Source organism: Christiangramia crocea (assembly GCF_022410465.1).
Classification (GTDB): Bacteria; Bacteroidota; Bacteroidia; order Flavobacteriales; family Flavobacteriaceae; genus Christiangramia; species Christiangramia crocea.
In genome coordinates, this window is record NZ_JAJSON010000025.1 from 1 (window position 1) to 230,686 (window position 230,686).

209 protein-coding genes and 1 tRNA gene (1 of these 210 cut by a window edge) are annotated in these 230,686 nt (G+C 39.2%); 98 read left to right on the forward strand and 112 right to left on the reverse strand.

Features of this window, described 5'->3' with window-relative positions; all coding sequences use genetic code 11:
- Window positions 1-191: 191 nt before the first annotated feature.
- A tRNA-Ser gene (locus tag LU635_RS11630) sits at window positions 192-274 on the reverse strand.
- Window positions 275-435: 161 nt separating this feature from the next.
- Window positions 436-1,671 carry an NAD(P)/FAD-dependent oxidoreductase gene (locus tag LU635_RS11635; protein ID WP_240099398.1) on the reverse strand — a complete coding sequence of 412 codons (1,236 nt, stop codon included), beginning with the start codon at window positions 1,669-1,671 and terminating at the stop codon, window positions 436-438.
- Window positions 1,672-2,205: 534 nt separating this feature from the next.
- Here LU635_RS11635 and flxA point away from each other — a divergent pair.
- The 17 genes from flxA to flxY all read left to right on the forward strand — a co-directional run bounded on the left by flxA (window position 2,206) and on the right by flxY (window position 19,426).
- Window positions 2,206-3,738, forward strand: coding sequence for a flexirubin biosynthesis tyrosine ammonia-lyase FlxA (gene flxA, locus LU635_RS11640; RefSeq protein ID WP_240099400.1), 1,533 nt, complete (start codon window positions 2,206-2,208; stop codon window positions 3,736-3,738).
- Window position 3,739: 1 nt separating this feature from the next.
- Complete coding sequence (gene flxB / locus LU635_RS11645) at window positions 3,740-4,471, forward strand: flexirubin biosynthesis SDR family reductase FlxB (RefSeq protein WP_240099402.1); 732 nt, start codon at window positions 3,740-3,742, stop codon at window positions 4,469-4,471.
- A gap of 4 nt (window positions 4,472-4,475) precedes the next feature.
- Entirely contained in the window at window positions 4,476-5,354 is an 879-nt protein-coding gene (locus LU635_RS11650) for an LpxL/LpxP family acyltransferase (protein WP_240099404.1), read from the forward strand.
- 2 nt (window positions 5,355-5,356) lie between these two features.
- Window positions 5,357-5,806 carry a hotdog family protein gene (locus LU635_RS11655; protein ID WP_240099406.1) on the forward strand — a complete coding sequence of 150 codons (450 nt, stop codon included), beginning with the start codon at window positions 5,357-5,359 and terminating at the stop codon, window positions 5,804-5,806.
- Complete coding sequence (locus LU635_RS11660; protein WP_240099408.1) at window positions 5,803-6,222, forward strand: acyl-CoA thioesterase; 420 nt, start codon at window positions 5,803-5,805, stop codon at window positions 6,220-6,222. Before LU635_RS11655 ends, LU635_RS11660 begins: the two co-directional genes overlap by 4 nt.
- Entirely contained in the window at window positions 6,223-7,368 is a 1,146-nt protein-coding gene (locus LU635_RS11665) for a beta-ketoacyl synthase N-terminal-like domain-containing protein (RefSeq protein WP_240099411.1), read from the forward strand.
- Window positions 7,361-7,966 carry a 3-oxoacyl-ACP synthase gene (locus tag LU635_RS11670; RefSeq protein ID WP_240099413.1) on the forward strand — a complete coding sequence of 202 codons (606 nt, stop codon included), beginning with the start codon at window positions 7,361-7,363 and terminating at the stop codon, window positions 7,964-7,966. Before LU635_RS11665 ends, LU635_RS11670 begins: the two co-directional genes overlap by 8 nt.
- A complete protein-coding gene (locus tag LU635_RS11675) occupies window positions 7,959-8,216 on the forward strand; it encodes a phosphopantetheine-binding protein (protein WP_240099415.1) in 258 nt (85 codons plus the stop codon). Before LU635_RS11670 ends, LU635_RS11675 begins: the two co-directional genes overlap by 8 nt.
- A gap of 3 nt (window positions 8,217-8,219) precedes the next feature.
- A complete protein-coding gene (locus tag LU635_RS11680) occupies window positions 8,220-9,404 on the forward strand; it encodes a beta-ketoacyl-[acyl-carrier-protein] synthase family protein (protein ID WP_240099417.1) in 1,185 nt (394 codons plus the stop codon).
- A complete protein-coding gene (locus LU635_RS11685; protein WP_240099419.1) occupies window positions 9,397-10,464 on the forward strand; it encodes a beta-ketoacyl synthase N-terminal-like domain-containing protein in 1,068 nt (355 codons plus the stop codon). Before LU635_RS11680 ends, LU635_RS11685 begins: the two co-directional genes overlap by 8 nt.
- A complete protein-coding gene (locus LU635_RS11690) occupies window positions 10,454-11,224 on the forward strand; it encodes a polysaccharide deacetylase family protein (RefSeq protein ID WP_240099421.1) in 771 nt (256 codons plus the stop codon). The genes LU635_RS11685 and LU635_RS11690 overlap by 11 nt, the downstream gene beginning before the upstream one ends.
- Window positions 11,211-11,834, forward strand: a complete 624-nt coding sequence (gene lolA2, locus LU635_RS11695; RefSeq protein ID WP_240099423.1) for a flexirubin biosynthesis/transport protein LolA2 — start codon at window positions 11,211-11,213, stop codon at window positions 11,832-11,834. The genes LU635_RS11690 and lolA2 overlap by 14 nt, the downstream gene beginning before the upstream one ends.
- A 25-nt stretch (window positions 11,835-11,859) precedes the next feature.
- Entirely contained in the window at window positions 11,860-12,225 is a 366-nt protein-coding gene (locus tag LU635_RS11700) for an ApeI family dehydratase (RefSeq protein WP_240099425.1), read from the forward strand.
- A 64-nt stretch (window positions 12,226-12,289) separates the two neighbouring features.
- Window positions 12,290-13,495 carry a DUF2062 domain-containing protein gene (locus tag LU635_RS11705; RefSeq protein ID WP_240099428.1) on the forward strand — a complete coding sequence of 402 codons (1,206 nt, stop codon included), beginning with the start codon at window positions 12,290-12,292 and terminating at the stop codon, window positions 13,493-13,495.
- Complete coding sequence (locus tag LU635_RS11710; protein WP_240099430.1) at window positions 13,495-16,485, forward strand: MMPL family transporter; 2,991 nt, start codon at window positions 13,495-13,497, stop codon at window positions 16,483-16,485. Before LU635_RS11705 ends, LU635_RS11710 begins: the two co-directional genes overlap by 1 nt.
- A complete protein-coding gene (locus LU635_RS11715) occupies window positions 16,486-18,150 on the forward strand; it encodes a C45 family autoproteolytic acyltransferase/hydrolase (protein WP_240099432.1) in 1,665 nt (554 codons plus the stop codon).
- Between the two features lies 1 nt (window position 18,151).
- Window positions 18,152-19,426, forward strand: coding sequence for a flexirubin biosynthesis putative acyl-CoA ligase FlxY (gene flxY, locus LU635_RS11720; protein WP_240099434.1), 1,275 nt, complete (start codon window positions 18,152-18,154; stop codon window positions 19,424-19,426).
- Here flxY and LU635_RS11725 read toward each other — a convergent pair whose 3' ends face one another.
- The 6 genes from LU635_RS11725 to tsaD are packed head-to-tail and all read right to left on the reverse strand — an operon-like array spanning window position 19,427 to window position 24,625.
- Window positions 19,427-20,608, reverse strand: coding sequence for a class I SAM-dependent methyltransferase (locus tag LU635_RS11725; protein ID WP_240099436.1), 1,182 nt, complete (start codon window positions 20,606-20,608; stop codon window positions 19,427-19,429). It lies immediately after the preceding gene.
- A gap of 6 nt (window positions 20,609-20,614) precedes the next feature.
- Complete coding sequence (locus LU635_RS11730; RefSeq protein ID WP_255749870.1) at window positions 20,615-21,655, reverse strand: AI-2E family transporter; 1,041 nt, start codon at window positions 21,653-21,655, stop codon at window positions 20,615-20,617.
- Between the two features lie 60 nt (window positions 21,656-21,715).
- Complete coding sequence (locus LU635_RS11735) at window positions 21,716-22,240, reverse strand: TrmH family RNA methyltransferase (RefSeq protein ID WP_240099441.1); 525 nt, start codon at window positions 22,238-22,240, stop codon at window positions 21,716-21,718.
- The gene (locus LU635_RS11740) at window positions 22,237-22,884 is read right to left on the reverse strand and encodes a DUF4159 domain-containing protein (protein WP_240099443.1); all 648 of its coding nucleotides are present in this window, start codon (window positions 22,882-22,884) and stop codon (window positions 22,237-22,239) included. The genes LU635_RS11735 and LU635_RS11740 overlap by 4 nt, the downstream gene beginning before the upstream one ends.
- A gap of 3 nt (window positions 22,885-22,887) precedes the next feature.
- Window positions 22,888-23,601, reverse strand: coding sequence for a 16S rRNA (uracil(1498)-N(3))-methyltransferase (locus tag LU635_RS11745; RefSeq protein ID WP_240099445.1), 714 nt, complete (start codon window positions 23,599-23,601; stop codon window positions 22,888-22,890).
- 1 nt (window position 23,602) lies between these two features.
- Window positions 23,603-24,625 (reverse strand): tRNA (adenosine(37)-N6)-threonylcarbamoyltransferase complex transferase subunit TsaD, encoded by a 1,023-nt coding sequence (gene tsaD / locus LU635_RS11750; protein WP_240099447.1) that lies wholly within the window; start codon window positions 24,623-24,625, stop codon window positions 23,603-23,605.
- Window positions 24,626-24,749: 124 nt separating this feature from the next.
- Between tsaD and LU635_RS11755 the strand changes: the two genes are divergently transcribed.
- From LU635_RS11755 to LU635_RS11765, 3 genes are all read left to right on the forward strand, one after another.
- The gene (locus LU635_RS11755; protein WP_240099449.1) at window positions 24,750-29,135 is read left to right on the forward strand and encodes a translocation/assembly module TamB domain-containing protein; all 4,386 of its coding nucleotides are present in this window, start codon (window positions 24,750-24,752) and stop codon (window positions 29,133-29,135) included.
- 107 nt (window positions 29,136-29,242) lie between these two features.
- Window positions 29,243-30,229: a 6-phosphofructokinase gene (gene pfkA, locus LU635_RS11760; RefSeq protein WP_240099451.1), complete on the forward strand. Its 987-nt coding sequence runs from the start codon at window positions 29,243-29,245 to the stop codon at window positions 30,227-30,229.
- Window position 30,230: 1 nt separating this feature from the next.
- Window positions 30,231-30,599 carry a methylglyoxal synthase gene (locus LU635_RS11765; protein WP_240099453.1) on the forward strand — a complete coding sequence of 123 codons (369 nt, stop codon included), beginning with the start codon at window positions 30,231-30,233 and terminating at the stop codon, window positions 30,597-30,599.
- A 1-nt stretch (window position 30,600) separates the two neighbouring features.
- Here the strand turns inward: LU635_RS11765 and LU635_RS11770 are convergent, their stop codons facing one another.
- Both LU635_RS11770 and LU635_RS11775 read right to left on the reverse strand, forming a co-directional pair.
- Window positions 30,601-30,984 (reverse strand): RidA family protein, encoded by a 384-nt coding sequence (locus LU635_RS11770; RefSeq protein ID WP_240099455.1) that lies wholly within the window; start codon window positions 30,982-30,984, stop codon window positions 30,601-30,603.
- A gap of 27 nt (window positions 30,985-31,011) precedes the next feature.
- Complete coding sequence (locus LU635_RS11775; protein WP_240099458.1) at window positions 31,012-33,705, reverse strand: putative LPS assembly protein LptD; 2,694 nt, start codon at window positions 33,703-33,705, stop codon at window positions 31,012-31,014.
- Between the two features lie 136 nt (window positions 33,706-33,841).
- On the opposite strand from LU635_RS11775, the gene LU635_RS11780 reads away from it, so the two are divergent.
- The 7 genes from LU635_RS11780 to bshA all read left to right on the forward strand — a co-directional run bounded on the left by LU635_RS11780 (window position 33,842) and on the right by bshA (window position 42,778).
- On the forward strand, window positions 33,842-34,966 hold the full coding sequence (locus tag LU635_RS11780; protein ID WP_240099460.1) for an N-acetylmuramoyl-L-alanine amidase family protein: 1,125 nt from the start codon (window positions 33,842-33,844) through the stop codon (window positions 34,964-34,966).
- 56 nt (window positions 34,967-35,022) lie between these two features.
- Window positions 35,023-35,976: an MlaD family protein gene (locus LU635_RS11785; protein WP_240099462.1), complete on the forward strand. Its 954-nt coding sequence runs from the start codon at window positions 35,023-35,025 to the stop codon at window positions 35,974-35,976.
- Between the two features lie 6 nt (window positions 35,977-35,982).
- Window positions 35,983-37,323, forward strand: coding sequence for a 4Fe-4S dicluster domain-containing protein (locus tag LU635_RS11790; RefSeq protein ID WP_240099464.1), 1,341 nt, complete (start codon window positions 35,983-35,985; stop codon window positions 37,321-37,323).
- Window positions 37,324-37,349: 26 nt separating this feature from the next.
- Window positions 37,350-38,141, forward strand: a complete 792-nt coding sequence (locus LU635_RS11795) for a (Fe-S)-binding protein (RefSeq protein WP_240099466.1) — start codon at window positions 37,350-37,352, stop codon at window positions 38,139-38,141.
- A gap of 90 nt (window positions 38,142-38,231) precedes the next feature.
- Complete coding sequence (locus tag LU635_RS11800; protein WP_240099468.1) at window positions 38,232-38,717, forward strand: ABC transporter ATPase; 486 nt, start codon at window positions 38,232-38,234, stop codon at window positions 38,715-38,717.
- On the forward strand, window positions 38,717-41,644 hold the full coding sequence (locus LU635_RS11805) for a serine hydrolase domain-containing protein (protein WP_240099470.1): 2,928 nt from the start codon (window positions 38,717-38,719) through the stop codon (window positions 41,642-41,644). Before LU635_RS11800 ends, LU635_RS11805 begins: the two co-directional genes overlap by 1 nt.
- Before the next feature lie 3 nt (window positions 41,645-41,647).
- Complete coding sequence (gene bshA, locus LU635_RS11810) at window positions 41,648-42,778, forward strand: N-acetyl-alpha-D-glucosaminyl L-malate synthase BshA (protein WP_240099472.1); 1,131 nt, start codon at window positions 41,648-41,650, stop codon at window positions 42,776-42,778.
- A 57-nt stretch (window positions 42,779-42,835) separates the two neighbouring features.
- On the opposite strand, the gene LU635_RS11815 is transcribed toward bshA, so the two are convergent.
- Window positions 42,836-43,336: a hypothetical protein gene (locus LU635_RS11815; RefSeq protein ID WP_240099474.1), complete on the reverse strand. Its 501-nt coding sequence runs from the start codon at window positions 43,334-43,336 to the stop codon at window positions 42,836-42,838.
- A 132-nt stretch (window positions 43,337-43,468) separates the two neighbouring features.
- Here LU635_RS11815 and LU635_RS11820 point away from each other — a divergent pair, with 132 nt between their 5' ends.
- From LU635_RS11820 to LU635_RS11840, 5 genes are all read left to right on the forward strand, one after another.
- Entirely contained in the window at window positions 43,469-46,405 is a 2,937-nt protein-coding gene (locus LU635_RS11820) for an FAD-binding and (Fe-S)-binding domain-containing protein (protein WP_240099476.1), read from the forward strand.
- A gap of 99 nt (window positions 46,406-46,504) precedes the next feature.
- Window positions 46,505-48,058: an ATP-binding protein gene (locus LU635_RS11825; RefSeq protein ID WP_240099478.1), complete on the forward strand. Its 1,554-nt coding sequence runs from the start codon at window positions 46,505-46,507 to the stop codon at window positions 48,056-48,058.
- Between the two features lie 3 nt (window positions 48,059-48,061).
- Complete coding sequence (locus LU635_RS11830; protein ID WP_240099480.1) at window positions 48,062-48,439, forward strand: response regulator; 378 nt, start codon at window positions 48,062-48,064, stop codon at window positions 48,437-48,439.
- A 155-nt stretch (window positions 48,440-48,594) separates the two neighbouring features.
- Entirely contained in the window at window positions 48,595-49,659 is a 1,065-nt protein-coding gene (gene aroC / locus LU635_RS11835) for a chorismate synthase (protein WP_240099482.1), read from the forward strand.
- Between the two features lie 17 nt (window positions 49,660-49,676).
- On the forward strand, window positions 49,677-51,011 hold the full coding sequence (locus LU635_RS11840; RefSeq protein ID WP_240099484.1) for a dicarboxylate/amino acid:cation symporter: 1,335 nt from the start codon (window positions 49,677-49,679) through the stop codon (window positions 51,009-51,011).
- Here LU635_RS11840 and LU635_RS11845 read toward each other — a convergent pair.
- Both LU635_RS11845 and LU635_RS11850 read right to left on the reverse strand, forming a co-directional pair.
- Complete coding sequence (locus tag LU635_RS11845) at window positions 51,008-51,424, reverse strand: thiol-disulfide oxidoreductase DCC family protein (protein WP_240099486.1); 417 nt, start codon at window positions 51,422-51,424, stop codon at window positions 51,008-51,010. The genes LU635_RS11840 and LU635_RS11845 overlap by 4 nt on opposite strands.
- A 4-nt stretch (window positions 51,425-51,428) precedes the next feature.
- On the reverse strand, window positions 51,429-53,612 hold the full coding sequence (locus LU635_RS11850) for an endonuclease MutS2 (RefSeq protein ID WP_240099488.1): 2,184 nt from the start codon (window positions 53,610-53,612) through the stop codon (window positions 51,429-51,431).
- Between the two features lie 47 nt (window positions 53,613-53,659).
- On the opposite strand from LU635_RS11850, the gene LU635_RS11855 reads away from it, so the two are divergent.
- Window positions 53,660-54,325 (forward strand): uracil-DNA glycosylase, encoded by a 666-nt coding sequence (locus LU635_RS11855; protein ID WP_240099490.1) that lies wholly within the window; start codon window positions 53,660-53,662, stop codon window positions 54,323-54,325.
- Here the strand turns inward: LU635_RS11855 and LU635_RS11860 are convergent, their stop codons facing one another.
- The 10 genes from LU635_RS11860 to LU635_RS11905 form a co-directional block, all read right to left on the reverse strand.
- On the reverse strand, window positions 54,326-54,898 hold the full coding sequence (locus tag LU635_RS11860) for a hypothetical protein (protein WP_240099492.1): 573 nt from the start codon (window positions 54,896-54,898) through the stop codon (window positions 54,326-54,328).
- Window positions 54,899-55,082: 184 nt separating this feature from the next.
- Window positions 55,083-56,516 carry a Gfo/Idh/MocA family protein gene (locus LU635_RS11865; protein ID WP_240099494.1) on the reverse strand — a complete coding sequence of 478 codons (1,434 nt, stop codon included), beginning with the start codon at window positions 56,514-56,516 and terminating at the stop codon, window positions 55,083-55,085.
- Window positions 56,517-56,520: 4 nt separating this feature from the next.
- Window positions 56,521-57,321: a 3-keto-disaccharide hydrolase gene (locus LU635_RS11870; RefSeq protein WP_240099496.1), complete on the reverse strand. Its 801-nt coding sequence runs from the start codon at window positions 57,319-57,321 to the stop codon at window positions 56,521-56,523.
- A 164-nt stretch (window positions 57,322-57,485) separates the two neighbouring features.
- On the reverse strand, window positions 57,486-58,679 hold the full coding sequence (locus LU635_RS11875; protein ID WP_240099498.1) for a ScyD/ScyE family protein: 1,194 nt from the start codon (window positions 58,677-58,679) through the stop codon (window positions 57,486-57,488).
- A 398-nt stretch (window positions 58,680-59,077) separates the two neighbouring features.
- The gene (locus tag LU635_RS11880; RefSeq protein ID WP_240099500.1) at window positions 59,078-59,929 is read right to left on the reverse strand and encodes a substrate-binding domain-containing protein; all 852 of its coding nucleotides are present in this window, start codon (window positions 59,927-59,929) and stop codon (window positions 59,078-59,080) included.
- Window positions 59,926-61,980, reverse strand: coding sequence for a polyphosphate kinase 1 (gene ppk1, locus LU635_RS11885; protein WP_240099503.1), 2,055 nt, complete (start codon window positions 61,978-61,980; stop codon window positions 59,926-59,928). The genes LU635_RS11880 and ppk1 overlap by 4 nt, the downstream gene beginning before the upstream one ends.
- A 74-nt stretch (window positions 61,981-62,054) precedes the next feature.
- Window positions 62,055-62,924: a nucleoside phosphorylase gene (locus LU635_RS11890; RefSeq protein WP_240099505.1), complete on the reverse strand. Its 870-nt coding sequence runs from the start codon at window positions 62,922-62,924 to the stop codon at window positions 62,055-62,057.
- Window position 62,925: 1 nt separating this feature from the next.
- Entirely contained in the window at window positions 62,926-63,855 is a 930-nt protein-coding gene (locus LU635_RS11895; RefSeq protein ID WP_240099507.1) for a DUF1835 domain-containing protein, read from the reverse strand.
- A gap of 26 nt (window positions 63,856-63,881) precedes the next feature.
- On the reverse strand, window positions 63,882-64,238 hold the full coding sequence (locus tag LU635_RS11900) for a translation initiation factor (protein ID WP_240099509.1): 357 nt from the start codon (window positions 64,236-64,238) through the stop codon (window positions 63,882-63,884).
- A 2-nt stretch (window positions 64,239-64,240) separates the two neighbouring features.
- Complete coding sequence (locus LU635_RS11905) at window positions 64,241-65,191, reverse strand: isopenicillin N synthase family dioxygenase (protein ID WP_240100242.1); 951 nt, start codon at window positions 65,189-65,191, stop codon at window positions 64,241-64,243.
- Window positions 65,192-65,321: 130 nt separating this feature from the next.
- Between LU635_RS11905 and LU635_RS11910 the strand changes: the two genes are divergently transcribed.
- From LU635_RS11910 to LU635_RS11970, 13 genes are all read left to right on the forward strand, one after another.
- On the forward strand, window positions 65,322-67,328 hold the full coding sequence (locus tag LU635_RS11910; protein WP_240099511.1) for an alpha-ketoacid dehydrogenase subunit alpha/beta: 2,007 nt from the start codon (window positions 65,322-65,324) through the stop codon (window positions 67,326-67,328).
- Window positions 67,329-67,459: 131 nt separating this feature from the next.
- Window positions 67,460-67,621, forward strand: coding sequence for a DUF1328 domain-containing protein (locus LU635_RS11915; RefSeq protein WP_131395494.1), 162 nt, complete (start codon window positions 67,460-67,462; stop codon window positions 67,619-67,621).
- An 81-nt stretch (window positions 67,622-67,702) separates the two neighbouring features.
- Entirely contained in the window at window positions 67,703-68,182 is a 480-nt protein-coding gene (locus LU635_RS11920) for a lipocalin family protein (RefSeq protein ID WP_240099513.1), read from the forward strand.
- 17 nt (window positions 68,183-68,199) lie between these two features.
- Window positions 68,200-68,904 carry a YiaD family glycine zipper/OmpA-like lipoprotein gene (locus tag LU635_RS11925; protein WP_240099515.1) on the forward strand — a complete coding sequence of 235 codons (705 nt, stop codon included), beginning with the start codon at window positions 68,200-68,202 and terminating at the stop codon, window positions 68,902-68,904.
- A 74-nt stretch (window positions 68,905-68,978) separates the two neighbouring features.
- Window positions 68,979-70,106, forward strand: coding sequence for an NAD(P)/FAD-dependent oxidoreductase (locus LU635_RS11930; protein ID WP_240099517.1), 1,128 nt, complete (start codon window positions 68,979-68,981; stop codon window positions 70,104-70,106).
- The gene (locus LU635_RS11935; RefSeq protein WP_240099519.1) at window positions 70,099-70,812 is read left to right on the forward strand and encodes a methyltransferase domain-containing protein; all 714 of its coding nucleotides are present in this window, start codon (window positions 70,099-70,101) and stop codon (window positions 70,810-70,812) included. The genes LU635_RS11930 and LU635_RS11935 overlap by 8 nt, the downstream gene beginning before the upstream one ends.
- Before the next feature lie 14 nt (window positions 70,813-70,826).
- Window positions 70,827-71,879, forward strand: a complete 1,053-nt coding sequence (locus LU635_RS11940) for a type III polyketide synthase (protein WP_240099521.1) — start codon at window positions 70,827-70,829, stop codon at window positions 71,877-71,879.
- Window positions 71,873-72,667, forward strand: coding sequence for an enoyl-ACP reductase FabI (locus LU635_RS11945; RefSeq protein ID WP_240099523.1), 795 nt, complete (start codon window positions 71,873-71,875; stop codon window positions 72,665-72,667). The genes LU635_RS11940 and LU635_RS11945 overlap by 7 nt, the downstream gene beginning before the upstream one ends.
- Before the next feature lie 11 nt (window positions 72,668-72,678).
- On the forward strand, window positions 72,679-73,119 hold the full coding sequence (locus LU635_RS11950) for a 3-hydroxyacyl-ACP dehydratase FabZ family protein (protein WP_423738498.1): 441 nt from the start codon (window positions 72,679-72,681) through the stop codon (window positions 73,117-73,119).
- Window positions 73,120-73,123: 4 nt separating this feature from the next.
- Window positions 73,124-74,398, forward strand: coding sequence for a beta-ketoacyl-[acyl-carrier-protein] synthase family protein (locus tag LU635_RS11955; RefSeq protein ID WP_240099528.1), 1,275 nt, complete (start codon window positions 73,124-73,126; stop codon window positions 74,396-74,398).
- Window positions 74,399-74,407: 9 nt separating this feature from the next.
- The gene (locus LU635_RS11960; protein WP_240099530.1) at window positions 74,408-74,662 is read left to right on the forward strand and encodes an acyl carrier protein; all 255 of its coding nucleotides are present in this window, start codon (window positions 74,408-74,410) and stop codon (window positions 74,660-74,662) included.
- Window positions 74,659-75,219, forward strand: a complete 561-nt coding sequence (locus LU635_RS11965; protein WP_240099532.1) for a 4'-phosphopantetheinyl transferase family protein — start codon at window positions 74,659-74,661, stop codon at window positions 75,217-75,219. The genes LU635_RS11960 and LU635_RS11965 overlap by 4 nt, the downstream gene beginning before the upstream one ends.
- 82 nt (window positions 75,220-75,301) lie before the next feature.
- A complete protein-coding gene (locus LU635_RS11970; protein WP_240099534.1) occupies window positions 75,302-76,018 on the forward strand; it encodes a hypothetical protein in 717 nt (238 codons plus the stop codon).
- A gap of 112 nt (window positions 76,019-76,130) precedes the next feature.
- Here the strand turns inward: LU635_RS11970 and LU635_RS11975 are convergent, their stop codons facing one another.
- Window positions 76,131-76,703: a hypothetical protein gene (locus LU635_RS11975; RefSeq protein ID WP_240099537.1), complete on the reverse strand. Its 573-nt coding sequence runs from the start codon at window positions 76,701-76,703 to the stop codon at window positions 76,131-76,133.
- A 155-nt stretch (window positions 76,704-76,858) separates the two neighbouring features.
- Here LU635_RS11975 and LU635_RS11980 point away from each other — a divergent pair, with 155 nt between their 5' ends.
- Window positions 76,859-78,847, forward strand: a complete 1,989-nt coding sequence (locus tag LU635_RS11980) for an aconitate hydratase (RefSeq protein WP_240099539.1) — start codon at window positions 76,859-76,861, stop codon at window positions 78,845-78,847.
- A gap of 75 nt (window positions 78,848-78,922) precedes the next feature.
- Here LU635_RS11980 and LU635_RS11985 read toward each other — a convergent pair whose 3' ends face one another.
- Window positions 78,923-79,222 carry an HPF/RaiA family ribosome-associated protein gene (locus LU635_RS11985; protein WP_240099541.1) on the reverse strand — a complete coding sequence of 100 codons (300 nt, stop codon included), beginning with the start codon at window positions 79,220-79,222 and terminating at the stop codon, window positions 78,923-78,925.
- Between the two features lie 191 nt (window positions 79,223-79,413).
- On the opposite strand from LU635_RS11985, the gene LU635_RS11990 reads away from it, so the two are divergent.
- On the forward strand, window positions 79,414-79,890 hold the full coding sequence (locus LU635_RS11990; protein WP_240099543.1) for a nucleoside deaminase: 477 nt from the start codon (window positions 79,414-79,416) through the stop codon (window positions 79,888-79,890).
- 154 nt (window positions 79,891-80,044) lie between these two features.
- Window positions 80,045-80,569: a DUF4251 domain-containing protein gene (locus LU635_RS11995; RefSeq protein ID WP_240099545.1), complete on the forward strand. Its 525-nt coding sequence runs from the start codon at window positions 80,045-80,047 to the stop codon at window positions 80,567-80,569.
- Between the two features lie 157 nt (window positions 80,570-80,726).
- On the opposite strand, the gene LU635_RS12000 is transcribed toward LU635_RS11995, so the two are convergent.
- The 11 genes from LU635_RS12000 to LU635_RS12050 form a co-directional block, all read right to left on the reverse strand.
- Window positions 80,727-81,167 carry a hypothetical protein gene (locus tag LU635_RS12000; protein ID WP_240099547.1) on the reverse strand — a complete coding sequence of 147 codons (441 nt, stop codon included), beginning with the start codon at window positions 81,165-81,167 and terminating at the stop codon, window positions 80,727-80,729.
- A gap of 335 nt (window positions 81,168-81,502) precedes the next feature.
- Entirely contained in the window at window positions 81,503-82,651 is a 1,149-nt protein-coding gene (locus tag LU635_RS12005) for a hypothetical protein (RefSeq protein ID WP_240099549.1), read from the reverse strand.
- A gap of 5 nt (window positions 82,652-82,656) precedes the next feature.
- Window positions 82,657-83,355, reverse strand: coding sequence for an ABC transporter ATP-binding protein (locus LU635_RS12010; protein WP_240099551.1), 699 nt, complete (start codon window positions 83,353-83,355; stop codon window positions 82,657-82,659).
- Window positions 83,356-83,359: 4 nt separating this feature from the next.
- Window positions 83,360-84,577, reverse strand: coding sequence for an ABC transporter permease (locus tag LU635_RS12015; RefSeq protein WP_240099553.1), 1,218 nt, complete (start codon window positions 84,575-84,577; stop codon window positions 83,360-83,362).
- A 2-nt stretch (window positions 84,578-84,579) separates the two neighbouring features.
- Complete coding sequence (locus LU635_RS12020) at window positions 84,580-85,800, reverse strand: ABC transporter permease (protein ID WP_240099556.1); 1,221 nt, start codon at window positions 85,798-85,800, stop codon at window positions 84,580-84,582.
- Entirely contained in the window at window positions 85,800-86,570 is a 771-nt protein-coding gene (locus LU635_RS12025) for an outer membrane lipoprotein-sorting protein (protein WP_240099558.1), read from the reverse strand. Before LU635_RS12025 ends, LU635_RS12020 begins: the two co-directional genes overlap by 1 nt.
- A gap of 92 nt (window positions 86,571-86,662) precedes the next feature.
- Window positions 86,663-87,862, reverse strand: coding sequence for an acyl-CoA dehydrogenase family protein (locus LU635_RS12030; protein WP_240099560.1), 1,200 nt, complete (start codon window positions 87,860-87,862; stop codon window positions 86,663-86,665).
- 528 nt (window positions 87,863-88,390) lie between these two features.
- Window positions 88,391-89,143: a hypothetical protein gene (locus LU635_RS12035; protein WP_240099562.1), complete on the reverse strand. Its 753-nt coding sequence runs from the start codon at window positions 89,141-89,143 to the stop codon at window positions 88,391-88,393.
- Window positions 89,144-89,155: 12 nt separating this feature from the next.
- On the reverse strand, window positions 89,156-89,647 hold the full coding sequence (locus LU635_RS12040) for a MarR family winged helix-turn-helix transcriptional regulator (RefSeq protein WP_240099564.1): 492 nt from the start codon (window positions 89,645-89,647) through the stop codon (window positions 89,156-89,158).
- 158 nt (window positions 89,648-89,805) lie between these two features.
- Window positions 89,806-90,810, reverse strand: coding sequence for an LLM class flavin-dependent oxidoreductase (locus tag LU635_RS12045; RefSeq protein WP_240099566.1), 1,005 nt, complete (start codon window positions 90,808-90,810; stop codon window positions 89,806-89,808).
- Between the two features lie 160 nt (window positions 90,811-90,970).
- The gene (locus tag LU635_RS12050) at window positions 90,971-91,459 is read right to left on the reverse strand and encodes a peptide-methionine (S)-S-oxide reductase (protein ID WP_240099568.1); all 489 of its coding nucleotides are present in this window, start codon (window positions 91,457-91,459) and stop codon (window positions 90,971-90,973) included.
- Between the two features lie 103 nt (window positions 91,460-91,562).
- Between LU635_RS12050 and LU635_RS12055 the strand changes: the two genes are divergently transcribed.
- Entirely contained in the window at window positions 91,563-92,180 is a 618-nt protein-coding gene (locus tag LU635_RS12055; RefSeq protein WP_255749830.1) for an SOS response-associated peptidase, read from the forward strand.
- Window positions 92,181-92,215: 35 nt separating this feature from the next.
- Here LU635_RS12055 and LU635_RS12060 read toward each other — a convergent pair whose 3' ends face one another.
- The 3 genes from LU635_RS12060 to LU635_RS12070 are packed head-to-tail and all read right to left on the reverse strand — an operon-like array spanning window position 92,216 to window position 94,113.
- Window positions 92,216-92,977, reverse strand: coding sequence for an SDR family NAD(P)-dependent oxidoreductase (locus LU635_RS12060; RefSeq protein ID WP_240099573.1), 762 nt, complete (start codon window positions 92,975-92,977; stop codon window positions 92,216-92,218).
- Window positions 92,977-93,741 carry an SDR family oxidoreductase gene (locus LU635_RS12065; RefSeq protein WP_240099575.1) on the reverse strand — a complete coding sequence of 255 codons (765 nt, stop codon included), beginning with the start codon at window positions 93,739-93,741 and terminating at the stop codon, window positions 92,977-92,979. Before LU635_RS12065 ends, LU635_RS12060 begins: the two co-directional genes overlap by 1 nt.
- 6 nt (window positions 93,742-93,747) lie before the next feature.
- A complete protein-coding gene (locus tag LU635_RS12070; RefSeq protein ID WP_240099577.1) occupies window positions 93,748-94,113 on the reverse strand; it encodes a cupin domain-containing protein in 366 nt (121 codons plus the stop codon).
- 231 nt (window positions 94,114-94,344) lie between these two features.
- On the opposite strand from LU635_RS12070, the gene LU635_RS12075 reads away from it, so the two are divergent.
- Window positions 94,345-94,746, forward strand: coding sequence for a hypothetical protein (locus tag LU635_RS12075; protein ID WP_240099579.1), 402 nt, complete (start codon window positions 94,345-94,347; stop codon window positions 94,744-94,746).
- Window positions 94,747-94,814: 68 nt separating this feature from the next.
- Here the strand turns inward: LU635_RS12075 and LU635_RS12080 are convergent, their stop codons facing one another.
- A complete protein-coding gene (locus tag LU635_RS12080; RefSeq protein ID WP_240099581.1) occupies window positions 94,815-97,133 on the reverse strand; it encodes a beta-glucosidase in 2,319 nt (772 codons plus the stop codon).
- Window positions 97,134-97,209: 76 nt separating this feature from the next.
- On the reverse strand, window positions 97,210-97,785 hold the full coding sequence (locus LU635_RS12085) for a Crp/Fnr family transcriptional regulator (RefSeq protein WP_240099583.1): 576 nt from the start codon (window positions 97,783-97,785) through the stop codon (window positions 97,210-97,212).
- Window positions 97,786-98,107: 322 nt separating this feature from the next.
- Here LU635_RS12085 and LU635_RS12090 point away from each other — a divergent pair, with 322 nt between their 5' ends.
- Complete coding sequence (locus LU635_RS12090; protein WP_240099585.1) at window positions 98,108-99,256, forward strand: amidohydrolase; 1,149 nt, start codon at window positions 98,108-98,110, stop codon at window positions 99,254-99,256.
- Window positions 99,257-99,300: 44 nt separating this feature from the next.
- On the opposite strand, the gene LU635_RS12095 is transcribed toward LU635_RS12090, so the two are convergent.
- A complete protein-coding gene (locus LU635_RS12095; protein ID WP_240099587.1) occupies window positions 99,301-100,953 on the reverse strand; it encodes a tetratricopeptide repeat protein in 1,653 nt (550 codons plus the stop codon).
- 229 nt (window positions 100,954-101,182) lie between these two features.
- Here LU635_RS12095 and LU635_RS12100 point away from each other — a divergent pair, with 229 nt between their 5' ends.
- The gene (locus LU635_RS12100; RefSeq protein ID WP_240099589.1) at window positions 101,183-103,483 is read left to right on the forward strand and encodes a S9 family peptidase; all 2,301 of its coding nucleotides are present in this window, start codon (window positions 101,183-101,185) and stop codon (window positions 103,481-103,483) included.
- 79 nt (window positions 103,484-103,562) lie between these two features.
- On the opposite strand, the gene LU635_RS12105 is transcribed toward LU635_RS12100, so the two are convergent.
- The 3 genes from LU635_RS12105 to LU635_RS12115 form a co-directional block, all read right to left on the reverse strand.
- On the reverse strand, window positions 103,563-104,348 hold the full coding sequence (locus tag LU635_RS12105) for a methyltransferase domain-containing protein (protein WP_240099591.1): 786 nt from the start codon (window positions 104,346-104,348) through the stop codon (window positions 103,563-103,565).
- Between the two features lie 80 nt (window positions 104,349-104,428).
- On the reverse strand, window positions 104,429-106,531 hold the full coding sequence (locus LU635_RS12110; RefSeq protein ID WP_240099593.1) for an elongation factor G: 2,103 nt from the start codon (window positions 106,529-106,531) through the stop codon (window positions 104,429-104,431).
- A 245-nt stretch (window positions 106,532-106,776) separates the two neighbouring features.
- Window positions 106,777-107,832, reverse strand: coding sequence for an AI-2E family transporter (locus LU635_RS12115; protein ID WP_240099595.1), 1,056 nt, complete (start codon window positions 107,830-107,832; stop codon window positions 106,777-106,779).
- 123 nt (window positions 107,833-107,955) lie between these two features.
- Between LU635_RS12115 and LU635_RS12120 the strand changes: the two genes are divergently transcribed.
- Together LU635_RS12120 and LU635_RS12125 are read left to right on the forward strand one after the other, a co-directional pair.
- The gene (locus LU635_RS12120; protein ID WP_240099597.1) at window positions 107,956-108,873 is read left to right on the forward strand and encodes a cation diffusion facilitator family transporter; all 918 of its coding nucleotides are present in this window, start codon (window positions 107,956-107,958) and stop codon (window positions 108,871-108,873) included.
- 338 nt (window positions 108,874-109,211) lie between these two features.
- The gene (locus LU635_RS12125; protein ID WP_240099599.1) at window positions 109,212-109,736 is read left to right on the forward strand and encodes a CHRD domain-containing protein; all 525 of its coding nucleotides are present in this window, start codon (window positions 109,212-109,214) and stop codon (window positions 109,734-109,736) included.
- A 97-nt stretch (window positions 109,737-109,833) separates the two neighbouring features.
- On the opposite strand, the gene LU635_RS12130 is transcribed toward LU635_RS12125, so the two are convergent.
- The 6 genes from LU635_RS12130 to LU635_RS12155 form a co-directional block, all read right to left on the reverse strand.
- The gene (locus LU635_RS12130) at window positions 109,834-110,028 is read right to left on the reverse strand and encodes a cold-shock protein (protein WP_240099601.1); all 195 of its coding nucleotides are present in this window, start codon (window positions 110,026-110,028) and stop codon (window positions 109,834-109,836) included.
- Window positions 110,029-110,128: 100 nt separating this feature from the next.
- A complete protein-coding gene (locus LU635_RS12135; RefSeq protein ID WP_011709462.1) occupies window positions 110,129-110,323 on the reverse strand; it encodes a cold-shock protein in 195 nt (64 codons plus the stop codon).
- A gap of 100 nt (window positions 110,324-110,423) precedes the next feature.
- Entirely contained in the window at window positions 110,424-110,618 is a 195-nt protein-coding gene (locus tag LU635_RS12140) for a cold-shock protein (RefSeq protein ID WP_240099603.1), read from the reverse strand.
- A gap of 69 nt (window positions 110,619-110,687) precedes the next feature.
- Window positions 110,688-111,722: a fatty acid desaturase family protein gene (locus LU635_RS12145; RefSeq protein ID WP_341482131.1), complete on the reverse strand. Its 1,035-nt coding sequence runs from the start codon at window positions 111,720-111,722 to the stop codon at window positions 110,688-110,690.
- A gap of 261 nt (window positions 111,723-111,983) precedes the next feature.
- Window positions 111,984-112,499 (reverse strand): cold-shock protein, encoded by a 516-nt coding sequence (locus LU635_RS12150; RefSeq protein ID WP_240099605.1) that lies wholly within the window; start codon window positions 112,497-112,499, stop codon window positions 111,984-111,986.
- Window positions 112,500-112,700: 201 nt separating this feature from the next.
- Window positions 112,701-113,567, reverse strand: a complete 867-nt coding sequence (locus tag LU635_RS12155; RefSeq protein WP_240099607.1) for an NAD(P)-dependent oxidoreductase — start codon at window positions 113,565-113,567, stop codon at window positions 112,701-112,703.
- A 129-nt stretch (window positions 113,568-113,696) separates the two neighbouring features.
- Between LU635_RS12155 and LU635_RS12160 the strand changes: the two genes are divergently transcribed.
- Window positions 113,697-114,704: a zinc-binding alcohol dehydrogenase family protein gene (locus LU635_RS12160; protein WP_240099609.1), complete on the forward strand. Its 1,008-nt coding sequence runs from the start codon at window positions 113,697-113,699 to the stop codon at window positions 114,702-114,704.
- A 35-nt stretch (window positions 114,705-114,739) separates the two neighbouring features.
- Here the strand turns inward: LU635_RS12160 and LU635_RS12165 are convergent, their stop codons facing one another.
- From LU635_RS12165 to LU635_RS12180, 4 genes are all read right to left on the reverse strand, one after another.
- On the reverse strand, window positions 114,740-115,720 hold the full coding sequence (locus tag LU635_RS12165; protein WP_240099611.1) for a chemotaxis protein CheB: 981 nt from the start codon (window positions 115,718-115,720) through the stop codon (window positions 114,740-114,742).
- Between the two features lie 226 nt (window positions 115,721-115,946).
- A complete protein-coding gene (locus LU635_RS12170; RefSeq protein WP_240099613.1) occupies window positions 115,947-116,150 on the reverse strand; it encodes a dodecin family protein in 204 nt (67 codons plus the stop codon).
- A 133-nt stretch (window positions 116,151-116,283) separates the two neighbouring features.
- Window positions 116,284-116,745, reverse strand: a complete 462-nt coding sequence (locus LU635_RS12175; RefSeq protein WP_240099615.1) for a universal stress protein — start codon at window positions 116,743-116,745, stop codon at window positions 116,284-116,286.
- Between the two features lie 109 nt (window positions 116,746-116,854).
- Window positions 116,855-117,331: a cupin domain-containing protein gene (locus LU635_RS12180; RefSeq protein ID WP_240099617.1), complete on the reverse strand. Its 477-nt coding sequence runs from the start codon at window positions 117,329-117,331 to the stop codon at window positions 116,855-116,857.
- Between the two features lie 258 nt (window positions 117,332-117,589).
- Here LU635_RS12180 and LU635_RS12185 point away from each other — a divergent pair, with 258 nt between their 5' ends.
- Window positions 117,590-118,072, forward strand: a complete 483-nt coding sequence (locus LU635_RS12185) for a ferritin-like domain-containing protein (RefSeq protein WP_240099619.1) — start codon at window positions 117,590-117,592, stop codon at window positions 118,070-118,072.
- A 59-nt stretch (window positions 118,073-118,131) separates the two neighbouring features.
- Here the strand turns inward: LU635_RS12185 and LU635_RS12190 are convergent, their stop codons facing one another.
- From LU635_RS12190 to LU635_RS12210, 5 genes are all read right to left on the reverse strand, one after another.
- On the reverse strand, window positions 118,132-118,758 hold the full coding sequence (locus LU635_RS12190; RefSeq protein WP_240099621.1) for a hypothetical protein: 627 nt from the start codon (window positions 118,756-118,758) through the stop codon (window positions 118,132-118,134).
- Between the two features lie 284 nt (window positions 118,759-119,042).
- The gene (locus LU635_RS12195; protein WP_240099622.1) at window positions 119,043-119,678 is read right to left on the reverse strand and encodes a DinB family protein; all 636 of its coding nucleotides are present in this window, start codon (window positions 119,676-119,678) and stop codon (window positions 119,043-119,045) included.
- A gap of 68 nt (window positions 119,679-119,746) precedes the next feature.
- Window positions 119,747-120,157, reverse strand: coding sequence for a VOC family protein (locus LU635_RS12200; RefSeq protein WP_240099624.1), 411 nt, complete (start codon window positions 120,155-120,157; stop codon window positions 119,747-119,749).
- The gene (locus LU635_RS12205) at window positions 120,154-120,522 is read right to left on the reverse strand and encodes a nuclear transport factor 2 family protein (protein WP_240099626.1); all 369 of its coding nucleotides are present in this window, start codon (window positions 120,520-120,522) and stop codon (window positions 120,154-120,156) included. The genes LU635_RS12200 and LU635_RS12205 overlap by 4 nt, the downstream gene beginning before the upstream one ends.
- A 6-nt stretch (window positions 120,523-120,528) precedes the next feature.
- Window positions 120,529-120,906 (reverse strand): VOC family protein, encoded by a 378-nt coding sequence (locus LU635_RS12210; protein WP_240099628.1) that lies wholly within the window; start codon window positions 120,904-120,906, stop codon window positions 120,529-120,531.
- A 190-nt stretch (window positions 120,907-121,096) separates the two neighbouring features.
- On the opposite strand from LU635_RS12210, the gene upp reads away from it, so the two are divergent.
- Entirely contained in the window at window positions 121,097-121,756 is a 660-nt protein-coding gene (gene upp / locus LU635_RS12215; protein ID WP_240099630.1) for a uracil phosphoribosyltransferase, read from the forward strand.
- A 1-nt stretch (window position 121,757) separates the two neighbouring features.
- Here upp and tamL read toward each other — a convergent pair whose 3' ends face one another.
- Window positions 121,758-124,046 (reverse strand): translocation and assembly module lipoprotein TamL, encoded by a 2,289-nt coding sequence (tamL, locus tag LU635_RS12220; protein ID WP_240099632.1) that lies wholly within the window; start codon window positions 124,044-124,046, stop codon window positions 121,758-121,760.
- Window positions 124,036-129,033: a translocation/assembly module TamB domain-containing protein gene (locus tag LU635_RS12225; RefSeq protein WP_240099634.1), complete on the reverse strand. Its 4,998-nt coding sequence runs from the start codon at window positions 129,031-129,033 to the stop codon at window positions 124,036-124,038. Before LU635_RS12225 ends, tamL begins: the two co-directional genes overlap by 11 nt.
- Before the next feature lie 420 nt (window positions 129,034-129,453).
- Here LU635_RS12225 and LU635_RS12230 point away from each other — a divergent pair, with 420 nt between their 5' ends.
- Both LU635_RS12230 and LU635_RS12235 read left to right on the forward strand, forming a co-directional pair.
- Window positions 129,454-130,299, forward strand: a complete 846-nt coding sequence (locus LU635_RS12230) for an OmpA/MotB family protein (RefSeq protein ID WP_240099636.1) — start codon at window positions 129,454-129,456, stop codon at window positions 130,297-130,299.
- A gap of 143 nt (window positions 130,300-130,442) precedes the next feature.
- Window positions 130,443-130,769 (forward strand): hypothetical protein, encoded by a 327-nt coding sequence (locus LU635_RS12235; protein ID WP_240099638.1) that lies wholly within the window; start codon window positions 130,443-130,445, stop codon window positions 130,767-130,769.
- A 50-nt stretch (window positions 130,770-130,819) separates the two neighbouring features.
- Here LU635_RS12235 and LU635_RS12240 read toward each other — a convergent pair whose 3' ends face one another.
- The 4 genes from LU635_RS12240 to LU635_RS12255 form a co-directional block, all read right to left on the reverse strand.
- Window positions 130,820-132,166: a GntP family permease gene (locus LU635_RS12240; protein ID WP_240099640.1), complete on the reverse strand. Its 1,347-nt coding sequence runs from the start codon at window positions 132,164-132,166 to the stop codon at window positions 130,820-130,822.
- Window positions 132,166-134,064 (reverse strand): NADP-dependent phosphogluconate dehydrogenase, encoded by a 1,899-nt coding sequence (gndA, locus tag LU635_RS12245; RefSeq protein WP_240099642.1) that lies wholly within the window; start codon window positions 134,062-134,064, stop codon window positions 132,166-132,168. Before gndA ends, LU635_RS12240 begins: the two co-directional genes overlap by 1 nt.
- 6 nt (window positions 134,065-134,070) lie before the next feature.
- The gene (locus tag LU635_RS12250; RefSeq protein ID WP_240099644.1) at window positions 134,071-134,490 is read right to left on the reverse strand and encodes a DoxX family protein; all 420 of its coding nucleotides are present in this window, start codon (window positions 134,488-134,490) and stop codon (window positions 134,071-134,073) included.
- Between the two features lie 238 nt (window positions 134,491-134,728).
- A complete protein-coding gene (locus LU635_RS12255; RefSeq protein WP_240099646.1) occupies window positions 134,729-135,229 on the reverse strand; it encodes a GreA/GreB family elongation factor in 501 nt (166 codons plus the stop codon).
- A gap of 136 nt (window positions 135,230-135,365) precedes the next feature.
- Between LU635_RS12255 and LU635_RS12260 the strand changes: the two genes are divergently transcribed.
- Window positions 135,366-137,177, forward strand: a complete 1,812-nt coding sequence (locus LU635_RS12260) for an SLC13 family permease (protein WP_240099648.1) — start codon at window positions 135,366-135,368, stop codon at window positions 137,175-137,177.
- A gap of 24 nt (window positions 137,178-137,201) precedes the next feature.
- Window positions 137,202-138,440, forward strand: a complete 1,239-nt coding sequence (locus LU635_RS12265) for a glycosyltransferase (protein WP_240099650.1) — start codon at window positions 137,202-137,204, stop codon at window positions 138,438-138,440.
- Window positions 138,441-138,516: 76 nt separating this feature from the next.
- On the opposite strand, the gene LU635_RS12270 is transcribed toward LU635_RS12265, so the two are convergent.
- A complete protein-coding gene (locus tag LU635_RS12270) occupies window positions 138,517-139,851 on the reverse strand; it encodes an aspartate kinase (RefSeq protein WP_240099652.1) in 1,335 nt (444 codons plus the stop codon).
- Between the two features lie 100 nt (window positions 139,852-139,951).
- Between LU635_RS12270 and LU635_RS12275 the strand changes: the two genes are divergently transcribed.
- Window positions 139,952-140,596 carry a hypothetical protein gene (locus tag LU635_RS12275; protein ID WP_240099654.1) on the forward strand — a complete coding sequence of 215 codons (645 nt, stop codon included), beginning with the start codon at window positions 139,952-139,954 and terminating at the stop codon, window positions 140,594-140,596.
- A 1-nt stretch (window position 140,597) separates the two neighbouring features.
- On the opposite strand, the gene LU635_RS12280 is transcribed toward LU635_RS12275, so the two are convergent.
- The 4 genes from LU635_RS12280 to LU635_RS12295 form a co-directional block, all read right to left on the reverse strand.
- A complete protein-coding gene (locus tag LU635_RS12280) occupies window positions 140,598-140,750 on the reverse strand; it encodes a hypothetical protein (protein ID WP_240099656.1) in 153 nt (50 codons plus the stop codon).
- Between the two features lie 266 nt (window positions 140,751-141,016).
- A complete protein-coding gene (locus LU635_RS12285; RefSeq protein WP_240099658.1) occupies window positions 141,017-142,087 on the reverse strand; it encodes a transporter substrate-binding domain-containing protein in 1,071 nt (356 codons plus the stop codon).
- A gap of 54 nt (window positions 142,088-142,141) precedes the next feature.
- Window positions 142,142-142,600, reverse strand: coding sequence for a 3D domain-containing protein (locus LU635_RS12290; RefSeq protein WP_240099660.1), 459 nt, complete (start codon window positions 142,598-142,600; stop codon window positions 142,142-142,144).
- A 6-nt stretch (window positions 142,601-142,606) separates the two neighbouring features.
- The gene (locus tag LU635_RS12295; RefSeq protein WP_240099662.1) at window positions 142,607-144,073 is read right to left on the reverse strand and encodes a Gfo/Idh/MocA family protein; all 1,467 of its coding nucleotides are present in this window, start codon (window positions 144,071-144,073) and stop codon (window positions 142,607-142,609) included.
- 188 nt (window positions 144,074-144,261) lie between these two features.
- Between LU635_RS12295 and LU635_RS12300 the strand changes: the two genes are divergently transcribed.
- The gene (locus LU635_RS12300; protein ID WP_240099664.1) at window positions 144,262-144,693 is read left to right on the forward strand and encodes an FKBP-type peptidyl-prolyl cis-trans isomerase; all 432 of its coding nucleotides are present in this window, start codon (window positions 144,262-144,264) and stop codon (window positions 144,691-144,693) included.
- A 151-nt stretch (window positions 144,694-144,844) separates the two neighbouring features.
- Window positions 144,845-145,255: an OsmC family protein gene (locus LU635_RS12305; RefSeq protein ID WP_240099666.1), complete on the forward strand. Its 411-nt coding sequence runs from the start codon at window positions 144,845-144,847 to the stop codon at window positions 145,253-145,255.
- A gap of 31 nt (window positions 145,256-145,286) precedes the next feature.
- Here the strand turns inward: LU635_RS12305 and LU635_RS12310 are convergent, their stop codons facing one another.
- From LU635_RS12310 to LU635_RS12320, 3 genes are read right to left on the reverse strand one after another with little or no spacing between them, the layout of a single operon-like run.
- Window positions 145,287-145,988 carry an N-formylglutamate amidohydrolase gene (locus LU635_RS12310; protein ID WP_240099668.1) on the reverse strand — a complete coding sequence of 234 codons (702 nt, stop codon included), beginning with the start codon at window positions 145,986-145,988 and terminating at the stop codon, window positions 145,287-145,289.
- On the reverse strand, window positions 145,985-147,205 hold the full coding sequence (locus LU635_RS12315; RefSeq protein WP_240099670.1) for a glutamate-cysteine ligase family protein: 1,221 nt from the start codon (window positions 147,203-147,205) through the stop codon (window positions 145,985-145,987). The genes LU635_RS12310 and LU635_RS12315 overlap by 4 nt, the downstream gene beginning before the upstream one ends.
- A gap of 1 nt (window position 147,206) precedes the next feature.
- Window positions 147,207-148,658, reverse strand: a complete 1,452-nt coding sequence (locus LU635_RS12320; protein WP_240099672.1) for a RimK family protein — start codon at window positions 148,656-148,658, stop codon at window positions 147,207-147,209.
- A gap of 118 nt (window positions 148,659-148,776) precedes the next feature.
- Between LU635_RS12320 and LU635_RS12325 the strand changes: the two genes are divergently transcribed.
- Complete coding sequence (locus tag LU635_RS12325) at window positions 148,777-150,063, forward strand: dipeptidase (protein ID WP_240099674.1); 1,287 nt, start codon at window positions 148,777-148,779, stop codon at window positions 150,061-150,063.
- On the opposite strand, the gene LU635_RS12330 is transcribed toward LU635_RS12325, so the two are convergent.
- Window positions 150,064-150,918, reverse strand: a complete 855-nt coding sequence (locus tag LU635_RS12330; protein ID WP_240099676.1) for an SdiA-regulated domain-containing protein — start codon at window positions 150,916-150,918, stop codon at window positions 150,064-150,066.
- Between the two features lie 618 nt (window positions 150,919-151,536).
- On the opposite strand from LU635_RS12330, the gene LU635_RS17240 reads away from it, so the two are divergent.
- The 3 genes from LU635_RS17240 (at window position 151,537) to LU635_RS12340 (ending at window position 154,881) form a co-directional block, all read left to right on the forward strand.
- Entirely contained in the window at window positions 151,537-151,671 is a 135-nt protein-coding gene (locus LU635_RS17240; RefSeq protein ID WP_255749831.1) for a hypothetical protein, read from the forward strand.
- A gap of 328 nt (window positions 151,672-151,999) precedes the next feature.
- Window positions 152,000-154,297 carry a penicillin-binding protein 1A gene (locus LU635_RS12335; protein ID WP_240099678.1) on the forward strand — a complete coding sequence of 766 codons (2,298 nt, stop codon included), beginning with the start codon at window positions 152,000-152,002 and terminating at the stop codon, window positions 154,295-154,297.
- Between the two features lie 107 nt (window positions 154,298-154,404).
- On the forward strand, window positions 154,405-154,881 hold the full coding sequence (locus LU635_RS12340) for a DoxX family membrane protein (protein WP_240099680.1): 477 nt from the start codon (window positions 154,405-154,407) through the stop codon (window positions 154,879-154,881).
- Here LU635_RS12340 and LU635_RS12345 read toward each other — a convergent pair.
- Window positions 154,878-156,392, reverse strand: a complete 1,515-nt coding sequence (locus LU635_RS12345; RefSeq protein WP_240099682.1) for a DEAD/DEAH box helicase — start codon at window positions 156,390-156,392, stop codon at window positions 154,878-154,880. The genes LU635_RS12340 and LU635_RS12345 overlap by 4 nt on opposite strands.
- A 212-nt stretch (window positions 156,393-156,604) precedes the next feature.
- On the opposite strand from LU635_RS12345, the gene LU635_RS12350 reads away from it, so the two are divergent.
- Both LU635_RS12350 and LU635_RS12355 read left to right on the forward strand, forming a co-directional pair.
- Window positions 156,605-157,318, forward strand: a complete 714-nt coding sequence (locus LU635_RS12350; protein ID WP_240099683.1) for a Crp/Fnr family transcriptional regulator — start codon at window positions 156,605-156,607, stop codon at window positions 157,316-157,318.
- A gap of 101 nt (window positions 157,319-157,419) precedes the next feature.
- The gene (locus LU635_RS12355) at window positions 157,420-157,983 is read left to right on the forward strand and encodes a hypothetical protein (protein ID WP_240099685.1); all 564 of its coding nucleotides are present in this window, start codon (window positions 157,420-157,422) and stop codon (window positions 157,981-157,983) included.
- Window positions 157,984-158,128: 145 nt separating this feature from the next.
- On the opposite strand, the gene cysM is transcribed toward LU635_RS12355, so the two are convergent.
- The 5 genes from cysM to LU635_RS12380 all read right to left on the reverse strand — a co-directional run bounded on the left by cysM (window position 158,129) and on the right by LU635_RS12380 (window position 164,781).
- Window positions 158,129-159,013, reverse strand: coding sequence for a cysteine synthase CysM (gene cysM, locus LU635_RS12360; protein WP_240099687.1), 885 nt, complete (start codon window positions 159,011-159,013; stop codon window positions 158,129-158,131).
- Complete coding sequence (gene epsC / locus LU635_RS12365) at window positions 159,010-159,801, reverse strand: serine O-acetyltransferase EpsC (protein ID WP_240099689.1); 792 nt, start codon at window positions 159,799-159,801, stop codon at window positions 159,010-159,012. The genes cysM and epsC overlap by 4 nt, the downstream gene beginning before the upstream one ends.
- Window positions 159,802-160,144: 343 nt before the next feature.
- Complete coding sequence (locus LU635_RS12370) at window positions 160,145-162,016, reverse strand: T9SS type B sorting domain-containing protein (RefSeq protein WP_240099691.1); 1,872 nt, start codon at window positions 162,014-162,016, stop codon at window positions 160,145-160,147.
- Window positions 162,017-162,025: 9 nt separating this feature from the next.
- On the reverse strand, window positions 162,026-162,538 hold the full coding sequence (locus LU635_RS12375; protein ID WP_240099692.1) for a DUF6155 family protein: 513 nt from the start codon (window positions 162,536-162,538) through the stop codon (window positions 162,026-162,028).
- Complete coding sequence (locus tag LU635_RS12380) at window positions 162,535-164,781, reverse strand: FUSC family protein (protein ID WP_240099694.1); 2,247 nt, start codon at window positions 164,779-164,781, stop codon at window positions 162,535-162,537. Before LU635_RS12380 ends, LU635_RS12375 begins: the two co-directional genes overlap by 4 nt.
- A gap of 146 nt (window positions 164,782-164,927) precedes the next feature.
- Between LU635_RS12380 and LU635_RS12385 the strand changes: the two genes are divergently transcribed.
- Window positions 164,928-165,923: an NADP-dependent oxidoreductase gene (locus tag LU635_RS12385; RefSeq protein WP_240099696.1), complete on the forward strand. Its 996-nt coding sequence runs from the start codon at window positions 164,928-164,930 to the stop codon at window positions 165,921-165,923.
- A gap of 108 nt (window positions 165,924-166,031) precedes the next feature.
- On the opposite strand, the gene LU635_RS12390 is transcribed toward LU635_RS12385, so the two are convergent.
- Entirely contained in the window at window positions 166,032-166,742 is a 711-nt protein-coding gene (locus LU635_RS12390) for an SDR family oxidoreductase (RefSeq protein WP_240099698.1), read from the reverse strand.
- Between the two features lie 217 nt (window positions 166,743-166,959).
- Here LU635_RS12390 and LU635_RS12395 point away from each other — a divergent pair, with 217 nt between their 5' ends.
- The 4 genes from LU635_RS12395 to LU635_RS12410 all read left to right on the forward strand — a co-directional run bounded on the left by LU635_RS12395 (window position 166,960) and on the right by LU635_RS12410 (window position 169,089).
- A complete protein-coding gene (locus LU635_RS12395; protein ID WP_240099700.1) occupies window positions 166,960-167,340 on the forward strand; it encodes a hypothetical protein in 381 nt (126 codons plus the stop codon).
- A 75-nt stretch (window positions 167,341-167,415) separates the two neighbouring features.
- Complete coding sequence (locus tag LU635_RS12400; RefSeq protein ID WP_240099702.1) at window positions 167,416-168,033, forward strand: YqaA family protein; 618 nt, start codon at window positions 167,416-167,418, stop codon at window positions 168,031-168,033.
- Window positions 168,034-168,133: 100 nt separating this feature from the next.
- Window positions 168,134-168,910, forward strand: a complete 777-nt coding sequence (locus tag LU635_RS12405; RefSeq protein WP_240099704.1) for a DUF1206 domain-containing protein — start codon at window positions 168,134-168,136, stop codon at window positions 168,908-168,910.
- Between the two features lie 20 nt (window positions 168,911-168,930).
- Entirely contained in the window at window positions 168,931-169,089 is a 159-nt protein-coding gene (locus tag LU635_RS12410) for a YqaE/Pmp3 family membrane protein (RefSeq protein ID WP_131395330.1), read from the forward strand.
- 62 nt (window positions 169,090-169,151) lie between these two features.
- On the opposite strand, the gene galE is transcribed toward LU635_RS12410, so the two are convergent.
- Window positions 169,152-170,195 (reverse strand): UDP-glucose 4-epimerase GalE, encoded by a 1,044-nt coding sequence (gene galE, locus LU635_RS12415; RefSeq protein ID WP_240099706.1) that lies wholly within the window; start codon window positions 170,193-170,195, stop codon window positions 169,152-169,154.
- A gap of 142 nt (window positions 170,196-170,337) precedes the next feature.
- On the opposite strand from galE, the gene LU635_RS12420 reads away from it, so the two are divergent.
- The 3 genes from LU635_RS12420 to LU635_RS12430 are packed head-to-tail and all read left to right on the forward strand — an operon-like array spanning window position 170,338 to window position 173,028.
- Window positions 170,338-170,622 carry a DUF3817 domain-containing protein gene (locus tag LU635_RS12420; RefSeq protein ID WP_240099707.1) on the forward strand — a complete coding sequence of 95 codons (285 nt, stop codon included), beginning with the start codon at window positions 170,338-170,340 and terminating at the stop codon, window positions 170,620-170,622.
- A 3-nt stretch (window positions 170,623-170,625) separates the two neighbouring features.
- Window positions 170,626-171,924 carry a mechanosensitive ion channel family protein gene (locus LU635_RS12425; RefSeq protein ID WP_240099709.1) on the forward strand — a complete coding sequence of 433 codons (1,299 nt, stop codon included), beginning with the start codon at window positions 170,626-170,628 and terminating at the stop codon, window positions 171,922-171,924.
- A 12-nt stretch (window positions 171,925-171,936) separates the two neighbouring features.
- A complete protein-coding gene (locus LU635_RS12430; RefSeq protein WP_240099711.1) occupies window positions 171,937-173,028 on the forward strand; it encodes an endonuclease/exonuclease/phosphatase family protein in 1,092 nt (363 codons plus the stop codon).
- Window positions 173,029-173,295: 267 nt separating this feature from the next.
- Here LU635_RS12430 and LU635_RS12435 read toward each other — a convergent pair whose 3' ends face one another.
- Window positions 173,296-174,798, reverse strand: coding sequence for a vanadium-dependent haloperoxidase (locus LU635_RS12435; protein ID WP_240099713.1), 1,503 nt, complete (start codon window positions 174,796-174,798; stop codon window positions 173,296-173,298).
- A gap of 109 nt (window positions 174,799-174,907) precedes the next feature.
- Here LU635_RS12435 and LU635_RS12440 point away from each other — a divergent pair, with 109 nt between their 5' ends.
- The gene (locus LU635_RS12440) at window positions 174,908-175,591 is read left to right on the forward strand and encodes a LytR/AlgR family response regulator transcription factor (RefSeq protein ID WP_240099715.1); all 684 of its coding nucleotides are present in this window, start codon (window positions 174,908-174,910) and stop codon (window positions 175,589-175,591) included.
- Here LU635_RS12440 and LU635_RS12445 read toward each other — a convergent pair.
- From LU635_RS12445 to LU635_RS12460, 4 genes are all read right to left on the reverse strand, one after another.
- Entirely contained in the window at window positions 175,566-178,211 is a 2,646-nt protein-coding gene (locus LU635_RS12445; protein ID WP_240099717.1) for an ATP-binding protein, read from the reverse strand. The two genes, LU635_RS12440 and LU635_RS12445, sit on opposite strands and share 26 nt — an antisense overlap.
- 99 nt (window positions 178,212-178,310) lie before the next feature.
- Complete coding sequence (locus LU635_RS12450) at window positions 178,311-178,697, reverse strand: acyl-CoA thioesterase (RefSeq protein ID WP_240099719.1); 387 nt, start codon at window positions 178,695-178,697, stop codon at window positions 178,311-178,313.
- Window positions 178,698-178,828: 131 nt separating this feature from the next.
- The gene (locus LU635_RS12455) at window positions 178,829-179,248 is read right to left on the reverse strand and encodes an NUDIX domain-containing protein (protein WP_240099720.1); all 420 of its coding nucleotides are present in this window, start codon (window positions 179,246-179,248) and stop codon (window positions 178,829-178,831) included.
- A 1-nt stretch (window position 179,249) separates the two neighbouring features.
- The gene (locus LU635_RS12460) at window positions 179,250-180,122 is read right to left on the reverse strand and encodes a DUF72 domain-containing protein (protein ID WP_240099722.1); all 873 of its coding nucleotides are present in this window, start codon (window positions 180,120-180,122) and stop codon (window positions 179,250-179,252) included.
- A gap of 97 nt (window positions 180,123-180,219) precedes the next feature.
- On the opposite strand from LU635_RS12460, the gene LU635_RS12465 reads away from it, so the two are divergent.
- Both LU635_RS12465 and LU635_RS12470 read left to right on the forward strand, forming a co-directional pair.
- A complete protein-coding gene (locus LU635_RS12465; RefSeq protein WP_240099724.1) occupies window positions 180,220-180,984 on the forward strand; it encodes a LolA-like protein in 765 nt (254 codons plus the stop codon).
- A gap of 62 nt (window positions 180,985-181,046) precedes the next feature.
- Complete coding sequence (locus tag LU635_RS12470) at window positions 181,047-184,121, forward strand: WD40/YVTN/BNR-like repeat-containing protein (protein WP_240099726.1); 3,075 nt, start codon at window positions 181,047-181,049, stop codon at window positions 184,119-184,121.
- Between the two features lie 47 nt (window positions 184,122-184,168).
- Here LU635_RS12470 and LU635_RS12475 read toward each other — a convergent pair whose 3' ends face one another.
- Entirely contained in the window at window positions 184,169-185,521 is a 1,353-nt protein-coding gene (locus LU635_RS12475; RefSeq protein ID WP_240099728.1) for an NAD-dependent succinate-semialdehyde dehydrogenase, read from the reverse strand.
- 170 nt (window positions 185,522-185,691) lie between these two features.
- Between LU635_RS12475 and LU635_RS12480 the strand changes: the two genes are divergently transcribed.
- Window positions 185,692-186,099, forward strand: coding sequence for a glyoxalase (locus LU635_RS12480; RefSeq protein WP_240099730.1), 408 nt, complete (start codon window positions 185,692-185,694; stop codon window positions 186,097-186,099).
- Here the strand turns inward: LU635_RS12480 and LU635_RS12485 are convergent.
- Together LU635_RS12485 and LU635_RS12490 are read right to left on the reverse strand one after the other, a co-directional pair.
- Window positions 186,076-186,807 (reverse strand): DUF3307 domain-containing protein, encoded by a 732-nt coding sequence (locus tag LU635_RS12485; RefSeq protein WP_240099732.1) that lies wholly within the window; start codon window positions 186,805-186,807, stop codon window positions 186,076-186,078. The two genes, LU635_RS12480 and LU635_RS12485, sit on opposite strands and share 24 nt — an antisense overlap.
- Window positions 186,797-187,468 (reverse strand): SatD family protein, encoded by a 672-nt coding sequence (locus tag LU635_RS12490; protein WP_240099734.1) that lies wholly within the window; start codon window positions 187,466-187,468, stop codon window positions 186,797-186,799. The genes LU635_RS12485 and LU635_RS12490 overlap by 11 nt, the downstream gene beginning before the upstream one ends.
- A gap of 182 nt (window positions 187,469-187,650) precedes the next feature.
- On the opposite strand from LU635_RS12490, the gene LU635_RS12495 reads away from it, so the two are divergent.
- The gene (locus LU635_RS12495) at window positions 187,651-188,103 is read left to right on the forward strand and encodes a transcription elongation factor (protein ID WP_240099736.1); all 453 of its coding nucleotides are present in this window, start codon (window positions 187,651-187,653) and stop codon (window positions 188,101-188,103) included.
- On the opposite strand, the gene LU635_RS12500 is transcribed toward LU635_RS12495, so the two are convergent.
- Window positions 188,104-190,149, reverse strand: a complete 2,046-nt coding sequence (locus LU635_RS12500) for an HD family phosphohydrolase (RefSeq protein ID WP_240099738.1) — start codon at window positions 190,147-190,149, stop codon at window positions 188,104-188,106. It abuts the gene before it with no gap.
- Window positions 190,150-190,262: 113 nt separating this feature from the next.
- Between LU635_RS12500 and LU635_RS12505 the strand changes: the two genes are divergently transcribed.
- Both LU635_RS12505 and LU635_RS12510 read left to right on the forward strand, forming a co-directional pair.
- Window positions 190,263-191,444 (forward strand): acetyl-CoA C-acyltransferase, encoded by a 1,182-nt coding sequence (locus tag LU635_RS12505; RefSeq protein WP_240100244.1) that lies wholly within the window; start codon window positions 190,263-190,265, stop codon window positions 191,442-191,444.
- 16 nt (window positions 191,445-191,460) lie between these two features.
- Window positions 191,461-192,213: a C40 family peptidase gene (locus LU635_RS12510; protein WP_240099740.1), complete on the forward strand. Its 753-nt coding sequence runs from the start codon at window positions 191,461-191,463 to the stop codon at window positions 192,211-192,213.
- A 93-nt stretch (window positions 192,214-192,306) separates the two neighbouring features.
- Here LU635_RS12510 and LU635_RS12515 read toward each other — a convergent pair whose 3' ends face one another.
- Window positions 192,307-193,545, reverse strand: coding sequence for a tetratricopeptide repeat protein (locus tag LU635_RS12515; protein WP_240099742.1), 1,239 nt, complete (start codon window positions 193,543-193,545; stop codon window positions 192,307-192,309).
- Window positions 193,546-193,570: 25 nt separating this feature from the next.
- Window positions 193,571-196,102, reverse strand: coding sequence for a DNA gyrase subunit A (gyrA, locus tag LU635_RS12520; protein WP_240099744.1), 2,532 nt, complete (start codon window positions 196,100-196,102; stop codon window positions 193,571-193,573).
- Between the two features lie 248 nt (window positions 196,103-196,350).
- On the opposite strand from gyrA, the gene LU635_RS12525 reads away from it, so the two are divergent.
- Complete coding sequence (locus LU635_RS12525; RefSeq protein ID WP_240100245.1) at window positions 196,351-198,906, forward strand: ATP-dependent Clp protease ATP-binding subunit; 2,556 nt, start codon at window positions 196,351-196,353, stop codon at window positions 198,904-198,906.
- Between the two features lie 112 nt (window positions 198,907-199,018).
- Window positions 199,019-199,393, forward strand: a complete 375-nt coding sequence (locus LU635_RS12530) for a DUF7793 family protein (protein WP_240099746.1) — start codon at window positions 199,019-199,021, stop codon at window positions 199,391-199,393.
- Here the strand turns inward: LU635_RS12530 and hutH are convergent.
- Together hutH and LU635_RS12540 are read right to left on the reverse strand one after the other, a co-directional pair.
- Window positions 199,390-200,895 (reverse strand): histidine ammonia-lyase, encoded by a 1,506-nt coding sequence (gene hutH / locus LU635_RS12535; RefSeq protein WP_240099748.1) that lies wholly within the window; start codon window positions 200,893-200,895, stop codon window positions 199,390-199,392. The genes LU635_RS12530 and hutH overlap by 4 nt on opposite strands.
- A gap of 97 nt (window positions 200,896-200,992) precedes the next feature.
- Complete coding sequence (locus LU635_RS12540; RefSeq protein ID WP_240099750.1) at window positions 200,993-202,525, reverse strand: NAD(P)H-hydrate dehydratase; 1,533 nt, start codon at window positions 202,523-202,525, stop codon at window positions 200,993-200,995.
- Window positions 202,526-202,658: 133 nt separating this feature from the next.
- Here LU635_RS12540 and gcvT point away from each other — a divergent pair, with 133 nt between their 5' ends.
- The 4 genes from gcvT (at window position 202,659) to LU635_RS12560 (ending at window position 205,752) form a co-directional block, all read left to right on the forward strand.
- Window positions 202,659-203,741 (forward strand): glycine cleavage system aminomethyltransferase GcvT, encoded by a 1,083-nt coding sequence (gene gcvT, locus LU635_RS12545; protein WP_240099752.1) that lies wholly within the window; start codon window positions 202,659-202,661, stop codon window positions 203,739-203,741.
- Between the two features lie 5 nt (window positions 203,742-203,746).
- Window positions 203,747-204,562: a sugar nucleotide-binding protein gene (locus LU635_RS12550; protein WP_240099754.1), complete on the forward strand. Its 816-nt coding sequence runs from the start codon at window positions 203,747-203,749 to the stop codon at window positions 204,560-204,562.
- 87 nt (window positions 204,563-204,649) lie between these two features.
- Entirely contained in the window at window positions 204,650-204,940 is a 291-nt protein-coding gene (locus tag LU635_RS12555; protein WP_240099756.1) for a 4a-hydroxytetrahydrobiopterin dehydratase, read from the forward strand.
- Window positions 204,941-205,032: 92 nt separating this feature from the next.
- On the forward strand, window positions 205,033-205,752 hold the full coding sequence (locus tag LU635_RS12560) for a YebC/PmpR family DNA-binding transcriptional regulator (RefSeq protein WP_240099758.1): 720 nt from the start codon (window positions 205,033-205,035) through the stop codon (window positions 205,750-205,752).
- Here the strand turns inward: LU635_RS12560 and LU635_RS12565 are convergent, their stop codons facing one another.
- Both LU635_RS12565 and LU635_RS12570 read right to left on the reverse strand, forming a co-directional pair.
- The gene (locus LU635_RS12565) at window positions 205,753-206,292 is read right to left on the reverse strand and encodes a 1-acyl-sn-glycerol-3-phosphate acyltransferase (RefSeq protein WP_240099760.1); all 540 of its coding nucleotides are present in this window, start codon (window positions 206,290-206,292) and stop codon (window positions 205,753-205,755) included. It abuts the gene before it with no gap.
- A gap of 6 nt (window positions 206,293-206,298) precedes the next feature.
- Window positions 206,299-207,498: a proline dehydrogenase family protein gene (locus tag LU635_RS12570; protein WP_240099762.1), complete on the reverse strand. Its 1,200-nt coding sequence runs from the start codon at window positions 207,496-207,498 to the stop codon at window positions 206,299-206,301.
- A gap of 89 nt (window positions 207,499-207,587) precedes the next feature.
- On the opposite strand from LU635_RS12570, the gene aroB reads away from it, so the two are divergent.
- Complete coding sequence (gene aroB, locus LU635_RS12575; RefSeq protein WP_240099764.1) at window positions 207,588-208,658, forward strand: 3-dehydroquinate synthase; 1,071 nt, start codon at window positions 207,588-207,590, stop codon at window positions 208,656-208,658.
- 90 nt (window positions 208,659-208,748) lie between these two features.
- Entirely contained in the window at window positions 208,749-209,057 is a 309-nt protein-coding gene (locus LU635_RS12580) for a hypothetical protein (RefSeq protein ID WP_240099766.1), read from the forward strand.
- A gap of 68 nt (window positions 209,058-209,125) precedes the next feature.
- On the opposite strand, the gene LU635_RS12585 is transcribed toward LU635_RS12580, so the two are convergent.
- The 6 genes from LU635_RS12585 to LU635_RS12610 form a co-directional block, all read right to left on the reverse strand.
- Complete coding sequence (locus LU635_RS12585; RefSeq protein WP_240099768.1) at window positions 209,126-209,674, reverse strand: type 1 glutamine amidotransferase domain-containing protein; 549 nt, start codon at window positions 209,672-209,674, stop codon at window positions 209,126-209,128.
- 126 nt (window positions 209,675-209,800) lie between these two features.
- Window positions 209,801-210,784, reverse strand: coding sequence for a YihY/virulence factor BrkB family protein (locus LU635_RS12590; protein ID WP_240099770.1), 984 nt, complete (start codon window positions 210,782-210,784; stop codon window positions 209,801-209,803).
- Entirely contained in the window at window positions 210,784-211,302 is a 519-nt protein-coding gene (locus tag LU635_RS12595) for a DinB family protein (protein WP_240099772.1), read from the reverse strand. The genes LU635_RS12590 and LU635_RS12595 overlap by 1 nt, the downstream gene beginning before the upstream one ends.
- Before the next feature lie 5 nt (window positions 211,303-211,307).
- Window positions 211,308-213,890: a phosphoenolpyruvate carboxylase gene (locus LU635_RS12600; RefSeq protein ID WP_240099774.1), complete on the reverse strand. Its 2,583-nt coding sequence runs from the start codon at window positions 213,888-213,890 to the stop codon at window positions 211,308-211,310.
- A 94-nt stretch (window positions 213,891-213,984) separates the two neighbouring features.
- Window positions 213,985-214,464, reverse strand: a complete 480-nt coding sequence (locus LU635_RS12605) for an Lrp/AsnC family transcriptional regulator (RefSeq protein ID WP_240099776.1) — start codon at window positions 214,462-214,464, stop codon at window positions 213,985-213,987.
- A 72-nt stretch (window positions 214,465-214,536) separates the two neighbouring features.
- A complete protein-coding gene (locus LU635_RS12610; protein ID WP_240099778.1) occupies window positions 214,537-215,700 on the reverse strand; it encodes a M14 family metallopeptidase in 1,164 nt (387 codons plus the stop codon).
- Window positions 215,701-215,980: 280 nt separating this feature from the next.
- Here LU635_RS12610 and LU635_RS12615 point away from each other — a divergent pair, with 280 nt between their 5' ends.
- Both LU635_RS12615 and LU635_RS12620 read left to right on the forward strand, forming a co-directional pair.
- Window positions 215,981-216,388 carry a helix-turn-helix domain-containing protein gene (locus LU635_RS12615; protein WP_240099780.1) on the forward strand — a complete coding sequence of 136 codons (408 nt, stop codon included), beginning with the start codon at window positions 215,981-215,983 and terminating at the stop codon, window positions 216,386-216,388.
- Window positions 216,389-216,419: 31 nt separating this feature from the next.
- Complete coding sequence (locus LU635_RS12620) at window positions 216,420-216,797, forward strand: DNA topoisomerase IV (protein WP_240099782.1); 378 nt, start codon at window positions 216,420-216,422, stop codon at window positions 216,795-216,797.
- Here the strand turns inward: LU635_RS12620 and mscL are convergent.
- The 5 genes from mscL to ychF all read right to left on the reverse strand — a co-directional run bounded on the left by mscL (window position 216,794) and on the right by ychF (window position 223,620).
- Window positions 216,794-217,240, reverse strand: a complete 447-nt coding sequence (gene mscL, locus LU635_RS12625) for a large conductance mechanosensitive channel protein MscL (protein WP_240099784.1) — start codon at window positions 217,238-217,240, stop codon at window positions 216,794-216,796. The genes LU635_RS12620 and mscL overlap by 4 nt on opposite strands.
- Entirely contained in the window at window positions 217,240-219,891 is a 2,652-nt protein-coding gene (locus LU635_RS12630; protein ID WP_240099786.1) for a DNA gyrase/topoisomerase IV subunit A, read from the reverse strand. Before LU635_RS12630 ends, mscL begins: the two co-directional genes overlap by 1 nt.
- Complete coding sequence (locus tag LU635_RS12635) at window positions 219,891-220,382, reverse strand: hypothetical protein (protein WP_240099788.1); 492 nt, start codon at window positions 220,380-220,382, stop codon at window positions 219,891-219,893. The genes LU635_RS12630 and LU635_RS12635 overlap by 1 nt, the downstream gene beginning before the upstream one ends.
- Window positions 220,379-222,241, reverse strand: coding sequence for a DNA topoisomerase IV subunit B (locus LU635_RS12640; protein WP_240099790.1), 1,863 nt, complete (start codon window positions 222,239-222,241; stop codon window positions 220,379-220,381). The genes LU635_RS12635 and LU635_RS12640 overlap by 4 nt, the downstream gene beginning before the upstream one ends.
- 284 nt (window positions 222,242-222,525) lie before the next feature.
- Window positions 222,526-223,620, reverse strand: a complete 1,095-nt coding sequence (gene ychF / locus LU635_RS12645; protein ID WP_240099792.1) for a redox-regulated ATPase YchF — start codon at window positions 223,618-223,620, stop codon at window positions 222,526-222,528.
- 213 nt (window positions 223,621-223,833) lie between these two features.
- Here ychF and treS point away from each other — a divergent pair, with 213 nt between their 5' ends.
- Window positions 223,834-227,148 carry a maltose alpha-D-glucosyltransferase gene (gene treS, locus LU635_RS12650; protein WP_240099794.1) on the forward strand — a complete coding sequence of 1,105 codons (3,315 nt, stop codon included), beginning with the start codon at window positions 223,834-223,836 and terminating at the stop codon, window positions 227,146-227,148.
- Window position 227,149: 1 nt separating this feature from the next.
- Here treS and LU635_RS12655 read toward each other — a convergent pair whose 3' ends face one another.
- The 3 genes from LU635_RS12655 to LU635_RS12665 all read right to left on the reverse strand — a co-directional run bounded on the left by LU635_RS12655 (window position 227,150) and on the right by LU635_RS12665 (window position 230,491).
- Complete coding sequence (locus LU635_RS12655; RefSeq protein ID WP_240099797.1) at window positions 227,150-228,346, reverse strand: coiled-coil domain-containing protein; 1,197 nt, start codon at window positions 228,344-228,346, stop codon at window positions 227,150-227,152.
- Window positions 228,347-228,478: 132 nt separating this feature from the next.
- Window positions 228,479-229,210, reverse strand: a complete 732-nt coding sequence (locus tag LU635_RS12660; RefSeq protein ID WP_240099799.1) for a class I SAM-dependent methyltransferase — start codon at window positions 229,208-229,210, stop codon at window positions 228,479-228,481.
- A 3-nt stretch (window positions 229,211-229,213) separates the two neighbouring features.
- Window positions 229,214-230,491, reverse strand: coding sequence for a serine hydrolase domain-containing protein (locus tag LU635_RS12665; protein WP_240099801.1), 1,278 nt, complete (start codon window positions 230,489-230,491; stop codon window positions 229,214-229,216).
- 190 nt (window positions 230,492-230,681) lie between these two features.
- Here LU635_RS12665 and LU635_RS12670 point away from each other — a divergent pair, with 190 nt between their 5' ends.
- Window positions 230,682-230,686: the 5' end (the start) of a carboxypeptidase-like regulatory domain-containing protein gene (locus tag LU635_RS12670; RefSeq protein WP_240099803.1), read on the forward strand. Its footprint extends 1,276 nt past the window's final position; 5 of the gene's 1,281 nt are visible here — the first part of the coding sequence; the start codon lies at window positions 230,682-230,684; its stop codon lies off the right edge, out of view.

The window sequence follows — 230,686 nt, forward strand, 5'->3', positions numbered from 1 at the left end:
GATTCGAACCTGCGGCCTCCTGCTCCCAAAGCAGGCGCGATAACCGGGCTACGCTACACCCCGAGTAATAATTATTATTTTTAGTCTTTTCCGTTCCAAATCACTTTAAAAAAGCAGCCGGGAAGCGGAGGAAATTTACCCCGATTTTTCCATTGAAAAAGAGAATAAAAAACCACAGACTAAAAATCTTGCGGAGAGACCGGGATTCGAACCCGGGCATCCAAGAAGGATGACAGCTTAGCAGGCTGCTGCATTACCACTCTGCCACCTCTCCGTTGTTATAAGAACGTCGCAACTAATTTTGCGGTTGCAAATGTAACTTTTACTTATAAACCTTCCAAACCTTTTATTTCTTTTTTCGGTTTAATTCCGGATAAAAATAAGGCTTTAATATTTAAAATACTTGGCTTCAGCAATCTAAGCCGGTACATTTTTTTAAACGGTTTTCTCAGATTGGATTAGTTTGTAAATATTATCTAGAATCCGACTGTGTTTTCTTACAAAAGGATTTGAATTATCCCATACATATCCCGCCAGTACCGCACAAATCTGTTCCTTGATCTGCTCATTTGGATATGGATGAAAGAATATTTCCTGTAGCTTACCGGAGTACCATTCTTTTACGTAGGTAGAGAATACATTTACTCCTTTATTGATATAAGCAGAATATTCCTGTTCCCAGTCCACTTTCTCTCCATTAAGTTCCCTGTAGGCAAGTTTTGCTGCGAGAAGTCCGGATTCGGTAGCAAAAGCAACACCTGAAGAAAATACAGGATCCAGGAATTCTGCAGAATTGCCTGTAAGTGCAAAACCCTTACCATGAATATAATTCACATTTCTGGAAATATTCTGAAGTTTTACCGGCTCAAAACGGAATTCATAATTATCAAACCTCCCTTTATAGTAATTGGTTTCCTGTAGCATTTTTCGGAATAACACCTCATTTGTTCCTTTGAATCTATCAAACCACTCATTTGGCCCAACAAATCCAATACTGGAGGTTCCATTGGAAAAGGGAATGTACCAGAACCAGGTTTCAGTGTTCAAAACTTCAAAACTTATCTGCTCACCTTCTTTTCCTAAAGGTCTGTCTGTTTCTTCTATATGAGTGAATATTGAAGAATGATCATAGATCTTTGGTGGAGCTTCAAGTTCAAGTTTACGGGCCAGAACCCTTCCATTTCCACTGGAATCAATTATGAAACGAGTAAAGAACTGTGATTCATATCCCGAACGGTCAATAGCCGTGATTTTCCAGATTCCATTTTGGTACTCTAGAGATTTAACTTCAGTTTCAAACTGTATGTTAACTCCTTTTGAAGAGATTTCATCAGCCAGGACTTTATCAAAATCTGCTCTGGGCACCTGCCAGGTCCAATCCCAGCCATTTCCAAATTTTTTACTGAAATCAAAATCTGCAACGTCCTTTCCTCTAATAAAGCGGGCGCCGAATTTCTTTTGGAAGCCTTCCTTTTTTATTGCTGGTAATAACCCTGCTTCTTCAAAATTTTCCATACACCGGGGAATAAGGCTTTCACCAATGCTAAACCTTGGGAACTTCTGTTTTTCCAGAACGAGAAGGGAAGCGTTCTGTTTTTGTAAATATCCGGCAGCGACCATTCCAGATGGTCCGGCTCCAATGATGATTATATCTTTAATTTCCTTTTTCATAGATCAGAAAGAGTGCGATAGACAAACTTAAAGAGAATGTATGAAATGATGCGAAATATTTCTTGAAGAAAAAGAAAACCCCGGCATAAACCGGGGAGTTCCTGAGATATAAGCAAAAATTAATAGACAAACATTATGCTTATGAGTAGTGTAAAAAGGATTATGCTAAAATAGGCCGAGAGATCCCGGTTAAAAGATCTGTCTCTCAGCTTTTTCATGAACTCCCTTTCCTGTTTATTGCTCATGACCAGTATTGTTTGAATATTAAATCTGTGATTAAAGTTAAAGAGTCTCCGTTAAAATCACAGTGTATAATGCAAGCCTAACCTTTTAATAAAATAGGAGTTAATATGTTAAACTTAGTTTTAAATAGAATTAAAACTTGAAACCGATTCTATAAATTAATTTCCTACCCCAGGCTCAAATCTATTTGAAACCTACCTCTTAAACATAGATGTTTTGTATTTATTATACTACATTTGTTAAAAGCTTTAACAGCTATCCCAAACCTAAAACTACTAGCAGAAAAGGTATATGCTGAATCTAGAAAATGCACTGGAACTTGTCGATTTTTACAGAGTTCTTTTTGATAATGAGCAAATTGACCTCGATAAAAAAACATTAAAACGACTTGATGAAAGTTTCAGTTTCCTGAAAGATTTTTCTCAAAATAAGATAATTTACGGTGTAAATACCGGTTTTGGACCTATGGCTCAGTATAAAATAGAGAATGGCGACAGGGTCAATCTTCAGTTAAACCTTATTAGAAGTCATGCTACGGGTGCCGGGGAAATCATGGAGCCGCTTTATGTAAAGGCTTTGATGCTGGCTCGTTTAAACACTCTTTGCCTTGGGAAATCGGGAATTCATTCTTCTGTTGCAAGAACTATGATCGATATGATCAATAAGAATGTCACCCCACTTATTTTTGAACACGGTGGGGTAGGCGCTTCAGGGGATCTTGTTCAGCTGGCTCATCTTGCCCTTGTTTTGATAGGAGAGGGAGAGGTTTTTTATAAAGGAAAAAGAAGACCCACAAAAGATGTTTTCGATGAGCTGAATATTAAACCGGCTCAGATCAAAATTCGTGAAGGACTGGCGTTGATGAATGGAACCTCGGCGATGACGGGGATAGGCATTGTTAATGTCATCTACTCCAAAAGACTGCTGGGATGGGTAATATTCTGCAGTTCGGTGATCAATGAGATCGTGGAGGCTTATGATGACCATCTTTCGGAAGAACTAAATTCATCCAAACTTCATCCAGGCCAGCAGCGAATTGCAAAACATATGCGGAGGCATCTGGCCGATTCTCAGCTTACAAGGGACCGGAATGAACATCTTTACACTAATGGAGCTGATAAGAACACTTTTTTCAAGGAAAAGGTTCAGGAATACTATAGCTTAAGATGTGTTCCCCAGATTCTGGGTCCGGTTTCCGATACGATAGATAACTCAAGAAAGATTCTCATTGAGGAAGTAAATTCGGCGAATGATAATCCCATTATTGATGTTGAAACGGAACATGTATATCATGGCGGGAATTTTCACGGTGACTATGTTTCCCTGGAAATGGATAAATTAAGATTGGTGATCACCAAGACCGCTATGCTTGCTGAAAGACAGTTGAATTATCTTCTCAATTCCAAACTAAACGATATTTTACCTCCATTTGTAAATCTTGGCAAATTAGGTCTGAATTTCGGAATGCAGGGTGCACAATTTACCGCGGTCTCCACCACGGCAGAAAACCAGATGCTCTCAAATTCAATGTACGTTCATAGTATCCCGAACAATAACGATAATCAGGATATTGTGAGCATGGGAGCCAATTCGGCTAATATTACCCGGAAGGTGATTGATAACAGTTTTGAGGTACTCTCTACCGAACTGGCCACCATTATTCAGGCCCTTTATTATTTGGATTTTGATAAGAAACTGTCTTCGGCAACCAAATCAAAACTTGAGATTCTGAGATCTATCATTCCTCCAATTAAAGATGACAGGCCATTATATACAGAGATCTCAAAACTGAAGGATTATTTAAGAAATAACGAAGCCTATTAATATGAAATATGCACTGGTAACCGGAGGGTCAAGAGGGATTGGGAAAGCCATTTGTATTCGCATTGCTTCCGATCTTAAATATAATATACTCCTGAATTATCATTCTAATACCGGGGCCGCTCAAGAAACCAAATCAGAAATAGAGAAAATGGGGCTTAAATGCGATATCCTGAGATTTGATGTAGCCGATCATGATTCAACTCAAAATTCAATTGAAGACTGGAAAAAAGAAAACCCGGAGGCTAAAATAGAAGTGCTTGTAAATAATGCAGGCATTACTAAAGACGGACTATTTATCTGGACCAATCAGGAAGCATGGGACTCAGTTATCAATACCAGTCTCAACGGATTTTATAACGTGACCCAGGCTGTTTTAAAGGATATGCTAAGGAGCAGGTTTGGAAGAATCATCAATATAGTGTCGCTCTCCGGGCTAAAAGGAAACCCGGGGCAGGTAAATTATTCGGCTGCGAAGGGAGCCATGATCTCGGCTACCAAGGCTCTCGCTCAGGAAATTGGTAAACGTAAGGTGACGGTGAATGCCGTAGCTCCCGGATTTATTAAATCAGATATGACCAGCGATTTTAATGAAGATGAGCTTAAAAAACTTATTCCTCTTAACCGGTTTGGAGAGCCAGAGGAAGTGGCTAATCTGGTAAGCTTTCTGGCTTCGGAAAAGTCCGCTTATATTACGGGGGAAGTAATAAATATTAACGGAGGTTTATATTCATAGATCCATGGCAACCTGGAAAGGAAAATCTCGGGGTACGCTTTTAGGCTTCAAAATCTATGTGCAGATAATTAAGAAAACCGGTCTGTATTCGGCTTATTTCGTACTTCTTTTTGTTGCAGCCTATTTTATCTTTTTTTCTTTTACTTCTACTAAAAGCACCTACTATCTATTCAGAAAAAGACTTGGCTATTCACCAATAAATTCGGCGTTGCATGTATACCGGAGCTATTTTACTTTTGGCCGTATTCAACTGGACCGTATTGCCATTACCAGTGGTTTGAAACATAAATTCACTTTCGAGTTTGATGGAATTGAACATATTAACGCTCTTTTGAAGCAGAAAAAAGGAGGGATATTACTCACAGCTCATATTGGGAATTTTAATCTTGCCAAGCATTTCTTTGAAGAAAAACATTCTGAAGCCACCGTTAATCTTGTGGTTACAGATTTTGAACACAGGCAGATCAGGAATTATCTGGAGTCGGTCACCGGAAAGTCGGAAGTCAGGATCATAGTTTTGAAAGAAGACCTCAGTCACGTCTTTAAGATGAAGGAAGCCCTGGCTAATAACGAATTACTTGTTTTTGCGGCAGACAGATATTTAAAACATTCCAAAACCTATAAGGCTGAATTTCTGGGAGAAACGGTTAATTTTCCACAGGGGCCGTTTAAACTTGCAGCAAGAAATAAAATTCCTGTCTTATTTGTACATTTAATGCGTGAAAAGAATTTTCACTATCATTTTTATGCCAGGCCATATATTCCAAAAGAATTTAAAGCCAGTGAAATCTTAAAGGCTTATTTGGAAGACCTGGAGAAAATGGTGAAAAAATATCCTCATCAGTGGTATAATTATTATGACTACTGGAATGATTTCAGTTAATTATGGCAGAAAACCTTTTGCATCACCCTATAACCGCCCTTGAAGAGATCATAAAATTAATTCCTCAGAAAGAACCCTTTGTTTTTGTAGATACTCTTTTTGAATACACTGCTTTGACTGGGATTACAGGTTTTACGGTGCCGGAAGAAAATGTTCTGCTGGATGAGAACAGACTTTCTGAAAGTGGATTAATAGAACATATGGCACAGAGTATGTCACTGCACAGGGGTTACCAGGGATCTCTTAACGGACAAACAAAACCCAAGACCGGTTTTATCGGGCTTATCAAAACAGTGGAGATATTTGATTGCCCTGAAGTAGGAGAGAAGTTAAAGACCTATGTTGAGATTCTTCATGAGATCATGAACGTGACTTCTGTATCTGCTAGAACCGAAAATGAGATGGGAAAGGTGATCGCCACTTCCGAAATGAAAACCGTTACGGTAGAATGAATGAAAGTGCATTGAAGAGTATCATAAAATTGAAAGTTCGCTTTCATGAATGTGATCCTTTACAGATCGTCTGGCATGGGAATTACCTCAAATATTTTGAAGAAGGCCGGGAAGATTTCGGTAAAAAACATAATATTTCTTACCTGCACGCAATAGAGAAAGGCTTCTCAACACCTATAGTTAAATCTGTTTGTGAACATAAACTTCCTCTTAAGTATGGAGATGAGTTTGAAGTGGAGACCTCTTTTGTGAATTCTGCAGCTGCAAAGATCATTTTTCAGTATAAAATATTCTCTTCGGGGAAACTTATCTGTACCGGTGAAACAACTCAGGTCTTTACCGATAAAAATTCAGAATTAGTGCTTAACAATCCGCCGTTTTTCTTAGATTGGAAATCGAAAATGGGCTTGATTTAAATGAAAAGGAATTACCTGCTAAGTGATTCGATTATTTCTCCGTTGGGTTTTGGAACTGATGCAAACCTGAAGGCGATTCGTAGTGGTGGATCGGCTTTGAAATTCCATACTAATTCACGATTCCTTAAAGACGGTTTTTATGCAGGTCTGATCCCTGAAAAAGCTATAGATGAACATTTTAGTGATATTGGTGCTCCGGCTATGTTTACCAAGCTTGAAAAACTGATGATCCTTGCCGTTCAGCAGATTCTGGATCAAAATCCGGGGCTTGAAATGCAAGATACAGGGCTTATAATTTCTACCACCAAAGGAAGTATTGACCAGTTAGGAAAAGATGAGTTTCCGGAAGACAGGCTTTTCCTGTGGAAACTGGCAGAAGTTATAGCAGATTTCTTCCAAATTAAAAAGAAACCCGTGGTGGTTTCTAATGCCTGTATTTCGGGTGCACTCGCCGTTAAGACCGCAAACGATTTGATAACAGCCGGAAGGTTTTTAAATGCTATTGTGGTTGCTGGAGATCTAGTGTCAGACTTTGTGCTTTCAGGCTTTCAGTCATTTCAGGCTATAAGTGAAAAACCATGCAGGCCTTTCTCCAGTGACCGGACGGGGATCAGTCTTGGAGAAGCATCTGCAGCAATATTAATTGGCCCGGAGGCTGGTAAAAATGAGGATAGAATTTCATATATCGATGCCTGTACAGCCAATGATGCGAACCATATTTCAGGACCAAGCAGAACAGGGGAGGGGCTTTATTTAAGTATATCCAGGCTGCTTGCGGCTAATAATATCGAACCTGAAGAAATAGATTATTTGTCCGCTCACGGTACCGCTACAGAATTCAATGATGAGATGGAGGCTATTGCTTTTAATCGCGCCGGACTGGAGAAGGTTCCCGTGAACAGTTTCAAAGGATATTACGGGCATACTTTAGGCGCATCTGCTTTAATAGAGACCATTCTCACAAAACACAGTCTGCTGGAAAATGAACTTTTTACTTCGCTGAATTTCTCAGAGGTGGGGGTTTCTATACCCTTGAATATTATTAAGGAAAATCGTAATAAGAAACTAAGTCTCGCATTAAAAACGGCTTCCGGTTTTGGCGGGTGTAACCTGGCCATGTTATTAAAAAAGGAAGTATATGAGTAAGAACCTATTCATAAAGGATTCGGTGATCATACGGAATGGAAAGCTACTCAGGAACGGGAAAGTCGTCGTGCAAAACTATCCCGATCAAAAGCTTTCATCATTTCTGAAGGAAATTTATAAAGATCAGGAACTTAAGTATCCCAAATTCTTTAAAATGGACAAGCTATCCAAACTGGGGTATCTGGCAAGCGAGATCTTGTTCCAGAATATAGAACCTGATCCTGAAACTGCTCTTGTATTTTCCAACGCTGCTTCCAGTCTTGAAACTGATAATGCCTATGCAGAAACCATGAATGATTTCCCGTCTCCTTCAGTTTTTGTTTATACCTTGCCAAATATTATGCTTGGGGAAATAAGCATTAGATTTCAGCTTAGATCCGAGAATATATTCCTGGTTAGTGAAGACTTCGACCCAGGTCTTTTTATAGACTATTCCAAAACATTATTTCAACAGGAAAAAGCCAGGGAAATTGTTTGTGGCTGGGTTGACTTGCACAATAGCGATTATGATGTATTTTTGTGCCATATTGGCCCTGAGGGACGATACGATTTTAATGAAGAAGAGCTAAAGAAATTATACTTACCTACACATGAGTGACCTGCATACTGAATTAAAAAAAAGCATTATTGAACAGTTAAACCTTGAAGATATGGAGGTTAGCGAAATAGATAATGACGAACCTCTTTTTGGGGATGGTCTGGGGCTGGACAGTATCGATGCCCTTGAACTTATAGTGCTGCTGGAAAAGGACTACGGAATTAAACTTTCAGATCCCCAGCAGGGAAAGGAAGTCTTTAATTCTATAAATACAATGGCTGATTTTATCGAGAAAAACCGGACCAGGTAATTTATGAAAGGTGTTGCCGTCACCGGAGTGGGGATTATATCCTCTATTGGGAAAGACCTGGAAGAAACCAGGCATTCCCTGCTTAAAGGTAAAAGCGGCATAGGTTTTCCTCAGAATTTGAAGACCAGGCATAACAACTTACCCGTAGGGGAGATAGCGTTATCGAACTCCGAATTAAATGCTCTCCTAAAATTAAATCCGAAATCTGCGTATACCAGGGCTACCATGCTAGGTATTTATGCAGTAAATCAGTTGCTGGATAATACAGATCTGAAGAATTTTTCTTCAGATACCGGTATCATTTCGGGAACCAGTGTTGGCGGGATCGATATGACAGAGCGTTATTTTAAGGACTTTGAAAAGGATCCGGAAAAGCGCAAATTCATCCAGGCTCAGCATCCCGGATTCTCAACTGAAATGATTGCGGAGTATTTTGGGTTGAAGAATTTTGTTTCTACAATAAGTACGGCCTGTTCTTCTTCTGCCAATGCGATTATGATGGGAGCCAGGATGATTGAGTCGGGAAAGCTGAAACGCGTGATCGTTGGCGGTAGTGACTGCCTCACTAAATTCACCCTGAACGGTTTTAATTCACTAATGATACTTTCTGGAAATGAGTGCAGGCCTTTTGATGAAAACCGGAACGGGCTTAACCTGGGCGAGGCCGCGGCCTTTATTCTGCTTGAAGCTGATGATTGTATAGGTGGCAAAGAAGTATTAGGCAGGCTTACCGGTTACGGGAATGCCAATGATGCCTTTCACCAGACGGCATCTTCAGAAAATGGGGAAGGAGCCTTTCTGGCAATTTCAAAAGCTCTGAAAAAAGCTGGTATTTCAGGAAACGAGGTTGATTATATAAACGCTCACGGAACCGGAACTAAGAATAATGACCTTTCTGAGAGTATTGCTTTCAGGCGTGTTTTTGGTGATGAAATTCCCGCGTTCAGTTCCACTAAATCATTCACAGGCCATACGCTGGGAGCAGCAGGAGCAGCTGAAGCAGTGTTTAGTTTACTTTGCATAAGGGAACAGGAAATTTTTCCCAATCTGAATTTCAGTACCGCGATGAAAGAAACCGGACTGAACCCGGTTACTGAGGTTCAAAAAGTGAAGATAGATACCGTCCTTTCCAATTCATTCGGATTTGGAGGAAATTGTACTTCCTTAATTTTTCAGAAAGATGAGTAGGATTTACATAAATGGCATAGCATCTATTTCTCCTCAGTCCGAAGACATTTTCGAAACTGAGCCTTTAAAGGAATACCAGGATAATATAATCCCGGCATTAAACCAGGATTATAAATCCATGATCAATCCCATGCTGCTCAGAAGAATGTCCGCGGCGGTAAAAATGGGTTTATTTAGTTCAAAGAAGGCCCTCCTGGATGCAAAAATTGATATTCCCGATTCGATTCTGGTAGGAACAGGACAGGGATGCCTGAAGGATACCGAAAATTTCATGGTTAGCATGCTAAATTCGGAGGAAGGGCTTTTAAGACCCACCTCCTTTATTCAATCCACTCATAATACGGTAGGAGGTCAGATCGCTCTTGACCTTAAGTGCACCGGATATAATATGACCTATACACAGAACTCAGCTTCTTTTGAGAGTGCACTATTGGATAGTATCCTGCAGTTTAAATCTGAAACTGAAATTCAGAATGTTTTGGTAGGAGGCGTAGATGAGACTTCTCCTGCGTTCACAGGTTTCCAGAAACTCGACGGACAGTTGAAGCAGGAACCGGTTAGAAATACTGATCTGTTAGCATCGAAAACTTCCGGAAGTATTTTTTCAGAGACCTCTTCTTTCTTTATTCTTGGTTCAGAAGAATCTGAAAATTCCTATGCAGAATTAGTGGATGTTGAAATCATTAACTCCACAGAAGTTCAGAATATTGGTAAGAGAACCGAACAATTTCTTCAGACTAATAATCTTAGTTCCTCAGATATTGATGTTGTGATCCTGGGTAATAATGGGGATTCCAGATATGACTCTTATTACCACGAGTTACGGGAGAAGCTTTTTGCTGGTAAAGTACAGTTGGCCTTCAAGCATCTGGTTGGTGAAAATAATTCGGTTTCAGCTTATGCTTTCTGGCTTGCTTCTAAAATTATGAAAGAAAAGAGAATCCCCGATTTTATTAAACTGAATGACTTAAATTGCAAAGAACCCCGAAAGATCCTGATCTATAATCAGTATCTGGGAAAGAATCATGGACTAATTCTTTTAAAAAACCTTGACCTATAAAGCTGTCAATATACTTTTCGTAAGCCTTTTACTCCTTTTGCTTGGCTTTTATTTTATGATGGGATGGCCCTTTTGGCCCTTACCGTTACTAGTGGTTATATATATAACATTCATACTTATAGTTTCCACCAACGTACAATTCAACTTTTTTGTTAAGGCCTATAACCGAAACCCTGATTTTCCTGAAAATGCGGTTGCGTTAAGTTTTGATGACGGTCCTGATGAGAATACCCTTAAGATCCTTGATGTTCTTGATAAACATGATGCAAAAGCAGTGTTTTTCTGTATCGGGAAAAAGATCAAGGAACACCCTCAGATTTTCCGGGAGATTCTGAAGCGTGGACATATTGTAGGGAATCATACTTATTCTCATACACGACGAATGGGCTTTCTGAGCAGTAAGACCATAGAAAATGAAATTACTGAATGTGATAATATTGCTACACAAATTGGTGGTGTGAAAATGAATCTTTTTCGGCCTCCTTTCGGGATAATTAACCCTAAGACCAAAAGGGCTTTACAAAAAACAGGGCATAAGGTGATTGGCTGGAATATCAGGCCCTATGATGCTATTACCAGTTCACCTGAAGTCATTATAAATCGAATTACAAAAAGGCTCCATAAAGGTGATCTTATCCTCTTACATGATAATATGGATAAAACTTATATTATCTTGGAACAGTTATTGGTATTTCTAAGGCAGCGTGATTTCGCTGTTGTAAGACTTGATAAATTATTTAGAATCAATGCGTATACTTAAGATCTGTATATTTTTCCTTAGCCTTAATATGGTAGCTCAAAAGGGTGTTTTAAACAATGCTGAGGAAGATGCCTTTAAAACCAGGGTGATCGAAAAAGCAAATGGTATAAACAGCTTCTCGGCTGAATTTATGCAGACCAAGCACATGAAGGTGATGGATGAAAACCCGGAAAGTCAGGGAAAAGTTTATTACAAGTCTCCAGATCTTCTAAAATGGGAGTATCTCAGGCCTTATGATTACCAGATCCTTTTTAAAGACTCCAAACTCTATATCATGGAAGACGGACAGTTGTCAGAAGTGGATTTGTCTTCAAATAAACTTTTTGAAAAAATGGGAGAACTGGTTGCCGGCAGTGTGAATGGCAAAATTCTGCAGGCAGATAAAGACTTTACTATTACTTATCATAGAGACAATCAGAATATCAAAGCAAGGATAATCCCGAAGGATCAAGGCCTTAGTGGAATGTTCAGTGAGATATGGGTCAATTTTAATTCAGATCATCTCATTAATTCGGTGCGGTTAATAGACCCTTCAGGTGATTATACCGAGATCTTCATGAAAAACATTAAAATTAATCAGTCCATACCTCCTTCTGTTTTTCAAAACTAATTATCTTGTCCTTTAAAGCGATAGAATGATTTTAAAGGAATTTTACGAGGTTTTACAGACGGAGCATAAAGAAGACCTTTACCATACTACTCTCAGGGTAAATAAAGATCACGAGATCTATAAAGGGCATTTCCCTGGAAGACCTGTAACCCCGGGAGTTGTTCTAATGCAATTGTTCAAGGAGGAAGCAGAACGGATTTATGAAAATTCACTTCAGTTGGCCCGGGCAGACAATGTGAAATTCACCGCTGTTTTTGATCCTACTGAAAATGAGGAACTGATTCTGGAATCCCAGCTTGAAAAAAACGGGGACTTTATTAAACTTAAAGGAATAGCTAAGAATCATAAGGGTATAGTTTTGAAGATCAACTCCCTTTATAAGCGCCTTTAATTCTCATTCTATAAACTATGTTCCTCCCCGAATAAATAATACTTTTGCAATAAACATTCCCAGGGTGAAAAAAGAACCGGTTTTTCAACCAAGATTCGAAAAGCTTAACTGCTGTGTTATTGTACCTACTTACAATAATGCACATTCTCTTGCGTCTTTTCTTGAAGACCTGAAACTTTATACCCGGAATCTAATTATTATAAATGACGGGTCAACCGATGCTACGGCGAAGATCCTGAATAAACATTCAGAATTACATCGTAAGGCTCATTCTGAAAATAAAGGTAAAGGCATTGCTCTTAAAACCGGATTTGCCTTTGCCGAAGAACTGGGATACGATTATGCGATCACAATAGATTCTGACGGGCAGCATTATCCCGATGATCTTGATGTTTTTCTAACGGAACTGGAGAAACGTAAAGAACATGATCCTGAACTGCTTCTTGTTGGTGACCGGAACATGGGAAGAGACGGTATTCCTGGAAAAAGCAGTACCGGAAACAGGTTTTCCAATTTCTGGTTTTTAGTGGTGACAGGAATCGAGTTACACGATACGCAAAGCGGGTACAGATTATATCCTGTAAAACTTATTAATTCACTTAAGCTCATTACCTGGAAGTTCGAACTGGAGATCGAGGTGCTGGTAAAAGCAGCCTGGCAAAAAGTAGAAGTAAAGAATATTCCCATCAAGGTCTTTTATGAGGAAGGCGAAAGAGTAACTCACTTCAGGCCTTTCTGGGATATCGTTCGCATTGTTCTTCTTTATATGTGGTTTGTATTGGTGAGTTTCTTTTATATACATCCAAGAAATAAATATCAGGATTTTAAGAATAAAGGTTTCCGGAGGTTCTGGAAGGAAGATATAGTTAAAAGTCAGGAGCCGCCTCATAAAAAGGCAGCAGCCATTGCCTTGGGCATATTTGTAGGAATTTCACCCTTCTGGGGGATACATACGTTACTGGTCTTTACTCTGGCAGCGGTTTTCCGGTTAAATAAGGTTGTAGCCTTCTTATTCTCTAATATAAGTATACCGCCTTTAATCCCTGTGATTATATATGCCAGTTACCAGGCGGGTTCTCTTATTTCAGGGAAAGGTTTTGACTGGGATTTGGAACTTCAGAAATTTGAAACCGGAACCGATATTTTTATGGGCCTCTGGCAATATATTATGGGAAGTTTCGCTCTGGCAATTGTGACGGCCTTTAGTCTGTGGATTGTATTTTATTTTTTATTTTCGGTCTTTAATCAAAAGCAGGTGGTGAAACCTTAATGCACAAAGCTTTTCTCAATATTCATAACTTTCTGAAAAACCGTAAGATCCTCGGTTTTTCAATACTGTTCATTTACATTTTCATAACCTCACTTATTGCCTGGAATATTGAGCTTAAAGAAGATATTACCAAGCTGATTCCCTCTGGGGAAAAGCAGAATGTATTAAAGAAAGTGCTAAGGGTAACGGACCTTTCCGATAAACTGATTATCAGTATATCTGCTGAAACCGATGCAACCTCTCCAGATACTCTGGTTGCCTACGCCAACAGACTTACGAAAAGGATAGAAAGTGAATTACCTGAATATGTTTCTGAAATTAAGGGAAAAGTGCCTGAAAAGGATATCCGGCAGGTATACAATTTTGTTCATGATAATCTTCCGGTATTTCTTCAGGAACAGGATTACGAAAAAATATCTAACCGGTTATATCCAGACAGCATACGCAGAAGACTCGATTCAGGATACAGGCAGCTCATGTCTCCAACCGGTTTTGTAACCAAGGATTACTTTCTTGCTGATCCTCTGGGTTTTACAAATCTAGGGCTTTCTAAACTTCAGGAATTACAGGTAGGGGATAATTTCGGTATCTATAAAAATTACCTGATCACAAAAGACAGAAAAAATATAATTCTATTCCTGGATTCGGCCTTACCATCTTCAGAAACCAATAGGAATCAGGATTTTATAATTGCCCTAGAAGAAATAACCGGTAGCCTGAATAGTGAATATAAAGAAGTTGAAGCCAGTTATTTTGGAGGTATGTTGTATTCACTGGCAAATGCCAACAGGATTAAGAAAGATATCAGGCTCACTATTGGTATTGCGGTTGTATTACTTCTTATTTTACTGATATCCTTTTATCGTAAGATCTATGTTCCGGTTCTTCTTTTTATCCCAGGTATACTGGCGGGAATTTCAGCTATTGCGGTACTAAGTATAACGAAAAGCAATGTGTCTTCAATTTCTTTAGGGATAGGAGCCATACTTTTAGGGATCACACTGGATTATGCCCTTCATATCCTCACCCATTTTAGAAATAACCGGGATATCACTCGGCTTTACAGGGAAATTACCAGGCCTATCCTTACGAGCAGTACTACCACTGCAGTGGCATTTCTCTGTCTCATTTTTTTACAAAGTGAAGCTCTTAATGACCTGGGAATCTTTGCCTCCATAAGCGTTTTGCTTTCTTCGGTTTTTGCACTGATTCTTATTCCTCTGTTCTATAAACCTGAAGTGGAGACCAATAAGAACAGGACGTTTTTAGATAAAATAGCTTCTGTTGATTATTCGAGAATAAGACCTTTGGTTATAACAGTAATTTTGCTGTTTGTTATCTCTCTTTTCTTCTTTAACCGGGTTGAATTCAATAATGACCTTTCAAAACTTAATTACGAACCTCCCGGCCTCAGGGAAACTGAGAATAGGGTAGAAGCTCTGGCCGGAAGGGCTGGAAAGACCATCTATATGGTAGCCTATGGGAACTCCATTGATGAGGCTCTCCAGGAAAATAACCGTCTGTACCAGCGTTTACAGGAGTTCGAGAATGAAGGCAGAATTCAAAGTTTCAGCAGTATAGGAGGAGTGGTTTTATCTACTTCCACCCAGAACGATAGAATTGGGAACTGGGATTCGTTCTGGACACCTGAAAGAACCGATAGCCTTAAGCAAAATATTACTACAATTTCAGCGGAATATGGATTCAGGGCCGAAACGTTTGATCGCTTTTATGATCAGCTTAAAGAAGACTTTTCTAATATTGATCTCGCAGATTATAAAAATGCCGGTGGATTATATCTCAATGATTTCATTTCTGAAGGAGAAAATATTGCTACGGTGACCAGTACAGTGAGTCTTGAAGAAGATAAGAGCGCTGAATTCATTTCCAATTTCGAAGATGAAGAAGGTATTTTTGCCCTGGACCGGAGAGCGATGAATCAGAATTTCCTCGGAAGCCTGAAAGAAGATTTCAATATGCTTATAATGATTTCGGTTATTGCGGTATTTGTAATTCTTCTTATTTCCTACCGTAACCTTGAAATTAGTCTTTTTACGCTACTCCCAATTGCCATCACCTGGATCTGTGCGCTTGGCCTGATGGCAATGCTGGATATTGAATTCAATATTCTGAATATCATTATATCCACATTCATCTTTGGACTCGGTTTGGATTACAGTATTTTTATAACCAATTCCTGCCTTAATGAATATGAGACCGGAAGATCAGATCTTAAAACTTATCAAACATCCATACTTATTTCGGTGATCACTACTTTACTGGGAATGGGCGCTTTGATATTTGCTCAGCATCCGGCACTTAGATCGGTTTCCGTGGTATCAATTATTGGAGTTGTAACAGCAGTTATTGTCAGCTTTGTGATCCAACGGGCAATTTTCAGAAAGCTGATATTAAAAAGGGCAAAAGAAGGAAAACCTCCTTTTCATTTTGGTCAGTTAGCCGATTTCGGAGGAAGGTTAAGCCAATCAGAAAGTGAAAAGCTATACCGGAAACGTGCGATATTGAGCAACTACCGTTATAAATCTGTTTTTCCTAAAGTAAAACAGAAATTCAGAAATATACGGGAAAAAAATCTTCGGATAAGCCGGTACATAGAGGATGGGGAAAGTATTTCCATTGTAAATTCCGATTATGGAGTTATTCCTTTATTCCTTTCCTATAAGTTTGAAAATGCCAGGATCCATGCTTATGAGAATAAGGAGTACCGTTTCAGGGTCTCCAGTAGTATTCCGCGCTCAAATTCGGCAGAGATCTTTTTCTATTCCAGCATAATTGAATTGCCTGCAAGTAAGGTTTTCATTATAAACGGCAGCTTTCAGGAAACCGATGTTCTCGTGGATCTGATAAAGAGGGAAGCTGAAAAGGTGATCTTTATAGATTCAGATTTCCCCAATCGCTGGCTGTTGGATATGAATTTTGAGATAGTGTACCGCCAGAACAATATTCTTGTATTTCGTAAAACTGATTAAATGAGTTTCCGTGGCATTGGCATATTATTGATCATTCCCACTCTGCTTTTTTCCTGTGGGGTAAAAAGATCTTTGGAGCAAAGGCCTGATATCAGTGGAATTGAGAAAATAGACAGTACACGAATTAAACATAGCGAAACTCATTTTAGCCTGGGGAATAATCAGCTTTATAAAAATGAGTATGGAATCTGGGAACTTTATATTGAAGGCGATGCCCTGGAAAGAGGAATAGCCAACGGCAGTCTCACCCGGGAGCTTATCAACCATCAGGAAGTGGCTTTTATGAATAAATTGCAGGCAATGGTCCCTTCTGAGAATTATCGTGAGTTTTTAAAGAAAGTGGTTTCCTGGTTCAACAGAAAAATGTACAAGCATGTTCCCGGGGAATATCAGCAGGAAATCTATGGGGTATCCCGGTTCGCATCTAAAAGTTATGATGATTTTGCTCCGGCTTATGTCAGGATGCTCTACCTTCATGGAGCACACGACATCGGGCATGCGCTGCAGGACTTAATGCTGGTAGGTTGTACCTCGTTTGCCGCCTGGGATCAAAAGACTCAAGGCGGCGAATTATTACTGGGTCGCAATTTTGATTTTTACGCGGGTGATGAATTCGGAAAGCAGAAGATCATGGCATTCGTAAAGCCTGATACGGGACATAAATTTATGATGTATACCTGGGGCGGAATGATTGGCGTAGTAAGCGGAATGAACGAGAAAGGAATAACGGTGACGATCAATGCAGGAAAATCGAAAATGCCTTTTGTGGCTAAAACTCCAATAAGCCTGGTAGCAAGGGAGATCCTGCAATATGCCGGCAGTACGTCCGAGGCGATCGAGATTGCCAGAAAAAGAGAGGTATTTGTTTCAGAAGCCATTATGGTGGGTAGTGCAGAGGAAAGAAAGGCGATCCTTATTGAAGTTTCTCCCTCTAATTTCGGGGTTTATGAGGTGCAAAATTCCAGTGAACTGGTTTGCAGCAATCATTTCCAGAGTGAAGCTTACGCAGATGATAATAAGAATTTAAAAGCCATAGAGGAAAGCCATTCAAAATACCGTTACGACCGGATGAAAGAACTGCTTTCCAATACGGAAAATCTAAACCCTGAAAAGGCGGTTGATATTTTAAGGAATAGAAGAGGTATAAATGACGTCGCCCTTGGCTATGGAAATGAAAAAGCCATCAATCAGTTACTTGCACATCATGGAGTTGTTTTTAAGCCTGAAAAAAGGATAATGTGGGTTTCGGCGAATCCCTATCAAATGGGGGTGTTCGTGGCTTATGATCTTGAAGAGGCCTTTTCAGAATTTCAGAAGGGGAACTTAACGGCTTCAGTTTCAAAACCAGAAAAGAATATTCCGGAAAGTAATTTCATTCATACAAAAGCTTTTAGGGATTATGAAGCCTACAGGAAGCTGGAGAATCAGGTTAAAACAAGTTTATCTGAAGATATTCCTGTGACAATAGACCAAGCCCAAAAACTGGTTAAGCTTAATCCTGATTTCTGGGAAGCCTGGTATCTGGCAGGATTGATCTACTATGAAAATAAGGATTATAAGAATGCAGTTATCCGTTTCAAACAGGCAGTTAGGAGAGAAGTTACTACAAAACCTGATGAGGAAAAGATCGCTGAAATGATCAAAAAAAGCTATCGAAAATTATAATATGAAGGACCTTCATTTTCAAAATATTGAAATCATAAAAGCAAAACAGTGGGATTTACTGAAATCTCAACTTGAATATACAGCTCAGAAATCGCCGTATTATCAGAAACTTTTCAAAGAAGAATCGCTTCAGGTAAAGGATATTAATTCAATTGAAGACTTTAGAAAACTACCAATAACAAGCAAGGAAGACCTTCAGCATCATAATTCAGAATTCATCTGTGTTCCTGAAGATGATATTATCGATTTTGTGACCACCTCCGGAACTTTGGGAAGTCCCGTAAATTTCGCCCTTAATGAGGCCGATCTTGAGCGTCTGGCTGAGAATGAATTCCAGTCATTCAGCATTGCCGGAATAAAAAAAGAAGATAAGGTCCAGATCACTACCACGTTAGACCGCAGGTTCATGGCTGGAATGGCCTATTTTCTAGGTCTCAGAAAGTTAGGTGCAGGAATTATCAGGACTGGTAGCGGACTTCCTCAGTTGCAATGGGAAAGCATTGAAAGATTCAAACCAGATTACCTGGTAGCCGTTCCCTCATTCCTGCTGAAAATGATCCAATATGCAAGAGAGAACAATATTGATTACACTAATTCTTCCATCGAAGCGGCAATTTGTATTGGAGAACCACTAAGAAACCAGCAGTTTGAATTGAATGCCCTGGGAAAGAAGATCACCGAGCTCTGGGATATAGAACTTTTTTCTACCTATGCCTCCACAGAGATGTCTACTGCCTTTACAGAATGTCCATATCACGCCGGTAATCATATACTGAGCAAACTTATCTATACAGAAATCCTTGATGAGGATAGAAAACAGGTGAAACCTGGCGAAATAGGAGAGCTGGTGGTGAGTCCGCTGGGAACCCGGACGATGCCCCTGTTAAGATTTGCTACAGGCGATATGCTTGCTTATTATGAAGGAAAGTGTAAATGCGGAAGAAATACACCAAGACTGGGACCGGTAGTAGGCAGGAAGCAACAGAAGATGAAGCTGAAGGGCACAAGCCTATACCCGCAACATATTATTGAGGTTATGAATTCCTATGGAAAAATAAAGTCATTTGTTATTGAAGCCAAAAGAGATGATCTCGAAAATGACCTTGTTTCGGTCAAGGTTACTGAGTCCTTCAATGATATTAGTGGCTTAAAAGACTATTTTAAATCACAATTACATGTTACTCCGGAAATTGAAAGAATAAAAGAACAGGAAATTGAGAAATTAAAATTCCCAAAAGGAAGTAGAAAACCTCAGGTTTTCAGAGATCTCAGGTAATCAGATCTTTCTGCAGAAGATCACTATCTTTTCTTCCTGAAGATTGGTTGTAAAGAAAATATAATCCTCACCACCATCTTTTATTTTGAACCTTTTCCTGATATTTTCAACCGATTCCGGGAAGTTACGGGTAGTAAGGTTAGCTTTTTTATTCTTAAAGTTTTTCTTTAAGTAAGAGTCTTTATATAATTTTATTTCAGTTATTTTAAATATTCTTCCTGGAAAGATTTTCAATTCTTCTGAAGTATATAAATGGGAATTTTGATTCAGCTTTTTTGTATTTGTTTTTGTGGCCAGAGTATTGAACATTCCGCTCTTCATAACCGCGGCATTGGGCTCGTATAAATAATCTTCGGGTTCACTAAAAATGATATTATCGTAATCATCCGATCTCTTTCCTGAGAACTTCTGGATTTCACTTTTTTCGAAATTCAGCGTTTTGATGACGGGTTCATCTTTATATCCTTTTTCGAGTATCCACAGCAATTCTTTTACCTCATTTCTTATAGCTATGATGTGAATTTCCTTTACATTCCGCAGTTCATCCAGGCCCGCCGAAATATCCAGGATAGGAGAGGTCTTGAGTTTTACATTCTCCGTATGCTGAAAGATCATTTCAAGACTGGCAGGAATATTCGGTTCACAATCTTCAAGTTTGAATACTTTTCCACCCTGTTCATTTCGCCTTGCAGGATCGGCATAAACCCAGCTGAATTTTTCAGTAGCGTTTTTCAGTATTTCAAGCCCGTTCTCCGATCTAACCTTAATGTTATTTGCTTCAAGAACATCAAAATTATGAGCAGCTATTTCAGCCAGTTCTTCATTTAATTCGCAATAAATAAATTCCTTGAAATTTCTTGAAAGGTAATAGGAGTCAATTCCCATCCCGCCGGTAAGGTCTATTGCCCTTCTGCCGTTTATAAGTGAAGCTTTATAACGAGCAGTTATTTCTGAAGAGGTTTGTTCCAGGTTTAATTTTGGAGGATAGATGATTGCTTCCGTTTCGTAGAACTCAGGGAATTTCTTTTTTGCAACCTGAAGTCCCTTTATCTGAATAGCCAGTTCCTGTACCGTTACATTTTCGAAAGGGCTTCCTTTTAAGATAAGAGAGGGTATATCCTTATTCTGATTCTTCCTTATAAATCTGGTGACTTCCCGGTCAAACAAGGCCTGGTTCAGCATGAGTTATCAGAGGTCTCTGGTTAGCCTTTTTACGATCTTATACTCACTAAGTGATTCCTTTGCGATAACCTTCAGGGCTGTGTAGAATGGAACAGCTACAACCATTCCCGTAATACCGAACAATAATCCGGCAATAAGTATAATAAGAAAGATCTCTAACGGATGGGATCTTACACTTGCGCCGAAGATCATAGGTTGGGAAATGAAGTTGTCTATAAGCTGGCAAATTCCATATCCCAGCATCACGTAGATTACTTTTGGCAGAATTACACTACTAAATTCGGCTCCCAAATTGCTGGAAATCACGAACAGCGCCATTAAAATTCCAGCCAGTAAAGGTCCAAGATATGGTACGAGATTGAGTACGGCACATATAAATGCGATGGCTATAGGGTTGTTTACCTCGAAGACCGAAAGCAGAATGGTGTAGAGAACAAACAGGACTGTGATCTGAAGGGTGAGCCCTACGAAATACCGTGAAAGCAATACTTTGATCTTGTTGAAAACTCTTTGGAATTTCTGTTCTTCTCCACGGTTAGCAAACACAAGTATACTATTCAGCATCAATTTGCTGTCCTTTAAGAAGAAGAATGAAATAAAGAGAATGGAGAAAACAGCAACAATGGTAGCTCCAAGTATTCCAAAGACATTATTTAGAAACTGAGGAATCAGGCTAACATCAAAATTCCTAACAAACTCACTTCTTTTAAGGCCTTCTATGATGTTGATTTCTTCGACGCCTAGATAGTTGTTTATTTGTGTATTAAGGTCGTTAAGATCGCTTTTAAAAGCCTCTACGTCTATTTGCCCGAGATATTTACTTTGTTCAATTACAATAGGGACGAAAACGAATATAATTCCAACAAAGATGGCCAGCACCATTATAAGAACCGTGACTACCGCAAGCTGATTAGGAAGATGAAGCCTGTTACGAAGAAAAATAACAACAGGTCTGCCAATTAAGGCTATTACACCCGCAACCGCCACATAAACGATCACCGATTGGACCTCCCATAGAAAATAGAGAAGCAGGACGATCCCTATCATGATACCTGTAGCTCTGAGTATTCCGTTTGCTATGTCATGTGCTTTCACAGCGTAAATATATTATTTCTTGTGAAACTTGTTCAGGGATTTGGTTATTTCATAGAACGCTATCCCAACAGACTGTGCCACGTTCATACTACTATTCTCCCCGAACATTTCTATATGATAAGATAAGTCGCACATTTCCAGCACTTCGCTTGAAACCCCGTGTCTTTCATTCCCGGCCACAAGAATAATTTTATCTGAACTACTTGCTGTGAAATTCCAGATAGGTGAACTATTAGAGGTAATCTCAAGTGAAAGACTTCTGTAATTTTGTTTTTTTAGTGTCTGAATAAGTTGCAAAGGGTTTTCAACAAATTCAAAATCCACAATATTATGAGTGTTACGGGCAGTGCGCTTTAGTCGGTTACTGTTAAGATTAGGCCTGGTACCACTGAATATTATCTTTTCTATTCCAAATGCATCCGCAAGCCGGAAAAGACTGCCAATGTTTGCTTCACCGGTAATGTTATCCAGCAAAAGGATGACAGAAAATTTCTTTTTATGAAAGGATGTTGCCGTATGAGAAAGCTGTTCGCTCAATTTTCAAAAGCGTATTTTATGATGTTCGCGCCCATTTTTAATGCCTTTTGTCTTACTTCTTCCGGATCGTTATGTACCTGTTGACTCTCCCAGCCATCTCCAAGGTCACTCTCATACGTAAAAAGAAGGACTAGCCTGCCATTATCAAAAATACCGAAGGCCTGTGGCGGTAAAGCATCATGCTCATGAATTTTAGGCAATCCGTTTGGGAAATCGTATGCCATTGAAAAAACAGGATGCCCGGCAGACAATTCTGTTAACTCCTTTTCAGGAAAAAGTTTTTTGATCTCATTTCTTATATACTGATTCATCCCGTAATTATCATCAATATGAAGAAAACCTCCGCTCAAAAGGTAATTTCGCAGGTTTTCCACTTCAGCGTCATTAAAAAGAACATTTCCATGCCCCGTCATATGCACAAACGGGAACTGAAAAATATCTGTACTTCCCGGTTCTACAGTTTGGGGTCTTGAGTCTATACGGGTATTAATATTCTCGTTGCAGAATTTGATGAGATTTGGCAGGGCTGTCGGGTTTGCGTACCAGTCACCGCCGCCACTATATTTAAGAACGGCGATCTCCTGGGCATATGAAAAATTTAAAATGCCTGTAATAAAGATTATTATCAGAAATCTCAGTTTCATTATTTAGGATTCTTGATTCACTATTGCAGCTGTATGACAGGCTACTATTGCAGCGGTTTCAGTCCTTAAACGGCTATCACCTAAACTTACCGCCGTCCATCCTTCATTTACTGCCTTTTTTATTTCATTCGGGCTAAAATCACCTTCAGGACCTATGAGGATATTGGCCTTTCCTTTCGGTTTTAATTTCTTCTGAAGATAGGCTTTTTCAGATTCATCTTCACAGTGAGCAATGAATTTATCACCTTCTATCTCAGTATCCATAAAATCAGAAAAACTTACCGGTTCATTAAGTTTAGGCATCCTGTAATGCAAGGATTGTTTCATCGCACTTTGAAGCACTCTTTCAAAACGCTGGAGTTTTACAACCTTCCTTTCACTGTGATCACAAATAATTGGTGTTATTTCATGTACACCTATTTCCATTGCTTTTTCAAGGAACCACTCAAATCTGTCATTCATCTTGGTGGGCGCAACTATCATATGTAAATAATAGGATGGAGGGGCTTGTTTTTCTACCGAGATGATTTTCGCTAGGCATTGTTTAATATCAGCCCTTATGATCTCGGCCTTAAAAAGCAAACCCTTTCCATTTGTGATATCCAGAATATCACCTTCATTTTTTCTTAGGACCTTAGCAATATGTTTGCTTTCGTCTCTTTGGAATAGCACCTGGGTATCCTTTTCCGAAATTTCAGGATTATAGAATAGTTGCATATCAGAATTTATATCGGGATTGTGCGGTGATGGAATAGTCAGCGAAGTCTTCCTTCAGATATTTATGATATCCGGCAATCCCTATCATGGCAGCATTGTCGGTTGTATACTCAAACTTTGGGATGTAGCATTTCCAGCCCCATTTTTTTTCCGCATCTCTCAGAGCCTGCCTGATCCCACTATTGGCAGAAACTCCACCACCAATGGCGACCTGGTTTATTCCGGTCTCCTGCACGGCTTTCTTCAGTTTATCCATTAGTATTCCAATAATGGTGTACTGAATTGAAGCACAAATATCCTTAAGGTTCTTTTCTATGAAATCCGGATCTTTCTTCGTTTCCCTCTGAACAAAATAAAGTACGGCTGTTTTAAAACCGCTAAAGCTGAAATTCAATCCGTCAACCCTGGGTTTTGGAAATTTGAAAGCTTTCGGGTTTCCTTCTTTGGAATACTTGTCTACCAATGGTCCGCCCGGATATGGCAGTCCAAGGATCTTGGCGCTTTTATCAAATGCCTCTCCCACAGCATCATCGGTGGTTTCACCTATGACCTCCATCTTAAAATAGTCGGTTACCCTGACGATCTGGGTATGCCCTCCACTTATGGTCATCGCCAGAAATGGAAATTCAGGTTTATCAAAACCGTCCTCTTCAATAAAATGAGCCAGAATATGGGCCTGCATATGATTTACCTCGATTAGAGGAATATTCAATCCCATGGCCAGGGATTTTGCAAAGGAGGTTCCCACCAGCAAAGAACCCATTAGTCCGGGACCTCTGGTAAAGGCAATTGCAGAAACATCTTTTTTGTCGATATTTGCCTTCGCCAGGGCCTGATGGATCACCGGAACGATATTTTGCTGGTGTGCTCTGGAAGCAAGTTCCGGCACTACACCACCGTATTGTTGGTGAACTTCCTGGGTAGCAACAATATTAGAAAGTATTTTTCCGTTGCAAAGTACAGCAGCAGCGGTATCATCACAGGATGATTCAATGGCGAGAATGTTGATTTTTTGATCTGGCATCAGAAATTATTGGGCATAGAAGTTGTAAATTAGACGCAAAGTTAAAACATAAAAACGTATCAAAAAATTCTGGAAAATACTAACTAAAACAGTGGTCGCACTGATTTTGTTAATCATAATTTTATTGATAGTATTTTCCATTCCTTCAGTACAAACATCTGTAGCTAAAAGACTTACTGATTCACTTCGCGAGAATAGTGATGTTAATATTTCAATAGGTCGGGTGTCTCTAAGTTATTTTGGGAATGTGAGACTCAATGAAATATATGTGGAGGATCATCATGCCGACACCTTATTTACCGCAGATGAGATACGCTCTTCCATAATTAGCTTCACCAATCTTATTAACAATTCTCCGAATCTTGGAAATACACGAATAAAGGGCCTTGATATGAGAATGAGGCGCTATAAAGGTGAGGACAAGGACAATCTTGGGGTTTTGATCGAAAAACTTCGAAAAGAGCCAAAAGGAGATTCTACTCACTTTGAATTAAATGCAGATAATGTCCAGATCTTAAATAGTCGTTACAGCTATTTTGATGCAAACCTTGACAGCCCTGATGTGCTTATAATCGACAGCCTTAACATCTATGCCAATCAACTGGAGATAGACGATGAAAATATAAATATTGATATAGGTAGTCTTAAAGGGCAGGAGCACCGGGGAATTCAGATCGATAACCTGTCTACTCAATTTCATTACGACCCTACAAATATGAATCTGGTGGATATGAGTCTGCAAACGCCGGGTTCATTGATAATGGCTGATCTTTATTTTAACTACGATCAGGGTGATTTTTCCGATTTTGAGAATCTTGTCCAGGTGGAGGCCGATTTCAGGAAAAGTGTGCTCTCCAGCAATGATCTGCAGGCTTTTTATGATGGATTCGGGGATGACCAGGTTGTTAATTTCAAAACGAAACTAACCGGTACGCTTAACGATTTTCACCTGGAAGGCTTTGAGCTTGAAGGGCTTGACCGTACAACTATTTATGGTAATTTTCAGATCAAAGGTTCTTTTGAAAAAGAACCGGATACATTCAGTATGGATGGAAGTTTCTCCGATTTTAATACCAATTATTATGATATAGTGAACTTTCTGCCGGGGCCGCTACTTGGTAAATTACCTGAAACTCTCAGGGAATTTGGAAGTGTTAATCTTAAGGGAAATACTTTTGTGACCAATTCTTCCCTGGATGCAGATGTTTACTTAACCAGCCAGTTAGGCTCAGCCGATGCCGATTTTATTCTCCGAAATTTTAATAGTTCAGCAAGGTCAACCTATAAAGGAAAGCTGGTTTTCAGGAACTTTAATATTGGCCTCCTTACCGATAATAAGGTGCTCGGTAAGACCAGTTTTGATATCGATTTTGATGGAGGCGGCTTTGATCGTGAGCATCTCAATACCCAGTTAAAAGGGAGTATTTCAAAAATACAGTATAACAATTATACCTATTCAAACATTCGTGTGATAGGAAATCTCAGGAATCCGGTTTTCAATGGATACTTTGTTTCTCGAGACCCCAACCTTCAAATGGAATTCAACGGGCTTGCAGATCTATCGGAAGATATTAATGTATATGACTTTGAAGCATCTGTGCAGTATGCTGATCTTAATACTCTTAATTTTGTGAACAGGGACAGTATTTCTGTTTTCAAGGGGGATGTGATCATGAATATGAAAGGAACTGATATTGATGATGCCTTTGGAGATATTCTTCTGCTAAACACCTCCTACAGGAACCAGGATGATCTTTATTATTTTGACGACCTGAGTATTTCATCCAGTTTTGAAGGACCGGTTAGAACGATAAAAATTCAGTCACCAGATGTTATAAATGGAGAGGTGACCGGTGTGTTTAAGATTGGTGAAGTAGGGGCCCTTTTTCAGAATTCCCTGGGAAGTATTTATACTAATTATAAACCCCGGACCATTACTACCAACCAGTATATGGAATTTGATTTTGATATCTACAATCAGATCGTAGAGGTTTTTTATCCTGAAATTGAACTCGCTCCAAATACCTTTATCAGGGGAAGGGTAGAATCTGATGAGTCAGAATTCAAGCTTACCTTCAGATCTCCCAGGATCGACATATTTGACAATATGGTGGAAGAGGTAAACCTCCAGGTAGATAATACAAACCCTATATATAATACTTTCTTTGAGGCCGATAGTGTTTCCACCGGACTTTATAATTTCTCTGAGTTCAGTTTTATTAACGTAACCCAAAGGGATACGCTATTTATTCGCTCTGAATTTCAGGGGGGCAAGAGCAATAATGATGTTTTTAACCTGAACCTTTTCCATACAATCAACGAGAATAGCAAATCTGTGGTGGGTATACAGCGATCAGATTTTAAATTTAAGGAAAAGGTCTGGTATCTGAATGAATCCGGAAACAAAAGCAATAAGATAATTTTTGATAATAAATTCAGAGATCTACAGATAGATTCACTGGTGATGAGTCACCAGAATGAGGAAATAAGGCTTAGCGGACAAATGCGGGACTCTACATATAAGAATTTCAAAATGCAGTTCGTAAATGTGGATGTTGGTAAAATAACACCCGAGATAGACAGCCTTGATCTGGCCGGTACACTTAACGGAGATCTGGACCTATTACAGGAAAATGGGGCTTATTATCCGAATACAGATATGACCGTAGATTCCCTTGAGGTGAATGATATATTTTTAGGCGACCTTAGAATGGATGTGGACGGGAATGAAGATCTTACCAATTATTCGGTTTATGCCGTACTTCGGAAAGAAGGTATGGAATCCTTATCGGCCATTGGGGATATAAATGTAAGTGGCGCTGAACCCACAATAGATCTGGAAGTGAACCTTAACCGACTGAACGTGGGAATCTTTACGCCTCTGGGAGCAGATGTGCTTACAGATATCAGGGGTTTTGCGACTGGCAGGGCCTTTGTTACCGGGAATTATAAGAATCCTGATTTTTCAGGTAATCTTGATCTGATCCAGGCAGGCCTGCGCATACCTTATCTCAATGTGGATCTGGACTTTCAGGACCGGGCCAGGGTAGACCTCACCAAGCAGCAATTTGTTTTTGAGGATATTGGGATCATTGATACAAAATATAAAACTCGCGGTATTCTGGACGGAACCATTTCTCATCGTAATTTTTCAGAATGGTTTCTGGATCTTAACGTCAGATCAAACAGAATACTGGTGCTGGATACCGAAGCAGATGAAGATGCTCTTTATTACGGAACAGCTTTTATAGATGGGGAAGCTACTATTAAAGGTCCTACCGACGAACTTGTGATCGATGTGAATGCAGCAACCGAAAGAGGAACGGTATTCAAGATCCCTTTAAGTGATACTGAATCTGTAGGTGACAATTCTTTTATACGGTTTTTAAGTCCGGAAGAAAAAGCCGCCAGACTGGCCGGGCAGGAGATAGAGATCCCGGAAGTGAAGGGACTTGAAATGATTTTTGATCTTGATATTACCAACGATGCAGAAGTAGAGGTTGTGGTTGATAAAACCAGCGGGAGTACTCTCAGGGGCCGTGGAGCCGGGAACCTTCTTCTTGAGATCAACACCAACGGAAAATTCAATATGTGGGGAGATTTTGTGGTTTATGAAGGGGTTTATAATTTCAAATATGCCGGACTTGTTCAGAAAGTTTTCAAGGTAGAATCGGGAGGAAGTATCAACTGGGATGGAGATCCGATGGATGCTCAGCTAGATGTAAGTGCTGTTTATTCCTTGAATGCAAATCCTGCAGTTTTACTTGAAAATCCATCGGTTAACCGGAAAATCCCCGTAGATGTGGTGATTAACCTCCAGGGAGAGATAGAACAGCCGGATATCAGTTTTGACATTGATTTTCCTAATGTGAGTTCTACGGTGAAATCGGAGTTGCAGTACCGCATAGATGACAGGGCCAGTAAAGAACTGCAAGCCCTATTTCTTGTCACACAGGGTACTTTCTACAGTGAGTTTGGCTTGCGTGGTGCAGCCATTTACGGAACTCTTGCGGAAAGAGCCTCAAGTATTGTAAATGATATTTTTGCCGACGAGGATGGCAAGTTCCAGGTAGGAGTGAACTACGTGCAGGGAGACCGTACACCAGATCAGCAAACGGTGGATCGGTTCGGGCTCACTCTGTCAACGCAAATTTCTGACCGGGTTATTATTAACGGTCAGGTAGGTGTGCCCATAGGAGGAATTACTGAATCGGTTATAATTGGTGATCTTGAAATCGATTTTCTTTTGAATGAAGACGGAACACTACGCGCCAAGGTATTCAACCGTGAAAGCAATATCCAGTTCATTGGTGAAGAAATAGGATTTACGCAGGGGATTGGACTATCCTATTCGGTAGACTTTGACACCTTCAAAGAGTTGTTGAGAAAGATCGCAAATACCGAGATAGTAAAATCTGCCGCCGAAGAACAGGAAGAGGAATCGGCTAAATCTGTGGCTCCGGAATATATCAATTTCCCATCTACCAGTGCTAGCAAACAGAAATTTTAATATTTATTTAGTGCTCATTCATTTACATCCCTTTAAATTTGGGGAAGTATGTTTAACCGACCGAATTTTTCAAATTAGTTCGTAGATTTATTATCAATTAAATTTTTATGGGAAAAAAAGTAAGACGTATCGGAGTAATGACATCCGGCGGAGATTCCCCGGGGATGAATGCTGCGATCAGGGCAGTTGTAAGAACCTGTGCTTATTATCACACAGAATGTGTAGGTTATTACAGGGGATATCAGGGAATGATAAATGGTGAATCCGTCAATATGAACGCCAGGAGTGTCCGCAATATCATAAACCAGGGAGGGACTATCCTTCAGAGTGCCCGTTCCAAAGGATTTCTTACCGAAGAGGGAAGAGCCAGGGCTGCAGAAAACCTAAAAAGAGATGGAGTTGATGCCATGATCCTGATAGGTGGGGATGGAACTTTTCGCGGAGGCCAGGTATTCAGTAAGGAGCACGGTTTTCCGTTGATTGGAGTTCCCGGGACCATAGACAATGATATTTACGGGACTAATTATGCCATAGGTTACGATACGGCTCTGAACACGGTGGTAGAAGCAATTGATAAAATAAGGGACACTGCCAGTTCCCATAATCGTCTGTTTTTTGTGGAGGTTATGGGTCGTGATGCCGGATTTATCGCTCTTAACAGTGGAATAGGAGCTGGTGCTGAAGAGATCCTTATTCCCGAAGAAAACCTCGGTCTGGAGCGATTGCTGGACTCTCTTGAACGAAGTAGACGCGCCGGAAAGACCTCAAGTATAGTGGTGGTTTCTGAAGGAGATAAGATTGGAAAGAATGTTTTTGAGCTTGCTGATTACGTAAAAAAGAACCTTCCTAATTATGATGCCAGGGTCACTGTTCTCGGGCATATTCAAAGGGGAGGAAGGCCCAGTTGTTTTGACAGGGTGCTTGCCAGTCGATTATCAGTTAAGGCTGTAGAACTTTTACTGGATGGTAAAAAAGATCTGATGGTGGGTATGCTTAATAATGAAATTGTATCCTGCAGCCTGGATCAGGCCCTTAAAGGAAAACATAATATCAACAAGGACCTTCTTAGAATATCTGAAATCTTATCAACCTAATATGAAAACAATAGCGATAATCGCCCATGATGGTAAAAAACCTGAAATGGTCCAGTTCCTTAACGAGAGCAGAAAAATACTTGATTCCAAACAAATAAATATTATAGCTACCGGGACTACAGGCTCTAAAACAGAAGCTGCTGGTTATAAGGTGGATAAATTACTCTCCGGACCTCTTGGCGGGGATGCGCAGATCGCTGCCAGGATCGCTGAAGGACTTGTGGATATGGTTATCTTTTTTAGAGATCCGTTGGATAAACATCCTCACGAGCCGGATATATTTATGCTAATGAGATTATGTGATGTACATAATGTGCCACTGGCCACCAATCCTGCAACCGCCAGGCTACTTATAAAAGGGCTGGAATAAGCTAAAGTTTTATTGCTATAGCGCTAATTTCAACATTTACAAACTTAGGGAGATTGGCCACTTCTACAGTTTCTCTTGCCGGTGCGTTTTCTGATTCAAAATAACGGGCATATACTTCGTTTATCTGGCCAAAATTATTCATGTCACTAATAAATATAGAGGTCTTAACGATATTCTCCATTCCTAAACCTGCTTCTTTCAGAATGGCTTTTAGGTTTTCCAACACCTGGATGGTTTCCTTTTCAAGATTTTCGGTTTCAAGATCTCCTGTCTCAGGATCAATGGCTATCTGACCTGAAACGTACAGAGTATTTCCTGCAAAAACTGCCTGGTTATAAGGCCCTATCGGAGACGGTGCATTTTCGGTTTTAATAATTTTTTTCATAATCATATAATTTTAAAATTCTAACTTCTATAATTGTCTGTCCCTCTCGCGTCTCTTTTCATATTTAATATCGCTTAACACATTCGCCTTTATTCTTATAAGGAAGTTCCATGATTTCCTGTTGCTGAATGGAACCCAGTTAAAGCTCATCATCCAGCTGTTCAGGTCTCGCTGGAAACGCAATTGGGTAAAAGTGAATCCCTGGTTTACCAGGTCATATCCGGAACTCACACCTACTTTCCATTTTGGAGCCAGCTCCACATTCCCGGTGAACATTAAAGAATGTGCTGAAATTTCATCCTGTCTTGCGGAATTTGAATAGTTAAGCGAATAGGCCATTCTTATATCCCACGGGATCTTATAATTATACCAGGAATTTTCATTTTCTTCTTCCTTTCCTTCAAATTCATCCTCCTCAAACAACTCGCCATCGGGGCCCATACCTTTTCCAAAAAGATCATCCGGTCTTCCGCCATTTCTAAAGGTTTCATTTTCAAGCTCGTCAGTTTCTTCTTCCTCACCACCTTCAAAATCTTTACTGGAAAAAGAATAACCAAAATTTACACTTCCGTTGGTTAGTCTGAAAAGACTTCCTCCATTCTCAATATTCAGCTTATCAATTCGGCGATTGTTGTTATTAAGTGCATAGATATCCAGGTTACCGCCAAAATTAATGTCCAGTTTATTCTGAACTATCGGAATGGAACCCCTAAGAGAAATTGGGGATAGCCTTAATGAATCTCCAGCCAGATTATAACTGGTACTCATGCTAAAGTTGTTAAGCAGTGTTACTTTTTTTGGTTCGGTAGCGGTACTGTCTTTTGAGGTAACCTTTGCTTCAAAAGTATTACTTAAGCTTAAGCCAATGGAACTGGAAAAATTCCTGCCCGGAGCCCCATATAAAGTACCATCGAATCTGGAGTAATCAACCAGTTCAATTTGATCAGGATTCGCCCTGTCTGGCCTTTCATAAGTATCATAGAACCTGTCAAACCCGGGATTAATACTGTAACTCACTGAAGGTCGCATCACATGGCGTACAGCCTGAATCTTCTTATCTTTTCCAAAACTTTTAAGCCCGTAAACTGTTGTACCCATACTTGCATTGAAGTTATAGGTACGATAGGAATCAAAACCGTTAACGGTATCCCTAATAACTTCATTTAGCACAGGGTCATAGGACTGTTCAAAAGTACGGGAAACCCAGGTTTCTTCGTAACTGGTTCCGGTACTAACACTTAGAAACTTAAAGAGTTTGAAGTTTGTAGAAAGCGGTATGGAATGCTGGGCTCCCAGCTTAGCGTCCCTGAACATTTCAGGTTTAAAGAATAAGGAGTCTGTAGTTTCGATCTGGTTTTCGGCCCGTAAGCTGTATTGTAAATTAATATTTTCAAAAAGACCTTTTTTGGCACCCACACTCGGAGCAAAAGGATAGATCCTTGACATACTCAGCTGCAAGGTTGGCAGGCTCATATTGATGCTCTGGGTTCGTGTATTTTGGGAATGCCTTGCAGCCAGACTCAGATTCACCTGCGGTTCTCCCTCAAAAGTCTTACTGTACGAAACCGAAGAACTCAAAGTGTTGTTCAGGAAATTTCCGGTATTTGACTGATTGATGGATTCCTGGTAATATTCACTACTCCCCAGATTTACTGAAGCAGAGAACCTGGAACTCGGATTTGCTTTGGCATCCTGGCTATGAGACCATCTGATGTTATAGGAAGATGATTCGCTGAAATCGGGAAAGCCCCGCTGGCTATTGAACCTTTTTTCATATCTCACGCTAAAATTCCCCCGAAAACGATACCTCTTTGCATAGTTGGACGTTAGCTCCATGTTATAGGTTCCATTTGTATAATAACTTCCTACCGCCAGAAGATCTGCATAATCGCTTATCGCAAAATAATAGCCCCCATTTTGAAGATTATAACCATACTGACTGTCGCCAAAGGATGGAATAATGAATCCGGAGGTCTCTTCTTCTGTCAATGGGAAATACCCAAAAGGTAAGCCCAGGGGAGTAGGCACATCGGCGATATACATATTCACCAGTCCTGATACGATCTTCTTATCCGGAACGAATTTAATACGCCTGGCATAAAAGAAATATTCGGGGTTATCTACATCTTCAGAGGTAGTGAAGCGTACATTCTTCATAAAATAAACCGAATCATTCTCCCTTTTGGTAACCATTCCTTTTACATTGAATTCGGCTTGCTGGGTCCGGGAGTTATGAACCAGGGCACGTTCTGTATCAAAATTGAACCTTATGGAATCTGGCTCAACCGTTCTTTGTGCCTGGGTAAAAACCGGGGTTTGAACATATACACCCGTAGAATCCTCAATTCCATATGCATAGACCTCATTTTTTGAATTATCTATAATAATAAGGCCCGCTTCTATGGTCATATCCCCATACACGATTTTGGCCTCATTATACAGGTACATTTTATTCTCTTTTGGGCTTAGCCTCATATAGTCTGTGGCCGTATAGGTTACTATATCGGTAAGGAACTGGGGTTTTCTTACAGTATCTGTTTTAGTGGTGTCCTGTTGCTGAAGCTGCCTGCTTATCTCATCGGCATTCATCGCAGGAGCTATCGAATCCTTTTCTGCCCGCACCGGAATAGAAGATGTTTCTACTTCCTGTGGGTACAAAACAAGGGAAAAGAACAGCGTGAAAACGAAGCAAAAAAGACTATTCGGGATATTTGTTTGCAATGCTTTAAGTGCTATTTTTGTACGGATTGGCTTGCTTTTTGCAACTCCAAAATTACATATATTTTTTCAGCTGAGTTTTGAGAGCGCAGGAAAAATAGTAATTAAAATATTCACCCCACTTAAGCGTTAGCTTTTTATGAGAACGAACTTACTTAAACTTTTCGTATTTGCAATTTTAATAACCGGCTTTTCAAGCCAAGTGTTTTCGGCAGAAATTCCACCGAACATGGACAGGTTCGTGGTTGTTCTTGATGCCGGTCATGGAGGTAAGGATTCCGGGAATATCGGGAACGGTTATAAGGAGAAGGATATCGCTTTGAGCATTGTCTTAAAGATAGGGAAGGCCCTTGAAAAATATGAGGGAGTTGATGTTGTTTATACCAGGGATACCGATGTTTTTATTCCACTGGAAAAAAGAGGGAAGATAGCCAATGATGCCAATGCTGATCTTTTCGTGTCAGTACATTGTAACGCTCATAATTCTCAGGCCTATGGAACTGAAACCTTTGTTCTTGGGTTGCATAGAAATGAAACAAATTTTGAAGTGGCCAAACGGGAAAACTCGGTGATATACCTGGAAGAGGACTATGAGATCACTTATAGTGATTTTGATATCAACTCACCCGAATCTTTTATAGGCCTCACCATAATGCAGGAAGAATACCTGGATCAAAGCATTCTGCTGGCAGATTTTGTACAGAAAGAATTCACCAACAAGCTTAACCGAAAGAATAGAGGTGTTAAACAGGCAGGATTTATCGTTCTCCATCAAACCTATATGCCCAGTGTGCTTGTAGAAACCGGTTTCCTTACCAATGATCAGGAAGGAGCTTTTTTGAACAGTAACACCGGAAGGGATAAAATGGCAGCCGCCATTACCAATGCTATTGTAGAATATAGCCATACCATTAATCTGAATACCCTCGAAAGTATTGCCGTAAACCATCCCGAAAGGATTGAAGATTCACCCAAAATCACCCAGCCCCAGATATATAGAGATGTTACATTCAGAGTGCAGCTTGCTGCAGGTTCTAAGAAAATAGATGCCAAACCATATAATTTTAAGGGATTACAGAATATAGAGCGCACAAAAGAAGGGAAGCTGTATAAGTATTATTATGGTGAAACCTCAGATTATTTGAAAATACAGCAATTACATCAGGAAGCAATAAAGAAGGGATATCCAAGCAGTTATATTGTTGCTTTTAGAAATGACAATAAGATAACGGTTAATGAGGCGTTAAAATCTAGGCTTAAATAGAATGGCTTTTATATTTTTATTTCTAAATTTGTGCTTATCCTTTAAAAAGTTTGCTTTTGAAATATTCCAGAGAGGTCAAGACTGCCCTGCTAGCTATTATAGCAATAGTAATTTTAATTTTCGGTTATAGTTTTCTAAAGGGGGAAAATCTACTGGACAACAGTCGTACCTTTTATGCAGTGTATGACGATGTTGAAGGTTTATCGCCCTCTTCAGAAGTTACCATCAACGGTCTAAAAGTTGGTAAGATCACAGGGATAGATTTTCTAAACAAAAAAGGTGAACTTCTGGTAACATTTACCGTTAAAAATGATTTCCCATTCTCAAAAAACAGCCTTGCTGAAATTTATGGAGGTAATATTATTGGAGGCAAGTCTCTCGCGGTGATTCCAAAATACGACGCAAAAATTGGGATGGCAAAGGATGGCGATACCTTAAAAGGCAGTAAAGAGGAAGGGATCATGGAGTTGGTGAACGACAGACTTACGCCACTTCAAAAGAAACTTGAAGGTACTATAGTTAGCGCAGATTCCATGCTAACGGCAATTAATCAGATTTTAAACGATTCCACCCGAAAGAATATCCGTGGTACTTTTAAGAACCTTGACCATACAGTTACAAGTTTTAGAATTACTGCAGAGGAACTTCAGGGCATTGTACAGGGTAATTCTGAAAAACTGGACAGGACATTTACCAATCTGGATGAAATGTCTACTAATTTCAATCAATTTTCAGATACTCTTACCAGCATGGATATCAGGAAGCTTACTTCAGATCTTGAAAAAGTGGTGGCCGATTTCGAAAGTGTTTCAGATAAACTGAATAATGGAAATGGAACCGCGGCCAAGCTCATCAATGATGATGCTGTTTACAATAACCTGGACCGTGCAACAAAACAACTTGAACAATTACTTCAGGATGTAAAACTGAATCCGAAAAGATATGTGCATTTTTCGGTTTTTGGCAAGAATCCAGGTCCATATGATCCTCCAAAAGACACCTTAAAATAACCAACCATGCAGATTATTGCACAAATTTTATTTGCTATTGCCCTGGTGGCGGGAATAGTTTTTTTCGCCAGAAACGTCAAAAGACTTATCAGAAATATAAAACTGGGAAAAGAGGTAGACAGAACTGACAATCCCGGGGAGAGATTTGCTAAAATGGCAAGGATCGCGATGGGCCAGAGCAAAATGGTTCGGAGACCCCTGGCCGGTGCCCTCCACATAATAGTCTATTTAGGTTTTATCATTATAAATATTGAAGTTCTGGAGATCATTATAGATGGTATCTTTGGGACCCATCGCATATTATCCTTTCTTGGAGGTTTTTATAATGTATTGATAGCCGCCTTTGAAATTCTGGCATTCCTTGTGCTTGTAGGGGTGATACTTTTCTGGACCAGAAGGAATGTTAGCAGGATAAAAAGATTCTGGAACCGTGAGATGAAGGGCTGGCCAAAGAACGATGCTAATAACATCCTTTATTTTGAGATGGTCCTTATGGTGCTGTTCCTTACCATGAATGCTGCAGATTATCAGTTACAGCTTAACGGAGCCACTCATTATACTTCTGAAGCCGGAATTATAGGGAGCTTTCCCGTAAGCCAGTTTTTATTACCATTATTGGATGGCCTTAGCAATTCTACGTTAATTATAATTGAAAGAATTGCGTGGTGGGCGCATATCCTGGGTATACTTTTCTTTCTTAATTATCTGTATTATTCGAAACACCTGCATATTTTACTTGCTTTCCCGAATGTATATTATTCAAAGCTTACTCCTCAGGGTAAACTTGATAATCTTGAAGCTGTTAAGAAGGAAGTTGAGTTAATGATGGATCCTAATGCCGATCCCTTTGCTGCACCGGCCGAGGGTGAAGAAGAGGAGGAGCCAGAAAAATTTGGAGCATCAGATGTTTTTGATCTCAACCAGGTTCAGCTTTTAAATGCTTATACCTGTACCGAATGCGGTCGCTGTACTTCGGAATGTCCTGCAAACCAGACAGGAAAAAAGCTTTCCCCGAGAAAGATCATGATGGATACCAGAGACAGGCTGGAAGAGGTAGGAGAGATTATCAACAAAAATGGCAAATATGAAGATGACGGCAGGCAATTGCTGGATGATTATATTTTAAGAGAAGAATTATGGGCATGCACTACCTGTAATGCCTGTGTGGAAGCCTGTCCGGTTGGTATAGATCCTCTTTCTATCATTCTTGATATGCGTAGATATCTGGTGATGGAGCAGAGTGCAGCTCCTAATGAACTGGCCATCGCTATGACCAATATTGAAAATAATGGAGCGCCATGGCCTTATAATCAGATGGACCGCCTTAATTGGGCAAAAGAAAAATAACACCAAAAAAATAAAAGATTAACAATATGGCAGAAGCACTTAAGGTTCCTACGATGGCCGAATATATGGCAGAAGGTAAAAAACCCGAAGTTCTGTTCTGGGTTGGTTGCGCTGGTAGTTTTGATGATCGAGCCAAAAAGATCACCAAGGCCTTTGTGAAATTACTGCATCAGGCAGGAGTGGATTTTGCGGTTTTAGGTACTGAGGAGAGTTGTACCGGTGACCCTGCAAAGCGTGCCGGGAATGAATTCTTATTCCAGATGCAGGCAGCAACTAATATAGAAGTGCTTAACGGTTATGAGATCAAAAAGGTAGTAACGGCTTGTCCTCATTGCTTCAATACGCTTAAGAATGAATATCCTTCCCTGGGTGGGAATTATGAGGTAATGCACCATACGCAGTTCCTGAAAGCCCTGCTTAATGAAGGAAGGTTAAAGGTAGAAGGAGGGAAATTCAAAGGTAAAAAGATCACTTTTCACGACCCCTGTTATCTGGGGAGGGCAAATAATGAATACGAGGCTCCACGAGATCTGTTAAGAAAGCTGGAGGTGGAACTTGTGGAGATGAGAAAATGTAAGAAGGAAGGTCTTTGTTGTGGCGCCGGTGGCGGGCAGATGTTCAAAGAACCGGAACCTGGTAATAAAGATGTGAATATTGAAAGGACAGAGCAGGCTCTGGAAGTCAATCCTGAGATCATAGCGGCAGGATGCCCGTTTTGCAATACTATGATGACCGATGGTGTTAAAGGCAAGGACAAGGAAGATAGCGTTGCAGTAATAGATGTTGCTGAACTCATTGCCAATGCAGAAGATCTTTAATTAAAATCTGAAAAGTTAAATACCGGTACTATATTTGAGCTCATGGCTAAAAAAATTAGATTTGTAACAATTCAATTTTAGCCAATAAATATGTTAGTACCATTTGAAAGTCTGCCCGATAGTTCGCGGGTATGGATATATCAGGCCAACAGGTCTTTTACAAAAGAAGAAGTTCAGGAGATCTCGCAGAAACTTGATCGTTTTATCGAAAAGTGGACTGCTCACGGAGCCGACCTCAAGGCTTCCTACGATATCAAATACAATCGTTTTATTACCATAGCCCTGGATCAGCAACTCAATGCCGCTTCAGGATGCTCTATAGATGCTTCTGTTAACTTCATTCAGCAATTGGAGAAGGAGTATGGCGTGGACCTGCTTGATAAAATGAACGTCTCATACAAACAAGGTGAATTCATTGCTTATAAAAGCCTGTCAGATTTCAGAAAAATGGCAAAAGAAAAGGCAGTATCACCAAAAACCATCGTATTTAATAATCTTGTAAACAATAAAGCCGAATATCTGTCAGATTGGGAAGTTCCGGCTTCTGAAAGCTGGCACAAACGTTTTCTGAATTGATGAAGTTGAAGCAGCCCCAAAGGTTTTATACATTCTTATTTTTTCTATTAATCACTATAAGTGGAATTGCCCAAAATGCCAATCCGCTTCTGGTAGAGAATTACCCTGCTCAGAAGCAATGGGTGGATAGTATCTATGATTCCATGAGCCTTGAGCGAAAGGTGGGGCAGCTTTTTATGGCCAGTATCTGGTCTCAAAATGAGAATGAAGCCGATATTATTCGCAAACTTATCAGGGAACATCATATTGGCGGACTTATCTTTTCTAAAGGTGGCCCCGTAAGACAGGCAAAACTTACCAACGAATTTCAGGAAATGTCGGAAGTTCCTCTACTGGTGGGTATGGATGCAGAATGGGGACTGGCGATGAGGCTGGATAGTACCTTTGCCCTACCCTGGAATATGACCCTTGGAGCTATTCAGAATAACAAACTTGTAGAAGATGCCGGTGCGGCCATCGCAAGACATGCCAGGAGACTGGGAGTGCATTTCAATTTTGCTCCGGTGGTGGATATAAACACCAATTCTGAAAACCCCATCATCGGTAACCGGTCTTTTGGAGAGACCAAAGAGAATGTTACCGAGAAAGCCATGGCTTTTATGAGAGGCATGCAGCGGGAAGGAGCTTTAAGTACCGCAAAACATTTTCCCGGGCACGGGGATACCGACCAGGATTCACACAAATCACTACCTACAATAAATTTCACCTCTGAAAGGATAGATAATGTTGAACTGTATCCCTACAAGCAACTTATCCCTGAAGGTCTTAACAGTATTATGGTGGCGCATCTCAATGTTCCGGCCCTGGAATCGAAGGATGGTCTTCCGGCATCCCTTTCAGAAACCATAATTACTGATATTCTCAAGAACAATATGGGCTTTAATGGTTTGATCTTTACGGATGCCCTGGGGATGAAAGGTGTTACACAGGGAAGGAAACCGGGAGAAGTGGATCTGGAAGCATTTCTTGCAGGGAACGATATCCTTTTGATGAGTCAGGATGTTGGAAAAGCTTCGGAAAGTATCGTTGAGGCTTATAATGAAGGCATTATTCCCGAAAGCAGGCTGGAACTTTCGGTCAAGAAAATACTTGCTGCAAAATACAAAGTAGGACTCAGTGATTTCAAACCAATTTCCACCAATTTATTAATTGAAGAGTTGAATACTTCCAGAGACGATGCACTATTGCATGAATTATTTGAGAATGCGATCACTCTTTTAAAGAACAACAAAGGGATAGTTCCGGTTAAAGACCTCGCGAAAAAGAAGATCGCTTATGTGAACTTCGGGGATGCTGATGGCAGTGAGTTCTTATCCCAAATGAAGAAATATGCCGAAGTTGACTGGGTAAAAGCTGAAAAGTTATCAGACCTTCTGGAGAAGCTTGAAGCTTACAACTATGTAGTAGTGGGCTATCATAAATCAGATAAAAGCCCCTGGTCTTCTTATAAGTTTTCTGATAAGGAACTCGTCTGGCTACACGAAATCGCCAGACAGAACAGAACGGTGCTTTCCCTATTCACGAGACCTTATGCATTACTGGATATCAAGAGTTTTGCGAATCTTGAAGGCATACTTGTAGGTTATCAAAACCATCCCGTTGCTCAGCAAAAGCTTGCACAGGTGCTTTTTGGGGCCTTAGATGCGAAAGGAAGACTGCCTGTAAGTATAAAGAATGAATTTCCCGAAGGTACCGGCTTCAATACCAGTAACATTAACCGGCTGGCTTACGGAGCTCCCGAAAGTGTCGGGATGAATTCAGCTACCTTAAAAAAGATAGATAGTATTGCAAATTATGCTATAGACAAGAAAATGACTCCAGGGGCGCAGGTCCTTGTTGCAAGAAAGGGAAAAGTAGTGTATCAAAAGAATTTTGGCTACCAGACCTATGAGGAGGAGCACCCGGTTACCGATACCACCATCTATGATCTGGCATCATTAACCAAGATCCTGGCAACACTTCCCCTGGTCATGGAACTTGACCATAATGAAGTGGTAAATTTCAATACAAGGCTGGAAGAGCTATTGCCTGTTTTTAAAAATTCCAATAAAGGGAGTATCAGGCTTCAGGATATGTTAATGCATTATGCCCGATTACAGGCATGGATACCGTTTTATATTTCTACCCTTGATCCAAAGACCAAAAAGCTTTCAGGAAGCTACTACAGTGATACTCCCTCTGAAATTTTCAATACACAGGTTGCGGAAGGCATGTATATCCGGAATGATGTAGGAGATACAATTGTAGATATTATCAAAAAAAGTGAACTGGAAAGAAGGCTTCAGTATAAATACAGCGATCTTCCGTATTATTTGCTTAAATATTATCTGGAATCCTATTATAACAGTAATTTACATACGCTTACCCAGGAACATTTTTATAAACCTCTGGGTGCCACCTATACAGGTTTTATGCCTTTAACAAGGTTCGATACTCTTCAGATTGCACCTACCGAATATGATAAATTATGGCGCCGGCAGGTGGTAAGGGGCTTTGTTCACGATCAGGGTGCAGCCATGCAGGGAGGAATTGGAGGTCATGCAGGCTTGTTTAGTACGGCTAATGATGTGGCCAAGCTCATGCAAACCTATTTGAACGGGGGAACTTACGGAGGAGAAAAACTTCTGGATAAAGAAACTATTGATAAATACAACACCTGTTATTATTGTGAGGATAATGTAAGGCGAGGTGTGGGATTCGACAAACCACAACTAAGTGAGGCCGGGCCTACCTGTAATTGTGTTTCCATGATGAGCTTTGGTCATACTGGCTTTACAGGAACCTTTGCATGGGCAGATCCCGAGGAAGAAATTGTTTATGTATTTTTGTCAAACCGAACTTATCCTGATTCTAATAACAGAAAACTTATTCGTGAGGATATTAGGTCCCAAATTCAAAAAATAATATACGAATCTATAGATTTTTAATCGATGAAAATTGCCATTGTTTGTTACCCAACCTTCGGAGGGAGTGGAGTAGTAGCCACAGAACTAGGTCTTGCACTGTCTCGAAGAGGCCATGAGGTACATTTTGTTACCTACAAACAACCGGTAAGGTTAGAGACTATTTCCAGTCATATAAGATTTCATGAGGTAAATGTGCCTGAATATCCTCTTTTTCATTATCAGCCTTATGAACTCGCGTTGAGCAGTAAGCTGGTAAATGTGGTGAAGAATTACGGGATAGAACTTCTTCATGTTCATTATGCCATTCCACATGCCTATGCGGGTTATATGACCAAAAAAATGCTGGCCGAAGAGCAGATCAGTTTACCTATGGTTACCACCCTCCACGGTACTGATATTACCCTGGTAGGAAACCATCCTTTCTATAAACCTGCAGTTACCTTCAGTATCAATCACAGTGATTTTGTTACTTCTGTTTCTGAAAGTCTGAAAGAAGACACACTTAAGTTCTTTGAGGTAACCAAGAATATTGAAGTGATTCCAAATTTTATAGATGTAGCGAAATTTCAGCACCAGAGCTTTACTGATTGTCAGCGGGAGCTTATGGCAGATGAAGATGAAAAGATAATCACCCATATATCCAATTTCAGAAAGGTAAAAAGGGTAGATGATGTGGTAAATATCTTTTTCGAGATACAGAAGAAAATGAAAGCGAGACTGATGATGGTAGGTGAAGGCCCACAAAGGGAAGTCGCTGAGAATTTGGTTCGTGAACTTAATATCAGGGACCGGGTGCTTTTCCTTGGTCAAAGCAATGAGATAGATAAAATACTTTGTTTTTCTGACCTCTTCCTGCTGCCTTCGGAAACTGAAAGTTTTGGTTTGGCTGCACTTGAAGCAATGGTTCACTCAGTACCTGTAATATCCTCTAATACAGGTGGTTTACCTGAAGTTAATATTGATGGTTTTTCAGGTTTCCTGCATGAGGTAGGGGATGTGCAGGGCATGGCAAACAGCGCTATCTCCATACTTGAAGACCCTAAACGACTGGAAAAATTCAAGAAGCAGGCCTTGCAGGCTGCAGAGAAATATGACATTAATCAGATCGTACCAATGTATGAAGACCTTTACCAAAGGGCTCTCGTGAACGCATAAAAAAAGTGGAGATCTCTCAATCTCCACCTTCTTCTTTCTTAAACCTATTTAAGAAATCTAAAACTGATACCTGATACCTAATGCAACATCAGGAGTAAAATCGTCAATTACGTCATAGTCATTAAAGCCCCATTCAGGTCTGAAATCAAGTGAAAGGAGCAATGGAAAATCGAAACTATATTCGATACCTATATCTCCGGCTATGAGAGCAAATAAACCATCTTTGGGATAACGGTCATCATATTTGGCGGGAACATCAACATTGCCCAACCCGGCACCTACACCGGCATACCAGTTGAAACCGCCTTCAATGTTCCAGACCCACTGATATAGCCCTACAATTTTAATAGCGTCATAATAGCTATCATTTCTCCAGCCCAGATCGAACTCCAGTCTGTTATTGCCACTGGTAGCTCTTTGATAGGAGACCTCTGCACCATATCCTCCACCGCCTCCAACTCTTAGGCCTATTGCATTCTCTGAAATTTCCTGAGCTTTAGTTTCGCTAAAAAGAACCGCTCCTAATATAAAAGCTGTTATAAGAACTAGTTTTTTCATATTTGATTGTTTTGTTTTGATTGGCAAATTTAGTGCGATTAGTATTACAAGAACGTCGGCTCTAGCAAATGTATTGTTAATATTAATTAAAAAACTGTTAAGCCTACTCAAAGAAAACTTATAAATTTGGGTATGAAAAAGAATCAAGCCCTGGAAAAACTTTCTGGAGAACTTACCGGGAAGTTGTTTTACGATGATCTATGGAGGAGTATATATGCCACCGATGCTTCTGTTTACCGCGAAATTCCACTTGCAGTATGCTACCCTGAAAATGAAGAAGATCTAATACTTTTAATAGAGTTCGCTAAAAATTATAATACCTCTTTGATACCCAGAACCGCGGGAACTTCCCTGGCTGGACAATGTACCGGAGATGGAATTGTGGTTGATGTTTCAAGGTATTTTACCGATATCATTCAGATACATAATAAGAAAAAAACAGTAACTGTTCAGCCTGGAGTGATTCGGGACGATCTTAACCGGCGCCTGCTGAAGCACGGTCTTTTTTTCGGCCCCAATACATCCACCTCAAACAGGTGTATGATAGGAGGAATGGTAGGGAACAATTCCAGTGGAACTACCTCGATCAAATATGGAACCACCAGGGATAAGCTTATTTCCCTTAAAGCCATTCTTAGTGATGGCTCCAAGGTGGAGTTCAGAGAACTAACGGCCGAAGAATACGAGGATAAGTTAAAACTACAGAACCTTGAAGGGGATATCTACCGGAAGATCGATGAGAAACTTCGGGATAAGACCAATCAGGAAAAGATTAAAAAGAATTATCCGCCTGCCAGTCTTCATAGGAGAAATACAGGCTATGCAATAGATGAGTTGCTTGACTCTGAGGTCTTCGAGGATAGTTCAAGACATTTCAATTTTTGCCGACTCATTGCCGGTAGTGAAGGTACCCTTGCCTTTATTACTGAGATAACCCTTCAGCTTGATGAGCTGCCTCCTCAAAATACGGCTATGGTAGCGGCACATTTTAATAGTATAGATGCCTGTATGCAGGCAGTGGTTCCTGCGATGGAACATTCGCTTTTTACCTGCGAGATGATGGATAAGGTGATTCTTGACTGTACCAAGGATAGCCTTATGTATCGAGATAACCGATTTTTTATTGAGGGCGATCCACAGGCTATACTTATGCTAGAACTCAGATCTGATTCTGAAGTTGAATTACAAACACGGGTAGATGAATTACTCAAATCCCTGAGAGATTCAGGTCTCGGTTATGCCTATCCTGTACTTTATGATGAGCAGATAGATCTCGCGCTGGAATTGCGAAAGGCCGGGCTAGGTTTGTTGGGTAATATGAAAGGTGATAAAAAGGCAGTTGCATGTATTGAAGATACAGCCGTGGCCTTGCCTGTGCTTGCCGATTATATCTCAGATTTCAGTAAAATAATGAAATCCTATGATCAGCAGGCTGTTTATTATGCCCATGCAGGAGCCGGAGAAATTCATTTGAGGCCCATTCTTAACCTCAAAAGATCAGAAGAGGTTGCTCTTTTCAGAAATATTACTGCAGACGTTGCAAAGCTTGTAAAAAAATACAATGGCTCCCTTAGTGGAGAGCATGGTGATGGTCGTGTTAGGGCCGAATTCATCAAACTGATGTATGGTGAGCATTTATACCAGGTCTTGAAAGAAGTGAAACAGGCTTTTGACCCACATAATATCTTTAACCCGGGTAAGATAGTAGATGCCCCGGCAATGGATACTTCACTAAGGTATGTGCCGGACAGAACCGAGCCTGATATTGAAACACTTATGGACTTCTCAGATGCCGATGGAATCCTTCGGCTTGCGGAGAAATGTAACGGAAGCGGGGATTGCCGGAAATCGGTGGAGGCTGGTGGCACTATGTGTCCCAGTTACAGGGCTACCAAGGATGAAAAAGACACCACCAGAGCAAGAGCAAATGCCCTGCGTGAATTCTTAACGAATTCAGATAAACCCAATCGCTTTGATCATCCCGAACTAAAAGAAGTACTGGATCTGTGTATTAGTTGTAAAGGCTGTAAAAGTGAATGTCCCTCGAATGTAGATATGGCCTCCTTAAAAGCCGAATTTCAGCACCAGTATCACAAGAGTCATAAGCCAAGTTTCAGGGATAAAGCCTTTGCTAATATCACGCAGCATAATGCAAGAGCTGCAAAGATTCCGGGTATTTCAAGGTTTGTAATGTCCAATTCCTTTACCTCAGGACTTGCTAAAAAAGTGATGGGGGTTGCTAAGGAACGTGAACTTCCCATAGTGGCCAGGGAGACCTTAAAACAATATTATCTCAAGAACAAAGGGAAATTCGATATTAAAGACAGTATAAAGACAGTCTACTTATTTAATGATGAATTCACTAATTACCTGGATGTTCAGGTAGGAAAAGATGCGCTTAACCTGCTTGCCAGGCTAAAATACAGAGTTCTTATCATTGATCATCCCGAAAGCGGAAGAAGCCAGATATCTAAAGGTTTTCTTTCGAATGCCAAACGACTAGCAAACGAAAATATCAGCATTTTTAAAGATCTTATTTCTGAAGATACTTTTCTTCTGGGCGTTGAGCCTTCAGCAATATTAAGTTTCAGAGATGAATATCTCAGGCTGGCAGATGATAAGGAAGCCGCAAAAAAAATAGCAGCTAACAGCTTTCTGGTAGAGGAATTTCTAAAACAGGAAATTGCAGAAGGCAATATTAAGAAGGATCAGTTCACACATAAAAGTGCAACGGTGAAGATCCATGCACATTGTCATCAAAAGGCCCTCTCCAGTGCATCCCGCACCTTTGACATTCTTAATTTTCCGGAAAATTACAAGGTGACGATCATAACTTCGGGCTGTTGTGGTATGGCTGGTTCTTTTGGGTATGAAAAGGAGCATTACGAGATAAGTATGAGAATTGGGGAGAACTCACTGTTTCCTGCTATCAGAAAGACAGCAAAATCTGTAATCATTTCGGCTAATGGTACGAGTTGTCGCCACCAGATAAAAGATGGAACTGGTAGAGAGGCACTTCATCCGGTTACTATTCTGAGAAATGCTTTATTAAGCAAACCCAGAAACTAATTTTTTGTTAATGCTTCTTAAAAATCCTTTCAGGCTCTCTTTAAATACTAAATTTAACGCAAGTCAATAATGAGGAAAAACAGAGGTTAATAAGTTCGGATGGATAAAGATCTACGGATTAAAGAATTAGAGCGGGAGTTGGCGGAAAATAAGGAGCAAACAGAGTCGTTGGAAAAGCAGGTTTGCTCTTATGAAGAATCCAGTGCCAATCTAAAGGAAGAGATCTATCAACTTAAAGACTTTTTATATTCATCTACTGCCCAGATCGCTTTTCTAAAAGGTCCCGATTACAGGATTGAGTTCGCAAACAAATCTGTAATCAAGGTCTGGGGAAAGGGAGATGATGTAGTTGGCAAACCTCTTTTTGATGTTATTCCCGAGGTTCGTGATCAGGGAATAGAAGATTATCTCAACAAGGTTTATAATAGTGGCGAGCCATATCATGCCCGGGCTTTGCCTGTGGAGCATAATATTAATGGTGAAATGGTGAAATCGTATTTCGATTTTTCATATATGCCACATTATAATTCAGACGGAAAGATAGTAGGCGTAGATATTATTGCCCAGGATGTTACACAGCAGGCAATGCTTCATCAAAAGGTCAGGAAAAGCGAGAAGGAATTTCGCGGGCTGGTAGATTTTATGCCTCACAAAATTAGTATAGCCGATGCAGAAGGCAATTCGGTATTCTATAATAAGAGCTGGCTGGATTATACCGGGATGACGATGGATGAGTTTTTAGATAGTCACTGGACTCAAATCATCCATCCTGAACATGTCGAAAAGGTTGAACAGGAATTAGCAGAATGTTTAGAAAAAGGAAAAGACCTTGATATAGAACTTAAAATAAAAGATAAGAACGGTGATTATAAATGGCATCTATGCAGGGCTATTGCCATGAAAGATGATGGGATAACCACCTCATGGATTAGTTCCAGCACCCAGATCCAAAAACTTAAGGAAGAGGAGCAGCGAAAGGAAGACTTCCTTAAACTCGTAAGCCATGAATTAAAAACACCGGTTACTTCTATAAAGGGTTATGTCCAGCTTTTACAATCCATTCTAAATAGCGAAAAAGATAACATCACAAAGCCATATTTACATCGTATTGAAGACCAGATAGAGAGGCTTATCAGGCTAATTTCCGAAATGCTGGATCTTTCCAGAATTGAACAGAACGAGCTTGAACTTCATACAGAGGAATTCAGTCTTAACGAACATGTAGAGAATATAATTGAAGATATATTCCACACTAATAAGGATATCCAGATAGAGCTGGAGCATTTATGTAAATGCGATATAGTTGCTGATAAAGACAGGATAGGGCAGGTGATTATTAATTTTATTACCAATGCCTTAAAATATTCTATGGATGCCAAACGGGTTTTGGTAAAGGTCTTTTATGAAAATGAAAATCATGTGGCTGTGAGCGTTAAAGATTTTGGGATCGGGATAGAGAAAAAGGATCTTAACCGGATCTTTAAGCGTTTCTATAGGGTATCGGCTAAAAATGAAGAGACCTATGCTGGATTTGGAATAGGCCTGTACCTTTCCAACGAAATTATAGAACGACATAATGGAAAAATACTTGTGGACAGTGAACCGGGTGAGGGATCACAATTCACCTTTATCTTACCCCTAAATCAAAACTAGATTATGGCAAAAATACTGATTGTAGACGATGACCAGACAATAGGTTTCATGCTGAAGGATATTCTTGAATTCAGCGGTCATGAAGTGACCGTATCCCAACAGCCCAGGAAAACCAAGGAGAATATTCTAAAACACAATATCGAGCTTGTGCTGCTTGATAAACTGATCTCCGGGGTAGACGGCACCGATGTTTGTGCTGAACTAAGGGAGGATGAAGAAGTGGCAAAGATTCCCATCATAATGATGTCTGCACTTCATAATGTTGGAGAGGTCTGTAAATCGGCGGGAGCCACCGAATTTATCTCCAAACCGTTCGATATGGAAACTTTAATTTCCAAGACAAACGAGATCCTGGAAAAGCATAATAATAAAACCAGCTAATCTATCTTGAGGTTATAATACCTGGTAATAAAATGAATCCGATTCCGGGTGAGCTTTTGCATTTTGATATGTGGAGTCTTTGTAATTCTAACATTAAATAGAATTCCATTTTCAAATATGTTCTTAAAAAATTACATTTGTTCAAAAAGCTGCTAATGCCCGGAAATTCCTTTGGTAAATTATTTAAAATAACCACCTTCGGTGAGTCACATGGAGTGGCTATAGGTGGTGTGATAGACGGCTGTCCTGCCGGTCTTGAAATAGATGTAGAAAGTGTTCAGAACGATCTTGACAGAAGACGTCCGGGCCAGTCGGCCATCGTTACCCAGCGCAAAGAACCCGATAGTGTGGAATTTCTTTCCGGAATCTTTGAAGGTAAAACTACTGGCACCCCTATTGGTTTCATAATTAAAAATGCCAATCAGAAATCCAAGGATTATTCTCATATCAAGGATACCTACCGGCCTTCGCATGCAGATTATACCTATGACGAAAAATATGGGGTAAGAGATTATCGCGGGGGAGGAAGGTCTTCGGCCAGGGAAACGGCCTGCAGAGTGGTTGCAGGAAGTATCGCTAAGCAGATACTTCAGAATGTGGAGATCAGGGCCTTTGTATCTTCAGTTGGAAAAATAGAACTTAACAAGGATATTTCAGAACTTGACTTTTCAGAAACAGAGAAAAATCCGGTGCGCTGCCCTGATGCTAAAATAGCTTCAGAAATGGAAGCTTATATTAAAGAAATCAGGGCCGATGGTGATACGGTGGGAGGAACTGTGCAATGCGTTATAAAAAATGTTCCAAAAGGTCTGGGAGAACCTGTTTTTGATAAACTACATGCCGAACTTGGAAAAGCGATGCTTTCCATAAATGCTGTTAAAGGATTTGAATATGGCAGTGGGTTTGAAGGGACCAAAATGAGAGGAAGCGAGCATAATGACATGTTCAACAAAGATGGTTCTACAAAGACCAATTTGAGTGGTGGTATACAGGGTGGTATCTCCAATGGAATGGACATCTACTTTAAAGTGGCATTTAAACCTGTAGCTACACTTATGCAAAAGCAAACTACCATCAATTCCAGCGGAGATGAAGTGGAAATGCAGGGCAAAGGCCGCCATGATCCCTGTGTGGTCCCAAGGGCTGTTCCTATTGTGGAATCTATGGCCGCACTTGTTCTTGCCGATTATTTCCTTCAGAATAAATCATCAAAAATTTAATTTAGAAAACCGATAAAATGAAAAAACTCGCACTGCATTGGCAGATTTTATTAGGAATGCTTGCCGGGGTGATCTTCGCTCTTATTATGACCAATTTTAGCTGGGGAGCAGAATTCGTAGGTGACTGGATCAAACCTTTTGGTAACATTTTTATAAATGCTTTAAAACTCATTGCAGTGCCCTTGATCCTGGCTTCCCTAATCAAAGGGATCTCAGATCTTAAAGATATTTCCAAACTATCCAAGATGGGAACCCGGACTATAGCCACTTATATCGTTACTACGGTTATAGCTGTTTCCATAGGGCTGGTGCTTGTAAATATTATCGGGCCGGGAAGAACAATTTCAGAAGAAACCAGAAGTGACCTTATCGCGAGTTATGAAGGTGATGCTTCGGTAAGGATATCTGACGCTCAGAAACAAAAGGATGCAGGGCCATTACAGGCTCTGGAAGACCTTGTGCCGAGTAATATCTTTGGCGCAGCCAGTGATAATGGAAATATGCTTCAGGTTATCTTTTTTGCCATTTTCTTTGGTCTTGGTTTGATTCTTATTCCTGAAAAAACAGCTAAACCTGTGAAAGACTTCTTTGACGGTTTCAATGAGGTAATACTCAAACTTATCGATCTTATAATGCTTACCGCACCTTATGGTGTTTTTGCACTTCTTGCCGCCCTTGTAGTGGAATCGCCCAGCACCGATCTTTTTGCTGCACTGGCAATGTATGCGATTACGGTATTAGCAGGACTGGCACTGATGATTGGAGTATATGTCCTGTTGGTCTGGATTTTCACAAAGAATAAACCTTCTTTCTTTATAAATGGAATAGCCCCGGCACAACTACTTGCTTTTTCCACCAGTTCCAGTGCCGCAACACTGCCTGTTACTATGGAAAGGGTAGAGGAACATATGGGTGTGCATAAAGAAGTCACCAGTTTTGTGTTACCGATAGGAGCTACCATAAATATGGACGGAACCAGTCTTTATCAGGCTGTTGCCGCGGTATTTATCGCTCAGGCTTTTGGGATGGATCTTACTATTGGAGCACAGCTGGGTATCATTATGACAGCAACCCTGGCTTCTATTGGCTCCGCAGCTGTACCCGGAGCAGGTATGGTGATGCTTGTGATCGTTCTGGCCCAGGCTGGTATTCCTGAAGCCGGACTTGCTTTGATCTTTGCAGTAGACAGGCCTCTAGATATGTGTAGGACCACGGTGAACGTTACCGGGGATGCCGCTGTATCTCTTATGGTAGCGAAGTCGGTTGACATGATGGGCCCTCCAAATGTGAAGGAATGGGACGATGATTACCATCCCGAAGCGGAAACTGTTTCGGAAACTGAAAAAGTTTAATTCAGAAATTTAGATTTTAGTTCGGGAGTTGGGATCATACATTCGTCCTTTTTCCCGAACCACTTATAACGGTTCTTTGCTATAAGATCATAAATCAGATCCCTGAATCCCTCTGGTAGTCCAAGGAAATTCTTTAGCAATGAATATCCTCCTGAAAGATCTCTTGAGATCTCCAGAGCAGCTGTAGATTTTCGATAGTAAGCCACTCCGGGTTCTATAAGCATGATAGAATCTATTTCGTCTGGATCCAGACCGCGTTCTTCTACAAGCTTTCTTCCGGATTCACTCTGTAGCGATGCAAACCTGAAAACATCTTTTTTATCATGTTTTATGATAAACTGGACTGCTCCATTACAAAGGTTGCAAACTCCGTCGAACAACACTATCTTTTTATTTTCAGGTAACTGATACATATTTCTATTTTTTTGCAGCCTGTACAAGTTCCAGTTGCTCCAGACCTACAGAGGTGGTGAACATCCCATAATTAACAATAGCTTTGCCTTTTTCTATACTATCTATAGATCCTACAGCTTTCCCGTCTTCGAGTCGTACCCTGTCTCCGACCTTTAGTTTTGCTTTTGGCTTATTAGCTTCCTGTTTTTTGATCTCTTCTTCTTTCTTTTTTTCCTCTTTTTTCTTCTGTCTTATTGGCTGTATCTTTTTCTGGACTTCCTGTTTTACCTGGCGTTCTTTAGCCTTTCTTGCTTGCAGTTTCTTTTTGTCTTCCTTTTTTCTTTTGGAATTCTCTATTTCAACCATTTTCAGGAATTCACCTATCAGTTCACGTTTTTGCTTATCGTTAAAATATTTTTCGCTTAGGTCATTTACTTTCTGCCCGAGATATATGAGGCGCTGATTGGTATCATAAAGTTCCTGATAGCTTTCCAGCTTTTGCTGGACCTTTGCATTGATCTCCGCAAGCTTTTCTTTTTGCTCCGCAGCTTTTTCTTCCCTGGTCTTAAGCGAATCTGTAGTTTTTCTAAGTTCAGACCGTTCTTTTTGAAGCTTCGCAATACTTCTGTCAAACCTTATCTTGCCGCGTTCTACTTTCTTTTTAGAACGGTTTATCAGGCTGTAAGGGATTCCGTTTTTCTGAGCTACCTCAAAAGTAAAGGAACTCCCAGCTTCTCCTACCAGCAATTTATAGACCGGTTCAAGGCTTTTGCTATCGAATAGCATATTGGCATTGCTCATATCCGGCAGTTCGTTGGCCAGCTTTTTAAGATTAGCATAATGAGTGGTCAATATTCCATAGGAGCCTTTTTCATAAAATACCTCCAGGAAGGTTTCTGCCAGGGCACCTCCAAGCTCAGGATCACTTCCGGTTCCAAATTCATCGATAAGGAAAAGGGTTTTATCATCACATTTCCGAAGAAAATAATTCATGTTCTTCAGCCTGTAACTATAAGTGCTCAGGTGATTCTCTATCGATTGGTTATCCCCAATGTCGGTCAATACTTTATTGAAAAGACATACCCTGCTGTATTCATGAACCGGGATCAGGATCCCACTTTGAAGCATCACCTGGAGCAGCCCCACGGTCTTTAAAGTAATGCTTTTCCCTCCTGCATTAGGACCTGAAATTACGATAATACGATTATCAGGAGCCAGTTCTATGCTTTGGGGAAAGGTCTTTTCCCCTTTTTTCTTATTGTTCAGATAGAGGAGGGGATGGTAGGCTTCCTTTAATTGCAGTTCTCTTTCCCTGGTGATCTTTGGAAGTACACCGTTAATTTTCTCTGCATACTTGGATTTAGCAGCAATAACATCAATATCGCTCAGTAAATCCTGATATTCGATCAGGATCTCCCGGTAAGGACGTGCAAATTCAGTTAACTCCTTTAAGATCCTTTTTATTTCTTCTTTCTCTTCGTACTCCAGGTTATTCAGTTCACGCGTATACCGGTAAGTAGCTTCAGGCTGAATATATACGATACTTCCTGTCTTGGAATTACCCATTATCCCACCTTTTACTTTTCGGCGATGCATTGCCTTTACCGCAAGTACCCGAACGTTCTCCACCACACTTTCCTTAATCTCGTCAAGATAGCCATAGGACTGGTAGGAGGTGAGCGCTGAATTAAAACTTGAATTTATTTTTCCTTTTACAGAATTTATGGAACGTCTGAGCTCCTGTAAGAGGGGAGAGGCATCATCCTTCATTTCTCCAAACCTGTCGATAATGGCATTTATCTTATTGGCAAGGCTTAGGTCAAATTCAATATGAGAAACCGTTTCAGACAATGCAGGATATTGTTCTGCATATTTCTGAAAATATTTTAGATGAGAATTTACCGTTTCTGTGATGGATGCTATCTTCCTGAAGCCTGAGATCTCTACAACCGAACCTTCTATTCCCAGTAATTTGATTTCCGGCTGAATGGAATCAAAGCCGTGATTTGGAATAGGCTGGTCCCTGGTCTTTGAATTGAAATATTCATTGGTCTGGTTAAGACCAAAGACCGTTTTTTTATAATTTGGATAAGGTTGAATATTCAGAGCTTTTTCCTTTCCCTGGCCGGTAATGCAAAATTCACTTATCTGTTCACACACCACCGGAAACTCAAGATCTTCAAGACTTCTCGAACTAATTTTAATCATATCAATTTTTCCCTACTTTTGAGGTCCTGCAAAGTTACTTAATTCTAATGAACGTAAGAATACACCCAAGCTGGAAAAAGGAACTGGAACCTGAATTTGAAAAGGATTATTTCCAAAACCTAACGAGCTTCGTCAAAAAAGAATATACTGAGAATAAATGCTTTCCTCCGGGAAAGGAGGTCTTCGCCGCTTTTGATCATTCTAAGTTTGAAGATACCAAAGTGGTCATCCTGGGGCAGGACCCCTATCATGGGACTGGACAGGCTAACGGGCTGTGTTTTTCGGTGAGGGACGGGATTCAATTCCCGCCTTCGCTAATTAATATTTTCAGAGAAATAGAGAATGACCTTGGAAAACCGGTTCCTGCTACCGGAAACCTTGAAAGATGGGCAGATCAGGGCGTGCTTTTGCTGAACGCTACATTAACTGTAAGAGCTCAGCAGGCCGGATCTCATCAGAATAAAGGATGGGAAACCTTTACTGACAGGGTGATCCAGATTATTTCCAGGGATAAGGAAAATGTAGTATTTATGCTCTGGGGTGGCTATGCCAAGAAAAAGGCTAAGTTAATAGATGGTTCAAAACATCTTATCCTAACAAGCGGGCATCCTTCTCCATTAAGCGCTAACCGTGGTTACTGGTTTGGAAATAAACATTTTAGTAAGGCGAATGAATACCTTGAAGGAAAAGGATTAAAACCGATCAATTGGTAATTAAAACCTGAAACCAAGGTTTACCATGAATTGACCAACTATGGTGGGTGAGACATCATTAAAAAAGTTTCTTCCTATTCCTGCACTAAGATCCAGTAAAAACCCGCCGGGAGACACAAATTTTCCGCCTAATCCAAAGCCGATCGCAAAATCTGTAAAGTCTTCGGTCTCGTATATATATTCGTCCAGACCCTCATTAAAATCATAAAACCCTGTTTCATATTCTCCAGTGGAGATCATTCCAAAGCCATGTACATAAAATCCTCTGGCATAGGTAGAGCTAAAGAAATGTTTGTATTTACCGGTTAGAGATAAGTCTTTATAATAAAGCTCATCTATATAATCGTCTTTACCAGGATGTATAAAACCTTCTATAGCCCAGGAGGAATTCTCATCTATCACCCTTTCGTAGGTTATTTCTATTATCCCTAAGGTGATAAGGTTAAAAGCATTGATACTTAATTCATTCTGTGTGGTATCACGTTTTTCAGGTTGGTCATCTCCTGAATTTTTCTGGGCCTGGCAAAACAGGGTGGTTAAAAGCAGGATACCTGCTAAAAGTAAGTTTCTCATTAATTGGTTAGAATTGTTTCGGCTCGAAATTAGGAATATTATTCGTAATATAATATAGCCCCCCAGATTATTAATAATGAAATTATATAAATAAAAAGACCGGCTATTACACCGGCCTTTCTATATGAAAATTTAATCACGCATTCTTACTGTGGCGGAATACCCGCTAATTTTATTTATCATTTCAGAATTCCCGGTAGGATGTTTCTAAAAACGCATTAGCTTCCTTTTCAGCGAATTTTGCAGCCTCACTATCCCAATGTAAGGTCTTATTTGGGAATCTTCCCGCAATAACTCCTAGAAGGATGGTTTCTGTTAACCGAGCTGCATATGAAAAGGGAGCTGAACATTTTTCCCGCCCAAGGCAAGCTTCTACGAATTGATGATAGTGCTTAGGACCTTCAGATTCATAATCTCTAATAGGTTCACCTAATTTATTTTCTTTGGATATTTTAGCGATTTCATCTGAAATATCCACATATTTACCATTTACAATCTTCGATGGTAATTGCATGAAGTGAGGAAGTAATAAGCGGCCTTTTTCACCAATAAACATAGCTCCCTGCTCAGGAAGCTGCCCTTTTTCAGCAACTTTTGCGTCTAAAGAAATATCACTTTCATCGCTCTTTTTTTTCTTGTTAGCTTTTGAGGCTGAGTTTTTATCATAATCAGGCAATTTCAGGTCTTCATGATCTTCAGGGGCTCCCGGGCCGTCATACCATACCCATTTTAGTCTTTCTGTTGTATATGGTGTTCCAGGAAATTCATAGGTCACCTCGTTTTTTTCTGGATATCCAAATCCGTTTGGTACCCTGCAGTCATTTTTGACTGTGAGAGGCACGTCAAGTTGAAGAGCATTATAGGGAGTGTCAAAAATATGAACACCCATATCGCCTAAGGTTCCACATCCATAATCTACCAGTTTTCGCCAGTTACCAGGATGATATACATCTTCCTTATATCCTTTTGGTTTAGAAGTACCTAACCATAGATTCCAATCCAAATCTTCCGGAACAGGATCCACGCCCTTTGGAATCGGACCATCATATCCCCAGTTTTTAGGCGACCATGCTCTAACCGTATGTACTTTACCAATGATACCTGATTGGATCAACAGAGTTGCCAGTTTATAATCATAAAAAGAATGTACCTGAATCCCCATTTGGGTGACCAGGTTCTTTTCTAAAGCCAGTTTATTCATTGCGCGAGCCTCAGAGACGTGGTGTGTTAATGGTTTCTGGCAGTACACAGGCTTATTCATGTTCATAGCCATTATCGAGGCAGGAGCATGGGTATGATCTGGTGTGGAGACTATTACAGCATCTATTTCATCTTTCATCACCTGGAACATGACTCTGTAATCTGAAAATGTCTTCGCCTTAGGATGCATGGCATGGGCATTGGCTAAATAGTTTGAATCCACATCACAAAGGGCAACAACATCCACAAGCTCGTGAGAAGCGATCGCCTTCAGGTCTTCCAATCCCATGTTCCCCACACCAATATGTGCTGTTCTCAATCTATTGTGGGGTGCAGATTTCGCCCAGGAAAGGCTGGGTAGAACCAAAATTCCTGATGTGGCGAGGCCTGCAATTTTTAAAAATTCTCTTTTTTCCATAAGATTACAGCTTTTTGATTTTAATATTCCTGAACCATATCGGGCTAGCGTGATCCTGCAGACCAATATATCCAGATTTGAATTTACCGTAATCTGGTGCATTATCCCATTTACCTGAATTTTTCTTTTTTTGCCAGTCTTCTGACCATGGAACAAACTCCACTATTTTTTTTCCATTGAGCCAATGTTCTACTTTCTCTGGTGTAAACACGATTTTTGAAGAATTCCACTCTCCAACAGGATTTAATACTTTTTGTGTGGTATCAACCGCATGCATTGCATAATCTGCACCGGTTTTTTGCCAGTCCTGAAGTTCTTCGGGGTTTTCTACACCAAATTGTGAATTATAACCGGAAAGGTCATGAATGTCTGCATAATTTTCATCATCAATTAGTTGATATTCAGGGGAGATTTCAGGTGGTCCTCCATAGCCTTCCTTTACATGATAGAAGATTCCGCTATTTCCTCCTTTCGGTAGTTTCCATTCCAAATAGAGTTCAAAATTGTCAAATTCTTCAGCTCCATATATAATGTCTTTTCCACCTTCATAATTTTGTTCCAGGCCCAGTTCAGTATCGAAGGTTAAAACACTGTCTTTTATCACCCATCCCGGAGGCAGGGAATCACCGTTGTAGGCACGCCAGCCTTCTGTGGAAGTACCATCAAAAAGATAGGTCCATTCTTTTTCTGAAATCGTATCAGCTGTAGTGGACGGCTCTATTTCGGAATCAGCTTTTGGTTTTTCTTTACAGGAATTTAGAAGCAAGAACTGTAATAGTAGCAGGGGAATAAAGTTAAATCTCATGATGTTTAATAAAAAAGTGGATTTTGTTTCTTTCGAAATTAAAAATTTTATTCTAAAATAGAATAATTAATTTATTTTTTTTTATAACTCATCGTGAAACTGGATATTAAAAATGGATTATTAAATTTTAAGGCCGGTAAAATTACCGGCCTTATTCCTGTTTTTTATGAACCTACAAATGTGAATTCTCCCGGATCTAATATCCTCACCCTTGGAACAATTATATTATTCTCCAGTAGCCAGAGATTTCCTTTTTTATCAAAGGTGATTGCACTTGGTAACATTAGTCCTTCTGCTTTTTTAATGAGCTCTCCATCCAGGTTATAGGCACTGACAGTACCTCCCATTGGATTGGCTAATCCAGCCCAACTGTTTTCGTCAAATTCTACTACATAAAGGAGTCCGTCAGGTCCAAATTCGAGATCGATCACAGAAGTTAACCCATCAAGGAATAAATAACAGTCTTCTGATCCTTCCACTTGTGAACAAACTAAATTGGTAGCATCTGCCGGAAACCTCCAAACCCTTGATAGTTCTTTTGGCAGTCCGTCAGGAGTTAAATCAGTTTCTGGCACTGCCCCTGTGAGTTCGCCAACATATACATAACCATCAGGACCAACGGCCACAGATGTTGCTACAGGCTGTACATAGCAGGTAAGTCCATCATGTTCAAAAAGCACTATAAATTCTCCATTCACGTTCAATGGAGGGGTAAGGATAGCTTTCCAGTCGATATGGCCTGTGGTAGTCGCTTGTAGGATCGTATTTCCTGCCGCATCCCCAATAAGAGCAGTCCCTCCGTCAAGTGTAGTTACTTTAAATGGATTGTTTTGAGGCCCTGCACTAAAAATACCTTCTTCTTCACAGAGCTGGTTTTTCCATTGTAAACCTTCAAAAGCATCAGGATCATTATCCTTTTCAAATTCACCCAGATCGGCTACCATTCTTACTTTTCCATTTGAAATCCGGTACAGTTCACCATCTTCTGCAAGATTGCTTCCACCGGTAGTGAAGAAAGCATTACCAGTTCCTATCGCCTCAATGCCCTGGATGTTGGTATTGGTCTCAACTTCATGGATCGTTCTAATTTCACCATTTTTAATCAGCTGAATACTTCTGCCGTTTTCAGTATTTAATCCTACCATGATACTTCCGTCAGGAGTGGCTGATATATCAAATGCTACTGCGCCCTGGAATTCATAAGGTCCGGCGTTCAGAGTTTTCTTTACACTCGCATCCTTTACATTAAGATTAAGGTCATTTGTTTCCTTTTCACAGGCAACTCCAAAAACTACAAGCAGGCATAAAGAAAGAAGTCCCCGGAAATTTAGATCGATTAGTTTTTTTCTTGTTTTCATAATTATATAGAGATTTTGGTTAATACTCTGTTATTGAACGAGGTCCACCTTAATTAGAATGAACCTTTAGCAGGTTTAGTGAGATGGGGGCGCATAAAAGCGGAACTCTGCTCGGCTAAGAAAGCCAGTCTTAACATTAGTACAATCATTTTCAGGGTGATCACATTAATGAGACCACATATGACATCAAGTCCGGGCGATAGGGGTTGTAATAGTAAAGTGCGGGGAGATCAGCATGTTTTAATATTTAAAACGCTGAATTTCAGTTAGGTGCAAATATACAAACAATATTGAATATTGCAATTAATTGAATAAATGACAAACATCAAAGCTTACTTTTATTTCGAATCTGTCCAAAATAAAACATAATTATAATTCTATCCGTAAAAAGAATAGAGCTAAAAAGTATGAATGAGATCTGAATAATTTCTCTTTTCTTCGATCAGATTCAATTCCAGGAGGGTTTCCTGGACTTTGGTAAGATCAGCCTCACTTATTTGTTCCTGACTCCACCTGGTAAGATCCAGCCATTTTCTGATATCCTCCAGTTTTTGCTGATATCTTTCAGAAAGGATAACATCTATATTTCTCTGAAGCTTGAAGTCTTTAGTTTCAGCATTCAGGATTTCCAGCATTTTTTGAAGGCGTTGAGGATCTTTGCGAATGCTTTCATCTCTGGCTGCGATCACAAAACAGGGCCATGGAGTAGGGCAGTCGGCCACTAAACGGAACGTTTTATTGTCTACCAGGGGTTTGGTGGTAAAATGTTCCCACATAAAATACTGGGCCTCATCATTTTGAAGGGCATGAATAGCTCCATCCAGATTATTAACGATATTAAACTTAAGCTCATCCAGGTTCCAATTCCTGTGTTGGGCATTCACATACGCCATCAAATGAGAGCCACTGCCTTTTCTGCTAATAGCGGCAGTAGTAGTTTCCAGCTCCTGAATATTCTTATATTTCGAACCTGCAGCTACATGGATTCCCCAGATCAACGGACTTACTATATAGGTCTGGATGATCTTACTTTCGTTACCATTGATTATATCCCTTGTGATTCCTTCGGTTAGTATAACGGCTACATCCAGCTCTCCAGACCTTAAGGCCTTGCACATGGCTCCGGTGCCTTCGGGGAAATCTTTCCAGACCACATTTAGTCCTTCATCATTGAATTTGCTATTCTCTATGCAAAGGTGCCATGGCAGGTTAAAATGTTCTGGTACTCCGCCTACTTTGATCGTTTTCATGAGCTGTGTTTTTCTTTGAGATAATTGTAAATTTCGTACTGGGAGCGAATGGCTTTTTCTCCTTTTTTCTTTTGTACATAATTATTTGCTTCCGAAGCATCCTGTATCCTGGCCTTTACATTGTCATTCAGCTGGATATTAAGGATATTCTTGAATTCCTGTTTTATGTCTTCATCCAGGACGGGAGAGATAACTTCGATCCTACGGTCCAGGTTACGGTTCATCCAATCTGCGCTTCCGTAGAACATAAGCTCCTCACCGCTGTTTTCAAAAACATATATTCTTCCATGCTCAAGAAACCGGTCTACAACACTGGTAATATATATATTCTCGCTCATTCCCGTTATACCGGGGATAAGACATGTAAAACCACGGATAAGCAATCTTATTTTTACACCAGCATCACTGGCTTTATAAAGTAATTCAATCATCTCCTCATCTTCGAGACTGTTCATTTTTGCCGTGATCCTGGCTTTCTTTCCTTCCCGTGCATTCTCTATCTCGTTATAAATAAGTTTCAGGAATTCCTGGCGGGTGGAAAAAGGAGAGATCAACAGGTTTTTCTCCCTGGGAATTATGAGTTCTCCTTCCAGTACCTTGAAGAGCCGTTGTAACTCCTTTGTAATATATTTATTGGCAGTAAAGATGGCATGATCGCAGTATAGCTTGGCGGTCTCACTATTAAAATTCCCGGTACCGATATACGCATATCTCATATTGACATCCCCTTCCTGACGGCATATTAGCATGATCTTAGAATGAACCTTTACTTTGGGATAGCTATAAATAACATTGGCTCCTTTTTCTTCAAACTTTCTTCCCCAAATGATATTGTTCTTTTCATCGAATCTTGCCTTGGCCTCTACAAAAACAGTAACCCTTTTTCCTCTTTCAAGGGCTTCCAGTAAAAAGGAGGTGAGCTTTGATTCGTCTGCAACTCTGTAAAGAGAGATGCTTATATCGGTAACCTGATCATCTTTTGCAGCCTGTTCCAGAAATTTTTCCACATAACCAAATGACATGTATGGAAAATGAAGGGCCTGATCTTTCTTCTTAATATCCTCGAAATAATCATTGCTTTTATCCAGAGTTTTATGAGGTAGCGGAGGCAGGTTTTTGTAATGAAGTTCAGGATTATCTGTAGGATCTGGAAAAGAAAAGAAATCCTTGAAATTATGATACTTTCCGCCAGGCATCATATCAATCTTTCCAAGCTTCAAAAGCTTTCTTATTTTTTTCTGCACTTCCTTAGGCATGGAAGCATCATACAATAATCTTGTGGGCTGGCCATCGGTACGCTGTTTTAATGACTCATATATCTTCTCTGCCAGCACACCTTCATAAATGTCATCTATATAAAGCTCGGCATCTCTGGAAAGTTTAATTTCAAAGATACCTGTAATGTTATTTTCCGGGAAGATTTTATAAGCCTCATACCTGATTATTTCATCGAGAAAGGTAATATTGTGTTTTCCTTTGATCCCCTCCATCATCACGAAGCGGCCACATTCATTAACGGGAATATTTACCACCGCCAGTTTGTCTTCCTTTTCAAAGGTTACCAGAAAGTACAGTATTGAATTTTCAAGAAAGAGTTCATTTTCTTTATTCAGGTTAAGCATTATCGGTTTTAAATGCTTCTCTACCTTATTGTGAAAAAAAGAGCTTACAAACTCCTTTTGTGCCGGTTTAAAATGTTCTGCATCCAGTATATGAATACCATTTTCTGCAAGTTCAGGAATGATCTCATTATGATAAATTTCACCGAATCTATCCTGCTGTTTTTTTACCTTCTCAATGATCTGCTTGGTGATCTTTGAGGGTCTTAGGGCCAGTTTTTTACGAATGCTTTTCTTTACCCGCTTCATCTGGCGAAGCTGGGAGACTCTCACCCTGAAATATTCATCAAGATTTGAAGAAAAAATGGCCAGGAATTTCATCCTTTCGTAAAGAGGATTGATTTTATCCGCGGCCTCCTGAAGAACCCTATCATTAAAACTTAACCAGTTGAGATCTCTATGTCTAAACCGGTCTTCATTAGGTTGCTGCATGGGTGATAGATTGTTTCATCAAAAATACAAAGTACCCTATGCTTTGCTTTTAATATATTGTTAAATAAGGCTGGCTATTTGGCGATCCTCTCCAGGGAATACCTGATTAGATCGTCAACAGGTTTTGAAGTATCTTCAGCAAATTCGCCGGTTAGCCTGTTGGCGAGAACTACATTCATTGAAACTGAACGATGCCCGAGTAACTTTGACAGACCATAAATACCCGATGTTTCCATTTCAAGGTTGGTAATCTCATGACCTTTATAGTTGAAAGCGCCTATCTTATCGTTCATTTCGGCGTCAGGAATTTGAGCTCTTAATACCCGGCCCTGAGGGCCGTAGAAACCAACATTGGTTCCGGTAAATCCTTTTATGGTAGAATCAGAACTAAATTTTTCTATCAGGTTCTCATCTCCTTTAACAACATAAGGCATGGCCTTAAGAGAAGACCAGCCTGTTTGTTCTACGAAAGCTTCTGCAATTTCTGTATTTAAAAAAGAATCACTTTTGTAATAGTGCATAAGTCCGTCAAATCCTATAGCCCATTCACTGGTAATAAATGAACCCACGGGGATGTTTTCTCTTATGGACCCTGTAGTTCCAATACGTATAATATCCAGACTAACGGGATTTTCCTTTATTGCTTTCCCCTTCAGGTCAATATTCGCCAGTGCGTCTAATTCGGTAAAAGCAATGTCAATATTGTCGGTTCCCATTCCTGTAGACATCACGGTGATACGCTTTCCTCTAAAATAACCTGTATGCGTAAAGAATTCACGTTTATTTTTCTTAACCTCGATCTTATCAAAATGCCTGCTGATTTTCGAAACCCTACCCGGATCTCCAACCACAATTATCGTTTGGGCCAGGTCTTCAGGAAGTAGGCCCAGATGGTAGATTGAACCATCCCTGTTAAGGACAAGTTCAGATGCTTTTAAACTCATTCTATAATTTTAATAATTTGTGAGATTCAGACTCATATAGGAAATCATACATCCTGGCACCACCAAAATACTCGTCATTTTTAAGATCCCGGTAAAAATTCTTTTCTCCGTTCAATACCTGTTTTCCCTTTTCCGATAGCAGGATACGGTCGTCTTTATTTTCATAAAAAATTGAAAGCTTCTTCAGCAACCGCTTCATTTGAGTATCACTATATCCATAATAACCCTGATATTGAAGTGCATAACCTAAAAGATGGTTCTCACTGGCTATTTCATGATTTTCAATAAGCTTCAGAACATTTCTTTCCAGCGAATTAATTCCGGTGACGCTATTTGGAAACCTTTCAATATGAGCCCTTATGCAGCTTGACAGGTATTCGAAATTAGTATTGGTCTTTATCTGTGGTTTTAATTTCATGGGATCACCACTGCAATACAGTTCCCATATCAACATAGCTACCTCCAGATCATCATTATTCAACTCGATCCTGTTATCGTAATGGTTTTTAAGCTCATCAAGGCTTAGGTTTGAAAGAGGTTTGAACTCTTTCTCACCAGGCAGTTTTTTGCTACAAACCAGTGAGATGGGGACTTCTTTTTTCTTTGCGAAAAGAAGATTAATGGCAGCAAGCATGTTGATATGACAAAAAAGATCAAATTCAAACCAGAGAATGACTGAGTCATAGTCATCCATGGCCTTTAATCTCTTTATTTCCGAAATAAAGCGTTCTTCATAATTTTCGGAAGAAATATCATAAGCCTTTCGAAGGAATTTCTTTCTTACTTTAAAGAAATCCTGGTTGATCTCCTTCAGGGTAGGGCCTTCACATAATAGCTCACGCCAGATGATAAGCTCACCTGGCAGATTGAGTTGTTCCATTTGTTCAGCAAGGCTGTCGCCGTTAACGATATGTAAGGTTTTATTTCCCATAAAAGAATAAAAAAAGCGTATTGGAATTAACCTCCAACACGCTTAACGTTATAACCCTCTTTTTCCAGTATTTGCATAATTTTATCCCGGTCATCTCCCTGTATAATGATCTCTCCTTCTTTTGTTGAGCCACCAACACCGCATTTTTTCTTCAGCATTTTGCCCAGTGCGATGAGATCTTCCTCAGGTCCCTGGAATCCTTTTATAATGGTAACGGTTTTTCCGCCGCGACCTTTATTGCTAAAATGAGCTTCAAGTTCCTGTTCTCCGGGCGAAAGTACTTCCTGAGAATCACCTTCTGCATAATCGCTCTCATCAAAATCATCATTAGTGGAGAATACAAATCCTCCCAGATCTTCTAATCCTAACTTTTTTTTTGCCATAATTATTTTTTAGCCAGGCCTATTTCAATAAGGCGCTGATTCAAAAACTCACCGGCGGTGATATCCTCATACTGCTTCGGATGATCTTCATCTATACATTCCTCAAGACAATCCAGTTTCATATCACTTCTCGGATGCATGAAGAAAGGTATGGAATATCTTGGATTATCCCATTCTTCTTTAGGTGGATTAATAACCCGGTGAATTGTAGATCTTAATTTATTATTGGTGTGTCTTTCCAGCATATCCCCAACATTAATCACAAGTTCATCTTCCTGCGGAATGGCATCTATCCATTCACCATCTTTCCTGAGTACCTGAAGCCCTCCTGTTGAAGCTCCCATAAGAAGGGTAATAAGGTTGATATCACCATGTGCTCCGGCTCTTACAGCTCCTTTTGGCTCTTCGGTGATCGGAGGATAATGGATTGGCCTAAGAATACTGTTCCCATTACTTGCCCAATGGTCAAAGTAATGCTCTTCGAGACCTATATACAGAGCCAGTGCCCTTAGTACATAAATCCCTGTTTTCTCAAGCATTCTGTAAGCTTCCATGCCTACATGATTGAAGTCCTTTAGTTCTTCAACCTGTACATTGGAGGGATATTCTTCTTTGAGATCGGCATCTTCAGAAGGTTCCTGCCCAAAATGCCAGAACTCTTTAAGATCTCCTTCCTTTTTACCTTTTGCATGTTCTTTACCAAAGGAGATATAACCTCTCTGGCCTGCCAGGCCTTCTATTTCATATTTCTGTTTGGTTTCCAGAGGTAGATCGAAGAAATTCTTTACCTCTTTATATAATTCTTCTACGAGCTCATCGCTCAAAAAATGATTCTTTAATGCTACAAACCCAATTTCTTCATAAGCCTTACCAATTTTTTCCACAAATTTCTCCTTTCGCTTTGGATCATCAGAAAGGAAATCGGCCAGGTTTACGCTGGGAATATTATTCATCGCCATTCTTAGCAGTATTTTAAATTTATTTAGACAGACAAAGTTAAGTAAAATTAGGTGATGTGCTGCTGGTTTATATTTTTCTTAGCATATAGAAATTTGGTTACATTTGAGTGATAAAAACTTTTTTATGCTCTTCAGGAAAACAAAATCACGTGAGCTGGATTACTCAGATTTTCAAATATCTAACAGTAAAATGCTTGAGCTTTATAAAGCGATGCTTAAGCCCAGAATGATAGAGGAGAAGATGCTTATACTCCTAAGGCAGGGTAAGGTGTCAAAGTGGTTCAGCGGTATCGGGCAGGAAGCGATTTCTATTGGCGTGACAGAGGCTATGAAAAAAGATGAATACATTCTGCCTATGCATCGTAACCTTGGAGTTTTTACAGCTAGAAACATTCCTTTAAACCGGCTTTTTGCCCAGTGGCAGGGAAAAGCCTCCGGGTTTACAAAAGGGCGAGACCGTAGTTTTCATTTCGGGACACAGGAATATAAGATAGTTGGCATGATCTCTCACCTGGGACCTCAGATGGGTGTCGCAGACGGGATTGCACTTGCACATAAACTAAGAAATGAAAATCTCCTGACGGCCGTGTTTACGGGAGAAGGGGGAACCAGCGAAGGCGATTTTCATGAAGCATTGAATATAGCCTCTGTCTGGGACCTTCCGGTTTTATTTTGTATCGAAAATAACGGCTACGGACTTTCAACACCTACGCCTGAACAATACAGATGTAATGACCTGGCTGATCGTGGAGTGGGATATGGAATAGAATCACATATAATTGACGGTAATAATATTCTTGAGGTATATTCCCGGATTTTTGAAATAGCCGAAAGTATAAGGGAGAATCCCAGACCTGTATTAGTAGAGTTTAAGACCTTTAGAATGAGAGGTCATGAAGAAGCCAGTGGGACGAAATATGTACCGCAGGAATTGATGGATGAATGGCAGAAGAAAGATCCTATAATAAATTTCCAGAACTATCTTTTTGAAAAAGGAGTTCTGGATGATGAACAACTGGACCAATTCAGGCAGGATATTACCAGTGAAATAAATGAAAATCTTGAAAAGGCTTTCAATGAGCCCATGATTCAATCAACTGAAACTGACGAGTTAAGTAATGTATTTCAAGAGTTTAAATATCAGTCACTTGAACCTCAATTTGAAAATGAAAATATCCGTTATATTGATGCGGTTTCACAGGCATTAAGATCATCCATGGAAAGGCATGAAAACCTTGTTTTGATGGGACAGGATATTGCCGATTACGGAGGTGTTTTCAAAATAACCGAAGGCTTTATTGACCAATTTGGAAAAGACAGGATAAGGAATACACCTATTTGTGAGTCGGCTATTGTGGGAACGGCGATGGGACTTTCAATAAATGGGATGAAAGCAATGGTGGAGATGCAGTTCAGTGATTTTGTAAGTTCCGGCTTTAATCCTATTGTGAACTATTTAGCCAAGGTAAATTACCGTTGGGATCAGAATGCCGATGTTGTTATTCGAATGCCCTGTGGAGGAGGCGTAGGAGCCGGGCCTTTTCATAGCCAGACCAACGAAGCCTGGTTTACAAAAGTTCCGGGATTAAAAGTGGTTTATCCGGCCTTTCCGTATGATGCCAAAGGATTGCTGAACACCGCGTTTAATGACCCTAACCCGGTATTATTCTTTGAACATAAGGCGCTTTACAGGAGTATAAGACAGGATGTGCCAGTAGACTATTATACCTTACCATTTGGAAAAGCCTCAAGAATAAGGGAAGGTAGTGAAGTAAGTATTATAACTTATGGAGCGGGGGTACACTGGGCAATTAATACTCTTGATGAAATGGATTATCAAAATGCAGATCTTATCGACCTTCGTAGTCTGCAACCTTTGGATACTGATTGTATATGTGAATCTGTTATAAGAACGGGAAAGGCAATTATTTTAACCGAAGATTCTTTATTTGGCAGTCTGGCTTCTGAAATTGCAGCCATAATCTCTGAAAACTGTTTTGAAAGCCTGGATGCCCCTGTAATGAGGGTGGGCAGCCTGGAGACCCCTGTTCCATTTGCTGAAAATCTCGAAAAACAGTATCTCCCGCAGGAAAGGTTCAGGAAGAAACTCCAGGATTTAATAGAATATTAATAAGCAGGCAATTTAAACACAATTTAATTAAGAATCCTTAACAAAGTCACTGTTAAAGTATTAATAATCTTTTGTGGAAGGAATGCCACTACTGTAATTTAGTTACAACTAATCAATTAAAACTATAAATTATGGTACGCTTAATCGTTATTTTTCTGATTATTGCGATCGTCGCCGCAATCTTTGGATTCGGTGGTGTCGCTGAAGGGGCCGCAGATATTGCAAAGATTATTTTCTATATTTTCCTTGTGCTGCTGGTAATTTCACTTTTAAGCAGATTATTCAGAAGATAATAAATCAGGTACATATAATCCAATGTGTTCTTATGCAAAACCATAATACACATTGGATTTTTGTTTAAAATCAATTCTACTATGAAAAAGTTTTTAGTACTACTATCTGCAGTTGCCTTTATGGCATCCTGCGGACCAAGTAAAGTAGCAAAAGAAGCCCGTAAAACATTCGATGGCAACTGGACGCTAACAAATGTAACCTATCCGAACAATCCCGGAGATTTCAATGTAACGCTCTTTAATGAAGCTTCGGCCTCATGTTTTGAGAATAGCACCTGGGATTTCGTTTCCAACAATAATCGTGGTACTTATACTGTGACAGGAGTTGGATGCGATGGGGATACCAATTATTTCATTTGGTCTATAGATGAAGAGAATACTCCTGCCGGAGTATATGATTTTCTTTTGAAACCCACTAATGATGATTACAAATCAACTACCGGTAACCAGGGGTTCCGATTGAATCTTAAGAGTTTAAGTGATACGAATATGGTATGGGAACAAACCGTAAATCTGGATGGTTCTCCATTTACCATTAGAATGAATTTTTCAAAACTTTAATTAAAATTTGAATAGCTATGAGAACAGTGATAAATAGAATGTTGGCATTACTGGTGGTTTCAACCCTGATTTTTGGTTGTGAAGCGACCAAAAATGCTAATAACAAACAAAAAGGAGCCGTGATTGGCGCTACAGGCGGAGCCGTGATTGGTGGTGTTATTGGAAATAATACTGGTGACGGAAATACCGCATTGGGAGCCATTATTGGCGGTGTGGTTGGCGGTGCCGCAGGTGCAATCATCGGAAACGAAATGGATAAGCAGGCCAAAGAGATCGAAGAAGAGATCCCCGGTGCCGAAGTGGAACGTGTAGGAGAAGGTATTAATGTTACTTTTGATGAATCAAGCGGTGTTTATTTCGCTACAGATAAGTATAATATCAATTCGAAATCTGAAGAAACCCTGAACAAACTTGCAGGAATCTTTAAGGAGTATCCGCAAACAAATATCCTTGTTGAGGGACATACCGATAATACCGGAAGCGACAGCTATAACCTTACTCTTTCTAAGAACAGAGCTCAGGCCGTTACTGGTTATCTGGTAGAATCTGGTATTGACCGTGGTCGTTTCACTACTAAATGGTATGGTGAAAGTCAGCCTAAATATGACAACAGTACGGCTGAAGGCCGTGCCCAGAACCGTAGGGTAGAGCTTGCTATTGTTGCAAATGAAGAAATGAAGGAAGAGGCCAAAAAGAAGGCTGAACAGCAAAATGAGAATTAATAAAAAAATTTAATTCAGAGAAAAATCCCGGATTACTTCCGGGATTTTTTATTCTTTATATTTAAATTAAAACAGTGAAAAACACTCACGTCATAATTATTGGAGGAGGACTGGCAGGACTCACTGCCGCGATTCATTTGTCACATAAGAATATTGAAGTGATCCTGATAGAGAAGGAAGGATATCCACATCATAAAGTTTGTGGTGAATATTTATCAAAAGAGGTGATCCCTTATCTGAATATGCTTGGGCTTGACCTGAATGCTCTTAACCCGGCTGAAATTAACCGACTGGAATATTCTTCCCCGGCAGGAAGAACAACCCACTGCGATCTTGAATTGGGAGGCCTGGGTATTAGTCGGTACGCTCTGGATAATTACTTTTTTCGTCAAAGCATTTCCCCACGATCTAAAATAATCCATGATCTTGTTACTGAAATAAGATTTGAAAATAACGAATTTCTTGTGAAGCTATCAGGGGGAAAAGAATTGAGATCTGATTTTGTTTTGGGAGCCTACGGAAAAAGATCAAATCTGGATAAAAAACTAAACAGGAAGTTTTTTGACCGGCTATCTGGCTGGCTGGCGGTTAAGGCCCATTATAAAAAAGACAGTTTCCCTGAAGACCTTGTATCCCTGCATAATTTCAATGGAGGTTATTGCGGACTTTCAAAAACCGAAAACGGGAGTGTAAATGCATGTTATCTGGCTACTTATAAAAGTTTCAAGCCGTACAGGAACACAGAAGAATATAAGGAGCAGGTGTTGATGAAGAACCCGTTATTACGCGACTTTTTTTTAAATTCTGAAATTTTGTTTGAAAAGGAGCTTAGTATTGCACAGGTTTCCTTTGATAAAAAGGATCTTTTAGAAGACCATATATTAATGCTTGGGGATGCTGCCGGATTGATACATCCTTTATGTGGTAACGGGATGGCAATGGCCATTCATAGTGCCAAACTGGCTTCTGAAAATATCATTCAGTTCTATGAAAACAGGAATTTAAGCCGGTATAATGTGGAAACGAATTATCAGAATAACTGGAATCGTGAGTTTAAATCGAGGATAAAGGCCGGTAGACTTTTGCAAAAGATCCTTTTGAATAAACCCCTTTCTGAAATCACTCAGGGAATTGTAATGAATTTTCCGGCGGTTATGCCACATATCATAAGGAAAACCCATGGAAAGCCTATCTATGTTTAAGCTAAATACGTCCACCAGAACGGCAGAACGCGAGATCATGGACGATTTTGAACTTAGCGGATCTCAACTTAGGAAAACTCTTAAAGATCTGGAGAATATCAATTTTCTGTTGGGTGGGAACGCGATCACCAGGGATGGAATAAAAACTTTGCTGGAAGGTTTCTCAAAAAACAAGATTATCAGGATAGCTGATATTGGATGCGGGAATGGAGCCATGATACGCAGCATTGCCGCCTGGGGAAAGAAGAGGGGGTACTATTTTCAATTTACCGGGATAGATGCAAATCTGCATGCAATACAGATCGCAGAAGAACTTTCCCTGGAATATCCGGAAACAGATTTTCTGAATCTTAATATCTTCAGTAATGAATTCCGGGAAATGAAATTCGATATCATTTTATGTACCTTAACCCTTCATCATTTCAGGAATGAACAGATCATTGATTTGGTTAAGCAGTTAAATATTCAGGCCGGGATAGGAGTGGTTATAAATGATCTTCACCGGAGTAAAATGGCTTATTTCTTATTTCAGGCATTCTGTTGGTTTTTTGTAAATAATGAGATCGCCAGGAAGGATGGGCTGGTATCTATCCTAAGAGGTTTTAAAAAGGAAGATATTGAGGAATTTTCCAGTCATATTCCAGCTGCTGAACATCATATACAATGGAAGTGGGCATTTAGATATCAATGGATCCTCAGTAAATAACTATACTAACTTTTATGGGCGTAAAAATTGCAAGGGTAGAAAATGAATTGCCGGAATATTCCCGGAATACTGCAGATATCCTTCCTCTGGTTGATAACTGGCTTGGAGGGCAGGAAGAAAGATTCAGAAGAAAGGTATTGAAGATCTTTGAAGGAGCCGGAGTAGATAAGCGCTATTCGATCATGTCACCTGAAGATGTATTCACGGCCACCTCATTTGAAGAGAAAAATAATATTTACGTAAGGGAAGTAAAGAAACTCGGAAAAAATGTCCTGACAAAGGCCCTGGGAAATTCGGGATGGTCAGCCGGATCGCTGGATTTTATCATTACGGTTAGTTGTACCGGGATTATGATACCTTCACTGGATGCCTATCTTATCAATGAACTTGGACTTAAACGGGATATCACGAGGCTTCCGGTAACCGAAATGGGATGTGCCGCCGGGATTTCAGGGATGATTTATGCTTATAATTTTCTAAAGGCCAACCCGGGAAAAAGGGCGGCTGTGGTTGCTGTGGAAAGCCCTACCGCAACTTTCCAGCTTGAAGATTTCAGTATGGCAAATATGGTTAGCGCAGCGATCTTTGGTGATGGTGCCGCCTGCGTTCTGCTATCTTCAGAAGAAAATATTACAGGTCCCAGAATCCTGGGAGAGGAGATGTATCATTTTTACAATTCAACCCATTTGATGGGATTTGATCTTACGAATAATGGTCTTCAAATGATCCTGGACCCGGCCGTCCCGGAGACTATTTCAGAGCATTTCCCCGAGATCATTCATCCGTTCCTGGAAAAATACGGGACTTCAATCGAAAAGGTGGATCATTTAGTATTTCATCCGGGAGGACGTAAAATTGTTCAGACGGTTTCTGATCTTTTTGGTAACTTAGGAAAGAATATAGACGATACCCGGGAAGTTTTGCGCTTATACGGTAATATGAGCAGTGCAACGGTACTTTATGTTCTTGAGCGTTTTCTCAATAAAGATATCCCTCAGGGAGATCAGGGGATCATGCTTAGTTTCGGACCCGGATTTTCGGCACAAAGAATTTTATTAGAATGGTAGCAGAGTTCAAAGATCAGGATTACTGGGCGCTTATCCTTGGAGGTAGTAGCGGCCTGGGTTATGCCAGCGCAAAGAAACTGGCAAAACATGGCATGAATATTATAATTGTTCATCGGGACAGGCGTTCCGAAATACCAGATATTGAGGATGCCTTTGATGAAATAAGAGCATCGGGAGTGAAGTTTGAAAGTTTCAATGCCGATGCTGTAAAAAAGGAAAGCAGGGAAGAGCTCATTGAAAAGATCAAAGATGTCCTTGGTGAAAAAGGAAAAATCAGGACCCTCCTGCATAGTATAGCCAAAGGAAACCTTAAGCCAATGATCGGGGACGACCAGATCCTTGAAAATATAGATCTACAAATTACTATTGATGCCATGGCCCTGAGTTTATACGACTGGACGCAGGCAGTTTTCAGGAACAAGCTTTTTACTAAAGACGCCAGGATTATTTCATTTACTAGTGATGGAAATAAAAAAGCCTGGAAGAATTACGCAGCCGTTTCTGCTGCCAAGGTAACCCTGGAAGCTTTAACCCGAAGTATGGCTCTGGAGTTTGCCAGGCATGGAATAAGGGCCAATTGCATCCAGGCCGGGATTACGGTAACCCGATCTTTCCAGATGATTCCTGGAAATGAGACCTTACGTGTACATGCCTTAAAACATAATCCATTTAGAAGGCTCACCGTCCCGGATGATGTCGCCAATGTCGTATATCTTTTAAGCAAGGACGAAGCGAGTTGGATCACGGGTACGATCATTCCGGTTAATGGAGGTGAACACCTTATGTAATGCTGAAACCGGTGGATCAAAAATCTATTATCTCTCAATTACCCTATTCACAGCCTTTTTTATTTGTAGATGAAATTCTTGAAATAGATGAGAATTCAGTCACAGGTGAATATACTTTTTCTGCCGGGCAGGAATTTTATAAAGGCCATTTTAAGGATAGTCCAATAACCCCGGGCGTAATTTTAACCGAATGTATGGCGCAGATAGGTGTTGTATGTCTTGGGATATTTCTTCTCAAGAAAAGTGATAGTGATTCTGAAAACCCAAAGATAGCCCTGTCATCATCAGAAGTAGAGTATTTCAAACCTGTGTACCCGGGTGAAACCGTAAAGGTGATTTCAGAAAAAATATACTTTAGATTCAATAAACTTAAATGCAAAGTGGAGATGTTCAGCAGCAAGGGAGAACTGATCTGTAAAGGTACTATTGCAGGAATGATGCTAACTAAATAGAAATATGAGTAGTAGGGTTGTGATTACAGGAATGGGAGTTGCCGCGCCAAACGCAGTGGGTTTGCTGAATTTTGAACAAGCCCTGAGAAATGGCGAAAGTGGTATCCGGTTTTTTCCTGAACTTAAACAACTCAATTTTACCTGCCAGATAGGAGGGAAGCCCCAAATCCCTGAAGACCTTCTAAAAAAATATTTTACTCCACTGCAGCTAAAAGGACTCAATAGCAGCGGAATTATATATGGAGTTATCTCAGGTACCGATGCCTGGCAAGATGCCGGGCTTGAAATTGATGAAAATGCTCCTGCAGATTGGGATTCTGGGATCATCTTTGGTACGGGAATCCTGGGAACGGATAAATTCCGCGAGGCTATTCAGCTTATAGATCAGGGAAAAACCCGCAGGTTGGGAAGTACAAGTGTGATACAGACCATGGCCAGTGGAATAAGCGCTTATCTGGGTGGAATCCTCGGCTGCGGAAATCAGGTGACCACCAATTCGTCAGCCTGCACCACAGGAACTGAGGCTTTACTAATGGGATTTGAAAGAATAAGGTCCGGCCAGGCAGAACGAATGCTCGTTGGCAGTTGTGGTGATCATGGACCCTATGTCTGGGGTGGTTTTGATGCGATGAGAATACTTCCCGGTAAATATAATGAGAAGCCAGAAGAAGCTTCAAGACCGTTGAGTGCCTCAGCCACAGGTTTTGTTCCGGGCAGTGGTGCAGGGGCTCTGCTATTGGAAGATCTTGACTCAGCTGTTGGAAGGGGAGCGAAGATCTATGCCGAAGTGCTGGGTGGTGAAATAAATAGCGGAGGCCAGAGGGGAGATGGAAGCATGACTGCTGCCAGTAATGAAGCCGTAGAAAGATGCATCACGCGGGCTTTGAAAAACTCCGGAATTTCTGCGGGAGAGATTGATGTTATAAATGGACATTTAACCGCCACAAACAGGGATTCTACAGAAATATTGAACTGGACCAGGGCTCTCGGAAGACGGGGGAATGAATTTCCTTTTATAAATTCCCTTAAAGGAATGACAGGGCACTGCCTTAGTGCTTCAGGCTCTATTGAATGTGTAGCCTCAGTTCTTCAGATGGAAAAGGGCTTTCTGTTTCCCAATATCAATTGTGAAGAGGTTCATCCTGAAATACAGGAGCTTATTAGCGAAGATAGAATTCCCAAGAAAAAGATCGATACGGAGATAAATATACTGGCAAAGGCAAGTTTTGGTTTTGGTGATGTAAATGCTGTTGCTATTTTTAAAAAATATACCCCTTAAATATTCACTATGAGCGAAAAAGATATCATAGACAGATTGAAGAAAATCGTAGAACCTTATGTTCAACGGATGGAAGGCCTTAAAAACTTTCAGGAGGAAACCGATTTTCTGAAGGATCTACAGATCAATTCGGCCAACCTTGTTGATGTTGTGCTGGATGTTGAAGATGAATTCGATATTGAGATAGATAACGATTCCATGGAAGGAATGCTCACTGTAGGAGATGCAAAGTCTATCATTCAGAGAAAAATATCAGGAAGATGATTGGAAATGATATCATAGACCTGAAAGTTTCCCTGCCAGAAAGGAAATCTGAAAATTCCCGGTTTATGGATAAGGTTTTCAGTAAAAAGGAGAGAAGTTTCATTGAAAATTCTGAAGACGGGGAAATGATTCTATGGCTTATGTGGTCTATGAAAGAAGCGGCCTATAAGGCCCATCAAAGAAATTTCGGGTTATCAAGAGCTTTGAATCCTTTGTCTTTCAGCTGTGCATTAAACCTATCAGAAAGGTCAGCCACGGTTCTTTGCGACAGGCATATTTATTCCATCGTATCGGAAGTTAAGTCACAATACATTCATAGTTATACCTGCAGGGAAGCGGTTTTTCAGAAGGTATTCGTTAAACCAGGTATGAACAAAGAGCATTTATTAGAAGAGATAGGAGCAGTGGTTAATCTGCATGGAACAGCCCTTCATATTGAAAAAGATAGCGAGGGAATCCCTTCTTTAAGCTTTCATAATTCAACTAAAAAATTGCCATTTTCCTTGAGTCATCACGGTAATTTTACAGCTTTGGCTATTCCGTTAATTAACTGCTAAAAGCAGTTAAACATTTAAAAACTGGTTTGACCTCTCCACCCTTGTTTTGTATCTTCAAAGTACATTTAAAAATCAATTATATATGAAGACAGTAGATAAAATGGAGGTGCTTCACAGCCAGTCGGCTGAGTTTATTGAGAAAGGTGAAACCGGGAAATTCCTGAAACTTATCCCGGATACTTTTATCATTAAAGGCGAGAAGGAAAATGGCGTTTTTAACCAGGGTTATGCGATCAGGCATCTTAACCGAAGGGATATGATCCTGATAGATGTAGTTGAAAAATCTTCAAAAAATGCAGTTAAAAAACTATTGGAGGAAGGCTACATAATAAAAGGTATCTTAATTACCTGTGATGCCATTCTAAAATCGGCTTATGCAGATCTTAAAACAATCTCTGAAGATGCCGGTGGTGCACCAATCTATGCCCACCCGCGAAATAATTTTAAAGATGATTTTAAGACAAAAGATATAACCGGAAAGGATAAGGTACTGGATAGCTTTGATATTAACATCTTTGATCTTCCCGGAAATGAAGGCGCTTCGGTAGTTATATACTCTGATCTTAACGATGGAATGCTATTTCCCGGTGAAGATGCTGTTGGCTCCGACTATGATTCAGAATTAAACACATTTATACGGCCTGAAAAAAAGAATGAAAATAATGATTACGGACTGGCGGAAAGCTGGGCGGCCTTTGATACCCCATTTACCTATCTTTTTCCAAGAAAAGGTAAACCCGGATTCAATCTTGAGGAAGGGCAACAAATAGATATAATAAATAAACTGGGTAGAAGCTAATCCGGTTAAAGTATGAAATTTCCGAAAGGGTTGTTTCGAAAGATATAAAGCTGGCCATGATTGCCTTGAATTCAGCAAATCCGCCAGCTTTATAACTTTTAAACGCCCTTTTTTATTTTTTAGAATTCACATTTTCTTTTTCCTGCTGCTCCCGTTTTTCGGCTTCTTCGGCATCCTCATCAGAGACCAGCGGATGATCCTTAACATTCAGGCCAACTATCAGGATAACATTTGCAACGGTTCCATAAAGCATCATTACCACTGCTATAAAACCACCCCCAAGCAGGGAAGCCATTCCCAGACTCACGTAGTAAATAGTCTGGTACCATGCCTGGCCCACTTCCTGGGATTCGCTAATAGGGAGATTGAGCATAAGAAAAGTGATCACAGCTATAACAATCAGGATAGTATCAGATTTGGCGATCATAAGAACATCCCGGTAATGGCGGTCTGTAAGCTTTGATTCTGAAGAGCGGCTTAATCCTAATAAAGTAAGCATAAGGGCAAGAATGGTTGTGGACCCTAAAATAACGGTGTTACACAACATATTGATACCAGACATAGAATTCTTAAGAAGTTCCAGAGCCTTATAACCAGAAACCTGTCCCAGGATAAATGTTCCTGTCGCCATGACTACAGTGGAAACAACTCCGCCTACAATCGCCCTTTTAACTATCGCATTCATTTTCTATAGTTGTTTGATCAGAATATAAGAATTTGAAAATTAATCTTTTTATTGTTTTTCTCTGCCTGAATTTTCTGAATTGAAGGCTAAGTTTCTGTTAAAGAGCCGTGGATTTTGTGAGAAAGATGGTAATTTAAAGTTTAAAATTTCCAACTATGTCTAAATTTAATGTCACGCAAAAGCTTATTAAAGAACACCTTCTCAAAGGTGAAATGGAACCTGGAAAAGAAATTGGTATCAAGATAGACCAGGCCTTACTGCAGGATGCTACAGGAACTTTAGTACAACTTGAACTGGAAGCAATGGGATTGAAAAAGGCCCAGACCGAAGTGGCAGTTCAGTATGTAGACCATAACCTTTTACAAACCGACTTTAAGAATGCCGATGACCATTTATTCCTGCATTCGGCTGCAGAACGTTTTGGATTATGGTATAGCCGCCCCGGGAATGGTGTAAGTCATCCCGTTCATATGCAGCGTTTTGGAAAACCCGGAAAGACCATGGTAGGTTCTGACAGCCATACACCGGCTGCAGGATCTTTGGGAATGCTGGCTATAGGCACCGGAGGCCTGGATGTGGCCTCTGCCATTGCGGGACAGCCCTATTTTGTGAAAATGCCGAAAGTGATGGGAGTGAAGCTCACCGGTAAACTTCCGGACTGGGTTAGTGCGAAAGATGTGATCCTGGAAATGCTAAGAAGATACGATGTTAAGGGCGGAGTAGGGAAGGTAATAGAATATTATGGTGACGGCCTTAAACAGCTTAGTGCCATGGACCGTCATGTCATCGCTAACATGGGGGCGGAACTTGGAGCTACTACCACGGTATTTCCGAGTGATGAAGAAACAAAGAGATTCCTGAAATCCCAGCAACGTGAAGATGACTGGGTAGAACTAAAAGCTGATGAAGGCTGCGAATATGATTTTAATGATGAAATAATCCTTGATGAACTTGTTCCTTTGATAGCCCTGCCTACCAGTCCCGGAAATGTGGTCCCTGTAAGGGAGGTGGAAGGCAAGGAAATAAGTCAGGTGGTGATTGGTTCTTCAGCGAACCCCGGCTTAAGGGACTTCTGGATAGCAGGTGCAATAGTGGAAGGGAAATCGGTAAATAACGATGTGTCTTTTGATATTAATCCCACTTCCAGGCAAATGATCCAGAACATGATAGAAAACAGGGCATTTGCAAACCTTATCAAAGCTGGCGCCAGGTTTCACCAGTCGGGTTGCATGGGATGTATTGGAATGGGACAGGCTCCTGCTTCAGGAACCATCAGTTTAAGGACTATGCCGCGAAATTTCCCGGACAGATCAGGAACCAAAGATGATCAGGTGTATTTATGTAGTCCGGAAACGGCTGCGGCTTCTGCGCTTACCGGAAAGATCACCGATCCGCGTGATCTGGAGAAATTATATGATATGAAATACCCTCAGTTCAAACATCCCGAAATTGAGATCATCAATACCGAGATGCTGGTGGCTCCGCCAGAAGACGGAACCAAGATAGAATTGAAGAAAGGGCCTAATATCAAATCCCTGCCTTATATAGAACCAATGCAGGAGAAATATTCGGTTCCCGTACTGCTGAAAATGGGTGATAATATCTCAACAGATGAAATCCTGAAGGCAGGCGCCGAAGTTCTACCGTTTAGAAGTAACCTGCCTGAAATAAGCAAATTCTCCTATACGGTAATTGATGAAAGCTTTTATGACAGGGCCATGCAGGCAAAGACAGAACACGGAGGACATATAGTAGTGGCTAAAGATAATTATGCCCAGGGATCCAGTAGGGAACATGCCGCTATTGCACCTAAATACCTGGGACAGGTGGCCGTAATTGCGAATTCGTATGCAAGGATCGCATGGCAAAACCTGGTAAATTTCGGGATTCTTCCACTTGAGTTTATAGATATTGAAGACTACGATAAAATAGAGCAGGGAGACCTCGTATATTTCCGAAACTTACGGGAAGATGTCAGGAATCGGAACAATATAAGTGTGATTATCAGAAAAGAGAGCGGTGAGAAGACCCAGATAGAGACCAAACATAGCATGAGTGACCGCCAGATTGATGTCCTGCTTAAAGGAGGTATAATAAATGAATTCAAGGAAAGACTTGAAGAAGAAGACCTTAAAGCCAAATAAAACATGAGATTAGAAAAAAAGAAACCCTTTCAAATACTGAAAGGGTTTCTTTTTATCGCTACTAAGGGCAAAATATTAGTGCGTGCTCATTTTAGCCTTACGTTTGCTGCATTGCCTTTCCAGGTCTCGTACTGTTTCGGCAATTGAAGCCTCAAAAGAGTTCTCATTAGACTGGGCAAAAATCTCCGGTCCGGGAGCGCTTAATCTGATTTCTGTAATATATCCATTTGGTTTCTGGTTTTCATCCCTTTTGAAATAGACATTTGCCCTTACGATCCAATCATATTTATTCTCTATTTTATTGAGTTTTTTTTGTGTAAAAGATTCAAGATTTGAGTTTTTATCGATATTGACAAATTCAAAAATAGCTTCCATATGTTTTGGTTTAATATTTCTTTAAAGAAACCCAATTCCAAAGGGCTTACCAAGCATATTAGGCTAGATTTGGCAAAGATTTAGCAGTCTCTTTAGAATTGATCAAAAGAACCTTAAAATGTCCTTAATCTCACGGCAAATACTGTGAAAAACTCGATAACCTATATATTAAGCCGTACTTTTAAATTGTTATGGAATTAAAGGATTTACAGAGGAAAATGATGAGGAGGGCTATTCAACTAGCCCGGGAAGGAAGGGATATGGATAATGGAGGTCCTTTTGGAGCCGTTATTACTAAAGGCGATGAAATTGTAGCCGAATCCCGAAACGAGGTGTTGTGTAAGGGAGACTGTACAGAACATGCCGAAATGAGAGCCATACAACGTGCCTGTAGCAAACTGAAAACAAACAACCTGAAAGGTTGTGTATTATATACTAGTTGCGAACCCTGTTTGATGTGCCTTGGAGCGGCATACTGGGCCGACTTTGATTATATCTATTACGGAGCATCAGCTTATGACGCCAGGGCATTTGGTTTCAACTACAGCAATTTGTATCATAACTCAGATTCTGATAAAAGACATGAAGAATTCAAGATGATACAGATTTGCAGGGAAGAGGCTATAGCGGTTTGGGAAATGGCTGAAAAAGAAGAACTGCACGTTTAAAATTTAAAAAATATTGAGAAAAGTCCGGGGCGTATAATTGTTCCCGGACTTTTTAATTAAATATTCCAGAGAGGAGCCCGGGATAAAAAAATTTATTTAATAATACATAATTTAAATATCGTAAATTAATACTTGTTTAATTTAAATTTTAGTTATGTGGTCTATAGCAGTTAACAGGATTAAGGCTGTTTCCATCCTAATATTTTCAACGGCAATTATAATGGCTTTTACAGCTTGCGGAGGAGCAGGATTATCCGGACCGGTACAAAACTATGAGCAGCTTCAGGATGTGGTATCTTCCCAGGATTTTCAAATAGAAAACGACTGGGCAAATCCTTTAGGCGGGGGAAATATAAACCTTATTGGAAATCCTAATTTAATCAGGTTTAGCGGCGATAGTGTGGAAGTATTCCTTCCTTATTTTGGTGTGCGCTATACCGGTGGAGGATACGGGAGAAACGGAGGTATCAAATATGAAGGCCTGGCTGAAAACCTTAGTATAACCGAAAATCCCGAAAAAAAGAATATAGCCTTGGATTTTGAAGGCGACCAGGAAGGGGAGAACCTTGAATTCCATATCAAATTATTTGCAAACGGGAGCACGTTCACTTCGGTTAATACATCCCAGAGGTCTACGATCTCATATCAGGGAAATTTAAAGAGGCCTGAAGAAGAATAGAGATTCATTTTAATTTTCACCGTTTTCCATATTTTCAATAAACTTCAGCGCTTCAGGCAGGCTTGAAAAATGATAGATCCTGGAAGGCTTATAAAAAAAGCTTTTTAGTCTGATTATATATTATGATGAAGGAAAATAACGAAATTCTAACATTGGTTTAACCAATCTGAAATGATGTATTATCATATTCATCCACAAACTCCAGAGCCATTTCAAGATTATAAAAATGATGGATCTGATAAGGGAAGAACATTCTCTCAAAAATAAGATTTGTGAAGCCTGACTTTCCGTAGGTTACGATAGAGTAAGTCTTTAAATGCTTCTGATAGGTATTGAATTTTGTCCAGTCCTGGGGGCGAACGGAGTAATCATTTATCCGGTTGGAGATATAATGTACACTTGAGCAGGAGCCATAGTAATTCAATGCCAGATCAATGATGTTCTTTCCTTTAGGCCAGTCATAGGTGATTCCTTCATTAACTTCTGCAACTATAACACCTTCCAGGAAGAAAAAATTACCGTAGCCTAATTTATGAACCTCTTTGATCTGCTTACGGCTTACAATATCCACAACAGACTTTTTTATATTGCCCCTCATAAGTTTACAGGTTCAAAAAATAAGCCTAAGTGGTTTATATTTAGAATATTATGTCTTTTCGGTTCTAATTACCTGCAATCAGTATAGTTTCAGAATTGACAGCGGGATAGTGGAATATTGTATGCTAATTAATAGTGTGTATTTAAACTACAGAAATGGGAATGGTATAGGGCTCATTAAATATTCTATTTTACATAATATAAATTATAGTTCAATAAGGTATATTGGTGAAATAGTAAATAGGACATTTTCCGGTTGTATCTTACATAGATGCAGATATGGCGTATTTATGTTTATATAGTGAGCCTTTACTGTAACAGCTGGTAATGGAAATTTCAAAAACTCCAGCGCAGTCTTACAAAGAGAATATTTCCTAAAGTCTGATAATCTTCAAATTCAAAGAATGATTGCCCTGTAAAATTAAGATCCCAGTTCGTGGCGACTGAATAATCCAGGCTTGGGATAATAATTACTGAATGCCTGGTTGGTGAGTAAATGCTGCTAAATGCCCATCTGAAAATTGGCGTGAATTCATTAGCCAGTTGCAGAAAACCTGAATATTTAAACGGCATTAGATTTTTCGTGCTTAAATTAGTGTATAACAAATTTTCTACGTTGCCAGACGAACTTTCGGCACTACTGTTATACAGTACCGAACCGTATATGTACAATCCTTCTTTAAAACCATAATCGACAGATACCGAGCTGCTCAACATATTTTCTGAGTCTATATAAGTCTCATAAGGAACAAAATATGAGATCTCTCCTTTAAAACCGGCTTCTTTTAAGTTTCCGGCCCAACCTGCTCCAATAACCCAGTCATTCTTGTAAACGCCCGTGATCAGCTGTATATCATAAGAAGCCTTATTAAACTTATACATTGCCGCTATTATTTTATCATCGGAACTTTTCCCTTTTTTAGCTGCAACTTCAATCTTGCTAAAGTCTCCTGTATAATATTGAACTCTTATGGCATCACTGCCAGGCCGTTCCTCATAATCAAAATCTATAAAATTATAGGTATTAAAGATATCATTGGGATTCCAGATCAGGTTCATTCCCCAGTTAACACGCTGTCTACCTATGGTAATATCCCAGTCCCCTTTGGTGTAATTAATTAAAGCCCTGTCTATGGTAGAATTAAAAAGAAGGTCTCTGTTGTCAATTATATTCCAGGAAAGATCTGCAATGCCATTGTCCTGCGAAATGTATCCGGAAAAACCGGGTATATTTTGAATATTGTCACCGTAAAAGACTCTGTTCCTGACTTCTAACCTTGCTGTGAGTATATTTGAAGGGATATATTTGAAATTCAATCTATTGTGTAAAAGCGTTGTCCACTGCAACTGTTCCAGCCTGTCCACAAAACTAAATTCATTTAGATTCTTAATATAACCGGTGAGAAATAGCTTTTCCTCCTTTTCCTGGGCATATATTGTAGTTAAGGTGAATAATAACAGATATGCTAGTAATAACCTTTTCATGACGATCAGGTGGGCGTTTGTTGTACATCTGAATCTACCTTACCATCAACCAGTGTTATTACACGTCTCGCCTTTTTTATCACTCTCTGGTCATGAGTGGAAAACAAAAAAGTAATATTCTCTTCTTTGTTCAGTTTGGCCATAATGTCCAGCAAATTAGCAGCTGATTTTGAGTCTAAATTCGCCGTAGGTTCATCTGCCAGTATAATTTTTGGTTTTGAGGCCAATGCCCTGGCAACCGCCACACGTTGTTGCTGTCCGCCGGAAAGTTCGCCTGGCTTACTATCTATCTTATCTTCAAGATCTACTTCTTCCAGTAAGTTTAATACCCTTTTTTCGCGCTCCTTTTTGGGCATATGCTGCAATTGCAATACAAAACCCACATTTTCTTTTGCAGTAAGCACCGGGATCAGATTAAAGGCCTGGAATACAAAACCAATATTGTGCAGTCTGAAGTCTATTAATTTGTTTTCTGAAAGCTCGGTTAATTCAACATCGTCTATGATTACACTTCCTTTCGTGGGTTCATCCAGGCCACCCATCATATTAAGTAATGTAGATTTACCTGATCCTGAAGGGCCAACCAGGGCGACAAACTCCCCCTCCTCTATATGTACGTGTACATCCTGAACCGCGTAAACCGGTACTTTCTCCGGGTTGTATGTTTTAGTCACATTATGCGCGTCTATAATTGTCTTTGCCATCACTTTAAATTTTACGTATTGCTTCAGAAGGATTTAATTGCAGGGCTTTATAGGCAGGATAAATTGCCGATAATATGGCCGTGATAAGGCACATGGTCACGATGATCATATATTTTTCCTGGTCTAAGGCCGGATAGATCATTGAACTGAAACCATAAGATGCCAGGCCTTCAGAAAACATAGACATATCTATTCCAGTTCTTCCTAATATGATCACTGTTAACCAGCCCATGAGCAGACCAATTGGACAACCCATCAGTGTTAAATAAATGGTTTCCAGCATGATCATGAAAAATATCTTCCGCTTGTTTAAGCCAATTGCCATCAACATTCCTAATTCTCTAATCCGCTCTAAAACAGACATTAACATCGTGTTTACTATACCAAAGGTTAAAGCCAGTAAAATGAGCCCGCTAATGATATAGGTATACAGGTTGAAGGATTCTATAATAAGGTCCAGTTCAGGAGCAAGCTGCCTCCAGTCTTCAACCTTCGCATTAGGAACAAGCGTTTTGCTATAATTTGTAATGCTGTCCAGTTGTTCTTCATCCTTTATCAAAATGGCTATTTCATTGGTTTCGGAAAGTTTTAAATCCAGTAACTGCCGTAAATGTTCCTTTTTCACATACACATTCACTTCATCTAAAGAAATGTTCTTGGATCTGTAGATCCCTCCAACCCTGAAAGCTGCTGAAACGATTTCAGAGTTCACATCGGTAAAGGTTAACACCACTTTGCTTTTAAGTTTCAGCTTATGTTTTTCAGCCAGTTTCTGGCCAATAAGGATCTCATTGTTCTTACCAGATCCAAAATATAAGCCTTCAATAAGGTTCTGGTCTAATCCTATCTGGTTAGTTTCTGAAACCGGATTGATCCCGTAAATGGTCACACCACTGGCAGTAGTAGTAGATGTAATCATCCCGGTTGCAATAACCCGGGAACTTACTGATACAATTCGGTTATCAGACTCTAATTGTTCCAGGATCGAATCAGATTTCGGTATCGTGAATTTAGGATCATTTTCCTGCTTAAAGTCCGGATTGTGTATTTGAATATGGGATAATTGCCTATAAACAGATTCGTTTATATTGTTCTTATACATGCCCCAGGAAAAAGACAGAATAAATATTCCTGCCCATATTCCAATAATGATTGAGCTTACCACCACTAAGCTTCTGGAGGTATTCCTCCATATATTCCGCCAGGCAATCTGAAACAACATGACTAACTATTTATGGCTTCAACAGGTTTTAATCTCATCACTTTATAGCCCGGATAAAAAGCCAACAGGATAGATAAGACCAAAACAATTAAAGTCTGAACAATAAAAATCTTCTCCTCACTGGAAAAGTATAGAATGGATTCAATGCCATAATCCTCATATACCTGCTCTATTTCACCGGTTAAACGAATTGGATATATGGTGAACCATTTCACGACCAGAATTCCTCCAATAATGCCGGCAAAGCATCCGATCAAAGAGATCATTACAGATTCCAGTAAAAGGATTATGGCCAGTAAATGCTTTTTCATTCCAATGGCAATAAGGATTCCCAGTTCGTGTTTTCTTTCAAAAAGCATCATTAGCAAGGTTCCAAATAACCCGAAGGAGATAATAATATACAGGACAGCGATAATGATAAAATGTCCTGTTTTATCGGCTTCTATAAACTGGTCAAGTTCAGACAGCATTTCTTTCCAGGTCATTACCTCATATTTCTCCGGATCTATTGTTTCCTGTATAGATCTTTTCATGCCTTGCAGATCTGTTGTTTTATTAGGCATGATAGACACCGATGATAAGCGATCTTCTGCCCCATACATATATTGTGCCTGCCTGATTGGAATATACACCACGCTGTTATTAAGATCTATAGCTCCTAATTTCACCAGGCCTTTCACCCTGTACTTCGCTGCGGCACTGCTTGCATGATAACCCTGGCCCAAAAGCACCAGGGTATCGTTTACTCCTAATTTGAGCTTAGAGGCCAAACCTTCCCCCAAAACAACCGCATTTTCATTAGAGTCTTCTATGAATTCGCCCTCACTGATCTTTTCGTGAAGATTATTAACCGCTTTTTCTTTGTCCGGGTCTATTCCTAAAACAAGAACGCCCATTGTCTTATCTGTATAAGATGCCAGGGCAAAACTTTGTAAACGGGGGATAATATTTTCCACATTCGGGTTTTTAAGTAACTCCTTATACAAATTTTCATCCTCCTCAAATGTGTTATCAATAGATTGCTCATCCCAATAGCCTGTCTGTTGGATCTGCAGGTAACCGGTTGAATAACTCACCACATTATGGATCATATTATCATAAACACCATCGGTTAAGGACTTAAAAGTAATGGCTAGCAACACCGCGAAAAATACAGAGGTCGCGGTGATGATCGTTCTGCGTTTATTACGCCAGATATTTAACCAGGCTAGTTTTAATAACATCACTTTAATTGTTTCATATTTCTTGTGGTGAAGAAATCATCTTTAATAGGCTCATCAAAAACAATATCATTGTAAATGATCACTGTACTGTTTCCTTCCTTATCAACCGGGAACATTTCTATTTTTGAAGTTATTTTTCTTCCTCCCATTTCTTTGATGTCACTGGACTTCATGATATTTACCAGTTCCCCGTCCTCATCGTAGAATTCAGCTTTTAACTGTAAAAAATCAACCGTATCTATCCAGACAATTACTTTTTCCCATACAATGGCTGCTGAAGGTTTAGGGATCATTTGAATTTTATAGCATTCTTTACCTGAAATAGTTTCTTTTCCCAGCAGGGTATGATCATAATCTGATACCGAAGATGCTTCCCTTACCAGATCATCATTAGTAAAGTCGGTTCCCATCCAGCTTTGAGACATCATGGATGGCGGCAATTTGATATTGCGCTCTATAGACGGGATCCAGTTCCAGACTTCTTTAATTCGCTTCAAAAAAACGGTTCCTTTTTCTTTCGCGGGACTTGTAACTAAAATCATGGAGTATTCATCTCCCTTGCTCCAGGCTTTCATGTGCATTTCCCGGCTCCAGGTTGGTCTTATGATCTTAATGGTGATATCTGCCTGTGAGGTTTTACCACGCATATTCTCATCTGCCTTCTTGACAATGTCTTTTGCAGATAGCTCTTGTTGACCGGATACGGTCATGAATGGCACTATGAAAACCATAATGCCCGGGATCAATTTTAGGAATAGTGAGGTTTTCATATAGTCAAAGTTAACTTACCTTATTCTTAAAAAGAATGATGATTGTCATCCAAAAATGACTGTAGTTATTTGATAATCAATATAATTCATTTTCATTTATTTTTTCTGGCAGTCTTCATTTGTTCGAACAATTCCTTAAACAAACCGCGAGCGATCAATAATTTCATTATTTCATTGGTTCCGGCATAAATTCTGGCAACTCTATTATCTGCATACATGCGTGCAATTGGATAATCCCACATATAGCCATATCCTCCAAATAACTGCAGGCATTCATCAACTACTTTATTGTGCATTTCTGTTGCTGAATATTTCGCCATGGAAGCACTTTCAGCAGTTAGTTCATGTTTTGATAATAATAAGGTACAGCGATCTAAAAAAGCCTGGTGAACCTGTAATTGTGTAGCGCATTCGGCAAGTTTAAATTGTGTGTTCTGGAATGCAGCAACGGGTTGCTTAAAAGCGGTTCTTGTAGATGTGTATTCAATTGTATTTCCTATAGCTCCCTCTGCACCGCCAATAGCATTTAGCGCAACTATTAAACGTTCTCTGGCCAGTTCGGTTATCATAATTTTAAAACCTGACCCTTCTTCTCCTAATAAATTCTCTTTGGGGACCTTAACATTATCGAAAAATAATTCACAGGTATCCTGGGCTTTCATCCCTATTTTTTTGAGAGGTTTTCCCTTTTTAAAACCTTCGGAATCACTTTCTATAATTAATAATGAAAGGCCTTCCTTCTTTGTTCCTTTCCCGGTTTTGACTGCTACTAAAGACATATCGCACATACATCCATTTGTGATGAAGGTTTTCTGTCCATTTACCAGATAATGATCTCCCTGGTCTACCGCGGTTGTTGTGATCGCCTGAAGATCACTACCACAGTTAGGCTCAGTCATACCAAGGGAAGTGATCATCTTTCCAGTAGCCATGGCAGGTAGATACTTTTGCTTTTGAGCATCAGTACCATATTTCAAAATATATGGAGCAACAACATCTGAATGTAGTGAAAAACCTGGCCCGGTAACTCCCTTTTTAGCCAGCTCTTCAATGAATAAAGCGCTAAAGCTGAAATCAAAACCACTGCCACCATAGGCCTCTGGCATATCAATACATAATAAACCCAATTCTCCGGCACGTTCCCAGATCTCCCTGCTCACTATTCCATTCTTTTCCCATTCTTCCATTTGATCCAGCATTTCATTGTTTATGAAGTCCTGGATCATCTTTTGCATCATTTTATGTTCTTCTGATGAGTATATTTCACGTTCTATTAATACATTTTGTAACATACGGCCTGAACATTTGAATTATTAAATTTTTTAAAAACCTACTGGATTACTAAAGGTAACTATAAATAGGATGGATTCATATGCATTTCCCGGCTCCAGATTGGTCTTATGATCTTGATGCATCTACCTGTGAGGTTTTACCACGCACATCCTCTTCTGCCTTCTTTACAATATCTTTTGCAGAGAGCTCTAGTTGCCCAGACACGGTCATGATTGGCATTATGAAAATCATAATGTTCAAAGTCAATTTCAGGAATAGTCAGGTTTTAATAAGTTCAAACTTAACTTACCTTATTATTAAAAGAAATGGCCTATATTTTGGAAATTAAGGCGATAACAGGTTGGATGCTATTACTCAACTACGATCCTTATTAGCTACCCTCCTATTTTTTGAATACAATCATTGAAGATAATTTGAGAAGAAAAAAATCAAAGAAGTTTCGTGTTGATGTGATGGTAAAAGCTTTTGCCAAACCATAACATAAGAAGGGAGAATATACTTTGAATAATAGAACTGAGGGGAAAGTGCTAGTTGGTTTTCATTCTCAGCATTTGTTCATTCGCCTTTTTAAAAATTTCACGTATTACTTCACCGTTAGAAGGTTCTTCATCGAGAGTCTCCGGATCCCACTGACTGCGTTCGGTAGCAAAGAAATCGCCACCATATATGTGCAGGCCGCCCGTAAATCTTGGGAGCGGATTTGTAACGGAATGAATGGCATTTTTATCCAGGGCTGCAACATCCCCGGCAAATAAACATCGTACATCATTCGCTTCTAATCTATCACTGGTCCTTTTCCAAAGAATATTATCTTCCCGTCCGGTATAGAGACCAATATTTGCCCACATAAGATGATTGTGCGGCATAAGGTTCATTTGAGGGGTCCATGTTGCTGCGAATATGGTTAGTTCTTTTGAGCGAAGAAAAACCTTTAAACCGGCCTCGGTAGGATCGCCAATTGCCTTTAACATGGCTGTGGGATCAGATACCCCTTTAGCTAACACCTCTTTAACAGCTTCCTGAGGATTTGATTCTTTGTTAGCTGCAATACAATCTTCAATAAATTTCTGCATTTCAATCATGTCTTTTTCCTGCACAGGAATAATACGCTCCCCATGATCTAAAGCGTCGATTGAAATCTCTGTCATTCCGGCTGTCACAAAAGAAGGAAGTGCAGCAAAACTAAATCCTAATCCTAATGTTTTAACCACTCCCCTTCTTGATATCCCTTGCTTATTAATTTTTGAGGTATCCATAACAACTTCATTATAGTTAAACATAGTTCTGTTTTATCAACTTATGGTTTTTTGGTATTCGTTGTAAAATCGCTCATTTAATGGAATGTATTTTAATGAAGATTCGATTTCATCTAAATACCTTATAATAGAAAGATCTTCATTTAGCATTTTATAAATAGCATTCTCGCAACTCTCCCATATTTGTTCTAACTCCGGTAGCTTATCATAGGTTTTCCGGGTTAATTTTATGTTTTGTTTTCTTTTATCAACCGAATCTATTTCAGACTTTATGTAACCTTTAGCCTTCATCTTTTTAAGTACCGCTACCATTGATGGATGAGAATAGCCTAGCTGCTCTGCAATCTCAACCATTGTAAGGCTTTCATTTTCCCTCAATAATTTAAATACCAAATGCCAGCTTGGTTCTACATCTATATTAATTTGCTTAAAGAATTTTCTCGTGTCATGCGTCATTTTATCACTTATACGTTTTAACCTATTATCCAGGGCTCTGTAACCAAGTTCTTTAATAAAGTCTTTTTCCATTTTTAAACTATATTATACAAATTTAATAAAATAATTAGTTAACTACATAGTTAACTAATTATTTTTACTTATAAATATTTTCTTGAATTGAAACACTATTCTTCTGCCTCACAGCTATTGAGCAAATGCTGTAATTTCCATAGTTCTTCAAATAAATACTAATCTAATTCCCTCATGATTTCCCCAAATAATTCATAAGATCTTATCCTGTCCTTGATATCATAGATATTGGTAACAGCAATAAGTTCATCAGCCTTAGTTTGCTCTAAAAACTCTTTTACCTGAGCTTTCACTTTGGCCTTACTACCTATAAAAGAGAACTTTAGCATTTGGTGAATTTGAGGATGTCTCATAATATCCATCAACTCATTGGTCATGGCCGTTGGCGGTTGCACATAATCACGTTTGCCTGTGAAGATCCCAAGGATCATTTTGATCAGGGAGGTTGATAATCGTTCGGCTTCTTCATCGGTATCGGCAATAATTATATTCACCCCGGCCATTACATAGGGTTTCTTTAGATGTGCAGAAGGTTGAAACTCTTCACGGTATATTTCCAGGGCTTCCCATAAATGAGTTGTCGCGAAGTGGCTTGCAAATGCATAAGGCAATCCTTTTTTAGCGGCCAAATGCGCACTATCTGTACTGGAGCCTAAAATATAAATGGGGACCTTAACACCTTCTGCTACGGTGGCACGTACTTTAGAACCTGCGTTCTCTGTAGAAAAGTATTTCTCTAACTTTTCCAGTTCAGCGGGAAAAGAATGTGCGGCTTGCATAAAATCAGAACGTATAGCCTGTGCCGTTTCTCTGTCGGTTCCTGGAGCCCTACCCAGGCCCAGATCTATACGGTCTGGGTATATGGATGCCAAAGTACCAAACTGTTCGGCAATAATTAATGGCGAGTGATTTGGAAGCATAATACCTCCGGAACCTACGCGAATGGTGTTTGTGCCTTCGGCTACGTAGCCAATTAATATCGAGGTGGCGCTGCTCCCAATATTTGGTGCATTATGATGTTCTGCCAGCCAATAGCGTGTATAACCATAGGCTTCGGCATGTTGAGCCAGGTCAAGGACATTATTATAAGTTTGATTTAGAGAATGACCTTCAGAAACTAAAGCAAGGTCTAATATGGAATAAGTTGTATGTTGATTCTTCATAAATTTAGTAGAAAAGTTTGGATTTAAATCGAATAGAACTAGTAAGATTATAGACCCTATTCATCTAATTTTTTAAAGATAATATTTAAAATTAGCGGAGGCCAATATCCAAAAGCATTATAAGTAAAAGCCGATTTTCACACTTTCAGGAAAACAGCTCCTATTTTAGAATGGAAGCATGATATTTTCTTAATTTTTCGAGTTTCGGCTTGATATATACCTGGCAAAAAGGCCTTTCAGGATCGGTTTTATAATAATCCCTGATTTCTTTTCGTGAGGCTTTGAATTTCCCAAAATCATAAGCTTTAGTGATGATCTTTTCCGTGAAATTATTTTGTAATTCATTCAGAATAAAATTCACTTTCAGGCGCTGTATATTCTCAAAAACATAGACCGCAGAAAGGTATTTTGAGCGCATACAATGATTGGAAGTACTTTGATGCGTTTGCAGATGCAGCTCTATAAGTTTTTCCAGACTAATGATCTCAGGATCATAATATACCAGCACTCCTTCATAAAAAATTTCCTTCTCCTGAGCAGTGGAAATATAACCCTGATTCACCTCTCCTACTCCTTTTACAGCCTGAAAAACAGCCTCGGTACACCAGTGGCATCCACCTCCAAAACCTATTTTCAGTAATTCTTTCAATGTCTTCTTATTACGGTATCCTTTTACTAAAATAACAAAGCAATGCCTATTCCTGCTTAGATATTACTATAGAATTGATTAATTTTAAACAAAGCCATTCCCAATGTGTTATCGAACAAAATTGAATTCTAAACTTTCCTCCCTGGAACAATCCCTCGATGCCCGCTTTATAGAGCCAGAAAAATACAAACCTCAGGATGAGATCAATGCTTTTACTTTTTCTGAGACTCCGGTGATCATAGATGAAAACCCGGGAGAGATAGATATGTTCCACTGGGGCCTTATTCCTTTCTGGGCCAAGGATGATAAGATCAAAAAAATGACCCTGAATTCCAAGATAGAAACGGCCAGTGAAAAACCGGCTTTCCGGAATTCAGTAAATAATCGTTGCCTGGTGATCGCAGATGGATATTATGAATGGCAATGGCTGGACCCGAAAGGAAAGGAAAAGCAAAAATTCCTGATTCAACCGGTAGATCAGGAAATATTCTCCTTTGCCGGGATCTATTCATCGTGGAAAAATCCGCAGACCAATGAACTTGTGAACTCCTACTCTATTCTCACCACCGAAGCCAATGAACTAATGAGTGAGATCCATAACAACAAAAAACGCATGCCTGTTGTGCTCAAAAAACAGGATACTGCTGCCTGGCTTGCCGGAGAAGATCTGGAAAAGTTTGCTTTCCCTTATGAGGTTGAATTAAAGGCTAAACCGGTATAATAGAGATCCTGAAACGCGTTAAGGATGACAGGGTTTTACCTAATATGACTCCCCGCATTAACATCGATCGTAGCACCGGTGGCGTGGTCCATGAGTCCGCTGCACATAAGTCCGATCAATGGTGCAAGATCCTTGGGCCTTGTGAGTTCGTTTAAAGCGATTTCCTTTAAAACCCTTTCCTCTCCATACTGATCTATAAACTGTTCAGCCATCGCAGTACGAGTAAAACCAGGAGAAACTACAAACGATTTTATATTATCCTTTCCAAACGATCTCGCAACCGATCTCGCCAAAGATGTTAGACCGCCCTTGGAAGCAGCATAAGCCAGGTATTCTTCGGTCTCACCGCGAAAAACAGCACGGCTGCCAATGTAAATAAAGCGACCCCCGTCATTTTCCTTAAAATGATCTATTCCCAGTTTGGTTAAGAGTCCAACCGAGTTCAGGTTGATATCAATGGTTTTTCTCCAGGTCTTCAGCCATTCTTCGGTAGAAAGTGACGTAGAATGTTTCAGAAAAACTCCGGCATTCAGAATAATTGCGTCTATTTTTCCAAATTCTGCCGTGACTTCTTCAAAAAGTCTGAAGACATCACTTTCCTTTTCAAGATCGGCCTGAAAAATTCTGGAACCGGTATCGTATTTTTCCGCAAGTTCCTGCGCAGTAGATCTATGGCTATTATAGTGGATAGCCAGGGTAGCACCCATTTCCATTACAAAATCGGCTATCCCCATCCCTATTCCTTTTGAAGCTCCAGTGAGCAGGATATTTTTTCCTTTGAGGTCAAGTTTTATCATTATAAAATATTTTTAATCCATCCGCCGTCAACAGCAAGTGATACTCCCGTTATATAACTGGCTCTTTCACTGGCAAGAAAAGTTACCGCAGCAGCAAATTCCCCGGGTTCACCAAATCGACGCAAAGGAATATCCTTTTTCTCATTTTCCATATCAGGATTTTTATCTATCAGGTTTTTAAGGCGCTGCGTGTTGGTATAACCGGGCATCACATTATTTACAGTTATATTATATTCACCCACTTCGGCTGCAAGCGTTTTGATCAATCCGGCTACGGAAGCCCTGACTGAGTTCGATAAAATAAGGTTTTCTACAGGCTGTTTAACCGCCTGGGAAGTTATACTGATGATGCGCCCCCAGTTTTGTTCTTTCATTCCGGGAATAAAACTTCTAATGATAGAGACCGCGCTACCTAACAGCAATTGATATGCTTTATCCCAGTCTTCCTGCTCAAAATCTTCAAATTTACCTGAAGGCGGTCCGCCGGTATTGGTGACAAGTATATCAATATGACCGAATTTGGTCAATACTTCAGCTACAATTCGCTTTCTATCCTCCGCATTTGCAAGGTCACCGGCAACTGCCATTACTTCTGTATTACTGGCTGAAGCGATTTCATCTTTGGTTTTTTCAAGTGTTTCTTTATCCCGACCATTGATGATCACTTTTGCGCCTTCAAGAGCCAGTTCCATAGCCACACTTTTCCCCAGCCCCTGGCTGGATGCTCCAACAAAGGCTGTTTTATTCTTTAATCCAAAATCCATAAAAATCTATGAGTTGTTTCTTAGGTAATTATCAGTTCCGTCAAGCCAGTCCTCGCGAATGGGAGCCCAGGTATCAATTTCTTCAACGTCTCCAATCATAAGCGCTTCATGAGGAAGATCTGCAGGGATTACAATAACATCCCCGGCATGAAGGTCTACTGTTTCCTCTTTATTTTCACCAAACCAGAAGCGGATTGTTCCGGATAGAACATTGGTCACCTGCTCATTGATGTGGCTGTGTTGCGGCACTAAAAATCCATCTTTAAATTTCATTTTTGCCACCATCACTTTTTCGCCGTAGACCAGCTGGCGTTCCATTTTATCGGTAACCTTTTCTACGGGAATGGTATCCCAGTTCAGTTTCTTGATCATTTTCAATTTTATTTAAAACTGAAAAAAGATAAGGATAATTCCTTAAACCAAATCTAACTGAAATTGGGCCTGCTCCTATTATAATGGAAATAAACAAGTTACCGGTTAAAAAGTTTATCCCATATAAGCTTACGGCTAAGGATTTCGTCCAGTTATGCTTCTAAAATCCTTAATGATAAAATGTTTAAGTTTATGATCAGATCAAATTCTAAAATTTAAAGTTTAAATCTTATGCCCTATAAGACGAACTGGGAACCTCATGGTATTATTTGGAAATTCTATGGATATGTCACAGCAGAAGAAATCGAGGAAGCCAATAATGAATTTTATACAGATGAGCGAAGTGATGATTCCAGGTACCAAATTATAGATGCACTGGAAGTTACGAATGTAGAATGGAATGATGTAGATATAAAAGAAATTGCAGCCCAGGATAAGGGAGCGTCTTTTCTTCTGCATAAGCTTAAGGTAGCTTATATTTCTAAGGATGAAAAGGTTACTGCTGTTCTGGAAAAATATATAGACATATCAAAAATTCTGAATTCGACCTGGAAATTCAAAGGTTTTAATGATCTTAATTCCGCAAAACGATGGGTAAAGGATTTTAAGAATCCGGACAAGAAAGGAATCTAACCGAAAAACTGCTTACCACCTTCGTTAGTCAGAATGTAATAAGCAGCTTTTAGATTGAATTCTTTTATTTATTTCCCTGAAAATTCCTCCAATTTAGCCTGGAGATTCATAGAGTCACTGGTTTTACTTATTGTCTTTCCTTCTAAAGACACTTCAGCCTTTAATTCCGGATCCTCAGCATTTCTTGCCACGATAATTTCATAAGCACCTCCGTCAAGTTTCCAGGAGTTTGTTTCAGAATCATAATAACCAAGATCATCTACATTTATTTGCAGACTGATACTCTCGCTTTCATCAGGTTGAAGCAATTTAGTTTTATAAAAAGCTTTGAGCTCTTTTTCCGGTTTTTCAACTTCTCCATCAGGGCTGTGAACGAAAATTTCTACTACCTCCCTACCGGATTTATCCCCGATGTTTTTCACCTCAAAATCTAAATTTATCTGATCTGTATCCCTACTTACTTCAAGATTATCATATCCAAACTCAGTATATGAAAGACCAAATCCAAAGGGATAGGAAGTTTCTACCTTAAAGGTGTCGAAATAACGATAACCTATAAAAATTCCTTCTTCATATTTCTCCTCTGCTGGGATTCCCATTAAAATATTTGCTGGTTTCTGATCAGGATCCAGAGCTGTACCGGGAAAATTCTTTGTAGAAGACACGTCGCTGAGTTTATTAGGAAATGTTACAGCAAGTTTTCCGGAAGGGTTTACGGTTCCGTTCAATATTTCGGCTACCGCATTACCAGCCTCCTGCCCCGGTTGCCATGCAAGCAATATAGCATCCGGATATTGTTTCCAGCTTTGAGTTTCTATAACTCCACCAATATTAAGTATTACAACTAACTTCTTGTTTTCAGCATGAAATGCCTCACTAAGATCTTTTATAAGATTCAGTTCATGTTCACTGAGTTCAAAATCATTTTCGATCTTTCTATCCTGAAATTCTCCCGACGTTCTACCAAGTGTATAAACTGCAACTTCATTGTTCTTAGCGAAATCTTTTAATTCTGCTTTCGTCCAGTCTTTCTCAGGCACAACCACATCCGGCAAAAAGAACACTTGTTTAGGAGGTACCTTTGCTCTCTCTTTCTTTACATAAGAATCATAAGTACTTACAAGTTTCTCATCCAGGTTAAAGCCTGCTTTTTGAAGTCCGTCCTTAATAGAAACCATATATGCTTTATTAACATCTCCACTTCCGGTTCCTCCTGAAATTGTTTCCACCGAGGATACTCCAAATAAAGCAACAGAAGCATTGCTCTTAATAGGAAGTGCGTTATCATTCTTTAAAAGAACCATTCCCTGACTGGCTGCATCTCTTGCAATCTCTTTATTTAATTCAAGGTCTGGTTTATTGGAAGGCTCGTATCCCTTAAATGAAGGAGTTAAATAATATTTTTTAAGAATGTTTCTTACATTTCTATCGATAACCGACTCCTGTAAATCACCATTTTCAACAGCAGCTAATATGGTCTCTGCCTGAACCCCTGTGCCCGGCATCATAAGATCATTACCGGCTTCAACCTGAGCTACAGGATCTTTACCTGCAAACCAGTCGGTCATTACAAAGCCATCATAACCCCAGTCATTTCTTAAGATATCGGTTAAAAGCTCTCTGTTTTCTGAAGCATATGTGCCATTTATCCTGTTATAAGACGACATCACCGCCCAGGGATGACTTTCCTTAATGGCTATTTTAAAACCTTTCAGATAGATCTCTCTTAAGGCTCGTTCACTCACTATTGTATTCAGTTCGGTTCTGTTGGTTTCTGAATTATTAGCAACAAAGTGCTTGATTGTAGCCCCAATTCCTTCACTCTGAACTCCTTTTACAAATCCTGCGGTGATCTTTCCTGCCAATACGGGATCTTCAGAATAGTACTCAAAATTACGACCCCCAAGCGGATTCCTCTGGATATTAAGTGCAGGCGCCAGAAGGAAATCTACGCCATACTCCTTCCCTTCTCTACCAAATGCAGCTCCAACTCTCTTCACAAGATCAACATCCCAGGAAGAGGCGAGGCTCGTTGCTGTAGGGAACGCCGTGGCATAAAATGTTTCTGCCGGTGCCTCGTCTCTTGTGGGACTTATTCTAATTCCTGCTGGGCCGTCTGCAAAAACAACAGCAGGAAATCCAAATTTTTCATTCGTATAACTGGTTCCTGCGGCACCAGGAACTTTATCTTTTGTTGTGCCTACTGCAACACTTGGAGTTTCTGCTCCTGAAGGGACACCGGGTAAATCCATACCGGTTCCAATTAGCAGGTATACTTTTTCCTCGAGGGATAGATTTGTAATAATACTATCAAGTTTCTGATCTGATATCTGGGCATTTAATTGCGTAAAACAGATGACAGAAAATAATAAGATTAGTTTTTTCATTATTAGTTTCTTTTGGTTTTACCCAAAATTCTCCATTTTTTCAACCATTCCATTTGACATTTGTCAAAAAAAGCATTTAAATTTTTGATCTTATTCTACTGAGAGTCTCCTGGGTTATCCCCAAAAATGAAGCAATATACTGTAGCGGCGCTTTGTGAATGATCTCGGGTTGTTGTTCCATTAAACTTACATAACGCTCTTTTGCTGACTCAAACTGAATAGATTCCATACGTTTTTGGGACAGAATCAGGGAATAGGAAAAGGCCTTTATCATCAAATTTGCGACCTCCAGATTCGTCTTTATCAGAACCTCCTGTTTTTCCTTTGACAAAAGAATAACCTCGCTATCTTCAAGAGCTTCAATAATCAGTTTACTTGGGGTTTCTTCAAAATAACTGCGAACGGAAAATAAAAACTGCTTATCACCCGCAAACCATTCTGTGATATCACGCTTATCCTTATAATAAAATATGCGCATAAGCCCTTTATCCACATAATAAATATGTTTGCAAACTTCTCCATGTTCCAGGAGCAATTCACCTTTAGAAATAGTACGGGTGGAAATACAATTTAAAAGCAGTTCCCTGGTTTGAGGACTCAGCGGACTTAATCCACTTAAGGTATCAAGATACTCTCTAACAATTGGCTTCATAATTCACCCAATGTATTTAATTTTTCATGAACTTTTAACAAGTAGGTACACTTAAATGCAGGGGCGAATTCCAGATAGATAATACCGAATGGAATTACAATGCCGATGTGGTATATGTAGACGGATCTGTACATCCGCTACTGTAGGTCATTGCGGTATCTGAATATGAGTTCAAGTCTTAGGTGACCCTGAACAAGAAGTATCCAAGCTATTGTAAATAGGGAATTTCTGAAACCTATCACCATAATATACTGAAGGAAGAATAGAACTGCCGAAGGGAATTAAATTGTTTGTAAATTTCGCTTATTAATAAACCATCTCCATGCTCGAAAAAATCATAGAATTTAGAAAGCAATTGCATAAGTATCCTGAATTATCGGGTAATGAAGCCAATACGGCGAAGTTGATAAAGGAATTCGCCCAAGCTAATAACAATACAGAGATCATTACTGATCTTGGAGGTCATGGGCTGGCAGTTGTATATGAATTTCCGGAGGATAGACCCTCGGTGATGATTCGATGCGAACTTGACGCGCTTCCAATTGAAGAGGTAAATGACTTCTCCCACAGATCAACTTCAAAGGGTATTTCCCATAAATGCGGGCATGATGGTCATATGGCAATCGTTGCGGGATTACTACTTAGAATTAAGGATGGATTTTTTAAAAGAGGAAAAATCATTCTATTGTTCCAGCCAGCCGAAGAAACTGGTGAAGGCGCCTTTAAAATCCTCAATGATCCCAAATTCGAAAAATTAAATCCCGATTATGTTTTTGCATTGCATAATATACCCGGATTTCCCGTCAATTCGATAATAAGTGTCCAAAACAGCTTCTCCTCTACTGTACAGAGTCTGGCCATATATCTCACTGGGAAACACTCTCACGCTTCCGAACCAGAGAACGGCATCAATCCTGCGGTTTCTATTGCAGAGATTGTAAAGCGATTCAATGACCTTAATCAACCTGATATCAATAAACCTTCGTTCACCCTATTAACCCCTGTATATATAAATCTTGGTTCTAAGGATTATGGAATTTCAGCCGGGAAAGGCGAAATACATTTCACCATTAGGACCTCTACAGATGAAGTGATGGATAGTTTAAAAGAAAAGCTTATTGAAATGGCCGGGGAAATAGTTGAAAAGCATGGACTACAATTAAATATTGACTGGTGTGATTATTTCCCTGCCTCAAGAAATGACGAAGAATGTAATAATTTAATATTGAGAGCTTCAAAGGAGCATAATTATGAGCTTATTCAACAGCAACATCCTTTTAGATTTGGTGAGGATTTTGGATGGTTTTCAAAAAGAACAAAAGCCGCGATGTTCGGCCTTGGAGCCGGCACGAATTCACCTTCACTGCATCATTCCGATTATGATTTTCCGGATGAAATTATCGAAACCGGGATCAACATGTTCTCCAGCATCATAGAGATGATCCTTAATAAAGAAGAAATAATCCGTTAGGGGTTAAATTGAGCTCAGGTTAAAAAGATAAAATGATATTAAGCCTAGTTTTCAGTTTTTATATTCTTCAGCATATTTTTTGCATGATCCCCGGTATTTCCTTCAGGGTCCAATTGAACAGCTTTCTTATAAAACTCCACGGCTTTTTCTTTATTTCCCGCTTTTAGATAGGCCTCTGCCAGACTATTCCAGGCATTGGCTGATTCGGGAAATAGTTCCGTATTCATTTGGAAGACAAAGATGGCTTCCTCTACTCTTTCACTCGCCAGTAACCGGTAGGCGGTATTATTGAACTGTTCTTCAAACTTAAAGAAAGCGTAATTCGGATCATTTACCATTCTTGCGGCCTCTGTCATCACTTTTTCAATCTTTCCTTCAAAAAAGAGCACAGTAAGATATCCCATAGGGTCACGTACGAAAGTAGTATCTGAAAAATTCAGGGCAGTTTCCAATACGGGATCTCTGTTGGTACTGTAATCTCCAAAACTCATTTCCACCGGAATATGTGGTTCCAGCCATTTATCATTCTCCCATTGTGGTTTATCCTGCCACCAAGCGAATGAAAGGTAAACAGGAATACCCGAGTTTGGCAGATCCAGCCTTTTGGTATCTCCATAGAAATTAATATTCTCGGCCGTTGGCTCCCCTATAAAGATAGCATTGGTGTAATTATCAAGTTCGTTTACCAGGTTCTGGCAGGCAGAAAAAGTTCGTCTTCCCAGGATCACAAAAAAATGTCCGGGCCGGTTGATCTTATCGCTTTTTATGATTCCGGTTACGATAGGTTTGTTCTTATAATTATTACCACCTCCATTTAATCTCACATCAAGGACCAACTTCTCTACCTCATTTTCTTCGATAAAATTGAATACTCTATCGTAGAATTCCGGGATAGATTCAGAAGGATCGTCCTGTATCTGACTGTGTCTTATATATACAGTTTTCTGTTCTGGCAGATATTCGTAATAGTAGATCTTATCCTCCAGATGTTTCAGAAATAATGGATTCTCCCCTTTTTCCCTCGTATTAAGCCAGTTTTCGCTCTCTGCACTAAAACCATAACGTCGTTCTATCTTTTCACCTTTGGGAAGGGACGAGATCTTTTGTTTAAACTGCTTTCCGTCCTTTTCAAAAGTAAAACTAACCGTAGATGAAAAGTCAGCCATAACACCCTGGGCATGCAGAATTTCAGGTACCGTTATGAAATTGAGACCGTAGGCTTTAAAGTATTGTTCGTTTTCAGCCGGAACTACGGGATATATGGCTATGAGTACTTTATCGATAGGCATCCCTTCCACTGCTGTGAGTCTGGCACCAAGTATATTTTCGTATTCGTTACTGACTTCCCGTACAAATACCCCATCGCTAAACTGATAAAAATTTACCGGCAAACGATGAAACCCGGCTAAATCACCCCGCCATCCCAATTCGGTATGACCATATCCAAAAGAAGCAACAAGCCTGGCTAAGCCAGTGATTATCTCATGTTCCTGCATTTCAGGGATCTTACTATATAGTTGATCAACTTTAGTGTCAAATTCTTCTATAGTGGTTTTCTTAAAAAGAAATGAATAATCCCTGTGAACATTTTCCTGAAGGAATTTAAGGTCTTCTCTCCACTCCTCTGCCGTAGCCAACTCCTGAGAGCGAACCGGAAGGAAAAAAAACAAAATAAGGATTAATAATATATTTTTCATAAGGAATGATTTTTAACAGTGCATCTTTAAACTTCAGTGTAATTTATAGAATTATTTTAAGGAAATATCTCCTTTTCAGCCATTTGATAGAACGGCCCCATTGTTAAATAATTTTTGGTAAAAACCATCTTAAATTCACCAGTTTCAAAATTTGAACTTTATAAATAATTTATCAGAATAAAGCATTAAATTTAAGTCACTTACACTTCAATTTTAAAGTCAAACTTTTATGAAAACATTCAAATTACCACTTTTCATCTTTGCCCTTCTTTTAAGCCTGTGCGGGATAACAGCCCAGGAAATAGAGGGTAACTGGAAAGGAAATCTTTCCGTTCAGGGAAATGAGATCCCTGTTGTCTTCGATATTACCAAAGAAGATCAGTCTTATAAAGCGACTATGGATAGCCCGGCCCAAAATGCTTTCGGGCTGGAGCTGGACGATGTAAAGCTCTTAAAAGATTCTTTAAGCCTTACTCTTAATGCCTATGGAATTAGCTATAAAGGCAAGGTTGAGGGAGAAAGCATAATTGGAACTTTTTCCCAGGGTGGCCAAAATTTTGACCTCACCCTTAATAAATCTGAGAAAACCCTTCCTGGTGACCCTTCCCTGCCCTCTTCCAAAGAAGAGCTTGCAAAACTTGCTCAATTTGACAAAGGGAATTATAAATATGATGTTGAGGACTATTTTGCCAGGCCTAAGGCCAGAACATTCAGGTTTTCACCAAACGGGAAATTTCTTTCCTATCGTGAAAAAGATGAAAACAATAAGAATCACATCTATGTAAAGAATCTTGAGACCGGGGAAATCAATAGAGCGATAGAGGAAAAAGAAGAATTGATCCGCGGATATGCCTGGGCAAATAATGAAAGGCTGTTATATGTAATGGATAAGGGAGGAAATGAAAATTACCATCTTTTTGCAGCAGATATTGACGGTTCCGAAACCAGGGAATTAACCCCATATGACGAAGTTCGGGTTGAACTTCTTAATGAACTAAAGGAAGATAAAGATCATGTGATCATATCTATGAATAAGAATAATCCTCAGATCTTTGAGCCCTATAAGATAAATATAAAGACCGGGGAGTTAGAGCAGTTATACACCAATGATAATCCTCAGAATCCCATTGTAGGTTATATGTTCGATAAGGATGGAGAGCTTCGTGGTTTCGGCAGATTGCACGACGGGGTTAAAATAAGCATGTATTATAAAAAAGATGGAGAGTTTAAGGAGATTCAGGAGTTTGCCTGGAACGACACTTTCAATCCTCAGTTAAATTATTCTAACACCAATCCGCATGAAGCTTATCTCATTTCAAACCTGGATTCAGATAAAACCGAAATATATCGTTATGACCTGAAAGAAGGAAAAATCCTTGAGAAAATGTTCTCAAATAAGGAGTACGATATTTCCAGTATCTCTTTATCACGAAATCGCGATTATGAACTTGATTATTATTCTTATGAAGGCGAAAAACAGAGAATAGTTCCCGTGAGTGATTATTATAAGAAGCTTCACGAAAAGATCACCACCAAGTTCCCTGAGATGAATTACTCTATCGCTGATCATACCGATGATGAAAGCAAATATCTCATCTTTTTACAAAGTGATAAATTATATGGAGAATACTGGTCTTATGATGCAAAAACAGAAGAATTTGAGCTTCTTTATAACCTGATGCCGCAGCTTGACCCAAATGATATGGCTGAAATGAGACCCATTACCTTTAAAAGCAGGGACGGGCTAACCATTCATGGTTATATCACCCTGCCTAAAGAAGCCATACAGGGCAAAAAGGTTCCTGTTATAGTAAACCCTCATGGAGGTCCGCAGGGAGTTCGTGATTCCTGGGGATTCAATCCGGAAGCCCAGCTTTTTGCCAGTCGTGGCTATGCCACCCTCCAGGTGAATTTTAGGATTTCAGGTGGATATGGCAAAGAATTTTTAAAATCAGGCTTTAAACAGGTTGGTCGCAAAACCATGGATGATGTGGAAGACGGACTTCAATATGTAATTGACCAGGGTTGGGTGGATGGCAAGAAAGCTGCTATCTACGGTGGAAGCCATGGTGGGTATGCCGTACTTCGCGGTTTGACCAAGACCCCCGATCTTTATGCTTGCGGTGTGGATTATGTGGGAGTGTCTAATATCTTCACTTTTATGGAAACCATTCCGGCATACTGGAAACCCTATGAAGGTATTCTCAAAGAAGTATGGTATGATCCCGATGTTCCTGAGGAAAATGCAATCATGAAAGAAGTTTCTCCTGTATTCAATATCGAAAAGATCGAGAAACCATTAATGGTAGTCCAGGGTGCAAACGATCCGAGAGTGAATATTAATGAATCTGACCAGATCGTTGCCGCGCTTCGTGAAAAAGGAATAGATGTTCCTTATATGGTCAAGTATGATGAAGGCCATGGTTTTGCCAAGGAAGAAAACAGTCTGGAACTTTATGAAACCATGATGGGATTCTTTGCCAAGCATTTAAAGGACAATAAGCTTACACAGGAGGAATTTAAAGATTGATGATGCATTCATAGATCCATAACAATAAAGCCCTCTTTATGAGGGCTTTTCTACTATAAACAAGAACTGTTTAAAAAGATCATTTTTTGATCGCCAGAATGGATATACTTTTAATCTCAAAATCTCTGGTAGCGCCCTGTGCACTTTTGGAAATGAACTCATAAGGGTTCTCCTTTACCTTTTGTATTTCCATTCCTGAATTTTCTATCAGTTCTTTATACTCATCCACCTGCATGGCGCCACCAATACAGGCAGCCCATAGAGTTGCATTACAGCTGATATTATCTGGTAAATTAACGCCGGAAACAATATCGGCAATGGCCAGCCTGCCCCCTTTCTTTAAGATTCTGGAAGCTTCTGCAAACACCTGTTCCTTTTGACTGGAAAGGTTAATTACGCCATTACTGATAACAGCATCAGCAGAGTTGGAATCAACGGGGAGTTCCTCTATATAAGCCTTTCTGAATTCAATCTGACTATAGCCGGATTTATCCCTAAGCCTTTCCGATTTCTGAAGTTGCTCCTCGGTCATGTCTATTCCAATCACATGGCCGGTATTTCCTACCTTCTGGGCAGCATAGAATACATCCATTCCCGAACCGCTGCCAAGATCCACGACAGTTTCACCATTTTTAAGGCCGGGTAGATCAAAATAATATCCCACGCCCGCAAAGGAATCAATCGCCTGTGATGGAATATTATTAAGAATTGTTGGAGGGTATCCCAGTCTTTCGGCCAGGTTTCTTCCCATTTCAAAGTGATATTTAACTTCAGGATTCAATGCAACCTTCCTGTACATATCCTTTACCTTCATTTCCAGCTCCTGCCCGTCTACTGTCTTTTGAATTTTAATAGTTTTTCCCATGATATTGCAATTATATTCTCATCTCCAATTCTTTAATAAGAAGGAAAGTCCCGAAAGCAATATCTGGGGTGCAGAATAATCTAATGATTAACTAGTTCCTTTTGAACATTATTAGGGACCGGCTGATAGGAAGAAAAGACCGATTTAAATGTGGCTCTTCCCTGTGTTAAGGACCTAAGGTCTGTTGAATAACCGTAAAGTTCTGCTTCCGGAGCGATACATTTCAGGATCTGGTAGTTATCATTGCTGTCTATACCCTGGATTATTGATCTTCTCGATTGCAGATCGGTCATCACATTTCCAACCATTTCTTCGGGCACTTTCACCGTAAGCTCCATGGTAGGTTCCAGTAGTTTGGGATTGGCATTTAAAAAGGCTTCCTTAAATGCGTGAGCTCCGGCGATCTTGAAGGAAATATCATTAGAGTCTACTGAATGCATCTTACCATCATACACCATCACCCTAACATCCCTTATATACGAGCCGGTAAGTGGTCCTTCTTCCATTACTTCCAGGATACCTTTCATCACGGATGGTAAATAGCGCTGATCTATAGCACCTCCCACAATACAATTATAGAATACCAGTTTTCCTCCCCACGGAAGGTCTACCTCTTCCTTTCCCCGGATGTTGAAACCTTGAGGTTCATCTATTCCTTCAAACCATGGTTCAATCTTCATATGTACCTGGGCGAACTGCCCTGCTCCACCCGACTGTTTTTTATGCCTGTAATTTGCGTTTGAGGAGCGCTGAATGGTTTCTCTGAAAGCTATCTTAGGCTTGTCAAAACTAACCTCGATTCCATGGATATTATTCAGGGTCCATTCCACGATAGCCATATGTAATTCACCCTGGCAGGAAACGATAAGCTGTTTTCCTTCCTTGGAATAGGAAACCACTACGGTTGGGTCCTGGCTATGGATCTTTTTCAAAGCCTCACTTAGCTTCTCTTCATCCTTGTTATTTACAGCAGAAATGGCTTTACGGTATCTGGGTTGAGGATACTGTATAGGTTTTATGGTCATTTCATGTCCAGGTTCTGCCAGGGTATCGTTAGTCTCAGTGAATTTTAATTTTAAAGTCGCTCCAATATCTCCAACTGTTAGTTTATTAACCGGTTTCCGGTCTTTCCCATCCATGATAAAAAGCTGGTTGAAGGTTTCAGTCTCCCCGTTTCTTGAATTCACAAGCTTATCGTTTACCTTAAGCTCTCCGCTTTTTACCTTGAAGAAGGTGACCTGGCCAAGATTTGGCTGATGCACGGTCTTAAAGATAAACAGAACGGTTGGCTTATTTTTTTCAGGAATAATATCTTTGCCATCGGTACTTTGCTCCGGCTCAAGGTCGGCCGCCGCTGGAGCTACATTGTCAATGAATCCCATCAACCTGCCACTTCCCATATCATTTAGTGCAGACATGCAAAACACCGGAAATAACTCATGGTTCAGCATCCCTGCTTTGATCCCCTTTCTCATTTCATCTTCATTAAGGCTACCTTTTTCAAAGAATAACTCCATAAGTTTCTCATCATTCTCTGCTGCTTTTTCCACCAGTTCATTGTGCAAATAGTTGGCAGTATCCTTTTGGTCTTCCGGGATCTCAAGCTTTTCAGGCTTTCCGCCCTCGGGTAGGAATTTGTACATCTTCATTTTAAGGACATCCACGATGCACTGGGAGCCGTCTACGATTAAAGGGTATTGAATCTTCACTGCATTATTTCCTACCAGGTTCGTAATACTCTTAAAACTTTCTTCAAATTTGGCACTGGGATGATCTATCTGATTGATCACAAATAAGGTGGGTTTGCGGTACCTGTCTATATAGTTCCAGATTATTTCGGTACCAACTTCAACGCCGTGCTGGCCATTAAGTACAGTAACTATACTATCGGCCACTCTTATAGATGAAATGATCTCCCCAATAAAGTCGTCCAGACCGGGAGTATCTATAATATTAATCTTGTAATTTCTCCATTCGGTATGAAGTGGTGTTGCAAACACTGAATTTCCTTTTTCCTGCTCCACCTCATGATAATCTGATACTGTATTTCTGGATTCAATGCTGCCCCGCCTGTTAATAAGTCCTGCTTCATATAACATAGTTTCAGCCAGGGTAGTCTTTCCGCTATTATGAGCTCCCACGAAGACTACATTTTTGATGTGTTTATCATCATAAATTTTCATTGCTTAAGAGTTTTGAAGATGAGTAAATAGGTAGATTTTGCAATTCCCCGAAGAGCGAAGTATATGATCTGGGATATTCCATAAGCACAGAATTTGCACTATTAAAGATAAGGAATACTTTAAAATTTCCTGTCAAAAAAGTTAAATACCTTAAAGTTGAAAAACCAGGTATTTATTTTTCATCAGGTATGGAATCGGTTCCAGGCAATTTTCAACAAGTCCTGATATCCTTTAATCCCAAAAAATTATTTGTTATTGTCAAATCCCTGTTTACTTAGCAAAATTCCCAAAGGCCGAAGTTCATTAATATGAAGAAGAACCACCGTTAGAATTCCCATAATTGGAATAGCCAGGATCATTCCTAATATTCCCCAAACCATATTACCCAGAATTACAACAAGAATCACAAAGAATGGATGTACATCAACCCTATCCCCTACTACATAAGGCTGAAGAACATAACTCTCCACGAACTGGGTTATTGTAAATGTAAGTGCTATGCCTATTAATACTGTAATATCCCCTGAAGAAAGAAAACCAAAAGCCACAGCCATGGTAAATCCAATAACATTTCCAACGTATGGGATCAGGGTTAATAAAGCGGCGATAACACTAACAAGAATAAAATTATTTACCCCTGATATCCCCAAACCAACCGAATATAATACGGCCAATAATGCCATAAGCATAAGTTTTCCAATAAGGTACTGAGGAGCGACTTTTGCCGATTTACTGATTATCGTTTCAACCGTATTCTTTTTTTTATCAGGCATTATCCTTAATAGAAAATTTCTAAAAATATGTCGGTAATTGAGCAGGAAGAAAACATAAACAAATGTGAGCAGATAGTTGGCAATGAAACTGGAAAGCTTACTTATAAAGGTGGTTACCCTTTCACTAATTCTGGCATCTTTTATAGAAGAATTATTTTGTGCTTCTTTAATATCCTTGGATTCCAGAGGCGTATGCTCCAGGGCAAAGGTTTTGAGTTGCTCTATTTTAGGCTTCATTGTTTCCTGGATCTTTGGCCAGTCTTCAGTAAAACTTCTAATCTGAAAAGAAATAAGTGTCATAAAACCTATGGATATCACAAATAGCAAAAGACTATTTAATAAAGCTGCTAAGGGTCGTTTCATAAAGTTTTCCAGTCTCTTGGATAAAGGAAGGACTACCAGACTTAAAATAACAGCAGTTATTAAAGGAGCAAAAAAACCTTTAGCTTTAGAAAGCCCCAGGAATAAAAAGTATACTGAAAGAATAATGGCCGTTATGGAAAAGAGTAATTTTCTATTACTAATCATTTGGTTGGTTATAGGTTGATTTTATCTAATATCGGAAATGTTTTAGCGCTTCTATATTAAAGAAATCAAAAAGGATGACTAATTTTTACAGATAATCGTAATTTCGGAACAAAATGATATTACATGGCAGCAGGCGGCTCCAATATAGCTATTTATGGCGCGATAGGCGCCAATTTCTTAATTGCGATTAGTAAATTTGTCGCTTCATTCTTTACAGGCAGTTCGGCAATGCTTGCCGAAGGGATACATTCCCTGGTAGATACAGGCAATGGCCTACTATTACTGTTAGGTATAAAAAGATCCAAACAAAAGCCTGATAAACTTCATCCGTTCGGTTATGGGAAGGAAGTTTATTTCTGGAGCTTTGTGGTAAGTATCCTGATATTTGCACTTGGAGGTGGGTTCGCAATCTATGAAGGAGTACACGCCATACAAGATCCTCATGTGATTGAAGACCCTACCTGGAATTACGCGGTCCTTGGCGCTGCAATCATATTTGAAGGAATAGCCCTTTACCTTGCTTTAAAGACTTTTAATAAAGCCAGGTCTCATAAATCAAAGAACATTATAAAGAATATAATAAGTAGCAAGGATGCGGCGACCTTTGCAGTTATCATTGAAGATACCGCTGCCGTAACAGGCCTTGTAGTTGCCTTGCTCGGGGTTTTTCTCTCCCAGCAACTCAACAATCCTTACCTGGACGGTGCAGCCTCAATAGTGATAGGGGCAATCTTACTTGCTGTAGCCACGTTTCTGGCACGAGAAAGCAAGGGACTTCTGCTGGGTGAAAGTGCACATCCGGAAGTGGTTGATGAAGTGGAAAGGATCATTAATTCCAATGAATACGTAAAAGATTCTGGCCTACCTCAGACCATGCATTTTGGGCCGGATAAGATTCTTCTTATAGTTGAAGTTGATCTCATTGAAGATCTCGAGTTTTTGGAAGCTGAAAAGATTGTTGATGATCTTAGAAACGAGATCATGGAGAAGAGGCCCAATATTAAGGAGGTTTATATACAAACCACTAATAAACTGAGATAAATGTCTGGCGTTTTCGGGTATCCTGCTCTTTTCTGAAAATTCCGTTTTCATTGAAGGCCTCTACCTGGTAATAGAATTTCCGCCCCCTTAAGACCCATTATTTCAAATTCATACTTTCCGTATATCGTTAAAGGATTAGTTTGGTCTGGATCTATCCGCCAGTGAAGTATCGAGGCCTGCGAATTGCTTTAAATCGTGAGTTTTCTTCAATCTATAATGGTTAGCCCTTATTGTAATTTCAGAAAGTTGTTAGGAACTTGCCAGCTCCTTATTTCCTACTATGGTAAACCTCTATCCTACGAGATGCAAAAAACTTTTGTTCAACTAAAATTTAAGGTATGAGTTTATCTAGAATTACTAAAACTATTCTTCTGATTTTTATTGTAAGCATGATGGGCTGTTCTACAGATACAGATATTCCGTCAGAACAAATTGAGGAGTTCAATGCTTCTGTAAAATCTAAAGTCAAATTTAATTTCACAACCTCCCTGAAGGGAGGAAACGAAGTTCCTGCAAATGATAGTAAAGCTGCAGGAGAGGCTATCATAAAGATAAGCAAGGATGAAACCTATCTGGAATACAAACTGATCGTAGCCAATATCGATGATGTAAGAATGGCGCATTTCCATATGGCCCCTGCGGGAACCAATGGTGGAATAGTGACCTGGTTATTCGGTCTTGCAGACCCGCCGATAGATGTTAACGGTATTCTTGCTGAGGGTGTTATTACTGAAGATGATTTAACAGGTGCCCTTGAAGGTGCCAGCTTTAAAGATTTACTGGATGCAATAAGGGCAGGCAATATTTACGTAAATGTACATACGATAGATTTCCCTGGCGGGGAAATAAGAGGACAGTTGTAAAAGTTAATACTACTGGAATTACTTTCGAATTCTTGAAAATTATAGATAAAAAAAGCCATCCGCAGGATGGCTTTTACTTTAAAAAGATGCGAACTAATTAGTCAATTAGCTCAACGTTTATAGCGTTTAATCCTTTTTTTCCTTGTTCTGTTTCAAATTGAACCTTATCGTTTTCACGAATATCATCTATTAGTCCACTAGAGTGTACAAAGATGTCTTCACTTGAATCATCAGAATTAATAAATCCAAAACCTTTGGAATTATTGAAAAACTTTACTTTACCTTCTTGCATTATACTGCATATTATTAATTACTAAATATTGCCGTTTTTTTTAGAGATCGTACGACATCCAATCTGAACTAACAAATACTTTAAGAAAAAGCCTTAAATATTAGTCAATTACTTCAACGTTCACGGCGTTAAGGCCTTTTTTGCCCTGTTCTACCTCGAACTGAACTCTGTCGTCTTCACGAATTTCGTCAATTAGACCACTAGAGTGTACGAAGATGTCTTCGTTTGAATCGTCAGCTTTAATAAACCCAAATCCTTTGGTATTATTAAAAAACTTTACTTTACCTTCTTGCATTGTACTACTTATTAATTGTTATAAAAGCCGTTTTATTTAAAGATCATACGGCTAAAGATCTGTATTATTTTCACTTCCTGAACCTCAGGCGGGAAAATAATTAGTCAATCACTTCAACGTTTACGGCGTTAAGGCCTTTTTTGCCTTGTTCTACTTCAAACTGAACTCTGTCGTCTTCACGAATTTCGTCAATTAGACCACTTGAGTGTACGAAGATGTCTTCGTTTGAATCATCAGCTTTAATAAATCCAAATCCTTTGGAATTATTGAAAAACTTTACTTTACCTTCTTGCATTGTACTACTTATTAATTGTTATAAATTACCATGTACTTTTATAGATTGTATGGCTTCCAATCTTTTCGATTATCCTGCTCTAAGATTATCAATCTTTCCTAACTGGCGAAGCATTTTAAAATGTTCTCCAACTGCCGAGACAAAATTATGTTTGTTATGATAAGGTAAACCGTATTCTTTTGCGGTTTCCGCTACTATATGTGATATCTTTCTATAATGAACATGGCAGATATTTGGCAATAAATGATGTTCTATCTGGTAATTCAACCCACCAATGAACCAGGAAAACAACCTGCTTTTTGGTGAAAAATTGCTGGTGGTTAACAACTGATGACTGGCCCAATCCCCTTCTACAATACCTTCTTCGTTTGGTAAAGGATACTCCGTAGTAGGCACTATATGTGCTAGCTGAAAAACCGTAGTTATCATAAGTCCTGTCACAAAGTGCATGCTTATAAAAGCAAGTACAATTATCCACCAGGCAACCGGTGCCATAATTATTGGCAACACGAGAACAAAACCAAATGAAATCACTTTCCAGGCTATAACTTTGGTAAGTTCTTTATTAAAGGTCTTACCTCCCTTAAAGAATCCCATTTTCTTAAATTTCACCATCCTTACAAAATCCTTGACGGTGACCCAAGATACTGTTGAAAGACCATAAAATAACCAGGAATATAAATGTTGGAACTTATGAATACCATACCATTTTGTATGTGGCGTAAACCTTAAAAAAAATGGTGGATTAATATCATCATCGGCTTCTTCAACATTCGTAAAGGTATGATGCAACACATTATGCTGGATCTTCCAGATACTCGCATTAGCCCCTATTAAGTTCAGGGTGTATCCAAGATATTTGTTTACCTTCTGATTTCTGGAGTATGAATTATGGATGGCATCATGCATAATCCCCATTCCTATTCCTGCCATTCCAAAACCACTGATTATGTACAAAGTAAATATAAGCCAGATGCTGGAAACTAAACCAGTGTTGACAATTACTAACGGCATAATGAATACCAGTAACATTATAACCGTTTTCACGATCATACTGCCATTGGCATGCTTACTAATATTATTAGTTTTAAAATAGGAGTTCACCCGGCTTCTTAAAGTCCTGGAGAATTCGGAGGCCCGTTTTTGGGCAAATTTTGGATTATTGATACTGGTACTATTTATTATTTATTGTCTAAATACTGAAGTGAACAAAACTTGGAATATCCTAAACGGATCTACTAAAGTGAAGAAAACTAAATTATTTTAACATTGCAAATGTACACTTTAATTATACAATGAACATCACAATAACATTTTAATTTTCAATTATTTACAAATCAGTAAGATTTTCGAAGCTTTATAAGGCTAATCTTCGGTCTTATCCTCAGGCTTAACTTCAGGCTTTGGAGTAGCCTTATAGTTTTCAATTTTCTTTACTCTTACGGCATTCATTCCTTTCATTCCACGTTCTAGTTCAAAACTCACCTTATCGTTTTCCATGATCTCATCAATGAGTCCGCTTACATGAACAAAATATTTTTCTCCTGTTTGTTTGCCTATAATAAATCCGAAACCTTTAGAGTGATCAAAAAATGAAACTTTCCCTTCTGTATCTGTAATTATTTCTTCCTCTTCCCTATCTTCTTTCTTAGGGACAGCAATTTCGATGTCTTCAGCTTCAACTTCTACTTTCTGGGAAGGGTCTGGTGGAGTATCTGTTAGATTTCCTTCGGAATCAACATAGGCGATCATATCTTCAAAAGAACCACCTTTATTGGAATTCTCTTTGCGTTCAAGTCTTTTTTGCTCTTTCTCCTTACGCTTTTTAAGCTTCTTTTTTTCTTTTTCTCTTTTGTTTTGGGTTTGTCCGGATCTTGCCATTCACTAAATTTTAATTAATACTCGTTTCCATTTTAATGCTTTGAACCACTAAACGAATACCAGAAAATTTAATGTGTAAGATTATCTTTTGAAGGTTTTATTCAGAGAGAGCAATGGCTTTGTATAAGCCTGCACCAAAATTTTGACAAAGATAAGCATAGGAATTCGATAATAAAAACTTAAATCGCAGACTTGATGATTTTATTCCTTCTCATGAATGTATTTAAAAACTGAAGTGAAATCAAGATCTGCCATATTCTTATGTTTTGCCAGAGCATAAACCTCTTTGGCTGCATTAGTTAATGGGCTTGGCTGGTCTAATTCATAAGCAGTTTCCGTAAAAAGATGAAGATCTTTCTGAAGATGCTTCAGCGGAAAATTTGGTTCATAATCGTTATTCTCTATTCTGGATCTGAACAAATCAAGTATAGGTGCTGTGACAGGAGTCTTTAATAGGATGTCCATCCCCGTCTTTTTATCTATGCCCATTGCCATTCCCAGGCTAAGGCTTTCAGAGAATGCCAGAATACTTTGTCCTAAAAGTTGATTGATCATTATTTTCATCGCAGAACCTTTTCCAGCTGCTCCAATATGTATCGCATCTTTTCCCATGCTTTGGAATAAGGATTTTGATTCCTCAAAATCAGATTGATTCCCTCCTACCAGAAATAACAACTGGCCATCTTCAGCCGGTTTTTTGGAGCCTGAAACAGGAGCATCTATAAAACGAATCCCTCTGTCTCTGGCAATTCCCGCCATCCTTTCGCTAAAAGAAGGGTTAACCGTACTTGAATCAATCCACAAAGTATCTTTTTGCATTGAGTTTAAGAAACCATTATCACCTGTGGCAAGTTTTTCCACCACTTTCGGGTTTTCAAGCATGGTGAAAAGTATGTCAACATCTCTTCCCGCCTCTAAAGGTGAATTTGCCCATTTCGCTCCATTAACGAGCAATGTCTCTGCCTTTTCTTTTGTACGGTTATAAACTTTAAGATAATGATTTTCCTTTAAAAGATTAGCGGCCATACGACTACCCATAATGCCTAAACCAATAAAACCAATTCTCATAAGTACAGATTTTAATATCAAATTTAAGCACTGGCACTAAAGCCTCCAATGACCTTTGGATTTTAGCAAAAATTTATGATCGGTTTCCATATAAACTGGAATATGACCACTAATTTGAAAGAAAAAATCATGAAAGCAGTAGGATTCACTCAGTCTCTTCCAATAGAAGATCAAAATAGCCTTTTCGATTTTGAAACCGAAAAGCCAATTATGAAAGATAGAGATATTCTGGTGAGAATTAAGGCTATCTCGGTAAACCCTGTAGATTATAAAGTAAGACAGTCTGCTGCTAAGGATGCAGAACTTGAAGAGCCAAAGATCATTGGCTGGGACGCCTCAGGTATTGTGGAAGAAGTAGGGCCAAAAACAAGCCTTTTTAAAAAGGGAGACGAAGTCTATTACTCAGGAGATATTGGCAGGCCGGGATGTTATGCAGAGTTCCAGGCGGTGGATGAAAGAATTGTGGGACTTAAACCTAAAACTCTGAACTGGGATGAAGCAGCTGCGCTCCCTTTAACCACACTTACCGCATGGGAATCGATTTTCGATAGATTACGGATCAGGGAAAATGACGGGGAGAATAAGAATATTTTGATTATTGGTGGCGCTGGAGGAGTAGGTTCAATATCCATACAGTTATTAAAGAGCATGACAAAACTGAAGGTCATTGCCACGGCTTCCAGAGAAGTAACCAGAAACTGGTGTGAAAAAATGGGAGCCGACGATATAGTTAATCATGATGATCTCCTGGATAATATGGGGAATTATAAAAGTGTAGATTATATCCTGAATTATGCTGATACTTCCGGTACCTGGAAGCAAATGGCTGAACTGATCGCTCCGCAGGGAGGCATCTGTTGCGTTGTGAATACCACCGAAGATGTAGATCTTAATTTGCTAAAGAAAAAGAGTGTTAGTTTTCACTGGGAACTTATGTTTACAAGAAGTATGTACCAAACCCGGGATATGATTGCACAGCATGAGATCCTGAACAGGGTAAAAAAAATGGTGGAAGAAAACAGTATAAAATCAACAATCAATAGAAAGTTTGAAGGCCTGAGTGCCGATACTTTGAAGAAGGTTCACAGATTGCAGGAGTCGGGAAAATCGGTTGGGAAGAATGTGATCCTGTTTTGAGAAAACAGAGAATTTCAAAACTGAATTTTTAGAAGTTAATCCCTGATATCCATAATCCGCCTCAGTCGGTCTATATGTTCATCTACTTCTTGAATCTTATCTGAATAGGAACGTGCAATTTGTTCTGAGCCTTTTTCCCTGAAGCTTTCGGCCATATTAAGCATTAACACCTTTTTTTCTTCTAAAGTTCTTAAACACACCCAAAGGGTTTCTTCCAGATTCTCATTTTGGGCAAGCAGAAGTGACTCCTCAGAAAAGGAATGCCCCACATGGCATCTGTATCTGGATATTCCGGTATCTTTTATCTTCCAGAGAGGCCCGCCACAACTGGCACAGCTTAATGCTACCTGTTCACCAAGGAAGTCTTCGGTCTTTACCTGACTTCTTATTTTCGTGGAAATAGCTGCTTCTCTCTTGAGTGCATAGGGTATTTCCACTTCCTCAGGAAGAGGTTTCTCAATTATCTCCTTTATCAGGTCTCCAATATCCTCTAACTCCGCGGTGTAATCTATCTCCACGAATTTTTGTGCCGTCATTGGCATTCCGGAGAATTCTGCAGTTTTCGGATTCTGGATTAAACTTTCCCCACCACAGCGTTTAATGGCTTCCAGTCCCACGGTACCGTCGTTAAGCCGGCCCGATAACAGAATGCCCACGCAGCGATTTCCATAGGCCACTGCAGCCGATCTAAAAAGTACATCAATAGACGGGCGGAAAAGATTTTCTCTTGGACCATTTGTGTTGGAGAGCTTTCCATCTAACACCACCATATGCTGGTTAGGAACACCAACATAAATTTTTCCCGGGTGTATTTCGATATTCTCTTTACATTCCAGGACTTCCATTTCCACTTTTTTATTAAGGTAGGAACTAAAACTGGAGATCATATCAAAAGACGAATGCACCACAACCATAAAAGCTGCAGGAGTTTTATGGGAAAGGTTCTCCAAAACCTTTTCTACTGCCATTCTCCCTCCGGCCGATGCTCCTATTAAGAACAATCTAAAGTCTTCCATAAGTGAATTTTTAAATTATGTCACTGAGAGTAATCATTCTACTTTTACCGTAAGCCAGTATTCCATATCTTTATTTTTTCATAGTCGGTTAATTAATTTCCCCTTTAAATTTAAGGAATAAGTGACTGGGCTATGCTTCTGAAAGGTTAAAACTATATTATAATTGAATAAAAAAGCCGGGGATTTAAGTCCCCAGCCTTTAATTCTTGATTTTCTTTAATCAGGTCTAACTGCCAACCTCAAAGGATATCTTGGCGTTCACCCCGTAAGATACTATTTCATTATTTTCTACTTTTCCGTTCATTTCATGAATATAAATCGATTTTATATTCTTCACCGATTTGCCTGCTTCTTTAACTGCATTTCTGGCGGCATCCTCAAAACTTTTATTTGAAGTGGCCAGTACTTCTATTATTTTAATAACTCCCATAATAATTTAATTTTTTTAGTGGTTGAACAATTTTGGTTAATGAATTTACAGAAGAATCAACTGGCACTCAAATGATTAACATAAGATTATAAGAATGGTCAGGCCTAAGTTAGAACTAAGGAAGGCGCACTTCTTATTTTTCTTTTACAGGAATCATATACACCGGGATATCAGTTTTTTCAAGAACCCGGCTTGCAGTGGTTCCCATAAGCACTTTTTCAAGTACAGAATGGCTGTGAGTTCCCATTACAATAAGATCGGCACCCCACTCTTTTGCGTAGTCCAGGATAGCCGAAGAAGTTGGTCCTTCAGCCATATGAGTACTCACCGATGGATCATCCAAATGCCTGGCTGCAGTTTCTATGAAATCCTTTGCCACTTCCCTTAGTTCAGATATGACATTAAGGTCCACCTGCATCTCATTATAGCCTTCATATCCCATAAAAGTTGGATAATTAACTCCATAATAGCTTACATCGGCAAGAACATGAATAAGACAAACCTTGGCTTCCAGTTTTTTGGCAAGTTCATAACCTTTACGTGCAACTTTCTCAGAGTTCGGATTATAATCCATCCCTATAAGAACCTTTTTCATAATTTATAAATTACTGATTAGTTACTCTAAGTTAGAGAAAAATGCAGCTATAGCCTATAAAGAATATATAAAAGGCTCTTATATTTTTCAGGTATTTCTTAAAAAGCAATTAATTTCCATTTCCTGCGAATGCGTCAACCGGCTTTTCAAATGCAATGAAAAGCACGCAAGGCCCCTTATCCTTACATTTCGCTGTATGGGGTTTTTTTGCTGGTCCGTAGCCATAGGAGCCTACCTTCAAAGTTTGGGTACCTTCCCCTTCATAAGTGACTTCCAACTCCCCTGAAATAAGCACCATGCGTTCTGCCGAATTATGCCAGTGTAAAGGAATATTAGAATTCGCGGGAACCCTGAATAGAATATCGGAATTCTGCTTTTCCGGATCTCCATGTAAAATGGCAATATTACAACCGTCAGGCATGAACTCTGGACAGCCACCCCACTGTAGATCTGTGGCTTTATGATCTGTTACAACAGATTTCTCCACCTGCTTGCCATCCTGAGCATATGAGAATGATGAAGCAAAAGTAAATAGTAAAATAAAAATAGAAGCCGGTAAAATTCGAATGATTTTAATTCTTTTCATATTTATTGGATTTTCACTGGTTTGTAATTCTTATCTAATAACATCAAATGGCCTCATCATGTGAAGATTTTGAGAGATAAAAATGAAGCGAAAAATTAGGTTATATATAATTCATAGAAAATAAGGGGAAACCTGTAAAACCTTTAAAGAGGAAATTTGTAAAAACATGATGATAATCATGTTATTTTCTGATATACAGTTATTTATTAAGGTGATTTTGAATTATATTTATAGTAGTAACCTATAAATTTCCGCCATATGAAAACTACAAGAGAATCCGCAAGGGAAGCCAGTCATAAAGATTTAGTAGGTCTGCTCACTAACCTGCTGCAAAAAAATTATGATGCTGAAAAGGGCTATAGAAAAGCCATAGAGCACACAAAGAATCCCGAATTAAAGTCTTTTTTAAAGAACCAGGCCACTCAGAGAAATCATTTTGCAACCGAACTGGATAAGCGAATACACATGCTTAATGAACATCCAAAAGCGAAGGCCATTGGAAGTACTCTGGGTAATATACACCGGGTCTGGATGGATTTCAAAAGCTCATGGAGTAAAAAGAGTGATGAAGTCATACTGGAAGAATGTCTCCGTGGAGAAAAGGCCAGCCTTAAGGAGTATGAAGAAAGAATAAATAAAAACAAAATCTTACTCACTCCCGACATAAAAGCCATGCTGGAAAATCATAGGGATAAAGTTAGAGAAACGGTATCAGAAATAAAAAAACTGGAAGACCTGTAAAGCTAATAATTAAATTTGCCGGTATTATACCGGCATTTATTTTCCTGGCATTAACACTTTTAATTCTTGACAACAATAAGTTGTGCTTTCGCACCTGTTAGAAGGTTCCACTCTTTTACTGCCAGCTGCTCCCCTTTTTCACTTAAGACCCTTAGTTCGGCTGTATTGGGACCTGAAGTTCCCTGGTTGAGGGCGACAAATTCTATGCTGTTAAAACCATCCTGAAGCGTCACCAGCACAGGTTGAAAACCTGCATGAAGGCTTATACTCCTGGCTACCAGTTCTCCATTCACAAAGATCTGGACCTTATCACCATCTACGTATTCATGATCACGACAATATACCTCTACAAACTTCCCTTTGGTCACCACGTTTCCAAGGCTCTGATCGAACTTATATTCTTCTTTGATCTCCCTGTCTTTTTTCCATTTTTCTTTGATGACATCTCCGGCAGTTAGTAAATTATTAGGGTTCTCCCTAAGATCTATAGGCTTCGGTTTGTCTTTTAGAAATCTGCTTTCGGTCTCCGTCTCTTCTTTTTTAAGAATCGGAAATCCTGTGGTTTCGGACTCCTCTGCTTTGATAATGGGCCCCGTATTAGTAGTACGTGGAATTTCTACCTGGGCATAGGCAGCCAGGTTAAAGCAGAAAAAACAAAACAGGAGTATTCGTTTATGTATTATCATATCTTTTTGGATCGTCCACCCATAATATATCAAAAATACCGCCAAAAATTTAATACGACAAAATCAATGATGAAATGCGGTATTGCCCATTTTCCTTACCTAAAGAACCAGAGATTAACAGGAACCCAGATATATTTACAAAAGGAATAGTAAAAAAAACACCCGTAATGGTAATTTCAAATTTCAAGAGCATCATATAATAGCCTCAGAGGTCTCCATTGAAATTAATTAAAAACCCGGATATTATAATTTCCGGGTTTACTTTTAATTCAATGTGTTTTTTATTAATCCGGGAAGCCAGGACTACTTTTAACTTCTTCTATTTGCTGAGTATGGCGGGCAGTATGACCTGCCATAAAAAGCACAGTTTGGTAAGCGTCTATTTTCCCGAATGGAAATTCGTTGATATAATTCCGCATATCTACTTCGGTATCCTTAAGGAAATCTACGATATCTTCTCTCTGGTCATTAAATGCCTCAAGAGCTTCCTCAGAAGTAGCATATTTCGCTGATGGCTCAAATTGTGACTGAGTCTTAACCTTCTGGCTCCGATCTGTGATAAATCCTAATATTTGCTCATCGGTCATTTTTACTTCAGCCTTAAGCTCGGGAGTTGGATCCTCGGCGAATTTTGCCTCTAACATAGATCTCAAACCACCCTCAACAATAATTATATGTTCTACTATTTCGGCAACAGACCAGCCTTCGGCATCAGGTTTAAATTGCATTTGAGCATCGCTAAGGCCTTCGACACTTTCTTCCAGACCTTCTCTAGTTTCTTCAAGATATTTAAAGATATCATCCTTATTCAGGGGTTCTTCAACCTTTTCAGTGCCATTGGAATTTACCTGAACAGTCTTGTTCTCAGAGTAAAAAGAACCCAGGAAAACAAGGCACACAACAGAAATTAAAATTTTCATAATCAAGTTATTAAGTTAATTCATAATAATTTAATGAAAGGATCGAAGTGTCAGGTTGATCCCTTCAGTTAGCCTTCTTTTTTGAGAAGGTCTCCCATATATAATATATTCCACCGGTGACCATCAGGATCTGTAAAACCGGCGCCAAATAAATCTCCATGATCCCGGGGTTTACTATACACATGGCCTCCTGCAGGCTCCACTTTATCAATAAACGAACGTACCGCTTCTTTACTTTCCATATCAAATGAGAGAAGGGTCTCCACTCCTTTTGATGTATCAGCCACACTGGTTCCCGTGTACTGCTCAAAGGTCTCTTCAGGGAAGAGCATCACCACAAAGTCCTGGTCTCCGAATAATAAACCAATTACATCATTTCGGTCTTCGTGTATAGGATTATATCTAAAACCCACATCTCTATAAAATTTCTTTGATTTTTGAATATTCTTTACCGGGAGGTTTATCCAAAGTTGATTCATTTCTGTTTTTTTATTTGGGATATATAGGTTCTTAATTCTTTAAACTTAGTGGTATCAGAATCCTTAAAGACATAGATGTCACAAAAGGCATATTCCTTAATTTTTCCTGGTTCTATTTTAATTTCCACAATGCCTTCAACCACCGTTTTATCTTTTCCAGATATAAAATCTACGACTGTGATTTGCATAGGGCCGCCAAGTTTCATCCTGCCAAGTGCATTTTCAAAGGCATGGCGCCCTGATATGGTCTTCTCTCCCACAATCTTCCATTGAATATCATCAGTGACATTGTCTGCTATGAATTTTGTATCACATTTGGCAAAAGCCTCATTTATTTTCTTTACGAACTCCTTCCTGCTCCCCATATCTGATTATTTTTCTTCTATTATTGAAAGTATATTTCCCGCCGGGTCTTTAAACCAGGCTATTGATGGTCCTTTCTCACTGGTATGAATACCTTTTGAATCTGTTTTTACGGTACCATCATAATGTTCAAATTTCAAACCTTTTCCGGCAAGTTGCTCCACCTGCTCTTCCAGATCCTTAACCTTAAAATTCAGTATGGTATATGACGCCGGCTTATGATCTGGTTTTGGATAGATCAAAACAGGGCCGCTAACCAGATCTAATTCCAGAAGCCCCATTTTATTTTCTTTGATTTTCAGGCCAAGAACCTGGCCATAGAATCTCTTTGCTTCCTTCAGATTATCAGTTGAAAATGTTGTAAAGGCTTCACAATAGGTCAGCATTATTCTGATATTTAGGTTATTGACTTATAAATTTACATTTTTATTTTGGATTAATTTTGTTTTAACCATCATGAAAGAACTCCAGGTTTTCATCTGTACATTAGTTATGTAACACCTCACTTTTGGGCTATTTATCAATTTCTCTAGGGAAAAGCTTAAATTTGAGTGATCATCAATAATTCAATTAAAAATGCAGGTTCAGGAACTACTTAAAACAAATTCGGTTGCGAATAAGTTCGTTTCCCAGTTAAGAGATGTAAATGTTCAGGGAGACAAAATGCGGTTTCGAAGAAATATAGAACGTCTTGGGGAGATCCTGGCCTATGAGCTTAGCAAGGAACTGGATTATCATAAAAAGGAGATCACCACCCCCTTAGGAAAGTCCACACTTTCCATTCCTGAAGATGAGCTTGTAATCTGTTCCATTTTGCGGGCTGGACTACCATTGCACCAGGGATTACTAAATTATTTTGATGATGCTGAAAATTCTTTTATTTCAGCATACCGCCATCATCCCGCTAATGATGAAAAATTTGAGATCCTGGTTGAATATCTGGCCTCTCCTTCCCTTGAAGGAAAGACTCTGATACTTGCCGATCCAATGCTGGCCACTGGACGGTCGTTTTCAAATGTTCTGGAAGCCCTGGAACCCATGGGAACTCCAGCTAAGATACACCTGGTTTCTGTGATAGGCTCTGATGAAGGCATAGATTACCTGAAATCTGTATTTCCCGAAAATTCAAAGCTCTGGATAGCGACCATAGATCATGAGCTTGATAAGAACGGTTATATAGTTCCTGGCCTGGGAGATGCCGGGGATCTCTGTTTTGGAAATAAACTTCAGCATTAGATTAGAAAGGATAACCTATCGCAAAATTGAATACCGGATTGGTAATATCAAAATCCCATCTTTGCCCTGCAGGAAGAGAAGGGTCATGAAGCGGTGCCGCCAGGTCAAAACGGATCACAAAATTCTGAATATCAATTCTTAAGCCTACTCCAGTACCTATTCCCAGTTCATTAATAAAATTACCACTGAACTTTCCAACATTCTGGGGTTCACCGGGAGTCTGCAGATCGGGATTGACCTTGCTAGTCCATACATTTCCTGCATCAACAAAAAAAGCTCCATTCAAATAGGTTATTATGGGGAATCTATATTCTGCATTGGCTTCAAGCCTTATATTTCCATACTGGTCACGATAGCCCACATCCCCATCTCCTTCAGGTGTATAATCTCCGGGGCCTAAAGATCTTGTCCTGAAAGCCCTTACACTATATGGCCCTCCCGAAAAATACTGCTTACTGAAAGGCATTACATCAGAATTTCCAAAAGGAATTCCATAACCCGCGAATAATCGGGTGGCAATTACCTGCGAATTGCCAAGCCGAAAATGATATCTGAAATCTGCATCCAGTTTAGTGTATTGTGCATATTCCAGCCCAAGGATCTCCTTTTTGCCACTATCACCTTGCTTTGCTACCAGGCCTAAGGCATTACCGGCAATATCCAGATTAGTATTCAGGTAAAAAACATGTTGCTTATTCAGATCTACCAGGCCGTTGTAAATAAATGAATAAGTAAGTCCGCCTATAAATTCCTGATCGAAACTGCTTTGCAAAAAAGGGTTATCCCTTAAAACTTCTCTAAATTCTTCTGTAGTGTTACCAAGTTTAACATAATTCAGGTTAATAGGATTCAGTTCATGGGAAACATAGCGGTTAGCATTCCAGTAATAGCCAAACTTTACTGAGAGCGAGGTTAAACTGAATAGCTGACTTCTTTTCAAATAATCTCCACCCAGGCTGATTTTTGTTTTTGGAATTGAATATTTGAAAAAATTCTCATCTATCTCAATGGGAAATATCATTCTTGGAATAATAAGGTCGTTAGTGAGCCCTAACTGTATGCTGTTCCTTCCTGCTTCTCCTGCTGATCCAGCCTGGAATTCATATCCCAGGTTACCCGAAATATGCAGACTTTCTCCTCCCTTAAAAAGGTTTCGGTTTGAAAAGGTAAGTCCTAAATGAGGGCCGGCGAAGTTATTGGATTTAGTGACTGCCTGTAACTCTGCTCTTATAGCGCGCTTTTTTAAAGGTGATAAATAGATATTAGCTTCAAGCAAACCCAGGCTGTCTGTGGCCAGGGTATCTATCTCCTGATATTGTATATTCACAAATTTATAAGCCCCGATGGACCCCAGTCTCCTGCTTGTATTCCTGGACTTTTCAGGATCATAATAATCTCCGGTCTGTATCAGTATATAGGGATCCAGGTGTTTGGGCTTGAAAATAAGTTCCTCCTGGAAGTAGTTCTTGTCTTCATAGCGTTTATAATTCTTTGTAATTGAATCTTCATCCACATTATAATTTGCATATACATTGACATTCGAGATCTGGTAAGGGATCACCGATTTTGGAGGCACATCCTTTTTTAACCTGAGATAAAGGTCAAATCTTTTATTATCATACTGGTTGGTATCTGCCTCGAAGATCAAAAAGCCTGGATTAAAATTATAATAACCGTCTTTTTTTAGATGGAGATCTATCCTTTCCCTTTCTGCCTTTAGTTCTGGCAAATCGAAACGCATTCCCTGTTCCAGAATTGTTTTATCAAAATTCTCCTGAATATTCCTGTAAACTATCAGGGAATCTGAATCCAACTGATAGGTTTGCATGGTATAGGGTTCTGGCACCTCAAGATCATAGTATATACTAGCTGTTTTAGAAGCTGTATCTTTTTCGATGCCCGAACTTACCCGGCTGTAGAAGAATCCGCGATTTTCCAGTCTGTTTAGAAGAAGGTCTTCAGTATTATTAATATTAACGTCAGAAAGATAAACCGGTTCCTCCCCGAGCTTTTTATTAAGAAATTTATTTATAAATCCCGGCTTCTCTTTTTGAGCTTTATAATGAAAATATAAACCCGGCCTCATTCCCAGGATTTTGTTATTCGGTTCCGGTCTAAGGACACTTTCGAGTTCAGTCTTCAACTCAGGTTTATTCCTGATAGTGGTATCTGATTCTATTTTGATACTTCCCCCGGTATACAGGAACTCATCCTCCGGAATGAACTTCTTCACACTACATGCCTGGATAAGTACTACAAAGACTACTATGATCGCCGGATTAATTCTCATCTGTACCTTCTTCTTTGTTTTCAGCTTTAATTTCTTCCTCTTTTTTGACTTTTTCCATCACCGCCCTTTCGAACATATTTTTGAATTTGTTGAATTCTTTGGTGAATATCAGTGCTATCCCACTCACAATTAGCTGACCGTCTATTACATTTTCATACTGACTTCTGCTAAAGCCTTTAATACGCCACACGCCCTCTTCGTCAAGAAGATAGGATATGCTAACATTACCAATCACAGGACTTGTTTCCTGCCCAGGCTGATTTCCCCCCTGAATATCCAGTTCGCTACCTACTTCCACAATAAGCCGGTCTTCCAGAAATGCCTTCTGAGCACTGATATCAAGCTGGGTTCTGTCCTGCGGACTTTCTCCCTGATAATCTGTAAAGCTATCCACCTGAAAGTTCAGTTGAAGTCCGCTTTCCCCCAGTATCCTGCTGGAAAGCATATTCAGCTGGTCAGATAACGCATCATTCAGATTATCCCTGGCAACGGCTAAAGTACCACCGCTGCTTCCGTCACTCCCTGAACCAGGAAAGAATCTATTGAGCACCAGAAGCGAAAAGACCTGTTTGTTGAGTTCCTGTTCCTGATTATTTAACTGTTGTACTACTCCATAAACCTGACCGCCTATAGCTCCCTGCTCTTCTTCAGGCATATCCAGGCTAAAGGTGATCTCAGGCTCCATTAGCTCTCCATCTATATTCAGATATACATAAAATGGCAATTCCTGCCGGTAACGCTGGGTTGTTGAGGGATCTGTTGCCGATAGCCGCGAAGCCATCAAAGAGGAAGCTGATGTCTCCACACTATAAACAGCTCTCACATCGAGTTGTGCCTCAAAAGGATCTCCGGCCCAGGAAACCCTGCTGCCATCAGCTATATCGAATCTTCTTTTCACTAGGTTATACAGACTCATTTCGTAATAACCATCATTGATCTCATAAATTCCTGTCAAAGCAAGCCTTCCATTTGGATACATATTAAAAATAAGGTCTCCCTCTCCCTGAACCTGGAATTTATCCCCGGTTTCCTGATTGATAATCATATTGAAAGTCGCTCCTTCGTCAATATTTATCCTGGAATAAATGTCATAACCCGAGACCACATACGACTCTTCCTCGGTTTGGGTGAGTATATCATCAGGATCCTCTTTATTTACAAAGATTACGATACCATCCCGTTCTTTCATTTGTAATTCAGTTTCCGGCACTACATAGGTGAAATTAGTGCTTTCCTTCACATCTAGATCCATGTTTATCACGGGTAAATTCAGGTCTCCGGTGACCTGGGCATCCACATCTACCACGGCATCTCCATAGAAAAGGTCATTATCCTCTTCGGTTGAATTAAGTAAGCGGAAGTCCTGAGCCTGGAGGTCAAGATCAAAACCAGGGTTTAAAAAATTCTCAGTGATAATTTTACCATTCATAACAAACGAATTCTGGTTGTTGTCATTGATATTAAAATCATCAAAATAGACAGCCTGGTTATCCAGTCTTAGTTCTTCATCTGGCAAAATAAAAGGAGCATTCAGGAAAGCAACATTAAAGCCTGCATTATTGAATTTGAGGCTACCTTCATATTGTGGTTCGGCAAAAGTGCCATTGAGTGTGAAATTACCGGAAAAACTTCCGCTTCCATTCTTTATTTCTCCGAGAGAAAAACCTTCCAGAGCGGTCATTCTCACCTCGTTCAGGTCCAGGTTCATGTCAATCCTTGCCGAAGTTTCATCGGCTACATAAGAACCTGTAAGATCAAGATCTATCTCTCCTCCTTTTAAGGCCATTTCAAAATCATAATTGCTGAAACCTGTGGAATTCCCCTTCAGGCTTAGGGTATTCAGATCTACATCCATCACTCCAAACTGATTGATCTGCATATCGGCCAGTATGCCAGTCTTTCCGAATGGCTCTTCATAAATGAAGCTACCATTAAGCTGCCCTTTGGCAAGCTGATTCTCGGGATTTAGGTAGTTTAGCAAAGGGGCCAGTTTAAAATTACTGAAAGCAAGGCTTATATGCTCCTTTTCCACACCCGGTTCATTATTGCCAATCTGCATTTCCTGTTCATTTCTGTAAAGCTTGAAATCTTTAAACTGCAGGTATTCCTTTGCATAGCTTATCTGATTGGAAGCAGCAATATTCCATGGGTTTCGATTAAGAATAAGGTTCTGAGGATTTATATGGAACTTCAGGGTATCTCCCTGAAAATTAAGTTCAGAATTTACATGAACCAGACTGTCCTGCTCGTAAATAGATCTAAAATCCAGGTTTAGCTTGCGGTCTAAAACCTTTCCATCTATTATGGTCCTTTTAATGGCTAGCGGCCCTGCATTCAATTCATTAAAGGCAAATTCAAAGTTCAGATCGTCAGGATCAGACTGCATATTCAGCGTTAAGGAATCGATCGCACTGCTATAATAATTAATGAAAGGAATTGATATTGAGGCATCCAGTTGGCGGTCCTTCTCACGAAAATCTACCTGTATGTCCACACTGTCCAGTTCCTCAAGGTTCACCAGAAATACTTCATTAAGAATCGGCGCCTGGTTTATTTTAGCATCCAGTTTGAGATTAACGGGTCTGGTAATGGAATCTTCCGAATAATTTTCAGTGATATAACGTTTAAAATGGCGGTTGATAGCGGCTGTAAAAGCAACAGGATCGGCATTGGACTGCAGATCCAGGTCTATCACCCTGTTGTCTACCTGAACTGAAGTAGAGTCTGGCCTTACATAGGCTGAAGCTTCAAAACTTCCCAGCAGGTAGGTATTGTTATTATAAACGGCCACACCATCTATAATTTCGGCCTGAGCTTCATATTTATTCGCATCTCCTTCAAACCATCCTTCCAGGACAAAACCTGTCTTTATACTTTTTTGGGTAATCCCCAGTGCTCCTAGATTGGCACCATCTAAATATAATGTGAGGTCTATCCTGGGAGATACACTATCTAAAGCAACCTGAGTTTGAGCTTCCATCTCCAGGTTGGCATCCTGATAAAAAAGGTTAACGGGCCCCTGCCCATTTTCTAATTTCCCGTTAATTTCTATACCTCTGAATTCATAATCTTTGTAGGTAAAGGATGAAATTATGGATTCAAGATTTGCATCCAGATCGTTCATCGAATTTCCTCCTCCCGATACATCTAATTCTAACTGCAAGTCGCCCAGGGCTTCATTTTGAAGCAGTTTTCCGAGGGCAATACTATCACCCATGATCTCAGCATCAAACACAATCTCTTCTCCTACCTCAAAGTTACCATCAATGTCCAGGCTGCCTTCAGAAGTTTTCAGAACTGAATTAGTTTCAATTTTGCTTGGGCTACCCGCAAAACTCCCCGATAAATTAATTCTTTCCGGAAGCTTTATCCCAAGGTCCTCTTCTTTAATAAACATTACAAGGTCTCCCCTTACTGTACTGAGGTTTGCATTGGGCAGACTAAAATAAAGATTATCCGGATCCTGCAGGTTATCCACCGTTCCGGTTCCTGAAAGGCTGGTGTTTTTCCATCTTAAATTAAAGCTGGTGAGTTTTAAATTATTTAATTTTCCCGATGCGGCAAGACTACCTCTAACCCGTTCAGTGGCCAGTGATTGTATGTATTCATTATTTCTAAGATCGGGCTGAAATCTAAAAATATCACCTGTATTCAGGATAAAATCACTGAAATTGGCCTGAAGGTTTCCGGTCCCAGGTTGTTCAAGGAACTCGTCAAAACTGGAATAATTGATAATCACTTCACCTGCTATAGAATTGTTATTAGCTGCCAGGTTAAGATTTCTGAATTCCATTTTCTCATTACTAACCACAGCGCTGATATTGAACCTGTTTACATCGATCCCCGACCCTTCTTTGAATTCTAATTTCTGTATGTTGGCAGTGGCCTTTTCCTTCTCATAGTTAAGATCTTCAGCCATCAGATAGAGGCTGTCCAGTTTAATGGCATTGGGATCAAATACCCCATCTTTTACGCCTGCATTGTTCAGGGAATAAAAGAAGTTGTTATTCTGAAAATCGACATTGGCTACATTTATTTTCCATTCAGGCCATACAAAACCTGAAGGAGAAGCCGGTTGGTCAGAAACTGAAGCTTTTTCCAGCATTTTCAGGACTACAACAGAATTTGACAGCTGTATGCTTTTTCCTGAAATTTCCTGTTCCTTCAGATCAATTCCTGAGCCTGCCAGCTGAAGTTCATCAATATAGACATCGGTAAGAAGTGAATCGGGAACGCTCTTATAAAACAATTTAACATCGCTGAGGCTTAGATCTTCAATACTAATTACAGGATCTGCGGCAGGTTCTTCATCGCTTTCCGGAAAAGCTTTTGTCTGATTATAATATATTTCAGCATTATCCAGATTAACCTCTTCCGCTCTGTATACCATATTCTGGAGATTGGTCTGCTTAAGATTGAGTTTCAGATGTTCAAATTTAAATTTCGAATCTATGCCTGAGACACCATCTCGGTAATCAATATCAAAATCCTTTAGATCCAGTTCGCCAATTTTGATATCCATTGGTTTTGAAGTACTGTCTGCCGGAGCGGTCTGTGTGGAATCACCAGCAAAAGCTTTCATGAGGACCTCATAATTGAATCCGCTAACAGAATCTTTCCGGATAATATTTGCTTTTAGATTTGTTGCATCCAGGTCGTTCAGGGAAAAACCATCACCCTTTATCAAGGGCCAAAGTCCAATATTTGCAGAAAGACTTTCAGAAAAAATTATGGTATCACCGGCAGAATCTTCTATATGCAGCCCATCAATCTGAATATCCCCATTGAATTCAATAAAGATCCTTTCAAGATTTATCTCTACTCCGGATTTCTTTTCAATAGAATTAATGAATTGATCTTTAATGATATTCTGACCCCAGGGACTTCTAACAAACAGGATCACAATTAATAGAAACACAAATAGGCCAAGGAAGATTTTTCCCAGTAATTTCAAGATCTTAAACACCTGTTTTCTAGATTTAGCCAATCAGTTGAGTTTAGTAATTCTCAAAGTTATCGTTTCGGGAAGATATAGTTAAAAGATGAAAACTTAATTTCTGGTAAACTTGTGTTAAAATCCTTAGAATAACAGGGAAACTTGGCAGTTTCGAGGAAAAAAATTTATTGAATTGTGGAGAAATTTTACACATTTTATGGAGATTTCCACAGTTTTTAGACTCCATGGTTAAATGGATAATTAGTAGTTCAGGATTAATTTTAACATCACTGCATAAAAAACCAAAAAACGCTTCAAAGGGTTATATATCAACCAACCATGACAGTCCTTGGTATATAAAATCACTTTCAAAAACAAGCTGATATTACCAGATTATTCTTACATGGCATTATTGTAGCACTTCTTAATATGATTTGAAAACTAAATAATTCAACAATTAAAAATCTATTTATGAAAAGAGTAATAACCGTAACAGTATTGGCTGCGACAATGTTAACTTCCTGTGTTTCCAAGAAGAAATATGTTGCACTTGAAAGTGAACTGAACGATACTAAGAGTACATTACAGAAAACACGCGTTGAAAAAGAGGAAATCGAAGAAAAGTATGCCCGTATCGAAGAAAGAGTGGCAGATTACAACGCAAAAATCAATTCTCTTAGAACGGAGAATGAAAGCATGATGGAACTGAACGACCTAACGGTAATGTCTAAGAAGACCAAAGACAGAATGCGGAACACCATCGCAAAGATAGATCCTGAGAAAGTAAAAGGAGCTGAAACCCTTGAGGATTCTATTAATCTCGCTGTTTCATATAACTTGAAACAGAATATTTCTGAAGGCGCAGATGAAGATGATATTGACATCAGCGTTGATGAAACTGTTGTTATGATCAACGTTTCAGATAAGCTTCTATTTGGAAGTGGTAGCTCAAGAGTGAGTAATAAAGCTCAGCCGCTACTTAAAAAACTTGCTGAAGTGATCAACAGCGAGCCAGCTATGGAAGTAATGATCGAGGGTCACACCGATGACCGTACCATAGTTAAGGATTCCTACCTTAAAGATAACTGGGATCTTAGTGTTAGAAGAGCTACCTCTATTGTTAGACTTCTACAGGATAAATATGAAGTAGATCCTTCAAAACTTATCGCTGCAGGAAGAAGCAGTTATCAGCCACTCGTTGATAATACAAATAAAGAGAATATGGCGAAAAATCGTAGAACCAGGATTGTGATAATTCCTAATCTTGATAAGTTCTTCGCTATGCTTGAATCTGATCCGGCAGTAGCCAAGAATTAAGATTATAGCATATATTATTTAAAAAAAGGGAAGCTAAACGCTTTCCTTTTTTTATTGGCCATCTTTAACTCGATTTTAACCTCTATAAATATTGAATAAGGACTCTATTGGTTAACTTATTCGTGAATGATAAATCAAGAGTTATGAAGAAAGAAGTGAACAGACCTGAGGAAGAGAAAAAGAAAGGAAAACCGGAAGACCTTCCATACAATCCTGAGGTAACTAAAGAGGACAAACAGGCATTGAATGAAAAAGGAAAAAGCATGAACAAGGGGCAGGATAAAGCGCTTGATCGTGAAGAACCTGTAGATTTCTCTGCGGAAGAATTGGATGTTCCGGGCAGCAATAATGAAGAATCGAACAATGAGGGACAGATTCCCGATGAGCAGAATTGGCAATATAATAAGAAGGGTTCCCGCCCGGACAGGCAAAAGGCAAAGGAACACCCGAATTCTGATGAAGATTTATAAATCTGGAATTTTATCTGCATACCCCCCCATCCCATGGTGGAGTTTTTCATTTAAATCAAATACCAAAGTAGAAGACTCACCATAAGGCCAACGAGGGCGATCAAAGAGGTCATCACCGTCCATGAACCAAAGGTTTGTTTTTCAGAAAGCCCCAGATACTGGCCCACAAGCCAGAATCCGCTGTCGTTCACATGGGAAAAACTGGAAGCACCTGCAGCAATAGCTATAACAATAAGGGAAATATGGGGCATGGAATAAGAAGCCCCGGCTATGACCGGTGCTGTAATTCCGGCAGCTGTAATCATGGCTACAGTAGCAGATCCCTGTAATACCCTGATCAAAAGAGCCACTATGAAACCAAAAAGAATGGGATTGAACATAGTATTATTCAAACTGCCGGCTATCATTTCCCCTGCTCCCGTGACTATAAGGATCTGTTTAAAAGCCCCGCCGGCACCGGTAAGCAGAATAATGATCCCGGCCGCCTGAAAGGATGACGTTGCCACTTTTAGAAGAAATTCCTTTCCCATTCCTCTTCTAATCCCTATGAAATACCAGGCCAGTAGATTGGCAATGATCAGTGCGGTGAAAGGATGGCCCAGTAAACTAATTGTATAGACTATACCTGAAGGTATTTTACTTTGTTCAAAAAACGGACTATTGATAAGCGTACTCAGAACTATAAGCACTATGGGTACAAAAATTATGAGAAGTATTAAGCCAGCTGATGGCGGATTCTCAATATTTTCTTCTTCAGGTTCGGTGAAATGCCCTGCTTCAACATATATCCTTTTAGAAATATACCTGGCAAAAATAGGCCCTCCAATGATCGCTGCAGGTAGACCCGCCAGAAAACCAAACAATATAACCCAACCCAGGTCGGCTCCAAGAATATCTGCAACCGCTATCGGGCCGGGCGTCGGTGGGATAAATGCATGGGTAATGGCCAGGCCGGCAAGTAAAGGCAATGCATATAAAAGTAGTGATTTCCCGGTTTTCTTACTTAAGGCATAGGTAACTGGTACCAGGATAATAAAGGCAACGTCAAAAAACACAGGGATTGCAACGGCAAATCCTGTAAGCATCATTGCCCAGGGAGCTCTTTTCTCACCTGTTTTTGCAAGGATAGTTGATGCAAGTTTCCGGGCGCTTCCAGATTGTTCCAGTATGCCTCCAAAAAGAGCCCCGAGTCCTACTACCGTTGCCACAAACCCCAGAGTACTTCCCATCCCTTCCTTCATTGTTTCCATTATCTCTAATGCGGGAAGGCCAGCCAGCAATCCTACCACAATACAAACGATAAGCAGGGCAAGAAAAGCCTGGATCTTTAGTTTTAAAATCAAAAATAGCAACAAGGCAATTCCGGCAAGAACAGCTAATAATAAAGGAATTTCCATTAATTAGTATTTTTCCACAGACTGTGATAAAACTCACCTCGGGGCCTGTCTGTACGTTCATAAGTATGAGCCCCAAAGTAATCTCTCTGAGCCTGTATCATATTTGCAGATGATTGCGCTGAAGAAAAGTTATTCAGATAATTAACTGCAGCTGAGCTCACCGGCATGGGACAATCCATTATGATCGCTTTAGAAACAACTTCAGAAAGTGATTCCTTATGTGATTTGATTTCTTTAATTATTTCAGGATTCATCAAAATATGGTCAGCCGGATTTCCTTTTAATATCTCCACAAGCCTTTCCATAAAACTTGACCGGATGATACAGCCATTGGTCCAGATTCTTGCAATCTCAGAAAGATTGAGGTTCCATTTGTATTCCATTGATGCATGATGTAAAAGATCAAAACCTGTGGCATGGTTTATTATCTGTGCAGCTTTAAAGGCATCGAAAAGATATTCTTTTACAGAATCATCAGCCTTTATCCCTTTCTTAACTTTATAATTCTTTTCTGCAATGCCCCTTCTTTCTTTGTTGGCTGATATATTTCGTGCCATTACCGCAGCCGTTATGGTATCCAGTGAAATTCCCAGTTCGAGAGCTGCCTGGGTAGACCAGCCACCGGTACCCTTCTGTCCTGCCACATCCAGGATCATATCCAGAATAAGCTCTCCACTTTCTTTTTTTTGCAAAATCTCCCCAGATATTTCAAGAAGGTAACTCTTAAGTTCTTTATTCCATTTTATGAAAATATCAGAAATTTCAGCAGGGCTAAGTTTCAGGTAGAACCTCATAAAATGGTAGAATTCAGAAATTAGCTGCATCTCACCATATTCAATACCGTTATGAAGCATTTTTACAAAGTGCCCTGAACCTTCAGGACCTATGTAACTGCAACACGGCCTGCCATCTTTATCCCTTGCGGCTATAAGGTTTAAAATAATTTCCACCCTTTGGTAGGCTTTCCTGGAACCGCCGGGCATAATAGAAGGTCCTTTTCTGGCACCTTCTTCCCCTCCGGATATTCCGGTCCCCAGATAAAGTACTTTCTTCTTTCTTAATTCACGTATCCTTCTTTCGGTATCCATATAATGAGAATTGCCTGCATCTATTAGCAGATCATCCTCTTCGAGTAGTGGAACCAGTTCATTTATAACGGAATCCACTGCCTTCCCGGCTTTTACCATAAGAAGGATGTTTCTTGGTTTGGGCAAATTCTCAACAAAAGCCTGCAGGTCATTAAACCATGGAAAATCATAATTAGAACTATGCTCTTCATAAAAGTCCCTGGCTATTCCTTCTTCCTCTCCGGCTATTTCACGGTTAAATACAGACACTCGAACTCCATTTTCAGCCATATTAAGGGCCAGGCTTTTACCCATAACCCCTAAACCTATAATTCCCATTTCAGGTTTATCTATTTTCTCCATTAAATCCATGAGTGTTTGTTCCAGGGATGCATTTACTTTTAAGTGTATCCCATATTCTGGCGGTTCGAGGATATCGAACTGGGACCTGAGCATTTCTGGTTTAAAGAAATGATTTTTTCGGGTCCTCATTCTTTCCTCAATCAATTCAAAAGTTTCGTAAAGATAGATCCACTCAATATTTGCTTGGGCTAGATCCTGAATGAATTTCCTGTATTTTTCCTTTAATGCCGAGCAGGCGAAAACCCCTCCCTTCCTTTGAGAATCTTCCCGGATCTTATTCGCAATATTTTTAAGCCACCCTTTTCGATCTTCATCATTAAGCGGTATTCCGCTCTTCATTTTAAGGATATTTTCTTTTGTATGGAAATCGTCACCGTCATAGAATGGGAGATTGAGCCTTGAAGCCAAAGCAATGCCCAGACTTGTCTTTCCTACTCCGGAGACTCCCATTAAAATATAAATCTGCATCAATAGTTATTTTTTCCTTTTACTCAGGAAAAAGTCCAGAGAGTACTTTCCAGGCCCTGAAAACAGAAGAAGGATAAATCCAAACATATAAAGCAAGGGTAATTCCTGCTTTGCAAATCCGTCTGGAATATGGACCACCAGGGCAGCAACTCCCATAGTAATAATCAGAGGGATAGCTGCAATTCTGGTAAGGAACCCGAAAATTATTAGGACCGAACAAAAGAATTCGGCAAAAACCGCAAAGGTAAAAGTAAAGGTTTCCCCAAAACCTAATGGGTCACCAAATGTTATCTCCTCTGTACCAAAGAACCTTGTGAATTTAGGAAATCCGTGAGTAAGCATCAGACCTGCAATTGCAATCCTGAATATTAACAATCCAAAATCCAGGCCTCGAAGATCAAGATTAGTTGTGTAAGTGTTTTTCATAATTGAATTATTTAAGAATTAAAAGATAGAAAAGATTTCTGAATGATGACAATGGATATTTCAATTACCTAGGATTAAGGTCCGGAAACTATATTGCTGAAGTTGATAAATCACAGTTGGAAACCCTTAACTTTCAGGTAACACCTTCCAGGACAGGTTTTGAGATTTGCATGAGTGAGTATGGTGATATTGTGGGTGATCTTGGATTTACTCTGGAAGCATTAAGTGAAGAATAGGATTAATAGGTTATTTTCAGAATTTTTAAACGCCGGGTCTCGTTTCCTAAATTTAATTCGGCAACTTCACCGGTTTTTTTACCTGTAATAGCCCTGGCTACCGGTGCCACAAAAGCTATCTTCTTCATTTTAATATCGGCTTCATCCACCCCAACGATCTGAAATTCCTGTATCTGTCCAGAATCTAAATTTTTTAGCTGAACTTTAGCTCCAAACCTAACTTCATCTTCAGGCTGATCCTCAGGTTTTAATAGCCGGGCTGTATTTAACCTTTCGGTTAGTAAATTTATCTTGCCATCTATCAAAACCTGTGTTCTTCTCTTTTCTGTATCATTTTCTGCCTGGATATTCATACGTTCTGATTCCAGCTGTGACAATTCATCCCTGAGCATTTCCAGCCCACCAGGGGTCACGTAATTAGTGACACCTGGCGGCAAAGCCGCTCTTGGTGGTATCATGGGTGGCTCTTCCTGATCGCCTTCCTTTACAAATCCTCTGCTCATAATTTGCAGTTTAATGAGTAATCTAAGAAATTTAATAGAAATTGTTGAAACAACTGTTTACCTAACATCATAAATATTTCTGAAAGCCTATTACGCTGTATGGCAAAGAACTATTTTTAGTAGTTTAATATTAATTATGAGCCTGGAGATAATCATATTGTTCACGATAATTGTGGTGGTGATCTTCCTTTTTTCACTGGAAGTATTTCCGGTAGATAAGATCGCCTTCTTCATTATGGTCGGTCTTTTGGTCACAAATCTGGTTAGTCCGGAGGAAGCTATATCTGGCTTTTCAAGCCCTGCAACCATTACCGTTCTTGCGCTTATGATCATTGCCATTGGTCTTGAGGACAACGGCGTTATAGACTGGCTTACAAGCGGATTAAAGAAACTCAAAGGATTACCCCTGTTCTTAATGGTTCCGGTATTTATGTTCATTGCAGGAGGTATTTCGGCTTTTATTAATACCACGGCGGTTGTCCTGGTATTTGTAAAGATTATCAATGAATTATCGGTGCGATATGATATTCCAAATTCCAGGCTTCTGCTTCCAATTTCTTATGCCGGGATCATTGGTGGCAGTTGTACTTTGATGGGGACTTCTACCAACCTTATCGTTAATGCGGAGTCGGTGAAAAGAGGGGTTGAACGTTTTGAATTCTTTGAATTCACATGGTTCGGGGTGATATTCCTGGCAATCACTATAATTATTGTAAGCTTCATGGTTAAAGTACTCCCCAGAAGCAAAAAGACTGATCTGGCCAAAGATTATGATCTGGATGAATTTATTACTAAAGGAATTATCTCAAAAGGCTCGAACCTGATCGATAAAAATCTGGAAGAAGTATTCGGACAAAAAGAAGAGGAAATAGAGGTACTAAGGCTAAAAAGAAACGCGGTTATCAATGACCATCCTGGAAAATATACCACATTAAAAGAAGGTGACCAGTTGCTTTTAAGATGTAGTATGGAGCAACTTATCAAATTAAAGGAGTCTGAAGACCTTACCATAATCAAAGACTCAGACTATGAAGTAACTGCACCCGTCGATGATGAAGCAGAAAACATTGAAGAGAACATTCAGGTGGTGGAAATCCTTATGCTTCCTAATTCACCTTTAATAGGTAAAAGCATCAAGACTGTAGGCTGGTATGATCTGCACGGCGCAGTGCCCTTAGCGATAAGAAAAAGAAGAAGTTTCCGAAATCCCGGAAGGAGGATTTTCAACAGGAAGTCTGATGAGATAGAACTTAGGGTTGGGGACCGGTTACTTGTTGAAGCAACTGAAAATGCTATGGAACAGTTAAAGAAAATGGATAGTATCAGTATTTTACAGGAGCATCAGGATATTGACGTTTCAACTAAATTAAAGAGAAACCTATCTTTTGGGATATTGCTGGTAGTTATAGCCCTTTCAGCTTTTTCAATATTTCCAATCCTAAAAAGCGCATTGATAGGATGTTTTTTAATGATCTTTTTAAAGTGTATAGATCTGGGCAAAATCTATTCACAGGTAAACTGGCAGATAATATTCCTTCTTGCCGGTATGATTCCCCTTGGGGTTGCAATGAACAATACGGGAGCCGATCAATGGTTGTCTGAAAACCTATTGAGACTATTCGATGATAAGTCAGATTTCATCATTATCGGTCTGCTTTTCTTTGTGACCATGTTTTTAAGCGGATTCGTTTCAAACAATGCAACAGCGATAATTATTACACCTATCGCCATCACGATAGCAGCGAATTTGAAAATGGATCCTAAACCCTTCATCCTGGCTGTTCTTTTTGCCTCGAATTTTAGTTTTTTTACTCCTATAGGCTACCAGACCAATACCATTATTTACGGAATGGGGATTTACCGGTTCAAACATTTCTTTATCATTGGCGGTGTTCTTTCCATTGCATTGTGGATCACGGCGACCATTCTGCTTTCAGGACAGTTATAAAATGGTATTTTTGAAAAAAATTCCATGTCAAAAGTCCTTGTTATCGGTTATGTTTGGCCTGAGCCCACTTCTTCGGCCGCAGGTAGCCGTATGATGCAACTGCTTAATTTTTTGAGCAAAGAAGACCATGAGGTTCTGTTTTGTACTACCGCAAGAAACACCGGAAATATGGCCGATCTTGATTCGCTTGGAATCAATACTAAAAGAATAAAGCTAAACGATCCGGAAGTTGATGATCTTTTGGAGGAATTTAAGCCGGACATTGTTCTTTTCGACAGATTTATGATGGAAGAGCAGTTCGGCTGGAGGGTGGATAAAATATGTCCACAGGCCATCAAAATACTGGATACTGAAGATCTTCATTTTCTCCGGCAGGCTCGCGAAAGGGCTTTCAAAAAGAATGAAAAGGCAGAGGACCTATACTTTGATTCAGATCTTACTAAAAGAGAAATCTCGGCGATCTATCGTTGCGATTTAAGCCTTATTATTTCAGAAGCAGAAATGCAGTTGCTGTTTTCCGAGTTCAGACTTCCCAAAGAAATTCTGCTTTATCTCCCTTATTTGCTAGAAATGATTTCGGAAAATAAACTCCGAAACTTTCCTTCTTTTGAGGAGCGTAAGGATTTTATAAGTATCGGGAATTTTTTACACGAGCCTAACTGGAATGCCGTACTATATTTAAAGGAAAAGATATGGCCGCAAATCCGGAAGAAATTGCCGGAAGCGAATATACAGATCTACGGAGCATATGCTTCAGAAAAGGTCTTTAATCTGCATGATGAGAAGACAGGTTTTATAGTAAATGGCCGGGCCGGAGATTCTTCAGAAGCCATGCGAAATGCACGCATCTGCCTTGCTCCTATCAGGTTTGGTGCAGGATTAAAAGGCAAGCTAATCGAAGCTATGCAAAATGGGACTCCGTCCATTACGACAAACATTGGTGCTGAAGGTATAAATTCTGAATTACCGTGGAACGGTTTTATAACAGACTCTGAAAATGAATTTATTACCAAAGCAATTGAGCTTTATTCTGACCAAAACCTGTGGAACCAAAAACAGATCGCCGGAGTTGAGATCATCAATACACGTTTCTGCAAAGAGGAATTTCAAAGTAATTTAAAGAGTCGGCTGGAGGAGATAAAGGTCAATATTTCAGCTCATAGGCACATGAATTTTACGGGTGAAATGCTTAAGTATCATTTGCATAAAAGCACCTATTACATGTCAAGGTTCATCGAAGAAAAGAACAGGAATAAAAATTAAAAAACCGCCGGAAGCCTGAGCTTTCCGACGGTTTTCACTACACAAAAAACAGTTTAACTAAATTTTACACAAACCACTAAACTGATTTAACCAAATTATTTTCAAATAGCTTTTCATTCAGTTTCTTTAACACCTCTATCTTATGCCGGGTGTCCACCAGCAGCGAGATATTGTTACTGCTTCCGCCATAAGAGATCATCCTTACCGGAACATCCTGTAAGATCTCGAATAATCTGGATGTGCCTTTATCTTCAATAAGGCTTTCTCCCACCACACAAATAATACTGTGACTGGAGTCAACACTTATTTCGCCATACTGTTCAAGTTCAGAGATGATCAGATCAAGATTCCTTATGTCGTCTATAGTCAAAGAAATAGCAATCTCTGAAGTGGTGATCATATCAATGGCCGTTTCATATTTATCAAAGACCTCAAAGATCTTTTTCAGGAAACCGTGTGCCATCAGCATCCGGTTGGATTTGATCTTTATAGCGGTAATATCATCTTTGGCTGAAATTGCCTTAAGCCCCTTTCTTTCTGCAATGGCACTTATACAGGTGCCCTGAGCCTCCGGGGTAAAAGTATTCTTCAGGTATACCGGGATATTTTTACCAATTACCGGTGAAATGGTCTGCGGATGCAAAATTTTTGCCCCAAAGTATGCAAGCTCTGCAGCCTCTTCAAAACTTAACTGAGCTACGGCATGCGTATTCTCTACAAATCGTGGATCATTATTATGCAGCCCGCTAATATCGGTCCATATCTGAATTTCTGAAGCTCTTATCGCCGCTCCTAAGATAGTGGCGGTATAATCGCTCCCGCCTCTTTTTAGAGTGCTTACATTATTATTCCTGTCAAGACGAACAAAACCCTGAGTAATAAAAATGTCATTCTCTTCAGAAGTTTTAAGGATGTCGTTTAAAAGTTCTCCCACATAACCGGTATCCGGATTTTCCAGGTTTGAGATATGCATAAAATCCCTGGCATCTAGCAAAGTGTTCCCGATATTCTGTTCTTTTAGATAAGAACTAAAAATAAAGGTCAGAAGACTTTCACCTGTAGTGAGGATTCTGGCCTCCAGGTCTTCACTCCATTTCTCGCTGCATCCAGACTGTAGTATCTCCAGTTGTGCTGATATAACCGATTTAACATCTTCGTTAACTGAAGGGTCTTCTATAAGCTCATCAATCAATCCGAAATGTTTCTCGCGTAAATTCCGGATACTTTCGAATATATTATTCACATTCCCATTCTTAACACCGGCAGAAATCTCAACCAGCTGATTTGTAACACCAGACATCGCTGAGAGAACCAGCAGCTTAGATCCGGGCCTTGAAGAAATAATATTTTTTACGTTTCTGATACTTGCAGCAGATCCTACAGAAGTACCACCAAATTTTAATACTTTCATAACCAGTAAATTCCGGGTGCATAGGTATTATGAAAAAGGAATGAGGCAAAAATTATATCACATTTTATATACATTTGCACAAAATGTTTAATAATTAACAATGAAGACGATCACCACCTGCGTACATGACATTATAAGACATCAACCATTCCTGGACGATGCAATAGCCAGAGACATAGTAAACTTTAGTGGTCTGGCGGCAGATATTCAGCCCCAGGTCGAAAAGGAAATGAGAAAACCAGTAAAACAGGGAAGCATCATTATGGCCCTGAGGAGGTACGCGCCAAGTAGAACTAAGATCAATATGCGCAGTCTCAGGGAAATGGGAGATATCATCGTTAGATCCGGGATCACCGAGTATACCTTTCTAAACTCAAAAACCATCATATCCAATAAGGCACGTCTTCTGGAAGCGGTTAAAGACCAGACAGGAGTCTACCTTAATTATTCAAGTAATTACCAGGAAAGCAATATTCTCGTCTCCTCCACCCTAACCGATCTGGTGGAAAAATGTTTCAGAAATGAGGTACGTGTATCAGTAAAGGACGAGCTTTCTTCAATTACCATTGCACTGCCGCAAAATAGCTCGCAAACTGTAGGACTGTATTTTTATATATTTAAGTTATTGGCCTATGAAGGTATACCCATATTCGAAATGATCTCGACTTCCAATTATTTTGCTCTTTTCCTTGAAAAGGAATACGTAAACAAAGCCTTTTTGCTTATGAATGAGATAAAGCAATAATTCACCAGTATTCGAAGTATACACCGGTCATGGCTACCACAGTAAGCAGGATGATAATCACTATTGCTATATAAACTGTGCTGTCTTTACCCTTTTTAAATGGTCGGAGAATTTCGCCCTGAGGTCCTTTCTCCTCTTTTTCTCTTTTTACCATAAATATAGTTAGTTTGGAAAGCGGGATCCAATATACTAAAAATCAACAATCTAACCTTATAGCACTTTAAGTTTTCCTAAAAGGGTATTGAATTAGTTAATAATCTGTTTTTATTTAGCCAAGCATCACAGAGTTAAGAATATCATCAGAGCTCTGTTCGCAGGATTAGGAGCTAAAAAACCGGGTGGAGGATTCGGTGTATAAGAATTATAGTAATGTTTATAATACTATGGATCCTTTTTCTAAGCTATCTGGAACCAGGATAATTATTTATAATCTTCAATTAATGTACTCCATTCCATGGTCTTTAATGTTTTTACCAGGATAGGATCTATTTTCTTAAGAAGCTCTGAATCTTTTGGAAAGGCATAACTGTAATAATCCTTTTTAAGACTCTGACCTAGAACTTCAAGATCATCAGACAAATTCTGTCTTTGAATTTCATATTTTAAGATGGGTTCATCATATACCAAAAGAGCGGTTTCTTCCTTAAGTAGGGCCTCTATTCCAGCAGGACCGTTCTTCACCAGTTTAGTTTCAATATTATAGAGATCCAGCAATTCCTGGGAACTGGAACTGCTAACGGTAGTTACATCAAACCTTTCAAGATCCTGTATACTTGTGATCTCATCGTTGATGCTTTTTACAGTAAGGGAAGAAGCGATCCCTGCCGTAAAACTTGAAATAATGATCACCGCCATAAACATCCATATAATACCAATGATACGTCCACCGGTAGTCCTTGGTGACTTATCTCCATAACCTACCGTTGTCATGGTTACAGCACTCCACCAAAACCCCTGCATTACACCTTTAAATTTTCCGCCAAATTCCTCACGGTTCTTTTTCCTTTCAAATAGCCAGATCAAAAATCCGAATATAAATATTACAAATAATAGCAGGAAAACCACCGAAAAGAAATCCCAGCTGAAAAAATTCTTAAGATGCTTTAGAAGGTTTGATTCCTTTCTTTTCGCAACACTGGTATGTGAAATGAAATAAGGCTGGGAGAAATCCATCCTTTTCATTCGCTGATCTGTAACTGTAATAGGATTCACACTCAAATCAACTTCTCCTGTTTCCAGTGCGGTCAATAAACTTTGAAGATCTTCATATTCCTTAAATTCATATTCTGCCTGCAGCTGTTCATTTACAAGTTTCCATGATGCTATACTCAATCCGGAATACCCATTCGCCTGTTTTTCGACAAATGGAGGAGTTTCGGTAATCCCAATAATTAGTTTGTCATCTTGTGGCAAAGTATCATTTTGAGAAAGTCCGGTAATAGAAATCAGTAATGCTAGTATGAAAAAAAGAATATTCCTATTCAGTATCATTGGCAGGGAATTATATTAAGCTTAAAAATTAAACATATTGTTTATAAACTAAAATCAGTTTTGTGTGGTGTCTTTTTTAAAGATATAAGCCATATTGATCTTTTTTCTACCAAATTTCCGTGCTTTTTTAACATCTTCGCCCATATAGATATCTATCTTGTTTCGCCAGCGATAATGCATCTTATCCTTAACCAGGTAAATACTATCAAAACCCTCAATTTTCACCTGGGAATTATGATCCAGGCCCATCCTTAAAAGATCCCGGGAAACAGCTATAGCACGCATCCCAGGCTTAAGAGTATCACCCCAGGCGGTGATACTCGGATCTCCTTCAGTTTGATAATGGGTCGAATTATAAGCTGTAGCCGTCACACAGATGGTATCCCAGTCGACCTCAGGTTCAGACCTGTTTATTCTTTTACAAGCCGGAAAAATGCTTAAAAAAAGTAGGACAGTCGGTAACTTAAAGAAATAACTGTTCCGGTGATTTCGCAATTTCAGGCATACGCGCATACAAGATTATAATGTGAATCCTTCAGGATATTCTCTCTTTACAAACTGGTTTGCTTCATCAAAATTGGTGACCCTCATATTTTCAGCATCCCAGAGCATTTTTATATCTCTCCCCGGATAATAGATTTGTTTTTCTCCTTCTTCATTCATCCTGCTCTTTTGAATATCATATCCTCTTATGGCAAGATTTGCGATCAGAAGAGTTTCGGTAAGTGGTCCGGCAATTTCAAAGGGTGAACTCAACTTCTTATTACCATAACCTGCAATTGCTCCTTCTACCCATTGAGCATAATGTCCATCAGCACCTCCCGGCACCCGCTCATATTTCTGAGGCACATTTACTTCATCGGTTTTTGAAGTTGGCAGTAATCTTGGGTTGGCTCCATAAGTACTACACATCATTTTTCCTTTGGAACCTATGATAAGAGCTCCGTTTCCACCATCTCCAAAGGTTTCATCGGCACCAAGCTCTTCAGGACGCATTGGTTTAATTCCTCCATCCATCCAGTGAAGAGTAATGTCTTTAGAATTTTCCTCCATACCATCAAACTTCATGATAACGTGACTCGAAGGTGGACAACTTTCTGGAAAATAACCTCTGCGGAATTCATCAACATAAACACTTCCCACACTGCATTCTACTTCTTTTGGGTATTTAAGGCCAAGCACACTAAAAGGAGGTTCTATTAAATGACACCCCATATCTCCCAGGGCTCCTGTGCCATAATCCCACCAACCGCGCCAGTTAAAGGGCACCAGTCCGTCTACATATTCCTTATAAGGTGCTGTTCCCAGCCATAATTTCCAGTCAAGTTCCGAAGGTACGGGAGAAGAGGACTTTGGCCATGGAATACCCTGTGGCCATACAGGCCTGTTGGTCCAAACATAAACTTCTTCAACTTCACCTATAAGTCCGGCATCATACCATTCCTTCATTTTTCTAACTCCGTCACCAGAAGCTCCCTGGTTTCCCATTTGGGTAACTACTTTAAACTTTTCGGCTGCTTCGGTTAGTTTACGTGCTTCGTAAATATCGTGTGTAAGAGGTTTTTGTACATATACATGCTTACCATGTTCCATAGCGGCCATTGTTTGCACAGCATGATTATGATCTGGTGTGGAAATGGATACCGCATCGAAATTATTGGATTCTTTCTCTATCATTTCCCGGTAATCCTTATAATATTTGGCTTTTGGGAAGTTCTTTCTGGAAGTTGCGGCACGGCGGTCATCAACGTCACATAAAAAGGCAATCTCAGCCTTACCACTTTCATAAAAACTCTGCAGGTCACTCTGACCCTTTCCTCCCACTCCAATTCCGGCAATTAGAAGTTTATCACTGGGAGCAATAAATCCAGGTCCTCCAAGAACGTGGCGCGGTACAATCATAAATGCTCCGCCTACTAATGCTGATTTTTTGATAAAGTCCCGACGGGAGTCCTGTGCTGAATTCTTAATAGTGGTTTTTTTCATGGGTAATTTGAATTGTTTTTTTGAGACAATAAATAATATTGTCCCAATTTAAATAAAATATGACAAAATGTATCATAATCGGTTAATCTGTCGTGTTATTTGTGTTTCGGCAGGATACTTGTACATTTGCAGCTTTAAATGGCTGAAAATGAATTTACAGCCCAAATTTTAATAGAAAATATATTTTTATGAGTCAAGTAAAGCAAAATGACACCGTTAAGGTACACTACACTGGTAAGCTAGAAGACGGCCAGGTTTTCGATAGTTCAGTGCAACGAGGAGAGCCAATAGAGTTCACTCTTGGTCAGGGTCAGCTTATTCCAGGTTTTGAGCAAGGCCTTATCGATATGGAAGTGAATGAGAAAAAGACTATCAACATACCAAAAGATGAAGCATACGGAGACCCTAAACCTGAACTAATCCAGGAAGTTGAAAAGAATCAGTTACCAGAAGAGCTAAAACCTGAAGTTGGAATGCCACTTGTTTCTAAAGGACCTGATGGTCGTGAGATCAACCTTGTGGTAAGTGAAGTTAAGGATGACAGTATTGTAGTAGATGCCAACCATCCGCTTGCAGGAAAAGATCTTATTTTTGATCTTGAAGTAGTTGAGATCAAGTAATTTCAATTATATACCATTCATGAAAGGCCCGGGGTAATTGCTCCGGGTTTTTTTATGGACAAAAAACAGATTTTTGGTTAAGATTTTTATAATTCTTTTCTCTTTATTAACTGCCTTAGTAACTTAGGGAGCAATCATTAAAATTTAAATTATGAAAAGAAAAGGATCAGCTATCTGGAATGGATCATTAAAAGAAGGAAATGGCACTGTAAGTCTTGAAAGTGGTGTTCTGAAAGACGCACAATATTCATTTAAATCACGCTTTGAAAGCGGAAAAGGCACCAACCCTGAAGAACTGGTTGGAGCGGCTCATGCCGGATGCTTTAGTATGCAGCTTTCAGCTTTTTTGGGTGAAGAGGGGTTTGAACCTGATAAAATTGAGACAACCTCAGAAATCACTTTGGAAGAAGGTGAAATTAAAAGATCTCATCTAATTCTAAGTGCTACGGTTCCGGGAATTGACAAAGATGAATTTGAAAAGCTCGCGAATAAAGCAAAAGAGAAGTGTCCGATGTCCAAACTACTTAAGGCAGAGATCACACTGGAATATGATCTTAAATAGAGAATGATCTTTTTACCTAATATTTAAAGCCTCATTTCTGAGGCTTTTTCTTTTCTAATAATTTACCGAGACAATCTGTAACCAATTCCTTAAGCCATCCTTCCATAATATTATTTTTTACCCAGGACTGATTCACCTCCAGCTCGATACCCAGGTAATTTTCAGTAAAAGATTTTCTAAGAGTGGTTGTAAAACCATCAACCTTTCCTAAATAAGGATAGTTATACCTGAGCCTCAGGTCCGGTCTTTGACTTTTCATCAGGGCTCCCCACTCCCGGCAGAATTTCTTTTCATCGTTTCTTCCCGGGTCGTATAACAGGCCTATATCACAGTTTCGTTTTACACCTTTCAAGACCGGTGTAAAAGAATGAACAGATATATGAATTAATTTTTCTCCGGAATCTATATGGTTTTTGATCTTCTCCTGAACTATCTGACGGTATGGATGGTAAAATGACTTCAAAATCTCTTCCTTATCTTCTTTTTCAAGTACCGATGAAAAACGCGAAAACAAATTCCTGTTTTTTACCGATCTGTTCGTTTCCACTAATAAGCGTCCTACAACCTGTGCCTGACTGAAATCTGCAATTGCTTCCAACTCTTCATAAAGGTCAAAGGCACCCGGGTCATAAGCTTCATGGGTTTGCAAAATTTCAGGTTCTTTCCTGAATAATTGCCGGTATTTCGATGGAATATCGGATACGGCGTGTTCACAGGTCAATACAAGTTTCATGGTCTGAACATCCTGTTTTCCTGAAGACAATCCCCTAACCTTGAATAAACTTTAATGATATTTTCACTGGAGAAATCATTTCTTAAAGCTTTAAGTATCCTTGTAGAAAGACTTCCATTCTGTAGAATGAATTCAATATGCTTCCTGTGGTTTTCACATAGGTTCCCTCCTACAAAATGATAAAGTTTCTTCCAGATTGTTTTAACGTCACTCTCTTTCCCCAGATCGAATATGGCCAAATAGGTTTTGTTAGTGACCAGGGTGTTTTCGGCATCCTTTATCACTTCATCAAAGATCTCGAAAAGTTCATCTTCATGCCATTTCTTCTGATCTTCGAGGGAAACAAGCTCCTCTCCAACAAATAATTTCAGTACTTCAATTATGAAGGCTGCAATAGCCACATCTGCTGAAGGGTTTTCCTGAACATCTATAACCCGGATTTCAATAGCATTCCTGTCGAACCTGGAAATAGCTCCTCTCGAATTCAGAAAATGATGATCGAGTAAATTATCAGTATCAAAAGGTTTTATAGCCGCAGTTATCGGCTCAAAAATTGTCTTGTAATAATCTGCCTTTTTAAAGACCTTTTCGGGAATTACCTTACCGGTCATCTGCGGTATCTCCTTCTGATTGGTTTTATAGAAATGCATTCGGGTATCTTTATAACCAGTAAATTTTCCATCCAATACAGGAGAACTTGCAGCAAGTCCCGGAATTATAGGCAAAATAACGCGAACTACAGCGTGTAGCTTTTCAAATTCAGCATCATCATAAAACGGAAGGTTTATATGCATGCTCTGTACATTGCTCCAGCCATGCCCGTTGCAGTCAAATATCCTGTTATACAGGGCATATATCTTGCTATAATCATGTTTCCATAACTGAGTTTCAGTATTTGGATCCATAAGAGGATGTGAAGCCCCCGGAAGTAAATATGTATCGGAATCCTCTAAAAGGTCGTTTATTTCTTTAACATTTTCCGCAAATAAAAGATCCAGGTTTTCCAGATCTTTTGTAGGCCCGTTGGTCTTGATCTCCACAACATGCCCTACCAGCTCATTGCTCCATTCTATTCTGCCGTTTTCCACATCAGAAGTAAGGGAGCCATTCTTCTTGGTTAGCAATTTATCTACTATAGGATTCACTTTAAAATCAGCCCTGCGAACAAGCATATATTCAAGTTCAATCCCATAAACCTCAAAAAGATGATATGCCATATTATTTGTTTTCGAGTCTGTTCTTTAAAGCTTTTAGTATATCTGTATACACCTTATCTCCGTAATAGGCATCTTCCACCCCTGCATCGATATTCGGATTGTCATTGATCTCTATTACCAGTGCTTTGCCGTTCACTTCCTTTATATCTACCCCATACAGACCTTTCCCCATTAATTTTACAGCCTTCACCGCATTCTTTATGATCTCCGCCGGAACTTCTTCGATAGGCCAACAATCTGCATTTCCATCCTGGTCGTCTTTCTTTTTGGCATTCCAGTTATAGATCTGCCAGTGCCCCTTGGCCATATAATAACGGCAGGCATAAAATGGTTTACCGTCCAGCACCCCTATTCTCCAGTCATATTCTGAAGGAGAAAATTCCTGGGCGATCACCAGTTCAGATTTTTTGAGCATGGCAGTTACCATTTCATGGTATTCTTCCACGGTCATGGCTTTCTTAACCCCAAAAGAAAATGTGGAATCTGGTGATTTAAGTACTACCGGAACTCCTATTTTTTCCAGGACCAGGTTCTTATTATCCTTATGTACTATCACGGTCTTTGGAGTGGGAATACCGGCATTTTCCATGGCTTCAGCCATAAAAACCTTATTACAGCATTTCAGGATTGCATCCGGGTAGTCCACTATAGCTATATCTTCCTGCTGGGCTTTCCTGGCAAAAGCATAAGCCTCATTATTAACCTCGGTACTTTGTCTTATCAGTAAAGCATCAAAAGCAGAAAGTCTGGAAAGTTCCTTTGGCGAGATCACCTCGGTATAAAATCCCATTTTCTCAGCCAGTTCTGTAAATTTCTTAAGTGCTTTTGCATTACTGGGAGGCGCTACATCCTGGGCTTGTACCAGAATAGCCAGGTCGTATTCAAAAGGATTTGCCCTCGGAGTGTCATATCTTTTTTTGGCAAAGTACTGTTCGGCGAAGAGAAGCATACTTTCTGTATGTTCTTCGGGGATCTCCGCTTCTGATATTGCCTTTATGTTTCGTATGTTCCAGCGGGTAGTGAAATTGAATCTCACTCTTAGAAATGGGATCTGGAAATGCCTGAAGAACATTGCACTAAGCTCTTTATACTTTGCTGCCACATTCTGCCCGAAATAGATACTTAAAGTAAACTCCTGGGATTTTATATTTTTCAGTGACTGCTGAATGAGATCATCAAAATCCTCTGAAACTATTTTAACCAGCTTTGGCTCCCCCATATCAACTATATTCTTAACGGTAGGAATTGCCATATGTCCCCGGGCTTCAGCAAGGAGCGAGACATAATAACCTTTAGACTGGTATGAATAGTCCTTACAGAGATTGAAAATCCTGGCTTTCTTAAGTTTTGAATATTCAGGATTGGTTAGGTAATCCCTGGATGAAATAACCTTTACATGTTCAGGGGAGATCGTCCAGGTCTCGGGATTGTTTACAACTATATATTTATTCATTAATGAATGAAAAATTTTATTCAAATGTAGATTAAAAACCGGTCAGAAATTAAAATTTAAGTTCAGCATAATAATAATTCTTAAATTCAGTGCTTCAAATCAAATTTACAGTAATATTATGCACATTAGAATCATCGGAACACTTCTCTTTTTTAGCTCATTTATGGCAAATTCACAGGACACAGATCAGAAAATCATAGAAAAAGCAAAAGGCATCCATGAAAAAGTGATCACTATAGATACTCATAATGATATCAATGTAAAGAATTTTACCAGTAACAAAAACTATACGATGGATCTCGGCACCCAGGTAAATCTTCCAAAAATGGAAGCCGGGGGTCTGGATGTAAGCTGGCTTATAGTCTATACGGGACAGGGAGAGCTAAATGAAGATGGATATGCCGCTGCTTATGAGAATGCCATTCAGAAGTTTGAGGCCATTCACCGTTTAACTGAAGAGATTGCCCCAGATAAGATAGGTCTGGCAACCGATTCTGATGAAGTTAGGAAACTTGTTGCCGAAGGAAAGAAAGTGGCGATGATAGGTGTTGAAAATGCATATCCTGTAGCGGAGGATCTCAGCAGGATAAAGGAATTTTACGATCGTGGCGCCCGCTACATGTCATTATCACATAACGGACACAGCCAGTTCTGCGACTCAAATACAGGAGAGGAAAACGATGAATGGTTGCATGGCGGATTAAGTGAACTGGGAAAAAAGGCAGTACTTGAAATGAATAAATGGGGTATTATGATAGATGTCTCACATCCCAGTAAAGAAGCAATAAAGGAGATGTTCGAGATTTCCAGGGCTCCCTTGATCGCATCCCATTCTTCGGCTCGCGCTCTTTGTAACCATAGCAGGAATCTTGACGACGAATTGCTGGCACTGTTTAAAAAGCACGGCGGAGTGGTACATACGGTTGCTTTCAGTGCTTATCTGAATACAGAAAAGCATAATGCTTTTGACACCGCAAGTCAAAAGGTATTTCAGGAAAAAGCCAAAGAGATGAATTTTGAGATCCTTCCCAGAGATAGTGTGAGAAACCTTGAAGAAGATGCCCGGGAAAAATACTATGAATCCTACAGGACATTAAGACAGTCCTCGGCTCCTGAGATCGAAAAACTCAAAAATGAAATAAAACCAGTGAATGTTTCAGATTTTGTAGATCATATAGATTATCTGGTGGAAAAGATCGGGATAGATCATGTTGGAATAAGCTCAGATTTTGATGGTGGCGGCGGAATTGAAGGCTGGGACGATGCTTCCGAAACGCTTAATATTACTATTGAACTTGTGAAAAGAGGTTATTCCGAAGATGAGATAGCGAAACTTTGGGGTGAAAACCTGCTACGGGTTTTAGATGAAGTTCAGGCAGTGTCAGGAAAAATGCAAAAATCCTGATCATTGTAGTTTGATCTCTTTAATAGTGGGAGCTCCAAATTTCCCTTCGTTGGAAACAAACAACCTGCCGGAAGGACTAAAACAAATACCTTCCGGTTGAGGGAATTCTGCTGGATCCAGTAAATGGATCTTTTTTATTTTACCTGAATTCCTGTTCACAACAAGTATTTTCTGAAACTCTGCATCCAGTATATGAACATCCCCTGTGGATGGCTCGAAACAAAGATCGGAAGGCCTGATAAGTTTTCTGGGATTACTTGTCCTGAAAACATCAAATTCAGGATCATTGTATTTCACCTTTAATACCGGGTCCATATCAAGGATACCGGTTTCAGGGTTGAAGGAATAAATGCCTTTATAATCTCCCTGGTTATCAAGGTTCCTGTCCTTTACAGAAATCCACAGGTCACCGGCATCTGAAGCAGCGATACCTTCAATATTGTTTCTGTATTCAAATTTTAACTTAACTTCTTCAGAATTTCCTTCGGGCCCATTTATATCCTCTACCCGCAATAACCTACCATTACTTTCTGCTACCCAGTAATTATCTTCAAGAAGAGTTATTGCCTCATAATCGCCTCCTGCATCAAATCTATATTGTTTAACAATCCTCGAAGCCTTCAGATCATAAATGAAGATTATTCCATCCTCATCCTGAATGCAGGCAATCTTATCTTCTCCTGCCCATTCCATTCCTGAAACTTCCCGCAGTTCACCAGGAAGTTCCCACTCCTCCACTATTTCGTAGCTTTTTTCAGCATCACTAAAATCATAATCGTTATTCTCATAGACCGCATAAATAATTCCTGCAAGTATTAATACTGTAACAACTATTCCTATAGCCCATTTAGTCATGAAGATCTATTTTGAAAAATAAAATTACAATTATGAGTTGCCTCCTCAAAAAGATTAACAATACTTTGAAGTAACCATGCCTCTGCTACAAGTGAATGATTTTTAACTAATTGACCCTAAAGTTAAAGTAATGTTAAATCAGTACCTTTTATTACATAGTACTGTAACAGAGTTTTTTTATCGTCGTCTATTAAGTACAAACAATCATTAAAATATTGAAATTATGACAACTTTTGTAAGTAACACCAAGAACAGAAAATCTTTTATGAATACCGAAGCTAATACACCCCCATTTAGTTTCTCCAGTAGAAGAAGATTCATTTAATCAATCATCAACAATTAAAAATCATCAATCATGACAACTTTAGTTAGTAACACCAAAAGCAGAAAATCTTTTATGAACACAGAAGCTAATGCATCACAAAACAGCTTCTATGGTAGAAGAAGGTACATTTAAACAAACTTATTCATCAACAATTAAAATTCATCAATCATGAGAACTCTAGCAGGTAACACCAAGAACAGAAAGCTTTTTATGAACACAGAAGCTAATGCCGGAAACTCTATTTTCAATAGAAGGATTCATTAACATGCATTAAATTTTAAATTTCATCAATCATGAGAACTTTAGACAGTATTATCCAGGATTTTGGTTCAAGTAAAGAAGGAGGCTTAACACATAGAAGGCCATTTTTGAACCTGAAGAACCCAACCATTCATTTGCACTGGTATCATCAAAGACAATTTGCATAATTCATCAACATTAATCATCAATCAAAATTCATCAATCATGACAGCTTTTTCTAATATCATCCAGGATTTTGCCACAGGAAGAGAAGGGAATTTAACTCATCGAAAATCCTTTTTAAACTTTAAAAGTACCGCCGGAAGAACGTGCTGGTATTCAAGAAGACGTTACGCATAATCCAACAAAAATCCCCTCGTATGAAAATTATTTCAACCTAGCCGGTGAACCGCAGTTCACCGGCTATAATTTTTGGTTAAAAAACATTAAAATAAGCTTAAAATTGAAGGTCCTGCTTTAAACATTTGTTTATTTGCAGCTTTTACCTTCATACAAATGCTAGAAAAAATAAAACGGCATCCCAAACTCAAATGGGCACTGATAATTCTATTAAGTTTAATTGCCCTTTTCTTTCTATTCTTTGGCAGCATCTATTTTGGAATGTGGGGCAAGATCCCAACGTCAAAAGAGCTTACTGAACTTAAACAAAACAAAGCCACCCAGGTACTGGCGGCCAATGGCGAACTTATAGGGAAGTTTTATGTTTACGATAGACAGCCCATAGAATTCTCCCAGCTGCCCCCTTATCTTATAGAAGCTCTTATCGCAACGGAAGATGCAAGATTCTATGAACACGATGGTATTGATAACCGCAGTCTATTAAGGGTCTTCTTTAAATCTATTTTACTCCAGGACGAGTCGGCAGGAGGCGGTAGTACCATCACTCTCCAACTGGCCAAGAATATATATGGCAGGCGGGATTTTGGAATATTCGGGATCGTGATAAACAAGATGCAGGAAGCCATCATCGCTAAGCGCCTGGAGGATATTTATTCCAAAGATGAAATCATAGAACTCTATTTCAATACCGTCCCTTTCAGTGATAACACCTACGGGATAGAAAGTGCTTCGCTTAAATTCTTCGATAAGAACACCTCTGAACTGAATCTTGAAGAAGCTGCGGTTCTGGTTGGAATGCTCAAAGCCAGTCATTATTACAATCCCAGAATATTCCCTGAAAGAAGTCGGTTAAGACGTGATGTAGTGCTTATGCAAATGGCTAAATATGACTATTTAAGCATGGAAGAAGCTGAAGAAGCCAAAATGCAGCCAATGGTTCTGGACTATAAAAGTTACAGCCATGATGAAGGGATTGCACCTTATTTCAGGGAACAAGTAAGAAAAAAAGTTAGCAGGGTTCTGGATACCCTGAAGAACAAGGACGGAAAGAAATACAACATCTACAGGGATGGTCTCATTGTTCATACTACTCTCAATTATAAGATGCAGCAGCTGGCAGAAGAAGCGATGATAGAGCATATGACCGCATTACAGGAACAGCATGAGAACTCCTACGGAAATTATGCCCCATGGATCAGGAATAAAGAAATACTTCAGGATGCGATAAAAAAATCTGACAGATATCAAAAACTACAGAAAGAAGGGTTGAGTGAGGCTGCGATCATGGAAAAGATGGATCAATCACATCCCACTGAACTATTTAGTTATGATGGCATGGAAACCAAAAATGTGAGTGCCATAGATAGCATCTCTCATTATCTGAAATTTCTTAATTCAGGATTGCTAGCCGTGGATCCTGGAAATGGAGCTGTTCAGGCATGGGTAGGTGGTGTTGATTTCAGGTTCTTTAAATACGATCATGTTGCTCAAAGCAAGAGACAAGTGGGATCTACCTTTAAACCTGTAGTATATGCTGCGGCTCTGGAAAGTGGCATGGATCCCTGCTCCTATTTCTCGGTGAGAGAAGTGACCTATGAGGATGGCTGGACACCTTCAAATTCCTCTTCTGAAGGTGACGATCCCCATATGAACTATAACCTTAAAATGGCCTTAAGCCGTTCCATGAATACTATAGCGGTCAAGGTCCTGATGGAAACTGGCATTGGAAATGTTATCAACCAGGCCAGGAAAATGGGGATAGAGTCTAATCTTCCCGAAGTCCCATCAATAGCCCTGGGGACTGCCTCTTTAAGCTTAAGCGAACTTACAACAGCATACACCAGTTTTGTGAATAATGGGCATTATTCTGAACCTTACTATATAAGCAGGATTGAAGACGGGAATGGTAATCTGCTGGCTGAATTCAAGCCTGAAATCTCCAAATCCAGAGCCTTTTCAGAAAAGACCCGGAAGATCATGATCAATATGATGCAGGCTACGGTAAATGAAGGAACGGCTGCCAGACTAAGGTACAGATATGGACTTCGTAATGACCTGGCTGGAAAAACAGGGACCACGCAGGATAATAAGGACGGATGGTTCGTAGGTATGAATCCGGAACTCGTTTGCGTAACCTGGGTGGGAAATGATGATCACAGGATAGGTTTCAGGAACACTGCCATAGGTCAGGGCGCTAATTCTGCCCTACCAATATTTGGCGGATTAATGCAGAAGATGAATGCAGATTCTGCCTTTGACGAGATCACTGGTTCAAGGTTCACTCCTCTTTCATCTGAAATGGCTGAAATGATGGAGTGCCCGCCACAGGAGAGAGATAACTTCCTGGAACGTCTCTTTTCCGGAAGCGACCAAAAGAGAGAAAACAAACCCAAAAAGAAGAAAAAGAAAAAAGGTTTCTTTCAGCGTTTATTCGGAAAAAATGATGATAATTAAAATTTGTACATTTTACTTATTTAATAGACTCATAAAAGTGATTTGGTTCTAATACTACATTTGTTTAAAGATATTTTATAAGTGGTCTGGTGAATAAAAAATCAAATTTGTCAAAAATTAAACAACTGGATTTTAAAATTTCCCGTTGGATGTATGTTCATGGGAAACCTATCCTAAGGTATTCCCTGGCACTGATTTTTATATGGTTTGGTTTTTTGAAAATCACCGGAGACAGTCCGGCATCTGATGTAGTAGCTGCCACGGTCTTTTGGTTCGACCCGGAGGTTTTCATCCCGGTTCTTGGTGTTTGGGAAGTGCTTATAGGTATATTCTTATGTTTTAAGAAAACTATAAGGCTGGCAATATTTCTTTTGGTATTTCAAATGCCAGGCACCTTCCTTCCACTTATCATACTTCCCGAGGTCTGCTTCACAGAAATTCCTCTTAAATTAAGTATGGAAGGCCAGTATATCCTTAAAAACCTGATAATTATCAGTGCAGCTATCGTAGTTGGGGGAAGTATAAGAGAACCCGAATTTGTGGAGAATAATATCAAATCCTCTGATGCTGAACCTGACTCTTAAAATTCCTTATTTATCTGCATCCTTAATTTTCTTGAATAATCTTCCTCCAGCCAGTCGCGATAATTCTTTGTGCTCTTACTTATGCAATAAGAATATTGTTTGATCCGGGATGCGATATCATCTTTAAGTTCTTTAGCAAGTATCCTGGCATCAAAAACATCTTCACTATTCTCAACGCACATTTTCACATGCTGCTCCAAAGACCATTCTAAAACCGACTTGGACCTCAAACCTTTTTTGATAACTTCATCATAAGCCTTTTCAATATTAAAGCTCACCTCTTCGGTATTCGAGAATTTCTCACGAATTTCAGGAGGCATTTCATACTGGAACTCTCTTTCGATCTCTTCGTCACTAAGAAGATTCTCAAAGTAGAAATCTGGAGATCTGAATATTTGCTTCCAGTCTACCGGTGTACTCCAGTGACCAAACCTGGCCAGATTATTACCCAAATCTATCACTGTGAACTCATCCTTATTCTTAAGAACTCTTGATCCACGGCCTATCATCTGGAAATATAAGGTAAGGGATTTTGTCGCCCTGTTAAGAATAATGGTGTCTACTGTAGGCTCGTCAAAACCAGTGGTAAGTATACTTACCGAGGTCACGATTGCATCAGGAGTATGTTTGAACCATTTCAGAATATCTTTTCGTTCCTGTTTACTGGTTGTATTATCAAGATGCCGAATTGGCAAACCGGCATTCTTAAAGGTATAATAGACCTCTACCGAGGTATTTATACCATTATTGAATATAAGTGTTTTTTTGCCTTTGGATCTTTCATAGTAAGCAGTGAGTAGTTTTTCCTGCATGCTATAATTGGAATAAAGCTCTTCCGAAGACTTTACTGTATAATCCCCATTCATCCCAACTTTCAAGGTGGTTAAGCCCACGTTGTAACTATAAATGTTTGCCCTGGCAAGGAACCCCTTTTCGATAAGAGATTGAATTGAGTCTCCAACAATAAGTTCCCTGTAATTATCTTTCATGGGAAGTTTGATGTTGGAGCTTAGCGGAGTGGCAGTTACACCAAGAATGAAGCAATTTTCAAAAAACTTGAATAGCTTCCTGAAAGAATTATAATGAGCTTCATCAATAATCACAAGACCTATATCCTTTATCTCCAGCTTTTCATCATTAAGCCGGTTATTCAAGGTTTCTACCATAGCGACAAAACACATATAGTCATTCTGGTCTGGAAGTTCCTTCACCTTGCTGTTTATGATCTTGTTGCGAACCCCAAAACCGGAAAGCATCCTTGAAGTTTGCTTACAAAGTTCAATTCTATGGGTAAGTATAAGAACCTTTTTGTTTGTCCTTTGAATATATTCCCTGGTAATCTGTGAGAAAATCACAGTCTTACCCCCGCCTGTAGGCAATTGATAGAGAAGATTATACCTTTCAGGATTTTCATCTATGACCCCGAATATTTTATTTATATCCTTTTGTTGATAGTCATAAAGTTTCTTGTCTACTTTCTTTTTTTCAATACCAAATGTTTCTACCGCCATAAATTCTGTTAAGTAAGCAATTTTGCAAAAATAAGGCATTTTTACGCTTTACTCAAAAATTAGGGGAATAATCTCCCCCCTTTAAAAATGCAATTCATTTAAAATTATTGTAAATTTGATATTGCAGAGAAGTCCTCCAAATTGCTTTTAAGCCCTTCATAAAAGCACCTGCATCCCCCCTATAAATTTACTAACTAAAAGATTTTCAAGATTTGACTTCAGGAAATAATCTATTCGATAAGTATATTTCAACTTTGAGAAGTTGTGAACTGTTTAGTGGGATGACCGATGACCACTGGAGGGAATTACTGGTCAATTTTCATGAGGAGAGATGGCCTAAAGAAACATGTATCCTTAATCATCAAAAGTTTTTATTTCATTTCTATATAGTAATTTCTGGTCGCATCAAGATGTATAATGTTGATGAATTCAGTGAAAAGGAACATACCCTGTTCCTTTTGAAGAAAGCAGACGTATTTGACCTGTTCTGTCTTATGGATGGAACAAAACATCATGTTTATTATGAATGTCTTGACAATATCAAGGTTCTGGCAATTCCCATGGATAAACTAAGGTTATGGCTGAATAAAAACCCTGTGCACTATCAAAACTTTCTTTCCTATGCCGCTAAAATGATGCGGATGCTGGAAAGCAATGTTTCACAATTGATATTTACAGATATTTCCACCAGGCTGTTAAGATTACTTTTGAACAACGTGAACAATAATTCAAAACAACTGGAACACATCAATGACCTGCCCAATAAAGAACTTGCAAATCTTATTGGATCTACCCGTGCTGTAGTAAACCGCCACCTTCAAATACTCAAAAAAAATGGTTCAATTAAAATAGCTAGAAACCAGGTAGAAATAAAAGATATTTCTATTCTATTAAGAGAGCTTGAGAAACAAAATAAAAAACTGTAAAATATTGTATTTGTGCTACTTAAGTAGTTTAATAATCTGAAAATCGTATTTATCTTGCTACCTCATTCAAATAATTTATTCATCAATTAAAACTTTACATCATGAAAAAGTTCATCATTTTAATGTTAGTAGCAGTAGGATTTGTTTTAACATCTTACTCACAAAAAGTTATTCAGTTAGAAGAAGCTGAATTGACATTTGAACCGACCGCTCAGGTAGTCTTTGAAGACTATACCAATGGAATTGTACGAGTAAAAGAAAATTACGCCAAGCAATTCCAGTCCAATGCCATTAAATTCCTCGTTGAAAACTTTGATATCTATCGTTTCATGCGTGAAGCAGGTGAAAATTTGGATCAGTATGACATTACAGTTAAAAGTAGTAATGGGGTTCTGTTAGCACAGTACAACAAAGAGGGAAATTTGGTTAGAACATATCAGAAATTTAAAGATATTCCTTTATCACCTGAGATTCGTAACCAGGTATTCGCCCAGTATGAAGGCTGGACTATGACAAAGAATAAATATATCGCAGCTGGTATGGAAGATGGTATAGACAAGGAGAAATATCTTGTTCACCTAGAAAGAGGAAAAGACAGGGAAAAATTGAAAATAACTCCTGCTAGAGCCTCCGGTATAGGCGTAGCCACTATTGAGAAGTATTAAAATGAAGGCTGTGTGAAGATTTTAAGCGTCTGTCCTACCTCATAAGACAGTGTTAAAATGTAATAGTAGTTAATAATAATGGTAGATCTCTCAGATCAATAATCACAAAGTTAACGCTAATATCTTCACACAGCCCTTCTCATTTTTATTCAAACAGGTCTGAAGATAAATACCTGTCTCCTCTATCACATACAATACTTACTACAAGCCCGCTTTCCAGTTCATTACAAAGTCTCACGGCAGCCACTGCCGCTCCACCACTACTCATCCCGGCAAATATGCCTTCTTCCTCTGCAAGCCTTCTAGTCATAATAACAGCTTCTTTTTCACTAACTTCAAGGGTTCGGTCTACTTTACGGGGATCAAATATTTTGGGTAGATAAGCTTCCGGCCATTTTCTAATACCCGGAATACGGGAATCATCTGTTGGCTGAACTCCAACAATCTGTATGTTCTTATTCTTTTCTTTCATATAGGTGCTTGTCCCCATAATGGTTCCGGTAGTACCCATTGAAGAAACAAAATGAGTTATCTTATGATCTGTATCATTCCAGATCTCTGGACCTGTAGTTTGATAATGGGCTTTCCAGTTATCGTCATTTCCAAACTGATTTAACATAAAATAATCACCAGACTTCATCTTATCTTCAGCATAATCCCTGGAACCTTCAATACCGTCATCTGCACTTGTTAAGATCACTTTGGCTCCATAGGCTTTCATGGTCTGAACCCTTTCTATAGTAGAATTTTCAGGCATTACAAGTTCAATATCCAATCCAAATATCCCGGCGATCATGGCAAGGGCTATGCCTGTGTTACCACTGGTAGCCTCAATGAGTTTGGTATTTTTATCAATATCGCCCCTATCCAGGGCACTCTTTATCATATTATAAGCAGCACGGTCTTTTACGCTCCCACCAGGATTCTGGCCTTCCAGTTTAAAATAAAGCTCTACGCCCGGTTTAGTAATTATTCGCTGAGCCTTTACCAAAGGCGTGTTCCCTACTAGATTTAGAATAGAATCGTTCATTTATCTGCTGTATTTTTTATGCTAATTTGCGGAGTATGAGAAACCATTGAGTTGGCAGGTACCGATTTTGTTAACCACACATTTCCTCCAATGATGCTGTTCTCCCCTATTTCAGTTTCTCCCCCCAGAATAGTGGCATTCGCATAGATGGTAACATTTTTCTTGATGGTAGGATGTCGTTTAACATTCCTTAGAGTTCGATCAACGGTTAATGCTCCCAGTGTAACCCCCTGATATATCTTCACATTATCCTCTATAACCGCCGTTTCCCCTATTACTACTCCGGTCGCATGGTCAATAAAGAAAGCATTGCCAATCTTCGCTCCAGGGTTTATATCGGTTCCCGTAAGACTATGAGCACATTCGGTCATTAATCTTGGTACCAGCGGCAGACCAAATTTATAGAGCTCATGGCTTAATCTATATATCGCAATCGCAAAGAAGCCCGGATAAGACAGATAAACCTCTTCCACAGAGTTTGCTGCAGGATCATTTCGCGCAATAGCCTGGGCATCCAGATTAAGTTTCTTTAAAATCCCTGGAAGCATTTCCAGATATTCACTCCAGATATCCTTACATGGTGCGCCGGGTTCCCAGCATACCAGTTTGGCCAGAACTTCAAAATCCATCCCCAATTCCATTAAATAATCCCTTACCGGAGTTTGTTTATCAAACAAGGTATGGAAAAGCTTATGGGTAAAAGCTTCGGTTTTTTCTTTAACACTTAGATTGAGGTTTGGAAGATTCTTTTGTTCCTCAATCTGGGATATTATTTCTTCAATTTTCATAGCTGATAATGTCAAATCAAATTTAGTCAATTCAAATGAACTCAGAAAGGTATTGAAATAGACATGTAATTAATTATTTATCAGTAACTCTAGTTAAATTTTTACTAAGGAAAAAACAACCTGACGTTTCATGAAGTAAATTAGATTGAAAATAAAAGACCATATCATGGCACAGGAAAGAAAAACTCAAAAAGCTTCAAAGAGCCCGCAAAAGCAGGCTCCCAAGGCAAAACCAAGTAAACCTAAAAAGTAATTTTTAGTGTAGAGGCTTAGTTTTTTTCAGGCCACCTCTAAAGGGTGGCTTTAATTTTGAAGAACTGTGGCAAAAAATCCTGAAAATAAATCAGCGAATTAGAGAAAATGAACCTTTTCTGTCAGGAAACCCCAAGATGCTTATCCTGTACCAGTAATCGGCTGCCGGTAAGTCTTTACCCCCAAACTGACCCTGCCAGATAAAATCTTCTCCCTTTCCCATTTTAAGCAGTCTTCCATAACGATCGAATATCTCAATTGAAGAATTTTCAAAATATTCTAAACCTTTTAACCGAAAACTGTCGTTATAACCATCATTATTCGGAGTTATAAATTTAGGAACCACTATATGCGGGAATTCTTTTACGACTGTTTTACAGTTTGCCAGATCTTTCATATAAGCTTTGTAAATCCCGCCCGGCAAATATTCAAAAAAATTAGAGGACTGGTAATTAATCCCATCAACCGAAAATAAAAAGTCTCCCGAAAATTCTGGAACTATGGTAACCGATCCTTCCTCAGAAATGATCTCGGCAATCTCTACGTTTGGAACATCTTCTACCTCATAGGTTTTTACAGAAGAACAACCACTAGGGTTTGTAATTTCAACTGTAAAAGTTCCGGGAGAACTTACAGTAATACTTTGTGAAGTCTCTCCTGAATTCCATAAATAATCATTTCCGGCCATACCCGCATCCAAAGTAAGGTTTGAATCAGGGCATATCTGCATAATTTCATCAATTACCTCTGGCACTGCGTTTATTGTAAGCCGGACAGCTGTCCTGTTACTCCCCGCACAATCAGCATTTAATTTTCTGGCCTCGGCATAATAAGTTCCACTTGTTTCTGCCAAAAAACTTGGGGATACTTCTGCAAGTAAGTTACCTCCTGTAGGCGCATCATACCAGTAAACACTTTCATCCTGACCTGCCATAACACTTAAAGCAGGGATCTCCTCATCACTACAAATGCTAATATCCCCATTATTTATAGGAGCTTCCGGAGTTTCTATCACTTCAACCAGAAAAGGTTCTGATGCAGAACTACACTTATTGGAAGAAAGGTTCACTGCATCTTCTGCAACTTTCACTCGAAAATAGGTCGTTGAATTAACAGAGTTCTCCATATAATCTGAAGAATTCGCCCCCTGAATGTCCTGCCAGATTTCACCATCGAAACTATTTTGCCACTGAAAAAAATGTTGTTGGTATACAGAATTATCAGGTGTAGCCCTTAAAGAAATTTCGGCAGGAGTGTTTTCTTCACAAATTGTATAGACCCTATCACTTCCCCTGTCGGCAGAGATATCTGTAAGGTCACCGCAGGATCTAAACATAATATCATCAATAGCCAGATCGTTACCACAGCCACCTTCACCATTATTAAACATCTTTAAAATCACCGTATCCTGGCCGGGTTCGCTTTGAAAGGTAAGAGCATACTGTTTCCATGTAGGAGAAGCTGTAGAAGGAATGTCTCCGGTATTACCGGATTTAAGCAGGATAGAATCGGTATTATCCCATATCTCGAATCTCACATTCACGGGAATTCCTCCATCCATACATACGGCACTACCCCTGTCGTGGATATTTATCAAAAATGCCGAAAACTCATAGGTGGTATTTTCACATAATCCTGAAATCTCTTTTCTATAAAACCTACCCGCAGCATAATCGGCATTTACGATTAGCGCCTTGCCATTGGATATGGCAGTGTTGGGTGAGATTTGATGCCATGAATTTAATCCATAGCTGAAATCAGCGATAGTATATTGTCCATCATATGGCCCACTTTGCACAAAGCTATAATTGGTAACTCCCGCAGGGAGTTCTTCACCAGGTCCATTTCCTTCACCAAAATCCTCATGAAATATCGCATCGCCTTTGCTTCCGCTACAAAAGCCAAGCTGAGCCTGTACCTGAAGTACCGCGAAAAGACAAAAAAGTAGTGTAAAAAATCTCATCTTTTAATTTTATAAAAAACGATCCATTAGCCTATTGAATTTATAGGAATTAATCCAGTTTTGCTCTTCTGTTTCTTCCGCCATTTTTTGAATTCGCTTCAAAAATTCATAAGAGATTCCTTTTTCTGTCACAAAATTTACGGCCTGCTCATAAGATTTGAACATGCTCTTCTGAAATGCTTCAGTGAGATTCTCTTTATCCCTGGCAAAAGTCTGGGCTATTTCAATATTATAGAACATAACATCAGCCAGGGCATGAGGCTCCATTTCAAGCTTTAAAAAATGCTTGATAAGCTTTTGAGCTACCGACCTACGCTTTTTAGGCTTCCGGTTGCCCACGGGGAAATATTCTTTAGAAATTTTGAATTTAGCTTCCTTAACCAGCTTTTCTTCATTAGGATTGAAAACAAAATTATAATATACCCTAACATCATCAAAGCGCTCATACAAATCAAGGATCTGATCTTCCAGGTCTTCCTTTTTTAAGGATTTCACATATTTCTTAAAGGCCCGTTTACTCATTTTGATTGGTTTAATTTTTCTACTTTTTCCTGCAGTTTTTCAGAAATATCCAGCAACCATTCTAACTGACCGGTAATAAGGTGGGCTTCCTGAAGCCGTTGCCTGGTTTCTTTTGCTATATGTTTTTTCCCGGCCTCGATCTCCTTATCCCTTTCCTTCGCCAGATTATCAAATTTCTTACGAAGCGACTTCCCGGCTTTAGAGATTTCGGTATTCATATCCTTCATCAGCTTTCTTCCCTCCAGAATATTTATTGTGTTTTTTAGGTTGTTAGAGATCGTTATACTGTAAGTTTCGAAATCTGACGAAGCACTCGTGGTAGGATGTGTCCTGATATAAGTACCCATTGATGCCAAAGCCGAAAGGAATGTCTGATTTAATTCAACGATCTCGTAGACCAGACCCAGACTTTTTTGACGTGATTTTGGTTCCTGCGTCATCCGCTGGAAAGCACCACTTAAATTTCCCATTTCAAGGAATGCCTTTTTCCTGGTTAGTTTATAGGAGACCGGTAGTTTATCCTTCTTATGGTAATACCAGTCTATCTCAGAAAGGTAAGCGAGGTTCGCCTTCACTGAAGCCCCGATCACATTATTCATATTCTGCAATTCCCATTTAGGCCATAAAATAAAATTACCCAGAGCCGCCAGACCAGCTCCTACAAGTGTGTCAAGAATCCGGAATTGGATCACGTCAAGAACATCTGGTCTCAGCAAGGCATATATAAAAATGATACTCAGGGTAATGAAAATGGCCGCAGTGGTATAATTACGCTGGATCAGAGAAAACGCCAGGGTAAGTGACAGTAGCCCCAGAATACTATAAACTAAGGCATTCTGAGTAATGTAAACGATCGCAATTGCCAGTGCCCCTCCTATGAGTGTTCCAATAATACGCTTCCTGGTTCTTTCTTTTGTGAGACCATAGTTAGGTCTCATGATCACTACAATAGTAAGCAGAATCCAGTAGGAATTTTGTACAGAAAAATAAGAGCCAATCAGATATCCAATCAAAATAACAATCGATAATCTTAAAGAATGCCTGAAAATAGCTGAATCGAAATTGAAATTAGTAGCCAGAATCTTAAGACTGTAATCCTGATGAGTTAAAAATCTGCGTACTTCTTTTGTCTTATAGATCAGCTTTTTATTCTCCTCCAGATTTCTTAGTATACGATCTATATTGGTTAGCTTTTGCGCCTGTCTTGCCTGATAATCGAATAAATTTCTTAATAAAATCAAGGCCTCCCTTTTTTCCCGGACATCCACATTATCCCGCAGTTCCTGAAATATTTCTTTTGTTGAGTTTAAATAATCAGGAATAAGGTTCTCAGGCAACCTTGTGTTTCTATGAAGGGCAAATGCAATATTCTCCAGCTGTTCTGCCATTTTCAGAGTGAAGTGAATAAAAACATCCAGTTCTTCTCTGTTATCCTGAAGAGCCACCTTCATCTTTTCATATTCAATAGGGTTTGCCATGGCTAGTTCCAGAATATCCACGAGATCTATAAAGATCAAAAGACGCCGCCGTATATAGCCGGAGTTTCCCGAAGACCGTCGTGAGCTTATCAAAATTTCGCGTAGGCTCTCATGGTGATCATTCAGTTCTCCCTGTTTAATGAGTATTTCCTTCTGAAGCTTTACTATATCCGCATCCTGGTTCAGTAGCCGGGACCTTAATCTTAAATATTCAGCAGTTAATTCCATAGTTTCAGCGAGCAATTGTTCAGTAGCCCGCTGTGGTCTTATAAAATACCAGATTAAACTTACTGACAAATACCAGAGTCCGCCAGCCCCGATTAACAATGCTTTTTGCCAGATTTCGATTCCGGTAGAAATATTAGCAAAACTTAAGACTACAGCTAAGAGTCCCGCAAATGTGACCAAAGAGGCCCTGAAGCCATAAACCGACAAATATGAAACTCCAAACATCATTACCAGTAGCATAGGGATCACCGTCCAGATTGTCTTACTCGTATAGCCTGCTATTAAAAAGGAAAGACTTCCCAGTAAAGCCGCGAAAAGAATACCAAAAACCTTATGCTTAAAACTTCCTGAAACATCACTGGGAGAAGATAAAAGGCATCCCATGGCCAGACTTATTCCTATTTCCAGTTTTCCGTTTACTGAAAAGACAGCTATAGGCAATACGATAGCAATGGTTAATACTATGGCTTTTGAAAAGTCGGTGCTTCTCAGGAATTTCCTAAAATCATTCTGGTATTGCCTAAGTTTTCCGGTCAAATCAGTTCAGTTTAATTCATGAAAATAAAGGATTAGCTCCAATAAGCCTTTAGATTTATTCAAATATCAGGATTTAAGGAGAAATTGGCATATGATATTTGTAGAATGGTCTATTCCTGAGTAATTTCAAAAGAAAATTTAGAAAAATGAATCAGCAGATCGTACTCAAGAACAGACCGGAAGGAAAACCTTCTGAAAATGACTTTGAAATACAGGAAATTGAAACCGGAGAAATCAAAGCTGGAGAAATTCTTCTGGAAAGCAAATATATTTCTGTAGACCCCTATTTAAGAGGAAGAATGCGGGACGAGGAGTCTTATATTGAACCTTTTAAGCTGGGTAAACCCATTGAATCTATGATTGTTGCCGAAATAGTAGAATCCAAAAATCCCAATTTCTCGATAGGTGAGCATGTTATTGGAATGTTAGACTGGAAAAAACAACAGATACATACCGGCGAAGACCTTAGAAAACTTGATAAATCCCTTGCTCCCCTTTCGGCCTATCTGGGAGTTCTTGGCCTTACCGGAGTTACAGCCTTTCTGGCCCTTGATAAAATAGGTAACTTAAAATCAGGGGAAACTCTACTGGTTTCGGGAGCTGCAGGCGCAGTAGGAAGTATTGCCGGACAGATCGGAAAAATAAAAAACTGCCGGGTTGTAGGAATTGCAGGTTCTGATGAAAAAACAGAACATATTAAGGAAAAGTTCGGTTTCGATGCAGGTATCAATTATAAAACCACAGCCAATATTACCAAAGCTATAGAGAATGCTTGTCCTGACGGTGTAGATGTATACTTCGATAATGTGGGTGGAGAAATCCTGAATGCAGCACTTCAAAATATAAATAAAGCCGCAAGAATCATCTGTTGTGGTGCTATCTCCATCTATAATTCAACCGAAGTTCCTACCGGCCCCAGACCGGAAGGGATCTTAATTAAAAAATCGGCTGTAATGCAGGGTTTTCTGGTTAGAGACCATATTCAGGATTTTCAAAGAGCTATTGAGGGACTGGCAGGTTGGTTAAAGTCAGGTAAAATAACTTATGATGAAACCATTATTGAAGGTTTCGAGAATACCCCTAAAGCCTTTATACAACTTTTTGAAGGTCGTAATACTGGCAAGATGCTGGTTAAAATTTAAACAAAAAGAGGTCCGGATATTTGCCGGACCTCTTAATTGAATTCTATAATACTGATTCTGAAAAATCTTCCGCCTGAAGGGGTTAAATAATCAGAATTTGAAAGGTATTTACTTCTTTGGTGGCCTGGAAGGTCTCACTTCAATTTTACTTGGTAATGTACGTGGATTCATTTTAAGAAGATCTCCCACAAGTTCTCCGATATCTTCAATTTGAATCTTCCATGCATCTTCTTCGGAAGGTTCATTATCGTTAAAATAAGTAGCTACGGAACCAGGCATAATGGTACTTACCTTCACTCCCTTATCCCTGAGATCAAGCATTACTGCCTGTGTGAAACCGGTTAACCCAAATTTACTGGCATTATAAGCTGCACCCCCAGCGAAGAAATTTGTTCCTGCCAGACTGGAAATAGTGATGATATATCCTTCAGACTCTTTTAGAGCATCAACACAGGCTTTTATACTGTAAAATACACCGGTAAGATTGGTGTCTATGGTCTCTTTCCACTGATCTACTGTAAGATCTTCAACAGAACCAAAATTACCAATTCCCGCATTTGCAATAAGTACATCAAGTCTATTCCATTTATCAAGCAGTTGATTCACCGCTTTTTTCTGACTTTCAAAATTCCTGACATCGGCTTCAAGCCCAATGATCTCTCCATAATTGGAAAGTTTATCAGCTGCTTTCTCGGCTGCAGAAAGCGATCTGCTGGTCACTGCTACCTTATAGCCCATTTGCAATAAAGTTTTTGCAACGCCGTAACCTATACCTTTACTTCCTCCGGTTACGAGAGCCGTCTTATCTTCTTTACTCATAAAATTATTTATTTTGATTCCTAAAGCTACTAAAGCCACTTATAGTCCTGAAATTAAAAGGTCTAAGATTGTGTTAATTTTAAAGGTTAAATACTTTATAAAACCAGTCAAAAATCTTTTATAGAATCCTAAAAAAACTAACTTTGTCATCGTGAAAAATTAAGCTGTTCGTAATTGACTGTGAACATCAATGCTTACCTAATCTAACAGAGATATCTTGGAAAATATAAAAACACAGAAGTTATTAAATAAGATACAGCGTGACCTGATGCGCAATGGTATAATCATCAATACTCTTGTTGAAGATCTTAAGGATCTAAGGAAACTTGTTGTTGAAGAAAATATCCCTCTTCTCGCCAAAGTGATCAGGTTAACCTATGAACATATTGCGGAAAATGAAGACTTTTTAATTGCCATCCCTGAGGATGAACCATTAGAAGAAGGAGAAGAAGAAAGTGAGGTTGCTGAGGAAGTTACAGGACAGGAGAGCCTGGAATATATGTTTTCCCTGATGGCCGACCATTCGAATAAACTGAATGAAATGGAGCTTCGGGAGTACGTAAAGTCATTAAAAGAGCATGCCGGAGAAGACTATTAATTAAGTCACCTTTGATTTTCTACCCTACTGCAGCCGAAGGACTTCTAAAATTGCCATAAAAAGAACTTTAAATTAATGAAAGAGAAAGCGAAATCTAAAAAGAAGTCGCGAATCCGCTTGTTGCATCAATATTACCATTATACAGGCTTCTATTCCTTTGTATGGAAAAGTTTAAAAAAGGCTGTATTACCAATTGTAATCTTTGTTGGAGCATTATGGGCCATAGATCATTATCTTCTTGATATTGAAGAAATGCTCGTAACCATAACAGAGACCTATGCTCCGTTTGAAGTTCTGGGGATTTTCTTTTTATCTGAATCCCTTCTTGGGCTAGTGCCTCCCGAATTGTTCATAGCATGGGCAGGAAAGTCGGCAAGTCCTTTTATATATTTAACTCTTTTAGCTACCGCTTCTTATCTGGGTGGTATAGTTTCTTATTTTATGGGAGTTGGTATCACTAAAATTCCCGCGGTTCACCAGGCCATGGAATTAAAAATGGCCAAACATATTAAGAATACCAGGAAATGGGGCGGTTTCCTTATTGTAGTGGGTGCCTTATTACCCATTCCATTTGCAATGACTAGTATTGCAGCAGGCATTATCAGATTTCCTTTTTCCAGCTATCTTATCTTCGGAATGCTTAGATATGCCCGTTTCTATCTGTATTCTCTTGTAATTTTTGAAATGGTTTAACTGTTTCTTTCTGATTTTTTTAAACTTTTCATAAGGCTCAAGGTTTAGAGCCGTTTATATTCTATCTTGGATTGAGTATTGACCAATCAAAATTCCTTGTATGGATTCCAAAATCCAGAAAATGGCCCGTACCGGTTATATCGCGAAGGGAATTGTATATGCTATTACCGGTATCCTTTCATTATTGGCTACCCTTAATATGGGTGGTAAGCAGTCAGGAAAAACCGAGGTAATAGAATTTTTACAGAAACAGGCCTTTGGAAATGTGTTATTGGTACTGTTAGCCGTTGGTTTTCTATGTTATGTAGGTTGGAGATTTGTTCAAACGTTTATGGATCCTGAAAATATTGGTAGTGATGATAAGGGAATACTGAACCGAATAGGCTTTTTTATTAGTGGGCTTCTCTATCTTTCCCTTGCCGGTTTTACTATTAAAAAGCTAATCGATGCCGGATCATCGGATGGTGGTGAAATGACATTTGCAATTCTATCCGGCAAATTCGGAGTGTTCGTCTTTGTTGTTGCAGGACTTTCCTTCGCAGGAAAAAGCATCTACCAGTTCAGAAAAGCATTTTTAGGAAACTTTCTGAAAAAATTTAACTATAAATCGGTAAAAGACCATACGAGAAGAATCATCATTAAAAACACGGCATACCTTGGCGTTGTTTCCCGAGGGATTGTTTTTGGTGTACTGGGTTTTATCTTTCTTAAAGCGGCATATTACTCTAATACTACTGAAATTAAAGATACTAATGATGCCTTTTCTTTTTTAAACCACTCTTATGGCGCGTGGTTATTGGGTATAGTATCTGCCGGATTTATCTGTTATGGCATCTTTATGTTTGCAACGGCCAAATACAGAATTTTTAACGTTTAACTAATTAAAACCAATATATTATGTCTTTATTAACCATTATTTTAAATATCCTTTTACCACCACTGGCCGTATTTCTTAAACATGGCCTTGGAGTCACTTTTTTAATAAGCCTACTATTAACTGCATTGGGCTGGATACCGGGAGTTATCCATGCTTTCCTTGTAAATGGAACCAGATAAACATAATAAAAAAGACCGGATATTTTCCGGTCTTTTTCTTCTTCCTTTACTATTCAGGACTATTAATTATCTTCTTTCTCCTTCTTTTGAACCACCTTTTGCCATTTCCAGGCACTTTCAAGGGCTTCATCAAGAGACCTGCTGGCTTTCCAGTTAAGTTCCTCATTGGCTTTAGTAGTATCGGCGTAAGCCGCAGTGATATCCCCTTCCCTTCTTCCTACGATCTTATACGCTAATTTTTCTCCAGCAACCTTTTCAAAAGATTTTATAACCTCAAGAACCGAATTTCCTTTACCGGTCCCTAAATTGAAAACCTCATAATTCTCTTTTTCCTTTCCTTCCAGAAGCCTTTTCAAAGCATGAACATGAGCTTCTGCAAGATCCATTACATGAATATAATCCCTTATGGCAGTGCCATCCGGAGTGGGGTAATCATCTCCAAAAACAGATAATTCTTTACGCTTGCCTATTGCCGTTTGCGTAATGAAGGGTACCAGGTTTTGCGGGACTCCGATTGGCAATTCACCAATTTCAGCCGAAGGATGAGCTCCAATAGGATTAAAATAACGCAGTGAAATAGCCTTAAAGTCAGGTTTTGTCTTGCAGGTATCTAAAATAATCTCCTCTCCTATCTGTTTAGTGTTTCCATAAGGTGATTCTGCTTTTTTTACAGGCGCATCCTCGGTTATAGGTAATTCATCCGCCTGACCATATACCGTACAGGATGAACTGAAAATAAAGCTGGCATAATCTTTTTTGTATAATTCCTGAAGAAGGTATACCAAACTGGAAATATTGTTTTCATAATAAAGCAAAGGTTTATTCACACTCTCCCCCACGGCTTTAGATGCAGCAAAATGAATAATCCCATCTATATCAGTATATTTTTCAAAGAAATTCTTTACTAAAGATTTATCACGTAAATCAATATTATCAAATTGCGGGGTTATCCCTGTAATCTGAGTAATTCCTCCCAGAACATCTAAGGAAGAATTTGACAGATTATCTATAATAACAACTTCATATCCATCTTCCTGAAGTGCCACGACAGTGTGTGAACCTATGAAGCCAAGCCCACCTGTTACCAATACTTTTTTCTTGCTCATGATTTAATTTTTCAATCGCAAATTAATGAAAAAGGACCGATCCGGAAATTTTTATTAACGTATTTTTTACGTTTATTCAAATCCTAACTACTGTATGTCAAGTCGGTTTAATCATTATCTTTGAAGCAGATTTTTTTATATCATGCGAATAACAAAAAGCAAACGTTTCTTTAAGTGGATCAGCCTTTTGGAAGGCTTATCCTTTCTACTATTATTATTCATCGCAATGCCGTTGAAGTATCTCTTTGAAATGCCCGAAATGGTTTCCCATGTGGGAATGGCTCATGGCGTACTTTTCATTGCGTATATTGGAATGGCTGCTATATTGATAAGGCCAATGGAATGGAATTTAAAACAGACAGCCATAATAATGGGCTGCTCGCTGATTCCTTTTGGCCCCTTTTATGTTGAAAAGAAATATCTTTAATACATGAATATTGAAGAAGGATTAACAGACCTTATCTGTTTTTTTGAAGAATTCTTTATAGCCCACGGAATGAACGAGGAGCTGGCGGTGTACCTGAATCTCCTTATAAATCTGGTGGCACTTACCCTTATCGTTATTGGTCTTAATTACCTAATTAAGAACTTCATTATAGAGGCTTTTAAGGCCTTCACCAATAAGACTAAAACTACCCTGGATGATTTTCTGATAAAGAGTAATTTTCCGCGATATGTCGGGCGGTTTTTACCCTTGTTCGTAGTCTATAAAACCTTCCCCTTAATTTTCACCGATTTTCCGGAAGTACTGACTATTTTTTATAAACTCGTTGATATCTATGTAATTATCCTAATTGTCTGGATTTGCAGAAGTGTATTACGTTCTACCAGGAATTACCTTAAGACCAGAGAAGAGTTTAATGATAAACCCTTGGAAAGTTTCAGTCAGATCATCATGATCTTTATCTGGCTCATTGGCTTCATGTTCATATTTTCCCGGCTCTTTGATAGATCTGTACTGGGTTTTGCAATTTCCCTGGGTGCTGCTTCCGCAGTGATCTTATTGATTTTTAAAGACACCATCCTTGGTTTAGTGGCTTCTATCCAGGTTTCAGTGAACGACATCGTACGCATTGGAGACTGGATAACCTTTGAAAAATACGGGGCAGATGGTACGGTGACCGAGATCAACCTTGCCACCGTAAAAGTTCAGAATTGGGATAACACTTATACCACCATCCCTACTTATAGTTTAATTTCAGATTCTTTTCAGAACTGGCGGGGAATGCAGGAGTCTCCAGGAAGGCGTATCAAACGTTCAATCTTTATTAAACAGAACTCCGTAAGGTTCCTGAACAATGAGGATATTGAAAGGTTCAAAAGAATACGACTTATTGACTCCTACCTGGAAAATCGCCAGACAGAAATTGAAAAATTCAATGAAAGTAACAATGTAGATAAGACGCTCTTGATCAATGGCCGTAATCAAACAAATCTAGGAGTCTTTAGAAAATATATTGATTCCTATTTGCAGGAGCATTCCGCTATACACAAAGAAATGTATCTTATCGTAAGGCATCTGGCCCCTACTGTAAACGGGATCCCATTAGAGATACTCTGCTTCAGCCGGGATAAGCGCTGGGAAAATTTTGAATACATTTCAGCTGATATTTTTGACCATGTTATAGCAGCTGTACCTTATTTTGATCTTAAACTATTTGAATCTCCTTCAGGAGATGATGTTCGTAGTTTTCTTGAGAATATAGAGGAAGACTCTAAAAACACCTAATTCAATCAAACTATGAGCTTAAAAGCATTTCTTCAGGGCTTCGGTATTCTTGCTGTGGTAATCACTTTAGTGCCACTCATCGCTGCAGACTTTTGGTGGATCAGGATCTTTGACTATCCGCATATAGAACTCACTTTACTTACCCTTACCGCTATTGCCGCTTATTTCATCAGGTTCGAGATAAAGAACTGGCGGGACTATGCTTTTATGACGGTATTGCTGGCTTGTTTTGTCTATCAGTTTGCAAAATTATTCCCTTACACTCCTTTCTCGCCTCTGGAGGTAAATGAACCCACAGCCGAGGTAGATACCTCAACTGCTTTTAAGGTAGTTACTTTAAACGTGCTTCAGAAAAATGAAATAAGCGATTCTCTTATAGCGGAAATGAAAAGAGTTCAGCCTGATATTGCCGTTTTTACTGAAACCAATTCACGCTGGAAAAATACTATTAGTAAAGGGATTGGGAATGAGTACCCTTATAAGGTGGAAGTACCTCTGCCAAATACTTATGGAATGTTATTATACTCAAAATTTGAACTTATAAATCCTGAGGTGAAATTCCTTGTAGATGATAGTATTCCCTCAATACATTCTGAAATTCAATTAAGTTCCGGAGATAAGATACAACTACATGCGATCCATCCTACTCCACCCATGCCTCAGCATAATCCTTCTTCTTCAGACAGGGATGCTGAGATGATGAAAGTTGCCCTTGAAGCGAGGGATTCAAAACTCCCTGTACTTGTAATTGGTGACTTTAATGATGTACCATGGTCACAGACCGTAAGCTTATTCAAGAATGTTGGAGAACTCCTGGATGTGAGAACAGGCCGAAGTTTTTATAACACTTTTGATGCAGGAAGCTCCATTATGAGATGGCCACTTGACCATATTTTTGTTAGTGAGGAATTTCGCGTGAAAAAGATTGCTGCAGGGCCTAATATCGAATCTGATCATTTTCATTTTTATGCTGAACTTTTTCTTCAACCAGAATTAGCCGGAGAACAAAAACCTGATCCTGCTACCGAAGAGCAGTTAAAAAAAGCAAGGAAGCAAATAGACAAGGAACAGGAAGAAGACGCTGAGAAAGGTCAGAATCATTAAAATTTCTCAAGTACCGGTCTACTTGTTGGTCTTTTATGAATTCAAGACTGGTTCACGTTAGTTTTCAGGTTTCAAGTACATATTACCCTTACGAACCTATATTATCTCCTGTCTTTTAATCCTGACTCACATTTCAAGTTGAGAAGCAATATCAGCTTAACCAGATAATCCTAAATTTCCGATTTAATTTTAACGATGTCAAAAAAAAAATCCCTGAGAAAGAAATTTTCAATCTCAGGGATTATTATCCATTAACAAATAGTACTTCTATTTACTTGTCGAATTTCCTGATGTTTCGCCAATCAATTCGAGGTATCTTTTATAATTATACTGTGCAATTCTACGTCCCAGTTTTAAACCTTCAATATTATCAGCCTGGATATGATAGCCTCCCATAACTCTTGAAATTCCGGCCATTTCTCCCGTCTTGGTAAAGGTCGGAAATTTCAATACTACTTCTTCATCTACATTATCAGGTTCAGTAAGAGCTCCTGGAATTCTTTTTACTTCCTCACCAAATTCATCATCTCCGGTAAATAACCTCAAGGCTTCTGCACATCCTCCGCTTATCGTACTATGTCCTGAAACGTAACTTGGAAATGGAGGACAAAGAAAATTATCGGGGGAGTAAGGTCGCCATTCACTTCCTTTCATTTCAGTCATACCAACTCCCGGGCCACCCCAGCCTTTTATCATTTTATCTCCATAATATTCGTGAACTAATGCAAATGGTCTTGCAAAATCATAGAACATTTTAGAGTCCCAGCATGCAATAAAACCGTCCATAGCCACAGATTGAACATAAAAATACATTTTCACGTCTTCATCAAGGGTATGATTATCTCTTCTTGATACATCCTGTGAAAATTTAAGCCAGTGGCCTGCCTGCTGAACAGATTTTGGACCATCCCTCATAAATTCAACTAAAGCTTTATTCTCGGGAGTTAAATTAGCCTGTAAATCAACAACTTGTTTAACTTCTTCAGCGAGTTGATCAGATCCCATCTTAGGTGGAGGACCTGGGCGAAATTGATCAGCCTTTTTCAGAAGTAAAGGCTCTACATTTTGCCAGTATGGAGTTAAACAGCCGGGATCAAATTTTTCTCCTTCCTGATTAATGAAATATTTAGGCTGCCAGCGATTAATATCCACATTTTCATCAATATCATTTACAGGTTGATAGTGAGTATAATCGTAATATGGGACACCATTAGATCCTTCTACTTCTCCATACTGATTGGAACCATCATTCCTACGCTGATTTATAACCATCTTTGCGGCTAAATTGCCAATTCCTGCAGGAGTATTTTTATCTAAAGAATGATCATCCGGATCCAAACCAAGATCTATCATTTTTTTTCTGAACATGGTACTGTCTGAATAATAATATTCATTTAAAGCTCTGTAAGCCGCATAACTAACGGCTATCTCCTTATTGGTGAGAGTTCTTTCACTAGCAGGCCGACGTTCAACATCATTTAAATAAACCGGACTTGCTTTATCATCGTAGCGGGTCCATGCGTCGTACATAGAAGTGAAAATCAAACCCAGAAATCTCGAGGTAATAGTTGGTCTTGGATTATATCTATCGGTGTCGTAAGCAGTTCCTTCCAATGCAAGATAGGCCCATTGATAGGCAATATTATCGCTGCCCATCGGCTCCGTTAAATTTTTATCGTCAAATTCCTTTATAGCAGATTCTTGTGCATTACTTTTGACGTTAGCCAGCATTAAAAAGAAAATGGATAAGCAAAATAATTTAAATTTCATATGGTTTGATTTTGTTTATTCAATACTATCGATTTAAAAAGTTAAAAAACTATTAATTTTACGAATTGAGTATATTGGTTGACGAAAACATAGTCCTATTTGATAAGTTATGAAGTGCCTCATTGTAGATGATGATCCCTTAATATGCGATTTGCTCGAACATTTTTGCAATAAAGTAGAGCAGATAGAAAGTGTAACTACCGCCAGTAGTGGTTTTGAGACCATCAATCTATTAAATAGTACTCATTTTGATCTTATTTTCCTGGACTACGATTTACCCGATATAAACGGGAAGGATATTCTGAATGTTCTTAATCCTGATACCTCGGTAATCATGGTGACATCCAATAAAGATTTTGGTTCTGATTCGTATAACTATGAACAGGTTATTGATTTTTTGGTTAAACCAGTTGATTTTGCTCGTTTCTATAAAGGTTTCCAGAAAGCACTTGTCCTCAGAGAAAAAGAAAATACTATTCAAAAAAGCCGGATTTTTGTAAAAGACGGCAGTAAACTGGTAAAAATAAATCTTGAGGAAGTGCGATATTTAAAATCTGAAGGGAATTATATCTCCTTAGTTCTTAAGGATAAAAAGATATTAACTCTTATGACTTTAAAGGAACTGGAGCCAAAACTGCCCAATTATTTTCAGAAAGTGCATCGTTCCTATATGGTTAATTTGAACAAAATTGATTTTATAGATAATGACGGACTGGAAATCGAGAAAAAACATATTCCGGTAAGTAAGAGCTATGAAAAAGAACTTCTTAAGAAGATAGAACTTTTAAATTAAAATTCCTTTCATTTCTAAAGCAACACATATAAAAAGCAAAAAGTGAACGGATACCTTTGAGCTTTTTCTGATTCAAATTTGAAATATTCACTGGCAACAACTTCTCAAGCTCCATTAATTTCAAGTTGTTTACATGGGTAATTAACTTGTGATTTATTGCCTTCCACTCTTTCTGATCCTGTTTTTCATGCGCATTAAAAATTCTATCCAGGTAGGTTATAAATTCATCATGAAGAAGATTCAGCACTTTATTTACTTTTTCACGGTCATTGTCATAATTTGAATAAAGGTTGGCGAAATCCGGTTTTTTATATTCATTCTCTGCCAATACCTGATAAACATAATCTTTAAAAAAATCTATATCATATGGCTTCTGAAAATAAACTAACTGGTCAAAATAAAATTCTCCAGGTTCAAGAGCAGAGGTAATAATTATCGGACATTTCAATTTCCCTGAATCATACCACTGCACTATTTGAGTTTTCAGGTTTTCTTCTTTTAGCATTAAATCACTAATCAAAAGATCTGGTGATTCATTATCTAAAAACCTCAGGACTTCCTTTTTCGAAGCTAACTGAATTAAATTGATGTCCTCATTATCTAATAAATGTTTTACCATTTCAATGGTTGGCAGATCATCTTCTATATAAAGAATGTTATAAGATTTATTCAAATTCGGGATTATTTGATCGTCTTCGCTCTCTTCCTTAAGCACATGATGGTCAGGGCTGGCTTCAATCGGAATTTTGAGGAAAAACTCAGATCCAACACCTTTCTCAGATTTTGCCTTTATCTCGCCTCCAAAAAGTCCGGTAAGTTGTCTAACAATTGAAAGTCCGAGTCCATACCCCTCATTTCTAAAAGAGAAATCTTCATTTTCCCTAAAAAACCTATCGTTAATTCTATGAATATTTTCCTCTTCTATACCAACGCCTGTATCTTTGATTCTAATCTGAAGATAAATTTTTTCTTCTTTTTCAATTTTTTCTGCATACAGGCTTATCCCGCCTTTTCTGGTATACTTGATTGAATTCACTACCAGGTTAGTCACAATCTGGGACAACCGTAAAGGATCTGTATTAAAGCGTACATTCTTTAATTCTTCACTTATATTCAAATTAAACTTCAAACCTTTTTTAGCTGCCTCGAACTGATAGTTAGAATAAATATCATGAAGTAATTTTGAGATATCAACGGGCTGATATGCAATTTGAAGTCTTCCTTCCACAAGCTTCTGGTGATCAAGAACGTCATATACCAGCCCCGCAAGGTTATTAGCACTCTTTTCAAGGGCTTTTATAATAGGGAGCTGTGATTGGGAAGGTTTTTGTTTATAAAGGATCTGAGTAAGGCCCAGAATAGTGTTGAGCGGAGTTCTCATTTCATGACTCATATTTTGCAGAAACTCATCTCTCTGTTCTTTCGCCTGTTTCTCCTTTTTAAGTGAAAGATTAAGCTCCTTCACATTCTTATCTATCCTCTTTTTCATTTTGGTAAAAGCGCTGGCCAGAACGCCAATTTCATCCTTCCTGTTCAAAGGCAGTACGATATCTGTATCAATACCTTTGTCATAATTGCTAATAGCGCTTGTGATCTGCTGGATTTTTCTGGAAAAAAAACTGGTGAATATGAGCGAAATAATAAGAGAAAAAAGACATACTACAAACAGGGTGCGCAAGCTGTAAGATCTCACCATGAGTGCACTTTTCATTAGTGCCTCCTGTTCTATGGCAGAAACAAGGTATATTTTTCTACTGCCGTTAAAATATTCAAGTTCCTTTATGAACGAGAGGAAGGTTTTATCATTTTTATGAAAGGATTCAAATTGTTGATCATGAGTATAAATCTCTTGATCTTTCATGTCAATATCTGAAAAGAAATTAGCAATATTCCCTTTTTGACTTGCGAATTGTACTGTTTTATCGGGAGAATATAAGTATTCTCCATTGGCATCAATAAGGTAGAATTCTGAATTATTACCGGAAATTTGTTCGAAATCCTCATATAGCTTACTCATCTCCACATTTATCACCAGGACTCCCAGGATTTGTTCCTCATTATTAAAAATGGGACTTGCAGCCCTTAATGTAGGAGTGAATGGCTCACTTATAACCCCATATTCTTCATTAAGATTAATTTGAGAGAAATAATATTCACCGGGGCCTAATTCCAGGGTTTTTTGAAAATATTCCCTGTCTCCTTTTTCCTGAAGGCTGTCAGATTTATATATGCCATTCTCCTTCCTTTCGTATCGGACAATTTCCTTACCATTTTCTTCTACCCCTATCCATCTTATCTGGAAATACGAAGGTTTATTCTGAAGAGTAATATAGAACAATTCATTAACTGCAACCCGGGAATCGTCAGAGGGATCTTCTACGAATTCCTTCAAAGTAGGACTGTTAGCAATTACTGCAATGTCATTAGAAACTTCACCCAGTAAAGAATAAAAGGATTGTTCTGCCATTTCAGAAGCATGCCTTATCCTATCCCTGGAATAATCTACAATTACGCCCGAAGCCTTATTAAAGACAATGTAACCGGAAAGCAGAATGGAGAAAATGATAAGAGCCGTAAAGAATAAAGCGAAACGGGTTATTATGGAGTGTCTAAATTTCAACTTTGGCTTATATGGTATATTCCGCCAATTTAAGAATTATAAAGAATCTGGAAGCAAAGCAAAGGGAAGAAGACCAGATCACCAGTAAAGGTGAAAAATTTATTTCAATCTGTCCTTCACGAATTCAACCTTTTTTTTCCCATGGGGCCTGGGTTTTCCATTTTCATCCAGAGCCACCATAACGATCCTTTCTATAGTTATTATACTTTCTCTTGTCATTTTATTTCTCACCTCACATTTCAATGTGAGAGAAGCAGTACCAAACTTAACCACTTCAATTCCAATTTCCACGATGTCGCCCTGATGAGCTGAACTTTTGAAATCAATCTCACTCATATATTTTGTGACTGTCTTGGGATTCTCCAGCTGAACAATACTATATAAAGCACATTCTTCATCTATCCATTCAAGAAGCCGGCCTCCAAACAAGGTTCCATTCGGGTTAAGGTCTTCAGGTTTTATCCATTTTCTGGTGTGAAATCTCATTTTTTATTTTTAAAATTAAAGAGAAAAACTGAGGAATTAAAGGGCTTATCATAGATTTATCAGATTCTGAAAAAGACAATTAAAATCTGGTGATTTAAAAACTGATAAATGAATTTTTAGGAATCCGGAAATTATAAAAACTGCTGAGCTACGTTGATGATCTCATCATGATCAAAAGCCAGGTCCATATTGTGTAATTCTTCAATCGCAAACCACCTGGCATCTTTAGCGTCATCTGCCGGTGTTAATTCTTCCTCACAGAAAATACGGCTTAGAAAGGCGATGGAAATAGTATGTCCTCTTGGATCCCGGCCAGGTTTACCAAAGGCCTGTACTTGTTGCATTGCTTCTATTTTTACACCCGTCTCTTCTTTAAGCTCACGTTTAGCCGCGGTTTCAAGGTCTTCCCCTTCCTCTACAAAACCACCCGGCAAAGCCCATTGTTCTTTAAAAGGATCCTTTTTCCTTTGAATTAATAAGACTTTAAACCGGTTATTTGTTTTACAAAAAATTACACTATCTACAGTTACTGCTATATTTTTTTCTGCCATTTCAATTCAATGTTTTTGGAATTATTAAATCGGTATTAAACCTTTTATTGAACTTTTCAATAAAATACGCCGAAAGAAGCGGTGAGGCTTCTTCAACATTTTGATGTACAAAGAAATATACGTTTTTTAATCCTAATTTATGCCATTCTTGCAGACGATCTAACCAATCACCCAGTCTGGTATAATCACTTTCATCATTAGCGCCGTTATACCGAATAAAAGCTGAATCTGTAGTGAGCCTCATATGCAATAGATCCCGCCTGCCTGCCGAATCGGTAATGATATGAGTAATATTATATTTCTTCATAAGTTCATTTAATTCGTCTGCCGCACTATCATCCTTATACCAGTCTTTATGCCTGAATTCCGCAGACAATGGGATCTCCTGGGGCCAGTGTTTGAAGAATGTCTCTACCCTGTCCATATTTTTTGGTCCAAAATCATCTCTTAGCTGAAGATAGCTCATTCCAAGTTTCTCTTTTAGCGGCAGTAAGTTTGTGACAAAATCATCGGTTAATCTTTCCGTTTCATTAAGTCTTTTAATGTGGCTGATTATCCTTGGTACCTTTGGGAAGAATTTGAAATCACCTTTAGCCCTTTCTTCCCATTTAGCGAACTGTTCAGAAGGAAACATCCTGTAAAAGGATGCATTAAATTCTATTGAATTGAACTGGGTTGAATAATACTGAAGTTCATCTTTTGTGCCGCGTGGGTAAAAGTTCTTAAGATCGGTCCTGTTCCACTTGGCGCAACCAACCCTAACATCATTAAACACAGACTTTTTAAATTGTTTCAAAACCTCTTTGGTCTGTTCTTGTGTAATCGGTAAAGTGAAATCTATATCGCCGGGATTAGCTACTTTTCCAAATTTCATAAATTCCAAAAATTATCTGTTACAAATTTGAAGTTATGACTACTAATAGTTCAAGGTAAAAATTTTACCTAACTATAAACTTTAAAAACTACAGAAAATGAAAATCTTTAAAACATTTTTCCTTTTACTTTTCATCTGTTCAGGTTTAAATGCTCAAACAGCTGATGAAATTATTCAGAGTTATTTTGATAACACAGGAGGATATGAGAACTGGGGTAACCTGGAAGGGGTTAAAATGACAGGAGTTGCTAAAACACAGGGAATGGATATTCCGGTTGAGATTTATCAGCTTGAAGGTGGAGAACAATTAATCAAGATTGATGTTCAGGGACAACAGTTAACACAACTTGCTTTTGATGGAGAAACCGCATGGACTACTAATTTTATGACCATGAAGCCGGAGAAAAGTGATAGTGAAACCACAGAAAACATAAAAAGACAGTCTAAGGATTTTCCTTCACCATTTTATAATTATAAAGAAAAAGGTTACGAGGTTGAAATGATGGGAACAGAAACCATGGAAGGAACTGAAGTATATAAAATTAAATTAACTCAGCAACCGGTTTTGGTGAATGGAAAGGAAGAACCTAACGTTACTTATTACTTTTTTGATACCGAAAACAATGTGATTATTGCTTCTGAAAGTGAAATTAAAATGGGACCTATGAAGGGACAAACTAATAAATCTACCCTAAGTGGATACCAGGAAGTAGATGGCCTTTATTTCCCATTTGATCTAACAATGATGGGTAGTTCCATAAGTATCGAAGAAATTCAGTTGAATCCTGAAATTGATGATGATATGTTTGAATTTCCTGAGGTTGAAGATGAGAAAGAAGCAGATGACCAAAATAAGAACTAATAAGTAAGCAATAAATCAAAATCCTTTCGCTAACCGGAAGGATTTTTTTAATACCAACTAAAATGAAACAGATTTTATTGTTTTTAGTGCTTTTCTCAGTGATTACTCAGGCTCAGGAAAGCAATCAAATTATCGGAAAAGAGATTTTTGGAGATATAGAAGCTCGACAAATTGGACCGGCTGTGATGAGTGGCCGAATAACTGACATTGAAAACCATCCGACTAATAAAAATATTATTTACGTAGGCGCTGCCGGTGGTGGAGTTTGGAAATCCCAGGACGGAGGCGTGACTTTTAACTCTATTTTTGATGATCATGCGCAATCAATTGGCGCTATTGAAATAGATCCAAATAACCCGGATAAGATCATTTGGGTTGGAACCGGAGAAACCTGGACAAGAAATTCAGTCTCTATTGGAGACGGGCTTTATAGATCAACTGATGGAGGTACCAACTGGACTAAGGTTGGATTTGAAGAAAGTGAACGAATAGCAGCCATTCAGGTAAACCCTGAGAATTCAGATGAAGTATATGTCGCCTCTCTGGGTCCTCTCTGGGGGGACGGTGATCAAAGAGGTATCTATAAGACTACAGATGGAGGTGAAAACTGGGAAAAGCTGCTGTATATTGATGAAACTACCGGTGCCAGTGAACTTGTAATGCATCCGGAAAATCCGGAAATCATGTACGCAGCATTCTGGCAGTTCCGAAGAACTCCGTGGAGCTTTAGTTCAGGAGGACCCAATAGCGGTCTTTATAAGACTACAGATGGAGGTGAAAACTGGGAAAAAATCCACAAGGGTTTTCCCGAAGGTGATCTGGGTAGAATTGCAGTTGCCATTGCTCCCAGTAATCCTGAGATCGTATACGCGGTATTGGAGACAGAAGATAAGAACAAAAGCGGTCTTTGGAAATCCACTGATGGAGGTAAGAACTGGGAGCATTTGAATAATGATTTCGGACTTACGGTTAGACCTTTTTATTTTTCAAGAATTACTGTAGATCCAAGGAATCCGGATATTGTAGTAAAAGGTGGATTGAACGGTTCTATATCCCGTGATGGAGGTAAGACCTTCAAAAACCTTGGATATATGCACAGTGATATCCACGATATCACATTTCATAACAATGATTCTGATATCATGTATGCCGCTACAGATGGCGGACTATACCGTAGCTGGAATGGCGGTACTACCTTCGAAATCGTGGAAGACCTGCCGGTATCTCAGTTTTATCATGTGAGCGTGGATAATGACGAACCTTATAATGTCTATGGTGGACTCCAGGATAACAACTCCTGGTACGGACCTTCCTCAGCTCCTGGCGGGATTAAAGCAAAAAACTGGAATCCCATTGGTGCAGGTGATGGTTTCAGAGTTTTAAAACACCCAACAAAGAATATCATCTATTCTGAAATGCAGGGTGCTGATAATGTATGGCGTTACCATGTTGAAAGCAATCGTGTAAAAACCATTCAGCCTTTACCACAGGATAGTAAAACAGAATTAAGATTCAACTGGAATGCACCTATTGCCATTAGTGATCATGCACCGGACAGACTATATATAGGAAGTCAGTTTCTACATAAGTCTGAAGATATGGGAGATACCTGGGAAATTATTTCTCCAGATCTAACTACAAATGATCCGGCTAAGCAGGATCAGTCAAAATCTGGCGGCTTATCTATGGATAATTCCGGAGCTGAAAATCATACCACTATTTTCAGTATTGCTGAATCACCTCTTGATCAAAATATTATCTGGGTAGGTACAGATGACGGAAATATTCAACTTACCACAGATGGAGGAAAAAGCTGGAATAATAAGATAAAGAATCTTCAGGGCGTCCCTGCTAATAGCTGGGTTTATCATATTGAGGCCAGTAGCCATGATAAGGCCACAGCTTATGTAGTTATTGAAGATCATAGCCGTGGAAATATGAAACCTTATGTATATAAAACCACTGATTATGGTAATAGCTGGACATCACTGGTTACCGATAATATTGAAGGATTTGCGAGAAATATCCAGGAAGATTTTGTTAATCCCGATCTGCTATTTTTAGGTACTGAATTTGGATTATATATATCTATAAATGGCGGAAAAAACTGGGCGAAATTTGAAAATAATATGCCAGCTGTTGCAGTTCATTATATGGATATTCAGAAAAGAGAGAATGATCTGGTAATGGGTACTCATGGTCGCGGTATTATAATTATTGATGACATTACGCCATTACGGGAGCTTTCTCCTGAAATTCTGGAAAAGGATGTTCACTTTTTTGAAACAGAACCTACAGTTATGGTGGAAGAAAGTGGTTTCTCTTCAAGTTTTGGCACCGAAACACAATTTGCAGGACCCAATCCCAGTAAAGCTCTAAAGATTCCGTATTACCTCAAAAAGAGACATACCTTTGGTAAAATGACTATGGAAGTTCAGGATATGGAAGGTAATACTATTGCCGAACTTGCTCCAGGAAAATCAAAGGGGATCAATATCGTAACATGGAATTACACCTTGAATGTTCCAAAAATGGCTAAAGGAAAGACCCTTGATTTTGGTGGTTTTACCGCGCCTAGAGTGAAAGCCGGAAAATACAAAATCGTGCTTACAAAAGGTAAGGAAAGCTATTCAACCATTGTAGAGTTAAAATATGATGATAAAGCCATGGTAACGGCTGCAGAAAGAGCTGAGCAGGAAGATTATACAATGAGATTGTATAACATGATCGAAGATCTTGCCTATCTTGTTTATCAGGTGGACGAAAAGATCGGGCTGGCCCGGCAAGTTCTTGAAGATTACCCAAAGGCTGAAAAAGTTGCCAAAAGCTATCTCTCAGAGTTAGAAGCCTTAAAAAAAGATCTTGTAATTACTACCGGGGATAATTATGTAGCTTCTGCTGACCCTGAATTAAGGGAAAAAATGGCTGAATTATACAGTAATATTGCGAGCAATTATGGAAAGGTTGGAGTTTCGAGAAAAGCTAGCTATGATGTTATAGAATCTGAATTTAATAAGGCCCTGGAGCGTTTTGAAGAAATTGAGAAAAAAGAAGGTGAAAAGCTTTCTAAATTTATAAAACAGAATAATATTGAACCCAAAGAATTACAATCTAAAGAAGAATTCTTAGAGGATTAATTCCGGAAATAGAAATAAAAAAAGCCGTGTCTTCACACGGCTTTTTTTTATTTAATATATACAGTCTTTTTATTTACAAATTCCCTTATCCCGTCTTCAGAAAGTTCCCTGCCATATCCGGAAATTTTTGTACCTCCAAAAGGAAGCCGCGGGTCACTTTTCACAAGCTCATTGACAAAAACGGCACCATCTTCAAACTCGGGAACCAGTTTTTCGGCAAAGTCCATGTCTTCTGTAAAAATAGAGACACCCAATCCGAATTTAGATAAATTTACAAGGTCTACGGCCTCCTGATTCTTCTTAAAAGTAGTTACTCCAATTGCGGGTCCAAAGGTTTCTTCAGTGAACATTTTCATATCCGGTGTTACTCCGGTGAGAACGGTAGGCTCCAGATAGGCACGGTCTCTTTTTCCTCCAAGAATGATCTTCGCACCTTCCTTTACTGAGTCCTGAATCTGTTTTTCGAGATCCTCAGCCAGATCTTCACGGGCCAGAGTTCCTATAAAAGTATCTTCATCAAGAGGATCTCCACTTTTGAGCTCTCTTACCTGCCTTACGAATTCTTCCATAAAATCATCTGCAATACTCTCATGAAGTATGAGTCTTTTCCCAGCAATACAACTCTGCCCAGTATTTTGAAACCTGGCCATTACACAGGTCCTAACGCTTTCTTCAATATTAGCATCCTTAAACACTACAAGGGCGTTACTACCACCAAGTTCCAGTACCGACTTTTTGATCTCGTCTCCCGCAGTCGAGGCAACGGCAGCACCCGCCGGTTTACTTCCTGTGAGCGTCACTGCCTTCACTCTTTCATCACGAATAACACCCTCTATCTTACTGCTTCCCAGGACCAGATTCTGGAAACATCCATCAGGAAAACCTGCATTCTCAAAGACTTTCTGAATATTATTTGCAGATCTCATCACATTGCTGGCATGTTTTAGCACACCTATATTCCCTGCCATAAGAGCCGGAGCAGCAAATCTGAATACCTGCCAGAATGGATAATTCCAGGGCATTACTGCCAGTACCACTCCAATAGGCTCATAACTCACATAACTCTTAGCTGCATCGGTTTTAATCTTTTTGGAGGATAAATGTTTTTCTGCATTTTCTGCATAATATTCACATACCCAGGCACATTTTTCAATCTCCGAAATAGCCTGCTTAATAGGTTTTCCCATTTCCAGACTAATATCCCTGGCATATCCTTCCTTGTTCTTTTTCAGTTCGGCGGCCGCCTTTAGCATAAGTTCTGACCGTTCGTCAAAAGAGGTTCTTTTCCATTTCTTAAAACGCTTATCGGCCTTTTCCAATGCCTCATCTATTTCAGGTTTGGTCAATTCCTTGAATTTTTCAAGTACTTCACCCGTGTACGGATTTTTGGATTCAATCATAATCAAAAAAATCTTTAGCTTTTCTTTTAAATATAATAAGATGAAAAGTAGGATTACGGCCGATTAAGACATATTTAACTTGGTGAATGTTTATAACCGGTTTACAAGTATGAAAACGGCATAGTAAATGCAGTTCTTTAAATAGTTATATTTAAGAAACTTTACTTGCCATGAATCCGAGAGATATTAACCTAATGGAACTCAGACCTGAGATTCCTTCAGCAAGGATTACAGAAAACATGAGTTCAGATGAGAGGTTTCAGAATGAAACGCTTCGACCTGTAGCGAAACTACAGGATGATTTACTGGTGGCAGCTTTCCGGAATTATATCACCAAGCATAAAAATGCATTTTATGATCTTGATCTGGAGAAAAGGTTACTGTATATTGAAAATGCCATTCAAAAGGATATCAAATTCAGAAACAGTCTTAAGGGAATGATCATCGGGCAGTTTACCCTTCAGGAGTATGAAACCTATATCCGGAATTCTTCAGCCCTGAATAAACGAATGATGAATATTGTAAAAGAAAGGCTTCAGGCCAATATTCAGCTTTTAGAACGCGACCTGGCGTACTAAAAAACCTATCAGGATAGTAATGGTAAAGCTCATAAGGGTTCCTATGAGCACGTACTCGGTTTGCTTTCTGGCACCAGTTTCAGATTTATCGCTGAAACGCAGAATTGATTTTGCTGCGATCAAAAACCCTATTGCCGAAAAATTGAGGGTAAGTATAAAGGTTAGAACTAAAACCCTTTCAAAAATTCCAATATATCTGCCGGCAGCATCCAGACTGTTTCGCCTAAGATCATCTTCTACTTCGTTTTGCCATCTCTGGGTTGCTTTCCCTATAAGGAAACCGGCAGGAAAAATTATAACCAGATAACCTATGAGTATTGCCATTATGGTTTCCGAACTTAGCAGATCAGATAGATATGGGATTATACTCTGAAAATTAGATGTGATCCAGAGCCAGGCCAGGACTATCGCAAAGAGATGCAGAATCTGGTCTGATAAAAATATTTTCAGACTGTCCCGGTGGAACTGTAGTTTCCATAGGTCAGTAAAAAAGTGCGTGAAGCTTATAAAAACAGCCACATACCAGTACTCTATCCTCATCAGGAAAATAAGGGTAAGCACCCCGGCAATTATCGCATGCAGGTAAAGGAATTTAGATTTTGCTTTATGTCTTCGCTTGTGCTGAACCCATCTGGTAGGCTGTATCACAAAATCAGTGATCACATGGGCAAGCAATAATTGTAAGAGAATGAGTATACTATTTTCCATTAGAGAAATGTTCATTTATTACGTTCCTATAACGCTGTAACAAAACGTCGATTGCATCCCACCCCGCCGCTTTTTTTCTCTGGTTGACGGCAGACTGACTAATCCCCAGTTCAGTAGCAATTTCAGTTTCCTTGAATCCTTTCAAAAGATAATAAATTACTTCGGCAGATGCAGTACTCCATTTATCAGATATAGTATCAAAAAGTAAAAATGAGGTATCAAACTCTTCATTTATATTATCTGAAGGAGTCTTAAGCTTTAATTTGCGATTTTCTTTTTTGATTTCATCCAGGGTTCTCCCTGAAAACTGAAAAGCCTGACCATTGGATTCCAGAATTGAATCCCTTTGAAAGTCGTAGGTGCCAATACCAATTGCCAGTCTTAGATCGGCCACCCGTTTAAAGGCCTTATTGCTTTCACTATCATTAAGGTGCAGCCTGTTAATCGCCGTCTTTATTCGCAATGCAAAAAGCAGCGCTTCTTCAGGAGAATAAACTATCCCCTGAAAACTATCTCCCCTGTAGATCTTGAACTCAGAGTTGGGTTTAGTGAGCCGTTCCAGCTCCCTGAATTCCTTATTTAGGGTAGTAATGGTTTTCTCCAGCAATTCCTTTGGATAACTGGAAGAAGACAATAGATCGGCTGAAATAACTGCTATCATACTTCAAATATACAAAAATAAGTTTAAAACCTTATAAGTATACCTTATAAGTCTTAAGGCTTATTTAATATAAATATAAGCTTATAACCTTATTTAAAGTTTTCATATTAAATATTTCCTAAATCTTAGCTAAGCCGATAAAGCTTATTTAATTTTAGAATTCTAATGAGAAAAATTAAAAAATGGTAGCTAATAAAGAAGAATTATTTTTCAAATGTCTGGATGTGGTGAACAGGCAGATTGATAAATATCAAAATGAAATGGATCAGATAAAGGAATCCATGGAGAATAATGATGCTCATACAGATTATGACGAAGATGATAGTAAAGGCCAACTCCTTGGAGATTTTGAAAAATATGCCGAATATCTGGATAACTCCAGGAAAATGAAGGAGAAGTTAAGCCGAATAGATCAAAAGCATTACAGTGAGCAGATCGATTTTGGAAGCATTGTGGAAACTTCTGAAAATTATTATTTCATTTCAGTTGCCGTGGGCAAGATTGTCTTAGATGAAGGCAGTACTGTATTTGCCATTTCAACCGAAGCCCCTATCTATCAGGAAATGAAAGGTAAAAAAGCCGGAGACAGTTTCACCTTTAACGGCAAGGAACATAAGATCCTGGAAGTTCACTAATCACTCAGGGTATTCAATTCGTAAATGGTAAATGTTCTTGAGCTTGCGCTTAAGTATTTTTTTCACCATCTGAATTTCCTTGAAGGTAATATTCGAGTTTAGGAACTGACCCTCTTCCATTTGTTTATCAATGATCTTTTCTACAAAATTATCAATAAGTACAGCGGTTGGTTCCTTTAAACTCTTACTTGCCGCCTCAACACTGTCACACATCATCAAAATAGCGGTTTCCTTACTGAAAGGGATAGGCCCTGGGTACCTGAAGTCTTCGGAAGGTGCATTTTCATTGATCTCTTTTTCCTTCATATAGAAATAATACACGGTAGTAGTTCCATGATGGGTCCTTATAAAATCTATTACCCTGTCTGGGAGATTGTTCTTTTTAGCAATCTCTATTCCTTTAATAACATGCTCAATAATTATCTGGGCACTTTCGCGTGGAGACAGTTCATCGTGAGAATTGACTGAAGTGGTCTGGTTTTCGGTAAAATAAGTAGGGTTATGCATTTTCCCAATATCATGATAAAGGGCCCCTACCCTGGCAAGCATCGCATTTGCATTTATCTCATTTGCCGCTGCCTCGGCAAGATTAGCAACATTCAGGCTATGATGAAAGGTTCCGGGAGCCTTTTCTGCAAGCTCTTTCAATAATTTAGAATTGGTATCTGACAGCTCAAGAAGAGACATATCGCTTACCATTCCAAAAATCTTCTCATAGACATAAATCAGCGGCTGAACAAAAAGAGTTGCCAGGCCTCCCAGAATAAAGGTCAGGAAGATCTCTGGTTTCATATCATTTATATCACCTTCCTGAATCACAGTGAACGCAAAATAGGCTACTATATAGACAAGGGTAATCTGTCCAACCGAAATGAAAAGGTTTGCTCTTTTATATAGCTCACTCACTGTTAGTATCGTAACTATACCTGCAATGATCTGAAGGAACATATATTCATAACTGTTGGGCACAATGAAGCCCAGTAACAACACCGTAATAACATGAGTGAACAAGCCTAACCGGGCATCAAAGAAAGCCTTTAACGTGAGCGGAAGTATACACAAAGGCACTACATATACATAGTCTATGTTGAAGTTAACTACCAAAGTGGTAAGCATCACCATAAAAATGATATTGAAGAATATGAATGTGACCTTTACGTTATTCTCAAAAACATGGGAGCGATATTTTCTCATGAAGAGAAGCAACATCAGTAATGCCAGTGCCACCAGGGCACTATAACCTACAATTATCCAGTTATAATTAGACTGGCTCCAAACCTGGGACTCGTATTCGGCCTTCAGGGAACGCAGGATGTGGTATTTGTTCCCTTCAACCACTTCACCTTTAGCTATAATACGACTCCCCTGCTCGATGATCCCCCGTGTATAGGATATGTTATTTAGTTTACTCTCAAGTTCTTTCTGGGTAAGGTTATTATTGAAAGTGACATTTGGTTCAACCGAATTGAAAAAGACTTCCAGTAACTCAGTTTTAAAAGATGAGAAACCGGCATTAGAAATCTGGTCACTTAAAAAACTTCTGATCTCACCCTGTTTTAAAATTCTCCGGTAGGCAACTTCGGAAGCTTCGTTTCCTTTCAGTAAATAGACCAGCTGATCAGGTTCCAGTCTTTCACTCTCCTGTAGCAAGCCAAATTCATAAATTTTATCTACTGTCTCTTCAATAAAATCATCAATGATTGTTTCGTATACATTCAATGTAGAATCAGCAAAAACATTCTGAACTTCCACCAAGGCATCTTCTTTTACTTTGTCCGGTTTTTCAGTATCAAAGTTATAATAAGGGATATGAGAGCCTGTAATATCCTGTTTTTCAGCTGCAATCTCCTCATCGGTCTTCAGAATGGCAAAATCAAAGGGCGCATATAGATTTTCATACTGCCATGGTTTTCCTTTAGGGATATCATATTTGAATTTGCCTCCTTTTGGAAGAAGGTAAACGATTAAAACTGAGGTAAGCACAAACAGGAAAACCTTGTAAAAAAGCGCCTGATTTTTGTATAGCTTATTAATGAAATCGCTCATAAATGTTCAGGTAATGCTCAAATGTAGTAAAAATAGGTCTGAATAAGCTTAGGTTATTTAATTCCTTATAAAATCACTAACTTCGCAACACCTCAATTAATAAAACTTAGATGATGAATAAAGAAGTAGTAATAGTAAGCGCCGCAAGGACTCCAATTGGCAGTTTTTTAGGTAGTTTATCTACAATTCCTGCTACAAAATTAGGGTCTGTTGCGATTAAAGGCGCCCTTGAAAAAATCAATCTGAAACCAGAGATGGTAGAGGAAGTACTGATGGGTAATGTGGTCCAGGCTGGTGTTGGGCAGGCTCCTGCCAGACAGGCCGCTTTGGATGCTGGAATACCTGATACGGTTCCCTGTACTACCGTGAATAAGGTTTGCGCCAGTGGAATGAAAGCCGTTATGCAGGGTGCACAATCTATCATGTTGGGAGACACCTCTATTGTTGTAGCCGGCGGCATGGAAAACATGAGCCTTATTCCGCATTATTTGTATTTAAGAAAAGGACAAAAATTTGGTCCCGCCAGCATGGAAGATGGGATGCAGAAAGATGGGCTTGTAGATGCTTATGATCATAATGCGATGGGAGTTTGTGCTGATCTTTGTGCAAGCGAGCATAATTTCTCCAGGGAAGATCAGGATAAATTCGCTATCCAGTCTTACGAAAGATCTGCTAAGGCTTGGAAAGAAGGCAAATTCGATAATGAAGTTGTACCAGTAGAAGTACCACAAAGAAAAGGCGATCCGATAATCGTTAAGGAGGATGAAGAATACAAGAATGTTCGCATGGATAAGATCTCTTCTTTAAGACCGGCATTCTCCAAAGAAGGTACAGTTACAGCTGCCAATGCCTCAACCATTAACGATGGCGCAGGCGCCATGGTATTGATGAGCAGGGAAAAGGCGGATGAGCTTGGTATTAAACCCCTGGCAACTATTAGAAGTTATGCTGATGCTGCTACCGAACCAAAATGGTTCACTATCGCACCATCCAAAGCGCTGCCGAAAGCAATCGCAAAAGCAGAAATTAAAATGGAAGAAGTTGATTTCTTTGAATTTAATGAAGCCTTTTCTGTGGTTGGTCTGGCTAATATGAAGATTTTAGGATTAAGCGATAAGAATACAAATGTAAATGGTGGTGCCGTTTCTCTTGGCCACCCTCTTGGTTGCAGTGGTGTAAGGATACTTATAACCCTGCTAAATGTTCTTGAACAGAATAATGCAAAAATAGGTGCTGCTGCGATCTGTAATGGAGGTGGCGGAGCATCGGCAATGGTAATAGAACGTAATGCCTAAATTTGAATAGAAGTTAATGCAATACGGTATTTGCCATTTAAGTATAGTACCGCTAAGAGCCTCGTCATCTCATGAAAGTGAAATGACTTCCCAGCTCTTATATGGTGAACACTTCAAAATCCTGGAAGAACGGGCCCAATGGAGCCGGATAAGGAATGCATTTGATGGATTTGAAGCCTGGATAGACAAAAAGCAATACAGGAAAATCGAGGAGGAAGAATATTATTCCCTTGAAGATACTGATTATCAGCTTTCTTCAGACCTTATAGAATATGTTACCGATAACAGTGGTCTGCTAATGCCAGTAGCTCTGGGCTCGGTGGTGAATTTCAGCCAGAAGCTGGCTCATAAATTCGAAGGACATCTCACAGAACCGCAACGTGGTACAAAGGATAAAATAGTAGATACTGCCCTGCTATATCTTAATTCACCTCATATCTGGGGAGGAAAATCACCTTTTGGAATAGATTGTAGTGGATTCACTCAAATGGTCTATAAACTAAACGGTGAAAGAATAAAACGAAGTGCTGCCGAACAGGCCAAACAGGGTGAGGCTTTGAGTTTTATTGAAGAGAGCGAGCCTGGCGATCTAGCTTTTTTTGATGACAACGAAGGTGTTATCAACCATGTGGGGATCATCATGCAGGATAATTATATAATTCACGTAGATGGCAAAGTTAGGATAGACCGTATAGATCATTCGGGAATATTCAGTGCCGAATTACGCAAGCATACTCATAAACTTAGAGTAATCAAGAAGATCATTTAATTATTCTAGACTACCATAAGTATTATAATTAAAAAACCCCGCTGAATCATCAGCGGGGTTTTTAGTATATCTATTAGTAAGATTAATTACTAATTACTGATTAAGCTTAGCTTTCATTTCCTCTACCTTTTCCTGATTTCCAAGATTCGAGTAAATATTCATTGCAGTCTTTATTGCATCTGTATTATTAGGCTCAATCTCAATGGCCTTTTCAAGAATTGGAACTACTTCTTTATAAAGTTCTTTTCTATCGGCGTCCAATTCCTCGTAACGTTCACTATCGGCTTTACTCATTCCAAGACCATTCATCTCGTCGATAATTTCTCTTTCCTTGGCCAGGATAGCTGCTACCTTATTGATTCTGGCATTATTCATTTCTTCATCAATAGCAAGGGCTTTATTGTAAAATTCTACAGCCTTTTCATTATCCCCTATTTCAGCGTACATCAGGCCAATGTTATTCATGGTATCTGCATCATTTGGGTCCTTTTCGGCAAGTTCTTCAAGTAAGGTTCTTGCTTTATCTTTTTCACCCATCTGATAGTACATATTAGCTTCAGCTTTCAGCAGGCTCATATCCTCAGGATTTGTAGCTTTTGCTTTATCCATAGCTGCTATAGCCTTGTCATAATCTTTCTGACTGATATATATACGGGCTATAAGTTGTGCTATATCACCTTTCTTAGAAGGAATTTTCCTTACAGAAGGTTCTTTATACTCATCTGTCTTAACCATAAGATCTCTTTGCTCCTTAGAGCCAAAAACTTCAACTTCACCAGTTTCAGCATTTACGGCTACGAATTCCTTTCCGGAACCGTCATAATCCATCTCGTTAAGCATCTCAAGATATTCAACAGCCTTGGTATAATCCTGTGCCTGCACAAGGTTATTGGCAGCATAATAAAGATAAATTGTATCCTGCTTACTTAGTTCATAACTTGTATAAAGCTTTTCTGCTGCAGACGCAAAATCTTCCTTGTTCTGGTCATCTATAGCGCTTTGAATAAGATTATTTTTCAAAGCCATTAAGCTTTCTGTAGCATCCTCATTTCCCATTTCAGCGGCTTTCTGAAATGCCTCCGCCGCAATTTTAAGATCTGCTGCTGAAGAATTTCCGCTTCCCATATAGGCTTTACCTTTATAGAAGTAGAAATTCTCTGTCCATTTGTCGTTAAGTTCTCCTAGGTTTTGTTCTGCTATCTTAAGCTGGGCTTTTGCTTCTGCATAATTACCATCATCAATGGCGTCTTCTGCATTTTTTACTTGATCTTTCTGGGCAAAAGCTGTCATAGAAAGAAGCGACAGACCCAGCATAATAATATTCGTTCTCATTGTTGTTTTGGTTTAAGTATATTTTTTATTCCTCACTATCATCTGCAATAGTTGTGCCATTCGCCGGCTCTTCACCACCTACAGGCTTTTCGGCGTCTTCCATACTTTCAACATCGTCCTCATCATGGAGTACCTTGGCAACTGCTGCGATAGCATCATTACCTTTAAGATTAATAAGTCTAACACCCTGGGTTGCACGGCCCATAACCCTAAGATCTTCAACCGCCATACGAATGGCAATACCTGATTTGTTGATGATCATCAGGTCATCATCATCACTAACATTTTTTATTGCGACAAGTTGTCCTGTCTTTTCAGTTACTGAAATCGTCTTAACTCCTTTTCCGCCACGGTTGGTAATTCGGTAATCTTCAAGGCTTGATCGCTTTCCGTACCCGTTTTCAGAAACAACGAGTATATCTGAATCAAACTCATCTACCGCAACCATTCCTACAACTTCGTCATTATCATCAGCCAAAGTAATACCTCTTACACCAGAAGCATTTCTTCCCATAGGCCGTGTCTTGCTTTCTTCAAACCGGATGGCCTTTCCGCTCTTAACCGCAAGCATTACCTGACTGTTTCCTGTAGTAAGTTTCGCTTCAAGCAGCTCATCTCCTTCTTTTATGGTTATTGCATTGATACCATTCGTTCTCGGCCGTGAATATTTCTCCAGTCTGGTCTTTTTCACCTGACCTTTTTTAGTGGCCATGATCACAAAATGATTGTTGACATATTCCTCATCTTTGAGATCCTGAGTACAAATGAAGGCATGCACCTTATCTTCAGGTTCAATATTGATCAGGTTCTGAATTGCCCTTCCTTTTGAGGCCTTACTTCCTTCAGGAATTTCATAAACCCTCATCCAGTAACACTTACCATTCTGGGTAAAGAATAGCATGTACTGGTGATTTGTTCCAACGAACAGATATTCAAGGAAGTCTTCATTTCTTGTAGTGGAACCTTTTTGTCCCACTCCTCCTCTATTCTGTTTTTTATATTCGCTTAATGAAGTCCTTTTAATATAACCTGCATGAGAAATGGTGATAACCACTCTCTCATCGGGGATCATATCTTCTATACTAAGGTCTCCACCAGAATATTCAATTTCTGAACGTCTTTCATCCCCATATTTCTCTTTAACTTCAATAAGTTCATCCTTAATAACCTGCATTCTGCGCTCTTTACGGGCAAGGATGTCTTCAAGATCTTCTATGGTCTTTAAAATTTCATCATACTCAGCTCTCAGCTTGTCCTGTTCCAGACCTGTAAGCTGTCTTAGCCTCATTTCAACGATTGCCTTTGCCTGAACTTCAGATAGCTCAAATCGCTCCATCAATTTAGTTCTGGCTTCATCTGCATTAGAAGATGCTCTAATTAAAGCAATAACTTCATCAATATTATCTGAAGCTATAATTAAACCTTCCAGGATATGAGCACGATCTTTTGCTTTACGTAATTCAAACTCTGTCCTGCGAACTACAACATCGTGCCTGTGTTCAACGAAATGATATATAAGATCCTTAAGATTCAGCATCTCCGGTCTGCCATTTACCAGTGCAATATTATTTACGCTGAAAGATGACTGAAGTGCCGTATGTTTAAATAAGGTATTAAGTACAATATTAGGAATTGCATCTCTCTTAAGCTGGTATACAATTCGCATCCCGTTACGATCAGATTCGTCCCTGATAAGACTGATTCCTTCGATCTTTTTCTCATTAACAAGATCGGCAGTTTTCTTAATCATATCGGCCTTATTAACCTGATATGGAATTTCGGTCACTACAAGATATTCTCTACCGTTGATTTCTTCCATATGAGATTTGGCTCTCATGACTATCCTTCCACGACCCGTTTTAAAAGCTTCTTTTACACCATCATAACCATAAATGATTCCGCCGGTAGGAAAATCCGGAGCTTTTATATGCTGGATAAGCTCGTCTATCTCAATATCATGATTATCAATATATGCTATCGTCCCGTCAATCACTTCTGAAAGATTATGGGGAGGCATATTGGTAGCCATACCTACGGCAATACCGCTGGCTCCGTTAACCAAAAGGTTTGGAACTCTTGTTGGCATTACAACAGGCTCACTTAATGAATCATCAAAGTTTAACTGGGTATCTACTGTTTCTTTATCAATATCAGCAAGCATATCCTCACTGATCTTACGCATACGCGCCTCAGTATAACGCATAGCCGCAGGACTATCACCGTCAACAGACCCAAAGTTACCCTGACCGTCCACAAGCATATACCTCATGCTCCAGTGTTGTGCCATTCTAACCATAGTGTCATATACCGATGAATCTCCATGGGGGTGATACTTACCTAATACCTCTCCTACAATTCTTGCCGATTTCTTATAGGCTCTATTGGAAAGAACCCCGAGTTCATACATTCCATACAAAACCCTTCTATGAACCGGTTTCAATCCGTCCCTTACATCTGGCAAGGCACGTGACACAATGACCGACATCGAATAATCGATATAGGCCGACTTCATTTCATCTTCAATGTTGATAGGAATTAGCTTTTCTCCTTCAGCCATATTTAAAATTTTAATTTATCTCAAAAAATCTAAGGGGCAATTTACATATTTTATCCCTCTTTAAGGGCATTCAGCGCCGGAATAGCCTTATTTTTATTAACAAATTTTTATTGTGATTTGGTTAATAAGTTCACTATTTTACACTTTGAAATATGAAAGTAATTTTGTCTATTAGCTACTAACTCCCTATTAGGTACAGTTTTTGACCAAATTCGTAGTGAAAATAAATTTTGAGAAAGGAAGATAAAATGGATGATAATTTTTCACCAAGAGTAAAAGATGTAATTGCTTACAGCAAGGAGGAAGCATTAAGACTTGGCCACGATTTTATCGGGACAGAGCATCTTATGCTTGGTTTGCTGAGAGATGGAGATGGAAAAGCTATAGAAATACTGAATGCACTGGAAATAGATCTTAGTCATTTAAGACGTAAAGTTGAAATTCTTAGCCCCGCAAATCCGAATACAGTTACGATTAATAACGAGAAGAAAAACCTGCATTTAACCAGGCAGGCAGAGCGTGCTTTGAAAACAACTTTTCTGGAAGCTAAACTATTCCAGAGTTCGTCTATAAATACCGCTCACCTTCTGTTATGCATTTTAAGAAATGAGAACGACCCTACAACTAAATTGCTGAACAAATTGAAAATAGATTACGACGGAGTAAAAGATCAGTTTAAATACATGATCGCTAGTGATGAGAATGATTTCTCTGACAGTCCTTCAGCTGAATCTTTTTCAGATGATGACGGTGGTGATGAAACTACCAGAGAGAACCCGTTTAGCAGTAGTGGTAGCACGGGAAAAACTTCTAAAAAGTCTAAAACTCCTGTTTTGGATAATTTCGGAAGGGACCTTACTGCCCTTGCAGAAGCAGATAAGCTGGATCCGGTTGTAGGAAGGGAAAAGGAGATCGAAAGGGTTTCTCAGATCCTTAGTCGAAGAAAAAAGAACAACCCTCTTCTTATAGGAGAACCAGGTGTAGGTAAATCGGCCATTGCTGAAGGTCTTGCATTGAGAATTGTAAAACGAAAAGTTTCACGAATTCTTTTTGATAAAAGGGTTGTGACACTTGACCTGGCAAGTCTTGTTGCGGGTACCAAATACCGTGGCCAGTTCGAAGAAAGGATGAAAGCGGTGATGAACGAACTTGAAAAGAATGACGATATCATCCTTTTCATAGATGAGATCCATACGATCGTTGGTGCCGGTGGCGCAACTGGAAGTCTGGATGCAAGTAACATGTTTAAACCTGCACTGGCTAGAGGTGAAATACAATGTATTGGAGCCACGACCCTGGATGAATACAGGCAGTACATCGAAAAGGACGGAGCTCTTGAACGTAGATTCCAGAAGGTGATCGTTGAACCTACCACAGTAGAGGAAACAATCGAGATCCTGAACAATATAAAGAATAAGTATGAAGAACATCATAACGTGGTTTACACAGATGAGGCTATCCTGGCCTGTGTGAAACTCACTAACAGGTATATGACCGACAGATTCCTTCCAGACAAGGCTATAGACGCCCTGGATGAAGCAGGGTCCCGTGTTCATATAACCAATATTGATGTTCCTAAGCAGATCCTTGATCTGGAGAGAAAACTCGAAGAGGTTAGAGAGAATAAGAATTCTGTAGTTAAAAAACAGAAATATGAAGAGGCCGCAAAATTAAGGGATGATGAAAAGAACCTTGAAAAGGAATTAAGTATAGCTCAGGAAAAATGGGAAGAAGAGTCTAAAAAACATAAGGAAACGGTTTCGGAAGAAAGTGTTGCCGATGTAGTTTCAATGATGACCGGTATTCCTGTAAACAGAATTGCTCAGACAGAAAGCAATAAGCTTGTGGAATTACCTATGAAGATCAAAGGCAAGGTCATTGGTCAGGATGAAGCAGTTGGCAAGGTAGTGAAAGCTATCCAGCGTAACCGGGCCGGACTTAAGGATCCTAATAAGCCAATTGGTTCCTTTATTTTCTTAGGTCAAACAGGGGTTGGTAAAACCCAGCTAGCAAAAGTTCTTGCTCGCGAGCTATTCGATAATGAAGACACGCTTATCCGTATCGACATGAGCGAATACATGGAAAAATTTGCAGTTTCTCGCTTGGTCGGTGCACCTCCGGGATATGTTGGCTATGAAGAAGGTGGTCAGCTAACCGAAAAGGTTAGAAGAAAACCCTATGCGGTAGTACTGCTGGACGAGGTTGAAAAAGCACATCCGGATGTATTCAATATGCTACTGCAGGTACTGGATGATGGTTATTTGACTGATAGTCTCGGAAGAAAGATCGATTTCAGGAATACAATAATTATCATGACTTCAAATATCGGGGCAAGAAAGCTTAAAGATTTTGGTCAGGGAGTTGGATTCGGAACTTCTGCCCAGAAATCCCAGGCAGATGATAACACAAGAAGTGTGATCGAAAATGCCCTGAAGAAAGCCTTTGCACCAGAATTCCTGAACCGTATTGATGATGTTGTGATCTTTAACAGTCTGGAAAGAGATGATATTCATAAGATCATAGACATCGAGCTTGCGAAATTGTTCGAAAGAATCCATGGCCTTGGCTACAACCTGAGCCTTACTGATAAAGCGAAAGACTTTATAGCAGAGAAAGGTTTTGACAAGCAATACGGAGCACGTCCACTAAACAGAGCGATCCAAAAGTATATTGAAGATGCCCTGGCGGAAGAGATCATTACCTCAAAGCTTAAAGAAGGTGATACTATAATTATGGACCTGGACGAAGATAAAAATGAATTAACGATCGATATAAAGAATTCAGTAAAAGAAACTGAATCTTAAGTAGTTATAAATAATTGATAAAAAAAGCCGCTTTTTCAAAGCGGCTTTTTTATTTTATTTTTTTACAATCGTTCAATTTCATCTAAATTAGTAGGTCTTAAGCCCCTACTCAATGCTAACAAAAAATATTGAACTTGACTTTGGAAAAGTCACTATTCATGAGAATATCATAATAGCAAAACTTAATGAAGGTATATTATTTGATGTTGAAAATAACAAGAAACTCCTTGAACTTGGTAAAGAAATCTTCAACCAAAAAAATTACGGATATATTTCCCACAGAGTAAATTCCTATGCTGTAGATCCTATGGTCTATTTCGAATCGGCAAATACAAAAAATCTAAAAGCAATAGCGGTGGTAAGCGAGAACGAAATGACCCGCCGCAATGCAGATCAGGTTGAAAGAAAATTCTATAAAGGCAATAATTCTTTTGAAGTCTTTCAAACACTGGAAGAAGCTGTTCAATGGATCAGAACCAGGATCTAATCTGCGAAATCCTCAATTTCGAAATTCTCTATAAAAATTTTAGCTTTCCTTATGTAAGGAGCCATAGTTCTGTCTTCGGTAAGCACCGGAACACTTTCCCTGAATTTCTCAAGCACTTCGCTAAGTTGTACGGAAGTCTTCGCCGGCTCCCTGAAATGAATTGCCTGGGACGCATTAAAAAGCTCGATCGCCAGTACTGTATTCAAGTTTTCAACCACTTTCAGCAGCTTGGTGGCGCTATTAGCTCCCATACTTACGTGATCTTCCTGTCCGTTAGAAGAGACAATGGAGTCTGTAGATGCCGGGACAGATAATTGTTTATTCTGACTAACAATACTTGCAGCTGTATACTGTGGGATCATAAAACCACTGTTAAGACCAGGATTCTCGACCAGGAAGTTAGGTAGTCCCCTTAACCCCGAGACCAGTTGAAAAGTCCTTCTCTCAGAAATATTGGCAAGTTCAGAAAGGGCTATCGCCAGGTAATCCAGCCCTAATGCCAGTGGCTGTCCATGAAAATTTCCTCCTGAAATGATCTTATCGGCATCAATAAAAATATTGGGATTATCGGTCACAGAATTTATCTCAGTCTTCACGGTTTTCCTTACAAATGAAAGAGTGTCTTTGGAAGCTCCATGAACCTGAGGAATACACCTAAAAGAATAAGGATCCTGAACATTTTCCTTTTCGGTCTGTGCAATTTCACTGTCTTCAAGAAAATTTCGAATTCTTTCAGCAGTCTTTATCTGCCCCCTGTGAGGTCTTACCAGGTGCACAAGTTCGTCATATGGCGAAAGATTACAATCAAAAGCGTCAATAGAGATCGCCCCGATAAGATCGGCCATATAAGAAAGCTTATAAGACTGAAGCAATGCATAAACCCCATGGGCACTCATAAACTGGGTACCGTTCAATAAGGCAAGGCCTTCCTTGCTTTGAAGTTTCACCGGCTCCCAGCCTTTTATCTCCAGTAATTCTTTCCCAGAGATCAGTCTGTCTTCAAAATACACCTCTCCATCGCCTATAAGAGGGAGGGCCAGATGCGCCAAAGGAGCCAGGTCTCCTGAAGCTCCAAGGGAACCCTGTTCATAAACAACAGGGAGTATATCATCGTTGTAAAAATCGATCAGCCTTTCAACAGTTTGAAGTGCCACTCCCGAATTCCCATAGCTAAGAGACTGGATCTTCAATAAAAGCATCAGTTTAACAACGGGTTTGGAAACAGCATCGCCGGTTCCACAGGCATGTGACCTTACCAGGTTCTCCTGAAGTTCGGTAAGTTTTTCGGAAGTGATCTTCACATTGCAAAGCGCACCAAACCCAGTATTTATTCCGTAGACCGGAGTATCACTCTCCTTTATCTTTTTGTCAAGATACTTTCTGGATTTTTCGATATTCAACCTGGCTTCATCACTTAAGGCTAGTTTCTTTCCCGTTTTAATAAGATCATGAATAACTTCAATGTCTAAAACTGCAGAACTTATATAATGATGGCTTTGCATTTTAATGATTTGGTTTTATGGAATGCAAAAATCTTACTTCATGAATAAGATTCCAAATAATAAAGGCTTTAAATAAAGATATTTTCAAAAACTCCTGTCAATATTCCGGATCTTTAATTTCGCTCCGAAACAATTCCTTAATCGCCCTGCCCATATTCCTGGCAATATCTCCTGCTATTACACCTTCGTACCCCAGATCTTCTGAGGCAATATCTCCTGAAAGACCATGAATAAAAACTCCCAGGACCGCTGCAGATATAGGTTCATAGGCCTGCCCGATCAGCGAGGTGATTACACCGGAAAGGACATCACCACTTCCAGCTGTTGCCATTCCCGGATTCCCTGAATTATTTATGAAAATCTCATCCCTGTTAATAGTAAAAGTATGTGCTCCCTTAAGAACTATGATAACTTTGTATTTCTTACTGAAATCTTTTACAAGCTGCAGTTTATGAAAATCATCTTTCCATTCCCCTATCAGCCTTTTTAATTCTCCGGGATGCGGGGTAAGAACAGAATTCTCAGGAAGCATAGACAAAAACTCTTTATTTGCCGATATAATATTGAGACCATCGGCATCTATAACCAGTGGAGAATTTGAAGACTCAAGAAGCTTCTTTAAAGCATTCACCGATTTTTCTTGGGTTCCCGCTCCCATTCCAAAACAAACAACATCGGCCTCAAAATCTGCCGGAAAGTCACTTAATAATTCATTTTCGGGATCGGTAATTACCATAGCTTCGGGAAGACCGGTTTGAATGATCTCATATCCACATTTGGGTATATATAAACTACACAAGCCTGTACCTGTTCTCAGCGCAGCGGTAGCCGTTAGCAGCACACTCCCCATCTTACCATAACTACCTCCGGCTATCAAGGCATGACCATAATCACCTTTATGAGAATTCTTTTTTCTATGCTTGTAAAGTGCTAAAACGGTATCCCTGTCTGTCAGAAAAATTTTTGAGGACACCCCTGCCAGAAACTCCCTGTCCAGTCCTATATCAATAATCTGCAGGTCACCTGCATAGTCCATTGTTCCAGGAAGAAAAAATACAAGTTTGGGAGCCTGAAAGCTCAATGTATAATCAGCTTTGATCACCGCTGCATCTTTTCCTGGCGTTTTATCAGAAAATAATCCGCTGGGCATATCTACCGAAAGAGTGAAAGCCCGGGACTCATTCATTAGGTTTACAAGCCTGGCCACCCATCCTTCTATTGGTCGGTTAAGACCTATCCCAAACATGGCATCTATCAGAAAATCACCGGTGTCGATCATGGGAAAATCAGCCTCTCCTTTTATGAGGTGTGGCCAATCATTGGTTATTTCCTTTAATCGTTCATAATTGGAAAGAAAATCATCAGATCTTTTATCGCTATAATTCACTACAAAAACGGTAACCTGATACCCATGCTGAATTAAATGCCGGGCTACCACAAGTCCATCCCCTCCATTATTCCCAATCCCACAAAAAATCTTTATTGGAATGGGCGCAGCCTGCAACCTTTTATGAATTTCATTAAAAACCAGAGTTGCGGCTCGCTCCATTAGCTCTACGGAAGTTATTTTCTGCTTTTCGATACTTATTTTATCGGCTTCGGAAAGTTGTTCTGCAGAAAGTATTTTCATAGGAGTCATTTTGTTTTTTGGTCTCTCTCAAAGATAAACTTAAAGAATGATTTGGCATAATCTCCCATAAAAAGCCTAAATAAATATTGTATTCTTTTCGAATTGAATAAATTTGGGCAAATTTTTGAAAAAAATGAAAGAAATAGCCCTGTCTGAAAAGCATAAAGAACTTAACGCCAAAATGGTTCCCTTTGCCGGTTTTAATATGCCGGTTTCTTATGAAGGTGTGAATATTGAACACGAAACGGTTAGAGGAAAACTGGGAGTGTTTGATGTCTCACATATGGGTGAATTTCTTATCTCCGGGGAAAATGCCCTTGAGCTTATTCAAAAGATAAGTTCTAATGACGCCTCTAAACTGGTTGATGGTAAGGCTCAGTACTCCTGCATGCCTAACAATGACGGCGGAATTGTTGATGACCTGATTATCTACCGGATAGATGCTGAAAAATATCTACTGGTGGTGAATGCTTCCAATATTGAAAAAGACTGGAACTGGATAGCTCATCACAACACAATGGATGCTACTATGCGCGACATGAGTGATGATATGTCCCTACTTGCAATTCAGGGCCCTAAAGCCGCGGAGGCAATGCAATCCCTAACCGATATTAACCTAAAAAACATGAAATTCTATACTTTTCAGGTAGGAACTTTTGCAGATGTAGACAAAGTTATAGTATCAGCAACCGGATATACAGGAAGCGGTGGTTTTGAGATCTATTTCAGGAATGAAGATGCAGAACAGATATGGGATGCAGTAATGGAAGCAGGGAAGGAATTTGGCATAAAACCTATTGGCCTGGCAGCTCGTGACACACTGAGACTGGAAATGGGCTACTGCCTTTACGGTAATGATATAGACGATACTACCTCCCCTATTGAGGCTGGTCTTGGATGGATCACAAAATTCACAAAAGATTTCATAAATAGTGAAGCTCTGAAAGAAGAAAAGGAAAAGGGGCCAAAGCGTAAACTTATCGCCTTTGAACTTGATGAAAGAGGAATTCCCCGTCAGGGATATGATATCGTTGACGAGAATGGTAAGGTAATTGGAGAGGTAACTTCGGGCACCATGTCCCCTTCCCTTGAAAAAGGAATAGGTCTGGGATATGTACCTACAGAGATCGCAGGTGTTGGAAACAAAATCTTTATTCAAATAAGAAAAAAAGCTGTTCCTGCGACTCAGGTAAAACTGCCCTTTTATAAAGGCTAATTTATTTGAAAAAGATACTCATTTTAGGAGCTAGCGGATTTATAGGCAACGCCTTATATAAAGAGCTGCGCTCCTATTTTGATACCCATGGCACCTATCGTACGGCTACTGAATTCTTCAGTACCAACCATCAGTTCCATCATTTTGACATGGAGACTGAAAATATCGAGATCCTTCTTGAAAACTTAAAGCCAGATATTATCATTTCTGCCGTGAGAGGGAATTTTGATGCGCAAATCGCCACTCATTTTTCAATAATCAATTACATACTAAGACACAACAGCAAGCTGATATTCATCAGTTCTGCAAATGTATTTGATGCTTTTACGAATTACCCGTCTTATGAATACGACAAGACTTTGAGCCAGAGTATATATGGGCGGTTTAAGATCAAAATCGAGAATGCGTTATTAAGGCTTCCTAACCGCCAGTACAACATTGTAAGACTGCCAATGGTATTTGGAAAATCCTCTCCACGTATTAAGGAAATAAAAACCATCATTGATCTTGGGGAGCCTTTAGAGGTCTTTCCCAATGTGGTGATAAATACTACAGAAATCCAAAAGGTGACTCAGCAATTACATTATATCATCAACAGGAACAGGCAGGGAGTATTTCATCTTGGAAGTTCAGACCTAACCCATCAAAAAGATTTTATAGAAGAAATTTGCGAGGGACTGGGTTTTGAAAATCCGCTTTTTAAAAACGTGTATGATTCAAATTACGACAGGTTCCTGGCTGTCTTACCTAAGGACAATAAACTGCCAAAGAATCTGGAGATCACGATCAGTCAGGTTGTCGAGGCATCTACGAAGAAATAGCTGTTAATCTTATATTAAAGCAAACATCTCTCCCAGTTATTCCTAGCTTAATGTCTAAATTTAAGTAAAACCAGAAAAAATAAACTGATGAAAAAATTAAGTGAAGACGAAATTCAGAATAAATTAAAAGATCTTGAAGGGTGGACCTATGCAAAGAAAGCTATACATACTTCCTTTCAATTTGAAAACTTCAAAGAGGCTTTTACGGTTATGACCCGCATAGCTTTTGAAGCTGAGGCGCAGCAGCACCATCCCAACTGGGGGAATGTGTACAACCAACTGGAGATATCACTTTCCACACATGATGCCGATGGCGTAACCGAAAAAGACTTTAAAATGGCCAGTGCAATAGAGCAAATAGTTGATCCTTCAAATTGAAAAGAGATTTAAACTCAATGCAGGCTCCTAATGTTTTTCAAAATATTAGGAGCTTTTTTTATACTTTTGCCCGGATATTATTTTAATCTATCATGGGAAGAGCATTTGAATTTCGTAAAGCACGTAAGATGAAACGCTGGTCGGCAATGGCCAAGGCGTTTACCAGAATAGGCAAGGATATTGTTATGGCTGTGAAGGAAGGCGGCCCCGATCCTGACACCAATGCCAAGTTACGCGCAGTAATTCAGAATGCCAAGAGCGTTAATATGCCTAAGGATAACATTGAACGTGCCATAAAACGTGCTTCAGATAAATCCCAGGGTGATTATAAGGTTGTTCTATTTGAAGGTTATGCACCTCATGGGATCGCCGTACTCGTGGAAACCGCGACAGATAATAACAACCGTACCGTAGCTAATATCCGGTCACACTTCAATAAATGTGACGGGAACCTTGGTACTTCGGGCTCTGTGGAATTCATGTTTGATCATACCTGTAATTTCAGGATAAACAGTGAAGGCATAGATCCTGAAGAACTAGAACTTGAATTAATAGATTTTGGAGCCGAAGAAGTTTTTGAAGATGAAGACGGCATTCATATCTATGCTCCTTTTGAGAATTTTGGAAGTATTCAGAAAGAACTCGAAAATCGTCAGATTGAAATTATATCTTCAGGTTTTGAAAGGATCCCGCAGGTAACCAAAAGTCTTAATGAAGAACAGACTGCCGATGTGGAAAAACTTTTAGAAAGGCTGGAAGAAGACGATGATGTGCAGAACGTTTACCACACCATGGAAGTTTCTGAAGAATAATCAGAAATTCTCTGGAATCTTCCCCTCTACACCCTTATATAAACTCTGAATTTCCTTCAGGTCCTTTTCAAAATTTCCCGTTGGATAAAAAGGTGAATGTATTGTAACGGTTTTTGTTCCGTAGTCAAAGACAACAGGAATAACAGGCACTTTAGCCTTTATAGCAATAAAATAGAAACCTGTTTTCCATCTTTCGGTTTTCTTTCTGGTTCCTTCAGGAGAAAGTGCCAGCCGAAAGACATCTTTTCGTTCAAACATTTCGGCGATGGCATCCACTTTTTTCTGATTTCCTGTGCGATCTAAGGGAGAGCCTCCAACCATCCTGAAATACCACCCAAAGGGTGGCCTGAAAAGTTCTTTCTTGCCTACAAAATCTATATGAACTCTCATGATCTTTCTCACCAGTATTCCGATGAAAAAATCATAAGAACTCGTGTGCGGTGCAACGATCACTACACATTTCTTGATAGCCGGATCGAAGGAATTCTTGAGTTTCCAGCCTAAAATTCTGAAAAAAATAAGCTTTGTCAGCAAGCGCATACGATGCTATTCCCGGGCGTACTTGACCGATTCATCCCCTTTTCTCCTTTTTCTTTCTTCTCTCAAAAGAGAAAGTTCCCGTCCAGTTTGTCCTTTTACGGAAGTATTTTCCTCGGCTCTTCGCAGCAAATAGGGAACCACATCACGTACAGGGCCAAATGGCACCAGTTTTACTGCATTATACCCCTTTCTGGCCAGATTGTAACTTATGTGATCACTCATGCCGAATAACTGACTGAACCATATCCTATCGTCATCAATAGCCAGGCCTTTATCCTCAATGATCTGAAGAGCCAGGTAACTGCTTACCTCATTATGAGTTCCTATAAACACCGAAATATCTTCAAGGTGATTCAAACAATAGGAAAGCACACTATTAAAGTTAACATCAGTAGCTTCCTTGTTTTCACAAATTGGCGTTGGATATCCCATTTTCTTAGCCCGGGCATTTTCCTTTTCCATATAGGCCCCGCGAACGATTTTTGCTCCGATTTTAAAACCTTCTGCCTTTCCTTTTTCGTGAAGGTCTTTCAAATAGGTAAGGCGATCCCATCTATAACACTGGAGCGTATTAAAAATAAGCACTTCTTCTTTATTATACTTTCGCATCATTTCCTCCATGAGGTCATCGGCGGCTGTTTGCATCCAGGTCTCTTCGGCATCGGCATATAATCTTACCTTAAGTTCATAAGCACGATTACAAAGGCTATCCACTCTCTTTTTTACTCTCTCCCATTCCTCTTTTTCATCATCAGTAAGGCTTATCTTCTCACTTACCTTTTCCCATATCTCAAACCTTCCGATCCCGGTTGGTTTGAACATAGCGAAAGTAATTTCCTCGCTTTTTTTAGCATAATCTATAAGACTTAGCTTTTTTTCCATTGCAGCATCAAATTCGGCTTCGGTCTCCTTTCCTTCAACCGAATAATCCAGTATGCTGTGAAGATTCTCATCATACATTTCCTTAGTAACCGGTTTGCAGTCTTCTTCAGTGACTCCTCCGCAAAATTGCTCAAAGATCGTTTTCTTGATAAGGGTTTCCACCGGAAGGTGAAGTTTTAAGGAAAATTTGGTTAAAAAAGTACCGATTTTCACGAAGGTTTGCCGGTTCATTAATCCAAATAAAAAAAGTGCTCTGTCAAGTTCGGCATTTGATTTTAACTTGAAGGCAGCTTTAGTGTTGTTGAAGATTTTTTTTCTAATCATGGTGTGGTAGTACTTATGGCAAATATAATTATTGAAACTTGATTTAATTAATATTTTCTCTTTAATTTCGGGGTTTAAAACCATGTAAAATGATTGATTCAACAGCCTCTTTGAACCCTGTTCTCTACGCTGAAAACGCTTACCGAAAACTCAACGACTTTCTCGCTGATAATGACCCTACTAAGATCTTTATTCTGGTAGATGGCAACACTCATGAACATTGCCTGGCGAAATTCATGCAAAGACTGGAAAGCAATCCTGAAACAGAAGTAATTGAGATAGAAGCCGGAGAAGAATTCAAGAATCTGGAAACCTGTGAAGGCGTTTGGAACGCTTTATCTGAACTGGAAGCTGACCGGAAAAGCCTCATGATCAATCTTGGTGGAGGCGTTGTGACCGATCTGGGTGGATTTGTGGCTTCTGCATTTAAACGTGGTATCAGCTTCATAAACATCCCCACTACCCTTCTTGCTATGGTAGATGCATCGGTTGGAGGTAAAACCGGCGTAGATCTGGGAAATTTAAAGAACCAGATAGGAGTAATCAACCAGCCGGAAATGGTTCTCATAGATACCCAATTCCTTTCTACGCTTCCGCAGGAAGAAATGCGCAGCGGTCTGGCAGAAATTTTAAAGCATGGTTTGATTGCCAGTGAGGCTTACTGGGAGAAAGTTTCTAAACTCGATGAACTTGATCTTGCCGATCTTGAGGATATAATCCGGGAATCTGTAGATATTAAAAAGAATATTGTTACCAGGGATCCTTTTGAAAAAAACATTCGAAAGACGCTTAATTTTGGACATACCCTGGGCCATGCCATAGAGTCTTACTGCCTCACCCATCCTGAGAAGAAACGTCTTCTCCATGGTGAAGCTATCGCAGCAGGCATGATCCTGGAAACCTATATCTCTACCCAATTACAGAGTTTTCCGAAGGATAAATTTGAAAATATAAATCAGATAATTAAGGGTATATATGGCCAGGAAACATTTTCTGAAGATGATATTGTTCAAATAAAGGATCTTATGAAATTCGACAAGAAAAATGAACGTGGAAATATCAATTTCGTTCTGTTGAAGGATATTGGAAAACCCGTGATAGATATAGTGGTTCCCGATGAACTTATTCAAAAGGCATTTGACAGATATTTAAGTAATTGATTTTTAACCTCTTAAAAATAAATATAAATAGCCTTAATGTTTTGTATGCAATTTATTTTTTTATTTATACTTGCATAAATCATTCAAACTATGAAAAGGATAATCGTAGACTACAAAAAGCTCACTCCCGAAATTCTTGGCCTGTTGGTAGAAAAATACCCCGACGGTTATGATGATGGTCAGATCATTTCATTTAAAAATGCAAAAAATGAAACTGTAGACGCTGTTGAGGTTCGTACAGATGATACAGTTTACCTTGTAAAGGTTAGTACCCGTCTTGAAAATACCATGGCGAATTTTGATGAGGATGACTACGATGATTCAGAATTCAATGATCCTATTGTGGAAATTCCCGAGAAAGACGATGAAGAATCTGAGGAAGAAGATCTCGATAAATAAAAAAATATAAGTAAAAAAGAAAGGAATGCGAATCGCATTCCTTTCTTTTTTAATCAAAATTTATTTTGTTAAGCATGTTGCAGATCGTGCTTACCTTCTTTTATCTCTTCAATAACTTTAGCATTGAAAGCGGGAAGATCACCAGGATTCCTGCTGGTCACCAGGGCCTCATCCACAACTACTTCTTCATCTACCCAAAGAGCTCCTGCGTTCTCCACATCTTTTCTTATCGAGTGGAAAGACGTCATGGTTCTTCCTTTCACAACCTCTGCACTTATCAAAGTCCAGGCTGCATGGCATATCGCTGCTACTGGTTTACTTTGTTTAAAGAAATCCCTTACGAAAATAAGTGCAGATTCCTCTCTTCTTAATTTATCCGGATTTATCACCCCTCCGGGCAGGACCAGGGCATTATAATCTTTTGCTGAAACCTCGTCCAGTGTATAATCTACCTTATATTCTTTTCCCCAGTCATTCTTATCCCAGGCTTTTATCTTTCCTTTTTCAAGGCTAACTATATCAACTTTAAAACCTTCTTTCTCCATTGCTTCTTTTGGAGAAGCCAGTTCGCTCTCTTCAAAGCCATGAGTGGCCAAAATTGCAATTCTCTTTTCCATAATAAAGTTTATTTTTGAGTTCACCTAAAGGTAAAGAGGACTTAAGGTAATTTCTATTAAGGCTCTACTAAAACTGGGAAGCATTAAGTTAAACCTTTATTAAGTTGAGGAGTTGCCATCCCTGGCTTATTCTTTTTCTTCAATATCCAGATGGGATTTCAACCTGTCTATTATATGCTTTTCTTCCTTTAGCTGAACCCGTCTTTGTTCAAGCTTTTTCATTTCCTGATAAATTGCCGGTTCTCCAAAACGGTTTGGCTCAACCTTCTCTTTTTTCAGCAAAGCATACTGCACAGTGAATTCTGCACCGAAGAACAGTATGAGACAGGTATAATAAACCCAAAGTAGAATAAGCACCACAGAAGATGCTCCCCCGTAAACAGAAGCCGGTTCACTCTGGCCAAAATAGAAACTGATAAGATACTCACCTATAAGGAACAGCGCCGTAGTCAGTGCAGCTCCCATAAAAGTGGTTCTTAACCTGATATTTATATCAGGGAGCAGCTTGAATATCATTGCAAATAATGTGGTTATGAAGAAAAAGGACAGTGCATAATTACCAATTATCAAAACAAACTCAGTGATATTAGGCAAGAACTCCTCCACTTTGTCAGCAACAAGTTTCAGGACGGTAGAGATCACCATTGCGATCAGTAACAAAAGTCCAAGTACCAGCACCATCCCAAGTGATATAATACGGTCCAACACCAGTCTCAGGAAATTAGTCTTTTTTGCTGCTACATTCCAGATATTGTTCATTGCTATTTTAAGCTGAAAAAATACCCCGGTAGCCCCAAAGATGAGTGTCGCCAGTCCAAATATAATAGCCAGGGTAGAATCTTGCGAAAGCGCAGCATTTTCAATCATCTTTTCGATCGCATCCGCGGTGTCCCGACCTATAAATTCAGAAATCTCACCCATTAAACGGCCACGAACGGCTTCCCTGCCAAAAAAATAGCCAGCTATACTTACAACTATAATTAAAAGTGATGGAAGGGAAAAAAGAGCATAATAAGCTATGGTTGCGCTTCGGGCATAAGGTTCATTTTTGTTCCAGCTTACATAGGATTTTTTGAAAAGTTTGAAGAATATTTTAATGGTCTTCCACATCAAAGATATCTTTTGCTAATGATATCTTTATGATGCAACGCATGCCCGGCCATTATAAAGCCAATGGCCCGGGCAGTTGCTGTCATATCATTCATAATCCCTTTTCTTGCAAGCATATCATCTGTAAAGCTTCTGAACAAATGAAGACCGGACTCTCTTACTGCTCTGAATTCATTGATCAAATCTGAAGGAGTACGCTTTTCAGCACCAGAGTTCAGCACATATAAATCATGATCAAAACCCGGAAGTGATTTGCTTTCATTTCTCGTAAAAGATAGTGCACGGTATTGAAAGATACGATCTGTATCGATAAGGTGCTGCACGATCTCGAGAACACTCCATTTCCCTGGCGCATAGCTATACCGCCATTTTTCATCGGGCAGTGACTTCAGAAATTTACTTATTTCCTCGGTGTTCTTCTCCAAGGTATCTGTCAGCTCTGCATCTTCCGGGATCAGATTAATATAAGCCCAGTAAAAATCGCCGATTTCGCCTTTCGTAAGTTCAGACTTTTTCATCTAAATTATGCTGAATTCCTACTTGCATTAATATTTCCATATAGTGAACGGGTCACCATTTTCTCATAGATTTCAAGCTTTTCTCCCGCTTGTTCAGAATCCCTGCTTAGCTCCTGCACTTTTCTGAGCGCATGCTGCTGTATGGTAAGCAGTGGTAAAACAATTCGCTCCCGTGCCTGTATTGAAGCTCTCATCGCCGGCTGATTCTGCATCAGGTTCTTATATCCGGTTACTTTCAAGAGCATCTTATTCGATCTTTGAAACTCTTCATGAATAAGCTGCCAGAATTCACCAAATTCAGGATCATTCTTCATATAAGCAGTTAAAGGGAAGAAAGACTTGGTAAGGCTCATCATGCTGTTTTCCAGCAGAGTCCTGAAAAATTCAGAATTCTCATAGAGTTTTTTAACCCTGTCAAATTCTCCTTTCTTTTCCAATTCTTCCATTGCAGTTCCCACTCCATAGAACCCGGGTACATTCTGTTTCAACTGGCTCCAGCTTCCTACGAAAGGGATCGCCCTTAGGTCAGAAAGATTCAGTTCAGCAGATTTATTCCTCTTGGAAGGCCTACTACCAATATTGGTTTTAGCGTAATACTTAAGAGTACTCATTTTTTCCAGATAAGGAATAAATCTTGGGTGTTTTTTAAAGTCCATATAGGTATTATAGCTAATCTCTGCCAGCTCTATCATGGTCTTCCTGTCTTCATCGCTCAAAATGTTCTCTCCGTCACTAAAAATTTCATTGGAAACCCCTGAACTTAATAATTGCTCAAGATTATAGGTACATGAGTCTTTTGTTCCGAAATTAGAACTGATCGTTTGCCCCTGTACTGTAATCTGGATTTCTTCATTCTCAATGGTAGGTCCTAATGAAGCATAGAACTGGTGAGTTTTTCCTCCACCTCTGGCCGGTGGACCTCCTCTACCGTCAAAAAACACTACTTTGATTCCATATTCTCTGGAAATTTTGGTAAGGGATTCTTTGGCTTTATATATACTCCAGTTAGCCATCAGATAACCCCCGTCTTTGGTACCATCACTAAAACCTAACATAATGGTTTGTTTATTCCCCCTTCTTTCCAGATGCTCTTTATATACCGGATTCTTGTATAATTTCTCCATGACATTATGAGCATCCTGGAGGTCTGGAACCGTTTCAAATAAAGGAATCACATCTACAGTCGGCTTGTCCCAGCCACACATTCTTAAAAATGCGAATGGCTGAAGTACGCCCTGAACGCTTCCACAGTTACTTATAATATATCGGTTAGCACCCTCTTCACCACTTTTTTCCTGGATCTCCTGCATGGCATAGATGGAAGAAATAGTGGCTTTACCCATTCCTTCTTCAAAATCCTCCGGATCAAGTTTACCCTGAACATTACTAAGCAGCTCAATCTGCTTGTCGTTATCAAGCTCAGAGAAATCAGAAGGAAGTAGTTTATCTGACTTGGAAGTGACCTCAACCACTTCATTTAAAACATCCTGATGAATCCCGGAATCCTGACGGATATCCAGAGTCGCAAAATGATATCCGAAAAGATTCACTTTATTCAGCATATCATTTACTTCATCAATAAATAAGGACTGATGATCTCTTTCCAGTATACTCTTGATATTTTGAAGCTTGGACTTGAATTCTTCAAGTGGAAGTTTAACCTCTCCTGTTTTGGAAATTGCAGAATCATACAAACCTCTTTCAAGATCTCCCATGAGTTCATCTACGCCTCTGAAAGTAAGTCTGCGTTTAAGCTTACGTATATCGCGATAATAATTAAGAAATATAGTCCTTCTTAAGCGCTTTGCAACCCTCAAAGTAATATCGGTTGTTACAAACGGATTTCCGTCACGGTCACCGCCCGGCCAGAATCCAAGATTAATCACCTGGTTCCCAATTTCTTCACCATCAAAAATATTTTGTTGGAGATAATTATGGATCTTACTGGCACTCTGATAAAACACATTTTCGAAATACCAGATAAGGTTCACCGCTTCATCATAAGGGGTCGGCTTCTCTTTTTTAAAGAAAGGCGTCTTCCCTAGTTGAGCCAGCAATTGTTTGATCTTAATCAGATCATTTTTCTGAATTGCCTTATCCAGGTCTGTAATAATTCCCAGTACACTACCAGGATAGAACTGCGTTGGGTGAGCTGTTAAGGTAGGCCGCACTTTGAACCTTCTCAAATACTCCTTCAACTCCTCCAGTTTTTGCTTGGCCTCAGCTGCTTCCTTAACACTTCTTAAGGTTCCGCGGCCGTCCATGTTATTTACTATAGGGAAAGATGCGTCTTCAATGGCATCAAAAAGCACCACCTGTCTTTCTATATACTGAATAAAACGAAAAAGGAGATTAATTTTTTCTTCTTCTGAAGGGTTTTCGCCGTATTTGTCGAAAAAACGCTCCACGATCTCTGAAGGGTTTTTATTCTCTTCAAAACCTTTTTCACAAATCTCCTGAAAAAGTGGTAACAGAGCACCTGTTTTCTTAATCTCGTCATATGGCAAGGTCAAAAAGATACTGTTGTATACCTGATATTTTGCGAGTACATTATCATTAAATCTATCCAATCTTGGTTCTCTTTGCATAATTAAGTTTTAGCGTATTCGATTCTTTTAAAATTATAAAAAAACCCTTTAAACGAAACAGTCTAAAGGGCCTTTAATAAAAGTTTAGGACTGTTTACAACTCTTTAAAGATGGAATGCATCAGCCGTTTTTTATCATTAATACTTTCCTCCAGGGAAATCATTGTTTCGGTACGGTAAACACCTTCAATATCGTCCAGCTGGAATATAATTTCCTTGGCGTGCTGTGTATTTCTCGCTCTTATTTTACAAAAGACATTGAATTTACCCGTGGTTACGTGAGCAACAGTCACAAAGGGAATTTCATTTATCCTTTCCAGAACGAATTTGGTTTGTGAAGTATTCTTCAAGAATACACCAACATACGCAATAAAAGCATATCCAAGCTTCTTATAATCAAGTGTTAATGAGGAACCAATAATGATCCCTGCTTCTTCCATTTTTTTCACCCTTACATGAACGGTTCCTGCAGAAATAAGCAGTTTTTTGGCGATATCGGTAAATGGAGTTCTCGTATTCTCGATAAGCATATCAAGAATCTGGTGGTCTGTTTCGTCTAATTTGAACTTGGCCATTTTTAAACTTCTTTTTTAATGAACCTCAAAATTAAGACAAAATCATTGAATTATTGATAATTAATTTGATAATTATCCATATTTAACCTGTAATTCTGCAGTATTTAAGATAATTTTATTAACTATAACGTTTTCGGCCACTTTTTCCTCACCCGGAAGCTTCAGTTTTCTCCTCTTTCCTTCGATCTCACGGTGCCCAAATTTGTGGATGCTTTCAGCAATATTTTCCACCACCGGCTCAAATTCAATCCTTTTATTGCTCAAAACCTCCCTGAACTGTATGGCCACATCCCTCAATTGACCATCTATTTCTACTTCTCTTATAATAATATCGTTGAATAACTTTTGATTCTCCGGTATCTTAAAGTAGTCTTCGTAATCAACAGAAACATCTTCTTTATTTGAAATCTGATACAAACAGGACAGCAAAGCTCTGAAAACATATTTACGAGTCTTTTCTCGCTCATAATCATTAGGATAATGCCCGGCCTCAAATAGTAAAGTGGGTGTAGATAGATTTTGAAAGGTATCGCCGGCGCAATTGATATTGAAAGCATCATCATATCTTCCAATTTGCCCCGGCAGCTGATCTTTTAGATCTTTCTCAATACCGGCAATAAGCCCCATACTCTTCCTACGGGCTTCATCAATGCTTCGTTCCTCATCTTTGGAAGGAGTGAGGAAAGACAAGGTAGCGGGGCTGGCTTTATTTCCCGCGCTAAAAATGGTTCTCTGGTCATGCAGGTTAAGACAGTAATCAGGCTGAAGCTCCTCATACTGCTGTCTTAAGATTTTACTCTCTGGTTGACTCAAATTTCGAAGATCACGGTTAAGATCTACAGAATTGGCATTAATACGGGTATAAGCCTCAGCTCCGTCGGGATTAAGCATCGGGATAATATAAAGACTACAATTTTCCAGAATTCCGGAAATAATCTTATGAGACGCCTTTTTGAATACATTTAACAGGTCAATTATAGCCTTGGTAGTTGTAGATTCATTGCCATGCATCTGAGACCAGGCCAGAACTTTGGTTTTCCCGGTACCCAGTTTATATATATATATAGGTCTGTTTTGAACAGATTTCCCAATTTCAACAATCTCAAAATCTTTTTCAAACTCCTTTTTTATCAGTTCAATATCTGATATGGTCACATATCTACCAGTGATCTTTTCAAATTTAATCCCGGCATAAGACTTATCAGTAAACAGATCTATAAGCATTTTGTTTTCCATGTTTACAAAACTAAACAATGTATATTTTACAATTGTAAACAAGTGAAATTGCAAATTGTGTATACAACTGTGAACACTAATTATACATCAGTATCTGCTAAGGCTGGAAAAATTCCATATACAAGTATTTTTACATATAATACGTTGTATTTTAGATATTAACAATATTTTACTTGTACCTTTTATTTAATACTTAAATTAAAGTTTACAAATGTAACAGGATTGTTTTGTAAATATTATTTACATTTGTAACTTAAGTTAACTCTTTATTTGTGTTACAATGGTAAACACTGAGAAATTCGCTTCGAGACTCAATAAAATCCTGGATTATTACGATTTGTCTGCTGCTTCCTTTGCTGATAAAATTGAAGTTGGGCGCTCATCTATCTCTCACATTCTTTCAGGAAGAAATAAACCAAGCCTGGATTTTGTAATGAAGGTTGTAACTAATTTCCCAGAGGTCGAGCTCTACTGGCTTTTAAATGGAAAGGGGAAATTTCCGGCAGATTCAGAAACTCCAAAAAATGCTGGCGTAGTTTCCAAACAGGAAGATACACCTGCACCTCCCGCGTATGATAAAAATCCATCTTCAGTACCTCCTGTTCTACCTTCCAGTTCTCCCGGCAAGAAAATTCAGAGGATCGTTATTTTTTATACAGATGGTAGTTTTGATGCTTTTGAAAATTGATTATCCCGGATAAATTGGATTATTTTGCGATATGAAAAAATTACTGGGTTTAATTAGTCTGTTACTTTTAGCATCCTGTTTTAATGTTGAAAGAAATTGTGAAGATTTCCGTACAGGGACCTTTAAATTTGAGACCTATTTAAATGGTGAACTGGTCACCTCAACTTTTATAAGGAACGACAGTATTGAGATCGAGAAATTCCAGGGAAAGACCGACACATCTTCCGTAAGATGGATCAACGATTGTGAATACATTCTGAAAAATCTTCATCCGAAAGGGATGTCAGAAGAAAAAGCCATTCATATGAAAATACTCACCACTAACAAGAATGGATATACCTTCGAGTACGGAGAGGTTGGCCAGGCTAAGAAAGCCAAAGGAAAGGTTATTAAAGTCTCTGGAGATTAATTCTGTCTTTCACGAAGGAGATTATTCTGTTCTTCCATAAGATCATTTAAATTGGACAGCAATTCAATGTCTTTAGGAGTGACCACTTTTTCATTTTTCGGATCCTGTGCTTTATTCCTGAATCGATTCATGAATTTTACTACGATAAAGACTACGAAACCTATAACAAGAAAATCGATAAGCGTTTCTATCAGCAACCCGTATCCAATAGAAACTTCTTTAATGAAGTCTGCGCTTCCCTCAGTACCGACTTCTTCTCTCAGGACCAGCTTGCGATCAGCATAATTAATACCATCGGTCATAAGGCTTAGCGGGGGCATGATGACCTGTTTCACCAGTACATCTACCACGCTGTTAAATGCGGTACCAATAATGATACCTACAGCCATATCTACCATATTGCCCTTAACGGCAAATTCCTTGAACTCTTTAATTAATCCCATTATTCGTCAAATAAGGATGCCTGACCTTCAGAGTTAGATTTTTTTTCAGGTACTATAATCTCACCTGATACTATATCTTCCCCACTGATTTTTTCGTCATTGGAGCTTTTGTCTTTTTCCGTTTCCGCATCACCTTCCTCCTGCTCCTCGTAAGGCACGGGATCAAGAAGATTTATCTGGTTTACTTTTTCTGTAGTTAATTGATTTCCAAGGGCTTTAATCCCCTTTACTGAAATAAAATCTTCAATGTTTATTTCATCGTTTTCACGACGCTCTTTACCCTTAGGTTTTGTATAAACTATTTCGGCTCTGGGATAATAATCTGTAGAAACAACCTCTAGAAAGGAATCTTCATGATCACTTATGAATTTCTCTTCTTTATCGGGATGTTCAATAAGGAATCGCTTTACATAATAGCGCTCCTTTTCAGGCTCCCAGTAAATTGCCGAGATAGGCTTGTCTTTAACCCATTTTTCCAGAACTACCATTTCATCATCAAACCTGGTAGTAAGTTCAGGCTTGATGGTTTTCACCATTCCGTCCTGGGTGACAATAAGCAGCCTGTCGTCTCCTTTAAATTCACCGAGCAATTCGCCTCTTTCATCTACATTCAGTCTTTTTACCGTTTCATCAAACCAGATCCTTCTTGGCTTTAAAGTAGAAACACCTTCTTCTTTAAGCTCTATGCGTTTTACAGAATATTTTGTAACGATATTTCCTTTAACATTGCGTCCCTTGATCAGTACATCGGCAAAGTCAAGATCAAACTTCAGTTTTCTTATGCTCCCCACCTGGCGAAGCAATACAGTTACCACTTCTGCCTCACCATTAGGATTAGCCGAAAAGTAGAGCACCGAAGAATCTTTTTTACCCTGGGTCAAATCATATTCGCGATCCCGGGTTACCGAAGTAACTGAAAATCGCTTAACATAGGTCTTACCGCCTTTTCCATCACGGTAGACCATATTATAGATAGTTCGTTTGTCTTTTTTCTTGAATATGGCAACGTGGATGATATCTTTACCTATGAAGGTCTTGGAATCCACCTTGGTCACCATCATTTTTCCGTCTGCTGTAAAACAGATAACATCATCTATATCCGAACAATCGGTGACGTATTCATCTTTTTTAAGGGAAGTACCTACAAAACCTTCAGTTCTATTCACATACAGCTTCGTATTTCTTATCACTACCTTGGTAGCTTCTATATCCTCGAAAAGTCGAAGTTCGGTTTTGCGATCTCTGCCTGCGCCATAATCCTTCTTCAGTTTTTTGAAATAATCCACCGCAAAATCTACAATATTGTCCAGATGATGTTTTACCTGAGCTATCTCACCTTCCAGGGCATCGATCTTCTGCTGAGCCTTGTCTATATCGAATTTCGAAATCCGCTTAATACGGATTTCGGTCAGTCTCACGATATCATCTTCCGTCACTTCACGCTTAAGGTGGCGGGTATGGGGTTTCAGGCCTTTATCAATAGCCTGGATCACTCCTTCCCAGGTCTCCTCTTCTTCTATATCCCGGTATATACGGTTTTCGATAAAAATTCTTTCCAGAGAGGCGAAATGCCATTGTTCTTCAAGCTCTCCCAGTTTTATTTCGAGTTCATTCTTAAGGAGTTGAAGTGTATGGTCTGTAGACCTTCGAAGAATATCAGAAACCCCAAGGAAAATCGGTTTATGATCAATGATCACACAGCCCAGCGGTGCCAATGAATTCTCGCACTGCGTGAAAGCATACAGTGCATCGATGGTCTTATCTGGCGAAATATTATTGGGTAAGTGGATGAGTATCTCTACTTCCGCCGCCGTATTATCTTCGATTTTCTTGATCTTAATTTTACCCTTATCATTTGCCTTTAAAACAGAATCGATCAAACTGGAAGTAGTGGTGCCATAAGGAACCTCAGTTATTGCCAAAGTATTTTTGTCGACCTGACTTATCTTGGCTCTGACCCTAACACGACCTCCTCGTTTCCCGTCATTATAGTTGCTAATATCAGCAATACCTCCTGTTGGGAAATCAGGAAAAATTTTAAATTTCTTTCCTTTCAAATGCTGAATAGAAGCCTCTATTAATTCATTGAAATTATGCGGAAGTATCCTGGTACTTAGCCCTACCGCGATACCTTCAGCGCCCTGCGCCAATAGCAACGGGAACTTTACCGGCAGGTTTACCGGCTCATTCTTTCTGCCGTCGTATGAAAGTTGCCATTCAGTAAGTTTAGGGCTGTATAAAACCTCTAAAGCAAATTTAGACAGTCTTGCTTCAATATAACGCGGTGCAGCCGCACGGTCCCCGGTAAGAATATTCCCCCAGTTACCCTGTGTATCTATAAGCAGTTCCTTCTGACCAATCTGAACCATGGCATCGCCTATACTTGCATCACCATGAGGGTGATACTGCATGGTATGTCCCACAATATTGGCTACCTTATTATAACGACCGTCATCCAGGTCTTTCATAGAATGCATAATACGGCGCTGCACGGGTTTGAATCCGTCTTCTATTGCAGGTACCGCCCGTTCCAGGATTACGTATGAAGCATAATCCAGGAACCAGTCTTTATACATTCCAGTTATCTTTATAAGTTCTTCCTTATTTTCTTCAAACTGCTCTTCCTGAGCTCCTTCTAGGTTTTCTTCCATTAGGCAGTAGGTTTAGGTATGGTTTCCAGGACTTTTTGAAGTGAGGCCACCATCCCCTTTTTCTTTTTTCGGGTTAAAAATGTAGTATTAAATGTATATTTTCTATATCCTTTCTTTCTTCTTGATCTAATATAAATGGTCAGTGCCGAATATATCCCGTAATCCACAAACCTGAATTTACCCAATTTCCTTTTAGGGAATTCAGCTTTTTGAACCCGGTACTCCATGAATTTAGAGAAAAACACCCCGTTATTCTTGAAATTCAGCGTTTCTCCATCACTGTCAAAATCAAAAGACTGACCAATCCTGTGAACATACAACCCCAGCAGCAATGTGACTATATTTGGTAAAAAATGACTGAACCCGATTTCCTGTTCGGAATCTGAAGCCATAATTTCAATATTCACAAAAACATTAGTGATAAATACCGCTATTAAAACGATATAAATTGAAGGGACTATCTTGATCTCAGTTCTATTGGTAAATCTCATACGCCAAGTTCTTCTACCAGATCAAGTTCTACTTTCAGATTGTCTATAATAAATTCCTGTCTGTCTGGAGTATTCTTACCCATATAGAAACTTAACATTTCTTCTATAGATTTATCTTTATCCAGCATTACAGGGTCCAAACGAATATCGTCACCTATAAAATGCTTGAATTCATCAGGTGAAATTTCACCAAGCCCCTTAAAGCGGGTAATCTCAACTTTTCCTGAAAGTTTCTGGATCGCCTGCTTACGCTCCATTTCACTGTAACAATAGATCGTTTCTTTCTTATTACGAACCCGGAATAAAGGAGTTTGAAGAATATAAAGATGGTTTTCCTTGATCAGCTCAGGGAAGAACTGAAGGAAGAATGTGATGAGCAATAACCTAATATGCATACCATCCACATCGGCATCGGTCGCTATCACGATATTATGATACCTGAGATCTTCTAACGAATCTTCAATATTTAAAGCAGCTTGAAGAAGGTTGAATTCTTCATTTTCATAGACTATCTTTTTAGAGAGTCCGTAACTGTTCAAAGGTTTTCCTTTAAGACTGAAAACAGCCTGTGTTACAACATCACGGCTTTTTGTGATGGAGCCACTTGCTGAATCTCCCTCGGTAATGAACAAGGTTGTCTCTAAACAGCGTTCATGTTTACTATCACCAAGATGCACACGACAATCTCTTAGTTTTTTATTATGAAGACTGGCTTTTTTTGCTCTGTCTTTAGCAAGCTTTCTAATTCCTGAAAGATCCTTACGTTCTCTTTCGGCCTGAAGTATCTTGCGCTGAAGATTTTCAGCCGTTTCCGGATTTTTATGCAAATAATTATCAAGATTTCTTTTTACAAAATCATTGATATACGTTCTCACGGTTGGCAACTTGCCACCCATATCTGTAGAACCTAGTTTTGTTTTGGTCTGACTCTCAAAAACAGGTTCCATTACTTTTATACTGATGGCCGCAACAATGGATTTCCTTATGTCGCTAGCCTCATAGTTCTTTCCGTAGAATTCACGAACAGTTTTAACCACAGCCTCTCGAAATGCCAAAAGGTGTGTCCCTCCCTGGGAAGTGTTCTGCCCGTTGACAAAAGAGTGATATTCCTCGCTATACTGTGATTTACTATGAGTAATAGCTACTTCAATATCATTACCTCTAAGGTGAACAATTGGATAAAGCATATCATCCTTACTGATGCTGTCACCAAGAAGATCTTTTAATCCATTCTCTGAATAGAATTTTTCCCCATTAAAAACTATGGTAAGTCCCGGGTTGAGATATACATAGTTCTTAAGCATTTTCTCTATATATTCATTTCTGAACTTATAGTTCTTGAAAATAACCTCATCAGGAATAAAAGTGATCTTGGTACCTCTTCGACGCGAAGTTTCTTCAAGATGTTCTTCATCTTTTAATTCTCCCTGTTCAAATTCTGCAGCGTGACTTTTTGAATCTCTTGAGGATTCAACACGGAAGTAGGAAGAAAGTGCATTCACAGCCTTGGTACCAACACCATTTAGTCCTACCGATTTTTTGAAGGCTCTGGTATCATACTTACCACCAGTGTTCATTTTGGAAACAACATCCACCACTTTTCCAAGCGGAATACCCCTACCAAAGTCCCGTACGATAACTCGCTGGTTCTGCACGGAAATTTCGATAGTCTTTCCGGCTCCCATTACGAACTCATCAATACTGTTATCAATAACTTCTTTAAGTAGAATATATATCCCGTCATCCTGACTGGAGCCATCTCCTAATTTCCCGATATACATTCCGGGACGCATGCGGATGTGTTCTTTCCAGTCTAACGACCGAATATTATCTTCGGTATATTTTGTATTCTCGCTCATAAGTAGTCATGGAGTTATGCCCCTAATATAAGGCAATACCTAAAAAACTGAAATAAATCGAGCCTAATTTAATTAACAAATAATTAGGAAGTAATGTTAATTAAGAAAGATGAAGATAGAAGTATGAATTACAAACCCCATATCCTCTATATGGAAAGAAATTTTAACATATGATTATTCGTCTTACTCTAAATAAGTTCATACAGTTGTATCAAGGTTAAAGGCTTGAATAAAAAGGAAGAATTAAAACGAGCTTGACCTTGTATTTCTAGATTCCAATTTCACTAGACATTGAAACGGAAGTGCATCACATCACCATCCTGCACTATATAATCCTTTCCTTCCACTCTCATCTTTCCGGCTTCTTTCACCTTAGCCTCACTGCCATAATTTACATAGTCGTCATAAGCTATCACTTCCGCACGAATAAAACCTTTTTCAAAGTCGGTATGAATAACCCCGGCAGCTTGCGGAGCAGAGGCACCTACCTTTACCGTCCAGGCGCGGACTTCCTTTTCACCTGCTGTAAAGTAAGTTTGAAGATCAAGAAGTTTGTATGCCCCCCTAATTAACTTAGCAGAACCTGGTTCATCAAGACCTATATCCTGAAGGAACATCTTGCGTTCCTCATAATCTTCCAGTTCGGTGATATCAGCTTCGGTCCCTACAGCCAGAACTAATACCTCAGCATTTTCATCCTTAACAGCCTCCTTTACCTTTTCTACATGCTCATTTCCATCAACAGCCGCATCTTCATTTACATTACAAACATACATCACTGGCTTGTCTGTAATGAACTGTAAAGGTTTGATGAATTCCTTTCTCTCATCTTCGGTAAGATCTATAGCACGGACTGATCTTCCTTCTTCAAGACCTTTTTTCACCTTTAACAGGGCAGTTTCTTCTTTCTGAGCTTCCTTATTTCCGGTCTTGGCAGCACGCTTTACCTTATCGAGTTTTTTCTCAACGGTTTCCAGATCTTTTAGCTGAAGCTCCATATCTATGGTTTCCTTATCCCTGATAGGGTCTATTGAACCATCAACGTGGACTATATTATCATTTTCAAAGCATCTAAGCACATGCAGGATGGCATCAGTTTCGCGGATGTTACCGAGAAACTGGTTTCCCAAACCTTCACCCTTGCTGGCTCCCTTTACAAGCCCGGCAATATCAACGATCTCTACGGTTGCAGGAATCACGCGTTCCGGGTTTACGAGCTCACCTAATTTAGTAAGCCTTGGATCCGGAACGTTTACCACTCCAATATTAGGTTCTATGGTACAAAACGGAAAGTTAGCACTCTGAGCCTTCGCGTTACTTAAACAATTAAAAAGTGTTGATTTTCCAACATTGGGAAGTCCTACAATTCCGGCTTTCATAAACTAAAATTTAGATGCTTGTTTTTTGCGGCTGCAAAGATAGGTATTAGAATTGAAACTATAGCTTTGACAGGAACAAGCTTTAGTAATTTATTAGTTCAGTTATTATCAAAAACATAAGCTTGCGTGCTTTAGTATTTTTTTAACTCAAGAGGGCTACTTATTTTATAATTTTAATCGGAACACTGATCTTCTTACTCTAAAAGCTATTATATGTCCTCAAAATCCAATTCGAACGAAAACAACTGGTATAAAGATGCTATCATCTATGAACTTCATATAAAGGCTTTCTTCGACAGTAATGGTGACGGGATCGGTGATTTTCAAGGACTCCTGCAAAAACTGGATTACCTGGAAGACCTGGGAGTTACAGCCATCTGGCTACTTCCCTTCTATCCTTCTCCATTAAAGGATGATGGTTATGATATCGCCGACTATTATTCGATCAATCCATCCTATGGAAATGTAGAAGATTTTAAACGATTTATCAGGGAAGCTCATGACAGAGGACTTAAGGTTATTACTGAGCTGGTCATTAATCATACTTCAGATCAGCATCCCTGGTTTCAAAAGGCACGAAAGGCTCCGGCAGGATCTGATGAAAGAAATTACTATGTTTGGAGCGATGATCCTCAGAAATATAAGGATGCCCGAATCATCTTTACCGATACTGAACCGTCTAACTGGAGCTGGGATGCCGAAGCCCAGGCATATTACTGGCACAGGTTCTTCTCGCACCAGCCAGACCTGAATTTCGATAATCCGCAGGTTCAGCAGGAAGTTTTCGATCTCCTTGATTACTGGTGTAAAATGGGCGTGGATGGCTTCAGGCTGGATGCTATTCCCTATTTATTTGAAAGGGATGGTACTAATTGCGAAAATCTCCCCGAGACCCATACTTTCCTGAAAAAATTGAGAGCACATGTAGATAAGAACTATGATGACAAACTTTTACTAGCCGAAGCAAATATGTGGCCCGAAGATTCGGCGGCTTATTTCGGGGATGGAGACGAATGCCATATGAACTATCACTTCCCTATAATGCCCAGGATGTTCATGGCAGTAAAAATGGAAGACCGCTACCCTATTATCGATATCATAGATCAAACACCCGAAATACCAGAAAACTGCCAGTGGGGAATCTTCTTAAGAAATCATGATGAATTAACCCTGGAGATGGTCACCGACGAGGAAAGGGATTATATGTATAAAGTTTATACCAAGGACCCACAAGCCAAGATCAATGTAGGTATCAGGCATCGCCTTGCACCGCTACTTGATAATAACAGGAGTAAGATCGAACTTATGAACGTTCTTTTATTCTCCCTGCCAGGAACTCCTATCATCTATTATGGGGATGAAATAGGAATGGGAGATAATTTCTACCTGGGAGACCGTGATGGTGTAAGAACTCCAATGCAGTGGACTGCCGATCGTAATGCCGGCTTTTCACTTGCCAATCCTCAGAAATTATATCTGCCACTAATAATTGACCCGGAATATAAGTACGAGTCTATTAATGTAGAGACCCAGCAAATGATCTCTTCCTCTCTTTTGTGGTGGATGAAGAGGATCATTGGAATGCGAAAAAAATTCAAAGCCTTTGGCCGTGGTGATATCGAGTTTCTCTCTCCTTCCAATTCAAAGATCCTTGCATTTACGCGGTCATTTGAAGAAGAAAAGATTCTTGTTCTTGCCAACCTTTCTAGATTCTCACAACCTGCAGAGCTCGATCTGGAAGAGTTTAAAGGTTATACTCCTATAGAAGCTTTTAGTCATAATAAGTTTCCCGAAATCAGTGAAAGGCCTTATTTATTTACCCTTTCTCCTTATGGTTATTACTGGTTTGTTCTGGAAAAGGAAAGAGAAAGAGTTAAAGGAGAAAGCAAAATTCCTATTCTTAAGGTTGATAAATGGCCAAATCTTTTAAAGAACCGAACCCTTCAGAAACTTTCTGCTCAAATATTACCTCCCTATCTTAATAATAGAAGATGGTTTGAAAGCGGAGGAAGAATCTTGCAGGAAATCTCGGTAAAAGAATCAGTAGAAATAAAGATCAAAGACCTGCCTACAAGGATCCTGATTCTTGAAGTGGTTTATAACGAAGGCTTGCCAGAACTCTATCAGCTACCGGTTTCTTTTGTCGCGGAGGAAAATGAGAACGTCCTAAATGAAATTCCAAAGAGAGGTATTATTGCTGAACTAAGAATAGGAAAGGAAAAAGGATATTTGTTCGATTCTGTTTATTCTGAAGATTTCCGTAATTACCTGATCGAAGGATTCCGTTCCTCTAAAAGATCAAAATCTGCTTCAGGTGAACTGGAATTCTCTTCTGAAAAAGCGGCCCTGAAAGAACTTGAAGAAGATCCGCGCTCAGATCTGGTAAATACCGAACATAGACAAACCATTATCACTTACAACAATCAGTTTATATTAAAACTATACCGAAGACTGGATACGACCTTTAATCCGGATGTTGAGACCATTAAATTCCTTACCACTAAAACTGATTTTACCAAGATTTCAAATTATGCCGGTGCTATTAAATTCAGCCAGAAATCAGGCAAACCATACATTTTTGCAATGCTTCAGCATGTGGTGGAAAATCAGGGAGAGGTTTGGGATCATGTAAAGGATTCCCTGGACAGGTATTTTGAAAATGTCCTCACTACTACAAGAAATATTGAATTTGAGAAGCCTTCCAATCATATCCTGGAGCCTTTGGGCTATGAAAACTTCCCTCAGCCTATTCAGGAGTTGTTTGGCATCATTCTACCCGAAAGAATGTATCAGTTGGGTGAGTTCACTGCTGAACTGCATACGGCACTATCACGACATTCCTCAGATAAGGATTTTGATAAAGAAGAATCATCACTGCATTACCAGAGGTCCTTATATTCAGGACTTCAAACACTTACAAGAACAAGTCTGGAAAAACTTAAATCTGTACTTAAAGACCTCCCTGAGGACATTCGTGAAGAAGCCAGAGAAGTTCTTGGTTTAAAACAGGAAATTTTAAAATGCTTTAAAAGCATCTATAAGCATAAAATCCCGGTAATGAAAATACGCACACATGGCGATTATCATTTAAAACAGATCTTATGGACAGGCAGGGAGTATATTATGAACAGTTTTGAAGGTGACCCCTCCAAATCATTCAGTGAAAGAAGAATAAGAAGATCGGCGATGCGGGATCTGGCGGCAATGATCAGATCTCTTCATTATTCGGCATACAGCAATATACTTTCGCCCGAATACAATCAGCAACGAAGAGAAGGAAATCTTGAAGAATGGGCTGAAACCTGGCATTATTATATCAGCCGTTTATATATAAAAGGCTATTTTGACAAAGCCGGCCAGAGCGATTATATTCCTGAAGATCCTGAAGATTTCAAGATCCTGATGCATACTTTCCTTTTAGAAAAAGCATTGTATGAGCTCAATTTTGAGATCGATAACCGTCCCGAATGGATCATTATTCCGATTCGCGGAATAAAAGCCGTGGTTCAGTATTATAATAAGAACTGATTTATTCCACTATATACATCTCGTTGGATGCCTTAATATATTCCTGCGGATTGAAGGTAGATTCAAAACTGTTCCTTACAAGATCCAGTTTTAATTTCAGATTCTTCATTTCATCTTTCAGGAAAGGATCATTCTGATATTTCTGAATAAGTTTTTCATATTTAGAAAGGTTTTCCAGTATCCTGAAAGTTAGCATACCGAACCTTATCTTAAGATTCTGAACCCTCAGCATCTGGTCGTGATATTCCTGTTTCCAGTTTTCGGGATTGCTATTGCGTTCTTCCACAATCTTGTTTTCTGCAATTTTGGAAATATCAAGAATATACTGAGTTCTCTTCTTGGCATCGGTCTCATCGGTAAAGCGCTCATTGAACTCTTTTTTTGAAATTCCGAGCATCTCAACAAGATTATCTTCCATCGCTTTATTCTGAAGTTCCTTTAATTCATTCAGGCTCTTATTGATAGCCTCCCATTCTGTTTCGATAAGATCCTTATCATGTGTGAACTGGGAAATGGAAGTAGTAAGCTTTAACATTTTAATGCTCTGCTCCCTTAATTCCCTGTCTCTACGGTTAAGTGAGCCTATAAACTGGCTAATTCCGTCAAAAAGACTTCCCGCAAACATCCCGGTAAAAGGAGTTCCCTTAGCAAGGTCTCCAGTTACCTGAAGCATATGATTCAGGGCCTGCAACCGGGCATTGTCCTCTTGCTCTTCAGCAATATATTGTTTGAATTTTCCAAACCATTCCTGGTAACCTTCATAGTTCATGGGATTGCTTACGGCATCAAGCGTAGAATAGAATTCCCGTGAAGCATTAAACAAATTCAAGGGTTTAATTTCTCTTTCCATAGAGGCCAGGTTCAGCACTGCCGAACTATAGTTATATTTATAAACGCTAATTGCATTCTTATCTATTTCCTCCTGCCGCTCTTCAAGATATTTTACTCTTTCGAGCAGTTTTTCCACTTTTTCTGAAGCAGAATTGGTGTTCTGAATACTTTCGTCCAGGGAGTTGATCTTTGAATCGATCTCCTTGATGCGGAATTCGAGATTCTGACTCAATAGCGAGCGTTCCCGGTTAAGTTCCTTCAGCACCTGTTCAGTAACGCTTGTAGTTTGATTATCTGAATATATCTGCGCACTTGAACTCAGGCTACATATTGTTATAGCTAAAAAAAAGAAGAAGGTCTTCTTCATAATACACTGGTTTTTAGTCAATATTATTAACGATGGTGTAATGCATCATATTTCATGCCACCAGAAAATAACTCCCAAAAGTAAGCATCCTGGCCTTTGGTAAGATTCAAATGCTGTAGATTTAATAAACATTTAAGTAAGTTTCCCCAATCTGAATAAAATAGGAAAAGTCACTTCATTTATATTCCCAAAGGCTTTCCGCAAATCCTTATCTATAAATTGTAAGGGATCATCATGATTTACCTTCTCAAAATGCTTCACTGCAGACCATGTTCGCAGATAGCCCAGCAGCTGACCAATTTTCCAATTGTACTTCTGATCGAATTCGGGTGTCTCAATCTCTGAAAAAGGAAATGGAATAGATCTGTAATTATCTTCGAGATATTTTCTTTCGGAATCCCAAAAAGGTCCAATGATATTATCATAAAAATGGCCGATTATCTTATTGGTTTCCGGGTTACTGGAGAACAATCCATATCCCAGAATCGCAAATAGTCCATCAGGTTTTAAACATCTTTTTACTTCAGAATAAAACTCATTGAAATTAAACCAGTGTATCGCCTGAGCGGTAATTATTAAATCAAAATAATTATCAGGAAAATCAGTCTTTTCCGCAGGTTGAACCGAGTAATGGATATTCTCTCTTTTTACTGCATTTTTGATCTGATTGGAACTGATATCGGTCCCTTCCACCTTATTAAAATAAGAAGAGATTTCCCCTGCTACCTGACCGCTCCCGGTTCCACAGTCCCAGGCTTTCTCATGACCATTGAGCTGGGCTTTTAAAAATTCGTATACCTCTGGCGGGTATTTTGGCCTGTACCTTGAATAAGCTTCAGATCGGGATGAGAAATTATCTTTCAAAACCTATTCTATCATACTTGCAAAAACCATTTGTCTGAATTTCCAGCCGGTTTCGTCATTTACAGGTCCTCTGGTTTGTTTCAGAAGGATCCCGATAACATCGGTAACAGGATCGGCAAAATACTGGGTATTGAAATATCCACCCCAATCAAAAGTACCTTCACTTCCCTGTCCTCCTTTTTCTTCTCCTTGTCTGGAAACTATACCGAATGCCAGTCCGTAAAAATTTTCCGGCCCGCCAAATAAATCTTCTGTATGATTGCTAAGCACCATCTTTACGGTAAGCGGACTCAATAATCTATTACCATTGTAAGTCCCGCCATTGAGATACATCTGAAGGAATTTAGCATAATCCATAGCTGTGCTTGAGAGCCCTGCTCCGCCGGAAAAGAATGTTTTTGCACCCTTCACCGGATACTGAGGATCGTAAAAAGTGACAGGGAATGCTTTCCATTTATCCCCTTCCTTATGCTGAACCTGTACGAGCCGTTCTGTCTTGGAAGCTGGCAAATAGAAATAAGTGTCATCCATATCCAAAGGCTCGAAAATCCTTTCCTGAAGAAATTCATCAAAATCCTTACCCGACACTATTTCTATAAAATAACCGAGAACATCAAGACCTTCAGAATAAGTGAACTTCTTTCCGGGTTTATGATGTAAGGGTAGTTTTGCCAGTTTTTTTACACTTTCTTCAATTGTTACATTCTTAGTTGTAAAGAGATCGGTTATCCCCGCCTTCGCATAGATTTTTTTAAACCTTTCATCACCGTCTATTGCTCCATAACCAATCCCTGAAGTATGGGTTAGCAGATGACGTATTGTAATTTCCTTATCTGCCGGAATAGTTTTAAAAGTAGAATCGGCTTCATTGAACGATGCCAGAAGCTGCGGATCCTTGAATTCAGGAATGTAATTTGAAATAGGATCATCCAGTCGAAATTTTCCTTCTTCCCATAACATCATCACTGCGGTTGCTGTAATAGCTTTAGACTGGGAAGCTATTCTGAAAATATCATTCTTTTCAAGGTCTTCCCCATCGGCACTGGCATCTCCAAAAGCTTTATGAAAAACAATCTTACCATCCTTTGCGATAAGGGCTACCGCTCCCGGTATTTCTCCATTTTCAACAGAGGTTTGAAGCATATTGCCAATTTTTTCAAGTCTTTCCGAAGATATTCCTACACTTTCGGGTGGTGCTTCAGTTAAAACAGAATTCTTTTTCTGGGCATTAAGACCTAAACAGATAAAAAGAATGACTAACAGACTTATTCTTGAGTACATACAGATGGTTGGGTTAGTTGATTTAAGGTAAATAATATAATTATATCTCAAATTTAGAAATTTTCAGCATATAGCACAGGTATCAGTAAAAATCATAATAACTTACATCAAAATCTATATGATTCACATCAAACTAAGCCTTAAATTCATTATATTGTATAAGTTTATTTAAACTTAAAATAATTCTGTCATGAG

Bases quoted from the DNA above. Each gene is read 5' to 3' on its own strand.
- LU635_RS12540 (WP_240099750.1), bottom strand. From the start codon at position 202,525: ATGAAAATACTTTCTGCAGAACAACTTTCCGAAGCCGATAAAATAAGT.
- LU635_RS12055 (WP_255749830.1), top strand. From the start codon at position 91,563: ATGTGTTATCGAACAAAATTGAATTCTAAACTTTCCTCCCTGGAACAA.
- LU635_RS11860 (WP_240099492.1), bottom strand. From the start codon at position 54,898: ATGAGAAACTTACTTTTAGCAGGTATCCTGCTTTTAACCACCCTGTTT.
- LU635_RS11800 (WP_240099468.1), top strand. From the start codon at position 38,232: ATGTTAGTACCATTTGAAAGTCTGCCCGATAGTTCGCGGGTATGGATA.
- LU635_RS11995 (WP_240099545.1), top strand. From the start codon at position 80,045: ATGTGGTCTATAGCAGTTAACAGGATTAAGGCTGTTTCCATCCTAATA.
- LU635_RS12060 (WP_240099573.1), bottom strand. From the start codon at position 92,977: ATGATAAAACTTGACCTCAAAGGAAAAAATATCCTGCTCACTGGAGCT.
- LU635_RS12265 (WP_240099650.1), top strand. From the start codon at position 137,202: ATGTCAAAAGTCCTTGTTATCGGTTATGTTTGGCCTGAGCCCACTTCT.
- LU635_RS12005 (WP_240099549.1), bottom strand. From the start codon at position 82,651: ATGAAAAGGTTATTACTAGCATATCTGTTATTATTCACCTTAACTACA.
- tsaD (WP_240099447.1), bottom strand. From the start codon at position 24,625: ATGCCAGATCAAAAAATCAACATTCTCGCCATTGAATCATCCTGTGAT.
- LU635_RS12335 (WP_240099678.1), top strand. From the start codon at position 152,000: ATGCTAGAAAAAATAAAACGGCATCCCAAACTCAAATGGGCACTGATA.
- LU635_RS12190 (WP_240099621.1), bottom strand. From the start codon at position 118,758: ATGATAATACATAAACGAATACTCCTGTTTTGTTTTTTCTGCTTTAAC.
- LU635_RS12505 (WP_240100244.1), top strand. From the start codon at position 190,263: ATGAATAAAGAAGTAGTAATAGTAAGCGCCGCAAGGACTCCAATTGGC.
- LU635_RS12110 (WP_240099593.1), bottom strand. From the start codon at position 106,531: ATGAAAATTTATGATGATAAACACATCAAAAATGTAGTCTTCGTGGGA.
- LU635_RS12435 (WP_240099713.1), bottom strand. From the start codon at position 174,798: ATGAAATTTAAATTATTTTGCTTATCCATTTTCTTTTTAATGCTGGCT.
- LU635_RS12025 (WP_240099558.1), bottom strand. From the start codon at position 86,570: ATGAAAACCTCACTATTCCTAAAATTGATCCCGGGCATTATGGTTTTC.
- LU635_RS12115 (WP_240099595.1), bottom strand. From the start codon at position 107,832: ATGATTAGTAATAGAAAATTACTCTTTTCCATAACGGCCATTATTCTT.
- LU635_RS12495 (WP_240099736.1), top strand. From the start codon at position 187,651: ATGGTAGCTAATAAAGAAGAATTATTTTTCAAATGTCTGGATGTGGTG.
- LU635_RS12565 (WP_240099760.1), bottom strand. From the start codon at position 206,292: ATGCGCTTGCTGACAAAGCTTATTTTTTTCAGAATTTTAGGCTGGAAA.
- LU635_RS12175 (WP_240099615.1), bottom strand. From the start codon at position 116,745: ATGAAAAAGGTTCTTATAGGGATGGATTATAATCCGAACTCTGAGAAA.
- LU635_RS12465 (WP_240099724.1), top strand. From the start codon at position 180,220: ATGAAAATCTTTAAAACATTTTTCCTTTTACTTTTCATCTGTTCAGGT.
- LU635_RS12045 (WP_240099566.1), bottom strand. From the start codon at position 90,810: ATGAAGAATCAACATACAACTTATTCCATATTAGACCTTGCTTTAGTT.
- LU635_RS11725 (WP_240099436.1), bottom strand. From the start codon at position 20,608: ATGCTGAACCAGGCCTTGTTTGACCGGGAAGTCACCAGATTTATAAGG.
- LU635_RS12620 (WP_240099782.1), top strand. From the start codon at position 216,420: ATGAAAAAATTACTGGGTTTAATTAGTCTGTTACTTTTAGCATCCTGT.
- LU635_RS12300 (WP_240099664.1), top strand. From the start codon at position 144,262: ATGAGTCAAGTAAAGCAAAATGACACCGTTAAGGTACACTACACTGGT.
- LU635_RS11685 (WP_240099419.1), top strand. From the start codon at position 9,397: ATGAGTAGGATTTACATAAATGGCATAGCATCTATTTCTCCTCAGTCC.
- LU635_RS11700 (WP_240099425.1), top strand. From the start codon at position 11,860: ATGATTTTAAAGGAATTTTACGAGGTTTTACAGACGGAGCATAAAGAA.
- aroB (WP_240099764.1), top strand. From the start codon at position 207,588: ATGATTGATTCAACAGCCTCTTTGAACCCTGTTCTCTACGCTGAAAAC.
- LU635_RS12610 (WP_240099778.1), bottom strand. From the start codon at position 215,700: ATGGAAAACAAAATGCTTATAGATCTGTTTACTGATAAGTCTTATGCC.
- upp (WP_240099630.1), top strand. From the start codon at position 121,097: ATGCAGGTTCAGGAACTACTTAAAACAAATTCGGTTGCGAATAAGTTC.
- LU635_RS12525 (WP_240100245.1), top strand. From the start codon at position 196,351: ATGGATGATAATTTTTCACCAAGAGTAAAAGATGTAATTGCTTACAGC.
- LU635_RS12320 (WP_240099672.1), bottom strand. From the start codon at position 148,658: ATGAATAAATATATAGTTGTAAACAATCCCGAGACCTGGACGATCTCC.
- LU635_RS11965 (WP_240099532.1), top strand. From the start codon at position 74,659: ATGATTGGAAATGATATCATAGACCTGAAAGTTTCCCTGCCAGAAAGG.
- LU635_RS11730 (WP_255749870.1), bottom strand. From the start codon at position 21,655: ATGATAGGGATCGTCCTGCTTCTCTATTTTCTATGGGAGGTCCAATCG.
- LU635_RS12000 (WP_240099547.1), bottom strand. From the start codon at position 81,167: ATGAGGGGCAATATAAAAAAGTCTGTTGTGGATATTGTAAGCCGTAAG.
- LU635_RS12585 (WP_240099768.1), bottom strand. From the start codon at position 209,674: ATGGAAAAGAGAATTGCAATTTTGGCCACTCATGGCTTTGAAGAGAGC.
- LU635_RS12035 (WP_240099562.1), bottom strand. From the start codon at position 89,143: ATGTTTAACTATAATGAAGTTGTTATGGATACCTCAAAAATTAATAAG.
- LU635_RS11940 (WP_240099521.1), top strand. From the start codon at position 70,827: ATGGGCGTAAAAATTGCAAGGGTAGAAAATGAATTGCCGGAATATTCC.
- LU635_RS12325 (WP_240099674.1), top strand. From the start codon at position 148,777: ATGCACATTAGAATCATCGGAACACTTCTCTTTTTTAGCTCATTTATG.
- flxA (WP_240099400.1), top strand. From the start codon at position 2,206: ATGCTGAATCTAGAAAATGCACTGGAACTTGTCGATTTTTACAGAGTT.
- LU635_RS11855 (WP_240099490.1), top strand. From the start codon at position 53,660: ATGAACGTAAGAATACACCCAAGCTGGAAAAAGGAACTGGAACCTGAA.
- LU635_RS11805 (WP_240099470.1), top strand. From the start codon at position 38,717: ATGAAGTTGAAGCAGCCCCAAAGGTTTTATACATTCTTATTTTTTCTA.
- LU635_RS11815 (WP_240099474.1), bottom strand. From the start codon at position 43,336: ATGAAAAAACTAGTTCTTATAACAGCTTTTATATTAGGAGCGGTTCTT.
- LU635_RS12595 (WP_240099772.1), bottom strand. From the start codon at position 211,302: ATGAAAAAGTCTGAACTTACGAAAGGCGAAATCGGCGATTTTTACTGG.
- LU635_RS12205 (WP_240099626.1), bottom strand. From the start codon at position 120,522: ATGGGGAGCAGGAAGGAGTTCGTAAAGAAAATAAATGAGGCTTTTGCC.
- LU635_RS11830 (WP_240099480.1), top strand. From the start codon at position 48,062: ATGGCAAAAATACTGATTGTAGACGATGACCAGACAATAGGTTTCATG.
- LU635_RS12195 (WP_240099622.1), bottom strand. From the start codon at position 119,678: ATGAAAATTTTAATTTCTGTTGTGTGCCTTGTTTTCCTGGGTTCTTTT.
- LU635_RS12605 (WP_240099776.1), bottom strand. From the start codon at position 214,464: ATGGCCAAGTTCAAATTAGACGAAACAGACCACCAGATTCTTGATATG.
- LU635_RS12120 (WP_240099597.1), top strand. From the start codon at position 107,956: ATGGCAGCAGGCGGCTCCAATATAGCTATTTATGGCGCGATAGGCGCC.
- LU635_RS11870 (WP_240099496.1), bottom strand. From the start codon at position 57,321: ATGAGATTTAACTTTATTCCCCTGCTACTATTACAGTTCTTGCTTCTA.
- LU635_RS11865 (WP_240099494.1), bottom strand. From the start codon at position 56,516: ATGGAAAAAAGAGAATTTTTAAAAATTGCAGGCCTCGCCACATCAGGA.
- LU635_RS12635 (WP_240099788.1), bottom strand. From the start codon at position 220,382: ATGAGATTTACCAATAGAACTGAGATCAAGATAGTCCCTTCAATTTAT.
- LU635_RS12590 (WP_240099770.1), bottom strand. From the start codon at position 210,784: ATGTGGAAGACCATTAAAATATTCTTCAAACTTTTCAAAAAATCCTAT.
- LU635_RS11905 (WP_240100242.1), bottom strand. From the start codon at position 65,191: ATGAATAATATTCCCAGCGTAAACCTGGCCGATTTCCTTTCTGATGAT.
- LU635_RS12065 (WP_240099575.1), bottom strand. From the start codon at position 93,741: ATGGATTTTGGATTAAAGAATAAAACAGCCTTTGTTGGAGCATCCAGC.
- LU635_RS12260 (WP_240099648.1), top strand. From the start codon at position 135,366: ATGAGCCTGGAGATAATCATATTGTTCACGATAATTGTGGTGGTGATC.
- LU635_RS11895 (WP_240099507.1), bottom strand. From the start codon at position 63,855: ATGGGAAATAAAACCTTACATATCGTTAACGGCGACAGCCTTGCTGAA.
- LU635_RS12405 (WP_240099704.1), top strand. From the start codon at position 168,134: ATGGATTCCAAAATCCAGAAAATGGCCCGTACCGGTTATATCGCGAAG.
- LU635_RS11955 (WP_240099528.1), top strand. From the start codon at position 73,124: ATGAGTAGTAGGGTTGTGATTACAGGAATGGGAGTTGCCGCGCCAAAC.
- LU635_RS12020 (WP_240099556.1), bottom strand. From the start codon at position 85,800: ATGTTATTAAAACTAGCCTGGTTAAATATCTGGCGTAATAAACGCAGA.
- LU635_RS11670 (WP_240099413.1), top strand. From the start codon at position 7,361: ATGAGTAAGAACCTATTCATAAAGGATTCGGTGATCATACGGAATGGA.
- LU635_RS11890 (WP_240099505.1), bottom strand. From the start codon at position 62,924: ATGAGTTTAAAAGCATCTGAACTTGTCCTTAACAGGGATGGTTCAATC.
- LU635_RS12570 (WP_240099762.1), bottom strand. From the start codon at position 207,498: ATGATTAGAAAAAAAATCTTCAACAACACTAAAGCTGCCTTCAAGTTA.
- LU635_RS12455 (WP_240099720.1), bottom strand. From the start codon at position 179,248: ATGGCAGAAAAAAATATAGCAGTAACTGTAGATAGTGTAATTTTTTGT.
- LU635_RS12315 (WP_240099670.1), bottom strand. From the start codon at position 147,205: ATGGCATATCATCTTTTTGAGGTTTATGGGATTGAACTTGAATATATG.
- LU635_RS11655 (WP_240099406.1), top strand. From the start codon at position 5,357: ATGGCAGAAAACCTTTTGCATCACCCTATAACCGCCCTTGAAGAGATC.
- LU635_RS12460 (WP_240099722.1), bottom strand. From the start codon at position 180,122: ATGAAATTTGGAAAAGTAGCTAATCCCGGCGATATAGATTTCACTTTA.
- LU635_RS11790 (WP_240099464.1), top strand. From the start codon at position 35,983: ATGCAGATTATTGCACAAATTTTATTTGCTATTGCCCTGGTGGCGGGA.
- LU635_RS11675 (WP_240099415.1), top strand. From the start codon at position 7,959: ATGAGTGACCTGCATACTGAATTAAAAAAAAGCATTATTGAACAGTTA.
- LU635_RS11795 (WP_240099466.1), top strand. From the start codon at position 37,350: ATGGCAGAAGCACTTAAGGTTCCTACGATGGCCGAATATATGGCAGAA.
- LU635_RS12330 (WP_240099676.1), bottom strand. From the start codon at position 150,918: ATGACTAAATGGGCTATAGGAATAGTTGTTACAGTATTAATACTTGCA.
- ychF (WP_240099792.1), bottom strand. From the start codon at position 223,620: ATGAAAGCCGGAATTGTAGGACTTCCCAATGTTGGAAAATCAACACTT.
- LU635_RS12100 (WP_240099589.1), top strand. From the start codon at position 101,183: ATGAAAACATTCAAATTACCACTTTTCATCTTTGCCCTTCTTTTAAGC.
- LU635_RS11660 (WP_240099408.1), top strand. From the start codon at position 5,803: ATGAATGAAAGTGCATTGAAGAGTATCATAAAATTGAAAGTTCGCTTT.
- LU635_RS12125 (WP_240099599.1), top strand. From the start codon at position 109,212: ATGAGTTTATCTAGAATTACTAAAACTATTCTTCTGATTTTTATTGTA.
- LU635_RS12040 (WP_240099564.1), bottom strand. From the start codon at position 89,647: ATGGAAAAAGACTTTATTAAAGAACTTGGTTACAGAGCCCTGGATAAT.
- mscL (WP_240099784.1), bottom strand. From the start codon at position 217,240: ATGGGATTAATTAAAGAGTTCAAGGAATTTGCCGTTAAGGGCAATATG.
- LU635_RS12185 (WP_240099619.1), top strand. From the start codon at position 117,590: ATGAAAACTACAAGAGAATCCGCAAGGGAAGCCAGTCATAAAGATTTA.
- LU635_RS12500 (WP_240099738.1), bottom strand. From the start codon at position 190,149: ATGAGCGATTTCATTAATAAGCTATACAAAAATCAGGCGCTTTTTTAC.
- LU635_RS12280 (WP_240099656.1), bottom strand. From the start codon at position 140,750: ATGGTAAAAAGAGAAAAAGAGGAGAAAGGACCTCAGGGCGAAATTCTC.
- LU635_RS12170 (WP_240099613.1), bottom strand. From the start codon at position 116,150: ATGGGAGTTATTAAAATAATAGAAGTACTGGCCACTTCAAATAAAAGT.
- hutH (WP_240099748.1), bottom strand. From the start codon at position 200,895: ATGCAAAGCCATCATTATATAAGTTCTGCAGTTTTAGACATTGAAGTT.
- LU635_RS11770 (WP_240099455.1), bottom strand. From the start codon at position 30,984: ATGAAAAAAATTATTAAAACCGAAAATGCACCGTCTCCGATAGGGCCT.
- LU635_RS11925 (WP_240099515.1), top strand. From the start codon at position 68,200: ATGAGAACAGTGATAAATAGAATGTTGGCATTACTGGTGGTTTCAACC.
- LU635_RS11880 (WP_240099500.1), bottom strand. From the start codon at position 59,929: ATGAAAACGATCAAAGTAGGCGGAGTACCAGAACATTTTAACCTGCCA.
- LU635_RS12630 (WP_240099786.1), bottom strand. From the start codon at position 219,891: ATGGAAGAAAACCTAGAAGGAGCTCAGGAAGAGCAGTTTGAAGAAAAT.
- LU635_RS12480 (WP_240099730.1), top strand. From the start codon at position 185,692: ATGAATCCGAGAGATATTAACCTAATGGAACTCAGACCTGAGATTCCT.
- LU635_RS12420 (WP_240099707.1), top strand. From the start codon at position 170,338: ATGCGAATAACAAAAAGCAAACGTTTCTTTAAGTGGATCAGCCTTTTG.
- LU635_RS12015 (WP_240099553.1), bottom strand. From the start codon at position 84,577: ATGTTGTTTCAGATTGCCTGGCGGAATATATGGAGGAATACCTCCAGA.
- LU635_RS12345 (WP_240099682.1), bottom strand. From the start codon at position 156,392: ATGGCGGTAGAAACATTTGGTATTGAAAAAAAGAAAGTAGACAAGAAA.
- LU635_RS12270 (WP_240099652.1), bottom strand. From the start codon at position 139,851: ATGAAAGTATTAAAATTTGGTGGTACTTCTGTAGGATCTGCTGCAAGT.
- pfkA (WP_240099451.1), top strand. From the start codon at position 29,243: ATGGGAAAAAAAGTAAGACGTATCGGAGTAATGACATCCGGCGGAGAT.
- LU635_RS11745 (WP_240099445.1), bottom strand. From the start codon at position 23,601: ATGCAACTATTCTATAATCCTGAAATTTCGGAAAAGGATACCCAGGTG.
- LU635_RS12555 (WP_240099756.1), top strand. From the start codon at position 204,650: ATGAAAAAATTAAGTGAAGACGAAATTCAGAATAAATTAAAAGATCTT.
- LU635_RS12390 (WP_240099698.1), bottom strand. From the start codon at position 166,742: ATGAGTAAAGAAGATAAGACGGCTCTCGTAACCGGAGGAAGTAAAGGT.
- LU635_RS11990 (WP_240099543.1), top strand. From the start codon at position 79,414: ATGGAATTAAAGGATTTACAGAGGAAAATGATGAGGAGGGCTATTCAA.
- LU635_RS11935 (WP_240099519.1), top strand. From the start codon at position 70,099: ATGTTTAAGCTAAATACGTCCACCAGAACGGCAGAACGCGAGATCATG.
- epsC (WP_240099689.1), bottom strand. From the start codon at position 159,801: ATGAAAATTGAAGAAATAATATCCCAGATTGAGGAACAAAAGAATCTT.
- LU635_RS12285 (WP_240099658.1), bottom strand. From the start codon at position 142,087: ATGATACTGAATAGGAATATTCTTTTTTTCATACTAGCATTACTGATT.
- LU635_RS12095 (WP_240099587.1), bottom strand. From the start codon at position 100,953: ATGAAAAATATATTATTAATCCTTATTTTGTTTTTTTTCCTTCCGGTT.
- galE (WP_240099706.1), bottom strand. From the start codon at position 170,195: ATGAGCAAGAAAAAAGTATTGGTAACAGGTGGGCTTGGCTTCATAGGT.
- LU635_RS12230 (WP_240099636.1), top strand. From the start codon at position 129,454: ATGAAAAGAGTAATAACCGTAACAGTATTGGCTGCGACAATGTTAACT.
- LU635_RS12275 (WP_240099654.1), top strand. From the start codon at position 139,952: ATGAAGACGATCACCACCTGCGTACATGACATTATAAGACATCAACCA.
- LU635_RS12070 (WP_240099577.1), bottom strand. From the start codon at position 94,113: ATGATCAAGAAACTGAACTGGGATACCATTCCCGTAGAAAAGGTTACC.
- LU635_RS12640 (WP_240099790.1), bottom strand. From the start codon at position 222,241: ATGAGCGAGAATACAAAATATACCGAAGATAATATTCGGTCGTTAGAC.
- LU635_RS11975 (WP_240099537.1), bottom strand. From the start codon at position 76,703: ATGAATGCGATAGTTAAAAGGGCGATTGTAGGCGGAGTTGTTTCCACT.
- tamL (WP_240099632.1), bottom strand. From the start codon at position 124,046: ATGAGAATTAATCCGGCGATCATAGTAGTCTTTGTAGTACTTATCCAG.
- LU635_RS11985 (WP_240099541.1), bottom strand. From the start codon at position 79,222: ATGGAAGCTATTTTTGAATTTGTCAATATCGATAAAAACTCAAATCTT.
- gndA (WP_240099642.1), bottom strand. From the start codon at position 134,064: ATGCAGATTTATATTTTAATGGGAGTCTCCGGAGTAGGAAAGACAAGT.
- LU635_RS11650 (WP_240099404.1), top strand. From the start codon at position 4,476: ATGGCAACCTGGAAAGGAAAATCTCGGGGTACGCTTTTAGGCTTCAAA.
- LU635_RS12560 (WP_240099758.1), top strand. From the start codon at position 205,033: ATGGGAAGAGCATTTGAATTTCGTAAAGCACGTAAGATGAAACGCTGG.
- LU635_RS12310 (WP_240099668.1), bottom strand. From the start codon at position 145,988: ATGAAACTTGTATTGACCTGTGAACACGCCGTATCCGATATTCCATCG.
- LU635_RS12255 (WP_240099646.1), bottom strand. From the start codon at position 135,229: ATGAGCAGAGGATTTGTAAAGGAAGGCGATCAGGAAGAGCCACCCATG.
- lolA2 (WP_240099423.1), top strand. From the start codon at position 11,211: ATGCGTATACTTAAGATCTGTATATTTTTCCTTAGCCTTAATATGGTA.
- LU635_RS11960 (WP_240099530.1), top strand. From the start codon at position 74,408: ATGAGCGAAAAAGATATCATAGACAGATTGAAGAAAATCGTAGAACCT.
- LU635_RS11970 (WP_240099534.1), top strand. From the start codon at position 75,302: ATGAAGACAGTAGATAAAATGGAGGTGCTTCACAGCCAGTCGGCTGAG.
- LU635_RS12165 (WP_240099611.1), bottom strand. From the start codon at position 115,720: ATGGAAGACTTTAGATTGTTCTTAATAGGAGCATCGGCCGGAGGGAGA.
- LU635_RS12140 (WP_240099603.1), bottom strand. From the start codon at position 110,618: ATGCAAGAAGGTAAAGTAAAGTTTTTCAATAATTCCAAAGGATTTGGA.
- LU635_RS11920 (WP_240099513.1), top strand. From the start codon at position 67,703: ATGAAAAAGTTTTTAGTACTACTATCTGCAGTTGCCTTTATGGCATCC.
- LU635_RS11715 (WP_240099432.1), top strand. From the start codon at position 16,486: ATGAGTTTCCGTGGCATTGGCATATTATTGATCATTCCCACTCTGCTT.
- LU635_RS12410 (WP_131395330.1), top strand. From the start codon at position 168,931: ATGTCTTTATTAACCATTATTTTAAATATCCTTTTACCACCACTGGCC.
- LU635_RS11850 (WP_240099488.1), bottom strand. From the start codon at position 53,612: ATGATTAAAATTAGTTCGAGAAGTCTTGAAGATCTTGAGTTTCCGGTG.
- LU635_RS12080 (WP_240099581.1), bottom strand. From the start codon at position 97,133: ATGAAAAAACTAATCTTATTATTTTCTGTCATCTGTTTTACGCAATTA.
- bshA (WP_240099472.1), top strand. From the start codon at position 41,648: ATGAAAATTGCCATTGTTTGTTACCCAACCTTCGGAGGGAGTGGAGTA.
- LU635_RS12375 (WP_240099692.1), bottom strand. From the start codon at position 162,538: ATGAGTAAACGGGCCTTTAAGAAATATGTGAAATCCTTAAAAAAGGAA.
- LU635_RS12075 (WP_240099579.1), top strand. From the start codon at position 94,345: ATGCCCTATAAGACGAACTGGGAACCTCATGGTATTATTTGGAAATTC.
- LU635_RS11765 (WP_240099453.1), top strand. From the start codon at position 30,231: ATGAAAACAATAGCGATAATCGCCCATGATGGTAAAAAACCTGAAATG.
- LU635_RS11915 (WP_131395494.1), top strand. From the start codon at position 67,460: ATGGTACGCTTAATCGTTATTTTTCTGATTATTGCGATCGTCGCCGCA.
- LU635_RS11875 (WP_240099498.1), bottom strand. From the start codon at position 58,679: ATGAAAACAAGAAAAAAACTAATCGATCTAAATTTCCGGGGACTTCTT.
- LU635_RS12600 (WP_240099774.1), bottom strand. From the start codon at position 213,890: ATGCAAAGAGAACCAAGATTGGATAGATTTAATGATAATGTACTCGCA.
- LU635_RS12105 (WP_240099591.1), bottom strand. From the start codon at position 104,348: ATGGGAAAAACTATTAAAATTCAAAAGACAGTAGACGGGCAGGAGCTG.
- LU635_RS12355 (WP_240099685.1), top strand. From the start codon at position 157,420: ATGAAAAAGTTCATCATTTTAATGTTAGTAGCAGTAGGATTTGTTTTA.
- LU635_RS12090 (WP_240099585.1), top strand. From the start codon at position 98,108: ATGCTCGAAAAAATCATAGAATTTAGAAAGCAATTGCATAAGTATCCT.
- LU635_RS11900 (WP_240099509.1), bottom strand. From the start codon at position 64,238: ATGGCAAAAAAAAAGTTAGGATTAGAAGATCTGGGAGGATTTGTATTC.
- LU635_RS12430 (WP_240099711.1), top strand. From the start codon at position 171,937: ATGAGCTTAAAAGCATTTCTTCAGGGCTTCGGTATTCTTGCTGTGGTA.
- LU635_RS11680 (WP_240099417.1), top strand. From the start codon at position 8,220: ATGAAAGGTGTTGCCGTCACCGGAGTGGGGATTATATCCTCTATTGGG.
- LU635_RS12030 (WP_240099560.1), bottom strand. From the start codon at position 87,862: ATGTTACAAAATGTATTAATAGAACGTGAAATATACTCATCAGAAGAA.
- LU635_RS12485 (WP_240099732.1), bottom strand. From the start codon at position 186,807: ATGGAAAATAGTATACTCATTCTCTTACAATTATTGCTTGCCCATGTG.
- LU635_RS12515 (WP_240099742.1), bottom strand. From the start codon at position 193,545: ATGAGAACGAATATTATTATGCTGGGTCTGTCGCTTCTTTCTATGACA.
- LU635_RS11980 (WP_240099539.1), top strand. From the start codon at position 76,859: ATGTCTAAATTTAATGTCACGCAAAAGCTTATTAAAGAACACCTTCTC.
- LU635_RS11820 (WP_240099476.1), top strand. From the start codon at position 43,469: ATGAAAAAGAATCAAGCCCTGGAAAAACTTTCTGGAGAACTTACCGGG.
- LU635_RS12085 (WP_240099583.1), bottom strand. From the start codon at position 97,785: ATGAAGCCAATTGTTAGAGAGTATCTTGATACCTTAAGTGGATTAAGT.
- LU635_RS12250 (WP_240099644.1), bottom strand. From the start codon at position 134,490: ATGAAAAACACTTACACAACTAATCTTGATCTTCGAGGCCTGGATTTT.
- LU635_RS12130 (WP_240099601.1), bottom strand. From the start codon at position 110,028: ATGCAAGAAGGTAAAGTAAAGTTTTTCAATAATTCCAAAGGTTTTGGA.
- LU635_RS12235 (WP_240099638.1), top strand. From the start codon at position 130,443: ATGAAGAAAGAAGTGAACAGACCTGAGGAAGAGAAAAAGAAAGGAAAA.
- LU635_RS12180 (WP_240099617.1), bottom strand. From the start codon at position 117,331: ATGAAAAGAATTAAAATCATTCGAATTTTACCGGCTTCTATTTTTATT.
- LU635_RS12010 (WP_240099551.1), bottom strand. From the start codon at position 83,355: ATGGCAAAGACAATTATAGACGCGCATAATGTGACTAAAACATACAAC.
- LU635_RS11635 (WP_240099398.1), bottom strand. From the start codon at position 1,671: ATGAAAAAGGAAATTAAAGATATAATCATCATTGGAGCCGGACCATCT.
- LU635_RS12450 (WP_240099719.1), bottom strand. From the start codon at position 178,697: ATGAGATTTCACACCAGAAAATGGATAAAACCTGAAGACCTTAACCCG.
- LU635_RS12290 (WP_240099660.1), bottom strand. From the start codon at position 142,600: ATGCGCGTATGCCTGAAATTGCGAAATCACCGGAACAGTTATTTCTTT.
- LU635_RS11840 (WP_240099484.1), top strand. From the start codon at position 49,677: ATGAAAAAACTCGCACTGCATTGGCAGATTTTATTAGGAATGCTTGCC.
- LU635_RS12240 (WP_240099640.1), bottom strand. From the start codon at position 132,166: ATGGAAATTCCTTTATTATTAGCTGTTCTTGCCGGAATTGCCTTGTTG.
- LU635_RS12135 (WP_011709462.1), bottom strand. From the start codon at position 110,323: ATGCAAGAAGGTAAAGTAAAGTTTTTTAATAATACCAAAGGATTTGGG.
- LU635_RS12440 (WP_240099715.1), top strand. From the start codon at position 174,908: ATGAAGTGCCTCATTGTAGATGATGATCCCTTAATATGCGATTTGCTC.
- treS (WP_240099794.1), top strand. From the start codon at position 223,834: ATGTCCTCAAAATCCAATTCGAACGAAAACAACTGGTATAAAGATGCT.
- LU635_RS12475 (WP_240099728.1), bottom strand. From the start codon at position 185,521: ATGATTGAATCCAAAAATCCGTACACGGGTGAAGTACTTGAAAAATTC.
- LU635_RS12510 (WP_240099740.1), top strand. From the start codon at position 191,461: ATGCAATACGGTATTTGCCATTTAAGTATAGTACCGCTAAGAGCCTCG.
- LU635_RS12425 (WP_240099709.1), top strand. From the start codon at position 170,626: ATGAATATTGAAGAAGGATTAACAGACCTTATCTGTTTTTTTGAAGAA.
- LU635_RS12385 (WP_240099696.1), top strand. From the start codon at position 164,928: ATGAATCAGCAGATCGTACTCAAGAACAGACCGGAAGGAAAACCTTCT.
- gcvT (WP_240099752.1), top strand. From the start codon at position 202,659: ATGAAAGAAATAGCCCTGTCTGAAAAGCATAAAGAACTTAACGCCAAA.
- LU635_RS11825 (WP_240099478.1), top strand. From the start codon at position 46,505: ATGGATAAAGATCTACGGATTAAAGAATTAGAGCGGGAGTTGGCGGAA.
- LU635_RS12155 (WP_240099607.1), bottom strand. From the start codon at position 113,567: ATGAGAATTGGTTTTATTGGTTTAGGCATTATGGGTAGTCGTATGGCC.
- LU635_RS12615 (WP_240099780.1), top strand. From the start codon at position 215,981: ATGGTAAACACTGAGAAATTCGCTTCGAGACTCAATAAAATCCTGGAT.
- LU635_RS11845 (WP_240099486.1), bottom strand. From the start codon at position 51,424: ATGTATCAGTTACCTGAAAATAAAAAGATAGTGTTGTTCGACGGAGTT.
- LU635_RS12150 (WP_240099605.1), bottom strand. From the start codon at position 112,499: ATGGCAAGATCCGGACAAACCCAAAACAAAAGAGAAAAAGAAAAAAAG.
- LU635_RS12665 (WP_240099801.1), bottom strand. From the start codon at position 230,491: ATGTACTCAAGAATAAGTCTGTTAGTCATTCTTTTTATCTGTTTAGGT.
- LU635_RS17240 (WP_255749831.1), top strand. From the start codon at position 151,537: ATGAGAACTTTAGACAGTATTATCCAGGATTTTGGTTCAAGTAAAGAA.
- LU635_RS12530 (WP_240099746.1), top strand. From the start codon at position 199,019: ATGCTAACAAAAAATATTGAACTTGACTTTGGAAAAGTCACTATTCAT.
- LU635_RS12295 (WP_240099662.1), bottom strand. From the start codon at position 144,073: ATGAAAAAAACCACTATTAAGAATTCAGCACAGGACTCCCGTCGGGAC.
- LU635_RS12490 (WP_240099734.1), bottom strand. From the start codon at position 187,468: ATGATAGCAGTTATTTCAGCCGATCTATTGTCTTCTTCCAGTTATCCA.
- LU635_RS12370 (WP_240099691.1), bottom strand. From the start codon at position 162,016: ATGAGATTTTTTACACTACTTTTTTGTCTTTTCGCGGTACTTCAGGTA.
- LU635_RS11710 (WP_240099430.1), top strand. From the start codon at position 13,495: ATGCACAAAGCTTTTCTCAATATTCATAACTTTCTGAAAAACCGTAAG.
- LU635_RS12580 (WP_240099766.1), top strand. From the start codon at position 208,749: ATGAAAAGGATAATCGTAGACTACAAAAAGCTCACTCCCGAAATTCTT.
- LU635_RS11945 (WP_240099523.1), top strand. From the start codon at position 71,873: ATGGTAGCAGAGTTCAAAGATCAGGATTACTGGGCGCTTATCCTTGGA.
- aroC (WP_240099482.1), top strand. From the start codon at position 48,595: ATGCCCGGAAATTCCTTTGGTAAATTATTTAAAATAACCACCTTCGGT.
- cysM (WP_240099687.1), bottom strand. From the start codon at position 159,013: ATGAACGATTCTATTCTAAATCTAGTAGGGAACACGCCTTTGGTAAAG.
- flxY (WP_240099434.1), top strand. From the start codon at position 18,152: ATGAAGGACCTTCATTTTCAAAATATTGAAATCATAAAAGCAAAACAG.
- ppk1 (WP_240099503.1), bottom strand. From the start codon at position 61,980: ATGCAGCAACCTAATGAAGACCGGTTTAGACATAGAGATCTCAACTGG.
- LU635_RS12400 (WP_240099702.1), top strand. From the start codon at position 167,416: ATGAAAGAGAAAGCGAAATCTAAAAAGAAGTCGCGAATCCGCTTGTTG.
- flxB (WP_240099402.1), top strand. From the start codon at position 3,740: ATGAAATATGCACTGGTAACCGGAGGGTCAAGAGGGATTGGGAAAGCC.
- LU635_RS12305 (WP_240099666.1), top strand. From the start codon at position 144,845: ATGAAAAGAAAAGGATCAGCTATCTGGAATGGATCATTAAAAGAAGGA.
- LU635_RS11910 (WP_240099511.1), top strand. From the start codon at position 65,322: ATGCTCTTCAGGAAAACAAAATCACGTGAGCTGGATTACTCAGATTTT.
- LU635_RS11740 (WP_240099443.1), bottom strand. From the start codon at position 22,884: ATGAAACTGAGATTTCTGATAATAATCTTTATTACAGGCATTTTAAAT.
- LU635_RS12470 (WP_240099726.1), top strand. From the start codon at position 181,047: ATGAAACAGATTTTATTGTTTTTAGTGCTTTTCTCAGTGATTACTCAG.
- LU635_RS11665 (WP_240099411.1), top strand. From the start codon at position 6,223: ATGAAAAGGAATTACCTGCTAAGTGATTCGATTATTTCTCCGTTGGGT.
- gyrA (WP_240099744.1), bottom strand. From the start codon at position 196,102: ATGGCTGAAGGAGAAAAGCTAATTCCTATCAACATTGAAGATGAAATG.
- LU635_RS11780 (WP_240099460.1), top strand. From the start codon at position 33,842: ATGAGAACGAACTTACTTAAACTTTTCGTATTTGCAATTTTAATAACC.
- LU635_RS12210 (WP_240099628.1), bottom strand. From the start codon at position 120,906: ATGCTGACCTATTGTGAAGCCTTTACAACATTTTCAACTGATAATCTG.
- LU635_RS12160 (WP_240099609.1), top strand. From the start codon at position 113,697: ATGAAAGCAGTAGGATTCACTCAGTCTCTTCCAATAGAAGATCAAAAT.
- LU635_RS12655 (WP_240099797.1), bottom strand. From the start codon at position 228,346: ATGAAGAAGACCTTCTTCTTTTTTTTAGCTATAACAATATGTAGCCTG.
- LU635_RS12200 (WP_240099624.1), bottom strand. From the start codon at position 120,157: ATGAATCAACTTTGGATAAACCTCCCGGTAAAGAATATTCAAAAATCA.